The organism is Bradyrhizobium sp. Ghvi (genome assembly GCF_900115265.1).
GTDB lineage: Bacteria > Pseudomonadota > Alphaproteobacteria > Rhizobiales > Xanthobacteraceae > Bradyrhizobium.
Genome location: NZ_FOVU01000005.1, coordinates 344,913 through 575,598 on the forward strand (window position 1 = coordinate 344,913; position 230,686 = coordinate 575,598).

Annotated in this window: 199 protein-coding genes and 1 pseudogene (1 of these 200 running past the window's edge); 119 read left to right on the plus strand and 81 right to left on the minus strand. The window is 64.0% G+C overall.

Annotated features, from left to right (window positions below; translation table 11 throughout):
• Positions 1-584: the 3' portion of a LysR family transcriptional regulator gene (locus tag BM374_RS20910; RefSeq protein ID WP_092295764.1), read on the plus strand. Its footprint begins 316 nt before the window's first position; 584 of the gene's 900 nt are visible here — the last part of the coding sequence; the start codon falls outside the window, past its left edge; the stop codon is at positions 582-584.
• A 4-nt stretch (positions 585-588) separates the two neighbouring features.
• Here the strand turns inward: BM374_RS20910 and BM374_RS20915 are convergent, their stop codons facing one another.
• The 4 genes from BM374_RS20915 to BM374_RS20930 form a co-directional block, all read right to left on the minus strand.
• On the minus strand, positions 589-1,404 hold the full coding sequence (locus BM374_RS20915) for an enoyl-CoA hydratase (RefSeq protein ID WP_092295767.1): 816 nt from the start codon (positions 1,402-1,404) through the stop codon (positions 589-591).
• Positions 1,405-1,513: 109 nt separating this feature from the next.
• Positions 1,514-2,860 (minus strand): L,D-transpeptidase family protein, encoded by a 1,347-nt coding sequence (locus BM374_RS20920; protein ID WP_092295770.1) that lies wholly within the window; start codon positions 2,858-2,860, stop codon positions 1,514-1,516.
• Positions 2,861-3,263: 403 nt separating this feature from the next.
• Positions 3,264-3,635, minus strand: coding sequence for a helix-turn-helix domain-containing protein (locus BM374_RS20925; protein ID WP_164938811.1), 372 nt, complete (start codon positions 3,633-3,635; stop codon positions 3,264-3,266).
• A gap of 29 nt (positions 3,636-3,664) precedes the next feature.
• Positions 3,665-4,714: a LysR family transcriptional regulator gene (locus BM374_RS20930; protein WP_092295776.1), complete on the minus strand. Its 1,050-nt coding sequence runs from the start codon at positions 4,712-4,714 to the stop codon at positions 3,665-3,667.
• A gap of 472 nt (positions 4,715-5,186) precedes the next feature.
• Between BM374_RS20930 and BM374_RS20935 the strand changes: the two genes are divergently transcribed.
• Together BM374_RS20935 and BM374_RS20940 are read left to right on the plus strand one after the other, a co-directional pair.
• Complete coding sequence (locus BM374_RS20935; protein ID WP_092295779.1) at positions 5,187-5,453, plus strand: hypothetical protein; 267 nt, start codon at positions 5,187-5,189, stop codon at positions 5,451-5,453.
• Between the two features lie 208 nt (positions 5,454-5,661).
• Positions 5,662-6,393, plus strand: coding sequence for a cytochrome c biogenesis CcdA family protein (locus BM374_RS20940; protein ID WP_092295782.1), 732 nt, complete (start codon positions 5,662-5,664; stop codon positions 6,391-6,393).
• A gap of 97 nt (positions 6,394-6,490) precedes the next feature.
• Here the strand turns inward: BM374_RS20940 and BM374_RS20945 are convergent, their stop codons facing one another.
• Complete coding sequence (locus BM374_RS20945; RefSeq protein WP_092295785.1) at positions 6,491-7,948, minus strand: sensor histidine kinase; 1,458 nt, start codon at positions 7,946-7,948, stop codon at positions 6,491-6,493.
• Positions 7,949-8,376: 428 nt separating this feature from the next.
• On the opposite strand from BM374_RS20945, the gene BM374_RS20950 reads away from it, so the two are divergent.
• The gene (locus tag BM374_RS20950; protein ID WP_092295788.1) at positions 8,377-8,610 is read left to right on the plus strand and encodes a hypothetical protein; all 234 of its coding nucleotides are present in this window, start codon (positions 8,377-8,379) and stop codon (positions 8,608-8,610) included.
• Positions 8,611-8,764: 154 nt separating this feature from the next.
• Here BM374_RS20950 and BM374_RS20955 read toward each other — a convergent pair whose 3' ends face one another.
• Positions 8,765-10,039: a serine hydrolase domain-containing protein gene (locus BM374_RS20955; RefSeq protein ID WP_092295791.1), complete on the minus strand. Its 1,275-nt coding sequence runs from the start codon at positions 10,037-10,039 to the stop codon at positions 8,765-8,767.
• A gap of 162 nt (positions 10,040-10,201) precedes the next feature.
• Here BM374_RS20955 and BM374_RS20960 point away from each other — a divergent pair, with 162 nt between their 5' ends.
• Positions 10,202-11,119 carry an intradiol ring-cleavage dioxygenase gene (locus tag BM374_RS20960; protein WP_092295794.1) on the plus strand — a complete coding sequence of 306 codons (918 nt, stop codon included), beginning with the start codon at positions 10,202-10,204 and terminating at the stop codon, positions 11,117-11,119.
• Between the two features lie 14 nt (positions 11,120-11,133).
• Here the strand turns inward: BM374_RS20960 and BM374_RS20965 are convergent, their stop codons facing one another.
• Positions 11,134-12,867 carry a bifunctional protein-serine/threonine kinase/phosphatase gene (locus BM374_RS20965; RefSeq protein WP_177248434.1) on the minus strand — a complete coding sequence of 578 codons (1,734 nt, stop codon included), beginning with the start codon at positions 12,865-12,867 and terminating at the stop codon, positions 11,134-11,136.
• A 69-nt stretch (positions 12,868-12,936) separates the two neighbouring features.
• Positions 12,937-13,776, minus strand: coding sequence for a formate/nitrite transporter family protein (locus BM374_RS20970; protein WP_092295797.1), 840 nt, complete (start codon positions 13,774-13,776; stop codon positions 12,937-12,939).
• Positions 13,777-14,469: 693 nt separating this feature from the next.
• On the opposite strand from BM374_RS20970, the gene BM374_RS20975 reads away from it, so the two are divergent.
• The 8 genes from BM374_RS20975 to BM374_RS21010 all read left to right on the plus strand — a co-directional run bounded on the left by BM374_RS20975 (position 14,470) and on the right by BM374_RS21010 (position 24,635).
• Positions 14,470-15,852: an MFS transporter gene (locus BM374_RS20975; protein ID WP_092295800.1), complete on the plus strand. Its 1,383-nt coding sequence runs from the start codon at positions 14,470-14,472 to the stop codon at positions 15,850-15,852.
• Positions 15,853-15,975: 123 nt separating this feature from the next.
• Positions 15,976-16,404, plus strand: coding sequence for a globin family protein (locus tag BM374_RS20980; protein WP_092295803.1), 429 nt, complete (start codon positions 15,976-15,978; stop codon positions 16,402-16,404).
• Between the two features lie 10 nt (positions 16,405-16,414).
• Complete coding sequence (locus BM374_RS20985) at positions 16,415-17,632, plus strand: NAD(P)/FAD-dependent oxidoreductase (protein WP_092295806.1); 1,218 nt, start codon at positions 16,415-16,417, stop codon at positions 17,630-17,632.
• A 14-nt stretch (positions 17,633-17,646) separates the two neighbouring features.
• Entirely contained in the window at positions 17,647-20,349 is a 2,703-nt protein-coding gene (locus tag BM374_RS20990; RefSeq protein ID WP_092295808.1) for a nitrate reductase, read from the plus strand.
• A gap of 230 nt (positions 20,350-20,579) precedes the next feature.
• Positions 20,580-21,482, plus strand: coding sequence for an SMP-30/gluconolactonase/LRE family protein (locus BM374_RS20995; protein WP_092295811.1), 903 nt, complete (start codon positions 20,580-20,582; stop codon positions 21,480-21,482).
• Positions 21,483-21,530: 48 nt separating this feature from the next.
• Complete coding sequence (locus BM374_RS21000; protein WP_092295814.1) at positions 21,531-22,370, plus strand: aldo/keto reductase; 840 nt, start codon at positions 21,531-21,533, stop codon at positions 22,368-22,370.
• A gap of 186 nt (positions 22,371-22,556) precedes the next feature.
• A complete protein-coding gene (locus tag BM374_RS21005; RefSeq protein WP_177248477.1) occupies positions 22,557-23,498 on the plus strand; it encodes a DMT family transporter in 942 nt (313 codons plus the stop codon).
• 57 nt (positions 23,499-23,555) lie between these two features.
• Positions 23,556-24,635, plus strand: a complete 1,080-nt coding sequence (locus BM374_RS21010) for a zinc-binding dehydrogenase (protein WP_092295820.1) — start codon at positions 23,556-23,558, stop codon at positions 24,633-24,635.
• Positions 24,636-24,794: 159 nt separating this feature from the next.
• Here the strand turns inward: BM374_RS21010 and BM374_RS21015 are convergent, their stop codons facing one another.
• On the minus strand, positions 24,795-25,256 hold the full coding sequence (locus BM374_RS21015) for an Lrp/AsnC family transcriptional regulator (protein WP_092295823.1): 462 nt from the start codon (positions 25,254-25,256) through the stop codon (positions 24,795-24,797).
• Positions 25,257-25,386: 130 nt separating this feature from the next.
• On the opposite strand from BM374_RS21015, the gene BM374_RS21020 reads away from it, so the two are divergent.
• Positions 25,387-27,750 carry a thiamine pyrophosphate-binding protein gene (locus BM374_RS21020; RefSeq protein ID WP_092296940.1) on the plus strand — a complete coding sequence of 788 codons (2,364 nt, stop codon included), beginning with the start codon at positions 25,387-25,389 and terminating at the stop codon, positions 27,748-27,750.
• Between the two features lie 288 nt (positions 27,751-28,038).
• Positions 28,039-29,469 carry an aldehyde dehydrogenase family protein gene (locus BM374_RS21025; RefSeq protein WP_092295827.1) on the plus strand — a complete coding sequence of 477 codons (1,431 nt, stop codon included), beginning with the start codon at positions 28,039-28,041 and terminating at the stop codon, positions 29,467-29,469.
• A 170-nt stretch (positions 29,470-29,639) separates the two neighbouring features.
• Here BM374_RS21025 and BM374_RS21030 read toward each other — a convergent pair whose 3' ends face one another.
• Positions 29,640-30,620, minus strand: coding sequence for an SMP-30/gluconolactonase/LRE family protein (locus BM374_RS21030; protein ID WP_092295830.1), 981 nt, complete (start codon positions 30,618-30,620; stop codon positions 29,640-29,642).
• Positions 30,621-30,709: 89 nt separating this feature from the next.
• Between BM374_RS21030 and BM374_RS21035 the strand changes: the two genes are divergently transcribed.
• Positions 30,710-31,534, plus strand: a complete 825-nt coding sequence (locus tag BM374_RS21035; protein ID WP_092295832.1) for an NAD-dependent epimerase/dehydratase family protein — start codon at positions 30,710-30,712, stop codon at positions 31,532-31,534.
• A 51-nt stretch (positions 31,535-31,585) separates the two neighbouring features.
• Here BM374_RS21035 and BM374_RS21040 read toward each other — a convergent pair whose 3' ends face one another.
• From BM374_RS21040 to BM374_RS21055, 4 genes are all read right to left on the minus strand, one after another.
• A complete protein-coding gene (locus BM374_RS21040; protein ID WP_092295835.1) occupies positions 31,586-32,515 on the minus strand; it encodes a hypothetical protein in 930 nt (309 codons plus the stop codon).
• 262 nt (positions 32,516-32,777) lie between these two features.
• Positions 32,778-33,341: a hypothetical protein gene (locus tag BM374_RS21045; protein ID WP_092295838.1), complete on the minus strand. Its 564-nt coding sequence runs from the start codon at positions 33,339-33,341 to the stop codon at positions 32,778-32,780.
• A gap of 31 nt (positions 33,342-33,372) precedes the next feature.
• A complete protein-coding gene (locus BM374_RS21050; protein WP_244552655.1) occupies positions 33,373-34,551 on the minus strand; it encodes a TAXI family TRAP transporter solute-binding subunit in 1,179 nt (392 codons plus the stop codon).
• Between the two features lie 214 nt (positions 34,552-34,765).
• Positions 34,766-35,446: a GntR family transcriptional regulator gene (locus BM374_RS21055; RefSeq protein WP_092295841.1), complete on the minus strand. Its 681-nt coding sequence runs from the start codon at positions 35,444-35,446 to the stop codon at positions 34,766-34,768.
• Positions 35,447-35,618: 172 nt separating this feature from the next.
• Here BM374_RS21055 and BM374_RS21060 point away from each other — a divergent pair, with 172 nt between their 5' ends.
• From BM374_RS21060 to BM374_RS21075, 4 genes are all read left to right on the plus strand, one after another.
• Positions 35,619-37,331 (plus strand): IlvD/Edd family dehydratase, encoded by a 1,713-nt coding sequence (locus BM374_RS21060; RefSeq protein ID WP_177248435.1) that lies wholly within the window; start codon positions 35,619-35,621, stop codon positions 37,329-37,331.
• Positions 37,332-37,388: 57 nt separating this feature from the next.
• On the plus strand, positions 37,389-38,384 hold the full coding sequence (locus tag BM374_RS21065; protein ID WP_092296946.1) for a TRAP transporter substrate-binding protein: 996 nt from the start codon (positions 37,389-37,391) through the stop codon (positions 38,382-38,384).
• A gap of 171 nt (positions 38,385-38,555) precedes the next feature.
• On the plus strand, positions 38,556-39,134 hold the full coding sequence (locus BM374_RS21070; protein ID WP_092295847.1) for a TRAP transporter small permease: 579 nt from the start codon (positions 38,556-38,558) through the stop codon (positions 39,132-39,134).
• Complete coding sequence (locus BM374_RS21075) at positions 39,131-40,471, plus strand: TRAP transporter large permease (protein WP_092295850.1); 1,341 nt, start codon at positions 39,131-39,133, stop codon at positions 40,469-40,471. The genes BM374_RS21070 and BM374_RS21075 overlap by 4 nt, the downstream gene beginning before the upstream one ends.
• 4 nt (positions 40,472-40,475) lie before the next feature.
• Here BM374_RS21075 and BM374_RS21080 read toward each other — a convergent pair whose 3' ends face one another.
• On the minus strand, positions 40,476-41,270 hold the full coding sequence (locus BM374_RS21080; protein WP_092295853.1) for an enoyl-CoA hydratase/isomerase family protein: 795 nt from the start codon (positions 41,268-41,270) through the stop codon (positions 40,476-40,478).
• 243 nt (positions 41,271-41,513) lie between these two features.
• Here BM374_RS21080 and BM374_RS21085 point away from each other — a divergent pair, with 243 nt between their 5' ends.
• A complete protein-coding gene (locus BM374_RS21085; protein WP_092296947.1) occupies positions 41,514-42,734 on the plus strand; it encodes an NAD(P)/FAD-dependent oxidoreductase in 1,221 nt (406 codons plus the stop codon).
• On the opposite strand, the gene rbsK is transcribed toward BM374_RS21085, so the two are convergent.
• Positions 42,735-43,649: a ribokinase gene (gene rbsK, locus BM374_RS21090; RefSeq protein ID WP_092295856.1), complete on the minus strand. Its 915-nt coding sequence runs from the start codon at positions 43,647-43,649 to the stop codon at positions 42,735-42,737.
• Between the two features lie 9 nt (positions 43,650-43,658).
• Positions 43,659-44,552, minus strand: coding sequence for a sugar kinase (locus BM374_RS21095; protein WP_092295859.1), 894 nt, complete (start codon positions 44,550-44,552; stop codon positions 43,659-43,661).
• A gap of 207 nt (positions 44,553-44,759) precedes the next feature.
• Between BM374_RS21095 and BM374_RS21100 the strand changes: the two genes are divergently transcribed.
• The 11 genes and pseudogenes from BM374_RS21100 to BM374_RS40275 form a co-directional block, all read left to right on the plus strand.
• Positions 44,760-45,608 carry a VOC family protein gene (locus BM374_RS21100; protein ID WP_092295861.1) on the plus strand — a complete coding sequence of 283 codons (849 nt, stop codon included), beginning with the start codon at positions 44,760-44,762 and terminating at the stop codon, positions 45,606-45,608.
• Between the two features lie 167 nt (positions 45,609-45,775).
• A complete protein-coding gene (locus tag BM374_RS21105) occupies positions 45,776-46,435 on the plus strand; it encodes a TetR/AcrR family transcriptional regulator (protein WP_092295864.1) in 660 nt (219 codons plus the stop codon).
• Between the two features lie 266 nt (positions 46,436-46,701).
• The gene (locus tag BM374_RS21110) at positions 46,702-47,511 is read left to right on the plus strand and encodes an ABC transporter permease (RefSeq protein ID WP_092295867.1); all 810 of its coding nucleotides are present in this window, start codon (positions 46,702-46,704) and stop codon (positions 47,509-47,511) included.
• Between the two features lie 53 nt (positions 47,512-47,564).
• Positions 47,565-48,557, plus strand: coding sequence for an ABC transporter substrate-binding protein (locus BM374_RS21115; RefSeq protein WP_177248437.1), 993 nt, complete (start codon positions 47,565-47,567; stop codon positions 48,555-48,557).
• A complete protein-coding gene (locus BM374_RS21120; protein WP_092295873.1) occupies positions 48,554-49,399 on the plus strand; it encodes an ABC transporter ATP-binding protein in 846 nt (281 codons plus the stop codon). The genes BM374_RS21115 and BM374_RS21120 overlap by 4 nt, the downstream gene beginning before the upstream one ends.
• A gap of 4 nt (positions 49,400-49,403) precedes the next feature.
• Positions 49,404-50,801, plus strand: coding sequence for an enolase-like domain-containing protein (locus BM374_RS21125; RefSeq protein ID WP_092295876.1), 1,398 nt, complete (start codon positions 49,404-49,406; stop codon positions 50,799-50,801).
• Positions 50,798-51,949: a Gfo/Idh/MocA family protein gene (locus tag BM374_RS21130; RefSeq protein WP_092295879.1), complete on the plus strand. Its 1,152-nt coding sequence runs from the start codon at positions 50,798-50,800 to the stop codon at positions 51,947-51,949. Before BM374_RS21125 ends, BM374_RS21130 begins: the two co-directional genes overlap by 4 nt.
• Before the next feature lie 10 nt (positions 51,950-51,959).
• A complete protein-coding gene (locus BM374_RS21135; protein WP_092295882.1) occupies positions 51,960-53,150 on the plus strand; it encodes a dihydrodipicolinate synthase family protein in 1,191 nt (396 codons plus the stop codon).
• Positions 53,150-54,013 (plus strand): sugar phosphate isomerase/epimerase family protein, encoded by an 864-nt coding sequence (locus tag BM374_RS21140; RefSeq protein ID WP_092295885.1) that lies wholly within the window; start codon positions 53,150-53,152, stop codon positions 54,011-54,013. Before BM374_RS21135 ends, BM374_RS21140 begins: the two co-directional genes overlap by 1 nt.
• Positions 54,014-54,155: 142 nt before the next feature.
• Positions 54,156-55,946, plus strand: a complete 1,791-nt coding sequence (locus BM374_RS21145; protein WP_092295888.1) for an adenylate/guanylate cyclase domain-containing protein — start codon at positions 54,156-54,158, stop codon at positions 55,944-55,946.
• 4 nt (positions 55,947-55,950) lie between these two features.
• Positions 55,951-56,139 (plus strand): annotated as a pseudogene (locus BM374_RS40275) (IS5/IS1182 family transposase); the annotation flags it as partial.
• A gap of 66 nt (positions 56,140-56,205) precedes the next feature.
• Here the strand turns inward: BM374_RS40275 and BM374_RS21150 are convergent.
• The 3 genes from BM374_RS21150 to BM374_RS21160 form a co-directional block, all read right to left on the minus strand.
• A complete protein-coding gene (locus BM374_RS21150; protein ID WP_177248438.1) occupies positions 56,206-57,666 on the minus strand; it encodes a Spy/CpxP family protein refolding chaperone in 1,461 nt (486 codons plus the stop codon).
• A 497-nt stretch (positions 57,667-58,163) separates the two neighbouring features.
• Positions 58,164-59,378, minus strand: a complete 1,215-nt coding sequence (rocD, locus tag BM374_RS21155; protein WP_092295891.1) for an ornithine--oxo-acid transaminase — start codon at positions 59,376-59,378, stop codon at positions 58,164-58,166.
• Between the two features lie 225 nt (positions 59,379-59,603).
• Entirely contained in the window at positions 59,604-60,824 is a 1,221-nt protein-coding gene (locus BM374_RS21160) for a cytochrome P450 (RefSeq protein ID WP_092295894.1), read from the minus strand.
• A 105-nt stretch (positions 60,825-60,929) separates the two neighbouring features.
• Here BM374_RS21160 and BM374_RS21165 point away from each other — a divergent pair, with 105 nt between their 5' ends.
• From BM374_RS21165 to cnbZ, 10 genes are all read left to right on the plus strand, one after another.
• Entirely contained in the window at positions 60,930-61,472 is a 543-nt protein-coding gene (locus BM374_RS21165) for a phosphonopyruvate decarboxylase (RefSeq protein ID WP_092295897.1), read from the plus strand.
• Positions 61,469-62,059 carry a thiamine pyrophosphate-dependent enzyme gene (locus tag BM374_RS21170; RefSeq protein WP_092295901.1) on the plus strand — a complete coding sequence of 197 codons (591 nt, stop codon included), beginning with the start codon at positions 61,469-61,471 and terminating at the stop codon, positions 62,057-62,059. The genes BM374_RS21165 and BM374_RS21170 overlap by 4 nt, the downstream gene beginning before the upstream one ends.
• 123 nt (positions 62,060-62,182) lie before the next feature.
• Positions 62,183-62,884, plus strand: a complete 702-nt coding sequence (locus BM374_RS21175; RefSeq protein WP_092295904.1) for a TetR/AcrR family transcriptional regulator — start codon at positions 62,183-62,185, stop codon at positions 62,882-62,884.
• A 2-nt stretch (positions 62,885-62,886) separates the two neighbouring features.
• The gene (locus BM374_RS21180) at positions 62,887-64,080 is read left to right on the plus strand and encodes an efflux RND transporter periplasmic adaptor subunit (protein WP_092295907.1); all 1,194 of its coding nucleotides are present in this window, start codon (positions 62,887-62,889) and stop codon (positions 64,078-64,080) included.
• A 68-nt stretch (positions 64,081-64,148) separates the two neighbouring features.
• Positions 64,149-67,244, plus strand: coding sequence for a MexW/MexI family multidrug efflux RND transporter permease subunit (locus tag BM374_RS21185; protein ID WP_092295910.1), 3,096 nt, complete (start codon positions 64,149-64,151; stop codon positions 67,242-67,244).
• A gap of 126 nt (positions 67,245-67,370) precedes the next feature.
• A complete protein-coding gene (locus BM374_RS21190) occupies positions 67,371-68,351 on the plus strand; it encodes an ABC transporter substrate-binding protein (protein WP_092295913.1) in 981 nt (326 codons plus the stop codon).
• 54 nt (positions 68,352-68,405) lie between these two features.
• On the plus strand, positions 68,406-70,478 hold the full coding sequence (locus BM374_RS21195) for a sensor histidine kinase (protein WP_092295915.1): 2,073 nt from the start codon (positions 68,406-68,408) through the stop codon (positions 70,476-70,478).
• Positions 70,475-70,864, plus strand: a complete 390-nt coding sequence (locus BM374_RS21200; protein WP_092295917.1) for a response regulator — start codon at positions 70,475-70,477, stop codon at positions 70,862-70,864. Before BM374_RS21195 ends, BM374_RS21200 begins: the two co-directional genes overlap by 4 nt.
• Entirely contained in the window at positions 70,861-72,111 is a 1,251-nt protein-coding gene (locus tag BM374_RS21205; protein WP_092295920.1) for an adenylate/guanylate cyclase domain-containing protein, read from the plus strand. The genes BM374_RS21200 and BM374_RS21205 overlap by 4 nt, the downstream gene beginning before the upstream one ends.
• A 9-nt stretch (positions 72,112-72,120) precedes the next feature.
• A complete protein-coding gene (cnbZ, locus tag BM374_RS21210) occupies positions 72,121-72,864 on the plus strand; it encodes a 2-amino-5-chloromuconate deaminase CnbZ (protein WP_092295923.1) in 744 nt (247 codons plus the stop codon).
• Here cnbZ and BM374_RS21215 read toward each other — a convergent pair.
• The 12 genes from BM374_RS21215 to BM374_RS21270 form a co-directional block, all read right to left on the minus strand.
• Positions 72,861-73,745, minus strand: coding sequence for an ABC transporter permease (locus BM374_RS21215; RefSeq protein WP_092295926.1), 885 nt, complete (start codon positions 73,743-73,745; stop codon positions 72,861-72,863). The genes cnbZ and BM374_RS21215 overlap by 4 nt on opposite strands.
• Before the next feature lie 5 nt (positions 73,746-73,750).
• Positions 73,751-74,692, minus strand: a complete 942-nt coding sequence (locus tag BM374_RS21220; RefSeq protein ID WP_092295929.1) for an ABC transporter permease — start codon at positions 74,690-74,692, stop codon at positions 73,751-73,753.
• 10 nt (positions 74,693-74,702) lie between these two features.
• A complete protein-coding gene (locus tag BM374_RS21225; RefSeq protein ID WP_092295932.1) occupies positions 74,703-76,211 on the minus strand; it encodes an ABC transporter substrate-binding protein in 1,509 nt (502 codons plus the stop codon).
• A 22-nt stretch (positions 76,212-76,233) separates the two neighbouring features.
• Positions 76,234-77,340 (minus strand): ABC transporter ATP-binding protein, encoded by a 1,107-nt coding sequence (locus tag BM374_RS21230; protein WP_177248478.1) that lies wholly within the window; start codon positions 77,338-77,340, stop codon positions 76,234-76,236.
• Between the two features lie 178 nt (positions 77,341-77,518).
• Positions 77,519-78,508 carry an ABC transporter ATP-binding protein gene (locus tag BM374_RS21235; RefSeq protein ID WP_092295938.1) on the minus strand — a complete coding sequence of 330 codons (990 nt, stop codon included), beginning with the start codon at positions 78,506-78,508 and terminating at the stop codon, positions 77,519-77,521.
• Positions 78,505-79,215, minus strand: a complete 711-nt coding sequence (locus BM374_RS21240; RefSeq protein WP_092295941.1) for a DUF1028 domain-containing protein — start codon at positions 79,213-79,215, stop codon at positions 78,505-78,507. The genes BM374_RS21235 and BM374_RS21240 overlap by 4 nt, the downstream gene beginning before the upstream one ends.
• Positions 79,216-79,224: 9 nt before the next feature.
• The gene (locus BM374_RS21245) at positions 79,225-81,030 is read right to left on the minus strand and encodes a gamma-glutamyltransferase family protein (RefSeq protein WP_092295944.1); all 1,806 of its coding nucleotides are present in this window, start codon (positions 81,028-81,030) and stop codon (positions 79,225-79,227) included.
• A gap of 81 nt (positions 81,031-81,111) precedes the next feature.
• Positions 81,112-82,101 carry an ABC transporter ATP-binding protein gene (locus BM374_RS21250; RefSeq protein WP_092295947.1) on the minus strand — a complete coding sequence of 330 codons (990 nt, stop codon included), beginning with the start codon at positions 82,099-82,101 and terminating at the stop codon, positions 81,112-81,114.
• Positions 82,098-83,084: an ABC transporter ATP-binding protein gene (locus BM374_RS21255; RefSeq protein ID WP_092295950.1), complete on the minus strand. Its 987-nt coding sequence runs from the start codon at positions 83,082-83,084 to the stop codon at positions 82,098-82,100. Before BM374_RS21255 ends, BM374_RS21250 begins: the two co-directional genes overlap by 4 nt.
• A 13-nt stretch (positions 83,085-83,097) precedes the next feature.
• A complete protein-coding gene (locus tag BM374_RS21260) occupies positions 83,098-84,060 on the minus strand; it encodes an ABC transporter permease (RefSeq protein WP_092295953.1) in 963 nt (320 codons plus the stop codon).
• A 1-nt stretch (position 84,061) separates the two neighbouring features.
• Positions 84,062-85,042 (minus strand): ABC transporter permease, encoded by a 981-nt coding sequence (locus BM374_RS21265; RefSeq protein WP_092295956.1) that lies wholly within the window; start codon positions 85,040-85,042, stop codon positions 84,062-84,064.
• A 115-nt stretch (positions 85,043-85,157) separates the two neighbouring features.
• Positions 85,158-86,759 carry an ABC transporter substrate-binding protein gene (locus BM374_RS21270; RefSeq protein ID WP_092295959.1) on the minus strand — a complete coding sequence of 534 codons (1,602 nt, stop codon included), beginning with the start codon at positions 86,757-86,759 and terminating at the stop codon, positions 85,158-85,160.
• Positions 86,760-87,064: 305 nt separating this feature from the next.
• On the opposite strand from BM374_RS21270, the gene BM374_RS21275 reads away from it, so the two are divergent.
• The 6 genes from BM374_RS21275 to BM374_RS21300 all read left to right on the plus strand — a co-directional run bounded on the left by BM374_RS21275 (position 87,065) and on the right by BM374_RS21300 (position 94,908).
• On the plus strand, positions 87,065-87,322 hold the full coding sequence (locus BM374_RS21275; protein WP_092295962.1) for a DUF6489 family protein: 258 nt from the start codon (positions 87,065-87,067) through the stop codon (positions 87,320-87,322).
• A complete protein-coding gene (locus BM374_RS21280) occupies positions 87,322-88,122 on the plus strand; it encodes an esterase/lipase family protein (RefSeq protein ID WP_092295966.1) in 801 nt (266 codons plus the stop codon). The genes BM374_RS21275 and BM374_RS21280 overlap by 1 nt, the downstream gene beginning before the upstream one ends.
• A gap of 48 nt (positions 88,123-88,170) precedes the next feature.
• Positions 88,171-89,721: a WS/DGAT/MGAT family O-acyltransferase gene (locus BM374_RS21285; protein ID WP_092295969.1), complete on the plus strand. Its 1,551-nt coding sequence runs from the start codon at positions 88,171-88,173 to the stop codon at positions 89,719-89,721.
• Between the two features lie 23 nt (positions 89,722-89,744).
• Positions 89,745-90,740 carry an alpha/beta fold hydrolase gene (locus tag BM374_RS21290; protein ID WP_092295972.1) on the plus strand — a complete coding sequence of 332 codons (996 nt, stop codon included), beginning with the start codon at positions 89,745-89,747 and terminating at the stop codon, positions 90,738-90,740.
• Positions 90,741-90,874: 134 nt separating this feature from the next.
• A complete protein-coding gene (locus BM374_RS21295) occupies positions 90,875-94,111 on the plus strand; it encodes a bifunctional cytochrome P450/NADPH--P450 reductase (RefSeq protein WP_092295975.1) in 3,237 nt (1,078 codons plus the stop codon).
• A gap of 122 nt (positions 94,112-94,233) precedes the next feature.
• Positions 94,234-94,908 carry a spermidine synthase family protein gene (locus BM374_RS21300; RefSeq protein ID WP_092295978.1) on the plus strand — a complete coding sequence of 225 codons (675 nt, stop codon included), beginning with the start codon at positions 94,234-94,236 and terminating at the stop codon, positions 94,906-94,908.
• On the opposite strand, the gene BM374_RS21305 is transcribed toward BM374_RS21300, so the two are convergent.
• Complete coding sequence (locus tag BM374_RS21305; RefSeq protein WP_092295981.1) at positions 94,905-95,825, minus strand: alpha/beta fold hydrolase; 921 nt, start codon at positions 95,823-95,825, stop codon at positions 94,905-94,907. The genes BM374_RS21300 and BM374_RS21305 overlap by 4 nt on opposite strands.
• A gap of 170 nt (positions 95,826-95,995) precedes the next feature.
• Between BM374_RS21305 and BM374_RS21310 the strand changes: the two genes are divergently transcribed.
• From BM374_RS21310 to BM374_RS21385, 16 genes are all read left to right on the plus strand, one after another.
• On the plus strand, positions 95,996-96,376 hold the full coding sequence (locus tag BM374_RS21310) for a hypothetical protein (RefSeq protein ID WP_092295984.1): 381 nt from the start codon (positions 95,996-95,998) through the stop codon (positions 96,374-96,376).
• Positions 96,373-97,455 carry an alpha/beta fold hydrolase gene (locus BM374_RS21315; RefSeq protein ID WP_092295987.1) on the plus strand — a complete coding sequence of 361 codons (1,083 nt, stop codon included), beginning with the start codon at positions 96,373-96,375 and terminating at the stop codon, positions 97,453-97,455. Before BM374_RS21310 ends, BM374_RS21315 begins: the two co-directional genes overlap by 4 nt.
• Positions 97,452-98,045 carry a GNAT family N-acetyltransferase gene (locus BM374_RS21320; protein ID WP_177248439.1) on the plus strand — a complete coding sequence of 198 codons (594 nt, stop codon included), beginning with the start codon at positions 97,452-97,454 and terminating at the stop codon, positions 98,043-98,045. Before BM374_RS21315 ends, BM374_RS21320 begins: the two co-directional genes overlap by 4 nt.
• Before the next feature lie 233 nt (positions 98,046-98,278).
• A complete protein-coding gene (locus BM374_RS21325; RefSeq protein ID WP_092295993.1) occupies positions 98,279-98,734 on the plus strand; it encodes a phasin in 456 nt (151 codons plus the stop codon).
• Positions 98,735-98,955: 221 nt separating this feature from the next.
• Positions 98,956-100,242, plus strand: coding sequence for a DUF445 domain-containing protein (locus tag BM374_RS21330; RefSeq protein ID WP_092295996.1), 1,287 nt, complete (start codon positions 98,956-98,958; stop codon positions 100,240-100,242).
• A gap of 203 nt (positions 100,243-100,445) precedes the next feature.
• On the plus strand, positions 100,446-101,216 hold the full coding sequence (locus BM374_RS21335) for an esterase/lipase family protein (RefSeq protein ID WP_177248440.1): 771 nt from the start codon (positions 100,446-100,448) through the stop codon (positions 101,214-101,216).
• Positions 101,217-101,450: 234 nt separating this feature from the next.
• Positions 101,451-102,317: a phenylacetic acid degradation operon negative regulatory protein PaaX gene (paaX, locus tag BM374_RS21340; protein WP_092296002.1), complete on the plus strand. Its 867-nt coding sequence runs from the start codon at positions 101,451-101,453 to the stop codon at positions 102,315-102,317.
• Between the two features lie 279 nt (positions 102,318-102,596).
• Positions 102,597-103,589 carry a 1,2-phenylacetyl-CoA epoxidase subunit PaaA gene (paaA, locus tag BM374_RS21345; protein WP_177248441.1) on the plus strand — a complete coding sequence of 331 codons (993 nt, stop codon included), beginning with the start codon at positions 102,597-102,599 and terminating at the stop codon, positions 103,587-103,589.
• An 11-nt stretch (positions 103,590-103,600) separates the two neighbouring features.
• A complete protein-coding gene (paaB, locus tag BM374_RS21350) occupies positions 103,601-103,888 on the plus strand; it encodes a 1,2-phenylacetyl-CoA epoxidase subunit PaaB (RefSeq protein WP_092296008.1) in 288 nt (95 codons plus the stop codon).
• Positions 103,889-103,901: 13 nt separating this feature from the next.
• Positions 103,902-104,678: a 1,2-phenylacetyl-CoA epoxidase subunit PaaC gene (gene paaC / locus BM374_RS21355; protein ID WP_177248442.1), complete on the plus strand. Its 777-nt coding sequence runs from the start codon at positions 103,902-103,904 to the stop codon at positions 104,676-104,678.
• Positions 104,672-105,175 carry a 1,2-phenylacetyl-CoA epoxidase subunit PaaD gene (gene paaD, locus BM374_RS21360; protein WP_092296015.1) on the plus strand — a complete coding sequence of 168 codons (504 nt, stop codon included), beginning with the start codon at positions 104,672-104,674 and terminating at the stop codon, positions 105,173-105,175. Before paaC ends, paaD begins: the two co-directional genes overlap by 7 nt.
• A 2-nt stretch (positions 105,176-105,177) precedes the next feature.
• Positions 105,178-106,260, plus strand: coding sequence for a 1,2-phenylacetyl-CoA epoxidase subunit PaaE (gene paaE, locus BM374_RS21365; RefSeq protein ID WP_092296018.1), 1,083 nt, complete (start codon positions 105,178-105,180; stop codon positions 106,258-106,260).
• Between the two features lie 114 nt (positions 106,261-106,374).
• On the plus strand, positions 106,375-106,824 hold the full coding sequence (gene paaI / locus BM374_RS21370) for a hydroxyphenylacetyl-CoA thioesterase PaaI (protein WP_177248443.1): 450 nt from the start codon (positions 106,375-106,377) through the stop codon (positions 106,822-106,824).
• A gap of 42 nt (positions 106,825-106,866) precedes the next feature.
• The gene (paaK, locus tag BM374_RS21375) at positions 106,867-108,198 is read left to right on the plus strand and encodes a phenylacetate--CoA ligase PaaK (protein WP_092296024.1); all 1,332 of its coding nucleotides are present in this window, start codon (positions 106,867-106,869) and stop codon (positions 108,196-108,198) included.
• A gap of 64 nt (positions 108,199-108,262) precedes the next feature.
• Positions 108,263-109,267 carry a quinone oxidoreductase family protein gene (locus BM374_RS21380; RefSeq protein ID WP_092296027.1) on the plus strand — a complete coding sequence of 335 codons (1,005 nt, stop codon included), beginning with the start codon at positions 108,263-108,265 and terminating at the stop codon, positions 109,265-109,267.
• 2 nt (positions 109,268-109,269) lie between these two features.
• Positions 109,270-110,325 (plus strand): YeeE/YedE family protein, encoded by a 1,056-nt coding sequence (locus BM374_RS21385; RefSeq protein ID WP_092296030.1) that lies wholly within the window; start codon positions 109,270-109,272, stop codon positions 110,323-110,325.
• On the opposite strand, the gene BM374_RS21390 is transcribed toward BM374_RS21385, so the two are convergent.
• Entirely contained in the window at positions 110,304-111,221 is a 918-nt protein-coding gene (locus BM374_RS21390; protein WP_092296950.1) for a DMT family transporter, read from the minus strand. The two genes, BM374_RS21385 and BM374_RS21390, sit on opposite strands and share 22 nt — an antisense overlap.
• A 100-nt stretch (positions 111,222-111,321) precedes the next feature.
• On the opposite strand from BM374_RS21390, the gene pdxR reads away from it, so the two are divergent.
• On the plus strand, positions 111,322-112,752 hold the full coding sequence (gene pdxR / locus BM374_RS21395) for a MocR-like pyridoxine biosynthesis transcription factor PdxR (protein ID WP_177248479.1): 1,431 nt from the start codon (positions 111,322-111,324) through the stop codon (positions 112,750-112,752).
• A gap of 4 nt (positions 112,753-112,756) precedes the next feature.
• Here the strand turns inward: pdxR and BM374_RS21400 are convergent, their stop codons facing one another.
• The 5 genes from BM374_RS21400 to BM374_RS21420 are packed head-to-tail and all read right to left on the minus strand — an operon-like array spanning position 112,757 to position 117,525.
• Positions 112,757-113,980: a bifunctional alpha/beta hydrolase/OsmC family protein gene (locus BM374_RS21400; protein ID WP_092296036.1), complete on the minus strand. Its 1,224-nt coding sequence runs from the start codon at positions 113,978-113,980 to the stop codon at positions 112,757-112,759.
• 24 nt (positions 113,981-114,004) lie between these two features.
• On the minus strand, positions 114,005-114,664 hold the full coding sequence (locus BM374_RS21405; RefSeq protein ID WP_092296039.1) for a sulfite oxidase-like oxidoreductase: 660 nt from the start codon (positions 114,662-114,664) through the stop codon (positions 114,005-114,007).
• Positions 114,665-114,682: 18 nt separating this feature from the next.
• Entirely contained in the window at positions 114,683-116,005 is a 1,323-nt protein-coding gene (locus BM374_RS21410) for an MFS transporter (RefSeq protein ID WP_092296042.1), read from the minus strand.
• Positions 116,006-116,034: 29 nt separating this feature from the next.
• On the minus strand, positions 116,035-117,255 hold the full coding sequence (locus tag BM374_RS21415) for a cytochrome P450 (RefSeq protein WP_092296045.1): 1,221 nt from the start codon (positions 117,253-117,255) through the stop codon (positions 116,035-116,037).
• Between the two features lie 60 nt (positions 117,256-117,315).
• Entirely contained in the window at positions 117,316-117,525 is a 210-nt protein-coding gene (locus BM374_RS21420) for a ferredoxin (RefSeq protein ID WP_092296048.1), read from the minus strand.
• A gap of 161 nt (positions 117,526-117,686) precedes the next feature.
• On the opposite strand from BM374_RS21420, the gene BM374_RS21425 reads away from it, so the two are divergent.
• Positions 117,687-118,334, plus strand: a complete 648-nt coding sequence (locus BM374_RS21425; protein ID WP_092296052.1) for a TetR/AcrR family transcriptional regulator — start codon at positions 117,687-117,689, stop codon at positions 118,332-118,334.
• Here BM374_RS21425 and BM374_RS21430 read toward each other — a convergent pair.
• The 4 genes from BM374_RS21430 to BM374_RS21445 are packed head-to-tail and all read right to left on the minus strand — an operon-like array spanning position 118,331 to position 122,272.
• Positions 118,331-118,969 (minus strand): aspartate/glutamate racemase family protein, encoded by a 639-nt coding sequence (locus BM374_RS21430; protein WP_092296055.1) that lies wholly within the window; start codon positions 118,967-118,969, stop codon positions 118,331-118,333. The two genes, BM374_RS21425 and BM374_RS21430, sit on opposite strands and share 4 nt — an antisense overlap.
• 52 nt (positions 118,970-119,021) lie before the next feature.
• Positions 119,022-120,035, minus strand: a complete 1,014-nt coding sequence (locus BM374_RS21435; protein ID WP_092296058.1) for an amino acid ABC transporter substrate-binding protein — start codon at positions 120,033-120,035, stop codon at positions 119,022-119,024.
• Positions 120,036-120,047: 12 nt separating this feature from the next.
• Positions 120,048-121,397: an aspartate aminotransferase family protein gene (locus tag BM374_RS21440; protein ID WP_092296061.1), complete on the minus strand. Its 1,350-nt coding sequence runs from the start codon at positions 121,395-121,397 to the stop codon at positions 120,048-120,050.
• Between the two features lie 2 nt (positions 121,398-121,399).
• Complete coding sequence (locus BM374_RS21445; protein ID WP_092296064.1) at positions 121,400-122,272, minus strand: MurR/RpiR family transcriptional regulator; 873 nt, start codon at positions 122,270-122,272, stop codon at positions 121,400-121,402.
• An 87-nt stretch (positions 122,273-122,359) separates the two neighbouring features.
• Between BM374_RS21445 and BM374_RS21450 the strand changes: the two genes are divergently transcribed.
• On the plus strand, positions 122,360-123,544 hold the full coding sequence (locus tag BM374_RS21450; protein ID WP_092296067.1) for an amino acid ABC transporter permease: 1,185 nt from the start codon (positions 122,360-122,362) through the stop codon (positions 123,542-123,544).
• A gap of 2 nt (positions 123,545-123,546) precedes the next feature.
• Positions 123,547-124,653 carry an amino acid ABC transporter permease gene (locus BM374_RS21455; protein ID WP_092296070.1) on the plus strand — a complete coding sequence of 369 codons (1,107 nt, stop codon included), beginning with the start codon at positions 123,547-123,549 and terminating at the stop codon, positions 124,651-124,653.
• Positions 124,654-124,800: 147 nt separating this feature from the next.
• Here the strand turns inward: BM374_RS21455 and BM374_RS21460 are convergent, their stop codons facing one another.
• A complete protein-coding gene (locus BM374_RS21460; protein WP_092296072.1) occupies positions 124,801-126,219 on the minus strand; it encodes an amidase in 1,419 nt (472 codons plus the stop codon).
• Positions 126,220-126,345: 126 nt separating this feature from the next.
• Positions 126,346-127,122 carry an SDR family oxidoreductase gene (locus tag BM374_RS21465; protein WP_092296075.1) on the minus strand — a complete coding sequence of 259 codons (777 nt, stop codon included), beginning with the start codon at positions 127,120-127,122 and terminating at the stop codon, positions 126,346-126,348.
• Positions 127,123-127,278: 156 nt separating this feature from the next.
• Between BM374_RS21465 and BM374_RS21470 the strand changes: the two genes are divergently transcribed.
• Positions 127,279-128,352: a tartrate dehydrogenase gene (locus BM374_RS21470; protein WP_092296078.1), complete on the plus strand. Its 1,074-nt coding sequence runs from the start codon at positions 127,279-127,281 to the stop codon at positions 128,350-128,352.
• 68 nt (positions 128,353-128,420) lie between these two features.
• On the opposite strand, the gene BM374_RS21475 is transcribed toward BM374_RS21470, so the two are convergent.
• The 4 genes from BM374_RS21475 to BM374_RS21490 form a co-directional block, all read right to left on the minus strand.
• On the minus strand, positions 128,421-129,494 hold the full coding sequence (locus BM374_RS21475; protein WP_092296081.1) for a malate/lactate/ureidoglycolate dehydrogenase: 1,074 nt from the start codon (positions 129,492-129,494) through the stop codon (positions 128,421-128,423).
• A gap of 148 nt (positions 129,495-129,642) precedes the next feature.
• On the minus strand, positions 129,643-130,554 hold the full coding sequence (locus BM374_RS21480; protein ID WP_092296084.1) for an NAD(P)-dependent oxidoreductase: 912 nt from the start codon (positions 130,552-130,554) through the stop codon (positions 129,643-129,645).
• Between the two features lie 12 nt (positions 130,555-130,566).
• The gene (locus tag BM374_RS21485) at positions 130,567-131,817 is read right to left on the minus strand and encodes a Zn-dependent hydrolase (RefSeq protein ID WP_092296087.1); all 1,251 of its coding nucleotides are present in this window, start codon (positions 131,815-131,817) and stop codon (positions 130,567-130,569) included.
• 126 nt (positions 131,818-131,943) lie between these two features.
• A complete protein-coding gene (locus tag BM374_RS21490; RefSeq protein WP_092296090.1) occupies positions 131,944-132,861 on the minus strand; it encodes a LysR family transcriptional regulator in 918 nt (305 codons plus the stop codon).
• Between the two features lie 119 nt (positions 132,862-132,980).
• Between BM374_RS21490 and BM374_RS21495 the strand changes: the two genes are divergently transcribed.
• The 6 genes from BM374_RS21495 to BM374_RS21520 all read left to right on the plus strand — a co-directional run bounded on the left by BM374_RS21495 (position 132,981) and on the right by BM374_RS21520 (position 138,600).
• Positions 132,981-133,796 carry a putative hydro-lyase gene (locus BM374_RS21495; RefSeq protein ID WP_092296093.1) on the plus strand — a complete coding sequence of 272 codons (816 nt, stop codon included), beginning with the start codon at positions 132,981-132,983 and terminating at the stop codon, positions 133,794-133,796.
• Between the two features lie 89 nt (positions 133,797-133,885).
• Positions 133,886-135,130, plus strand: coding sequence for an ABC transporter substrate-binding protein (locus tag BM374_RS21500; RefSeq protein ID WP_177248444.1), 1,245 nt, complete (start codon positions 133,886-133,888; stop codon positions 135,128-135,130).
• Positions 135,131-135,322: 192 nt separating this feature from the next.
• Positions 135,323-136,201 (plus strand): branched-chain amino acid ABC transporter permease, encoded by an 879-nt coding sequence (locus BM374_RS21505; protein WP_092296099.1) that lies wholly within the window; start codon positions 135,323-135,325, stop codon positions 136,199-136,201.
• Complete coding sequence (locus BM374_RS21510) at positions 136,201-137,184, plus strand: branched-chain amino acid ABC transporter permease (protein WP_092296102.1); 984 nt, start codon at positions 136,201-136,203, stop codon at positions 137,182-137,184. Before BM374_RS21505 ends, BM374_RS21510 begins: the two co-directional genes overlap by 1 nt.
• Positions 137,181-137,912 (plus strand): ABC transporter ATP-binding protein, encoded by a 732-nt coding sequence (locus BM374_RS21515; RefSeq protein ID WP_092296105.1) that lies wholly within the window; start codon positions 137,181-137,183, stop codon positions 137,910-137,912. The genes BM374_RS21510 and BM374_RS21515 overlap by 4 nt, the downstream gene beginning before the upstream one ends.
• Positions 137,896-138,600 carry an ABC transporter ATP-binding protein gene (locus BM374_RS21520; protein WP_092296109.1) on the plus strand — a complete coding sequence of 235 codons (705 nt, stop codon included), beginning with the start codon at positions 137,896-137,898 and terminating at the stop codon, positions 138,598-138,600. Before BM374_RS21515 ends, BM374_RS21520 begins: the two co-directional genes overlap by 17 nt.
• Positions 138,601-138,813: 213 nt before the next feature.
• Here BM374_RS21520 and otnC read toward each other — a convergent pair whose 3' ends face one another.
• Positions 138,814-139,494, minus strand: coding sequence for a 3-oxo-tetronate 4-phosphate decarboxylase (gene otnC / locus BM374_RS21525; protein WP_177248445.1), 681 nt, complete (start codon positions 139,492-139,494; stop codon positions 138,814-138,816).
• A 105-nt stretch (positions 139,495-139,599) separates the two neighbouring features.
• On the opposite strand from otnC, the gene ltnD reads away from it, so the two are divergent.
• The 4 genes from ltnD (at position 139,600) to BM374_RS21545 (ending at position 144,449) form a co-directional block, all read left to right on the plus strand.
• Positions 139,600-140,517: an L-threonate dehydrogenase gene (ltnD, locus tag BM374_RS21530; protein WP_092296114.1), complete on the plus strand. Its 918-nt coding sequence runs from the start codon at positions 139,600-139,602 to the stop codon at positions 140,515-140,517.
• Positions 140,518-140,532: 15 nt separating this feature from the next.
• Positions 140,533-141,315 carry a 2-oxo-tetronate isomerase gene (gene otnI, locus BM374_RS21535; RefSeq protein ID WP_092296117.1) on the plus strand — a complete coding sequence of 261 codons (783 nt, stop codon included), beginning with the start codon at positions 140,533-140,535 and terminating at the stop codon, positions 141,313-141,315.
• Positions 141,312-142,589: a 3-oxo-tetronate kinase gene (gene otnK, locus BM374_RS21540; protein WP_092296120.1), complete on the plus strand. Its 1,278-nt coding sequence runs from the start codon at positions 141,312-141,314 to the stop codon at positions 142,587-142,589. The genes otnI and otnK overlap by 4 nt, the downstream gene beginning before the upstream one ends.
• A 168-nt stretch (positions 142,590-142,757) precedes the next feature.
• A complete protein-coding gene (locus tag BM374_RS21545) occupies positions 142,758-144,449 on the plus strand; it encodes a methyl-accepting chemotaxis protein (protein ID WP_092296123.1) in 1,692 nt (563 codons plus the stop codon).
• A 151-nt stretch (positions 144,450-144,600) separates the two neighbouring features.
• Here the strand turns inward: BM374_RS21545 and BM374_RS21550 are convergent, their stop codons facing one another.
• Complete coding sequence (locus BM374_RS21550; protein WP_092296126.1) at positions 144,601-146,109, minus strand: acetyl-CoA acetyltransferase; 1,509 nt, start codon at positions 146,107-146,109, stop codon at positions 144,601-144,603.
• Positions 146,110-146,292: 183 nt separating this feature from the next.
• The gene (locus BM374_RS21555) at positions 146,293-147,426 is read right to left on the minus strand and encodes a nitronate monooxygenase (RefSeq protein WP_092296129.1); all 1,134 of its coding nucleotides are present in this window, start codon (positions 147,424-147,426) and stop codon (positions 146,293-146,295) included.
• Between the two features lie 271 nt (positions 147,427-147,697).
• On the opposite strand from BM374_RS21555, the gene yghU reads away from it, so the two are divergent.
• Positions 147,698-148,573 (plus strand): glutathione-dependent disulfide-bond oxidoreductase, encoded by an 876-nt coding sequence (gene yghU, locus BM374_RS21560; protein ID WP_092296132.1) that lies wholly within the window; start codon positions 147,698-147,700, stop codon positions 148,571-148,573.
• A 50-nt stretch (positions 148,574-148,623) separates the two neighbouring features.
• Here yghU and BM374_RS21565 read toward each other — a convergent pair whose 3' ends face one another.
• Both BM374_RS21565 and BM374_RS21570 read right to left on the minus strand, forming a co-directional pair.
• Positions 148,624-149,901 (minus strand): acyl-CoA dehydrogenase family protein, encoded by a 1,278-nt coding sequence (locus BM374_RS21565; RefSeq protein ID WP_092296135.1) that lies wholly within the window; start codon positions 149,899-149,901, stop codon positions 148,624-148,626.
• 306 nt (positions 149,902-150,207) lie between these two features.
• On the minus strand, positions 150,208-150,588 hold the full coding sequence (locus tag BM374_RS21570; protein ID WP_092296138.1) for a VOC family protein: 381 nt from the start codon (positions 150,586-150,588) through the stop codon (positions 150,208-150,210).
• 181 nt (positions 150,589-150,769) lie between these two features.
• On the opposite strand from BM374_RS21570, the gene BM374_RS21575 reads away from it, so the two are divergent.
• Genes BM374_RS21575 through BM374_RS21585 form a run of 3 tightly spaced genes read left to right on the plus strand, consistent with a single transcriptional unit; the run spans position 150,770 to position 152,922 of the window.
• Entirely contained in the window at positions 150,770-151,558 is a 789-nt protein-coding gene (locus BM374_RS21575) for an enoyl-CoA hydratase/isomerase (protein WP_092296141.1), read from the plus strand.
• Positions 151,555-152,541, plus strand: coding sequence for a phosphotransferase family protein (locus BM374_RS21580; protein ID WP_092296144.1), 987 nt, complete (start codon positions 151,555-151,557; stop codon positions 152,539-152,541). Before BM374_RS21575 ends, BM374_RS21580 begins: the two co-directional genes overlap by 4 nt.
• Before the next feature lie 3 nt (positions 152,542-152,544).
• Positions 152,545-152,922, plus strand: coding sequence for a DUF6285 domain-containing protein (locus BM374_RS21585; protein ID WP_092296147.1), 378 nt, complete (start codon positions 152,545-152,547; stop codon positions 152,920-152,922).
• Between the two features lie 140 nt (positions 152,923-153,062).
• Here the strand turns inward: BM374_RS21585 and BM374_RS21590 are convergent, their stop codons facing one another.
• Positions 153,063-153,842: an enoyl-CoA hydratase-related protein gene (locus tag BM374_RS21590; protein ID WP_092296953.1), complete on the minus strand. Its 780-nt coding sequence runs from the start codon at positions 153,840-153,842 to the stop codon at positions 153,063-153,065.
• A gap of 214 nt (positions 153,843-154,056) precedes the next feature.
• Between BM374_RS21590 and BM374_RS21595 the strand changes: the two genes are divergently transcribed.
• Positions 154,057-155,331 (plus strand): acyl-CoA dehydrogenase family protein, encoded by a 1,275-nt coding sequence (locus BM374_RS21595; RefSeq protein ID WP_092296149.1) that lies wholly within the window; start codon positions 154,057-154,059, stop codon positions 155,329-155,331.
• 254 nt (positions 155,332-155,585) lie between these two features.
• Here the strand turns inward: BM374_RS21595 and BM374_RS21600 are convergent, their stop codons facing one another.
• Positions 155,586-156,458 (minus strand): SDR family oxidoreductase, encoded by an 873-nt coding sequence (locus tag BM374_RS21600; RefSeq protein ID WP_092296152.1) that lies wholly within the window; start codon positions 156,456-156,458, stop codon positions 155,586-155,588.
• Positions 156,459-156,563: 105 nt separating this feature from the next.
• Here BM374_RS21600 and BM374_RS21605 point away from each other — a divergent pair, with 105 nt between their 5' ends.
• The 4 genes from BM374_RS21605 to ppc all read left to right on the plus strand — a co-directional run bounded on the left by BM374_RS21605 (position 156,564) and on the right by ppc (position 162,632).
• A complete protein-coding gene (locus tag BM374_RS21605; protein WP_092296155.1) occupies positions 156,564-157,373 on the plus strand; it encodes a crotonase/enoyl-CoA hydratase family protein in 810 nt (269 codons plus the stop codon).
• Positions 157,374-157,510: 137 nt separating this feature from the next.
• Positions 157,511-159,055 (plus strand): acyl-CoA synthetase, encoded by a 1,545-nt coding sequence (locus BM374_RS21610; protein WP_092296157.1) that lies wholly within the window; start codon positions 157,511-157,513, stop codon positions 159,053-159,055.
• Positions 159,056-159,327: 272 nt separating this feature from the next.
• Entirely contained in the window at positions 159,328-159,732 is a 405-nt protein-coding gene (locus BM374_RS21615) for a YccF domain-containing protein (protein ID WP_092296160.1), read from the plus strand.
• A 110-nt stretch (positions 159,733-159,842) separates the two neighbouring features.
• Positions 159,843-162,632 carry a phosphoenolpyruvate carboxylase gene (gene ppc / locus BM374_RS21620; RefSeq protein WP_092296163.1) on the plus strand — a complete coding sequence of 930 codons (2,790 nt, stop codon included), beginning with the start codon at positions 159,843-159,845 and terminating at the stop codon, positions 162,630-162,632.
• A 70-nt stretch (positions 162,633-162,702) separates the two neighbouring features.
• Here ppc and BM374_RS21625 read toward each other — a convergent pair whose 3' ends face one another.
• The 3 genes from BM374_RS21625 to BM374_RS21635 all read right to left on the minus strand — a co-directional run bounded on the left by BM374_RS21625 (position 162,703) and on the right by BM374_RS21635 (position 165,315).
• Positions 162,703-163,617, minus strand: a complete 915-nt coding sequence (locus tag BM374_RS21625; protein ID WP_027571291.1) for an SDR family NAD(P)-dependent oxidoreductase — start codon at positions 163,615-163,617, stop codon at positions 162,703-162,705.
• A 141-nt stretch (positions 163,618-163,758) separates the two neighbouring features.
• Positions 163,759-164,898 carry a thiolase C-terminal domain-containing protein gene (locus BM374_RS21630; RefSeq protein WP_092296166.1) on the minus strand — a complete coding sequence of 380 codons (1,140 nt, stop codon included), beginning with the start codon at positions 164,896-164,898 and terminating at the stop codon, positions 163,759-163,761.
• A gap of 3 nt (positions 164,899-164,901) precedes the next feature.
• Complete coding sequence (locus tag BM374_RS21635; RefSeq protein ID WP_092296168.1) at positions 164,902-165,315, minus strand: Zn-ribbon domain-containing OB-fold protein; 414 nt, start codon at positions 165,313-165,315, stop codon at positions 164,902-164,904.
• 177 nt (positions 165,316-165,492) lie between these two features.
• Between BM374_RS21635 and BM374_RS21640 the strand changes: the two genes are divergently transcribed.
• From BM374_RS21640 to alkB, 4 genes are all read left to right on the plus strand, one after another.
• On the plus strand, positions 165,493-166,842 hold the full coding sequence (locus tag BM374_RS21640) for an amidase (RefSeq protein ID WP_092296171.1): 1,350 nt from the start codon (positions 165,493-165,495) through the stop codon (positions 166,840-166,842).
• Positions 166,835-167,521: a DUF2848 domain-containing protein gene (locus BM374_RS21645; protein ID WP_092296174.1), complete on the plus strand. Its 687-nt coding sequence runs from the start codon at positions 166,835-166,837 to the stop codon at positions 167,519-167,521. The genes BM374_RS21640 and BM374_RS21645 overlap by 8 nt, the downstream gene beginning before the upstream one ends.
• A gap of 217 nt (positions 167,522-167,738) precedes the next feature.
• Positions 167,739-168,485, plus strand: a complete 747-nt coding sequence (locus BM374_RS21650) for a 2OG-Fe(II) oxygenase (protein ID WP_092296177.1) — start codon at positions 167,739-167,741, stop codon at positions 168,483-168,485.
• Positions 168,486-168,494: 9 nt separating this feature from the next.
• Positions 168,495-169,148, plus strand: coding sequence for a DNA oxidative demethylase AlkB (gene alkB, locus BM374_RS21655; protein ID WP_092296180.1), 654 nt, complete (start codon positions 168,495-168,497; stop codon positions 169,146-169,148).
• 56 nt (positions 169,149-169,204) lie between these two features.
• Here alkB and BM374_RS21660 read toward each other — a convergent pair whose 3' ends face one another.
• The 6 genes from BM374_RS21660 to hpaH all read right to left on the minus strand — a co-directional run bounded on the left by BM374_RS21660 (position 169,205) and on the right by hpaH (position 175,591).
• Entirely contained in the window at positions 169,205-170,830 is a 1,626-nt protein-coding gene (locus BM374_RS21660; RefSeq protein ID WP_092296183.1) for a thiamine pyrophosphate-dependent enzyme, read from the minus strand.
• Between the two features lie 26 nt (positions 170,831-170,856).
• Positions 170,857-171,726 (minus strand): fumarylacetoacetate hydrolase family protein, encoded by an 870-nt coding sequence (locus tag BM374_RS21665; protein ID WP_092296187.1) that lies wholly within the window; start codon positions 171,724-171,726, stop codon positions 170,857-170,859.
• 3 nt (positions 171,727-171,729) lie between these two features.
• On the minus strand, positions 171,730-172,713 hold the full coding sequence (gene hpaD / locus BM374_RS21670) for a 3,4-dihydroxyphenylacetate 2,3-dioxygenase (protein WP_092296190.1): 984 nt from the start codon (positions 172,711-172,713) through the stop codon (positions 171,730-171,732).
• Between the two features lie 109 nt (positions 172,714-172,822).
• Complete coding sequence (hpaE, locus tag BM374_RS21675; RefSeq protein ID WP_092296193.1) at positions 172,823-174,361, minus strand: 5-carboxymethyl-2-hydroxymuconate semialdehyde dehydrogenase; 1,539 nt, start codon at positions 174,359-174,361, stop codon at positions 172,823-172,825.
• Positions 174,354-174,752 carry a 5-carboxymethyl-2-hydroxymuconate Delta-isomerase gene (locus tag BM374_RS21680; protein WP_092296196.1) on the minus strand — a complete coding sequence of 133 codons (399 nt, stop codon included), beginning with the start codon at positions 174,750-174,752 and terminating at the stop codon, positions 174,354-174,356. The genes hpaE and BM374_RS21680 overlap by 8 nt, the downstream gene beginning before the upstream one ends.
• Before the next feature lie 32 nt (positions 174,753-174,784).
• Positions 174,785-175,591: a 2-oxo-hept-4-ene-1,7-dioate hydratase gene (gene hpaH, locus BM374_RS21685; RefSeq protein WP_092296199.1), complete on the minus strand. Its 807-nt coding sequence runs from the start codon at positions 175,589-175,591 to the stop codon at positions 174,785-174,787.
• Positions 175,592-175,715: 124 nt separating this feature from the next.
• On the opposite strand from hpaH, the gene hpaR reads away from it, so the two are divergent.
• The 13 genes from hpaR (at position 175,716) to BM374_RS21750 (ending at position 192,907) form a co-directional block, all read left to right on the plus strand.
• Positions 175,716-176,234 (plus strand): homoprotocatechuate degradation operon regulator HpaR, encoded by a 519-nt coding sequence (gene hpaR, locus BM374_RS21690; protein WP_092296202.1) that lies wholly within the window; start codon positions 175,716-175,718, stop codon positions 176,232-176,234.
• Positions 176,235-176,349: 115 nt separating this feature from the next.
• The gene (locus BM374_RS21695; RefSeq protein ID WP_092296205.1) at positions 176,350-177,126 is read left to right on the plus strand and encodes an HpcH/HpaI aldolase family protein; all 777 of its coding nucleotides are present in this window, start codon (positions 176,350-176,352) and stop codon (positions 177,124-177,126) included.
• 97 nt (positions 177,127-177,223) lie between these two features.
• Positions 177,224-178,747 (plus strand): UxaA family hydrolase, encoded by a 1,524-nt coding sequence (locus tag BM374_RS21700; RefSeq protein ID WP_092296208.1) that lies wholly within the window; start codon positions 177,224-177,226, stop codon positions 178,745-178,747.
• 243 nt (positions 178,748-178,990) lie between these two features.
• Positions 178,991-179,509 carry a PAS domain-containing protein gene (locus BM374_RS21705; protein WP_092296956.1) on the plus strand — a complete coding sequence of 173 codons (519 nt, stop codon included), beginning with the start codon at positions 178,991-178,993 and terminating at the stop codon, positions 179,507-179,509.
• On the plus strand, positions 179,487-180,791 hold the full coding sequence (locus BM374_RS21710; protein WP_177248446.1) for a methyl-accepting chemotaxis protein: 1,305 nt from the start codon (positions 179,487-179,489) through the stop codon (positions 180,789-180,791). Before BM374_RS21705 ends, BM374_RS21710 begins: the two co-directional genes overlap by 23 nt.
• A gap of 274 nt (positions 180,792-181,065) precedes the next feature.
• Positions 181,066-184,335: a transglutaminase family protein gene (locus tag BM374_RS21715; RefSeq protein ID WP_092296214.1), complete on the plus strand. Its 3,270-nt coding sequence runs from the start codon at positions 181,066-181,068 to the stop codon at positions 184,333-184,335.
• 27 nt (positions 184,336-184,362) lie between these two features.
• The gene (locus BM374_RS21720) at positions 184,363-186,885 is read left to right on the plus strand and encodes a circularly permuted type 2 ATP-grasp protein (protein ID WP_092296217.1); all 2,523 of its coding nucleotides are present in this window, start codon (positions 184,363-184,365) and stop codon (positions 186,883-186,885) included.
• Entirely contained in the window at positions 186,882-187,760 is an 879-nt protein-coding gene (locus BM374_RS21725) for a transglutaminase family protein (RefSeq protein ID WP_092296220.1), read from the plus strand. The genes BM374_RS21720 and BM374_RS21725 overlap by 4 nt, the downstream gene beginning before the upstream one ends.
• A gap of 351 nt (positions 187,761-188,111) precedes the next feature.
• Positions 188,112-188,939 carry a metal-dependent phosphohydrolase gene (locus tag BM374_RS21730; protein WP_092296223.1) on the plus strand — a complete coding sequence of 276 codons (828 nt, stop codon included), beginning with the start codon at positions 188,112-188,114 and terminating at the stop codon, positions 188,937-188,939.
• A gap of 108 nt (positions 188,940-189,047) precedes the next feature.
• Positions 189,048-189,953: an alpha/beta fold hydrolase gene (locus tag BM374_RS21735; protein WP_092296226.1), complete on the plus strand. Its 906-nt coding sequence runs from the start codon at positions 189,048-189,050 to the stop codon at positions 189,951-189,953.
• 111 nt (positions 189,954-190,064) lie between these two features.
• Complete coding sequence (folE, locus tag BM374_RS21740) at positions 190,065-190,691, plus strand: GTP cyclohydrolase I FolE (RefSeq protein WP_092296229.1); 627 nt, start codon at positions 190,065-190,067, stop codon at positions 190,689-190,691.
• 26 nt (positions 190,692-190,717) lie between these two features.
• Complete coding sequence (locus BM374_RS21745; RefSeq protein WP_092296233.1) at positions 190,718-192,241, plus strand: FAD-dependent oxidoreductase; 1,524 nt, start codon at positions 190,718-190,720, stop codon at positions 192,239-192,241.
• A 90-nt stretch (positions 192,242-192,331) separates the two neighbouring features.
• Entirely contained in the window at positions 192,332-192,907 is a 576-nt protein-coding gene (locus tag BM374_RS21750; RefSeq protein ID WP_092296959.1) for an HdeD family acid-resistance protein, read from the plus strand.
• A 212-nt stretch (positions 192,908-193,119) separates the two neighbouring features.
• Here BM374_RS21750 and BM374_RS21755 read toward each other — a convergent pair whose 3' ends face one another.
• Positions 193,120-194,850 carry a methyl-accepting chemotaxis protein gene (locus tag BM374_RS21755; protein ID WP_092296236.1) on the minus strand — a complete coding sequence of 577 codons (1,731 nt, stop codon included), beginning with the start codon at positions 194,848-194,850 and terminating at the stop codon, positions 193,120-193,122.
• Positions 194,851-195,167: 317 nt separating this feature from the next.
• Between BM374_RS21755 and BM374_RS21760 the strand changes: the two genes are divergently transcribed.
• From BM374_RS21760 to BM374_RS21775, 4 genes are all read left to right on the plus strand, one after another.
• Positions 195,168-196,550, plus strand: a complete 1,383-nt coding sequence (locus BM374_RS21760) for an ethanolamine ammonia-lyase subunit EutB (protein ID WP_092296962.1) — start codon at positions 195,168-195,170, stop codon at positions 196,548-196,550.
• A 150-nt stretch (positions 196,551-196,700) separates the two neighbouring features.
• Entirely contained in the window at positions 196,701-198,287 is a 1,587-nt protein-coding gene (locus BM374_RS21765; protein WP_092296239.1) for a B12-binding domain-containing radical SAM protein, read from the plus strand.
• A complete protein-coding gene (gene eutC / locus BM374_RS21770) occupies positions 198,284-199,060 on the plus strand; it encodes an ethanolamine ammonia-lyase subunit EutC (protein ID WP_092296242.1) in 777 nt (258 codons plus the stop codon). The genes BM374_RS21765 and eutC overlap by 4 nt, the downstream gene beginning before the upstream one ends.
• 215 nt (positions 199,061-199,275) lie before the next feature.
• On the plus strand, positions 199,276-201,642 hold the full coding sequence (locus tag BM374_RS21775) for an efflux RND transporter permease subunit (RefSeq protein WP_092296245.1): 2,367 nt from the start codon (positions 199,276-199,278) through the stop codon (positions 201,640-201,642).
• An 81-nt stretch (positions 201,643-201,723) separates the two neighbouring features.
• Here the strand turns inward: BM374_RS21775 and BM374_RS21780 are convergent, their stop codons facing one another.
• Positions 201,724-202,221, minus strand: coding sequence for a hypothetical protein (locus tag BM374_RS21780; RefSeq protein WP_092296248.1), 498 nt, complete (start codon positions 202,219-202,221; stop codon positions 201,724-201,726).
• A gap of 475 nt (positions 202,222-202,696) precedes the next feature.
• Between BM374_RS21780 and BM374_RS37985 the strand changes: the two genes are divergently transcribed.
• The 6 genes from BM374_RS37985 to BM374_RS21810 all read left to right on the plus strand — a co-directional run bounded on the left by BM374_RS37985 (position 202,697) and on the right by BM374_RS21810 (position 208,837).
• A complete protein-coding gene (locus BM374_RS37985; RefSeq protein WP_027533949.1) occupies positions 202,697-202,930 on the plus strand; it encodes a hypothetical protein in 234 nt (77 codons plus the stop codon).
• Between the two features lie 189 nt (positions 202,931-203,119).
• Entirely contained in the window at positions 203,120-204,004 is an 885-nt protein-coding gene (gene hpnC, locus BM374_RS21790; protein ID WP_092296251.1) for a squalene synthase HpnC, read from the plus strand.
• Positions 203,994-204,833 carry a presqualene diphosphate synthase HpnD gene (hpnD, locus tag BM374_RS21795; protein ID WP_092296254.1) on the plus strand — a complete coding sequence of 280 codons (840 nt, stop codon included), beginning with the start codon at positions 203,994-203,996 and terminating at the stop codon, positions 204,831-204,833. The genes hpnC and hpnD overlap by 11 nt, the downstream gene beginning before the upstream one ends.
• Positions 204,833-206,089 carry a hydroxysqualene dehydroxylase HpnE gene (hpnE, locus tag BM374_RS21800; RefSeq protein WP_092296257.1) on the plus strand — a complete coding sequence of 419 codons (1,257 nt, stop codon included), beginning with the start codon at positions 204,833-204,835 and terminating at the stop codon, positions 206,087-206,089. The genes hpnD and hpnE overlap by 1 nt, the downstream gene beginning before the upstream one ends.
• A gap of 49 nt (positions 206,090-206,138) precedes the next feature.
• Complete coding sequence (gene shc / locus BM374_RS21805; RefSeq protein WP_092296965.1) at positions 206,139-208,091, plus strand: squalene--hopene cyclase; 1,953 nt, start codon at positions 206,139-206,141, stop codon at positions 208,089-208,091.
• The gene (locus BM374_RS21810; protein WP_177248447.1) at positions 208,088-208,837 is read left to right on the plus strand and encodes a phosphorylase; all 750 of its coding nucleotides are present in this window, start codon (positions 208,088-208,090) and stop codon (positions 208,835-208,837) included. Before shc ends, BM374_RS21810 begins: the two co-directional genes overlap by 4 nt.
• Before the next feature lie 197 nt (positions 208,838-209,034).
• Here BM374_RS21810 and BM374_RS21815 read toward each other — a convergent pair whose 3' ends face one another.
• Together BM374_RS21815 and BM374_RS21820 are read right to left on the minus strand one after the other, a co-directional pair.
• Positions 209,035-209,703, minus strand: a complete 669-nt coding sequence (locus tag BM374_RS21815; protein WP_092296259.1) for a trimeric intracellular cation channel family protein — start codon at positions 209,701-209,703, stop codon at positions 209,035-209,037.
• A 90-nt stretch (positions 209,704-209,793) separates the two neighbouring features.
• The gene (locus BM374_RS21820; protein ID WP_092296261.1) at positions 209,794-210,480 is read right to left on the minus strand and encodes an HAD-IA family hydrolase; all 687 of its coding nucleotides are present in this window, start codon (positions 210,478-210,480) and stop codon (positions 209,794-209,796) included.
• Positions 210,481-211,193: 713 nt separating this feature from the next.
• On the opposite strand from BM374_RS21820, the gene BM374_RS38670 reads away from it, so the two are divergent.
• Positions 211,194-211,865 carry a hypothetical protein gene (locus tag BM374_RS38670; RefSeq protein ID WP_092296266.1) on the plus strand — a complete coding sequence of 224 codons (672 nt, stop codon included), beginning with the start codon at positions 211,194-211,196 and terminating at the stop codon, positions 211,863-211,865.
• A gap of 332 nt (positions 211,866-212,197) precedes the next feature.
• Here the strand turns inward: BM374_RS38670 and hpnH are convergent, their stop codons facing one another.
• A complete protein-coding gene (hpnH, locus tag BM374_RS21835) occupies positions 212,198-213,358 on the minus strand; it encodes an adenosyl-hopene transferase HpnH (protein ID WP_092296269.1) in 1,161 nt (386 codons plus the stop codon).
• A gap of 34 nt (positions 213,359-213,392) precedes the next feature.
• Positions 213,393-214,319 carry a 4-hydroxy-3-methylbut-2-enyl diphosphate reductase gene (ispH, locus tag BM374_RS21840; RefSeq protein ID WP_092296272.1) on the minus strand — a complete coding sequence of 309 codons (927 nt, stop codon included), beginning with the start codon at positions 214,317-214,319 and terminating at the stop codon, positions 213,393-213,395.
• Positions 214,320-214,782: 463 nt separating this feature from the next.
• Here ispH and hpnN point away from each other — a divergent pair, with 463 nt between their 5' ends.
• On the plus strand, positions 214,783-217,371 hold the full coding sequence (gene hpnN / locus BM374_RS21845; RefSeq protein ID WP_092296275.1) for a hopanoid transporter HpnN: 2,589 nt from the start codon (positions 214,783-214,785) through the stop codon (positions 217,369-217,371).
• Here hpnN and BM374_RS21850 read toward each other — a convergent pair.
• Positions 217,339-217,956: a DUF2147 domain-containing protein gene (locus BM374_RS21850; protein WP_177248449.1), complete on the minus strand. Its 618-nt coding sequence runs from the start codon at positions 217,954-217,956 to the stop codon at positions 217,339-217,341. The genes hpnN and BM374_RS21850 overlap by 33 nt on opposite strands.
• 142 nt (positions 217,957-218,098) lie before the next feature.
• Here BM374_RS21850 and hpnO point away from each other — a divergent pair, with 142 nt between their 5' ends.
• The gene (hpnO, locus tag BM374_RS21855; protein WP_092296281.1) at positions 218,099-219,490 is read left to right on the plus strand and encodes an aminobacteriohopanetriol synthase HpnO; all 1,392 of its coding nucleotides are present in this window, start codon (positions 218,099-218,101) and stop codon (positions 219,488-219,490) included.
• A 122-nt stretch (positions 219,491-219,612) separates the two neighbouring features.
• Here hpnO and BM374_RS21860 read toward each other — a convergent pair whose 3' ends face one another.
• The 6 genes from BM374_RS21860 to BM374_RS21885 all read right to left on the minus strand — a co-directional run bounded on the left by BM374_RS21860 (position 219,613) and on the right by BM374_RS21885 (position 224,786).
• Positions 219,613-220,377 carry an anti-sigma factor family protein gene (locus BM374_RS21860; RefSeq protein WP_092296284.1) on the minus strand — a complete coding sequence of 255 codons (765 nt, stop codon included), beginning with the start codon at positions 220,375-220,377 and terminating at the stop codon, positions 219,613-219,615.
• On the minus strand, positions 220,374-220,922 hold the full coding sequence (locus tag BM374_RS21865; RefSeq protein ID WP_177248450.1) for a sigma-70 family RNA polymerase sigma factor: 549 nt from the start codon (positions 220,920-220,922) through the stop codon (positions 220,374-220,376). The genes BM374_RS21860 and BM374_RS21865 overlap by 4 nt, the downstream gene beginning before the upstream one ends.
• 127 nt (positions 220,923-221,049) lie before the next feature.
• Positions 221,050-221,391: a cupredoxin domain-containing protein gene (locus tag BM374_RS21870; RefSeq protein WP_092296291.1), complete on the minus strand. Its 342-nt coding sequence runs from the start codon at positions 221,389-221,391 to the stop codon at positions 221,050-221,052.
• Positions 221,392-221,415: 24 nt separating this feature from the next.
• Positions 221,416-222,360, minus strand: a complete 945-nt coding sequence (locus BM374_RS21875; protein ID WP_092296295.1) for a metallophosphoesterase family protein — start codon at positions 222,358-222,360, stop codon at positions 221,416-221,418.
• 112 nt (positions 222,361-222,472) lie between these two features.
• Positions 222,473-223,177: a DUF4336 domain-containing protein gene (locus BM374_RS21880; RefSeq protein WP_244552657.1), complete on the minus strand. Its 705-nt coding sequence runs from the start codon at positions 223,175-223,177 to the stop codon at positions 222,473-222,475.
• Positions 223,167-224,786: a GMC family oxidoreductase gene (locus BM374_RS21885; RefSeq protein WP_092296298.1), complete on the minus strand. Its 1,620-nt coding sequence runs from the start codon at positions 224,784-224,786 to the stop codon at positions 223,167-223,169. Before BM374_RS21885 ends, BM374_RS21880 begins: the two co-directional genes overlap by 11 nt.
• A 175-nt stretch (positions 224,787-224,961) precedes the next feature.
• On the opposite strand from BM374_RS21885, the gene BM374_RS21890 reads away from it, so the two are divergent.
• Positions 224,962-226,134: a M20 aminoacylase family protein gene (locus BM374_RS21890; protein WP_092296302.1), complete on the plus strand. Its 1,173-nt coding sequence runs from the start codon at positions 224,962-224,964 to the stop codon at positions 226,132-226,134.
• A 75-nt stretch (positions 226,135-226,209) separates the two neighbouring features.
• Here BM374_RS21890 and BM374_RS21895 read toward each other — a convergent pair whose 3' ends face one another.
• The 3 genes from BM374_RS21895 to BM374_RS21905 form a co-directional block, all read right to left on the minus strand.
• A complete protein-coding gene (locus BM374_RS21895) occupies positions 226,210-227,832 on the minus strand; it encodes an inorganic phosphate transporter (protein WP_092296305.1) in 1,623 nt (540 codons plus the stop codon).
• 124 nt (positions 227,833-227,956) lie between these two features.
• Positions 227,957-229,399: a UdgX family uracil-DNA binding protein gene (locus BM374_RS21900; RefSeq protein ID WP_092296308.1), complete on the minus strand. Its 1,443-nt coding sequence runs from the start codon at positions 229,397-229,399 to the stop codon at positions 227,957-227,959.
• A complete protein-coding gene (locus tag BM374_RS21905) occupies positions 229,399-230,634 on the minus strand; it encodes a putative DNA modification/repair radical SAM protein (RefSeq protein ID WP_092296311.1) in 1,236 nt (411 codons plus the stop codon). The genes BM374_RS21900 and BM374_RS21905 overlap by 1 nt, the downstream gene beginning before the upstream one ends.
• Positions 230,635-230,686: the final 52 nt, after the last annotated feature.

The window sequence follows — 230,686 nt, forward strand, 5'->3', positions numbered from 1 at the left end:
CGCTGTTCAGCCAATACCACCGGCGCCATCCAGAGGTGGTTCTGGAGCTTCGCACCGGCAATCCGCAGGTTCTCGCGAGCGCCATTCTAGCCGGCGAACTCGATGCGGCGCTTGTGGCCGAGCCGATAGCCGACGAGCCCTTTGAGAAGGTGCCGGCCTTCGAGGAGGAGTTGGTAATGATCGCGGCTGCCGATCACCCGCCGATTGGCAAGAAAAGTAGCAACCTGCCACGGACAATCATCGTCTTCGAGCACGGATGCCCGCATCGCAAGCGGCTTGAGGACTGGTACGCAAAACGAAACGAAATGCCGGAGCGCCTAATCGAACTGGGCTCATATCACGCCATGCTGGGCTGTGTCGTTGCGGGAATGGGCGTGGCCCTGATCCCAAAGAGCGTCCTGACCACTTTTCCTGACCGGGGGCTCTTGAGTCTCCATCCATTGGGAAGAACCGAGGATCGGGCGTGGACCGTGCTCATCTGGCGCAAAGGTGCGCGTTCCGCCAACGTTCAGGCCTTGAACGAGATCTTGCAGAGCCCCCGGTTCGCAAGTTCGAGACAAGCGCGAGCCGCCGGAGCTACTTGAGGCGTCACTTCCCCTGAAACTGCGGCTTGCGCTTCTCCATGAAGGCCTGTCGGCCCTCGCGGAAATCCGCCGAGTCCATGCAGGCGGTGCCGATTGCCTTGATCGCGTCCATGTCGCGGGCGCTTTCGTCCTTCAGCACCTCGGCGATGGTGATCTTGGCGGCCTTGATCGCGAGCGGGGCGTTCTCGGAGATGGTCTGCGCGATCGCCATCGTCTCTCCCCACAGCTGATCGATTGGAAACAGGCGCTCGACGAGGCCGATGCGCAGCGCTTCGGCTGCGTCGATGCGCATGCCCGTATACATCAACAGCCTTGCCCAGGACGGTCCGACCAGCGACACCAGGTGCCGCAGGCCGTCATAGCCATAGGCAATGCCGAGCTTTGCCGCGGGAATGCCGAACTGGCTGCCATGCGCGGCGAGGCGGATGTCTGCAAGCATTGCGACCTGCATGCCGCCGCCGAGGCAGAAACCCTCGATGCAGGCGATGGTCGGCTTCGGGTAATTCGCGAGCAGCGCGCGTTGGGCGGCGCTGCGCCTGGCGTACTCTTCGGATGCGGCGGCGTTGTGCCTGACCTTCTCGAACTGGCTGATGTCGGCGCCCGACACGAATGCCTTGCCACCGGCACCGCGCAGGATCACGACGCGCACCGTCTCGTCGTCGCGCAAGGCCATCAGCGCCTCGCCGAATCCTTCCCACATCTCCAGCGACATCGCGTTGCGCTTGTCCGGATTGTTGAAGGTGATCACGCCGACGCCGTCGATGACCTGCTTCAGGATCTTGCCGTCGGCGTAGGGAGTATCTTGGGAGAGGTCAGGCATCGCGCGCTCGCTTGTCTTCGGGCGAGACGCAATGTGCTGTGAGCCCGAGGCCCGGGTCAACTGCGGCGGGTGAAGAGATCTGCATCCACCCGTTGCTGCCATTGCATGCCTACTGCGCCATATGTGCGGTCAGCGGGTGATTGCCGGCATTGCTGAAGAACGCCGCTTCCTCGGCAGTCGCCTCCAGCAACTGCTCGTCCTGGTTATAGACGTCGTTGCGGAACTGGATGGTCTGGTCCTTGGTCATCCACGCCGTGAGATAAATCCAGGCCACCGGCACCTTTTTGGCCATGGCGACCTCCTGATGCTGCCCGGTGGCGATTTCCGCGTCGATCGCGGCGCGGGTCCATTTCGGCTGGTCCTTGAGCAGCCAGGCGGCGAGATCGCGTACGTTGTCGACGCGCGAGCAGCCGTGGGAATCGAAACGGTAGTCGTCGCTGAACAGATTGCGCTGGTTGGTGTCGTGCATGTAGACCGAATAGGAGTTCGGCATGTCGATCTTGACCGCGCCGAGCGCGTTGAAGCTGCCGTTCTGCTGGCGCACGGTGAAGTTCGGCGTGTGCGTGCCCGACCAGTCGACCGCATGCGGATCGATCGGATTGTCGTGCGCGTCGAGCACCTCCATGTGCATGCGCGACAGATAGGTCGGGTCCTTGCGCATGTGCGCGGAGATCTCGGTCTTGGCGATCGAGGAGGGGACCGTCCAGGTCGGATTGAGCACGACGCCGGTGATTTGCGCGGTCAGCGTCGGCGACGGCTTTTCGGTCTTGCCGACGATGACGCGATAGCGCCGCACCACGACGTCGTTCTCGACCGCCTCGGCGTAGGCGGCGGGGATGTTGACCACGACATAACGCTGGCCGAAGCTGAAATTGGTATTCTCGAGCCGCTCGAGCGAGGCTTCCAGCTGGCGAATGCGCTTCTGCACCGGGACGTTCATGGCCGCGAGCGTGCGCGGCGTCATCATGCCCGTGGGCGCGAGACCGTGGCGGGCCTGGAAGCGCTTCACGGCGTCGGCGAGATCCTGGTCGAAGGCGCCGCTCGCTCTGTCGGCGGCGAGGTCACTGCTGAGGATGAGCCGTTTGCGGAGCAGGTCGTCATTGGGGCCGTGGACGCCGAGCGTGAATTTGGCGTCCGCGGGAATCGTCGGCCAGCCGCCGCGCACCGCAAGGTCGGAATAGCTCAGTGCCGCGTCCTTGATCCGCTGGGCGGTGCCTTCGTCATAGGTCGGCTCGTGCGTCAGCGCGAGCGCCGCGGCGGAGCGGCTCTCGGCGGTCGACGCCGGTGCTGCTGCGGCTGTGGGGGCGGCGGCGTGAGCCGGGTTGGCGGCTGCGGGCACCGCGCCGGACGAACTGTTGGTCTTAGGGCTGCTTTGGCCCGTGGTCTCGGTCTGCGCAAGCGCGGAAGCGCTGGCAAGGAGGCCCATGGCAATGATCACGGCATGGCGTTTCGACATTTATCTGGTTTTCCCATGAGGACGAGGCCCGCAACGGGCACTCGCGTTGGCACGTCCCGGTCGCCGACGCGACACGCGCCGATTCGCTGAAATCGGCGGGACGCTAGGGCATCGAGGTTGCGGTCCCATTAAGCGTGGCACATCGAAGCCGGTGCATCCCTGCACCGGGCTCTCGATAGGTCGCAGCAAGGTCGGGACGGGTTCGCGAAATCAGCGAACTAAGACAGGCGGATGCCGGCAGAACGCAAAGAAAAGGACGGCTAGGCCGCCCCGAAAAGCCAAGACCGTGCGCGCGGATGGCGCGCGGGCCCAAACTGGAGTCGTCATATCTCGCCCAATCCGGCCGCGCCCCCGCGACGCGGCGGATTGAACATCGACCGGAAAGGCCGGACCGTCGACCGGCTCAGTCCTCGTTCGCCGCGATCGATTCCATCAGCGAGACGAGCTGACGCTGCACCGTCTGGTCCTTGATCTTGCTGTAGGCGCGCAGCAGGCGGAGGCTGAAAGCCGAATCCAGGAACAGGAGGCTTTCGACTTCGCGGGCCTTGTTGTCGCCGTCATAGAAGAAGGTCACGGGCACATCGAGGGCGGAGGCGATCTGCTGAAGACGAGCCGCGCCGACGCGATTGACGCCTTTCTCGTATTTCTGGACCTGCTGGAAGCTGACGCCGAGCTTTTCGCCGAGCTCAGCCTGCGAGATCTTCATCTCGACGCGCCGCAGACGGATCCGCTTGCCAAGCTCAATGTCCGGCTTGCCGGCACTGCGCTGCTTCATCCTTTTCGCCGCTGCTTTCATCGCTGTTTTCACCTTTGTTCTTCGGTTGAAAATCCCCCGAAGAGCTGGGTCAGGGGTTCGCCCATATACGAGTCCTTGAATTCATGCGGGTGCACGAATTCTTCCTTAAACCACGGGAAGCGAGCCGGATTGAAAGCTTCGATCAGCCAGTCAATCATGTGCCGCACGCGGGGAATCCGGCCGCTACCGGGATGGTAGGACAACCAGATATCCAGCGGCCGGTTCAACTCGACCTCCAGTGGAATCAACTTCCCGCCAAGCGCAATGGCGTAGCTGGGGAAGACGCCGATGCCGGCGCCATTCGCGACCGCCCAGTAGTTGGCGCTCGAGACGTTGGTCTTCATGACCAAAAGGTCACGTTCCGGAACGCCCGGGAAGAAGCTCTCGAATGTTTCCTTGGCGGCGATCTGATCGGCGAATTGCAGCACCAAGCGGTGCTTGATCAATTCCGCGGGCGAGCGCGGCGCGCCATGTTTTGCGATGTATTTCTCAGAGGCCCAGAACATCAGGTGCATGCGGCCGAGCCGCACCAGCTTGACGTCGAGCGCCGAGGGGCGCGACAGATGGATGGCGACGTCGGCCTCGTGGCGGGAGACGTCGGCCGAGCGCATCGCGCAATGCAGATCGATCAGGATCTTTGGATAGGCCTGCTGGAATTCGACCAAGCGCGGGGCAAGCCAGAACGTGCCCAATCCTTCGGTGACGGCGACGCGGACCTCGCCGGTGAGGGCGTTGGCGGTCGAATCACTGGTGCGCATCACGTCGAAGGCGGCGGCCTCCATGCGCTCGACGGCTGCGACCACCAGCGCACCTTCATCGGTGAGATGGGTGCCGTGGACATCGCGGGTGAACAGGGTGGTGTCGGTCTGGCGTTCGAAATCGTCGATTCGGCGGCGGACAGCATTGATCGACAGCGACAGGCTTTCAGCCGCCGAGCGGAAACTTCCGCATCGAACGACTTCCAGGAATATGCGAGCGGCATCCCAGTCCGAGAGGCCGCTGATATTGGTCTTTAGGCGTTCCTCTCGTGGAACGCCCCTTTCCGCCAAGGAATGCATACAAGTCCCTTCGGTCCGCTAAACTGGCAGAATCTAGCGCAAACCACAACCACGACGGGTTGGGGAGCGGTGAGTTTTGAACGCCATACTTACTGCGCCGGGACGGTATTTGGGTGTGTCCTGGGGTTGGGGAATCGGGCCAATTTCCGTCCGGAAGAGGGATAGGCGTGCGTTCCGTTGCGAGCCCTAGAATGGCTGCGGGATTGCCGGGTCCCGGCGGACCAAAGGTAGGCGTACACGACGTCATGCGCCCCGATGAGACGGATCGATCGCGCCCGCTCAAGCGTTTCACGTTTGACCATTCCGGCTTGCTGCGCCGAGCGATGCCGTCTGGAACCGCGGTATCAACGCAGAAACACTCTGAATTCGTCTTCGAAGGCGCGGACTCCTCGTGTTATCCTTCGTGCACCTTGGGGGCCGAGGGGATCGTTTCAAGCACGTCTCGCAGGCCGAATTAACGGAAAGAACGCCGGTGTCGCATTCAGACGAACAGTTGCAGTCGGTGCTCGAGACGCTCGAGGAGTGCCGCAAGGTTCTCAACGAGAGCAACAGCCGCGAGTCGGCCGAGTTGCTCTCGATCGTCATCCTCGACGTCAGGATGAAGCTCAAAGGAATTGACAGTGCCGACCTCAAGGCGCTGTGCGACGAAATGCTGCGGAGCGCTGCCAGCGAGCCGCCGTCCCCCTCCAAGCAGACGCAGGACCAGCCCCGGCGTCCGCTGCTCCGCGTGGTAAAGTAGCCGCGCCGCCGGGTCTCGCTTTTTGGCGAGATTTGTGCGCGTCCCGGTGCCGCATCTGTGATCGCAGATGGCATCGGGAGGAGCCCTGGTTTGATCGCGCCTCTGTTGCGCATTCCCCGGCATCGGCTACACCGGAGCCGGTTCGGCCCTAGACACGTGCGCGTTCCCCGCGCCCAACCCGAGGGCCCGGGATGGTCTTGACTGCATCATGCAAAATGTTTCGATTACGGCGGCGCTGATTGCCGGCCTCGTCAGCTTCCTCTCCCCTTGCGTGCTGCCGCTGGTCCCGCCTTATCTGATCTATCTCACCGGCGCCACGATCGAGCATGTCGAGAGCGAGGAGCCTGACACGGCCTCGAAGCGCGCGATCATGATCTCGGCGCTGCTGTTCGTGCTTGGCTTCTCAACGGTGTTCGTCGCGCTCGGCGCCAGCGCCTCGCTGATAGGCGGACTGATCCGCGCCTGGTCGGCGGAGCTGTCGATCCTCGCCGGCATCGTCATCATCGTGATGGGGCTGCACTTCCTCGGGCTGACGCGCATCGGCCTGTTGATGCGCGAGGGCCGGCTTCCGATTCCGAAGCCCATCGGGCTCTGGGGCGCCTACATCATGGGCCTCGCCTTCGCCTTCGGCTGGACGCCCTGCATCGGTCCGATCCTCGCCGCCATCCTCTCGATCGCCGCGGCTGAAGCCACCGTGACGAAGGGCGCCGGCCTGCTCGCGGTCTATTCCGCCGGCCTCGGCATTCCCTTCCTGATCGCGGCGCTGATGATCGAGCAGTTCACAAAACTGTTCGCGCGCATGAAGGGCCACCTCGTCAACGTCGAGCGCGCCATGGGCGTGTTGATGGTGATCACCGGCATCGGCTTCCTCACCGGCGCGGTCTCCAATGTGAGCATCTGGCTGCTGGAGACGTTTCCGTCACTGCAGACGATCGGGTAGGGCGCTGGGCTCTCTCATGCCGTGGCGGATCGTAAGCGGCGCCAGGCGATGTCGGTGTCTGCGGCGGCAGCACTGCGGGTAAGACGATATCCTTCCATCACCGCTCTCCGTCCAGCCCGCAGGTAACCGTGCAGACCACGCCGCGTGGCAGGAAGTCGACGGTCGCTTCGCCGCCGAGCTGGTCTCGCGCGCTGCGCTCGATCAGGCGTGAGCCGAAGCCGCGCTGCACTGGCGCTGTTACCAATGGACCGCCGAGCTCGGTCCAGATCAGCCGCAGCCGCGGCTTCGGTGCATCGGCGATGACCTCCCAGTCAAGCGTCACCCGGCCGGTCTCGTTGGACAAGGCGCCGTATTTCGCGGCGTTGGTCGCGATCTCGTGCACGATCATCGACAGCACCACGGCGAGCCGCGGCGACAGCGGCACGGCGGGACCGGCCATTCGGATGCGATCGGGATTTGCAAGCAGGAACGGCTGGAGCGCGCGTGCGATCACGTCCCTCAGTTCCGAGCCTGCCCACTTCTCCTGGCTGAGAAGGTTATGTGCTTCGGCGAGGGCGCCGAGGCGCCCCTCGAACTTGGTTCGCTCGTCGCGGCTCGCGCTGCGAAAAGTCTGCACCGCGATCGCCTGCATCAGCGCCAGTGTGTTCTTGACGCGATGATTGAGCTCCTCGATCAGAAGACTGTGCAGCATCTCGCCGCGCGCGATCGTCGTTGCCATCCTGATCGCAAAGGTGAGCCCGACCAGGAGCAGCACGCCGCCGATCAGGCTCGTGATCGCGATGTTGCGCCAGAGCGGCGCGATCAGCGAGCTCTCGGTGACGCCCGCCGCGATGGTCCAACCCGTCAGCCGCGATCGCGTATAGGCCGAGGCGAGGGCGACGCCATCGAGCGAGACGCTCGACAGAACCGCCTCGGGTGAGCGGAACATTGCGTCGAAGAGCGATGGCGATGCCTGCTTGCCAAAAGTATCGTCCGGGTTGGGAGTGCGCGCGAACACGATGCCCTTGCTGTCCAGCAGCGATACGGTCCATCGCTCGTCCGGTCGCTGTCGCTCGATCAGGTGCTGGAAGATGTCGATCGGTGGGCTGAATGAGAGCGCATAGACCACCTCGCCGTCGCGCAGCACGGGGACCTCGACCGTGACGATCGGGCGCTTCTTGGTTGATCCAACGAACAGATCGGAAAATTGCGGCGCCTTGCTCGTAAAGACCCGTTCGACGATTTCGTGGTTGTTGCGCGACGGCAGATTGTTCGTTTCGGTCGTGACCGTTGAGAACAGCTGGTGCCCGGACCTGTCGGCCAGCAGTAGGACGCTGTCTTTGCCATATTGGCTGATGAAGCCGACGGCGAGACGTCGGAAGCCATCGAAGTCTCCGTTGCGCAGGGAATCGCTGAGCGCGAGCACTTGCAAGCCGCCGGTCATCCGCTGCACTTCGGAATCGAGCACGAGACGCATGCTCCGTACCGTCTCGAGCACCCGGCGTGTCGCGTCGCTGCGGTCCTGGCGATAGTTGAAATAGGCAATACCGACCGCGAAGACGATCAAGGGCAACATCGTCCCCATGACGAGGAGAGCGAGCCGGACCGGCAGAGTGAGCTTTGACAACGCGGGCGTCCCGGTACCAGCGCTTCAGCGCCGGATTATGGTTTTGTCTGACCATACGGGCAGGATTTGCGGGGCGCCATGACTTTCGCATCCGGCGAGCAGAGCGGAACAGGAGTTTTGCGACGCTGTCGCGAATGGTGCCATCTCAGCTCATGCTGATTGCGGTGAGCAGCAGGCACAGAGCATAAATGGCCGCCAAGCTCAGCCCGGCGATCCGGGCCTCGCGATGCGGTGACATGCGATCGACTCCGAGAAGATGACCGCTCCGTCAACATCTCGCCGAAGGGGTCGTTCCGGCCAATAGGAACAAATTGCTAGTTTTTCCCGTTCCTGAATTGGCCGGGTGCCAAATGCCCGGCGATTGGAGGAGGAACCAGATGAAGCTGAAGATGATGACAGCAGCGCTGATGATTACTGCATTCTCTCTGCCGGCGTTCGCGGCCGACGAGTTCTACGTCGTGCAGGACGTCAAGACCAAGAAATGCACGGTCGTCGACAAGAAGCCGACGGACTCGTCCATGACGGTCGTCAGTCCTTCGGGCACGATCTACAAGTCGCGCACCGAGGCTGAGAGCAGCATGAAGACCGTCAAGGTCTGCACGTCGAACTGAGGAGAATAGCGAATGCCAGTCCTTATTTTGTGGGCCGTCCCGGCCGTGCTGGTGATTGGCGGCGGAATTTATCTGATCGGCCATTTTCACTAGATAAGATGAGCAACGGGCTCCGCGATCGCTCGCGAAGCCCGTTGCGACAAATTCTGGGACGTCAGAGATTGCTCTCGGTGATCGCGGCGTAGACCATGCTGCGCAGTTCGCGGCGGAGCGGATAGGCGCTCGATGGCAGCACCTGCGTCATGAAGATCGCGATCAGCTCTTCAGCCGGATCGATCCAGAACGAGGTGGTTGCGGCCCCGCCCCAATTGTATTCGCCGGGGCTGCCGGCGATCAGCGTCTCGGCGGGGCGCATGGTCACCGCAAAGCCGAGGCCGAAGCCGATGCCATTATAGGTGGCTTCCGAGAACAGCGAGCGGGACACCTCCGGTAGAGCGCGACCGCCCGGAATGTGATTGGTCGTCATCAGCGCCAGCGTCTTCGGCCCGATCAGCCTCACCCCGCCAAGCTCGCCGCCGTTGAGCAGCGCGCGGCAGAAGGTCAGATAGTCGGCAACCGTCGAGCACAGTCCGCCGCCGCCGGAGATGAAGGAGGGCGGGGACAGAAACGAACTCGTCGCCGGATCGTCCTGGAGCGTGATGCCCTCGCGGCGTTGGCCGGCGTGGAAGGTCATGCCGCCGCCAGGGTCTGCCGAGTAGCACGCAGCGAAGCGATGTGCCTTGGAGGCCGGCACGTGGAAATCGGTGTCGGTCATGCCAAGCGGATCCAGGATTCGTGCTTTCAGAAACTGCTCGAACGGCATGCCCGAAATCTTGCCGACGAGATAACCGATCACGTCGGTCGCCACGGAGTAATTCCAGGCCTCGCCCGGCGAGAATTCCAGCGGGATCTTTGCAAGGCCCTCGATCATACCCTGGAGCGTGCCCGACTTCTCGACCTCGCCGATCTTCTCGGCGCGATAGGCCGCATCGACATTGGAGCGCTGCTGGAAGCCGTAAGTCAGGCCGGACGTGTGGCGCAGCAGGTCGACGATCAGCATCGGCCGGGATGGCGGCCGGGTCAGGAAGGACGGCGAGGTGCCGGCGACGAACACGCCGAGGTTCTTCCATTCCGGAATGTACTTTGCGACCGGCTCGTCAATCGCGACCAGCCCTTCCTCGACCAGCATCATGAAGGCGACGCTGGTGAGCGGTTTGGTCATGGAATAGATGCGATAGATGGTATCGTCCCTGACCGGTACCTTGCGCTCGACGTCGGCGAAGCCCTGCACCGAGCTGTGGGCGATCTTGCCGCGGCGGTAGACGAGCAAGTGCGTGCCCGGGAAACGGCCGGCATCGATGTACCTGGCCCTCAGATGGGCATCGACGCGGTCGAGCGCGGCCTTGGACATACCGACGGATTCGGGCGAGGCGGGGGTGGGGGCGAGCATCAGTTCCTCCGGGCAGTTTTGTCCGACGTTGATAGCCGAAATGGCGTCCCTCTTCCAAGCGGGTCGCGCTTAACGCTGGCCCGCCCGATGGTGTAGGCTCCGGCTTGGAACGCCGCCAAGGAACCTCAACGGGCCAACGAGAAAAACCAAGGGCAACGCAACATGACCCAGTTCAACGAGACCGAGCTTACCGAAGCCGTCGTCAAAAGCTTCGACAACACCCCCGACCCGCGCGCGAAATTCCTGCTCCAGGAATTGGTGAAGTCGCTGCACGATTATGTGAGCAAGACCGGTCTCACTTTCGAGGAGTGGGAATACGCCATCGATTTCCTGACCCGTACCGGCCAGAAATGCACCGATACCCGCCAGGAGTTCATCCTGCTTTCCGACGTGCTCGGCGTCTCCATGCTGGTCGACGCGGTCAATCACAGGGATCGCGACGGCGCCACCGAGACCACGGTGCTCGGCCCGTTCTATGTCGGCGAGCACAAGGTGACCGCCCACGGCACCGACATCTCGCCGAACAATCTCACCGGTGAGCGGATGTTCGTGCAGAGCCGCGTCACCGATCTCAAGGGCAAGCCGCTCCCCAATGTCCCTGTTGACGTCTGGCATGCCGACGATGACGGCTTCTACGATTCCCAGAAGGCGAACTATGATGAAGTCGGCGCCTCGGCGCGGGCGCGCTTCATCACCGACGCCGACGGCCGCTTCTTCTTCCGCACCATTCTGCCGTGCAGCTATCCGATCCCGACCGACGGCCCGGTCGGCGAGATGATCGTCCAGACCAGGCGCCATCCGATGCGTCCGGCGCATGTGCACTTCTTGGTCAACGCAAAAGGTTACGAGCCGCTGATCACCCACGTCTTCATGGATGGCGACAAATATCTGGATTCCGACGTGGTGTTCGGGGTCAAGGACGACCTCGTCGCCAAGGTCGAACCGCGCAATGACCCCACGATGCCCGACGGCACCAAGGCGAACGGGAAGTGGCATCTGATGACCTACGAATTCCACCTCAAGCCGGGCGGCGGCGTCGCGCCCAAGCCGCTGGGGACGAAGGCGGCAGAGCCGGCCTGACCGGGCCAGCCCTGCTAACGCGCGTGCAGCAGGGCAAGCAAGGCGACGACGGTGCAGGCCAGGAGCACCGTCGTCAATTTCCAGAACAGCAGCGGATTGCGCTCGATCAGGGGCGTGGTCCGCGTGGCGAAATAGGCCGGATTCGGAGTCCTGAGCTCGTAGGTGAATTCGAACAGGTCCTCGTGCCGCTTGTTGGGATCGGGATGCAGCGCCTTGCGCAGCGCGCCGTCGATCCAGATCGGGACGGCGCGGTCGTCGTGGCTGGCAGGACGATACCGGAGCTTCCACGCGTCCGATCGTCCCCTGATGCGGGCAATCTGGGCGCCGTAAGGCAGCTCTCCGGTGAGCATCTGGTAGCAAATGGTCGCCAGCGAGAACATGTCCGAGCGCGGCGAGCCGCCTTCGCCAAGGAAGTATTCCGGCGCGGTGTACTGCACCGTCCCGAGGATGTCAGCGTCTGTCGGATCGGGTGACGCCTCGGCCACGCCGGCGACCTTGACCGCGCCAAAGTCGATGATCTTCACGGTGCCGGTCTTGTCGATCAGGACGTTGTCGGGTCTGAGATCCTGGTGCAGCATCTCCATGCGATGGAAGGCGCGTAGGCCTGACGCGATCTGGTCCACGATGCCGCGCACCGTCTCGAGGTCGGGACGCGGATTGTCCAGCATCCATTGCCGCAGCGTCTGTCCTTCAATGAACTCGGTCGCGACGTAGAGATAGTTGCGCCGCTTGGAGCGCGAGCGCGGCTTCAGGACGTGCGGACTGTCGATCCGCCGCGCGATCCACTCCTCCATCAGGAAGCGCTTCAAATAAGCGGGATCGTCGCGGAGATCGATCGAGGGGATCTTCAGCGCGACCATCTCGTCGATCTCGCTGTCGACCGCCAGATAGATATGGCTGCGGCTGGAGGCATGCACTTCGCGCACGATGCGGTACCCGTCGAACAGCGCCCTCGGCTCCGGCAATTGCGGCAGCGGCAGCTCGGCAGTGCCGCCAAAAATGTCCGATGAGCCGGTCTGCGGCACCTGGTCGATGCGCAGGATCTGCACGGTGATGTTGTCGTCGCTGCCGCGCCGATAGGCCTCCTCGACGATGCTCCTCGCCGCGGCGTCGAGATCGCCGGCACACGCATCGAGCGTGCCCGTGACGAAGCGATGATCGACGAACTCGTAAGCGCCATCGGTGGCCAGCACGAAGATGTCGCCCTTTTCGATCTGAAGAGCCTGGTAGTCGATTTCGATCTGCGGGTTGATCCCGAGCGCCCGGCCGAGATAGGTCTGCTCCGACGAGACGATGATGCGATGATCATCGGTGAGCTGTTCGAGGGCCTTGCCGGCAACGCGGTAGATCCGGCAGTCGCCAACGTGAAAGATGTGGGCCATGGTCGATTTGACGACCATCGCGGTGAAGGTACAGACGTAACCCTTGTCGCGATCGTAGGCGTACTGGCTGCGTCGCGTTTCGGCGTGCAGCCATGAATTGGTGGCCTCAAGCACACGCCGCGCCGAAGTCTTCACGGTCCAGGATTCGGAGGTGCAGTAATAGTCGGTCAGGAAGCTCTTGACCGCCGACTCGCTCGCCTCCTGGCTCACCGCGCTGCTCGAGATGCCATCGGCCAGGACGACGGCGATCCCCTTCAGGCTCAACAGCGGCTCCGTCGGAATCAGCGCGCCGTGAAAGTCCTGGTTGACCGGCTTGCGCCCCTGGTCGGAGTGCTGCCCGATCGAGATTTGCAAGCCCCGACCCATCCTCGCCACCAACAGAAAGGGAGCCCTACCTTATCAGGCAAAGCTCCCTTGTTGCTCAAACCAATTCGATCAGGCCGCTGCGCGGCTCGACGGGTTGGCTGCCGGCTGGCGCTTCGGCTTGGTCAACACGTGCGTCGCGTAGAGCGTGAGGCCGGTGAAGGCGAGGCCGCCGACCAAGTTGCCCAGCACGGTCGGGATCTCGTTCCAGATGAAATAGTCGAGGATCGAAAACCTGGCGTGGAGCATCAGGCCCGACGGGAACAGGAACATGTTCACGACCGAATGCTCGAACACCATGTAGAAGAACACCAGGATCGGCATCCACATCGCGATCACCTTGCCGGGCACGGTGGTGGAGATCATGGCGCCGACGACGCCGGTCGAGACCATCCAGTTGCACAGCATGCCCCGGATGAACAGCGTCGCCATGCCGGCGGCGCCATGCGCCGCATAGCCGAGCGTGCGGCCCTCGCCGATATTGCCGATCGCGGCCCCGACCTTGTCCGGGTCCTGGGTGAAGCCGAAGGTCGTGACGAACGCCATCATGAAGGCGACCGTGAGCGCGCCGCCAAAATTGCCGATGAAGACAAGACCCCAGTTGCGCAGCACGCCGCCAATCGTGACGCCCGGGCGCTTGTCGATCAGCGCAAGCGGCGATAGCACGAAGACGCCGGTGAGCAGGTCGAAGCCCAGCAGATAGAGCATGGAGAAGCCGACCGGAAACAGCAGCGCGCCGATGATCGGCTGGCCGGTGTTGACGTTGATGGTGACGGCGAACCAGGCCGCGAGTGCCAGGATGGCGCCGGCCATGTAGGCGCGGATGACCGTATCCCGGGTGGACATGAAGATCTTGGATTCGCCGGCGTCCACCATCTTGGTGACGAATTCCGAGGGTGCGAGATACGACATCAACAGCTCCTTTGCTCATCTGCGCGATCGATCAGGCACGTGCCGGATCGACGCCTCTGCCAGGCAGTGAGCTGCGCGCCCTTGCGAGCGGGACGCGGATCGAAGTGGGGCACCGACATGGGCAAGGGGATAGCGTCACGATGACCGCGGCTTGGCGGACCAGCGAACAGGCTTCCCAGTGGCCTTCGGTGGCTTGATGCTCCGGCTCACTGTCAGTCATCGTTGACTAGGCAGGATGGAAGCAATCGATGTGCCAAGGGATCGGGGGATGTCGCGCATCTACCAGAAGCCGAATTTGCCGGCGCCGGAAGCGGATAGCCCCGCGGGGACCATCGCATTTGTTCTCTCTCCGCGGCGAGTTGACGCGAAAACGGGCTCCTGCCCAAGGCTTGTGCGACGCACAATCAACGGGCGAATCGGCATTCAAGAAATAAGCGACCAGCAAACTTTTGATGCAATTATAGGCGTGACCATTTTTTAATCAAATCGTACAAGCGACTGGTAATATTGATGTTTCTTGGGAATTCCAATTTGGCATGCGGCTTGAATTAGAGGTTTCGACGCCATCGACGCCGTCACCGAGCAATCATTCAAATCGTGACACCGCCGAAAACGGGGGGCTTCCCCGAGCGTGCAACTTTACGCCTCCGCGTGAGGCGGTGTCCCGCTTCCTAGCGAAAGGGACTATTTCCAATGAAGGAAGGCAATCCGACGTGGATTTCTGACTGGCGCCCCGAAGATGAGGCGTTCTGGAATGCGGGCGGCAAGGTCGTCGCCCGGCGTAACCTGATCTGGTCGATCGTCGCCGAGCATATCGGCTTTTCCGTCTGGCTGATTTGGAGCATCGTCGCGACCAAGCTGCCGCAGGCGGGCTTCCACTACTCGACCGACGAGCTGTTCCAGCTCGTGGCGGTGCCGGGACTGATCGGCGCCCTGATGCGCTTTCCCTACACCTTCGCCGTAACAACCTTCGGCGGCCGCAACTGGACCATTTTTAGCGCAGCCGTTCTGTTCATCCCGACGCTGTCTCTCGCCTATTTCGTGAGCCAGCCCGACACGCCGTTCTGGCTGATGCTGCTGATCGCTTCGTCCGCCGGTCTCGGTGGCGGCAATTTCGCGTCCAGCATGACCAACATCTCCTTCTTCTTCCCTGACCGGATGAAGGGCTGGGCGCTCGGTCTCAACGCTGCCGGCGGCAACATCGGCGTCTCCAGCGTGCAGCTGCTGACGCCGATCCTGATGACGCTCGCCGTCATCAACCTGTTCCAGGCAGCGCCGGTCGGCGGCGTCTATCTCCAGAACGCCGGTCTGATGTGGGTGTTGCCGATCGCGATCGCGGTGTTCGGTGCCGTGTTCTTCATGAACAACCTGACCTCGGCGAAGTCGTCGATCAAGAACCAGCTCGCCATCGTCAAGCGCAAGCACACCTGGATCATGGCCTTCATCTACATCGGAACGTTCGGCTCCTTCATCGGCTACTCCGCCGCGTTTCCGCTGCTGATCAAGACCCAGTTTCCGACGGTGACGATCTCGATCGCATTCCTCGGTCCGCTGGTCGGCTCGCTGTCGCGTCCGTTCGGTGGCTGGCTCGCCGACAAGCTCGGCGGGTCCATCATCACCTTCTGGAATTTCATCGCGATGGCGGCGGCGACGATCGGCGTGCTCTACTTCGTCGGGCAGAAGGATTTCATCGGCTTCCTGTCGATGTTCCTGATCCTGTTCTTGACGACGGGCATCGGCAACGGATCGACCTACCGCATGATCCCCTCGATCTTCCGCGAAGAAAACCTGTTCAAGGTGCGCGGCAAGGGCGAGGCGGCACGCGTGCTGGCGCTGAAAACGGCGAGCATCGAGAGCGGTGCAGCTGTCGGCTTCATCGGCGCGATTGGTGCGGTCGGCGGCTATTTGATCCCGAGCAGCTTCGGCAAGTCGATCGCGCTGACCGGCGGTCCGCAGCTCGCGTTGGCCATCTTCCTCGCGTTCTACGCCGTCTGTCTCGCCATGACCTGGTGGTTCTACCTGCGTCGCAGCCCGCAGGGTGAAGGCGCGCCAAGCCTCGCCGAGGCGCGCGTCTGACATCTGGCACGAAAATCACCTCTTCCCGTACGCGGGGAGAGGTTCGCTCTGATGACGTTTGACCCATGAACTTTTTCCGCAACGGCGCGGACGAAGACAGACCGAAACAGACAGGACAACATCATGACTCCTCAGCAGATCGCCCTCGTGCAGCAGAGCTTTTCCAAGGTCGCACCGATTTCAGAGGCAGCCTCCCAGCTGTTCTACGACCGCTTGTTCGAGGTCGCCCCGTCCGTGCGCGCGATGTTTCCGCAGGACATGACCGAGCAGCGCAAGAAGCTGATGGGCATGCTCGCCGCCGTGGTCAGCGGCCTGTCGAATCTCGAAACGATTCTTCCCGCGGCCTCCGCGCTGGCCAAACGTCACGTCGCTTACGGCGCCAAGGCCGAGCACTATCCCGTGGTCGGCGCGACCTTGCTCTGGACCCTGGAGAAGGGCCTTGGCGAGGCCTGGACGCCCGAGCTCGCCACCGCCTGGACCGACGCCTATGGCGTGCTATCCGGCTACATGATTTCCGAGGCCTACGGCCCACAGGCGCAGGCCGCCGAATAGGAGATGTCTCGTGAGTGAGCCCCTCGTCATCGTCGGTAACGGTATGGCGGCAGCGCGTCTGGTCGATGAACTCGCCAAGACCGCACTCGGCCGCTACGCGGTTGCCGTTATCGGCGATGAACCTCGGCTCGCTTACAACAGAGTGCTGCTCTCCTCCGTGCTGGCCGGCGAGACCGGCTCGCACGAGATCGAACTGCGACCGGCGGACTGGTGGCGCCATCGCGGGGTCACCGTTCGCTACGGCTATCGCGTCACCGAGATCGACACCGGCCGCCGCGAGCTCAAGATCGAGGGCGAGGAGAGCGTTGAATACTCCAAGCTCGTGCTCGCCACAGGATCGACGCCGTTGCGGCTCAACGTGCCGGGCGCTGATCTCTCCGGCGTGCACACCTTCCGTGACAGCCGCGACGTCGATTTGCTGCTGACGCTCGCAGCCGCCAGGAAGCGCGTCGTCGTGGTCGGCGGCGGCCTGCTCGGCCTCGAGGCGGCCTATGGCCTGGCCAAGGCCGGCGCGCCGGTGACACTGCTGCATCTGATGGACCGGCTGATGGAGCGCCAGCTCGATCTGCCGGCCGCCGAGCTGCTCAAGACGCTGGTGGAGCGCAAGGGCATCCGAATCCTGCTCAACGCTTCGACTGCGCGGATTCACGGCGAGGGCCATGTCGAAGCCGTCGAGCTCGCCGACGGCAGCTGCATCGAAGCCGATGCGGTGATCTTCGCCGCCGGCATCAAACCCAACGTGGCGCTCGCCAAGGACGCCGGCATCGCCGTCAACCGCGGCATCGTCGTCAACGACGTGATGCAGACGGCGTTGCCCGATATCTTCGCGCTCGGCGAATGTGCCGAGCATCGCGGCACTTGCTATGGCCTGGTCGAACCCGCCTATGAGCAGGCGCGTGTGCTGGCGCGGCATCTTGCCGGCCGTTCCGCGGCGTATCAGGGCAGCATCGTCTCGACCAATCTGAAGGTGTCCGGCGTCAGCGTGTTCTCCGCCGGCGACTTCACGGGCGGCGACGGCAGCGAGAGCCTCGTTCTCACCGATCGCAGGCGCGGCACCTACAAGAAGCTCGTCATTGCCGACGGCCGGCTCACCGGGGCCGTGTTGATCGGCGATACTGTCGATGCGCTCTGGTATCTCGAGCTGATCCGCAATCGCGAGAAGGTCGCTGCGATCCGCACCGACATGATGTTCGGCCGCGCGCTGGCGCTTCCGTCCAGGGCGGCTTGATAAGGCAGTTTGAAATGACGGCAATCGATCCGACGCTCCGCGCTATCAGAACGACGTGTCCCTATTGCGGCGTCGGCTGCGGCGTGCTGGCGACGCCCGACGGCATGGGCGGGGCGGCGATCGCGGGCGACCCCGACCATCCCGCCAATTTTGGCCGGCTCTGCTCCAAGGGCTCCGCGCTCGGGGAAACCGTCGGGCTGGAAAATCGTCTGCTCTATCCGATGATCCGCTGCAAGGGCGTGCTGGAACGCGTCGCCTGGAGCGATGCGCTCGACCATGTCGCTCACCGCATGCAGCACATCGTGGCGCGCGACGGCGCCGACGCGGTCGCGTTCTATCTCTCCGGCCAGCTCCTGACCGAGGATTACTACGTTGCCAACAAGCTCATGAAGGGCTTTGTCGGCACCGCTAACGTCGATACCAATTCGCGGCTGTGCATGTCGTCCTCGGTCGCCGGCCATCGCCGCGCCTTCGGCGCCGATACCGTGCCCGGCTGCTATGAGGATCTCGACCAGGCCGATCTGCTCGTCTTCGTCGGCTCGAACGCCGCCTGGTGCCATCCGGTGCTGTTCCAGCGCATGCTGAAGAACCGTAGGGAGCGCGGCGCGCGCATGATCGTGATCGATCCGCGCCGCACCGACACCGCTGATGACGTCGAGCTGTTTCTCGGCCTCAAGGCCGGCACCGACACCGCGCTGTTCTCCGGCCTGTTCGTCCATCTCGCCGACAACGGCGCGCTCGACCGGGACTACATCGCGCAAAACACCTCAGGCTTCGATGATGCGCTGGCGCGCGCACGCAACATCGCCGGCAGCATCACCGCGACCGCGCTGGCCACGGGCCTGTCCGAGCAGGACGTCGCCACCTTCTTCAAGATCTTCCGTGACACCGAGAAGGTCGTCACGCTCTATTCGCAAGGGGTCAACCAGTCGGCGCAGGGCACCGACAAGGTCAACGCGATCCTGAACTGCCATCTCGCCACGGGGCGCATCGGCAAGCCAGGGGCTTCGCCGTTCTCGCTGACCGGCCAGCCCAACGCGATGGGCGGCCGCGAGGTCGGGGGGCTCGCCAACATGCTCGCTGCCCATATGGGCTTTACACCGCCCGACATTGATCGCGTGCGTCGGTTCTGGAAGGCGCCGCGCATTGCCACCCATGAAGGGTTGAAGGCCGTGCAGCTGTTCGAGGCGATCAACCGCGGCGAGATCAAGGCGCTGTGGGTAATGGGTACCAACCCCGCGGTCTCGCTGCCCGACGCGGACATGGTCCGCGATGCCATGAAGAAGCTCGAGCTGTTCGTGGTCTCCGAGAACGTGCTCTCCAACGATACAGTCGAGGCCGGCCCGCACGTGCTGCTGCCCGCGCTCGCCTGGGGCGAAAAGTCCGGCACCGTGACCAACTCCGAGCGCCGCATCTCGCGCCAGCGCTCGTTCTTGCCGGCACCAGGCGAGGCACGGCCGGACTGGTGGATCCTCAGCGAGACTGCCAAGCGTCTCGGCTTCGGCGATAGCTTCAACTACAAATCCGCCGCCGAGATCTTCCGCGAGCATGCTGCGCTCTCGGCGTTCGAGAACGGCGGCAGCCGCGACTTCGACATCGGCGCGCTGACTTCGCTGTCCGACGACGCCTTCGATGCGCTGAAGCCGATACAATGGCCGGCGCGCGAAGGCGAGGCGCCTGGCGAGCGCTTCTTTGCCGAGGGCGGCTTCTACACCAATGACGGCAAGGGCCGCTTCGTCGCGCCGGAGGTGCCGGCGCTGCGCAGCGAGACCGGCGCTTCGCGTCCGCTGCGGTTGAACACGGGGCGCATCCGCGACCAGTGGCACACCATGACGCGTACGGGCTTGAGCCAGCGGCTGGGTGCGCATCTGCCGGAACCCTTTGTCGAGATCCACCCTGACGACGCCAGCAAATACGGCATCGTTCATGACGGCTATGCCCGCGTCACCACCGATTACGGCCAGTGTGTCCTGAAGGTCGTCGTGAGCGAAGGCCAGCAGCGCGGCGCGCTGTTCGTGCCGATCCACTGGAGCGCGATGAACAGCTCGCACGGCCGCGTCGGCGCGCTGGTGCAGTCCTTCACCGATCCGTTCTCGGGCCAGCCGGAGTCGAAGGCAACGCCGGCCGCGATCGCTTCTTACGAATTCGTCTTCCGCGGTTTTGCGCTGTCCCGCAAACAGCTCGACCTGCCGCAAAACCTGTTGTGGACCCGCGTTACGGTCACTGGCGGTTTCGGCTATCTCTTCGCCGACAATGCGGATCTGTCGCGCTGGCCGGCGTGGCTCGATGGTGTCGCCGGCGAGGACGTCGCCGACTATCGCGATTTCGGCGGCGGCGTCTATCGCGCGGCCTCGTTTTCGGGCGATCGTATCGAGACCTGCCTGTTCGTCGGCCCCGGACATGATGCCGGCGACTGGGAGGTGGTGAAGAGCCTGTTCGCGGCCGACCACGTCACCGACGATCAGCGCCGCATGTTGTTGTCAGGTAAGTCCAGCGAGGATGCCGCCTCGACCGGCCCGATCGTCTGCGCCTGCTTCGGCGTCGGTCGCGGCACCATCTGCGATACTATCGCGGGCGGTGCGCGCAGCGCCGCCGAGATCGGCGCAAAGCTCAAGGCCGGCACCAATTGCGGCTCCTGCATCCCCGAGCTGAAGCGGCTGATCGCGACGACGGACGTGCCCGCGAAGCAGGCCAAGGTCGCAAACGCGGCGGGGTAGGCCGACATTCTCCCGCTGCGCCGCATCCTCCGCTGTCATCGCCCGGCTTGCCGCCTTCGCTGAAGCTTCGGCGGGCCGAGCACCCCCGTGGGCCTTGGCGAAGCCTTGGCGTAGCCGGGTCGCGGGGAATGACAGTGAGGGCGAAGTGCCATGCGTCCGCCCCAATCGACCTGTCCGCGACAGTGTCCTATGCTGCCGCGCGCTCCCCCTCAATAATCACAACAAATATAATGTACCTGGAAACGCCACCGCGCCTGATCGAAACCACGATCTTCTCAGCCATGCCCGACACTTTCCGCCGCAAGGGCGTGCGGACGGATTGGGCCGACGCCAACCGGCCGGGTGTGCCGACCGACAGCTTTGTTGAAGGGCCGTCATTCGACAAGGACGGTAATCTCTACATCGTCGACATTCCCTTCGGCCGGATCTTTCGTATCGCGCCCGGTGGTGCGTGGTCGCTCGTGATCGAATACGAGGGCTGGCCGAACGGGCTGAAGATTGCAGCCGACGGCCGCATTCTGGTCGCCGACTATATGCATGGCATCATGGAGCTCGACGCCAAGGCCGGCCGCATCAAGCCGATCCTGACGTCGCGCAATTCGGAATCGTTTCGAGGCTGCAATGATCTGCATCTCGGCTCCAACGGCGACATCTTCTTTACCGACCAGGGCCAGACCGGCCTGCACGATCCGAGCGGGCGCGTCTACCGGCTGACGCCGAACGGCCGGCTCGAATGCCTGATCAGTACCGGCGTCAGCCCGAATGGCCTGGTGCTCGATCCGACCGAGACTGTGCTGTTTGTTGCCATGACGCGCGACAATGCAGTGTGGCGGCTGCCGTTCATGCGAGACGGCACGGTGTCCAAGGTCGGCCGGTTCTGTTCGCTGTTCGGCACTTCGGGTCCCGATGGCCTGACGATGGATATGAAGGGCCGTCTGTTCGTCGGCCATGCCTCGCTCGGCCACGTCTTCGTGTTCGCGCCAAACGGGGAATTGATTGCGCGGATCAAGTCCTGCGCCGGGCCGAACTGCACCAATGTCGCCATCGGTGGCGCGAACAGAGATCGGCTCTATATCACGGAATCGGCGACCGGCAGTATCCTGGTCGCCGATATCAGCGGATTGAACTCTTGAGCTCGATGGCGGTTTGCCTGACTTGAATGAGCTGCATTGGAGACAAGCATGAACAGGCATCCCTTCGGCAAGACCGGCGCCAACGTCTCCGTGATCGGGCAGGGCACCTGGTATCTCGACCACGGTGATCGCAAGCGCGCGATCGCCGCGCTTCAGCGCGGGCTCGATCTCGGCATGACCCATATCGACACCGCCGAGATGTATGGCGATGCCGAGCTCGTCATTGCCGATGCCATCGCGGGGCGCCGCGACAAGGCGTTCCTCGTCTCGAAAGTACTGCCGAGCAATGCCTCGCGCCGCGGCACCATCACGGCCTGCGAGCGTTCGCTGAAGCGGCTGAAGACAGATCGGTTGGATTGCTATCTGCTGCACTGGCGTGGGGCGTATGCGCTCGAGGACACCGTGGCTGCCTTCGAGGAGCTGGTGACATCAGGCAAGATCAAGTCGTGGGGAGTCTCGAATTTCGACGCCGACGATCTCGACGAAATTCTCGCGGTTTCAGGCGAGGGCAAGATCGCCTGCAATCAGGTGCTCTATCATCTCAGGGAACGCGCGATCGAGCATGCGGTGATCCCGTGGTGCGAGCGGCATGGCGTTTCGGTCGTCGCCTATTCGCCGTTCGGGCACGATGATTTTCCCGACGAGCGCAGCAAAGGTGGCTCCGTACTGGCGCGCATCGCACAGGCGCGTCGCGCGACGCCGCGTCAGGTCGCGCTGAGCTTCCTCACCCGTGCGACTACGGTGTTCGCGATCCCGAAGGCGTCGTCCGCGGAACATGCCGGCGAAAATGCGGCCGCCGGTGATCTCGCGCTGACGAAAGAAGAGATTTCGGCGCTGGATGCGGCGTTTCCGCGCGGTCCGAAGCCGCGCAGCCTGCCCATGCTGTAATGCACAAAGCCCATTATTAATGGAGTATTGACGCGCGCGGATGTGAGCGCATATCGGCATCCTGTTTTCGGAAGTTGTGAACGCGGCACATTTGGCGTTTTTTACTGACGTTCTCGATTCGCATTTTGCCGGGTTCCCACAGTGACACCGCCGCCCGCCGCAGCCGCAAGGCTCGACAGTATTCCCATGCCCGTGTCGGAGAAGAAGCAGGAGGCTCGCCGTGCGCCTGCGCGCGTCGATCATCCCTTCAAGGGCATTGCATTGGTGTTGCTGTCGACGGTGTTTCTCGGCACCTCCGATGTCACCGCGAAATATCTTTCCGCCAGCCTGCCCTCGATCGAGATCACCTGGATCCGCTTCGTCACCTTCGCGCTGATGTTCACGCCGGTGATGCTGCCGGGCTCGCCTCTGCAGGCGATGCGCACCGGGCGTCTTGGCCTGCAGTTAATGCGCGGCGCGGCCCTGCTCGGCTCCTCCTTGTTCTTCATCACCGGCCTGCGGTTCCTTCCCATCGCGGAGGCGTCCGCCACCGGTTTCGTCTCGCCGCTGTTCGTCACCGCGCTGTCGATCATCTTCCTGAGCGAGAAGGTCGGCATGCGTCGCTGGATCGCGACCGCGATAGGTCTCTTCGGCGTGCTGATCATCCTGCGGCCGGGCTCGAGTGCATTTCACGTCGCCGCGTTCTTCCCGATCGTTTCGGCGTTCTGCTGGGCCGCGGCGCTGATCCTGACGCGCATGATGAGCGGTCGCGAAGCCGTGCTCACCACCATGGCCTATTCCGCGCTGACAGGTGTGGCCATTCTCTCTCTGATGGTGCCGTTCGTCTGGGTTACGCCGAGCTGGACCGCGATCGGGCTTGGCATCGTGATCGGGGTAGCCTCCACCGTCGGCCAGTGGATCATCGTGCTGGCGTATCGCTACGGGGATGCCTCGGTCCTGGCGCCGTTCTCCTACACGCAGCTGCTGTGGGTCAGCATCCTGGGCTTCTTCCTGTTCGGCGAGGTGCCTGACGTCTGGACCGTCACGGGCGCAGCTTTCATCGTCGCCAGCGGCCTCTACATCGCCCATCGCGAGCGCGTTCGCCGGGCCCAGCTCTTGGCCCTGGAAGAGCGTTCCCCGAACCCCTGACGCAAGTCTGCCGTCCCGCTTCGTGCTATCAACGCTCCAAAGGATCGGAGGAGCCGGATGCGCGCTGCGATTTTGAGGAACGGTGACATCGTCGTTGGCCAGATGGCCGAGCCGAAGCCCGGCCCCGGCCAGGTGCTGGTCAAGACGCTCGCCTGCGGCATCTGCGGCTCCGACCTGCACGCGCGTCAGCATGCGCCGCGAATGGTGGAGATGGCGAAGAAGACCGGGCGAACGCCGATGGATCTGTCGCGCGACGTCGTCTTCGGCCACGAGTTCTGCTGCGAGATCGTCGACTACGGCCCCGGAACGACGCGCAAGCTCAAGCCGGGCACGCATGTGTGCTCGCTGCCCGCGCTGCTGACGCCTGATGGCATCAAGGGTATCGGCTATTCCAACGAGTTCGTCGGCGGCTATGCCGAGCAGATGCTGCTCAGCGAGCCGCTGCTGCTGGAAGTGCCTGATGGCCTCGCGCCGGAACATGCCGCGCTGACCGAGCCATTGGCCGTCGGCGTTCACGCGGTGGCGAAGGCCAATATCCGCGGCGGCGAGGTGCCCCTCGTCATCGGCTGCGGCCCGGTCGGGCTCGCGGTGATCGCCGCGCTCAAGATCAAAGGCCTGCATCCGATCGTCGCCGCCGACTATTCTCCAGCGCGCCGCGCGCTCGCGGCAAAGCTCGGCGCCGATATCGTCGTCGATCCCAGGATATCGCAGCCCTACGCGACCTGGGCCGAGCACGCGCAGATGTCGGAGGCGGAGAAGGCGGCACGGCCGCCGTTCCAGGCCATGCTGCCGGCGCTGAAGCCCGCGATCATCTTCGAGTGTGTCGGCGTTGCTGGCCTGCTGCAACAGGTGTTCGAAGGGGCTCCGCGCGATGCCAGGATCGTCGTGGTCGGCGTCTGCATGGAGAGCGACAGGAACGAGCCCATGCTCGGCATCATGAAGGAGCTCAACATCCAGTACGTGCTCGGCTACACGCCGGAGGAGTTCGCGGCCTCGCTGCGCCTGATCGCCGAAGGGCAGGTGGATGCGGCAGCGATGGTGACGGCGGAAGTCGGTCTCGACGGTGTCGCAAAGGCGTTCGCCGATCTCGCCAACCCTGAATCCCAGACCAAGATCATGGTGCAGCCGTGGCGATGACGGTGTTGCCGCAACGGCGGTGCACTCCTCCCCCGCTTGATTGCGGGGGAGGGCTGGGGAGAGGGTGTCTCTGCATCGGGACAATCCCCTAGAGGAAAGAACCCTCACCCGGCGCTACGCGCCGACCTCTCCCGCAAGCGGGAGAGGTGACCACAACCATCACACCGGCAGTGCGATCGAATACTTCACCTGGCTGAGCGCAAAGCTCGACTCGATCGATGCGATGCCGTCGAGCCGGGTCAGCTTGGTCTTGAGGAAGGTCTCATAGGAGGCGAGATCGGCGGCGACGACGCGCAGGAGATAGTCGCGGTTGCCGGTCATCAGATAGCACTCCAGCACCTCGTCCCATTTCGAGATCGCGCGGGCAAAGCGGTTGAGATCCTCCTCCTTCTGTCGCGCCAGCTTGATGGAGATGAAGACGCTGACATGCAGGCCCAGCGCCTTCTGGTCGACGGTGGCGATATAGCGCGAGATGACGCCGCGCTCCTCCAGCAGCTTGACCCGGCGATGGCAGGGCGAGACCGACAGCCCCACCTTGTCGGCGAGTTCCTGCATGGTCAGGCGGCTGTCGTTCTGGAGATAGCCGAGGATCTTGCGGTCGATGGCGTCGAGGTCAGACATTGGGATGGAACCTATGTTTTAGCGGTCATCTTGGTAAAGTATCCCAATAAATGGCGGTATAGCGCGAAAAATTGAGAATTTTGGCGTCCCCGCCCGGCGTATGATCCGCCTTATTTCCCGGAGCATCGCCATGCCCGTCGATTCCGCACGTCTCGAAACCCTGATCGCCCTCAGCCGCAAGGCGTTGTGGCTGTCGTCATGGACCATTCACCACGCCAACCACATCCGCCCCAATGCGGACGGCCTGAAGGTCGGCGGCCACCAGGCCTCCTCGGCCTCGCTCGCGACCATCATGTCGGCCTTGTACTTCCACGTGCTGCGGCCCGAGGACCGTGTCGCGGTGAAACCGCACGCGAGCCCGGTGTTCCACGCCATCCAATATCTGTTCGGCCGCCAGAGCCGCGAGAAGCTCGAGAACTTTCGCGGCTTCAAGGGCGCGCAGTCCTATCCTTCGCGTACCAAGGACGTCGACGACGTCGATTTCTCCACCGGCTCGGTCGGCCTCGGCGTCGCGCAGACGCTGTTTGCCTCGCTGGTGCAGGACTACGTCAAGGCCCATGGCTGGATGAAGGATCGCCGCGACGGGCGGATGATCGCGCTCGTCGGTGATGCCGAGATGGACGAAGGCAACATCTTCGAGGCGCTCGCGGAAGGGTGGAAGCACGGCCTGCGCAACACCTGGTGGGTGGTCGACTACAACAGGCAGTCGCTCGACGCCGTCGTCCGCGAGGGGCTCTGGGAAAAGTTCGAGACCGTGTTCCGCAATTTCGGCTGGGACGTGGTCATCGTGAAATACGGCCGCCTGATGCGGGAAGCATTCGCGGAAGCAGGCGGCGAAGCGCTGAAGCGCTGGATCGACAATTGCCCGAACGCGCTCTATGCCGCGCTGTGCTTCCAGGGTGGCGCAGCCTTCCGCAAGCATTTGCATGACGAGATCGGCGATCAGGGTCCCATCACGAAGTTGATCGATAAGCGCAGCGACGAGGATCTGCTGGCGCTGATGTCGAACCTCGGCGGCCACGACATGGCGAGTATGCTGGAGGCGTTCGAGTCCATCGATCACGATCGTCCGGTCTGCTTCATCGCCTACACCATCAAAGGCGTCGGCCTGCCGTTCCAGGGCCACAAGGACAACCACGCCGGCCTGATGACGGTCTCGCAGATGGAGAAATATCGCGAGAGCCAGAACATCCGGCCCGGGCACGAATGGGACAAGTTCGAGGGTCTGACGCAAAGCGCTGCCGAGCTGGAGACCTTTCTCGCGCGCGTGCCGTTCAACAGGGATGGCCGCCGGCTGACCGCGCCTGTTGTCGAGGTGCCCCAGCAGCTCGCCTTCAAGCCGTCGCCGCAGATGTCCACGCAACAAGGCTTCGGCCTCGTCCTGAACGAGATCGCGCGCGGTGACAGCGAGCTGGCAAAGCGCATCGTCACGACCTCGCCCGACGTTACGGTTTCGACCAATCTCGGCCCCTGGGTGAACCGGCGAGGCCTGTTCGCGCGCGCGGAGAAGGCGGACTTATTCCGCAGCGAGAAAATTCCCTCGACATACAATTGGGACGCCTCGCCGAAGGGCCAGCATCTCGAGCTCGGCATTGCCGAGATGAATCTTTTCATCATGCTCTCGGCGCTCGGCCTGTCGCACCAGATCAACGGCGCGCGGCTGCTACCGGTCGGCACGCTCTACGATCCCTTCATCGAGCGCGGTCTCGATGCGCTCAACTATGCCTGCTACCAGGATGCGCGCTTCATGGTGGCGGCGACTCCATCGGGCATCACGCTGGCGCCCGAAGGCGGCGCGCACCAATCGATCGCAACACCCTTGATCGGCATGGCACAGGACGGGCTTGCCTCTTTCGAGCCGGCCTTTGTCGACGAGCTAGCCGTCATCATGGGCTGGGGCTTCGAGCACATGCAGCGCGATCCGGGTGAGGGCGGCTCGGTCTATCTGCGGCTCTCGACGCGCGCGATCGAGCAGGTACAGCGCATCATGACGCCCGAACTGCAGCAGGGCATCACAGATGGCGCCTATTGGCTGCGTAAGCCGGGCCCGAATGCCGAGGTCGTGATCGCCTATACCGGCGCGGTGGCGCCCGAGGCGATCGAGGCGACCGGCTTCATCGGCGAGAGCCGCCGCGACGTCGGCCTGCTCGCGATCACGTCGGCCGACCGCTTGCATGCCGGCTGGACCGCCGCGCGAAAGTTGCGCCGCGATCGGCGCGGCGTGCAGCACCTCAGCCACATCGAAAAGTTGCTGGCACCGCTGCCGCGCGACTGCGGCATCGTGACCGTGATCGACGGCCATCCCACCGCGCTTGGCTGGCTCGGCAGCGTCCGCGGCCATCGCGTCGAGGCGCTCGGCGTCGAGCAGTTCGGCCAGACCGGCACGATCGCTGACCTTTATCGCCACTATGGCATCGACGCGAATGCCATCATCGATGCGGCGGAAAGCCTCACCACCGGTGCGCCGGTGCTGCATCGGAAAATGGCGGTGTAGGGAGGTAACTAACGCATGGGCCCCGGCTCAGCAGCGCACCACTAAAGCAGTGCTGCGCTGCGTCCGGGGCACGAGACTCGCTACAATCTCATGTCCCGGACGCGCTGCAGCGTGAAACGCTCCTGCGCAGAGCCGGACCCACGCCGCTTGCCTCGCTCCAAATCGCGTTCCATATAACCTCCGTCCGCCGCAACGCTGGCCCCGCATATGGCGGGTTCAACCGGCGGTGCTTTCGTGCAAGGATGCCTGCCGAAACGCCCCCTCCAAGCCCGCAAGAAGAGGTTAACGATGGTCAATCGCATGCAATTCTACATCGACGGCGCCTGGGTCGACCCCGCCGTCAAGAAGTCCACTCCGGTCATCAATCCGGCGACGGAAGAGGCGATGTACGAGGTTGCGCTTGGCTCCAAGGCCGACGTGGACAAGGCGGTCGCCGCTGCCAAGCGCGCCTTTGCGACCTTTTCGCAGACCAGCCGCGAGGAGCGCGTTGCGCTGCTCTCGAAAATCATCGAAGTCTACAAGACCCGCCTCAAGGAGATCGGAGCCGCCGTCTCCGACGAGATGGGCGCGCCGCTGCCGATGGCGGAGAAGCTGCAGGCCGGCGCCGGCCTCGGCCATCTCATGACCACGCTGGACGTGCTCAAGAACTATCATTTCGAGGAGCCGGTCGGCACCGCCATGGTGCTGCGCGAGCCGATCGGGGTGGTCGGCATGATCACGCCCTGGAACTGGCCGCTCAACCAGATCGCCTGCAAGGTCGCGCCCGCGCTCGCCGCCGGCTGCACCATGATTTTGAAGCCGTCGGAGTTCACGCCGACCTCGGCTTTGATCTTCGCAGAAATCCTCCATGAGGCCGGCGTGCCGAAGGGCGTGTTCAATCTCGTCAACGGCCTCGGCCCCGAGGTTGGCGCCGCCATGAGCGAGCATCCTGATATCGACATGATCTCCTTCACCGGCTCGACCCGCGCCGGCATCGATGTGGCCAAGCGCGCTGCGCCGACCGTGAAGCGCGTCAGCCAGGAGCTCGGCGGCAAGTCGCCGAACGTCATCCTCGAAGGCGCCGACCTCACGAAGGCGGTGACCGGCGGCGTGATGCACATGTTCAACAACTCCGGCCAGTCCTGCAACGCGCCCTCGCGCATGATCGTGCCGCTGTCCAAGATGAAGGAAGTCGCCGCGATCGCGAAGGCCGTCGCCGACAAGACCAAGGCGGGTGACCCCCGCGCCGAAGGCACGACGATCGGCCCCGTGGTCAACCGCGGCCAGTGGGACAAGATCCAGGGTCTGATCAAGAAGGGCATCGACGAGGGCGCAACGCTCGTCGCCGGTGGCCCGGGCCTGCCCGAAGGCGTCAACAAGGGCTTCTATGTCCGTCCGACCATCTTCGCCGACGTCACCCCCGACATGACGATTGCGCGCGAAGAAATCTTCGGGCCGGTGCTGACCATCATCGGTGCCAAGGACGAAGCCGACGCCGTGAAGATCGCCAACGACACGCCGTACGGTCTTGCCGGCTACGTCTCCGGCGCGACGGTCGAGGACGCCAAGCGTGTCGGTCGCCAGATCCGCGCCGGCAACGTCAACCTCCAAGGCGTGCCGAATGACCGCACCGCGCCGTTCGGCGGCTACAAGCAGTCGGGCAACGGCCGCGAGTGGGGCAAGTTCGGTCTCGAGGACTTCCTCGAGGTGAAGGCCGTCGCGGGATTCAACGCGGCGTGAGATTTCGCGCGAGAACAAACATGACGCCGGAGCGGGCACCGCTCCGGCGTTTCTTGTTTCTTGCGGAGCTTGTAGGGTGGATTAGCGAAGCGTAATCCACCTCTTCCTTCTCCAGCGAAGCAGACCGCGGTGGGTTACGCCTTCGGCTAACCCACCCTACGATTCCGCCCCTATCCCCCCAGCGCTCCCTGCGTATTCACATACAGCGCGTAGATCGACTGGCTCGCCGCCATGAACAGGCGGTTGCGCTTGACGCCGCCGAAGCAGAGATTGGCGCAGCGCTCGGGCAGCGCGATGCGGCCGATCATGACGCCGTCGGGCGCGAACACCACGACGCCGTCGAGCTCGGGATCGCCCATGCCCCAGCCGCACCAGAGATTGCCGTCGATGTCGCAGCGCATGCCGTCGGGCGTGCCCGGACCGGCGTCGATATGGACGCGCTTATTGGAGATCGTGGTGCCGTCCGCCGAGACGTCATAGGCAAGAATCTTGCGGTTCGGCACGCCGCGGGATTCCACGACGTAGAGAATCTTCTCGTCCGGCGAGAAGCACAGCCCGTTCGGGCCGAGCACGCCCTCGGCGACGATGGTCGCCTTGCCCGTCGCGGGATCGAGCCGGTAGACATTCGGATCGATTTCGGAGTCTGCCTTGTAGCCTTCGTAATTGCCGAGCAGGCCGAAGGTCGGATCGGTGAACCAGATCGAGCCGTCCGATTTAACAACGACATCGTTCGGCGAGTTCAACCGCTTGCCGTTGAATTGATCCATCAGCACGGTGATCTCGCCGTCATATTCGGTGCGGGTGACGCGGCGCCCGCCATGCTCGCAGGTGATGAGGCGGCCCTGGCGGTCGCGCGTGTTGCCGTTGGCGAAATTGGAAGGCTTCCTGAACACCGACACCGCGCCGGTCTCCTCCTCCCATTTGATGATGCGCTGGTTCGGGATGTCGCTGCAGAGCAGATAGCGCCCGTCGCCGAACCAGACCGGCCCCTCGGCCCAGCGCAGGCCGGTCGCCAGTCGCTCCACGGCCGAAAGCTTCAGCCAGTATTTTTCGAAACGGGGATCGAGCGCGTGAATGGCCGGATCGGGGTAATAAGTCGCCGGCCGCCAGCCCTGGCGGGCATCCCGGGTGTGGGACGATGCCTCATTCATGTCGGTTCTCTCGTTTCGTTCCCTCTGGACAATCCAGCTATCATTAGAGACACGTGACCGCAAATCGGTCGCCAACGACGAGGAAAGACATGCCGCGCATCTTGATGACGGGAGCTTCGGGTGGAATCGGAACGCGCTTGCGCAAGCTGCTGCCGCCGATCTATCCGGACCTGCTGCTCTCCGACATCCGTCCCCCTGCGGATCTCGGGCCGAACGAGCAGTTCAAGGCAGCCGACCTTTCCGACCTCGCGCAGTGCGAGGCGATCTGCGACGGCGTCGACGGCATCATCCATTTCGGGGGCTATTCGGTCGAAGGCCCCTGGGACGACATCCTCCAGGCCAACATCATTGGCGGCTACAATCTGTTCGAGGCCGCGTACCGCAAGGGCGTCAAGCGCGTGGTGTTCGCTTCGTCCAACCACGTCGTCGGCTTCTATCCGCGCCACCACAAGATCGGCACCGACGTCACTGTGCGCCCTGATGGCCGCTACGGCGTCAGCAAAGTGTTCGGCGAAGCGGTTGGCGCGCTCTATGCCGACAAGCACGGCCTGAAAGTCACCTGCATTCGCATCGGCAATTGCGACGAGAAGCCGCTCGATCACCGCCGCATCGCGATGTGGCTGATGCCGGAAGATCTGGTGCAGCTCTGCCGGATCGGGCTCGAGCATCCCGACATCCATTTCGAGGTGTTCTACGGCGTGTCGCTGAACGAGCGCGCGTGGTGGGACAATCATCGCGCCTACGAGTTCGGTTATCGTCCCATTGGCCGCTCCGAGGATCACGTCGCGCATGCCATGGCCGAGCAGGCCAAGCTGAAGCCGGACCCGATCGGCGATCATTTCCAGGGCGGCGCGTTCGCCAGCAAGGAATTCGACGGCGACGCGAGCCGGATCATCGATTGGAATAAACGGTAGGGATCGCCTGCTGTGACGGTACTGAACCAGATCAGCGGGTCGCTGACTAAATCAACCGCGGGCGATATCGAGGCTTATCTTCTGCAGACGCGTGAACGTTGCCCACGCTTTTGGATATTCGGTGTCCTTTGGATCGATCGCGAGCAGCGCGCGGCATGCCTCGTTGATGTCTTCCGCTGACGGACGCATTGAGGTGTCGGCCGACCGCTCCGCCTGATTCCAGCGGTCCTCCACGTCTTCCGCAAATTTCAGTGCTTCGGACGGAGTTCGTTTCCGGGTTGGCTTTGCCAGCGCGTGATCCCCAGGGAATTTGGGCCATGCGGCGGGCGGCCGATCGGCGCGCCACTCGCTCTTCTTGGCAACTTCGACCTTCGCAGCCGGACTTGGTTGCTGTCGATCGGCAGCATCTGGCGGAACGGTGCGGGCGGCGAGTTCGCCGACCTGCTGCTCGATTGTGCCGCCAGACGAAGATCCGCCCGCCGAGGGTGCGGATGTCCCCAACACGGTCGCAGCCGACGTCAGTCCTTCAGGCGCGGCCTTCTGAACGGCCTTGATGACCGACGACGCCCCGGGTGGCAGAACCGGCCGCTGTTGCGCGACTTTGTCCTCTCCGCTCGGGCAAGGTTTGTATCCCGATCGATATTGCGTGATCCGTCCGTCGTCATCGATGCGAGCAAAATCGACGGCCACGGTATACACGAACGCGGCATTGATGATGTGGCCGGACTTGTCCGTCGCGCTGACGGCGCCACAGACATACCGCGCCGCGTCGGCCTCGACTGACTGTAATGTGCCGAATTTTGCCGAGTCGGGGTTTATCAGCGCATGCCGGACTGCTGCTCGGGCTTTCTTATGTTCTGTGGAGAACGCGCTGATCAGAACGTCCGGGTTGATGATGTCGGGTTGATAGTACAATCCATACTCAATGGCGAAAAAAGCTCCGCCGAAGGCCGCTGCGACGAGGAGACCGGGTACATTCATGGGACTGTTCCGGGCAATGGAACCCGGCATGGTTGTCGTTTGCTTCTGAAGCCATTTGCGGTAGCGTTTTCTAACAAACGGTTAATCGGTTGAGCGACTGCGGCGATTCGACCCGGGGTTAGTGGTTCAATTGCATGAGTTCCGCCGGCTCCATGACGTGGCCCACCCGACGGCCGAGCAGGCTAAGCTGAAGCCCAATCGATCGGCGGCCATTTCCAGGGCGGCGCATTCGCGAGCCTCGCCGGGCTTGCGGCGCAGGTCGTCATTTCGCAACGCGCGCTTCCTGTTGCTTGGTCACATGCCAGAGCACCACATGGTAATGCGGCACATCCACGCCGGGGTGACCCGGGTTGAAATAGAAGCTGACGTGGTCGACTGGCTGTGCTGATCCCACCGCCTCCAATGACTTGTGATCGTCGATATCCTTGATCGGGACCATGTACACGGTCGCGACCAGACGATCCCTGCGATCGAAGCACAGGAACGGACCTAGCGGCAAACTGTCGGGCTTGACGAAGATGATGCCGAGGCCAGGAAAGAACTTCGGGAAGTTCACCAGGTCGCTGACCCGCTGGTATCCGTTCTTTTCCGCGACCTTCCGCTGATCGGGCGACGGGCGAACGACTTCGTGCTTTTTGTGCGCCTTGCGGACTCGATGAGGAGCTGTCCTGATTTGCTCGACATTGTCGGCCGGTCGCGCGGCGGCCGGTGGAAGCTGCTGCGGCGCTTGTGGCCAGAAGGGCGCAAACTGCGCGGCGGGACGCCTCACATCGGCGATCAAGGCGAGCAACGCAACCAGGGCTGCGCTCACCAGCGCTTTGCGCATCGACACCTCCCGAGATTCGTTTGCGGTTCGCTCACTTGGCCGGATTGCGTTCCCTCCAGCGCAGGAAGTCCCGGAATAATTCTTCGCGGTCGGACGGATTGGCGGTTGGCTTTCCCTCGAGGAACCGGCCGAACGCCTTTCGAAGTGCGGCTTCGCCTCCCGATTGCTGCTGGAGCCAGCGCTCTGCCGGTCGGAATCGTCGCCATCCTGGGAGCAGCCCGGCCAGGTTCACCTCGCGCCATTTAGGGTGATGCGCGCCGCCGAGAAACTCGGGAAAGCGCGTGAACAATGTCTGGACGAACAAATCCAGCAACCGATATCGCTCGCTGCCGATCGGCCAGTTGTAGGCGAACAGAGCGGATTTAATCGCGATGGTATCGACGCTTGCTTCAGCCGCGATGATATTCGGGTAGTCCTGATGGCGAAGCGTCGATGGCAGATAATCTTGTTGCAGCAGCTCTTTGGAGTAAGGGATGGGCAGGAGGCGAATACCATCGAGCTGCGAGACCTGCGTCAGGAAGCTCACCGGCTTTCCTGAGACCAACAGAGCGGCGGAGAGATCTCCCTTCCTCAGACCATCCAGTGCGGCCTCCGGTCCCAGGTTCGACTCGCTGATCTTGACGCCCAGACGGTTGAACACTTCGCGGCCAAGAATTGCGCTGGCACTGCCGTCGTCCCCGAGATTGACCCTCTTTCCCGCCAGCTCCGTCAGGCTTCCGATCTCCGGCCGCGCGAGAAGATGGAACTCTTCGATATGGAGCGGGGCAATGTAAGTCAGCCTGTCGGAGATATCTCCGAAGGTCCTTGTCTCTCGCAGCCGGTCGACCAGAACGACAGGCGCGATCGCCACGTCGGCACCAGCAAGCGTGAGCACGTCAAGGATGTTGCGAATACCGCCGTTTCCCACGATGGGCAGAACCCGCAAGGCGACCTCACCATGAGGGCCGGTCTCCTGGCCGCTAGCGAGCGTGGTCGCAATGTCCTGAGCCATCGCGAATTCAGTGCATTGCGGCGTACCGGTTACGAATCCGATCGTATAAGGGTCCGCAGATCGTCCCATTTCCTTCCTGGGGATGGTTTCCTTTCCCGAAGACGCCCTCGTGGAATCGCTCGGCTTTTGCGCGAGGGACTCCTGGACCTGGCCGCCAAGCCAGGCCGCTGCAATCAATGCGATGAACAAACCGGCCCGCATCGCTTCGCAGACCCTCATTGTTCAACCTGCTCGGTCGGCTCTCCCCGGGGGCGTGACATGCTCCGGGAAACTGCCACCTGCCGCGTCCGAAGCAAGACCGGGAGCTAAGGCTTGGCGTTCCAACGCGCCCGGGGCAGCAGCGTTCCGCGATGGATGCCTGCAGCAGAAGTTTGCCGGCTAGCAGATCGTCGGCTCGTGCTCGCGCCAGGTCCGGGGACAGGCGAAGCCCGTGCTATCTCGCTTCGCCCGAAATTCTCGCCAGATAATCCTCCTTGCTGAACTGCATGTGGTCCACGCAAAGTTGCGCCAGCGCCCAGCTGTCGCGTCCCCTCAGCAGCTCGATCATCAGCTCGTGCTGGCGCCGCGATTGCGCGAGCCCGTCGCGGTCGGCAAGGTTTTTCGCGCGCATCGGCAGCGTCAGGCTCATATAGTCCTGCAGCGAGCGCACCAGATAGGGATTACCACAGGCGGAGAACAGTGCGAGGTGGAAGGCGTCGTTGGCCTCGTGGATGCCGCGCAGATCCTTCACATCCGCCCTCGCGCAATATTGCCGTTGCAATGCTGTCAGTTCGTCGATCAGACCTTGCGGCGCGGGCAGGGGGATCATCAGCGCGGCCTGCCGTGTCAGCATCTCCCTGACTTCGTAGATCTGCCGAACCTCCTCGGCCGAATAGAACCGCACGGTGGCGCCGACATTCTTCCCGCGGCGGACGATGCCGCGGCGTTCGGCATCCACCAGCGCCTGGCGCACGAAGTGGCGCGAGGTGCCGTAGCGCGACATCAGCGCGTCCTCGGTCAGGCGCGCGCCCGGGGCAAGACGGCCGAAGATGATGTCCTCCTCCAGCCGCGCGACGACGTCATCAGGATCGTCGCGCCTGATAGGCATGGCGTCTGCGGTGCGGATATCGGACATGCGCTCAGCCTCCCGGCGCCCGCCGGCTTGTCCTAGGGAGCAGGGAACGGGCAGATTGTCAATAATCTGGTCGATTAGCGGTGCGTTGGTCCAGAAATGGCAGGTCGGGCGCCTATCTTATTGACAATCGATGGGTAGCCTGTACCACAATGGCAGCTTAGGGAGTGACGTGATGACGAGTGGCTTGCGCAAGGGTCTGACGAGCTATGGCGATGCCGGCTTCTCGCTGTTCCTGCGCAAGGCGTTCATCAAGGCAATGGGCTATTCCGACGACGCGCTGGAGCGCCCGATCGTCGGCATCACCAACACCTATAGCGACTACAATCCCTGTCACGGCAATGTCCCCCAAATCATCGAAGCCGCCAAGCGCGGCGTGATGCTGTCGGGTGCGATGCCGTTCGTGTTCCCGACCATCTCGATCGCCGAGAGCTTCGCGCATCCGACCTCGATGTACCTGCGAAATCTGATGGCGATGGACACCGAGGAGATGATCCGGGCCCAGCCGATGGATTCGGTGATCGTGATCGGCGGCTGCGACAAGACGCTGCCGGCGCAGGTGATGGCGGCGATCAGCGCCGATCTGCCGACAGTGGTCATTCCCGTGGGACCGATGGTGGTCGGACATCACAAGGGCGAGGTGCTGGGCGCCTGCACCGATTGCCGGCGTCTCTGGGCGAAATATCGCGCCGGCGACATGGATGATGCCGAGATCGAAGCGGTGAACGGCCGCCTCGCGCCATCGGTCGGCACCTGCATGGTGATGGGCACGGCCTCGACCATGGCCTGCATGATCGAAGCGATGGGGCTGTCGCTGCCGATGAGCGCGACCATCCCGGCGCCGCATGCCGAGCGTTTCCGCCTCGCCGAGGCCAGCGGCCGGGTGGCCGCCGAGATGGCCAAGACCAAGGGTCCGAAGCCGAGCGAGCTGTTGACGCCGGCCTCATTCAAGAACGCGCAGGTCGTGCTGCAGGCAATCGGCGGCTCGACCAACGGCCTGATCCATCTGACGGCGATGGCGCATCGCTCGCCGCACCGGCTCGATCTCGCAGCGTTCGACCAGATCGGCCGCGAGGTGCCGGTGCTGGTCGATCTCAAGCCGTCCGGCGAGCACTATATGGAGCACTTTCATCACGCCGGCGGCGTGCCCAAGCTATTGGCTCAGCTCGGCGATCTCGTCGATCTCGATGCCAGGACGATCTCGGGCCAGACGCTGCGCGACGTCGTCGCCAATGCGGAAGACGTGCCCGGCCAGGACGCGATCCGCTCGCGTGACAATCCGATCAAGAAGGAAGGCGGCCTCGCCATCCTGCATGGCAACCTGGCGCCGCGCGGCGCTGTCATCAAGCAGTCAGCGGCGAGCCCGAAACTGCTGAAGCATACGGGACGGGCCGTCGTGTTCGAATCCGTCGAGGACATGACCTTGCGGGTCGATGATCCCGATCTCGACGTCACCGCCGACGACGTGCTGGTGTTGCGCAATGCCGGCCCCAAGGGCGCACCCGGCATGCCCGAGGCGGGATACCTGCCGATTCCAAAGAAGCTCGCGCGCGGCGGCATCAAGGACATGGTCCGCATCTCGGATGCACGCATGAGCGGCACCGCGTTCGGCACGATCGTGTTGCACATCACGCCGGAATCCGCGGTCGGCGGACCGCTGGCGCTGGTGCAGAACGGCGACAAGATCAGCCTCGATGTGGCCAGGCGCAGCATCGAGCTTTTGGTCGATGCAGCCGAGCTGGAGCGCCGGCGCGCGGCCTTGAAGCCAGCCGCGGTGCGCGAGGAAGCGCGGCGCGGCTACGCCTGGCTGTTCAACGAGACCATCATGCAGGCCGATGAGGGCTGCGACTTCGACTTCATGCAGAGGACTAGGAAGAAGACCGAGTAAGGACTGACAACGAGCTCAGACCGCTTGAAGCGGCGGGCGATGAAACAGGGGGAGACGATGATGGCACGATCCATGCGTGCATTGGTGGCTGCGGCCGCCATGCTGTTCGTCACGGGCGCGGGGGCACAGGAGGTGAAGCATTATCGCTTCGCCTACGACCAGCCCAAGATCACGGGCTATGGAATTCTTGGCGACATCTTTGCCGAAAAGCTGAAGGCACTGAGCAAAGGCACGATGCTCATCGACCAGTATCCCGGCGCGCAGCTCGGGCAGGAGCCGCAGGTGCTGCAGCTCGTCAAGGCGGGGGATATCGAATTCTGTATCTCATCGTCCGCGAACGCCGCGACGCTCTCGCCGCAGGCCGGCGTGATGTCGATGCATTTCCTGTTTCGCTCGGAAGACCATCTGATTAAGGCAATGGCGGATCCCGCGGTGGCTACTGCAGTCAAAGCGATGATCTCGGACACGGTCCAGGGCGCCCACGTGATTGCGCTCGCGACTCTTGGTCTACGCAACATGTATTCCAAGCGCGAGATCAAGAAGGTCGACGACATGAAGGGCCTGAAGGTGCGGGTGCAGGCGACGCCGACCGAGGACACCATGTTCCCGGCCTATGGCGCGCAAATCGTGCACATGCCCTTCGGTAGCGTCTACACTTCCTTACAAACCGGCGTGGTCGATGTCGCCGAGAACGGCGTCAACGTCTATCTCGCCAACAAGCATTATGAGGTGGCGCCGGTGCTCTCGATGACTGAGCATGAGGCCAACAACAGCCTGGTCTGGATCAGCGACAAGCTCTGGAACAACCTCACACCCGAGCAGCAGGGCTGGGTTCAGGCCGCGGCGGACGAGGTCAACAAGACGCAGCCAGCAAAGGCGATCGAGCTTGAGCATCAATCGCAAGTCAAGCTGAAAGCGATCGGCGTCAAGATCGTTGCCGATGTCGACAAGTCCGGCTTCACGGCGATCGCCGATCCCTATCTCGACAAGCTCGCCAAGGAGCTCGGCCCGCACGCCGAGAAGATCAAGAATTTGATCCGGTCGATTAATTAACGTCATGCCGGAAGACGGTGCGCTCCCTCTCCCGCTTGCGGGAGAGGGCAGGGGAGGAGGGTGTCTCCGCATTGGGACAATCCCCCAGAGGAAAGAACCCTCACCCGCCGCTACGCGGCGACCTCTCCCGCAAGCGGGAGAGGTGAAGCCAATTTGCAGCCGGGGACATCAATGCCCATCGCCGACAAGCTCATCCTCCAACGCCAGCGCCATCTCAAATGGCGTTGGCTCGACTGGCTCGAGCTCACGCTGATGATCTTCTGCGGTGTGCTGTGCTTCGGCTTCTCGCTGTCGGTGACTGCCGACGTCGTCACCCGCACCATCGGCCATCCCTGGCTGTGGCTCCAGGAGGTCACCTCGACGCTGTTCATCTACGCGATTTTCGTCGGGACCGCGGCTGCGACCCGGCGCAACGATCACCTCTATCTCACCGCGATCTCCGAGGCGATGCACGGCATGCCGCGAACGATTGTCGAAGTGATCATCCGCCTCATCGTGCTCGGCGTCGCCTTCTGCCTGATCTGGTACGGCTATCAGAACTATCTGCGCGGCTTTGGCAGCTTCCGCCTGCCGTCAGGCACGCCGATCGCATCGCTTTATGCGATCATTCCGCTGTCCGGCATCCTGGTCGGCCTGTTCACGATCGAGCAACTCGTCAACGGCCTGCGCAACGGTTTTGATCATCCCGAGCCGCCGGACGAGGATGCCGCGCCTGCCGTCACCGAAGCGCAGGCGAGGGCGCAGCCGTGAGCGCACCCGTCGTCCTGGCCTTGATGTCGATCTGCTTCCTGTCGTTCGGTTATCTCGGCGTGCCCGTGCCGTTCTCGCTGATGGCCGGCGTCTTCATCGGCGCGATCCTGTCCGACGTGTCGCTCGCCGCGATCATCCAGAAGATCTTTGACGGCGTCGATTCCGAGGCGCTGCTCGCGATCCCGTTCTTTCTGCTGGTCGGCGAGCTCATGAGCTCGGCCAATGTGGTGGTGCGAATAGCAAACCTCTCGGTATCGTTGGTCGGTCATATCAGGGGCGGACTGTCGCAGGTCGTGGTCGTCTTCAGCATGTTCTTCTCGGAGATGTCGGGCTCGACCACGGCCGACGTTGCCGTGATGAGCCGCGCGCTCGGCGGCCCGATGAAGCGCGAAGGCTACGAGCCCGCCTTCATCGCCGCGATCATTGCCTCGGCCTCGACCATTGCGGCTCTGGTGCCGCCGAGCATCACCGCCGTGGTCTATGGCGCGGTCGGCAACGTCTCGATCGCCGGCCTGTTCATGGCGGGCGTCGTGCCCGGCCTGATGATCGGCTTCGGGCTGATGATCTATTGCTACTTCTTCGGCCCCTCCGGCCTGCGCAAGCCGCGCGCGCCGCTGCGGCAGGTGGTGTTCGCTGCCGGCGATGCGGCGCTGCCGCTGATGATCCCGGTGATCCTGCTCGGCGGCATCCTGACCGGCTGGTTCACGCCGACGGAGGCTGGCGTCGTCGCCGTGGTGTGGATCATCCTGGTGGTGATCCCCGCACTGAACCGCGGGCATTTCAAGAAGATTCCCTATGATTTCTGCCTCGCCGGCCTGATCTTCTCGCTGCCGCTGATCACCATCGGCGCCGCCAACGCCTTCGGCTGGATGCTCGCGTACTTGCGCGGCGCCAGTTACATCGCCGAGATGATCACCTCGATCGCGGGCCACGATCCGCACCTTATCATGCTGCTGATGGTGCTGCTGTTCACCGTTGTCGGCGATTTCATCGAGCCGGTGCCGACGATCATCATCTTCATGCCGCTGGTCAACACGCTGACGGAGGCCGGCGACATCAACGGCGTGCACATGGGCGTGGTGCTGATCGCGACGCTCGCTTTCGGCCTGATCACACCGCCTTATGGATTGGTGCTCTTGATGGCCTCGAAATTCGTCGGCATCAGTTTTGCCAAAGCGCTACGCGCGGCGCTGCCGATCTATGTGGTGTTCTTCGCCACCATCGCATTCGCGATCTATTTCCCGAGCGTCGTGCTGTGGTTGCCGCGGCACGTGCTGCCGGAGTCGGTCGGCTGCTTCAAGTCGCCGGCCGGCACGGGCTACATCTGTCCGCAGTAGCGCGCTACTTGCTCTTGCTGGTGAACTTCTTCACGGCGGCGCGAAACTCGTCCGTGTTCATCGCCATGATGATCTTGTGCTCCTCGGCGTCGAGCTGCTGTTTTACCGGCGTGGTGGCGGCTTGATAAACCAGCGACTTGGTGCCGGCGATGGCTGCCGGCGGGTTCTGCGCCAGGCGCTCGGCGAGCTGCCGCGTCGCGGCCTTCAGCTCGGCCGCTGGAACGGTCTTCGCGACCAGGCCCCATTCATAGGCCTGCTGCGCGGTGAAATTGTCCTCAGCGAGAAAGAGTTGCAGCGCGCGGCGGGAGCCGACCGTGCCGACGATCCCGACCGTCGAGCCGCCATCGGGCGACACGCCGATCTTGGCGTAAGCGGGCGTGAACTTCGCATCCTCGGCGGCGATGCAGAGATCGGTGACGAAGGCGAGGCCCATGCCGGCACCGGCGGCCGAGCCGTGCACGCTCGACAGCGAGATCTTTGGCATCCGCCTGAGTATCTCGATGAAGGAATGATAGTGCTTGAGCAGCTCGCCGACGACGGGCGTGACGGTGCCCGCTTCGGCCGCGGCCCCAATCGTCTGGAGATCGCCGCCGGCGGAGAAGGCGCGGCCTTCGCCCTCGAGCACGACGACGCGGATGGTGTCGTCGCCCTCGATGTACGCCGCGAGCTGTTCGAGCTTCTGCGCGATCGCAAGGTTGACCGAGTTGAACGCGGCGGGGCGATTGAGCGTGATGGTTGCGATTGCACCGTCGATCCGCAGCAGCGCGGGATCATCGGGCTTTGAGACGGGAGCTGGCATCTGGAATATCCTCGGCTCGAGGTTCGTTGCTGCAACTAAATCGCAGAAGGCGGGGGGTGACAATCCCTGGCCGGCAGTGCCCCGCTCGCCGCTCTTGCGTCGGGCGGAACGATAGGCTCATATGCAGGCGCCTTCGTTTAGGGACGGACACGAGCGCCGGCTCCTCCTAGGCAGGCCAAGCCAAAACCAGGAGAGAGGAGGCAACATGGGTTACGCTCGTGTCTCGCAGAAATGGGCTATCCAATGACGGAAGGTCCCGTGATTATTGTCGGGGCCGGTCATGGCGGCTACCAGGTCGCGGCGTCCCTGCGCCAGGCGGGCTTTGCCGAGCGGATCTGCCTGATCAACGACGAGGCGCATCTGCCGTACCAGCGGCCGCCTTTGTCCAAGGCCTATATCAAGGGTTCGGCCGGGCCGGAGAGCCTGATGTTCCGTCCCGAAAAATTCTACCAGGACCAGAAGATCGAGCTGATCGCCGGCCGGGCGGTCTCGATCGACCGCGCGGCGCGAAAAGTGCTGCTCGCCTCCGGCGAGACGCTTGCCTACGGCCACCTCGTGCTGGCAACGGGCGCGCGCAACCGGCTGCTCGACCTGCCCAACGCCAATCTGCCCGACGTGAAATATCTGCGCATCCTCGACGAGAGCGAGGCGCTGCGACAGATCATGCCGTCCAAGACGCGCGCCGTGATCATCGGGGCGGGCTTCATCGGCCTCGAATTCGCATCCACCGCGCGCATCAAGGGCCTCGAGGTCGACGTGCTCGAGCTCGCGCCGCGCGTGATGGCGCGCGCAGTGACGGCGGAGGTCTCGGAGTATTTTCAAGCACGGCATCGCGAGGCCGGCATCCGCATTCACCTCGGCGTGCAGGCGACCTCGATCGAGGCCGAGAACGGCAAGGTCACCGGCGTGTCCTTGAGCGATGGACGCCATCTGCCAGCCGATCTCGTCGTGGTCGGCGTCGGCGTGCTGCCGAACATCGAGCTTGCGGCCGAGGCGGGGCTGCCGGTCGCGGCCGGCATCATCGTCGATGAATATCTGTCGACGTCGGATCCGAACATCGCGGCGATCGGCGACTGCGCTCTGTTCGCAAGCCCGCGCTTCGGCGGCTCGCTGCGGCTGGAGTCAGTGCAGAACGCCACCGATCACGCCCGCTGCCTCGCGGCGCGGCTGACCGGCGACAAGAAGCCTTATGATGGCCATCCCTGGTTCTGGAGCGACCAGGGCGACGACAAACTCCAGATCGCAGGCCTCACCACCGGCTACGACCGCGTCGTGCTGCGCGGCGATCCCGCCAGGAAGGCGTTTTCCGCGTTCTGCTATCACGGCGACAGACTGCTCGGCATCGAATCGATCAACCGCGCCGGCGATCACATGTTCGGCCGCCGCTTGCAGGCAATGGATCGCCAGATCACGCCGGAGCAGGCTGCGGACGAAAGCTTCGATCTCAAGAGCGCGCTGGCCTGATCAGCCGGCGCCGAGCACCGTCGCCACCTCCGCGGCCGTCGGCATCGACGGCCCGGCACCCATGCGCTGCACGCTGATCGAGGCGGCGGCATTGGCGAAGGCGAGCGCGGCGCGCAAAGGCACGCCATCAGCGAGCTGCGAGGCCAGCGCGCCGACGAAGCAGTCGCCGGCGCCGGTGGTATCAACCGCTTTCACCACCCGGCCCGGCACGGCAAATTCCTCGTTTCCGGCAAGAGCGAGCACGCCGCGTTTTCCGAGCGTGATGCAGATGGTCTGGTCCGCCCGCGCCTGAAGCTGTCGCGCCACCGCGATGATCTTTGCGGCCTCGTCAACGTCGGAGAGCTCTACACCGGCCAGGAACCCAAGCTCGGTCTCGTTCAGCACGAGAATATCGACCAGCGCGAGCAGCTCGCCGGGCATCTGTTGCGCCGGCGCCGGGTTGAGCAGCGTCGTGGCACCGACGCTCCGGGCGCGCTGGAAGAATGCGGCAATGGTCGGCAGGGGAATCTCGAACTGGCTGACCGCGACATCCCCCTTCGTCAGCGGCACCTCCGCAATGTCATCCGCGCTGACCAACGCATTGCTGCCGGGAATGACGACGATGGTATTGTCGGAAGCGGCCACCGTGATGATCGCGGTGCCGGTGTGCGTGTCAGCCGCGCGGACGGAGCCGAGATCGATACCCTGGGCGCCAAGGAAGGTCCTCAGCTCGGCGCCGAACGCATCCTTGCCGAGCCGTCCGATCAGCGTCGTCTTCGCGCCGAGTCTGGACGCTGCGACCGCCTGGTTCGCGCCCTTGCCGCCCGGAAAATACAGCACCTGCCGGCCAGCGACGGTCTCGCCGACCCTGGGGTGGCGATCGGCGGTCGCCACCACATCCATGTTGATGCTGCCGGCGACGAAGACGCGCCCCATGATGGATCCCTAGACCCTGACCTCGAACTCGTGCCTGACTTTGGCGATGTCGACAAGGGTCGGCAGGCCGGCTTCGTTGCCGAGGCGCTGGATCTTGAAGGTCGAGGCGGCCCGGGCGAAGTCGAAATGCTCGCGCCAGCTTTTGCCGGGATGGGCCAGATAGGAATAGACATAGGCGCCGTGGAAGACGTCGCCGGCGCCGTTGGTGTCGATCACGCGCTCGCGCGGGATCGGCATCGCCGGCATCACCTGCACGGTCCCGGTTTCGTCGTACCAGAGCAGGCCCTTTTCGCCCATGGTGACGCCGCCGATCTTGCAGCCGCGGCTCTTGAGGTAGTCGAGCATCTTCTCCGGCGTCAGGTCCATCTGCTCGCACAGCCGTTCGGCAACGATGGCGACGTCGATGAATTCCAGGAGCTCGTGCGTGTTGGTGCGCAGGCCGCCGCCGTCCAGCGAGGTCAGGATGCCGGCCTCGCGGCAGACTTTAGCATAGTGGATCGCGGCATCGGGCTGGTGGCCGTCGACATGCAGCGCGCGGCAGCCGCCGAGATTGAGCATCGGGAACGGGTGGATGTGCTCGTCGTCGCGGCAGCGGACGATGGCGCGCTTGCCGTCCTTCGGCATGATGAAGGACAGCGAAGACTGGTTCACCTTCCGGCCGTGCAGCGAGATCGCATATTTCGCGCACATGTCCTGGAACATGCGTCCCAGCCAGTCATTGGCCGCGGTGGCGATCAGGTCGGGCACGATGCCGAGCTTGGCGCAGCAGAACGCCGCCGTCACCGCATTGCCGCCGAACGACACGGCGTAGTCGGAAGCCACGTGCTTTTCGTCGCCAGTCGGCATGTGATCGGTGATGAAGACGACGTCGATATAAGTCTGTCCGATAAAGAGAGCCTGCATTGCTTGTCCGTGATGCGCGTGGTGGTCCCGGCCGACGGGTTTACTCTAGCACCGGTTCCGTGCCGGAGACGCTGAAATTATTCGCAAAACCGTCCCTGAGCGCTTGAGGTCGGTATGAGGCCGGAATACGACCATGTCAGGTCCATGCCAAGCCCGGACAAATGCCGCTTTTCAGCCAGGGTTCCAGGTCGATCAAAAAGGAAGAACATGATCACCGGCCTCGATCACATCGTCGTTCTGGTCAGGGATATCGCAGCGGCCGAGGCGGCCTATCAGACGCTCCTCGCCCGCGCCCCGGCGTGGCAGAATTCCGGCGAGGGCGCCGACCGCGTGCTGTTCACCCTCGACAACATGACCATCGAATTGATGGCGCCGAGCGGCTTCACCGCGACGGCGGACCGGATGCGCGCCCTGCTCGAGGACCAGGAGGGCATGCTCGCAAGCCTGTGCTTTCGTGTTGCGGACATCGGCAAGATGCACCGGCGGCTGGACCGGGTGGCGCTGAAGCCGGATCCCGTCACCGAGGTCGAGAGCAGCGACGATGCGAGCGGTGCGGTGCTGCATTGGAAGCGCACGCGCGCCGCGACCGAATTGACGCGCGGCGTGCGCATGTTCTTCCTCGAGCTTGCCGAGGAGCGTCCGAAGTCGGTCGCAACTGACTTTGCACCGATCGACGGGCTCGATCACGTCGTGATCACGTCGGAGGATTCCGATCGCGCCGCCGCGCTCTACGGCGCGCGGCTCGGGCTCGATCTCGCGCTCGACCGCTCCCATCACGACTGGGGCCAGCTGATGTTCTTCCGCTGCGGCGATCTCATCGTCGAGGTGGTGCGCCGCCCCGTCGCGGGCGGCGATCCCGATCATGACCGGCTCTGGGGTCTGAGCTGGCGTGTCGCCGACATCGACGCCACCCGCGCCCGCCTGATCGCCGCCGGCCTCAACGTCAGCGAGGTTCGCAACGGCCGCAAGCCCGGCACGCGCATCATGACGGTACGCAGCGGCACCTGCGGGATCCAGACCGTGCTGCTGGAGCGTTCGCCGAAGCCGGTGGATTGATTCTGTCATTCCGGGCTCGCGCCCAGGAGGGCGCACCCCGGAATGACGGAGCGTTCTCAACCGTCCGCCCGTGTGGTACATGGCAGACCGAAGACACCCAGCGAGCACCCGGTTTGGCCAAGACAACCGCAAAGCGAACCCTGAAATGGCAGCGCGATCCTGAAGGGATGCGGCTGCGCATTCTCGAGGCTGCCAAGCAGGAGTTTTCCGCGCACGGGCTCGCCGGTGCGCGCGTCGACCGTATCGCGGCCAAGGCCGGCGCCAACAAGCGCATGCTGTATTACCACGTCGGCAACAAGGACGAGCTTTATCTCGCCGTGCTCGAAGGCGCCTATGACAAGATCCGCAGCGAGGAGCGGGGGCTCGATCTCGAGCATCTCGATCCGCCCGAGGCGATCCGCCGCCTGATCGAATTCACCTGGAATTACTTCCTGCGCAACCCCGAGTTCCTGTCGCTGCTCCAGACCGAGAACCTCGCGCGCGCAAAGCACCTGAAGCGCTCGACCAAGGTCAAGTCGATGCACTCGCCCTTCATCGAGATGATCCGCACCGTGGTGCGGCGCGGCGTCGAGAGCGGCGATTTCCAGGTCGCGGTCGATCCGGTGCAGCTCTACATCTCGATCGCGGCGCTCAGCTTCTTCTATCTCTCGAACTCGGCGACCTTAGGCGTGATCTTCGGCCGGGATCTGCTTGCCAAGGACGCCAAGGACGAACGGCTCGCGCACATGGTCGGTCTGGTGCTCGCCGCGCTGACGGGCCAGTCGGCCGCGTTGTTCGGGATCGCGAAAGCACCGAAGTCGCGGGTTGCGGTGGCGCAGACGGCGTAGCGACCTCGTGCCCCGGACGCAGCGCAGCACGTAAGTGATGCGCTGCAGAGCCGGGGCCCATGCGACCGCAGAGCCCGTCTCTCTGGATCCCGGCTCTGCGCAGCAGCGTTGCACGCTGCAGCGCGTCCGGGACACGAGACGGTCGACTCCGCGTATCAACCAAATCCCCGGAACCCGCCGCAAAACGCCACTGGGAATCCTCTGGACAGTATTTATCCAACGGGTTAATTTCTCCTGACAACGAAGAAGACCGCCGGGAGTGAAAATTGGCCGAGCCGAAGCCGCAAAGTGCGGCGTCCAAGATGCTGAACGCGGCCTGGGTTCGGCCGTTTCTGTTCCTCGTCTTCATCGTCGTGGCCTGGGATCTGTCGATCCGGCTGTTCAGGATCCCCGCCTACCAGATCCCGGCGCCCGCCGATGTCGTGGCTGTGCTGCGTTCCGACTGGCCGGAGTTGCTGCGCCAGTGCTGGCCGACGACCTATGCGACCGTCTGGGGCTTCCTGTTCTCGGCGCTGTTCGGCATTCCCGTGGCGATGCTGATCGCGGGCTCGAAGACGGTGGAGAGCTACGTCTATCCGCTCTTGGTGTTCTCCCAGTCCGTGCCCAAGATCGCGATCGCGCCGCTGTTCGTGGTCTGGTTCGGCTTCGGCATCCTGCCGAAGGTGATCTCGGCGTTCCTGCTCGGCTTCTTTCCCGTTGTCGTCTCGGCAGTGCAGGGTTTCAAATCGGTCGACCCTGATATGGTCGATCTCGCCCGCGCCATGCAGGGCAGCCGCTTTCAGGTGTTTTGCGCGGTGAATCTGCCGCATGCGCTGCCGGCGATTTTCTCCGGCCTCAAGGTCTCGGTGACGCTCGCCGTGGTCGGCGCCGTCGTCGGCGAGTTCGTCGGCTCCAATTCCGGCATCGGCTATGTGATGCAGCGCTCGATCGGAACGTTCGATCTGCCGACGATGTTCGCAGCGCTCGTGCTCCTCGCACTGCTCGGCGTCATCCTGTTCTGGATCGTCGACCGGATCGAGAAGCTGGTCATTCCCTGGCATGTCAGCCAGCGCGAGGACGTGATTTTCGCATCCTGATCAAAGCAACGGCCACCAACGGCCGAAACATAACGAGGCAAGGGAGAGTGACGATGAAGCGGTGGATCGGGGCTGCAGCTGTGACGCTGATGGCCTTTGCGGCTGTACCGGCGCAGGCGGCCGACAAGGTCGTGCTGATGCTCAACTGGTACGTCTATGGCGAGCACGCGCCGTTCTATTACGGCAAGGCCAAGGGCATCTATGCCGCTGAGGGCATCGATCTCGAAATCCAGGAAGGTCGCGGTTCGGCTGCGACCACGCAGGCCGTCGCGGCCAAGACCGCCGATTTCGGCTATGTCGACGTCCCCACCATGATGCGCGCCGCGATCAAGGGGGCGCCCGTGATTGCGACCGGTGTGCTGCTGCAGACCTCACCGATGTCCGTCATGGGGTTTGCCGGCAAGAACATCAGGAAGCCCGAGGACATCAAGGGTAAGACGGTCGCGATCACGCCTGCGGATTCCATGACCCAGATTTGGCCGCTGTTCCTGAAGAAGACCGGCCTGAAGGAGAGCGACTTCAAGACCGTTGCCGGGGACGGCCAGACCAAGCTCAATGCCGTCATCAATGGCCAGGCCGATCTCCTGCTTGGCTACGTCATGGACCAGTCCATGAAGATCAAGGACGCCACCGGCAAGGACGTCTACCCGATCAAGTTCGCCGATTACGGCATCAACATGGTCTCCTCAGGCATCATCGCCAACACCGACTATGTGAAGGCCAACGCCGATCTCGTTCGTCGCTTCATGTCGGCGACGACGAAAGCGGTCGAAGCCGCCGAGAAGGATCCGAAGGCGGCGGCGCAGTCGATCCTCGATGCCAACCCCAAGGGCGGCAAGATCGACACGCTGACGCAGGGCTTCGAGCTGACCATTCCGCTCTACCGGACCGCGGAGACCAAGACCAAGCGGCCGTTCCAGGTCACCGACCAGAACATGACCGACAGCGTCAACCTGATGGTCGAATATGGCGGCCTCGATGCCAAGGCCAAGGAGAACCCGAAGGCCTTCTACACCAACGATTATCTGCCGAAGAGCGGCACGTGAAAGCTGCGTCGATCGTGAGTGAAACCGTGCAGCCCGCCGCTCATCTGCGCCTGGTGAGCGACCGGGCCGGCGACACGTCGGGCATCACATTATCAGGCGTCTCGAAGACCTACCGGACGCGCGACGGCGACGTGCCGTCGCTGCGGCCGCTCGACTTCCACATCGATGACGGCGAGTTCTTCGTCGTGGTCGGCCCGTCAGGCTGCGGCAAGTCCACGCTGCTCAAGCTGATCTCGGGCCTGCTGCCGCCGACATCAGGCGAGGTGCTGGTCGAGGGCGAGAAGGTGACCGCGCCGCACGGCAATGTCGGCATCGTCTTCCAGAACGCGCTGCTCTTGCCCTGGCGCAACGTCCTGGGCAACGTCATGTTGCCGATCGACATGAAGCGGCTGCCGCGGCAGCAATATCTCGATCGTGCCAGGTCGCTCTTGAATCTCGTCGGCCTCGAAGGTTTCGAGAAGAAGCTGCCCTGGCAGCTCTCCGGCGGCATGCAGCAGCGCGCCTCGATCTGCCGTGCGCTGGTGCACGATCCCAGGATCATGCTGATGGACGAGCCGTTCGGTGCGCTCGATGCGCTGACGCGCGAGCGCATGAATGTCGAGCTGATGCGGATCCAGCGGGAAACCAGGAAGACGGTGCTGCTGATCACGCATTCGATTCCCGAGGCCGTGTTCCTCGCCGACCGTGTGCTGGTCATGACCGAGCGCCCCGGCGCGATCGCCGCGATCTACGACGTCCCGCTGCCGCGCCCGCGCTCGCTCGACGTGATGGCCGATCCTGCGTTCACCGAGCTGGTGCAGCGCATCCGCAAGCATTTCTTCTCGCAAGGTTCGCTAGACTGAAGCCATGCCCCCGCGCCTGAAGCTGCGAGACATCGCCTTCTTCGAACGACCCGTGCAGTTCGCGCGGCCGTTCCGCTTTGGCGCTGTGACCATCAACGCGACGCCGCAGTTGTTCGTGCGCGTCGAGATCGAGGTCGAGGGCAGGGGGGTAGCGGTCGGCGCCAGCGCCGAGCTGCTGGTGCCGAAATGGTTCGACAAGCGGCCGGAGCTGTCGCCGGCGCAGACGGTCGACGGGTTGCGGCGTTCGCTCCAGATCGCGCGCGGGCATTACCTGGCGCGGACCGGATTTATGACTGCGTTCGAGCTGCATGCTTCGTGCATCGGTGCGCAGACCGACAGGTGCGCGAAAGAGAACATTCCGGCGCTGGCGAGCGTCTATGGCCCCGCGGAGATCGACAAGGCCATTCTCGATGCGCTCTTGCGTGTGGCCGAGACCGACTTTTCCAATGGAATGGCGGGCAACATTGCCGGTATCGATGCGCGGCTTTCACCCGATCTGAAGGATGCAGATCTCGCCACCTTTCTCGCCGGCCGCAAACCGCTGCCGCGCGTTGCCATCAGGCATACGGTCGGCCTCGACGATACCATCGAAGGCAAGGGCGGTGTTGCCGACGGACGTGAGAACGCCGGTGCACGGTATTTCAAGCTGAAACTGAGTGGCGATCCCGCCTCCGATGCGGCGCGGCTGGTCCGCATCGGCAAGGAGCTCGACACGCTCGGGCGCGACACCAAGGTGACGCTCGATGCCAACGAGCAATATGCCGACTTGGCCGCGCTACGGGCATTGATCGACCGGCTCGATCGCGATGCCGCATTGCGGCCGATCGCCTCGCGCCTGCTCTATGTCGAACAGCCGATGCCGCGCGACATCACTCGGCAGTCGCCGCTTGGCTCGCTGGCCACGCGCGATTTCATCATCGACGAGGCCGACGATTCCTATGACGCTTTCCCCGCGGCGCGGGCGCTCGGTTATCACGGCATTTCCGCGAAATCCTGCAAGGGCCTGTACAAGTCCATCGTCAATGCGACCCGTGCAGCGAAATGGAGTGGCAGCGGCGAGACGTTCCTCATCACTGGCGAGGACCTGACCTGCCAGGCGGGTCTTGCCGTGCAGCAGGACCTCGCACTCGGCGCCTTCATCGGCGTCACCCATGCCGAGCGCAACGGTCACCACTATGTCGACGGCTTTGGCGAAACGCCGGCTGCCGAAGTGCAGGCCTTCGCCGCTGCGCATCCCGATCTCTATGCCGATGCCGGGCAGGGCATCCGCCTCAGCATTCACAATGGCGATCTCCTGACCGGATCGCTCGACACAGTGGGCTTTGCGACGTCGGTCCATCCGGACTGGTCGACGCTTCGTCCGCTCGAACAGCCAAGATCACTTCAGGAGTATTTGGCATGACCACCCAACGCCTCGGCCTCATCATGAACGGCATCACCGGCCGCATGGGGCTCAACCAGCATCTGATCCGCTCGATCGTCGCGATCCGCGACCAGGGCGGCGTCCGCCTGAAGAACGGCGACCGCGTCATACCAGATCCGATCCTGGTCGGCCGCAGCGCCGAGAAGGTCGAGGCGCTCGCGAAGCGCTACAACATCACGCGCTGGACCACCGATCTCGATGCCGCGCTCACTGATGAGAACGACACCATGTTCTTCGACGCCGCGACCACGCAGGCGCGGCCGGGCCTGCTGACCCAGGCCATCAATGCCGGCAAGCATGTCTATTGCGAGAAGCCGATCGCGACGAATTTTGAAGAGGCGCTCGAGGTCGTCAAGCTCGCCAATGCCAAGGGCGTCAAGCACGGCACGGTGCAGGACAAGCTGTTCCTGCCCGGCCTGAAAAAGATCGCCTTCCTGCGCGATTCCGGCTTCTTCGGCCGCATCCTCTCGGTGCGCGGCGAGTTCGGCTACTGGGTGTTCGAAGGCGGCTGGCAGGAAGCGCAGCGGCCGTCCTGGAATTATCGCAGCGAAGATGGCGGCGGCATCATCTTGGACATGGTCTGCCACTGGCGCTACGTGCTCGACAATCTCTTCGGCAACGTGCAAAGCGTGGTCTGCATCGGCAATACCGACATTCCCGAGCGGTTTGACGAGCAGGGCAAGGCCTACAAGGCGACCGCGGACGATTCCGCCTACGCGACCTTCCAGCTCGAAGGCGGCGTCATCGCCCATATCAACATGTCCTGGGTTACGCGCGTCTATCGCGACGACCTCGTCACCTTTCAAGTCGACGGCACGCACGGCTCGGCGGTCGCGGGCCTCAGCGACTGCATGATCCAGGCGCGGCAGGCGACCCCGAGGCCGGTGTGGAACCCCGACGAGAAGCGGCTGCATGATTTCTACGGCGACTGGCAGACGCTGCCCGACAACGTCAGCTACAACAACGGCTTCAAAGAGCAATGGGAGATGTTCATCCGCCACGTCTATGAGGATGCACCCTACAAGTTCACCCTGCTTGAAGGCGCCAAGGGCGTCCAGCTCGCCGAATGCGCGCTGAAGAGCTGGAAGGAGCGGCGCTGGATCGACGTCGCCCCGATCAAGGCATGAGGAGGGACATATGAACAAGTCCGTCCAGCCGATGTCTTCGTTGTCGCTCAAGCTGCCGAAGGCCGATCGCTCGATCGAAACCTACCGGTTGGCTGCCTCGCGCACGTTTCCCGCCAAACTCGAAGGGCCGCTGAACCGCATCGCCTTCTCGGCCGTGCACACGGTCGCCGATTCCCTTGCCGATAATGACCCCTGGCTTTCGGTCGCCGTCGACTGGGACAAGACCATCGCCTTCCGCGAGCATGTCTGGGATCTCGGCCTCGGCGTTGCCGAAGCCATGGACACCGCACAGCGCGGCATGGGGCTGGATTGGCCGACGTCCCTGGAGCTGATCACGCGCTCGGTCGGCGCCGCCAAGCGCCGCAATGCGCTGGTGTTCTCCGGTGCCGGCACCGACCACCTCGCGGTCGAGGACGCCAGGAGCATCGACGACGTGATCCGCGCCTATGAGGAGCAGATCTCGGCGGTCGAGAAGGTCGGCGGCCGCATCATCCTGATGGCCTCGCGCGCGCTGGCGAAGCTCGGCCGCAATGCCGACGACTACGCCAAAGTCTATGACCGCGTGCTGTCGCAGGTCCGCGAGCCCGTCATCATCCACTGGCTCGGCGACATGTTCGATCCGGCGCTGACGGGATATTGGGGCACAAGAGATCTCGACAAGGCGATGGATATTGCTGTCGCCATCATCAACGGCAACGCCGCCAAGGTCGACGGCGTGAAAGTCTCGCTGCTCGACAAGCAGCGCGAGATCGACATGCGTCGGCGCCTGGACAAGCGCATCAGGATGTATACCGGCGACGATTTCAACTACGCGGAGCTGATCGCCGGTGACAGCGAAGGCTTTTCGCACGCGCTGCTCGGCATCTTCGATGCGATCGCGCCGGCAGCGTCGTATGCCCTGTCGCGGCTTGCGGCTGGTGACGAGGCCGGCTTCCACGACGTGCTGGGGCCGACCGTGCCGCTGTCGCGCCATATCTTCAAGGCGCCGACGCGCTTCTACAAGACTGGCGTCGTGTTCATGGCCTATCTCAATGGTCACCAGGATCATTTCACCATGGTGGGCGGCCAGGAGAGCACGCGCTCCACGCTGCATCTAGCCGAGCTGTTCCGCCTGGCCGACAAGGCCGGCCTGCTCGCCAACCCCGAACTCGCGACCCAGCGGATGAAGGCCGTGCTCGCCACCCACGGTATCGAACCCTGATGCGCGATTTTTCCTCCGACCACCGCTGGCTGTCGCTGAACACGGCAACGGTCCGTAAGCAGGGCGACATCGTCGAGATCATCGAGGCCTGTGCCAGGCACGGCATTCGCGCCATCGATCCCTGGCGCGACCAGGTCGCTGCCGTCGGCCTCGATCGCGCCGCGCGTGCGGTGCGCGACGCCAGCCTCGAGCTGTCAGGCTATTGCCGTGGTGGCATGTTCACCTCGGATGCATCTCGCCGCGCTGAAGTGCGCGACGATAACAGGCGCTGCGTCGATGAAGCCAAGGCGCTGGGCGCGCCCTGCATCGTGCTCGTCGTGGGCGGCCTGCCGCAATATTCGCGGCCGGGCAGCGAGGCGTCCAAGGATCTCGCGGCGGCGCGTGGGCAAGTCGAGGAAACGCTCGCCGAGATGCTGGACTACGCCCGGCAGGCAAAGCTGCCGCTGGCGATCGAGCCCTTGCATCCGGCTTACGCCGCCGACCGGGCCTGCGTGAACACCACAAAGCAGGCGCTCGACATTTGCGACCGGCTCGACCCTGATCGTACCGGCATGCTCGGCGTCGCGCTCGACGTCTATCACATCTGGTGGGATCCGGAGCTGATGGACCAGATCGCGCGGACCGGCAAGGATCGTCTGCTCGCCTTCCACGTTTGCGACTGGCTGGTGCCGACAAGAGACATTCTCAACGACCGCGGCATGATGGGCGACGGCGTCATCGACATCAAATCGGTTCGCGCGGCAGTCGAAGCGCAGGGCTTTGCCGGCTATTCGGAGATCGAGATTTTCTCCAACGACTGGTGGAGTAAACCGATGGACGAGGTGCTGCGCACATGCATCGAACGCCACAGGACCGTGGTCTAAGCGGTAAGAGGTTGATCGCGAACATTCTCTGGTGTCGCAGATGGGCCACAAGCGGGCGTCAGGTTGGGCGGGCGTCTGTCAAAACGTGTTTGGCATTGCCATCTGATCCGTCGTACGCTGTGCTGTCATTGGATGGCGAGCCATGGTGCAGGAGCGGCCAGTCCGGATAGAGCGGCGGTTGTCGGCGATATTGGCTGCTGACGTAGCTGACTATTCGCGACTCATGCACCATGACGAAGAAGCTACGCATGCCAAATTCACTGCGCTCCTGGGCGTCAGCGTCGCGCCCGCGATCTTCGAGCACGGCGGTCGCATCGTGAAGAATACCGGTGACGGGTTCTTGGCAGAGTTTCCAAGCGCGGTCGAGGCGGTTCGGGCTGCTGTGCAGTTCCAAACCGGCATCAAGGAGCTTACAAAAGCGGACGCGGAAGATAGGCGTATTGCTTTCCGTGTCGGTATCAATGTCGGCGATGTCATTGTCGAGCCGCATGACATTTTTGGCGACGGCGTCAATATCGCGTCACGGCTTGAGAGTATCGCGGAGCCTGGCGGCATCTGCATCTCGTCTTCGGCCTACGATTATATCCAGGGCAAGGTCGGCGTCGCGTTCACCGAACTGGGAGAGCAGAACCTCAAGAACATTTCCCGCCCCGTCCGAGCCTATGCCATGGTCCGTGACGGACTTCGTCCGGCATTCCAGGCTGACCGCGCGAAGCCGAGCCCGCCTGCGCCGCCTCATCTTTCCATCGTTGTGCTGCCCTTCGCCGATCTCAGTGGCGATCCCCGGCAAGACTACTTCGTCGATGGCGTGACCGAGAGTCTGACCACTGACTTGTCGCGCATCTCGGGTTCGTTCGTGATCGGCCGACACACTGCATTCGCTTACAAGGGCAAGACGGTCGACCTCAAGAAGATCGGGCGCGAGTTGAACGTCCGCTACGTACTCCAAGGTTCGGTCCAGCGAAACAACACCCGGCTTCGGGTGAACGTGCAGCTTGTCGATGCCGAAAGTGGCAATCACCTTTGGGCCGAGCGGTTTGATAAGCCCCTCGCCGACCTGTTCGATATGCAGGACGAGATCGTTGCCCGGCTCGCCAACGCGCTGGATGCTGAGCTCATTGCAGCCGAGGCGCGGCGAGCCGAACACTCTGTAAACCCCGACGTGATGGACCTATATTTCCAAGGCATCGCTTTCGCGAACAGAGGGACCACTCCAGAGTACCTGAGGCAAGCGCGCGGCTTCTTTGAACGGGCTCTGGCGCTGGACCCCGGTTGTATTGAGGCGCTGGTAGGCAGAGCAGGCGTGGATGAGGCAACTGCCACCGCCCTGTTGACTGATGATCCGGCCCCGAACCTCGCGGCAGCTGAGGCGACGTTGAACAAGGCCCTATCGCTGGCCCCGCAGCATGCGTTGGCACACCTGCGATTGGGCATCGTCCTGATTCTGACGAGCCGCGCGGCTCGAGGTATTGCTGAATGTCAGCGCGCGCTGGCGCTGGATCGCAATTTGGCCCATGCTCACGCTTGGATCGGGCTCGCCAAAGTGTATGTCGGTCATGCTGCCGAAACCGAGACACACGTCCATGAGGCACTCCGCTTGTCCCCTCGCGATACCCGCTCCTATATTTGGCTGCTGATCGCTGGCCTGGCCAAGTTTCACCTTCGCGCCGACGACGAGGCAGTAGCTTGGCTACGCCGTAGCATTGAGACCAATCGAAATCATCCGCTCGCGTATTTTTGGCTCGCCGCGGCGTTGGCGCGGCTCGGCGCGGTGGACGAGGCGAAGGGCGCGGCGCGGGTGGCACTTGCTCTCAACCCGGGTTTCACCATTCGCCGTGCGCGTACCCACCTGCCGAGCGACAATCCGATTTACGTCGCTGGACGGGAGGATTTCTATGAGGGGCTGCGCTTGGCTGGGGTGCCAGAGGGCTGATGTCCGAGATCGGTCAAACGCGACAATGCTGGCGAGCCGTGGCTACGACGCCGATTGGATTGGAGAACTTGCGATCAAGAAAAGCGCATGAGCCGACATCGCGCTGAAAAGCAATCGCAAGGAAGCGATTTGCTTCAGTCCTTGGCTGTATCGCGCTCGCAATCGAGTTGAGCGGCTCTTCAACAGGACTCGTGTCGGTCAGGTTGAGGTTCGGCGCTAATTGAACGAGTCCACGTCACGGTTCAGTCGCGCGCTGCCCTCACGGGCCGGCGACCTGTTGCAGCGTGTTGAATCGCGCCTTCTGTTCGCTGCTCAGCGTGGCGTAGAACTCGTCGAGCGCGGGCTCGACCAGGTTGGCGGCCGTCAGCATGGCTTCGAGCCGGTGCTGCATCGCCTCGAGCCGTCCGACCGGCGTCAGCGGCGTATCGTTCGGGCAGGACGCCTGCAGGTCCTCGACGCCCTTGGCCGTCGCTTCACCGAGGCGGTCGAGTGCGTCCTTCTGCTTGCCGGCGGGGTGGAGCACAGCCTCGATCCTCTGGACCGGGAATTGGGTCAGGCCGGATTTCGGCGCGCTGCAGGTCTCGGCGCTGGCTTGCTGTTGCTGCTGCGAGCGGTCGCCGACATTGGGGCCGAGCGCGTTGAAGCGGGCCTGCTGCTCGTCACTGAGCGAGTTGTAGAAATTCTCCAGCGCCGGTCGCACGATCTTGACGGCTTCCAACGTCGCGCTGATGCGGTTCATCATGGCCCGCAAGCGGCCGGGCGGCGTCAACGCATAGGTCTCCGAACAGGAGTTCTTGAATACGTCGGCAGCTTTGGCGGCGGCCGCCTTCAAGTCGTCGAGCAGCGCGCGTTGCTCCGGCGTCGGCTGCACCGCTCTTGCGATATCGGCAAGCGGCCAGGCGGTGACGCCCTTGTCCGGGGTGCCGCACATCTGCTGTAGCGTTCGCGGGCTCACGCTGGCGCGCTGGCGCGGGCGAGAACCACCGCCGACTTGCGGAGTGTCATACGGACTGATGCTGGCGTAGGCGGAATAGGGGCTTTGGTCACTCCAGAACACGGTATCGACGAAGTCGTCATAGGCGTACGCCCAGTAGTCGGGCTCGTAAGCGTAGGACCAGAACGTGTAGTCGAAAATGTCGGAATAGGCGTACGGCCAGAACACGGGCCCGAGCCATGCCACGAACACCGCGGGATGGCGGTGCCGCCAGGCCTCGCGCGGCGCCCAGCCGCTCTCGCGGGTGGTGAGCGCCGCCTGGGTTTGCGCAGTCGTCTGCTGACGGAAGGGCTCGGTAAATCGCCCGCGCTCGGCGGCCTGCACGGCCGCGGCAGTTGCTGGCGTGCGCCCGGCCGGAGCCTGTAATCCAAGCCGCTGTTGGCGCGCCAGATCGGTTTGCTGCGCACGCTGCTCACGCTCGAGCAGGCGATTCTGCGTCTGCAATGTCCGTTGCTGCTCGCGCAACGCCCGCGCGCCCTCAGGCTTCTGCGATTGGAGTTGCTGCACGCGCTGCTGCAGGCGATCGATGCGGGTCTGGCGCTCCGAGGTCTGGCGCGACAGCATCTCGCGCTGGCGCTGCTGCACCATCTGCTGTCGCTGTTGGATCTGCTGCTGATGCTGTTGCGCGCGCTGTTCGATCTGATTCCGTCGCGACAGCCGCTCGGTCGCGGCTGGCGGTGCGCTTGGGCGCGAAGGGGCGGCGATATGCGACGGCCGCGATATCATGGCGGGACGCTGCGGCGCCGCCGGCGCCCGATGGAATTCAGGCCGCGGCGCTGCGAAGTGCGGGGCAGCGCGCGGTGGGGGCGCAGCGAAGTGTGGGGCCGGCCGCGGTTGCGGTGCGGCGAAGTGTGGCGCCATGGCCGGCCGCTGCGCCATGGAAGGCGGATGGAACGCCGGTGCGGCGGGGCGTGCCATGACGGGCGGGGCCGCCGGACGGGCCATGGCTGGCGGCGCAGCCGGACGAGCCATGGCGGGTGGCGGTGCGGGCCGGGCCGCTGGCGCTACGGGTGGTCCGCCCCTTCCGTGGCCTGGTCCTTGGGCGAACGCGACGCCCGGCACCAGCATCGAGATACCAACGAAGACAGCCGTAAAGCAAACGCCACGCGGAAGCATGATTGTCGCTCCCAACTCGTAATTGCCCACGACGTTTCAACGCACCGCGAACGGAATCGTTCGTTGCTGGCCACGGCCGGCATTGCGATTTTCCGACGCAGGCAACCTCACGAGAAATCCTGCGTCAGGGTCGCGGCGAACCGCTCGAGCGCCCAGTCGACCTGGTCGCTGGTGATCACCAGCGGCGGGGCGATGCGGATCGTGTGCTCATGGGTATCCTTGGCGAGGATGCCCTTGGCCTGGAGCGCCTCGCAGTAGCGGCGCGCGCGGCCGGCCTCGGGGTGCAGTTCGACCGCCAGCATCAAGCCGCGTCCGCGCACCTCACGGATCGTGTTGGCACGAATGTCTTTCAAGCCTTCCAGAAAGCGCGCACCCTGCCTGGCCGCGTTCTCGATCATGCCTTCCTCGACGAGCACGCGCATCGCCGCGCGCGCGACCGCGCAGGCAAGCGGATTGCCGCCGAAGGTCGAGCCATGCTGCCCGGGCCTCAATGTGCCCAGCACGTCGTTGTTCGAGAGCACGGCCGACACCGGATAGAAGCCGCCGGACAAGGCCTTGCCGAGCAGCGTCACGTCCGCCTCGATGCCCTCATGCTGCTCGGCGAGCAATTTGCCGGTGCGGCCGAGCCCGGTCTGGATTTCGTCGAGCACCAGCATCACGTTGCTCGCCGTGCAGAGCTGGCGCACTTTCGTGAAATAGCCGGCTGGGGGAATGATGACACCGGCTTCGCCCTGGATCGGCTCGACCAGAAACGCGACGGTGTTTGGCGTGATCGCTGCTTCCAGAGCAGCGGCGTCGCCGAACGGGATGATCTTGAAGCCCGGCGCGAACGGGCCGAAGTGCTTGCGAGTCTCAGGGTCAGTTGAAAAGCCGACGATGCCCAGCGTGCGTCCGTGGAAATTGTCGGCGCAGACGATGATCTCGGCCTGGCCATCAGGCACGCCTTTCACCTCATAGCCCCATTTGCGGACCGACTTGATCGCGCTTTCGACCGCCTCGGCGCCGCTGTTCATCGGCAGCACCTTGTGGGAGCCGGTCAGCGCCGCGATCTCTTCGTAGAAGGGGGCGAGCTGGTCGTTGTGGAAGGCGCGCGAGGTGAGCGTCAGCCGGTGTGCCTGCTCCACCATCGCCGCCAGGATCTTGGGGTGGCAGTGGCCCTGGCTGACCGCTGAATAGGCGGAGAGGCAGTCGAGATAGCGGTTGCCTTCGATATCCCAGACCCAGACACCTTCGCCGCGCGACAGGACGACCCCGATCGGTTCGTAATTGTAGGTGCCAAGGCGCCGTTCCGTTGCGAGGAAATCAATGACCGACGAGCTCATCTGTCGTCACTCCATTGCTACGCGCGAGCGTTGGCCGACTGCGCCGGCCGCGCTCAGCTTGATGTGGGTATCGGCCGGAACGTGCGGAAGCTTTCATACGCCCAATGATGCGGCACGGCCAGATTTGCTCGAAATGTCAGATGGTTCTGCCGAGCCACAGCTCATCCTTGGCCAACCCGCGGTCTACTGTGCATGGGGTTGTTTTCGACTTTTTACTTTGAGGCCTCACCCGATCGCGCAAGGCACACTCAAGAAACCCCGAAACCGCACCCGTCCACCGCGTATCGGCTGCCCGTTCACGGCGTAGTCCGGAAAGCGCGCCAGGAAGCGCGAGATCGCGATCGCGCCTTCGAGTCGCGCCAGAGCCATGCCCGCGCATTGATGTGCGCCGGTGGCAAACGCAAGATGACGGTTCGGCGTGCGCGCGACGTCGAAACGTTCCGGGTCCGGAAACTGTGCGGGATCGCGGTTGGCTGCTCCAATGCACAGAGTGACCGACGTGCCTGCCTCGAGCACGACGCCGCCGAGCTCGACCCGCTCGGTGGTCATGCGGTTGCCCAGCTGGTTCGAGCTTTCGTAGCGCAGCACCTCTTCGACCGCGGTCTTGATCAGGTTGGGGTCGTCGATCAGGCACTGCTTCTGGTCAGGATGCCGATGCAGCGCAACGAGGCCGTTGCCGATCAGGTTGGTCGTGGTCTCGTGGCCGGCATTGAGCAGGAAGATGCAATTGTGCAAGAGCTCCTTCTCGGTCAGCCGCTCGCCGTTGTCCTCGCCCTGGATCAGGCGCGTCAGCACGTCACGGTCGGGATTGCCCGGCTTCGCGCGCCGCTGCGCGACCAGCGTTTCGAGATAGCCAAGGAAGTCCGTCACCGCCTTGTTGCCGCGCGCAGCCGCGTCAGGCGACACCACGGGCTCGAGCGCACCAAGGATCGCCAGCGACCAGTCGCGCAAGGGCCCGCGCTCGTCATGTGACACATCGAGCAGATTGCCAATCACCTCGATGGGAATCGAGGCGGCGAAATCCTCGATCAACTCGCAATGGCCCTTGGCGGCGATGGCGTCGAGCAGGCCGTCGACCAGCTTGATGAGGTCGCCCTCCATGTTGGCGATCGCGCGCGGCGACAGCGCGCCCATGATCAGGCGGCGCACGCGGGTGTGGGCGGGCGGGTCATTGAAGACAAGGCTCGTCGTGTGGTGCTCGTAAAGGGGCGTGTCGCCATATTTCGGCGCGAACTCGCGCTTCTTGTCGGAGCTGAAGGACTTCGTGTTCTTGTAGGTGGTGACGAGATCGTCGTAGCGCGTCAGGAACACGGTGCCGTTCGGCAGCCGCTTGACCGGCTCATTCTCCCGCAGTGCACGATAGGTCGGATAGGGATTGTCGTAGAACTCCGGCGTCAGCCTCTCGAGGTCGAAGCTCGCCGCCAGCTCCTTCGCATCTGCGTTCATCCCGTTATACTCGCCGGTTAAAGCCGTTATGCCGTTTTTGTTGTTCTGGTCGATGCGTGCACGCGTCTACAGTCTGCGCACCTTGCTAGCCGACCGGACAGGAAAATGCACGCACGCGCTGACGCTGCCGATACGGCCCCGAACTGGCCAGACGATATTTTCGCAACCTTGCAACGTTTCGACGTCCGGCAGGTGGCTTACGTGCCGGATGCCGGCCATGCGAAGCTGATCCACCGCGTGCTGGGCTCCTCCACGATGCGCGGCATTCCGCTAACGACGGAAGAGGAGGGGGTGGCGCTGCTCGCCGGCGCCTGGGCCGGTGGCCAGCGCGGCGTCTTGCTGATGCAATCGAGCGGCGTCGGCAATTGCATCAACATGCTGTCGCTGATCCCGGTCCTGCGTTTTCCGTTCCTCACGCTCATCACCATGCGCGGCGAGTGGGGCGAGTTCAATCCGTGGCAGGTGCCGATGGGCTCGACCACGCAGGGCGTGCTCGAGCTCTCAGGCGTCAAGGTGCTGCGCGCCTCGAACGCGGCCGAGGTGCCGGCGGTGCTGGAAGCGGCTGCGGCGCAGGCCTACAACGCCCTCACGCCCACCGCCGTCCTGCTGTCGCAGCGTCTGATCGGCGCCAAGGTTTTCACCAAATGAGCAAGGCCAATCTCCTCGACCGCCGCCAGGTTGTCTCCGTGCTGCTTGCGAACCGCGGGGACGTCGTTGCGATCGGCGGCCTAGGGGCCTCGACCAACGACATTACCGCCGCCGGCGACCACGCCCGCAACTTCTATCTCTGGGGCGGCATGGGCGGCGCGGCGATGATCGGCCTCGGGCTCGCGCTGGCGCAGCCGAATCTGCCGGTGCTGGTCATCACCGGCGACGGCGAGATGCTGATGGGCATGGGCAGCCTTGCCACCGTCGGCCTTCAAAAGCCGTCCAACCTCTCGATCGCTGTGCTCGACAACGAGGCCTATGGTGAGACCGGCGGCCAGACCAGCCACACCTCTGCCGGTGTCGACCTCGTCGGCGTTGCCAGGGCCTGTGGCATCAAGGACAGCCGGGCGATCTCGACGATGGCCGAGGTGGAGGCCTTCGCCAAAGCCGTCCAGGACGTCTCGGCGGGCCCGCGATTTGCCGATGTGAAGATCGACAGCGCCAATCTGGAGCGGATCTTGCCGACCCGGGACGGGACTTACATCCTCAACCGGATCCGGGGGGACCTCGGCTTTCAGCCTATCTAGGTCGCCGCGGTCCTGCTCGCAGGCCGTGTAGGTGAGGCCTATTTCCACTGATTTTACAACGCACTCAGGTTGCGATGCAGCATAGTGCTTGACTTTCGCGCTAGTGAGTGCTTACTCACTAGCATGAGCTCATTGCGTATGACGAGCGACCTGAGGCGTCAATTGATCCTCGGTGCCGCGAAACGCTGCTTTGCCCGACACGGGTATAACGGCACCACGACCAAGAGCGTGGCGGCCGCGGCTGCCATTTCCGAGGCGCTGCTGTTCAAGCACTTCCCGTCCAAGGCGGCGCTCTACGCCGAAATCCTCAGCGACGAATGCGAAGCAGACCCGGCGCTGACCGAGCTTCTCGAGCGGGAGCCGTCGACGGCTACCTTAGTTGAGCTGATCCGCGGCATGGTCGAGCATTTCCTGCTGATTGCCGACGGCCCCGATCAGGAGGAGGCGCAGCGCCTTCGACTGATGGCCACCAGTCATCTGGATGACGGCGAGTTCGCGCGTTTGCTGTATGCCAAGATCGAGACGCTGATCGGCCCGATCTTCGTCGCCTCGCTCGAGCGCGCCGTCGCCGCCGGCGATGCGCGGGCCTGTGGCAATGAACCGCTCAACCTGTTCTGGTTTGCGCATCATACGATGATGACAGCTGCGCTGACCAGGCTGCCCTCGGTGCCGTGTCTTGCCTATGGCGGGCCGAACGATCTCGAGCGGCAGCTTTGTGAGTTTCTCCTCAGAGGCATCGGACTTAACGACGCCGCAATTGCTTCGCATCTGGGCCGCGATCAGGCCGCTCGTGCTGGCAAGACGGCGATTGCAGAAAGCGTATGACAATGAACATCGTAACCGAACACAAGATTTCGGGCGAACCAATCGACAGCAAGGCTCCCAAGCGTCCGGTCCGGCCGGTGCTTTGGCTCGTCATCGTCGGCACGCTCCTGGGCGCGCTCGTTGGCGGTCTCGTCTGGTTCAATTATTTCCGCGGCCAGATGATCAAGCAGTTCTTCGCGAACAACAAGCCGCCGCCGACCTTGGTCAGCGCAGCGGAAGCGAAGTCCGAGGTGGTGCCGAACCTGCTCACCGCGGTCGGCGGTCTCGCCGCCGTGCACCAGGTCGACGTCACCGCCGACGTCAACGGCCGTGTCACCGAGATCAAGTTCGAGCCGGGCACGCATGTCGAGGCCGGCACGCCGCTGGTGCAGCTGTTCGACGCGCCGGAGCAGGGCGACCTCGCCAATTACAAGGCGCAGGCCACAGTGGCGCAGCTTTCGCTGGATCGCGCCAAGCAGCTGGCCTCGCGCCAGTTCGGCCCGCAGGCAACCGTCGACCAGGCGCAGGCCGCGTACGACCAGGCGCTGGCCGGCATCGCCAAGACCGAAGCGCTGATCTCGCAGAAGCTGGTGCGTGCGCCGTTCTCGGGCGAGCTCGGCGTCCGCAAGGTCGAGGTCGGCCAGTATCTGACGGCCGGCACGGCGATCGTTTCGTTGACCGATCTGTCGGAGCTGTGGGCCAACTTCACGGTGACAGAAAAGGACTCCGGAAGCCTCAAGGTCGGCCAACCGGTCCGGCTGAAGGTCGACGCTTATCCGGGCCGTACCTTCGACGGCAAGATCACGACGATCGAGCCGCAGATCGCGACCGATACTCGCAACATCCGCGTCCAGGCGACGATCGCCAATCCGGAGAAGATCCTGAAGCCCGGTATGTTCGTGACCACCACCGTGGTGCTGCCGGACAAGCCGGCCACGATCACCGTTCCGGAGACGGCGGTCGACTACACGCTGTACGGCGACTCGGTATTCGTGATCACCGAGAAGAAGGAAGCGGACGGCAAGACAAGCCTGAGCGCGGTGCGCACGTTCGTGCAGACCGGTAACCGCGTCAATGGTCGCGTCGAGATCATCAAGGGCATCAAGGCGGGCGACAAGGTCGTCGCCGTCGGCCAGCTCAAGCTGCAGTCGGGCGCTGCCGTTGCGATTTCGACCGACCCGGCTCCGCAGATTCCGGCGCAGCCGCCGCGCTACTGAGCATACATGTGCGTGATCCGGCCTGGCCGGATCACGTTTCTTGAGACATAGAAATCGAGATCGCCGCGATGGCCTTTACTGATATTTTCATCAAGCGCCCGGTTCTGTCGGTCGTTGTCAGCTTGCTGATCCTGCTGATCGGACTGCGCGCGGCGATGGTGCTGCCGATCCGGCAGTATCCGAAACTGTCGAACACGGTCATCAACATCACGACCATCTATCCTGGCGCATCCGCGGACCTGATCCAGGGGTTCATTACGACGCCGATCGAGCAGGCCGTCGCCTCCGCCGAGGGCGTGGACTACATCACGTCGTCCTCTGTGCTCGGCACCTCGACGATCCAGGTCTACATCAAGCTGAATTTCGACCCGAACCAGGCGCTCACCGAGGTGCTGGCCAAGACGAACTCGGTCAAATACCTGATCCCGAAGGAGTCCAACGACCCGATCGTCACCAAGACCACGGGCCAGACCACGGCCGTGATGTATCTCGGTTTCTCCTCGGAGGAGCTGTCGGGCTCGGCGATCTCGGACTATCTGACACGCGTGGTGCAGCCGGTGCTGTCGACCGTCGATGGCGTGGCTTCGGCCGACATCCTGGGCGGTCAGACCTTTGCGATGCGACTCTGGCTTGATCCGGTGAAGATGGCCGGCCGCAACGTATCGCCGGCGGACGTTGCCGCCGCGATCACGGCCAACAACTTCCAGTCTGCGGCCGGCCAGACCAAGGGCTACCTCATCGTCTCGAACATCTCGACGAACACAGGTCTGACCGACGTCAACCAGTTCAAGAAGATGATCGTCAAGGCCAAGGACGGCGGCTTCGTGCGCATGGAGGACATCGCCACCGTCGAGCTTGCCGCCCAGAGCACGGACGCGAGCGTCGCCTTCAACGGCGAGCATGCAATCTTCATCGGCGTGCAGGCGACGCCGCAGGGCAACCCACTGACGCTGGTCAAGGGCGTGCGCGCGCTGTTCCCCGAGCTCGAGCGCAACCTGCCGCCGTCGATGAAAATGAAGGTCGCCTACGACTCGACCAAATTCATCCAATCCTCGATCGACGAGGTGGAGAAGACGCTGGGCGAAGCCGTGATCATCGTGATTGTGGTGATCTTCCTGTTCCTGGCTTCGCTCCGCTCGGTCATCATCCCAGTAGTCACCATTCCGCTGTCGATGATCGGCGTCTGCACCTTGATGCTGGCGCTGGGGTTCAGCTTCAATCTCTTGACGCTGCTTGCGATGGTTCTCGCGATCGGCCTCGTGGTCGACGACGCCATCGTCGTTGTGGAGAACATCCATCGCCATCTGGAGGAGGGGAAGACGCCGATACAGTCGGCGCTAGAAGGTGCACGAGAAATTGTCGGTCCCGTCATCTCGATGACCATCACGCTCGCCGCCGTGTACGCGCCGATCGGTTTCCTCGGCGGTCTCACTGGCTCGCTGTTCCGCGAATTCGCCTTCACGCTCGCGGGCTCGGTGATCGTGTCGGGCGTGATCGCGCTGACGCTGTCGCCGATGATGTGCTCGGTGCTCCTCAAGAACACCGAAGAAGGCCGGTTCGCCAGGCTCGTCAACAGGGTGTTCGGCGCTGTGACGCGTTGGTACGGCCGCCGGCTCGACCGCTCGCTCGACTACAAGGCCATCACCGGCCTGTTCGCGCTGACGATCCTCGGACTTGTCGGCTTCCTCTACATGCACACCTCGAAAGAGTTGGCGCCCGAGGAAGACCAGGGCATCGTGTTCGCGGTCACCAAGGCACCAAAATATGCCAATATCGACTATGTCGATTTCTACGGCGACAAGCTCGACAAGGCATTCCAGAAATTCCCCGAGACCGACCTGCGTTTCGTGCTCAACGGCATCAACGGCCCGCAGGGCGGTATCGCCGGCATGTTGCTCAAGCCGTGGGACGAGCGCAAGCGCTCGTCGATCGCGCTGAAGCCTCTGGTCCAGGCCGAGCTTTCCAAGATCGAGGGCGTGCAGGCCTTCGCGTTCAATCTGCCGCCGCTGCCGGGCGGGCCGGGCGGATTGCCCGTGCAAATGGTGATCAACTCGACCGCAGGCTTCCAGACCGTCTATGAGCAGATGGAGAAGCTGAAAGACGCAGCGCGCAAGAGCGGCATGTTCATCGTCTCCGACAGCGACCTCGCCTACAACCAACCGAACGTCGAAGTCACGATCGACCGCACCAAGGCGCAGGATCTTGGCGTCAATATGCAAAATCTCGGCTCGACGCTCGCGGTTCTGCTCGGCGGCAACTATATCAACCGCTTCAATCTCCAGGGACGTTCGTACCAGGTGATCCCGCAGGTGCCGCGCAGCGAGCGCCTCTCTCCGGAATCGCTCGGGGGCTATTACGTGGCGACCAACACCGGGCAGCAGCTTCCGCTGTCGACCGTGGTCTCGATCAAGACGAAGACCGACCCGAATTCGCTGACGCACTACAATCAGCTCAACTCAGCGACGTTCTCGGCCGTGCCGATGCCCGGCGTGACCGTCGGCGCCGCCGTGGACTTCCTCGAAGGCGAGGCCAAGAAGCTGCCGCAGGGCTTCAGCCACGCCTACCTCGCCGATTCCAGGCAGTACGTGCAGGAAGGCAACCAGCTCGCGATCACCTTCGGTTTCGCGCTGATCATTATTTTCCTGGTGCTGGCCGCGCAGTTCGAGAGCTTGCGTGACCCGCTCGTGATCATGATCTCGGTGCCGATGGCGATCGTCGGCGCGTTGATCCCGTTGTTCTTCGGCGCGGCGACCATGAACATCTACACCCAGGTCGGTCTGCTCACCCTGGTCGGCCTGATTACCAAGCACGGCATCCTGATGGTGGAGTTCGCCAACGAGCTCCAGGTCAACGAGCGGCTTGATCGCCGCTCGGCCATCGAGATGTCGGCCCGCATCCGGTTGCGGCCAATCTTGATGACGACGGCTGCGATGGTGACCGGCCTGATCCCGCTGCTGACGGCGTCCGGCGCCGGTGCGGCCAGCCGCTTCTCGATCGGCCTTGTGGTCGTCGCCGGCATGTCGATCGGTACGTTGTTCACCCTGTTCGTGCTGCCGGCCGTCTACGTCGTCCTGGCGACCGACCATCGCGCGGCTGCCGATTCCGAGCGCAACAAGCAGGTCAACGAACTCGACCTCAGTGGCAAGGCATTACGACCCACCTGAGATCGTCCGAAGCGAAGATTGCGAAGCGGCAATGGCTTTTCGCCATTGCCGCTTTTTTCTTGTCCCGTGCTAGACTTGTCCGGCGCGCTATCGCGCCAGTACCGGGAAAATATCAGGGAAGATACGATGAGGCGGCGTGAATTCCTCGGAGGGCTCGGTTGTGTGTCGCTGTTGGGACCGAGCCCTGCTGCGGCTGAGGGCGGCCGAACGTTCCATCTGGGCACCCTGACTCCGATCACGCCAATTACGGACACAAGTCCAGGCGGCAAGATCCTGATCAAGGTTCTCGGCGAGCGCGGTTTCAAGATCGATCAGAACTTGACCTTTGAAGCGCGCGGCGCCCAAGGCGATGTCGCCAAGCTGCCCGCACTGATTGCCGAGCTGAAGACCAGGAACGTCGATGCAGTGGTGATTGTGGGCTACCCGACGGCAATGGCCGCCAAGGCGGCTGGCATTGCGACCGTGGCGGCAAGCGGCATCGGTGATCCCGTCGAAACCAAGCTGATCGAGAGCCTGGCGCATCCGGGCGGCCAAATCACGGGGATTTCGGACGTCGCGGCAACGCTCAGCGCCAAGCGGCTGTCGTTGCTCAAGGACATGTCACCGAAACTGACCAAGGTCGCAATGCTCTGGAATAAGGACGACCTCGGCATGACCACGCGCTATCAGGCTTCCGCGAAGGCGGCCCAGGCGCTCGGCCTCACCGTACAGGCGCTCGGCGTCCGCGAGCCTGACGACTTCGATGAGGCGTTCTCGGTGATGAACGGCGATCCCCCGGACGGCATCCTGATGGTGGCCGATGCGCTTACCATTCTCAACCGCAAGCGGGTGTTCGAGTTCGCCGCCGTCCGGAAGATGCCGGCGATCTACGAAAATGCTGACCTTGCCCGCGACGGCGGACTGATGTCTTACGGAGCGGATGTGCCGGAATCCTTCGAGCGGGCTGCAGCGCTCGTCGCCCGGATTTTCAACGGAGCCAAACCCGGCGATCTACCGTTCGAGCTGCCGACCCGCTATCCCCTGGTGATCAATCTCAAGACGGCCAAGGCGACCGGACTGGAAATCCCGCCGACCTTGCTGGCCCTTGCCGACGAGGTCATCGAGTAACCCTGTCCGCTGCGGCGGAAGACAAGGTTCGGCCTTCTTGCTAGGCTTGAAGGAATGAGCATTTCCGTCCATTCCGACACCCCGCAAACCGGGACCCTGCCACGTACGGCAGGGGACGGCGTCCTGTCCGAGGAGATGGGAGGGGGCATCAGAACCCGGCTGTTCACCAAATATGTCGCGTTGTTCGTGGCTGTGGTCGCCGTCGCCCTGCTGGCCAATGGGCTGTTCGAGGTCTTCTTCTATTATCGGGAGCACAAGGCCGCGCTGATCCGGGTCCAGCACGAGCAGGCTGAGGCGGCCGCGGCGAAGATCAGCCAGTTCGTCAAGGAGATCGAGAGTCAGCTGGGCTGGACCACGCAACTGCCGTGGCCGGCGGTCCGCCAGCCGGACAAAACCGACCAATCCTCGATCGAGCCGCGCCGGTTCGACGCGCTGCGGCTTCTGCGTCAGGTGCCGGCGATCACCGAACTCGCCCAGGTCGACGCGACCGGAAGGGAGCGCCTTCGTGTCTCGCGGTTGGCGATGGATGCGGTCGACAGCGGCATCGACCTGTCGGACGATCCCAAATTTACCCAGGCCGTTGCGCACAAGATCTATTACGGGCCGGTCTATTTCCGCCGCGAGTCGGAGCCGTACATGACGCTGGCGCTTGCCGGCGCCAGAAAGGATGCCGGTGTCAGTATCGCGGAGGTGAATCTGAAGCTGATTTGGGACGTCGTGTCCCAGATCAAGGTCGGCGAGCACGGACACGCCTATGTGGTCGGCCCGGAGGGGCGCCTGATCGCGCATCCCGATATCAGCCTGGTGCTGCGCAATACGGACCTGTCCGGCCTGGCGCAAGTGCGCGCCGCGCTGGCTGGCGGCGGTGCGATGCCGGATGCTTTGCAGGAAGCGACCAACATCCAGGGACAGAAGGTTCTGACGACGTCGGCGCCGATCAGCCCGCTCGGCTGGACGATGTTCGTCGAGCTGCCGGTCGAGGAGGCTTATGCCGCGCTCTATGCCTCGCTGGAGCGGCTCGCGATTGTCCTGCTTGGAGCATCGATCTTCGCGGTGCTTGCCGGAATTTTCCTCGCGCGCCGCATGGTCGGCCCGATCCAGGCGCTACGCACGGGCGCGATGCGCATTGGCGGAGGCGATTTCGCCCAGCGCATCTCGATCAAGACCGGCGACGAACTCGAGGAGCTCGCGAACCAGTTCAACCACATGGGCGAGCGCTTGCAGGAATCCTACGCCGACCTGGAACACAAGGTCGAGCAGCGGACCGCAGAACTGAGGCAATCCCTCGACGATCTGCGCGCGGCACAGGACCGCCTGGTTCAGACCGAGAAGCTGGCATCGCTCGGCCAGCTCACGGCGGGCATTGCCCACGAAATCAAGAACCCGCTCAACTTCGTCAACAATTTCTCCTCGGTTTCGACCGAGCTGATCGACGAGCTCAACGAGGTTCTGCAAACGGCTACTCTCGACGGCAAGACGAAGAACGAGGTTGACGAGCTGACCGGAATGCTGCGCGGAAACCTGGAGAAGGTGGTGCAGCACGGCAAGCGCGCCGATTCCATCGTCAAGAACATGCTGCTGCATTCACGCCAAGGCTCCGGCGAGCATCGCGCCACCGAGGTCAATGCGATCGTCGAGGAGAGCCTCAATCTGGCCTATCACGGCGCGCGCGCCGAAAGGCCATCATTCAATGTGACGCTCGAGCGCGACCTCGATCCGACCGCTGGTATGGCCGACATCTACCCGCAGGAAATTACCCGCGTCTTCCTCAATCTGATCTCGAACGGCTTCTATGCGGCAGCCAAACGCAAGGAGAGTGCCGCAGAAGGGTTCGAGCCGACCTTGAGGGCCGCGACGAAGAATCTCGGTGGCAGGGTGGAGATCCGCATCCGTGACAACGGGACGGGTATTCCGCAGGAGGTGAGGGAGAAGATGTTCAATCCCTTCTTCACCACCAAACCGGCCGGCGAGGGAACCGGCCTCGGCCTCTCCATGAGCCACGACATCGTCGTGAAACAGCACGGCGGCACGATCGCCGTGAACACAGAACCCGGTGTATTCACTGAATTCATCATCACCCTGCCGCGCGCGATGGCGGCTGGCGGTCCTTCCGGAGGGAAGACTTGAACGTTTACATTCTGGTCGTCGATGACGAGCCCGATGTCGAGGCTCTGTTCCGGCAACAGTTCCGGCGCGATCTGCGCGCCGGCCGCTTCCATATGGAATTCGCGCTCTCGGCGCCCGATGCGATCAAGCGCGCGGCCGAGGTGCGGGATCCTTCGCTGATCCTGATCCTGTCCGATATCAACATGCCCGGCATGAGCGGGCTCGACATGCTGCCCAAGGTGCGCGCCGAGCATCCGCATGTCCCGGTCATCATGATCACGGCGTATGGCGACGTCGAGACGCGCCGGAAGGCGATCGAAGGCGGCGCCACAGGGCTCCTCACCAAGCCGATCGATTTTGCCCTGTTGCGCCAGGAGATCGACACGAGGCTCGAGCAGGCGGCATGATTCCGACCATCCTCTTCGTTGACGACGAGCCGGACCTGGAAGCGCTGATCCTGCAAAAGTTCCGCAGGCAGATCCGCGATGGGCTGGTCAACTTCATCTTCGCGCGCGATGGCGTCGAGGCGCTGGAATCGATCGAGCAGAACCCGCTTGTCGACCTCGTGGTTTCGGACATCAACATGCCGCGCATGGACGGGCTGTCGCTGCTCGCGAAGCTCCAGGAGGCGGAGGACAAGAAGTCGACCATCATCGTGTCCGCCTATGGTGACATGAGCAACATCCGCACCGCCATGAACCGCGGCGCGTTCGACTTTCTGACCAAGCCGATCGACTTCCTCGACCTTGAAGCCACGATCCAGAAGACCGTTCGTCACATCGAGATGCTTCGCGAGGTGCGGCGGCGCCAGATGGAAGCCGAGCGCGCGCATGCGGCGCTGTCGCGCCATTTCTCACCTGAACTCGCCAAGCGTCTGGCGGCAGGTGGTGAGGGCGAGGGAATCGCAGTCCAATGGCGCGATGTCGCGACCATTTTCACCGACATCACCGGCTTCACGTCGCTGGTCGAGAGCGCGGCGCCCGAGACGCTCGGGGAGCTCCTCAACGAGTATGTGGGCGGGATGACCGAAGTGGTGTTCGCGCATGAGGGGACGGTCGCCAAGATCATCGGCGATGCAATCCAGGTGCTGTTCAATGCACCGGGTGATCAGCCGGATTACGCGACGCGTGCCGTCGCCTGTGCGCACGACCTCGATCATTGGGCGCAGGATTTTTGCGCGCGCCAGAAGGCGAGGGGCGTGAACTTCGGCACCACAAGGATCGGCATTCACGCCGGACCGGCGCTGGTCGGCAATTTCGGCGGCAACCGCTTCTTCGACTACACCGCCTACGGCGACACGATCAACACCGCGGCACGGCTGGAGGCCGCCAACAAGCACTTGGGTACGAGGATTTGCGTCAGCTCCAGCGTTGCCGAGAGGGCTGGGAATTTTCAGGGGCGCCCCGTCGGCGAATTGGTGCTGCGCGGGCGCCGCGAAGCCTTGCGCGCCTTTGAGCCGCTGCCACAGGCCAAATTCGAGGCGCCGGCAACTGCGCTCTATTCCGAGGCCTTCGCCAAGATGGAGGCTGGCGATGCCGCCGCCATGCCCGCCTTTGCCGCGCTGGTCGGCATGCATGCCGACGATCCCCTGGCCGGCTTTCACCTGAAGCGTCTGCTCAACGGCGCCAAAGGCGTCCGGATGCAACTGGAATAGGAGGCCGCCATGACGCAAGCATTCGCCGCCGGCAACTATCGTTTCATTCCGTCGGTGTTCCAATATTCGGCTGGTGCCGTCGCGGACGATGATTACGAGATCGAGCGTGTCCGGTTCGACCGTCTCGTGCCGCTCGCCGAGGGATTTGCGCTCGCAGCGAAGTTCATCCAGGAGGCGGGGCGCCCGCTGACGGCCTTCTGCGCCTGCGAGCTGCGCTCGCCCGCGGCCTTCACCGAGGAAGGTTTTCGTACCTTCAATCTGCATTACGTGAAAACTCTGTCAGAGTGGGGCATCTTCGACGGCACCACCAATCCGGTGGCGCGCAGTAATGTCTGCCCCGAGATCGATCCGCCCTCGGAACCGTCGTTTTATGCGTTCTCCTTCACCCGCCCGACGCGTGCGACGACGCCCACCTTCGTGATCGCCGGCGGCGCTGAAGCGCGGGAGGGCGGCGGCAGCTATGTGGAACGTACCGTGCGCTACCGCGATCTCAGTCCGGACGGACTTCGCGAGAAGGTTCGGTTCACGACCTCGCAGATGGAAGGCCGGATGGCGGCGTTCGGCTTTGGCTGGAAGGACACCACGGGCGTGCAAGCCTATTCGATCCGCGATTTCCACCACGCTTTGGCCGACGAGCTGGTTCGTCGCGGCGCGCTGCGTTCCGGCCTGACCTGCCACTTCGCGCGACCGCCCGTGGTCGACCTCGAATACGAGATGGATTGCCGCCGGGTGATGCGCGAGGTGGTCATCTAACGCTGGCGCGGGTCCAGCGCGTCGCGCAGGCCGTCGCCGAGCAGGTTCAGCGACAGCACCACGAGGAAGATGGCCAGCCCCGGCCAGATCGCCATCCAGGGCGCCTGGGTCAGGAAGCGTTGCGCCGCATTGAGCATGCTGCCCCAGGATGGTGCCGGCGGCTGTTGCCCGAGGCCGAGGAACGACAGGGCGGCTTCCGCGATGATGGCTGCGGCGATCGACAGCGTTGCCTGGACCAGCAGTGCGGGCAGGATGTTCGGCAGGATGTGCGAGAACGCGATCCGCCAAGGCGGATTGCCGAGTGCACGTGCCGCCTCGACATAGTCCTCGGCCTTGACGCTCAGCACCTGCCCGCGCGTCAGGCGGATGAAGACCGGCGTCGCTGAAATGCCGATCGCGATCATGGCATTGCCAAGGCTCGGACCGAGAAACGCCGCCAGTGCAATCGCCAGGATCAGGAACGGACAGGCCAGCATGGCATCGGTGATCCGGCTGATCAGCGCATCGACGAAGCCGCCGCGATAGCCGGCGAGCAGGCCGAGCGGCACGCCGATGCCAAGCGCGATCGCGACCGAGATCAGGCCGGCCAGCAGCGAGGCGCGAGCGCCGTAGACGATGCGGCTCAGGATGTCGCGGCCGAGCTCGTCAGTGCCGAACCAGTGCGCGGCCGTGGGCGGCTTGCGCACCAGGCTCCAGCTCGTCGCGATGGGATCGTAGGGCACGATGAGTGGTGCCAGGACTGCAACAAAGATGAACATCGTGAGCACGATGAGCCCAAACACCGCTGCCTTGCGCTTGAACAGCCGCCGCCGCGCGCGGCGCGCCGGGCTGTCCAGCTCGTCGGCTTGCACATGCGGGCCAGACAAGGCGGCATCGGTCATGGCAATCAGCCCCGCAGCCTTGGATTGACCAGGATGTAGGCGACGTCGGCAACCAGATTGAGCGTGATGTAGATCGTGGCGGTCACCAGCACCACGCCCTGCACGACGGCATAGTCGCGATTGAATACGGCGTCCACGATCAGCTTGCCGAAGCCGGGAATCGAGAAGATCTGCTCGGTCAGCACGGCACCCGACAGCAGCGTGCCGAGCTCGAGCGCGCCGAGTGTGATGATCGGCGTCAGCGCATTGCGCATGGCATGCTTGAGGATGACCGTCCGCTCGGACAGGCCTTTGGCGCGCGCGGTGCGCACATAATCGCTTTCCAGCACCTGCAGCATGGCGCTGCGGGTATGACGCATCAGGACCGCGGCAATGGCGTTGCCGAGCACGAAGGCCGGCATGATGGTGGCGGCAAGGCTTGCGCGCCAGTTCTCGGTCAGCGGCACATAGCCTGAGGCCGGCAGCCAGCCGAGCTCGATCGAGAACAGGAAGATCAGCATGATGCCGAGCCAGAAATTCGGCGTCGAGATGCCCCACAGCGCGAAGAAATTGGCGCCATAGTCCCACGCTGTTCCTTTCTTCACGGCTGCGATAATTCCAGCGGGAATGCCGATCAGGAACGCGATGATGATGGCCATCGAACCGAGCTGCAACGTCACCGGCAGCTTCTGCGCGATCAGTTCGCGCACCGGCATCTTGTTGCGCAGCGACTCGCCGAAATCGCCTGAGAGCACGCCCTTGATCCAGTAGGCGTATTGCACAGGCACCGGCCGATCCAGCCGGTACTGGTGCCGGATCTGCTCGATCACATTGGGATCGCGCTCCTCGCCGGCCATCACCAGCGCGGGATCGCCCGGCAGCAATTGCTGCAGTGAGAAAATCAATACCGAAACGAAGAACAGTGTCGGCACGATCTGGGCAAGCCGGCGGGCGAGGAAGTTCAGCATCCCTGTGGCATCACTTCAGCTTGAGGCCGACGACGCGCACGAGTCCGTCCGGCATCTGCTTGTAGCCTTCCAGCTTCGTCGTATGCGCGATGATGATACGGCGGTGGTAGAGATAAAGGATGGGTTCCTCATCCTGGACCAGCTTCGCGAGCGTCTCGTAGCTGGCCTTGCGTTTGGTGAAATCGGTCACGAGCCGCGCGTCTTCCAGCGCCTTGTCGGCCTGAGCATTGGTCCAATCGCCGTAATTCTGGGGCGCGCCACTGTGCAGGAAGATAAAGGTGTTGCCGTCGGGATCGATGCGGCCGCTCCAGGCGAGCCAGAAGGCCTGATAATCGCCGGCCTCGGCCTGCTTGAGCCCGGTCGCGAACTCGGTGAGGCGGATCTTCATGTCGAACCCGGCTTCTGCGGCCATCGACTGGATCACCTGCGCCGGTGTTTCGTTTTCGGCGCCTTTCGGCACCAGGAAATCGACGCTGACCGGCGGCTTCACGCCGGCTTCCTTCAGCAGCGCCTTGGCTTTCTCCACGTCGCGCCCGCGGACCGGAAGTGATTTCTGGTAGTAGGGGTGATCGGGATTGACCCATTGATTGCCGACCTGAAACTCGCCGTTGAACACGACCTGGTTGATCGCCTCGCGGTCGATCGCGAGGTCGAGCGCCTGCCGTACCTTGGCGGATTGGCTGAGCGGCCCATTGGCCTTGTCCTTGCCGATGTTGAGCGTGATGCCCTGATAGCCGAGCTCGATGGCGGTGGCGACCTTCAGTCGTGGATCCGCGCGCACCTCCTTCAAATCCGTCGCGAGCACGCGCTCGATCAGATCGAGGCCGCCCGATTTCAGGTTCGCCAGCCGCACCGTGGCGTCGACGATGGGCTGGAACACGATCTTGTCGATGAAGACGTTGTCCTTGTTCCAGTAGTCCGCGAATTTCTCGAACACGATGCGGTCCTGCTGCACGCGCTCGACGAACTTGTACGGGCCGGCGCAGACCGGATGCAGGCCGAACTTGTCGCCGGCTTCCTTGGCTGCTTTCGGCGAGACCATCATGCCGGCGCGGTCGGTGAGCTGGGCGAGCAGCGGCGAGAATGGCGACTTCAGCACCAGCTTGATGGTGAGGGGATCGACGATATCGATGTGGTCGACCGAGGCTAGCTCCGGCTTGCGGAACGAGCCAGGAAGCGTCAGGTGGCGCTCCAGCGAGAATTTGGCGGCTTCCGCATCGAACGGCTCGCCGTCGTGGAATTTCACGCCGGGCCGCAGCTTGATGACGAGACCCTTGCCCTCATCGACCGTTTCGCTCGACAGGGCGAGCTGGGGCACGATGTTGAGCTTTTCGTCGATGTCGAACAGCTTATCGCAGAACGCGGCGAACACGATGCGGCCGACATAGGTGCGCGCCATGGAGGGATCGAGGATGTCGGGGTCCTCGGCAAGACCAATGCGCAGCGTGGTCTGAGCGTGGGCGGCGCCAAGCGACAGCAGGAATGCGGCGGCCGTTGCGGCCAGGCGAAACATCTTCATCGGACAGTCCCCATTGCTCCGGCTAGGTCGGTGTAGGCCTTGTACTCTGTATACCAACACCAGCCGGGCTCGCGCCTTCCGTCTTTCGGCTGAAAGCCGCGACTAATTTTGCCAGCGCTGGGGTGAATCCGCCCGCTGCAGGCAGGATGGTGTCGGCCGGCGGAAGCTCGTTGACGCGATGGCAGGCGGTGGCGTGGCCTGCGCGATCGGCCGTCAGCGCCGGCGCTTCGGTGCGGCAACGGTCGATCACGAAGGGACAGCGGGTGTGGAAGCGACAGCCGGCCGGAGGATTCAGCGCGCTCGGGATCTCGCCTTGCAGCACGACCTTGGCGCGCTTGGCGTGAGGCTGCGGCAGTGGGATCGCGGACAGCAGCGCGCGGCTATAGGGGTGACCGGGCCGGGCGAACAACTCGTCGGCATCGGCCTCCTCTACGATGCAGCCGAGATTCATCACCGCAACGCGGTCGGCGATATGCTTGACCACCGCGAGGTCGTGCGACACGAAAATGTAGGCCAGCCCAAGCCGGTCCTGCAGCTCGCGCAGGAGGTTGAGGATCTGCGAGCGGATCGAGACGTCGAGCGCCGAGACCGGCTCGTCGCAGATGATCAGCTTCGGCTCGACCGCGAGGGCGCGCGCGATGGCAATGCGCTGGCGCTGACCGCCGGAGAACTCGTGAGGATAGCGCCGGGCCAGCGGCGGTTCCAGCCCGACCAGCCGCAGCAGTTCCGCAACCCGCTCACGGCGTTGCGCGGTCGGTACGAGATCGTGCAGCGCCAGCGGCTCAGTCAGGATCTGGCCGACGGTCATGCGCGGGTTGAGCGAGGCATAAGGGTCCTGAAAGATGATCTGCGCTTCGCGGCGGAATTTTCGGAGCGCGTCGGCATCAAGCGAGAGCAGGTCGCGGCCGTCGAACCGCACGCTGCCTGCATCGGGCTCGATCAGCCGCAGCACCAGGCGGCTGACGGTCGATTTGCCGCAACCGGACTCGCCGACCAACGCGAGGGTCTTGCCGGCCTCGAGCGAAAAGGACACGCCATCGACGGCTTTGACATGCGACCGTGCCCGACCAAGCAACGAGCGTTCGGCGACGAAGTGCTTGACCAGGCCCTCGACCTCGAGCAGTGCCATCACCGCTTCTGCTCCTTGCGAATATCGGTCTTGTGTCCCGGGCGCGGCGCAGCACGAAGTGTTGCGACGCTGAACCGGGACCCAGATTGCCGCCGCATGGGCCCCGGTTCAGCGGTGCACCACCGCGCTTCGCTTGTGCTGCACCGCGCCCGGGGCACGAGCGGAGAGGACAACGGCATCACGACACCAGGAGTTCGAGCGGCGCGCGGATGCAGCGCGTGACGTGGCCGGGGCCGACCTCCACCAGCGGTGGCCGCGCCTTGGTGCAGGCCTCAAGCACGAACGGGCAGCGCGCGGCGAAGCGACAACCCGCGGGTGGCCGGGCCATATTCGGGACCATGCCTTCGATCGTCGCAAGCCGCTCGGCGCGATGGTCGAGGCGCGGGATCGAGCCGAGCAGGCCGACGGTGTAGGGATGCTGAGGCGCGGAGAACAGCTCATCGACCGGCGCGCGCTCGACGATCTCCCCTGCATACATCACTGCGACTTCGTCGCAGACCTCGGCGACGACCCCAAGGTCATGAGTGATCAAGATGATCGCGGCGCCGCTCGCGGCTTTCAACTCGCGCATCAGCTCCAGGATCTGGGCCTGTAGCGTGACGTCGAGCGCGGTCGTGGGTTCATCGGCGATCAGGAGCTGCGGATCGCAGGCCAACGCCATCGCGATCATCACGCGCTGGCGCATGCCGCCGGAGAGCTTGTGCGGATATTCGTCGATCCGCCGCTCGGGCGAAGGGATGTGGACGCGACGCAGCAGCTCAATTGCGCGCTCGCGCGCGCCCTTCCGCGAGCCGCCACGGTGCCGCAAAATGGTCTCGGTGATCTGGTCGCCGATCGTAAAGCTCGGGTTGAGCGACGTCATCGGTTCCTGAAAAATCATCGCGAGCCGGTTGCCGCGCAGGTCCCCCAGGGTCTGGTCCGCCGTCTTCAGCAGGTCGAAACCGTCGAAGCGGATCGCGCCTGATATCTCCGTCGTCCGCCTCGGCAGCAGCCCCATGATTGCCAGCGAGGTCACGCTCTTGCCGCAGCCGGATTCGCCGACCAGACCGAGCGTCGCGCCATTGGCAACGCTGAGATCGACGCCGTCGACCGCGTGGGTGATGCGGCTGTCGTCGCCGTGAAAGCGGATGCGTAGATCCTTGATCTCAATGAGAGGGCTCGCGGTCATGCCTGTCTTGCCTGCGCCGCTTTGATGCTGGCCTCGATGACGCTGCGGTCAGTGTTGCCGGCCGGCTTCTGCCGCGTCGGCATGGAGGCGCGGAAGTGGACCCAGAGCTCGTGGCTGACGCGTTCGAGCCGTTCGAGTTCGCCAAGTGGATCGGCATGATCGTCGGCGCGGATGTCCAGCGCGGGCCATTCCTCCTCGCCATGAATCAACAGCGCCGCAGACTGCTTGCCGCGCTTGTCACCGCCCGCGGCTTCGCCCCCGCGCATGGCCGTGAGCAGGCGTCGCGGGAAGGGAAGGCTGTCATTGGCGAGGTAGGTCTTCGCGGTTTCGGCGAGCACGTCGGGCCCTGCGAGCATGTTGCCGGCGATCGAAAAGCCGCTGCCGGCGATATGCCCGCACCAGTCGACGCAATCGCGACCGGTGTGTGCGGCAATCGCGCCGCTGGCATCCATGATGTGGACCTGGCGGCTCTCGCGGCCCTCGTCGCTCGCCAGAAGCGCAGCGAGCACGTCATGCGCGTTCAGGCCGTCGCGCAGCAGCTTGACGCCGTCGATGCCGTAATAGGGATTGACGAGGGCCTGGGTCGCGATCGCACCGAAGCCAGCCGCGATGTAGGGCACACGGGCGCCGACGGCGAAGAAGCGCGTAGCTACCGCAATGCCAAACTGGCCGGTGGCAGGGTCTCGCGCGATGATCGACCAGGTCATGTGCTGCTCTTAGCGTCCCGCGGCGTAGCCCTGCATGCCGCGCGGATTGGCGGCGGCGCGCCGGCGTACCCCGACGCGTGAGGCCGCGGTGAGGCGGCCCTCCGACCAATCGGGGCCGATTTCGACGATGTGTCCGCGCTCGCGAAGATTCTCGATCGTCGCCTTGGGCACACGGTTCTCGACTACGAGCACGCCGGGACGTGCCGTGCGCGGCCAGAATGAGATCGGGAAGTGCTCGGAATGCCAAGCCGGCGCGTCGATCGCTTCCTGAAGATTGAGATTGCAGTGCACGTGACGCAGGAAGAACTGCGTGATCCACTGGTCCTGCTGGTCGCCTCCGGGTGAGCCCCAGGCGAGATACGGCTCGCCGTCGCGCAACGCCATGGTCGGCGACAGTGTCGTGCGCGGCCGCTTACCCGGCGCGAGCGCAGCGGGATGATTTTCCTCCAGCCAGAACATCTGAGCGCGGCTGCCCAGGCAAAAGCCGAGTTCCGGAATGATCGGTGAGGATTGCAGCCAGCCGCCCGATGGCGTCGAGGACACCATATTGCCGGCCTTGTCGATGATGTCGAAATGCACGGTATCGCCGCGCACTTCGCCGAAGCGGCCGACCGTCGGCTCACCTGCTCCGAGGGCGCCGACTGCTTCGCGCTGACCTTCGGCACGGCGCAGATTGACCACGCCGCCGAAGCCTTCGACCGTGCCGGGTACGAAATCGAGCGAGGCCTTGTCGGTGACCAGCTTGCGGCGCTGGTCGTTATAGGCATCCGACAACAGCGTCGCGATCGGGATGTCGGAGAACTTTGGATCGCCGTAGAATTTTTCGCGATCGGCGAACGCGAGTTTTGCGCATTCGATCTGGAGATGGATGAATTCCGGCCCGGTCGGGTCGAGCCCGCCGAGCGAAAATCCCTTCAACAGCGCGAGCTGCTGCAGCGTCACCGGCCCCTGGCTCCAGACGCCGGCTTTGCAGACGGTGTAACGGCCATAGTCGTAGGTCAGCGGCGCTTCGACCGTCGGCAGCCAGCGCGCCATGTCGTCGGCGGAAAGCACGCCGCGATGCGGCGAGCCGCTGACGTCCATGACTTCCTGGGTTCGGCAGAATCCGTCGATGGCTTCCGCGACAAACCCTTGCGACCAAGCTTTGCGCGCACGCTCGATCTCGGCGTCGCGACCACCGCCACCGCTCTCGGCCTCGCTGAGGATACGGGTATAGGTCGCGGCCAACGTCTTATTGGTAAAGATCGAACCGGGCTTCGGCACCTCGCCATTCGGCAGGTAGACGGCTGCGGAGGTCGGCCAATGCTTGCGGAACAATTGCTCGACGGTCTGGATCGTGGCGCAGGCGCGCTCGACCAGTGGGTAGCCGTCGCGCGCGTAGGAGATCGCGGGTTCCAGCACGTCGCGCACGCGCATGGTGCCGTAGTCGCGCAAGAGCATCATCCAGGATTCGAAGGTGCCGGGGACGCAGGCGGCGAGCAGGCCGGTCCCGGGCACCATGTCGAGACCTTCGCTCTTGTAGTGCGCAATGGTGGCCCGCGCCGGGGCCGGGCCCTGACCGCAGATCACCTCGGTGCGGCCGCGTTTCACGTCATGCACGATGATGGGCACATCGCCGCCGGGGCCGTTCAGATGCGGTTCGACCACCTGAAGCGTGAAGGCGGTAGCGACGCCGGCGTCGAAGGCGTTGCCGCCCTTTTCCAGGATGGCCATGCCGACCGCGGTCGCGATCCAGTGCGTGGTCGCGACAACCCCGAATGTGCCCTCGATCTCCGGGCGCGTCGTGAAGGGATCGGGATTGACATTGCTGGCCATGGGTTACCTCATTTGCGGCGCGCGCAATTGATCACAGGCGATGCCGTGCCGCCAATGCGCTGCCAGCATGGCACGCGCGCGTCACGCCGGGACCGATGCGGTGTTTACGGCGTGGCAGGCGACGCCGTCGATCAGTTCCGGCGCTTCCTTGCGGCAAAGATCAAACGCCAGCGGGCAGCGCGGGTTGAAGGCGCAGCCGGGCGGTGGATTGATCGGGTTCGGGATCTCGCCCTTCACCGGAATGCGCTGGCGGCCACTCATGGCGAGATCGGGCACGGCGCCCAGCAGCATCTTGGTGTAGGGCATGCGGGGACTGGCGAACAGTTCGCGCCCTTCCGCGATCTCCACGATCCGGCCGAGATACATCACTCCAACCCGGCTCGCCATGTGGCGGACCACGGCGAGGTTGTGGCTGATGAACATGTAGGTCAGCCCGAACTTGTCCTGGAGGTCGCGCATCAGGTTCAGGATCTGTGCCTGCACGGACACGTCGAGCGCCGACGTCGGCTCGTCGCAGACGATAAACTCGGCGTCGGAGGCGAGGGCTCGCGCGATCGCGATGCGCTGACGCTGGCCGCCGGAGAATTCGTGCGGAAACTTCAGCCGGTCGTCGGGATGCAGGCCGACGAGGCTGAGCAGCTCGCCAACGCGGGCCTGGATGTCACGCTCGCCCTGGATCAGATCGAAGGCGCGGATCGGCTCGGAGATGATGGCATCGACGCGGAAACGCGGGTTCAGGCTGGCATAGGGATCCTGAAAGATCATCTGGATGCGACGACGCAGCTTTCGGCGCGCCTGGCCTTGCCGCGGGTCGGTCATCGAAACGCCGTCGATCAGGACGTCCCCGGAGCTCGGCGGCAACAGGCCGACCACCATGCGCGCCACCGTGGTCTTGCCCGAGCCGGACTCGCCGACCAGCGCAAACGTCTCGCCCTTCTTGATGTCGAAGCTGACGTGATCGACAGCTTTGAGATATTCGAGCTGCCCGCCTTCAAGCACGCGATTGAGCCAGGGTTTCGAAACATCGAAGACGCGGCGCAGGTTTGTAGCCTGGACGAAAGGCGTGCTCATGCCGCGGTCTCCGCCGGCGCGGTATCGTAGAGATGGCAGGCGACCGATTGTGTGCCACGCGCCAGGGGCTCTGGTCGTTCGGCACGGCAACGATCAAAAGCGAAAGCGCAGCGCGGATTGAACGAGCAGCCGCGCGGGATCGCGGAGAGACGCGGCATGGAGCCGGGAATCTGCACGAGGCGCTTGTCGTCGCCGGCAAGAGTCGGGATCGCGCCCATCAGGCCCTTGGCATAGGGATGCAGCGGGTTACGCACGACGTCCTGCACCGGTCCGATCTCGGCGACGCGGCCGGCATACATCACCGCGACGCGATCGGAGGTTTCCGCGATCACGCCCATGTCGTGCGTCACCAGCATCACGGCGGTGCCGTGGTCACGCCCGAGCCGCTTGATGAGCGAGATGATCTGCGCCTGTACCGAGACGTCGAGTGCGGTGGTCGGCTCGTCGGCGATGATCAGCTCCGGCTCGGCGCAGATCGCGAGCGCAATCACAACGCGCTGGCGCATGCCGCCGGAGAATTCGTGCGGATATCCGTCAATGCGTTTTTCGGGGGCAGGGATGCCGACTTCGGCGAGCAGGTCGATAGCGCGGCGGCGCGCTGCCTGTTCGGACAGATTGAGGTGGGTCCGGATCGTCTCCACGATCTGGTCGCCGACCTTGTACAGCGGATTGAGCGAGGTGAGGGGATCCTGGAAGATCATGCCGATGCGTTTTCCGCGGATGCGGCGCATTTCCTCCGGCGGCAGATTGTCGATGCGCAGGCCCGCGAGATGGATCTCTCCGCCCGCGATGCGGCCGGGTGGATCGATCAGGCCGATCACCGAGAGTCCGGTGACGGATTTGCCGGCGCCGGATTCGCCGACCACGCCGAGGACCTCGCCCTTGGCGATATCAAAGGAGACGCCGTTGATGGCGCGCAGCGTACCGCGGCGAGAGGCGAACTCGACCTGGAGATTGCGCACGGAGAGGACGGGTTCGGTCATGAACGCTGCATGCTCATCGGAGTTTGGGGTTGAGGGCGTCGCGCAGCCAGTCGCCGAGCAGGTTGATCGACAGGATCAACGCGGCGAGCGCGATTCCAGGGAAGGCGACGATCCACCATTCGCCTGCGAACAGATAACCGTTGCCGATACGGATCAGCGTGCCGAGCGACGGCATGGTCTCGGGCATGCCCGAGCCGAGGAACGACAGCGTTGCCTCGGTGATGATGGCAAGCGCAAGGTTGATGGTGGCGATCACGAGGATCGGCCCGGTGGTGTTCGGCAGCACGTGGCGCAGCATGATCACAGGGGCGGGCAGGCCGATCAATTGGGCGGCGGCGACATAATCCTTGTTCTTCTCGACCAGGACCGAGCCGCGCACCGTGCGCGCGTACTGCACCCAAAAGCTCAGGCCGATCGCGAAGACCAGGACCGCGAGCATGCTCATCTCGTCGAGCTTGTTGCCAAAAACCGATTTGGCGATGCCGTTGATCAAGAGCGCGATCAGGATGGCCGGGAAGGAGAGCTGCACGTCTGCGACGCGCATGATCAATCCATCCACGGCGCCGCCGAAATAGCCGGCTGTCAACCCAAGCAGGATGCCGATCGCCCCGGAGAGCACGACGCCGAGCACGCCGACCAGCAGCGAGATGCGCAGGCCATAGAGGATCGCAGACAGCACGTCGCGGCCCTGCTCGTCGGTGCCGAGCAGGAACGGGCTCTGGCCGTCGGCGGTCCAGATCGGTGAGATGCGCGAATTCATCAACTGGAGCTGCGCCGGATCGAATGGATTTTGCACCGACAGCACGGAGGCGAAGATCGCGAGAAGGAAGAACAGCAGCGTCACGCCGGCTGCGATCATGGTGATCTTGGAACGGCGGAACGAATAGAACAGGTCGCTGTCGAGCGCGCGCCGGAACCAGCCGGGCGCGGCCGCAGCGCGCTTTTCTGTCGTGTGGGGAACGACGGCTTCGCTCATGTCAGTGCGCCCGGCTGACCGTCGAGCGCAACCGCGGATCGACGATGGTATAGAGGATATCAACGACGAGATTGATGGTGACGAAGATCAGCGACACCATCATCAAATAGGCCGCCATGATCGGGATATCGACGTTCTGAACGGCCTGCACGAACAGGAGTCCCATGCCCGGCCACTGGAAAACGGTCTCGGTGATGATCGCGAAAGCAATGACCGAGCCAAACTGCAGGCCTGCCACGGTGATCACGGGGACCAACGTGTTGCGTAGCGCATGGCCGAAATGGATCGCGCGCGTGGTCAGGCCCCTGGCTCGGGCAAAGCGGATATAGTCCGTCCGCATCACTTCCAGCATCTCCGCGCGGACGAGGCGCATAATCAGCGTCATCTGGAACAGGCCAAGTGTGATCGCGGGCATGATCAACGCTTTCAAGCCGGAGACCGTCAGCAGGCCGGTGGTCCACCAACCGATATGCACGACGTCGCCACGCCCGAACGAAGGCAACCAGCCGAGGGTCACCGAGAACAGGTAGATCATGAGAACGCCGATCAGGAAGGTCGGCAGCGAGATGCCGATCAGGGAGACGGCTTGGAATAGATGAGCGAGCCAGCTGTCGCGGCGCAGCGCCGAATAGACGCCCATCAGGATGCCGCTGACCATCGCGAAGATGGTGGCGCAGATCGCGAGCTCCAGCGTCGCGGGCATCCGCTCCACCAGCAGATTCGTGACCGGCAGCCGGAACTGATAGGACACGCCGAACTTGAACTGCGCGGCGTTCCCGATATAGCGGCCAAACTGTACGACCACGGGGTCGTCGAGGCCGAGCGATTTGCGGATCGCGGCGCGTTCGGCACCCGACGTGTCCATCCCGACCATCTGGTTTACGGGATCCCCGGCAAATCGGAACATCGAGAACGCGATGATTCCGACGGCGATCATGACGCCGATAGCCTGGATGGCCCGACGCAGTGTGAAAGCGAGCATCTGTTCCTTTCACATGTCTTCAGCAGCACGCATCATCGCGTTAGCCCGAAACAGCAAGTCCCGGAAGCCAGATCTTGAAAGCGATGGCTTCCGGGACTCAACAAGATGTGGACACCTACTCGTCCTGCTTGGTCGCCCAGTAGAGCATGACCATGTTGTCTGCACGCTGGGTCAGCTTCACCTTCTTCGACACGCCCCAGGCGAGGGCCTGCTGGTGCAGTGGGACATAGGCCCAATCCTTCATCGAGAGCTCGAAGGCCTGCTTGATCAGCTGATCGCGCTTGACCGTATCAGATTCCACCAGAACCTTGTCGGCGAGCTCGTCGAACTGCTTGTTGCAATAGCCGGCGAGGTTGGCTTCGCCGCGGTTGGGATCCTTGGGATCGTCCCGACAGCCCATGATGTCGTGCAGCACGTTGTGGGAATCGAGCGTATCCGGGGTCCAGCCCAGCATGAACAGCGAGGTCTTGTAGCCGCCGGGCTTCAGCACCTTGGCGAAATACTGGGCCTTGGGTTGCGCCAGCAGGTCCACCTTGATGTTGATGCGGGCGAGCATGCCGACGATGGCCTGACAGATCGCGGCGTCATTGACGTAGCGGTCGTTCGGGCAATCCATCGTCACCTCGAAGCCGTCCGCATAGCCGGCATCCGCGAGGAGCTTCTTGGCGGCATCGGGGTCGAACTTCGGCCGGGTGAAGTCCTTCGAGAGCGAAAATATCTCCGGTGCGACCATCAATGCGGACGGCGTGGACAGCCCGCGCATGACGCGATTCTTGATCAAGTCGACGTCGATCGCCCGGTAGACGGCTTCGCGGACGCGAACGTCCTTGAACGGGTTCTTGCCCTTGACGTTGGAGTACAAGAGCTCGTCGCGCGCCTGGTCCATGCCGACGAAGATGGTGCGGAGCTCAGGCCCTGTCAGCACGGTGGCATTGGGGCTCGCTTTGACACGCTCGATGTCTTGGACCGGAACCGGCTCGATCACGTCGACCTCGCCTGACAATAGCGCCGCAACACGCGTGGCGGGGTTGGCGATCGGCGTGAAGATGATCTCCTTCAGATTGTGCTCTGGCTTGCCCCACCAGTTCGGGTTGGCCTTGAAGACGGTCTTCACGCCGGGCTGATGGCTCTCGATGGTGAAAGGGCCGGTGCCGTTTTCATGAAGCGAGGCGTAACTCGGAGTCGTGGCGGCGGCCGGGGTGGGTGCCACCGCGTCGTTCGCCTCTGCCCATTTCTTGTCCATGATGTACCAGGTCGCCCACAGCGCCGTCAGGATGGGATTGGGCGAGGTCAGGATGAAATCGACGGTGTAGTCGTCGACCTTGACGACCTTGGCGTCAGCAGGCAGGCGGCTGAGGAAATTCGAGCCTTTTGCCCGCACGCGCTCGGCCGAGAACACCACGTCGTCAGCGGTGAAAGGATCGCCGTTGTGGAATTTCACGCCCTTGCGCAGGTGAAAGCGCCAGCGCGTCGGCTCCGGCGTCTCCCAGCTTTCGGCGAGCGCCGGGATGATCTTCAGGTCCTTGCCGCGGGCAACCAGGCCCTCATAGACGTGCCCGAGATGCGCACTGGTGGTCGATTCATTCAGTGTGTAGGGATCGAGCGACTTCAGCTCACCCTGGTTGGCGTAGCGCAGCGTCTGGCTCGACGCCGGCGAAACTGCCAACGTAAGCACACCGGCGAGCGTCGCCGCAAATAAACTTCGTCCGACTGACATTCTTGACCCTCTCCACTCGCCCGCGCCGTGATTTTTGATTGTTCGGTGGGGCTGATCGATCCATGTTGCCCAGAGTTCTCGACCCGTGCAAGCGCCATTCCAGCAAGGAACGCGCCAAGTTGCACCGCTGTGCAGCAATGCTGACCGTGCGGCCCCGCATGGAGCACCGCCATTTTCGACCTTGGTTGACCATATCAGCCGATTGCCGGATGGGCCATGGCGGCGCCCGCATCAGGTCGCTTGCGTCGCACCACAACTCGCGGCGATACTGCCACCAGGCCGCTCGAATCTCGTCTGGAGGGGATATGAAAGTTAATATCGAAATCGACTGCACCCCCCTCGAAGCCCGCCAATTCTTCGGGTTGCCTGATGTGGCGCCGATGCAAACCGCGGTGATGGACAAGCTCCAGCAGCAGGTCCTGAGCAACATCGAGAAGGTCTCGCCGGAATCGCTGATCCAGAGCTGGTTCACCTTCGATCCCAAGATCGCGGAGCGGTTTCAGGACATGTTCGTGACCATGGCCGGTCTCGGCAGCCCGCGCGGCGGCGACAAGAAGAAGTAATGCCTGATACGCGCGACGGGGTGCCGGGCCCGGGTCGGCTTCGTCCGCCGGGCCTCGGCCTGTTGCTCGCGGAGACACGCGCTCTGTTCGAATTCAACGCCAGCCTCCTGCTGTCGCCGCTCCTGATGCGTGCACCCAGGGGCGATGGCCATCCGGTGCTGGCGCTGCCTGGATTTCTCGCCAGCGATCTCTCGATGGCGCCGATGCGGCGCTATCTCGGTGAGCTCGGCTATGAGACCCATGCCTGGCGGATGGGCCGCAATCTCGGTGGACTGGCGCGGATGCGCGAAGGTCTGCGCGCCCGCCTCGCCGAAATCCACGGCGCAAGCCGACGAAAAGTCAGTCTGGTCGGATGGAGTCTCGGCGGCGTCTACGCTCGCGATCTCGCGCTCCAGGCGCCCGACATGGTCCGCTACGTCATCACGCTCGGTAGTCCGTTTGCCAACGACGTGCGGGCGACCAATGCGACGGCACTCTACGAGGCGTTCTCCGGCGAGCGGGTCGAGGATTTCGCCGAACTGCGCGAGGCGATCGCCGGCGAACTTCCGGTGCCGGCGACCTCGATCTATTCGCGCGGTGACGGTGTCGTGAACTGGCGGACTTGCCTGCTGCACCCGTCGGGCCGAGCGGAGAACATCGAGGTGTATCTCGCGAGCCATGTCGGGCTCGGCGTCAACCCTGCAGCGTTGTGGGCCGTGGCGGACCGCCTGGCCCAACCGGAAGGGGAGTTCTGGCCATTTGATCGGGCAGGGCCGTTTGCCATTGCATATGCCCCGCCAGAGCGGGCAGTATCGGTCTGACGAGCAGCGCCGTCCAAGAGCGCCCGTCAAATTGTTCGGGAGGGAACTATGGCTGACGGTAAGAAGCTGTCGTCGCTGGACGCATCGTTTTTGTATCTGGAAACGCCTGAGATGCCGATGCACGTCGGCAGCATGGCGATCTTTCGCCTGCCCGACGACTACAAGGGCGATTTCTTCGAAGACTTCAAGGCGATGATCGTCTCGCGGCTGCATATCGCGCCGATCCTCAAGGCGCGGCTGGAGAAGGCGCCGCTCGATATCGATCATCCGAGCTGGGTCGAGGACGATCAATTCGACATCGACCGTCACATCTTCCGCGCCAGCCTGCCGCAGCCGCGCGACCGTGCCACGCTCGAGCGCATCGTCGGCTGGATGCACGCAAAACTCCTGAATCGCGCCCGCCCGCTGTGGGAGTTCTACGTGTTCGAGGGCATGAAGGACAACGAGGTCGGGCTCTATTCCAAGATGCACCACGCCGCCATCGATGGCGGCGCCGGTGCGGCGCTGACCAACATGATCTACGATATCTCGCCGATCCCGCGGAAGGTCGAGCCGCCGACGGGCGGATCGAAGCCTGGCCAGGAGCCGCGCGACATCGCCGCGAACCTGCTCGATTCCTATCAGCAGCTGTTCAGCCAGCCGCTCGATGCCTCGGCGGCCGCGAAAAACCTGCAACTGCCGCGCACCGGCAAGAGCGACATCGGCTCGATCCTGTTCGACAATGCAATGTACCAGATCGAGAGCGCGGTGCGCTTTGCCGGCAATATCCCGACCGTGCTCAAGAGCGTGTCCGACGTGCTCGGCAAGATCGCCGATCCCAAATCGCGCGAGAGCCTCGCGAGCATGGTGTCGCCGCCGACCATGCTCAACAAGACGATTTCATCGGAGCGGAGCTTTGCCGGTGTGTCGATCTCGCTCTCGCGGGCCAAGGCGCTAGCCAAGCAGGCCGGCGGCAAGCTCAACGACGTCGTGCTGGCGCTCGCCTCGGGCGTCGTCCGCCGCTATCTTCAGCAATATGGCACGTTGCCGGCGAAATCCCTGACCGCCGCCGTGCCGATCTCGCTGCGCGAGGAGGGCAACACCGAGGCCAACAACCAGGTGTTCGGCATGATCTGCTCGATCGCGACCAACGTCGAGGATCCTAAGGCGCGACTGGAGGCGATCATTGCGCAATCGACCAAGTCTAAGGAGATGTCGCATCCGCTTCGCGCCCTGATGCCTCAGGTCTCCAACATTTCGATGCTGGGCGCGCCCATCATGGTGCAGATCCTGGCGCTGCTCTACAGCCGCTCCAACCTGTCGGACGTGCTGCCGCCGGCAGCGAACATCACGGTGTCCAACGTGCCGGGGCCGCGGCAGACGCTGTACGCTGCCGGCGCCGAGCTTTTGCACATCTTTCCGGTGTCGATCTCGACGCACGGGCAGGCGCTCAACATCACCGTGCAGAGCTACCGCGACCAGCTCGACTTCGGCTTCATCGTCGGCGCCAACATCATTCCGCACGTGCAGGTGATGTGCGACATGCTGCCGGAGGAATTTGCCGCGCTCGAAGCGGCCTATGCGCCGCCGGCGACGGACATCAAAGGCGCGGCTGAATAGCAAGCTTTGTCAGGATCATCGCAATGATTGAAATGCCGCCGCTTCAGTTCGCGACGACGAACGGAATCCGCATGGGCTATTACGAAGCGGGCCCAGTCACGGACCAGCCGCCGATCGTGCTGTGCCATGGCTGGCCCGAGCTCGCCTTCTCCTGGCGCCACCAGATCAAGGCGCTGAGCGAGGCGGGCATCCGCGTGATCGCGCCGGACCAGCGTGGCTATGGCGCGACCGACCGGCCTGAACCGGTCGAGGCCTATGACATGGAGCACTTGACAGGTGATCTCGTCGGGCTGCTCGACCATCTCAACATCGAGAAGGCGATCTTCGTCGGCCATGATTGGGGCGGCTTCGTCGTCTGGCAAATGCCGTTGCGGCATCCCTCGCGCGTTGCCGGCGTGGTCGGTGTCAACACGCCGCATTGGGACCGCGCGCCGATGGATCCGATTGCGCTGTTTCGCCAGCGCTTTGGCGACCAGATGTACATCGTCCAGTTCCAGGATCCCGCGCGCGAGCCGGACAGGATTTTTGGCAGCCGCGTCGAGCAGACCTTTGATGCCTTTATGCGCAAGCCGCTGCCGCGGCCGGCGGTGAAATCGGAGGAGGCGCCGATCGCGGGCGTCGGCGCGTCGTCCAAGACCAACCTGGCATTCCCGCAGATGATCGCTGCTTATGACGCCAAGGTCGATCCGCGCACGCCGATCCTGTCGGCAGACGAGAAGAAGGTGTTCGTCGATACTTTCATGAAGACCGGCTTCACCGGCGGGATCAACTGGTATCGCAATTTCACCCGCAATTGGGAGCGCTCGAAGGGGCTGGATCACCACATCGCCGTGCCCTCGCTGATGATCATGGCCGAGAATGACGCGGTGCTGCCGCCGTCGGCGGCCGACGGCATGGAGAAACTGGTATCCGACCTCGAGAAGTATCTGGTGAAGGACAGCGGCCATTGGACGCAGCAGGAGAAGCCGGAAGAGGTCAGCGCCATCTTGATCGAATGGCGTAGAAGACGGTTTGGGTGACGCCGCAGTCGTCGATGTGTGAGTTTCAGACGTCGTTCCGGGATGGTCCGAAGGACCAGACCCGGAATCTCGAGATTCTGGGTTCGATGCTGCGCATCACCCCGGAATGACGTGATCAGGGGGAAACGCTTTTAATGTCATCGAAGAACCGTCTGGATCCGATTCCGCATCCGCCGACCAAGCCAATCGTCGGCAACATGCTATCGCTGGACGCGGCAGCACCGGTGCAGCACCTGACGCGGCTTGCGAAGGAGCTGGGTCCGATCTTCTGGCTTGACATGATGGGCTCGCCGATCGTCGTCGTCTCCGGCCATGACCTGGTCGACGAGCTCTCCGACGAGAAGCGTTTCGACAAGACGGTGCGCGGCGCGTTGCGGCGGGTGCGCGCGGTCGGCGGTGATGGCCTGTTCACCGCTGATACCAAGGAGCCGAACTGGAGCAAGGCGCACAACATCCTGCTCCAGCCCTTCGGAAACCGCGCCATGCAATCCTATCATCCGAGCATGGTCGATATCGCCGAGCAGCTCGTCCAGAAATGGGAGCGTCTGAACGCCGACGACGAGATCGACGTCGTCCACGATATGACCGCGCTGACGCTGGACACGATCGGCCTGTGCGGCTTCGACTACCGCTTCAACTCGTTCTACCGGCGCGACTACCATCCCTTCGTCGAGTCGCTGGTGCGCTCGCTCGAGACCATCATGATGACGCGCGGTCTGCCGTTCGAGCAGCTCTGGATGCAGAAGCGGCGGAAGACGCTTGTCGAGGACGTCGCCTTCATGAACAAGATGGTCGACGAGATCATCGCCGAGCGCCGCAAGAGCGCCGAAGGGATCGACGACAAGAAGGACATGCTCGCGGCGATGATGACCGGCGTCGACCGCTCGACCGGCGAGCAACTCGATGACGTCAATATCCGCTACCAGATCAACACCTTCCTGATCGCGGGGCACGAGACCACCAGCGGCCTTTTGTCCTACACGCTCTATGCGCTGTTGAAGCATCCCGACATTCTCAAGAAGGCCTATGACGAGGTCGATCGCGTCTTCGGCCCCGACGTCAATGCGAGGCCGACGTACCAGCAGGTGACGCAGCTCGCCTACATCACGCAGATCCTGAAAGAGGCGCTGCGGCTGTGGCCGCCGGCGCCGGCCTATGGCATCTCGCCGCTCAGCGACGAGACCATCGGCGGCGGCAAGTACAAGCTCCGGAAGGGCACCTTCACCACGATTCTGGTGACCGCGCTGCATCGCGATGCCAGCGTCTGGGGACCAAATCCCGATGCGTTCGATCCCGAGAATTTCAGCAAGGAAGCCGAGGCCAAGCGGCCGATCAATGCCTGGAAGCCGTTCGGCAATGGCCAGCGCGCCTGCATCGGCCGCGGCTTCGCCATGCACGAAGCTGCGCTCGCGCTAGGCATGATCCTGCAGCGCTTCAAGCTGATCGACCATCAGCGCTACCAGATGCACCTGAAGGAAACGCTGACGATGAAGCCGGAAGGCTTCAAGATCAAGGTGCGTCCGCGCGCCGACCGCGAGCGCGGTGCTTATGGCGGCGCTGTTGCGGCCGCGTTGTCTGCGCCGAGAGCGCCGCGCAAGCCGACCACGCGGCCCGGCCACAACACGCCGATGCTGGTTCTTTACGGCTCCAACCTTGGCACGGCCGAGGAACTGGCGACGCGGATGGCCGATCTCGCGGAGATCAACGGCTTTGCCGTGAATCTCGGCCCGCTTGACGACTACGTCGGTAAGCTGCCGCAGGAAGGCGGCGTGTTGATCATCTGCGCCTCCTATAACGGCGCGCCGCCCGACAATGCGACGCAGTTCGTGAAATGGCTCGGCGGTGATTTGCCGAAAGATGCCTTCGCCAACGTGCGCTACGCCGTGTTCGGCTGCGGCAACAGCGACTGGGCTGCGACCTATCAATCGGTGCCGCGCTTCATCGATGAGCAATTGTCCAAGCACGGCGGACGCGCGGTCTATCCGCGCGGCGAGGGCGACGCGCGCAGCGATCTCGACGGCCAGTTCCAGAAGTGGTTCCCGGCGGCCGCGCAGGTTGCGACCAAGGAATTCGGCATCGACTGGAATTTCACCCGCACCGCCGAGGACGATCCGCTTTATGCAATCGAGCCGGTCGCGGTGACCGCCGTCAACACCATTGTGGCGCAGGGTGGCGCTGTGGCGATGAAGGTGCTCGCCAATGACGAGCTTCAGAACAAGAGCGGGGCCAATCCATCGGAGCGCTCGACGCGTCATATCGAGGTGCAACTGCCGACCAACGTCAGCTATCGCGTCGGCGATCACCTGAGCGTCGTTCCGCGCAACGATCCGACGCTGGTGGATTCCGTCGCCCGCCGCTTCGGCTTCCTGCCGGCTGATCAGATCCGGCTGCAAGTTGCCGAGGGGCGCCGCGCGCAATTGCCGGTCGGCGAGGCGGTATCGGTTGGACGTCTGCTCAGCGAGTTCGTCGAGCTGCAGCAGGTTGCGACGCGCAAGCAGATCCAGATCATGGCGGAACATACCCGCTGCCCGGTTACCAAGCCGAAGCTTTTGGCCTTTGTCGGCGACGAGGCAGAGCCGCTGGAGCGCTATCGCAGCGAGATTCTGGCCAGGCGCAAATCGGTGTTCGACCTGCTGCTCGAATATCCCGCCTCCGAATTGCCGTTCCATGCCTATTTGGAAATGCTCTCGCTACTGGCGCCGCGGTACTACTCGATCTCGTCCTCGCCGTCGGTGGATCCAACGCGCTGCAGCGTCACGGTAGGCGTGGTCGAAGGACCGGCTGCTTCTGGACGCGGCATCTACAAAGGCATCTGCTCGAATTATCTCGCCAATCGGCGCATGGGCGATACGGTTTATGCTACGGTGCGCGAAACCAAGGCTGGCTTCCGGCTGCCGGACGATCCCTCTGTGCCGATCATCATGATCGGCCCGGGCACCGGTCTCGCGCCGTTTCGCGGCTTCCTCCAGGAGCGTGCCGCGCGCAAGGCGAAGGGCGCCAGCCTCGGACCATCCATGCTGTTTTTCGGCTGCCGCCATCCCGACCAGGATTTCCTCTACGCGGATGAGCTGAAGGCGCTCGCCGAAAGTGGCATCACCGAGCTCTTCACCGCGTTCTCTCGCGCGGATGGCCCGAAGACCTACGTCCAGCACATCCTTGCGGCACAGAAGGACAGGGTCTGGCCGCTGATCGAGCAGGGCGCAATCATTTATGTCTGCGGCGACGGCAGCAAGATGGAGCCCGACGTGAAGGCCGCGCTCGTTGCGATCTACCGCGAAAAGAGCGGCAACGACGCGGCTGCAGGCGCGCGCTGGATCGAAGACATGGGCACGAAGAACCGTTATGTGCTCGACGTCTGGGCGGGCGGATAGATACACCGTAGGGTGGATTAGCGGAGCGTAAACCACCACTTCTGCTCCCGCGGAAATTAGAGAGGTGGGGTTACGCCTTCGCTAGCCCACCCTACGATTTCCGATCGTGCTAAAGCACTCCCATGATTCCCTGGGAAAAGCTCGACACCGCCAAAATCCCCGGCTCCGACGAGGAGCTTCGCCTGATGCGGCGGGGCAAGGAGTTTTCGATCAAGCTCGGCACCAATGAGCTGATGAATAACCGCCTGTCGGGCTCGGAAGCAGCGCTCGCGACGCTTGCGGCGAAGCAGATCGAGAGGGTCCCAAAGCCCGTCGTTCTCATCGGTGGGTTGGGTATGGGCTTTACCCTGCGCGCGGCGCTTGGCGTGCTCGGAGCCAAAGCGAAGATTGTCGTCTCCGAGCTCGTGCCTGCCGTAGTGACCTGGGCGCGCGGCCCGATGGCGGAGGTGTTCGGCGACAGTCTTGATGACCCCAGGGTGAGTGTCCGCGAAGTCGATGTCGGCGAAATCATTCGGGCGAAGAACTCGGCGTTCGACGCCATTCTGCTCGACGTCGATAACGGACCGGAAGGGCTGACCCGGAAGGGCAATGATGCGCTCTATAGTGCGGGCGGATTGACGCCGGCCAAGGCGGCACTGCGGCCGGGCGGCGTGCTGGCTGTCTGGTCGTCGGGACCGAACCCCGCTTTCACCAAGCGTCTCGGTCGAGCCGGCTTCGATGTCAACGAAGTCAATGTGCGCGCCACCGGCAGAGGCGGCGGAGCGCGTCACGTGATCTGGATCGCGAAAAAAGCTTAAGCCGCCTGCGCCGCCGCCCCATGTGCGTGCTTGTCGATGGCGCCGATGATCTCCGGCCAGAACCGCATTGGCAGCGCATGACCCATGCCCTCGATCATCAGCAGCTTCGCACCCGGAATCGATGCGGCAGTGTCCTTGCCACCGTCGGGATGGACCAGCGGGTCGACCGTGCCGTGTATCACGAGCGTTGGCGTCTTGATGGCGTGCAGGCGCTCCTTGCGGCTACCGGAGGCGAGCACGGCGCGGAGCTGCCGGCCGACCCCGGCCGGATTGAGCCCGCGGGCGAAAACGCGTTCGGCGCGGCCCGGATCGAGCGCTTCTTCCTCCGGGAAGGAGCCGACGCGCAAGATCTTCCAGGTCTGGCCGAAGCGGGCGATGAACTCCTCCTTGCTGCGTGGCGGTGGCGCCATCAGCATGGCGGCGGCCTCACGCGTAGGCGGCGGCACGCGCGGATTGCCTGTGGTCGACATGATCGAGGTCAGCGAGCGCACGCGCTGGGGAAACGACAATGTCACCTCCTGCGCGATCATGCCGCCCATGGAGGCGCCGACCAGATGGGCTGACTTGATGCCGAGCGCATCCATCAGGCCGATCGTATCCCTGGCCATGTCGATCAGCTTGTAGGTTGCGGTCACGGGAATTCTGAGGAAGCGCAGCTTGAGCAGCTCGAGCGGCGTCAGCCGCTTGCCACCGGTGAGATGGCTCGACTTGCCGATATCGCGATTGTCGAAACGGATCACGCGAAAGCCGCGTGCGGCGAGCTGCTCGCAGAATGCATCGTCCCAATGGATCATCTGCGCCCCGAGCCCCATGATCAGCAGCAGGGGCTCGGCGTTTTCATTGCCAAAAATCTCGTAGCAGATGTCGATGCCGTTGGCGCGGACGGTCCGGGGCGGCTGATGGGCGGAGGCGTTCACCGGTGTGTTCCTTTGGCTTCCAGGTCGGAATTGTATCGCATGGTTTTGCCGCCGCAAAGAAGCCGTGCGCGTGACATCAACCTGTCGCTTAGCCGTTGACCGGCCCGTCGCAACGGTGTGGTATGGCGACAAAAGAGGGGCAAGAAGCCCCCGTGACCTGGAGGATGCCGATGACCGACAAGATCACCGACCCTGTCGCCCTGTGGCAGAAGATGGTCGGCGAGATGGAGAAGGGCTTCAACTCGTTCGCCACCAAGGCGATGGAGACCCCCGAATTCTCGCAGGCCATGAACCGGGCCGGCGGCGCTGCTGCGGGCGCTCAGAAGCAGTTCGGCGATCTTATGGAGAAGTATCTGCTCTCGATGAATTTGCCGAGCCGCGAGCAGATGACCGGCATCGCCGAGCGGCTGCAGTCGATCGAAGGGCAACTCGGCGAGATCAGGTCGATGCTGAACCAGATGTCGGCGGCATCAGGCGGATCGCCCATCGATGCCGCACCGCGGCCGCCGCGTACAAAACGTCCGCCGTCGGAAGGCGGAGGGCACAAATGAATGCGCTGACGGGCCTTGATCTCGCAGCAATCCCGGACCGCATCCAGGCCGAGGTGCAGCGTGCGATCCAGCGCAGCATCAAGGGCGTCGAATATTTCTCGACCTCCGGTCCGATGCTCGGATCGACTCCGAAGGACGTGCTGCATTCGCGCGGCACGATGAGCCTCTATCACTATCGGCCGATGTCCGACGAGATCTATCGGGTGCCGGTGCTGATCGTGATGGCGACCACAAATCGCGGCTACATCCTCGACCTCGTGCCGGGCCAGAGCTTCATCGAGTTCCTGCTGAAGCACGGCTACGACGTCTACATGCTCGACTGGAGCGCGCCGCGGCCGGAGGAGAAGAGCCTGCGAATGGAGGATTATGTCCTCGACTTCATCCCGGATTGCGTCCGCCGCGTGCAGGCCGATTCCGGCGAGCAGGATGTCTCCGTCATCGGCTATTGCTTCGGCGGCGTGCTCTCGCTGCTCTATGGCTCGATCTTTCCGGACGGGCCGATGAAGAATTTGATCTGCTTCACCACGCCGATCGACTTTCGCGAGATGAAGCTGTTTTCGAATTTCTCCGATCGCCGCTATTTCGACGTCGACCGCCTTGTCGACAGCGTAGGTAACGTGCCGCCGGAGATGATCCTGTCCTCGTTCGAGATGCTGCGCCCGGCCTCGCGCGCGGTCAGCCAGATCCAGCTCTGGGAAAACATCTGGAACGACGAGTTTGTGAAATCGTATCGGATGTTCGACCGCTGGGCGACAGATACGCTGCCGCTGGCGGGCGAATATTTCCGCACCATCACCAAGGACCTGATGTGGGACAACAAGCTCTACAACGATACGATGTCGGTTGGCGGCCGTCCCGCAAAGCTCGAGAACATCAAGGTGCCGATCCTGCACGCGGTCGCCGAGCACGACCACATCGTCCCCTATGACGCGGCAAAGCACCTAATCGCCAAGATCGGCTCGGCGGACAAGGAAGAGGTGGTGCTGAAGGGCGGGCACGTCTCCCTCGTCGCCGGCGCCAATGCAATCAAGCGGCTTTGGCCGAAACTGGATTCCTGGCTGGGGACAAGATCAACATGAGTGAGCAGCGTTCCTATCCGCGTCACGTCAAGACGGATGCCGGCGATATCGAGATCCGCTTGATGTCGCCCCCCGACGAAGCCGCCGTATTGGCCTTCGGCAAGGCGCTGCCGACCCACGACCTGTTGTTCCTGCCGCGCAACATCAGCGAACCGAAGGTGCTGTCCGCCTGGGTCAAGGAGATCGAGCGCGGCGCCATCCAGAGCCTGCTCGCGGTGCAGGACGGTAAGGTCGTCGGCTGCGGCACCTTGGTGCGCGATCCGCATTCCTGGTCGCCCCATGTCGGCGAGATCCGGATGGTGGTCTCGTCCGGGGTGCGCGGGAAAGGGGTGGGGAAGGCGCTGTCGCAGGAGACCTTTGCGCTCGCGCTAGGGGCGGGGCTGGAGAAGCTTTCGGTGCAGATGACGGTCGACCAGCAGGCGGCGATCGCGCTGTTCGAGAGCCTCGGCTTCAAGGCCGAGGCGCTGCTGCGGGATCATGTCCGGGACGTCGACGGCAAGACCCACGACATTGTCGTACTTGGGCACAATGTCGCGCAGGTCCGGGCCCAGATGGAGGCCTATGGGCTGCCAGGCGCCGTCCGGCACTAAAAGACGCCGCGCCATCTTGCGATCAAGAACTGCAAATCAACCCCATGCACAGTAGGCGGCGGGGGCAGGGAGGCATCAGAATGCCTCCTATTAAGGCTGTTCACGATTTCGTGATATCGCGATGCAACATGAATATTGCATCGCACAATTAACTATGGCATATAAGCCGTGCCCCGGGCCATCGAGGACGGGGTGAGCCCATAGCTCAGACCAATGAGGATGGAGAGAACCCCATGACCACTGAAACCAATACCGCCTTCGAGGGCTTCAAAGACGCTTTCAAGAACATCCAGAATCTGGAAGTTCCCGAGGCTGCCCGCGAATTCGTCAAGAAGACCGCCAACACCGCCAAGGACCGTGCTGCCGAGGTGTTCGCTGGCTCCGAGCGCGTGACCGCCGCCGTCGAGAACGCAGTGACCGAGTCCGTCACTGAGGCCGGCAAGATCAGCCGCAACATCCAGCAGGCGATCTACGAGGACGCCGAGGCGTTCTTCTCGGGCATCGACAAGCTCGCGTCCGCCAAGTCGGTCAGCGAAGCCGTCGAGATCCAGTCGAGCCTGCTCCGCGCCCGCGGCGAAGTGTTCGTCTCGCGCGCCAAGGCGACCGCCGACTATCTCGGCAAGCTCGCCGCCAACGGTGCCAAGTCCGCTCAGGACAACTTTGCCAAGGTCTACAGCAAGACCGCCTGATTCCGGCGCGGCCTGAGACCAAACTGAAATTTGAGGCCCGCTTCGGCGGGCCTTTTGTTTTGGTTCTTGCGTTCCCCGGATGCGGTGCGACGCGCCGCTCCTGCGGCGTGGTGCACTGCTGATCCGGGGCCCATCGTTTGCTGGGTCCCGGCTCAGCGGCGCATCGCTTCGCGCTGCACCGCGTCCGGGACACGCAGAGATCGGCACGCTAAGTTCGTATCATGGCGATTCAATCCACCTTCTCTTTTGATAGCCCCGCCGATGCCGAACGCGCGGCCGAGCTGCGCCGCGTGAAAGCGTTGGCGACGCTGGTGCTGGCTTCGACGCTCGCCCTTTTCGTCCTGGCCAAATGGCTGCTGCCCGTGCATCCCGTGTTCGGGTTCATCGCCGCCTTCGCGGAGGCGGCGACCATCGGCGGGCTCGCCGACTGGTATGCCGTGGTTGCGCTGTTCAAGCGGCCGCTCGGCCTGCCGATCCCCCATACCGCGATCATCCAGAGCAACCAGGCCCGCATTGCCGACAAGCTCGGCGAGTTCATCCAGGTGCATTTCCTCGAGGCCGCCCCGGTCGAGGCCAAGCTGAGAGAGATCGATTTCGGCGCCTTCGTCTCCGACTGGCTGCGCGACCGCAAGCGTAGCGATGACCTTGCGCGCTTTGCGCTCCGTCTCTTGCCGGAGGCCGTCTCGGCGACCGAAAGCTCGGGCCTGATGAGTTTCATCATCCGCCGCATGTCCTCGCAGATTCAGGCGATCGACCTCGCGCCGCTCGCGGCCGGCACGCTGCGCGGCTTCGTGGCGGAGGGACGGCATCAAATCCTGTTCGACGACCTCCTGCGCGTGATGCACGAGACGCTGAACCAGAAAGAGACCATGGCGATGATCCGCGAGAAGGTGCGCGCGGAGTTGCCGACCCTGCTCAAGCTCTATCGCGCCGACAAGTTTCTGGTGAACAAGATCGTGGCGTCCGCCACCGCGTTTTTCAACGAAGTCCGGAGCGATCCCAAGCATCCTTTCCGCGGCGAGTTCGACCGCATGGTGCTGAGCTTCGTCGATCGGCTCGGCACCGATCAGGCCTATATCGATCGCATCGACGGCTTGAAGCGCGATCTGCTCGCGCGGCCGGAGCTTGGCGAACTCGCCCGCACCGTCTGGGCCAACACGCGCTCTTTCATCGAGCGCAGCGCGAGCGGCGAGACGCAGGTGCTGCAGCATCACCTCGCCGGCATGTTCGTCTCGGCGGGCGAAGCCCTCGCCGGCGATGCCGAGCTGCGCGGCGAGATCAACAAGGGCCTGGTGATGGTGCTGCGCAGCTTCGTCGCCGACCAGAAGAGCGGCGTCTCCACCTTCATCTCCGACCAGGTCAAGGCGTGGAATATGGCGCAGCTGATTTCGCTGATCGAAATCAACATCGGGCGCGACCTGCAATACATCCGCTTCAACGGCTCGCTGATCGGCGGCCTCGCGGGATTGGCACTCTACTCCGTAGAATTCCTGCTCCGATTGTTGTGACTTTTGCGTCACGACCGACAGCATTAACGCCGGGACCTATTGTCGCCGTGCGTCTCTCCCGCTTGAATGGGTGGAACCGGCCACCTAGCTGATTCATGTTGCGCTGCGGAACGATCAAGAAGCCGGCGTATTGGAATTCGTGCCCGTTTGCCGGCATCGCGGCCGGCGGGCTCTTCAGGAATTCTTCCCAAGGGGATCCATTGATGACCGCTACTGCCCAGACGCTGCGTCCGCCGTCCCGTACTCTGATGTTCCTGGAAGGGCGCGCGATCCACGAGTTCGGCGCATTCCTCGGCGCGCTGCCGCTGCTGAGCCTCGCACCCCGTGGCGACGGGCATCCGGTGCTGGTGTTGCCGGGTCTGGTGGCCTCCGATGCCTCCACGCGCGCACTGCGCAGCTTTCTGACCACAAAGGGCTACGCGGTGAGTGGCTGGCGCCAGGGCCGCAACTATGGCCTGCGCGACGGCGTGCAGCATGCGATGGTCGATCTGGTCGAGGAGCTCAACCACACACACGGTCGCAAGATCAGCCTGGTCGGCTGGAGCTTAGGTGGCCTCTACGCGCGCCAGCTCGCCAAGATGATGCCCGACCGCGTGCGCCAGGTGATCACGCTCGGCAGCCCCTTCGCGGGTAATCCCCGTTCGACCAATGCCTGGCGCGTCTATGAATGGGCGAGCGGGCGGAAGTCCGACGAGGTTGATCCGCAGTTCGGCGGCGAGCTCGCCGTCCCGCCGCCGGTGCCGACCACCGCGATCTTCAGCCGCACCGACGGCGTCTGCGCCTGGCAGGGCTGCATGGAGAAGAAGGGCGCGCAGACCGAGAGTATCGAGGTCGAGAGCAGCCATTGCGGCATGGGCCATCATCCCGCCGTGGTTTATGCCGTCGCCGACCGCCTCGCGCAAAAGGAAGGCCAGTGGCGACCCTTCGATCGCAGCGGCTGGCGCAGCCTGGCGTATCCCGATCCGCACAGGTAGCTTCTTCGTCTCTCCCCGCCTGCGGGGAGAGGCCGGGAATTTGCGGCGCAAATTCCGGGCGAGGGGGACTCTCCGCGAGTCCAACTCTCACCGACTCTGCGGAGACTCCCACTCATCCCGATCTTCTCAGAGCACGCTCTGCTCGTCTCGTCCCCGCAAGCGGGGAGAAGCGGAAGATCCAACCGTCGCTCGCGTTCCTTGTCGCGGCTGCACCAAACGCGCTAAGCCTTGCGCATGGCGCATCCGCTTTCTCGCATCATCGACCAGCTCAAGCGTGAACCGTCACGCACGGGCTCCATCGTCATCACCATGTTCGGCGATGCCATCGTGCCGCGCGGCGGCTCAGTGTGGCTCGGCACGCTGCTGGAATTTTTCGCCGGTCTTGATATCGACGCCGGCGTGGTGCGCACGGCGATGTCGCGTCTCGCGGCCGACGGCTGGTTGACGCGCGAAAAGATCGGTCGCAACAGCTTCTATCGCCTTGCCGAGAAGGGCCGCGAGACGTTCGAAGCGGCGACGCGCCACATCTACGATCCGCCGCCGCCGGACTGGACCGGTCGCTTCGAATTGCTGCTGATCGGCAATGGCGAAGACCGCGACGCCTCGCGCGAAGCATTGCGCAATGCCGGCTTCGGCAGTCCGCTGCCGGGCGTGTGGGTCGCGCCGTCGGGCGTGCCGGTGCCGGAGGAGGCTGCAGGTGCCATCCGTCTCGAAGTCTCGGCCGAGGATGACAGCGGCCGTCGTCTGCTCAGTGCCAGCTGGCCGCTGGAGCGCACCGCCGACGCCTATCTGAAATTCATGAAGACGTTCGAGCCACTGCGCGCTGCGCTTGCGCGCGGCACGGACCTGTCCGAGGCCGACGCCTTCACCGCGCGTATCCTGCTGATCCACTATTATCGCCGGGTCGTGCTGCGCGACCCGCTGCTGCCCGAGAGCCTGCTGCCGGCGGATTGGCCGGGCACGGCCGCTCGCGAGCTCTGCGGCGAGATCTATCGCGCCCTGCTGGCTCCCTCGGAACAATGGCTCGACGTCCACGCGACCAATGAGAAGGGCCCGCTGCCGCCGGCGCGAAAGGTGTTGGAGCGAAGGTTCGATAGCTGAAGCCGCGCGAACTGCGTATTGCTGCGCCCTCCCCCCTTGTGGGAGAGGGCAGCTCCGCTGCCAGACACGCTCCCCCTGGGGTGAGGGGTTTCTCTCCGCCCATGACTCTGTTGCCGTGAATGCGCGGAGAGAACCCCTCATCCGGCGCTTCGCGCTACCTTCTCCCACAAGGGGAGAAGGGAATAAGGGCTAGCTCCATTTTTTATTATGTTACAGAAATATCTTGCATGATGTAATTCTTGTTATATATTGTCTCCCAATACATCGGGAGGAATGCGCATGTACACCCAGGCGCTGAACACGGCCGAGACCGACGATCGCGGTCTTGAGGACGCCGCTAAGGCTGCGCAGTTCCAGGCGCGCATCGATGCCGAGGAACGGATCGAGCCGAACGACTGGATGCCGGCGGCCTATCGCAAGACGCTCACCCGCCAGATTTCCCAGCACGCCCATTCCGAAATCGTCGGGATGCTGCCCGAAGGCAACTGGATCACGCGCGCGCCGACACTGCGCCGCAAGGGTGCGCTGCTCGCCAAGGTGCAGGACGAGTGCGGTCACGGGCTTTACCTCTATGCCGCGGCCGAGACGCTCGGCGCCTCGCGCGAGGAGCTCGTCGACGCCATGCTCGCGGGCAAGGCGAAGTATTCGTCGATCTTCAACTATCCGACGCTGACCTGGGCCGATATCGGCACCATCGGCTGGCTGGTCGATGGCGCCGCGATCATGAACCAGATCCCGCTGTGCCGCTGCTCGTACGGTCCCTATGCGCGCGCGATGATCCGCGTCTGCAAGGAGGAGTCGTTCCACCAGCGCCAGGGCTACGAGATCATGGTGACGCTGTGCCGCGGCTCCGACGAGCAGAAGGCGATGGCGCAGGATGCGCTGAACCGCTGGTGGTGGCCGGTGCTGATGATGTTCGGGCCGCCGGATGCGGCGAGCCAGCACAGCGACGCTTCGACGCGATGGAAGATCAAGCGCTTCTCCAATGACGAGCTGCGTCAAAAATTCGTCGATGCCACCGTGCCGCAGGCGCAATATCTCGGCCTCACCATCCCAGATCCTGGCATGGTTCAGGATGCGGAAGGTCACTGGCGCTACAGCGAGATCGATTGGACCGAATTCAAGCAGGTTCTCGCCGGCAACGGCCCGTGCAATCGCGACCGCATGGCCGCGCGTCGCAAGGCACATGATGAGGGCGCCTGGGTGCGCGAGGCTGCCGCCGCTTATGCGGCCAAGCGCGCACAGCGCCAGACCGCGCAAGCCGCCGAATAGGAGAGCTCGTTATGACCACGCCGAACACGCCGCTGTGGGAAGTCTTCATTCGCAGCCGCAACGGGCTCGCGCACAAGCATGTGGGATCGCTGCACGCGAGCGATGCGACCATGGCGTTGCAAGCTGCCCGTGACATCTACACCCGTCGCGGCGAGGGTCTGTCGATCTGGGTCGTGCCGTCGACGGCGATCACCGCGAGCGATCCGGCCGAGAAGGGCATGATGTTCGAGCCGGCGGAGTCGAAGATCTACCGCCACCCGACCTTCTATGAGGTCCCTGACGAAGTGGGGCACATGTGATGGGGTTGATGTGATGTCTTGCGCGAACATCCAGGTTTCCGAAACGCCGCTGATGCTCTATGCGCTGCGACGCGCCGACGATGCGCTGATCCTCGGCCACCGGTTGTCGGAATGGTGCGGGCATGCGCCGATTCTGGAAGAGGACATGGCGCTGTCCAATATTGCGCTCGACCTGATCGGCCAGGCGCGCGAGCTCTACGGTTATGCCGCCAAGAGCGAAGGCAGGGACAACGACGAGGACAAGCTCGCATACCTGCGGGACGTCAGGCAGTATCGCAACCTGTTGCTGGTCGAGCAGCCGAACGGCGATTTTGCCCACACCATGGTGCGGCAATTCTTCTATTCCGCCTTCGCCGATCTCTATTGGCGCGAGATGATGAGTTCGCGCGATGCGACGCTGGCGGCGATTGCCGCCAAGTCAGAGAAGGAGAGCGCCTATCATCTGCGCCATGCCTCGGAATGGATCATCCGGCTCGGCGACGGCACCGACGAAAGCCATCGACGGGTACAAGCTGCGATCGACGACCTCTGGGCCTTCACGGGCGAGATGTTCGCCGTCGATGACGGCGAGCGCGCCCTGATCCATGCTGGCGTCGCCATCGATCCCGGAACTTTGCGCGGGCGCTGGCTGACGACGCTTTCGGATGTGATCGATGAAGCGACGCTCAGCCTCCCGCAGAATGACTGGATGCAGCAGGGCGGCCGCGCTGGCCGGCACAGCGAACATCTCGGCCATCTCCTGTCCGAGCTGCAATCGATGCAACGGACCTTCCCGGGGCTGACATGGTAACGGTGCTCGATGCCAACGCCGAGCTGCGCCAGCGCGCCTGGGATGCGGCCGCGAGCGTGGTCGATCCCGAAATTCCGGTGCTCACCATTGCCGATCTCGGCGTGCTGCGCGATGTCGTTCTCGACGGAGACCGGGTCGACGTCGCGATCACGCCGACCTATTCGGGTTGCCCGGCTATGAACCTGATCGCTCTCGAGATCGAGCTCGCGCTGGAGCGTGCCGGCTTCCGCCATCCGAAGGTGCGAACCGTGCTGTCGCCGGCCTGGACCACCGATTGGATGAGCGAGGACGGCCGCAGCAAGCTGCGCGCCTACGGCATCGCGCCGCCGCAGGCCTCGGGCTCGCGCCGGGCTTTGTTCGGCGAGCAGACGGTCGCCTGCCCGCAATGCGGCTCCGACAAGACCGAACTGCTGTCCGAATTCGGCTCGACCTCCTGCAAGGGGCTGTGGCGTTGCAAGACTTGCCGCGAACCTTTTGACTATTTCAAGTGTCATTGACCATGTCCGCAGCCGCACCACGCTTCCATCGCCTGGCCGTCAACGATCTGCGCCGCGAGGCGTCGGACGCCGTCTCGATGACTTTCACCATTCCCGGCGAACTCGCCAGCGATTACGCTTTCAGTCCCGGCCAGTACCTCACGCTCCGCACCACGCTGGATGGCGAGGAGGTGCGCCGCTCCTATTCGATCTGCTCCGGCCCGGATGACGGGGAAATCCGCATCGCCGTGAAGAAGGTCGATGGCGGCGCGTTTTCGAGCTGGGCGGCGGACGAGCTGAAGCACGGCGACGAACTCGATGTGATGACGCCGACGGGGCGTTTTGGCGTTGTTCCGCCTGCCGATGTCGGGCGCATCCATGTCGGATTTGCTGCAGGTTCCGGCATCACGCCGATCCTGTCGATCGTCAAAGGCGTTCTCGCGCGTGAACCCGGCAGCCGCTTCTTCCTGTTCTACGGCAACCGCACCACCGACAATATCATGTTCCGCGAGACGCTCGAGGAACTGAAGGATCGCTTCATCGATCGCCTCTCGATCTTCCACGTCATCTCGGGCGAGGAGCAGGATATCCCGATCCTGCACGGCCGGCTGGACGGCGACAAGGTGAGGGTGCTGTTGCGCTCGCTGGTACCGGCCGCAAGCGTCGATCACGTCTTCATCTGCGGTCCCCTTGGCATGAGCGAGCAGATCGAGGCGACGTGCCGCGATCTCGGCATTGCGGACGAGCGCATCCATGTCGAACGCTTCGTCTCCGAATACGGCGGCAAGCCGAGGCCGAAGAAGGTTGTCGCGCCTGACGCTCCACCAAAGGCGATCGCTTCGCTGATTATCGACGGCAAACGCCGCGACGTGCCGGTCGCCGAGGACGAGGCGATCCTCGATGCTGCGCTGCGCGCCGGTGTTGATCTGCCCTTTGCCTGCAAGGGCGGCATGTGCTCGACCTGTCGCGCCAAGCTGGTGGAGGGCGAGGCGCCGATGGACATCAATTATTCGCTCGAGCCCTGGGAACTGAAGGCGGGCTTTGTGCTCACCTGCCAGGCCAAGCCATCCTCGGAGCGCGTCGTGGTCGATTACGATCATGTCTGAAACCAGGTCTGATCGGCCCGCGTTGGACCTGAACGATGCTAATGCGTCGCATTATTTGACAGTATGGAGCGACCAGCAGAACATCATGTGCAGACACCTTGCCTGGAGAAGCGCGTGAACGTCAAAGCCGCCTTGTCGCCAGAGGATATCGCCCGCGCCTGCGCCGAGGCGATGTGGGCAGAGGACGACGCCTCCAAGGGCCTCGGCATGGAGATCGTCGAGATCGGCCCCGGTTTTGCGACGCTGGCGATGGTGGTGCGGCCGGACATGGTCAACGGCCAGCGCATCGCCCATGGCGGCTTCATCTTCACGCTCGCCGATTCCGCCTTTGCATTTGCCTGCAACTCGCACAATGAGCGCGTGGTGGCGGCGCAAGGCCAGATCACCTTTATCAAGCCGGGCAAGCTCGGCGACCGCCTCGTCGCGAAAGCGCGCGAGGTGACCCGCGGCGGACGCTCCGGCATCTACGACGTGCGCGTCGCCGCCGGCGACACAGTGATTGCCGAATTTCGCGGACACTCACGTGTCATTCCCGGCACGTGGCTGCCGGCGCAAGGAAAATAAAAAGATCAAAAGAAAAGAACGGATCAATGTGGGGAAACGAGGATGGCCGTGACGAGGCTCAAGATTGGCGCCAGCGCCTACAGCGTCGAAATGGATGCGCATGAACGCGCATCGCGTGACGAGATCATGGCGTTGCAGAAGCAACGCCTGGCCTGGTCGCTGAAACACGCCTACGACAACGTCGCGCATTATCGCAAGGCGTTCGATCAGGCCGGCGTGCATCCGTCCGATTTTCGGGAGCTCGCCGATCTCGCCAAATTTCCGTTCACGGTGAAAACGGACCTGCGGGACAATTATCCCTTCAACATGTTCGCCGTGCCGCGCGAAAAGCTGGTGCGCGTGCATGCCTCGTCCGGCACGACGGGCAAGCCGATCGTCGTGGGTTATACGCAAGCCGACATCGACACCTGGTCGAACGTGATGGCGCGCTCGATCCGCGCCGCAGGCGGCCGCAGCGGCATGATCATCCACAACGCCTATGGCTATGGCCTGTTCACGGGCGGCCTTGGCGTGCATTACGGCGCCGAAAAGCTCGGCTGCACCGTGGTGCCGATCTCGGGCGGCATGACCGAGCGGCAGGTGCAGCTGATCAACGATTTCCGTCCTGACATCATCACGGTGACGCCGAGCTACATGCTGGCGATCCTCGACGAGTTCAAGCGCCAGAAGCTCGACCCGCGGCAATGCTCGCTCAAGATCGGCATCTTCGGTGCCGAGCCCTGGACCAACGCCATGCGCGCCGAGATCGAGGACGCTTTCGACATGGATGCGACCGACATCTATGGTCTCTCCGAGGTGATCGGCCCCGGCGTCGCCCAGGAATGCATCGAGACCAAGGATGGTTTGCATATATGGGAGGACCATTTCTATCCTGAAGTGATCGACCCTGAAACCGGCGCGGTGCTGCCGGATGGCGAGAAGGGCGAACTAGTGTTCACCTCCCTCACCAAGGAAGCCTTCCCGGTGATCCGCTATCGCACCCGCGACCTGACGCGGCTGCTGCCGGGAACGGCGCGGCCGGGCATGCGGCGGATGGAGAAGGTGACGGGCCGCTCGGACGACATGATCATCCTGCGCGGCGTCAACCTGTTCCCGACCCAGATCGAGGAGATACTGCTCGCGACCGAGTGGTGCGGCGGGCATTTCATCCTGGAGCTCACCCGCGAAGGCCGCATGGATGAGCTGACCATCATCGCCGAGGCGCGGACCGAAAGCTGGGACGGAAGGGGTCTCATCGACCACGCTGAACGGATCTCGGCCCACATCAAGAACACGATCGGGATCAGCTCGAGGGTCCAGATAGTTCCTCCCGCCACGCTGGAGCGCTCGCTCGGCAAGGCACGGCGCCTCTACGACAAGCGGCCCAAGGACTGACTTGACGGATTGACTCGACCAGCCCCAAAGGCGACAAGGCCCACGAGAAATCGCGGGCCTTTCCATGTCACCAGCCGATCCCAAAGCCGTCGAGGCGCGTTGCGTTCGCCTCAATGCCAAGGCCGAGAACGCCGCCTCGGTCGCGCTGGTCGTGGAGCATCACACGCTCACGCGCGGTCCCAATGATCTGCTGATCGAAGTCAAGGCCGCGGCCGTCAATCCGTCCGACGTCAAGGCCGCGACCGGGCTGATGCCCTATGCCGTCTTCCCCCGCACGCCGGGCCGTGACTACGCCGGTGTGGTGATCGACGGGCCCGCCGGCACGATCGGCCACGAAGTGTTCGGTTCCTCCGGGGATCTCGGCATTCGCCGCGACGGCACCCATGCCAGCCATCTCATTGTCGAGGCGGATGCGGTGGTGGAGAAGCCAAAGGGGTTGTCATGGGAAGAGGCCGCCGGAATCGGCGTGCCGTTCGTGACCGCAATGGAGGGATTTCGGCGTGCCGGGATTCCGAAGCCCGGCGAAACCGTTCTGGTGTTCGGCGTCAACGGCAAGGTCGGCCAGGCTGCGGTGCAGATCGCGACCTGGCAGGGCGCGCAAGTCATCGGCGTGGTGCGCAAGGCGGCGGCCTACGCGGGCCACGCCAACGCGGCGATCGAGGTGATCGACGCCTCGGCCGCCGATGTCGCCACGCGCGTGCGCGAGCTGACGGGTGGCAAGGGCGCCGACATCGTCTTCAACACGGTCGGCGACCCCTATTTCCAGGCGGCGCACAAGTCGCTCGCGTTGCGCGGCCGCCAGATCCTGATCGCCGCGATCGACCGCATCGTGCAGTTCAACATCCTCGAATTCTATCGGGGACAGCACACCTATGTCGGCATCGACACGCTCGGCCTCTCCTCGTCCGCGACCGGTGCGGTGCTGCGGGATCTCGGCCCCGGCTTTGCGAGCGGACACTTGAGGCCGTTTCCAATCAAAGCAAACGCGACCTATCCGCTTGAGCGAGCGAAGGAGGCGTACGTTGCGGTCGCCGGCTCCTCGCGGGACCGCGTGATCCTGAAGCCGTAGTCATGGACTCGACCCAACTCGTCATCTTCGCCGGTCTCGTCATTGGCCTGGTCTACGGCTCCGTCGGCTTGCTCAGCGGCTTCTGCCTGATGAGCAGCATGCGCGGCTGGCTGGGGCAGGGCGACGGGCGGCTGGTGCGGAGCTATGCGCTGGCGCTCGCAGTTGCGATCGCGGCCAGCCAGATCCTCGCCGGCGAGGGCATGGTCGATCTCGGCAAGTCGATCTATCTGCAACCAACCTTTTCGGTGCCGGTGCTGTTTCTCGGCGGACTCCTGTTCGGTTACGGAATGGTGCTGTCGAACGGTTGCGGCTCGCGTGCGCTGGTGCTGCTCGGCCGAGGCAATCTCCGCTCGTTCGTCGTCGTGATCGTGCTTGCGATTGCCGCGCAGATGACACTCAAGGGCCTGATCGCGCCGGCGCGCATTGCGCTGGTCCAGGCAACGCAGGCGACAGTCAGCATGAACACGCTGCCGTCAGTGCTGGCGACGCTCGGTGTCACGGAAGGGCTTTCGCGCGTGCTGGCCGCGGCTGTGATCGTCCTCGCGTTGATCCTGTTCGCTTTCGCGCATGCGGGGTTCCGCCGCTCACCGGGCCAGATCGCGGCGGGCGTCGTTGTCGGTCTCCTCGTCGCCGGCGGCTGGTACGCGACCGGCTATCTCGGTGCTGACGATTTCAATCCGGTGCCGGTGACCTCGCTCACCTTCATCGCGCCGATCGCCGATAGCCTGCAATACGCCATGCTCTCGACCGGCCTGACGCTGAATTTCGGCATTGCGACCGTTGGCGGCGTCTTCGTCGGCAGTCTGGTGACTGCGATCGTGACCGGCCGCTTCCACCTCGAAGGCTATTCCTCGCCGCGGCACATGCTGCGCTCGGCCGGTGGCGCCGCCTTGATGGGGATTGGCGGCGTGATGGCGTTCGGCTGCTCGATCGGGCAGGGGCTCACCGGCATGTCGACGCTTGCGGCGGGCTCGTTCATCGCGGTCGCCGGCATTCTGCTTGGCACGACGGCAGGCCTGCGCGGCGCGTTGCGGGTTCAGCCGCTCGCGGTCGCCTGACGGCGCAATAACCGGTCACCCAGCGTTGCAAGACCAATGCCGGTGACGATCAACGCGGCCGCGATGCCAAGGCTGATGTCGATCGGCTCACCCAGCAGGATCGCGGCCGTGGCAATGCCGACGAGCGGCGTCGCCGTGGTGCCGAGCGAGGTCGTCAGCGCCGAGATGCTCTTGTTGACCATCGACATCGCCCAATAGGCCAGTGCTGTTCCGATCAAGCCGGAGTACAGGAACAACAGCACGAGCCGCCACGACCATTGCGCGTGCGGCAGGCCATCCGCCACCGTTGCGGATCCGGTCAATACGATGGTTGCGACCAGCACCTGCCAGATCAGGAGCTGGAGCGGGGATGCGATCCAGCGGTGCGCGCGGATATAAATGATGTTTCCGGCCCAGGAGATCGCGGCCAGGATGACCATGCCGGCGCCGAGCAGGACATTCGCATTGGTCCAGTCGATGGACGTCGGATTCAGGATCACGGCAAGTCCGACCAGCCCGAGCAGGGCGCCGGCGAGCTTTGGCGCCGTCAGCGTATCTTTCCCGAGCAGGGGCGCTGATATCGCGACCCAGAGCGGCGTGGTGTAGCCGAGCACGATGGCCTTGCTCGCGGGCAGGAAGCGCACGCCGGCGGCAACCAGCACCGAGAACACCGTCATGTGCAGCAGCGCCACGCTCAAGATGACGGGAATGTCGCGCCGCTCGGGGATCACCAGATTGTTGCTCAGGCCGAGGATCACGAACAAGCCGGCCAGCGCGATCCAGCTCCGGATCGCCGAGGTCCACAGCGGCGGAAGGAACTGGACGAGCTGCTTCGTCACCGACCAGTTCACGCCCCAGGCCAGCACGACGATGAGAAACAGGCCGACGGCGGTGCGGGGAGACAGGGAGGAGTTCATCGCAGGGTCCTTGAAGCAGTCCGGTCCGGTGGATAGCATTCGCTCTGGCTCCCAAAAAAGAGCCAGATAGGAAAGGAACAAGGTGCCAGTTTCGGAAGGCATGATCTCCGCGCTGATCGATCTGAAACGCGCCGGCGATGACGGGCTGGTCGCGCAACTGACGAGCCAGCTGCGAAGCCTGATCGCCGCCGGCCGCCTTGCGAAAGGCAGCGCCCTGCCGTCCAGCCGACGGCTCGCGAGCGATCTTGGCGTCTCGCGCAACACCGTCACCTACGCCTTTGAGCAGCTCGCCGCCGAGGGATATCTCGAGGCATCGCACGGCCGCCGTCCCGTGGTGACGGTCGACGGCGGCGAGCGCATCGCAGGGGTCGGCGCCATCGCTTCGCGCGCTCGCTCGGCCAAACCGCGGCTCTCGCCATGGGCTGCGAAGCTCAAGCAGACCGACTGGCCGATGTCCTATCAGGCCTCGCTCAGGCCGCTGCGTCCAGGGCATGGAGATTTCAGGGAGTTTCCGGACGAGATTTGGGCGCGCTGCCTGCGCCGCAGTGCGGTGCGCGCCGCCAAGCGTGAGCTTGGTCCGATCAACCGCATTCGCCTGTGTGAGGCGCTGGCGCATTATCTGGCGACCAGCAGGGGCGTTCGCGCTAGGGCCGACCAGATCATGATCCTGCCGAGTGCGCAGGCCGCGCTGACCCTGATCGCTTCTGTCCTCATCACGCCTGGCGACGGGGTCTGGGTCGAGGATCCCGGTTATCCCGGCGCCGCAGCGGCCTTCCGTGCATCCGGCGCGCATGTGACGGGTGTGCGGCTCGACGAACAGGGCATGGTGAGGACGCCGGGATTGGCTGCGCCCAAGCTCATCTTCATGACGCCATCGCACCAGCACCCGACCGGACGGCTGATGTCTCTGGCACGCCGTACTGAGTTCTTGAGGTCATGCAGGCCCGGCAAGACCTGGATCGTCGAGGACGACTATGATGGTGAATTCCACTACGACAGCCGGCCGGTGCCGGCCTTGCAAGGGCTCGATGCCCATGGCCGCGTGTTCTATGTCGGCACCTTCTCGAAGCCGATGACGTCGGATATCCGGCTCGGTTATCTGGTCGCGCCGCCGGCGCTGGTCAGCACCCTGGAGATCGCGCAGCGCCATATCGGACTGATCGCGTCCAGCCATGTCCAGGAAGCGCTCGCCGAGTTCATCGGCGATGGGCATTTCCTCGCGCATCTGCGCCGGGTACGCCGACTCTATCATGCGAGGCGCGATCATCTGGTCGAGGGACTGGAGCGCCATCTCGGGGATGTGCTCGACGTCGAGGTGCCCTCGGGCGGCATCCAGCTCGTCGCCCGCCTCAAGCGCGGTCGTGCAGATCGGGCGGCGGTGAAGCGGTTGGTCGACGCAGGCGTTGAAACGCGTGCCCTGTCCAGCCTGGCGCTCGGCAAGCCGCGCGATCATGGCCTGCTGCTGGGCTTTGCGGCCTGGCGCGAGAGCGAGATCAGCGCGGCGCTACGGACGATGGCGTCGTGCTTCTAGCACACTAGTCCACGGCTCTTGTGACGATACGGATCTCCGACGTCAGCGTCCGGTGCACGGGGCACTTGTCCGCGATCTCCATCAGCTTCTTGCGTTGCTCGGCATCCAGCGCGCCGTCCATCGAGATATCGCGCTCGATCTGGTCGAGCATGCCGTCGCGCGTTTCGCACTCCGCACAGTCCTTGGCGTAGATCTTGGAATGTTTCAGCGTGACCGTGACGCGATCGAGCGGCAGCGATTTGCGGTCGGCATAGAGACGCATGGTCATGGAGGTGCAGGCGCCGAGACCTGCCAGCAGGAAGTCATAGGGACCGGGACCGGCATCCTCGCCGCCGGCAGCTTTCGGCTCGTCCGCCGCCAGATGATGCGGACCGACGGTGATGATCTGGTTGAACTTGCTCTTGCGGGTCTCCTGTACCACGACTTTGCGCGGCTGTTCGGGAAGGTCCACCGTCTTCGCGGGACTTGCCGTGTCGATGTACCGGCTCGCCCAGGCCGCGATCACATCGGCCGCATAGAGTGCGTCAGCCGGTTTGGTCAGCAGATGATCGGCATGATCGAGCGAGACGAAGCTCTTGGGATGTTTCGCCGCAACGAAGATCCTGGTTGCATTGTCGATGCCGACGGTGTCGTCGACAGGCGAATGCATCACCAGCAGCGCCTTGTGTAGTCCCGTGATGTCCTTCATCGGCTCGTGCTCGGCGATGTCGTCGAGAAATTCGCGCCTGATCCGGAACGGGCGTCCCGCGAGTGAGACTTCGATCTCCCCCTGGGCGCGGATGTCATCGAGATGCTCTTTGAAGAGACCGGTGACATGCGCGGGATCGGAAGGCGCCGCGATGGTCGCAACCGCCTTGACTTCCGGAATTTGTCCGGCTGCCGCCAGGATCGCGGCGCCGCCGAGGCTGTGGCCGATCAGGACCGACGGTGCCTTGCGCGTTGCACGCAGATGGTCGGCAGCACGCACGAGATCGGCGACGTTGGAGGAGAACGTCGAATTGGCGAAATCGCCTTCGCTGGAGCCGAGCCCGGTGAAGTCGAAGCGCAGCACGGCGATGCCCTTCGCTGCGAGTGCGACCGAGATGCGCTTGGCGGCCAGCGTATCCTTGCCGCAGGTGAAGCAGTGCGCGAACAGCGCGTAGGCTGCGGGCTCGCCATCCGGCAGCTCCAGCGCGGCCGCGAGCTGATGACCGCCCTCGCCGGTGAATTGAAAGCGTTCGGTCGGCATGAGTTTCCCCGTGCTTGTTTGGATTCAATCGCTCGAATAACGCTGTTCGGCCCAGGGATCGCCGCGGTTATGGTAGCCGCGGACTTCCCAGAAGCCAGGCGCGTCCTTGGTCAGGAATTCGATGGCCTGAAGCCACTTCGCACTCTTCCAGAAATACAGATGCGGCACGACGAGCCGTACCGGGCCGCCGTGTTCCTCGGTCAGCGGCTGGCCTGACCAGCTATGGGCGAGGAGCGCGTCTTCGGCGGCAAAGTCTTCCAGCGCGAGATTGGTGGTGTAGCCGTCATAGGAATGCAGCACGACGAAGTGCGCATCCTCGCGCGGCTGGCAGGCCGCGAGCAGTTCGCGCGTCGCAAGCCCTTCCCATTCATTGTCATAGCGCGACCACGTCGTGACGCAATGGATGTCGGAGGTGAACCGGTCCTGCTTCTGCGCTGCGAACTCCGCAAACGTCCAGAACACCGGATTCTCGATCGCGCCATAGACGTCGAGCCGCCAGCGCTCGCGCGAGACCGGCGGCATGACCCCGAGATCGAGCACCGGCCAGTCCTTGGTGAGATGCTGGCCGGGCGGCAGGCGCTGATCCTCCAGGCGCGTGAGCTTGCCGGTGAGGAAGCGGCCTTCGCGCGCCCATTTTTCCTTGGTGCGCGTCAGCTTGCTGTCGGATGGCGTTTCGTCGGCCATGTTCTACTCGTGAATGGGCTACTCGTGGCGATGCATCGCCGAGGCGTGCTTGGTGTCGCGCATCGAAGAATAGATGATCAGCGACAGGCAGATGATTCCGGCAAGATAGTAATAGAACCATTCCTCGCGCCCGATGGTCTTGAAATAAAGCGCGATGGCCGGTGCCGTGCCGCCGAAGACCGAAACGGTGATGGCGTAGGGCAGGCCGACGCCGAGGGCGCGGACATTGGTCGGGAACAGTTCGGCCTTCACCACCGCGTTGATCGAGGTGTAGCCCGCCACGAACAGCCAGGCGGCGCAGATCAGGAGAAAAGCCATGAACGGCGACTTGGTCTCCTTCAGCGTCATCAGCAGCGGGACGGTCGCGAGCGTGCCGGCGACGCCGAAGAAGATCAACAGCGGCTTGCGGCCGATCTTGTCGGAGATTGCGCCGTAGATCGGCTGGAGGATGGTCGCGAAGATCAGCGTGCCGAAGATCACGAAGGTGGTCTGATCTTCGGTCAGCCCGACCGAAAGCTTGACGAAGGTCTGCATGTAGGTGGTGAAGGTATAGAACGCCGCCGTGCCGCCGGCGGTGAGGCCAACCACCAGCAGCAGCTCGCGCGGATAACGCAGCAGATTGGTTATCGAGCCGGTCGGCTTCACCACCTTCTTGGCCTCCTCGAACGCCTCGGTCTCATGCAGGCCCCGCCGCATCACGGCGGCAAAGATCGCAAGGGCCGCGCCGATCGCGAACGGGATGCGCCAGCCCCAGGCCTTGAGTTCCTCGGGCGTGAGAAAAACCTTTTGCAGCAGCAAAAGCACAATGATGGCGGTGAGCTGGCCGCCGATCAGCGTGACGTACTGGAAGCTGGAATAGAAGCCGCGATGCTTGGGATCGGCAACCTCGCTCAGGTAGGTGGCACTGGCGCCATACTCGCCACCGAGACTCAGGCCTTCGATCACGCGGGCGAGCGCCAGGATCACCGGCGCGGCAAAGCCGATCGTGGCATAGGTCGGCGTCAGCGCGATGATCAGCGAGCCGAAGCACATGAACACGACCGACAGGGTCAGCGAGATGCGGCGGCCGAAATGGTCGGCGAGATAGCCGAAGAACCAGCCGCCCAGAGGGCGCATCAGGAAGGTCGCCGCAAAAACCACGGCCGCGTTCAATTGTTGGACGACGGGGTCGTTGCCCGGGAAGAAGGCCGGGGCGAAATAGAGCGCGAACGCCGTATAGGCGTAGAAGTCATACCACTCGACGAGGTTGCCGATCGAGCCGATGAAGATCGCCTTGATCCGCCGCCTGGCGTCGGCGAGATCGATGTGGTCGGAGGCCGGTTGGGTTGCTTGCTCTGACACGGCCGGCCCCTCGTTGATGTTCGGAAGGCCTACATCGCCTTTCCGAGCAGAAATGGCAACTGGCGGGGACCTCGCACCGTGCCCTGGGACCAGGTCACCGTGCCTGCCGGATCCAGCCGGAAGTCCGGAATCCGCTTCAGCCATTCCTCCAGGGCAACTTGCATCTCCATGCGCGCCAGGTTGGAACCGACGCAGCGGTGAATGCCGAGGCCAAAAGCGGCATGGCGGTTCTCCCTGCGGTCGATCACGACCTTGTCAGCATCCGGAAACATCTTGGGATCGCGGTTGGCGGCCGGGAAGGACAGCAGCACCATGTTGCCCGTTTTGACCGGGCAGCCCGAAATCGTGGTCTCCTTGACCACCTCGCGGGCCATGGTCACCGGCGAATAGGCGCGAAGCAACTCCTCCACGGCGGTCGGCATCAGCTCGGGTTCGGCGATCAGGCGCTCGCGGTCTACAGGCGTCCGGGCGAGATGCCAGAGCGAGGAACCGATCGCGCTCCAGGTGGTGTCGATGCCCGCGATCAGAAGTAGGCGCAGCGAGCCCAGCACGTGTGAGTCCTCCAGCGGCTGGCCATCCTTGTTCCTGGCGTTCATCAGGTAGGAGATCAGATCGTCGGTCGGCGTGTCCTTGCGGGCCTCGATGTGGGCCGTGAAATACGCGCTCATCTCCTGCACGGCCTGGAGCAGTTTGCTCTCGTCCTTGATGCCGAGCTCGAGGATCATGTGGATCCAGTTGATGAAGAGATCGCTGTCGCTCTCGGGAATGCCGAGCATATGCGCGATGGCCTGGACGGGAATGTATTTGCTGTAGCGCGCAGCCGCGTCGACCTTGCCGTCCGCGATGAACCCGTCAATCAGCTCGTTGCAGATCGCGCGCATCCGCGGTTCCAGCTTCTTCATCGCATCCGGTGTGAACGGCGGCAGCAGCAATTGCTTGGCCGGCTTGTGCTCAGGCGGATCGGATGTGATTGGTGGGGCTGCGTTTCGCGCGATCTCGGGTCTGACATTGCGGACGATGATTCGACGCGACGAAAAATGCTCGGTGTCGTGGGCGATCTCGCGCACGGCCTCATAAGTGGTCGGCATATAGCAGCCCAGGAAGCGGTCGGTATGCACCACCGGGCTTACGGCGCGCATCTCGTCCCAGATCGGGAAGGGATCTTCCGTCCATTGCGGATCGGTATGGTCGAAGTCGTTGACCCAGTCGGTCACAGGCGGATGGGCGGTAGGCTGGCTGATGTCGGACATCTCAAGAAAATCCCTTGGCTCGTGTTCGCTGAAGGCGCGCGGAGCGCGCGCAGGGCCGCGCTACTCCTCGATCACTTCGATCGCGATTTCCGGGCAATTGGACTTCGCAAGCCAGGCCTTGTCTTCGAGGCCGGGTGGAACGGCGCCGTCTCCTGCCTCATGGGCGTTGCCATATTCGTCCAGCTCGAACAGCTCCGGCGCGAGCGCCTTGCAGCGTGCGTGGCCCTGGCATTTGTCAGGATCGACGTGAATCCTCAGTCGCTCTGTCATGGCGGCTCCCTTGGTCGCATGCGCGCCACCCCGAAAGGTGGCGCGTTCCTCCTATGAGTCTTATCCGAGTCTTATCCGCGGCTTTTGTCGCGAAGTTATATGCTATTACATTAGGGTCGGGCTTCCCCTGTCAAGCGCAAACTTATAGGCTTCACCGCGACATGCGCTCAAAAGTTGCTCGTAAGCCCGGGAACACCTACCACCATGGCGATCTCCGCGACGCCTTGATCAAGGCTGCGTTGCACGAGGCGGAGCAGGGCGGGGCTGAAGCGATCAGCATCAAAGCGCTTGCAAAGCAACTTGGCGTCTCACAGCCAGCACCCTATCGCCATTTCGCTGATCGCGAGGCGCTGCTTGCCGCGGTGACGGCAGAGGCGTTCCGGCAGTTCAGCGCGATGTTGCGCGAGGCGATGGCGAAGGCGTCGAAGCAATCAAGGCTGTCGCACCTGGCGCAGGCAACGCTCGATTTTGGTCTGCGCCGCAATGGCATCTATCGTTTGATGTTCGCCTCACGCACCGTCTCATGTGCAGCCAAGGGCAGCGAACTCCACGAGGCCACGCGCGAGACTTTTGAGCTCGTGATCGAAGCGCTGGAGGCTCCGGCGGTCGGTTATTTGCGCGAGCGGCAGGCGCTCAAGATCTGGGCGGCGCTGCACGGCGTGGTGATGCTGGCCGAGCAGGGAATGTTCACCGGCGAGGCGGCGCATGCCACGCGTGAAGAATTGGTCGAGGATTTCGTGAACGAGACGAAAGCCGCCCTTGCGGTTGCGATCAAGGACGCGCGGCGCCAGAAAAAGGCAGGCGCCTAGGCCGTCCCCTCCAGCAGTCGCATCAGCTTCTCGACCGCGCTGTCCGGGGTCGTCACGACCGGCCGACCCGTGGCTTCCGCAACCAGCGGCGCGGTTGATGCGATGCTGAACTGGGCGAGCGCGATGACGTCGCAGTCGCGCAAATCGCGTGAGGCTTCGATAATCAGGCGATCATGTGTGGCGCGGTCGCCTCGATCGAGTGCGGCTAGCGCGCCCTCGGCAAGTTTCGGCACGATCCGGACGGAGGCCGGAAACTCCGGCGGCATCGAGACCAGCGTCGGCGGAAAGGTCGAGAGCAGGCCAATGTGCTTGCCCATCGTCACCGCCCGTTCGATCATCGCCTCGTTCGGCTTCAGCACCGGCATCGGCGCATGCGCACGTGCGACGGCCTCGATGCAGGGACCGAAGGCCGAGCAGGTGAACAGGATCGCATTGGCTCCGGTCGCCACCGCATAGTTGCCGAGCGCGAGGAAGCGCTCGGTCATGGCTTCGTTGAGCTTGCCATCGCGCGCCAGGTCCGCCGACAGGCTGTCGTCGAGCAGGTTCATCAGCCGCGCCTCCGGCCACGCGGCCGCGAACGCAGCCTCGATCGGAGCGATGGAGTGTTTGAGAGCGTGGATCAGGGCGATGCGCATGGGAGCGTCTCTTCTCCCTCGCCCCGCTTGCGGGGAGAGGTGAAAGCATCGTTTACTTGAATGGCAGCGCGTACATCAAGCCGCCCTTGCTCCAGAGGCCATTGAGGCCACGCTCGAGCTTGAGCGGGCTCGCCTTGCCGACGTTGCGCTCGTAGATCTCGCCGTAATTGCCGGCGGTCTTGATCGCCGCGACCAGCCATTTGTTGTCGAGCCCGAGCCGCGAGCCGAGATCGCCGGAGGTACCCAGCAGCCGCTGGATCGCCGGGGTCTGCGACTTCGTCATCTCGTCGACATTGGCTTGCGTCACGCCGAGCTCTTCGGCCTCGATCAGACCATAGTGCAGCCAGGTGATGATGTCGCTCCAGACCTCGTCGCCGTTTCGGGTAAACGGTCCGAGCGGTTCCTTGCTGATGGTCTGCGGCAGCACCACGTAATCGGCCGGGTTCGGCGCCGCGGTCGTGACGGCACCGGCGAGCGCGGAGGCGTCCTGAGTCATGGCATCGCAGCGGCCGCCGAAGAAGGTCTGGTACATGGTGTCGACGCGGTCGAACACCAGCGGCTTCCAGTCGATGCCGTTGGCGCGGCCGTAATCGCCCAGCGTGACTTCGTGCGTGGTGCCCTGCGCGACGCAGACGGTGGCGCCCTTGAGGTCCTTGAGGTCCTTCACGCCGAGGTCCTTCTTCACGACGAAACCCTGACCGTCGTAGAAGTTGATCGGACCCTGGCGCAGGCCCAGCGTGACGCCGCGCAAATAGGTCTGCGTCGAGTTGCGGTAGAGCACGTCGATCTCGCCGGACTGGAGCGCAGTGAAACGGTTCTGCGCGGTCAGTGCCACGTAGCGCACCTTGTTGGGATCGCCCAACACGCCGGCCGCCAGCGCGCGGCAATAGTCAACGTCGAGTCCCCGGTAGTTGCCTTGCGAGTCCGGTGCCGAGAAGCCGGCAAAGCCGGCGCTGACGCCGCACACCAGGGTGCCGCGGCTCTTGACCGTGTCGAGCGTCGCCGCTTGCGCGACCATTGCTGATGCCGCGAGTACGCCCGCGGCGATAACCACTTTCCTCATCATGCACCTCTCCCCTCAGTGATTGACACCACGCAACACGTTGTCGACGGCCGTGCCGAGCTTGTCGACGATCTGATCGATCTCGTCAGCGGACGCGATATAGGGCGGCGCCAGCAGCACATGATCGCCGCGGATGCCGTCCACGGTGCCGCCGCCGGGATAGCAGCCGAGCCCGTTCGCGAATGCTTCCGCCTTGATTTTCTGATGAAGCTTGAGCGCCGGATCGAACGAGGCGCGGCTGGCGCGATCGGCGACGAGCTCGATCGCCCAGAACAGGCCGCGGCCCCTGATGTCGCCGACATTGCGGTGATTGCCGAAGCGTTCGGTGAGCCGTTGCTCGAGCTGCTTGCCACGTTCCTTGACACGGTCGAGCAGGCGATCCTCGCGGATCACGTCCTGCACCGCGAGCGCCGCCGCGCAGGCAAGCGGATGCGCGAGATAAGTATGGCCGTGCTGGAACGCGCCTGAGCCCGAGCGGATCGTGTCGACAATCTTGCCGCTCGCAAGCATTGCGCCGATCGGCTGGTAGCCGCCGCCGAGCCCCTTTGCGATCGCCTGAATGTCGGGCGTGATACCCTCCTGCTGCCAGGCATGCGTGGTGCCGGTACGGCCCATGCCGCACATGACCTCGTCGAGGACGAGCAGTGCGCCATGGCGGTCGCAGATCTCGCGAACCGCCTTGAAGTAGCCCTCCGGCGCGGTCACGGCTCCGGCGGTGGCGCCGACCACGGGTTCGGCGAGGAATGCGGCGACGGTATCAGGGCCAAGTCGCTGGAACTCGGCTTCGAGCTCCGCGACGAGACGTGCCACGAACTGCGCATCGGATTCGCCTTCATGCTTCTCGTGATAGGCAAAGGCCGGCGTCACATGGCTGAAAGCGGTCGAGAGCAGCGGTGCATACGGCGCGCGGCGCCAGGCATTGCCTCCGGCGGCGAGCGCGCCGAGGGTGTTGCCATGATAGCTCTGCCGCCGCGCAATGAAATGCTGCCGCTGCGGCTCGCCGCGCTCGATGAAATATTGACGAGCCAGCTTGATGCTGGCTTCGATCGCTTCCGATCCGCCGCTGACGAAATAGGCGTAGGCGAGACCGCCCGGCTCGTGACCGACCAGAGTCTCGGCGAGCGCCTCCGCCGGCTCGGACGAGAAGAAGGCGTTGTGAGCATAGGCGAGGGTCGAAGCCTGCTTCGCCATTGCCGCGATCACGCGCGGGTGCTGATGGCCGAGGCAGGAGACCGCCGCGCCGCCGGACGCATCGATGATGCGGCGACCACCCTCGGCAAAGAGATAAACGCCCTCGCCGGCGATCGCCTTGGGCGGTGTCTCGCGCAAGGAGCGATGCAGCACGCGGCTGGTGCGGGTGCTCATGGTCAACCTTTCTCTGAAACGTAGGCGGCGGCCGCGGCGAGCCGGGCTTCGGTATCCTGAAGGCGCTTCCTGGCGGCGGCGCCGCCGAGCGAGAACGTCACCGCGGCCAGCGATTGCGCAATCGCGAGCGCGCCTGTGAGGCTCGGGAAGAAGCCCGGCGAGGAGGCTGCCTCGAACAGCAGTACATGGTCGGCGCCTTCGGCCATCGGCGCGGTGACGCTATCTGCGACCGCGACCAGCGTCGCGCCTGCGTTATAAGCGGCCTGTGCGACGCGGACGCTGGCATTTGTATAGGGCATGAAGCCGATGACGATTACGGCCTCGCCGGGGCGAAACGCGCCGAGATCGAGATCGTCGGGGCCGGAGCCGCCGACGATCTGCACCTGCTCGGGGCGGAACAGCCGGAGCTCGTAGTTGAGCAATTCCGCGACACTGCGACAGCTGCGATAGCCGGCGATCCAGATCCGCTGTGCATCGTGGAGGCTGCGGGCCGCGTCCGCGATCGCGTGAGCCGAGATGCGCGGCAAGCCCGCGGCCTCGGCTTCCAGCTTGTCGGTAACGAGCGTGACGTCCGCGTTCGGACCCTGGCGGCGGCCCTTCGCGCGCGCCGAGAAGGGCGAGGCCTGCGACGGTCGCCGGGCCTCGGTCAGCGCGGCGCGCAACTCGTCCCAGCCGGAATAGCCGATCGCCTTCGCAAGGCGCGTGAATGCGGCGGGATCGGCGCCCGCTTCCGCAGCGAGATCGCGCATCGAGCGGGTGGTGGCGTCGTAATCATTGGCTGCGACGAAACGTCCGACCTCCTGCAAGCGCAGGGGGAGCGAGGGCAGCGCGATGCGGAGTTCGCTCAAGGGAGAGGATTTCGCGGACACGGCCATGAAACATTTGTTGCATAGATCGGAATTTGATGCAACATTTGATGTGCGCCGCCGGAAATCGCTGTTTTCAGAAAGGATTTTTGTGCTGTGACCTCAGATATACGCAGGCCGCCGCCGCGCCGAAGCTTCGGGGCGCTCGGTCCAAACGAGATGAAGGGCTTGTTCTGGCAGGTCCTGGTGGTCGGCGTCGCTGTCGCCATCGTTCTATTCCTCTGGTCCAACACCGTCACCAACCTCTCGGCGCGCCGCATTACCACCGGCTTTGCGTTTCTCGGCCGAGAGGCGGGGATGCCGATTGCCGACAGCCTGCTGACGTATAATCCGAGAGACAGCTATCTCTGGGCCTTCGTCGTCGGCCTCGCCAATACGCTGCGGGTCGCGGTGATCGGCATCGTGCTTGCGACCATTCTGGGGACGCTGATCGGGATCTCGCGACTGTCGGCGAACTGGCTGCTGTCGCGCCTCGCCGCAGTCTATGTCGAAGTCTTGCGCGATATCCCGCTGCTGCTTCAATTGCTGTTCTGGTACGTGCTGATGCAGGCGCTGCCGGCAGCGCGCGCGGCGTGGCGGCCGGTCGAAGGCGTGTTCCTCTCCAATCGCGGACTGATCCTGCCGGCGATCCCGGTTGGCGCGCCGCAACTCTGGGTTCTCGGCACCGCCGTGCTGGGCTGCGCTATATTCTTTTTCATCCGGCGATGGCTGGTCGCGCAGCAGATGCGCGACGGCAAGCCGCGGCCGGCCTGGCCCTTTGCCCTCGGCCTGATTGTCGTGCTGCCGGCGGCCGTGTCGCTGTCGCTCGCCGTGTCCTGGAGGATCGAATGGCCGGAGCTGCACGGCTTCAACTTCGTCGGCGGACTGACGCTCGCGCCGGAATATTTCGCGCTGCTGATCGCCCTTGTCACCTACACCTCGGCCTTCATCGCCGAGATCGTGCGCAGCGGCATCCAGTCGGTGCCGCGCGGGCAGTGGGATGCCGCCTGCGCGCTCGGGCTGCGCCGCAGCTTCATGCTGCGACAGATCATCCTGCCGCAGGCATTGCGCGTGATCGTGCCGCCGATGACGAGCCAGTATCTCAACTTGACCAAGAACTCATCGCTCGCGGTCGCGATCGGCTACCAGGACGTGGTCTCGATCGCCAACACCACGCTGAACCAGACCGGGCAGGCGATCGAGGCGATCTCGCTGATCATGTCCGTCTTCCTCACCATTAGCCTTTCCATCAGCTTCTTCATGAACTGGTACAATGCGCGCATCGCGCTGGCGGAGCGTTGAGCATGACTGTTATCACCGACATGCCGGACGTACCGCGTGCGGCTCGCCGTCCGCAGATCGGCAATCCGGTGCTGCGCTGGCTGCGTGCCAATCTGTTCTCGTCAATTCCTAACGGCATCCTCACGCTTGTTTTGCTGACAGTGCTGGTGAAGGGCCTATTCAGCTTCGTGCAATGGGGCGTCGCCAACGCGGTGTGGCTCACGCCGGCAAATGATTCCGCTGCCTGCAAGGTGGTGCGCGGCCTCGGCGCGTGTTGGGCCGTTATCCCTGAAAAATACCGCTTCATATTGTTCGGCACATATCCCTTTGACGAGCAGTGGCGGCCAGCGCTGTCGGTGCTGCTGTTCATCGTGCTGTTCTATCTTTCCACGCGGCGCGCGCTTTGGCGGCGCGAGCTCGCTTTCCTCTGGATCGGTGCGCTCGCGCTGATCAGCGTGCTGATGTGGGGCGGTTTGTTCGGGCTCTCTTTCGTCTCGCAGGATCGCTGGGGCGGATTGCCGGTGACGCTGATCCTGGCGACATCAGGATTGGCATTTGGCTTCCCGCTCGGCATTCTGGTCGCGCTCGGCCGGCGCTCCAAGCTGCCGGCGATCCGTTCCCTCTCGGTCCTCTATGTCGAGCTGATCCGCGGTGTGCCGCTGGTGAGCCTCCTGTTCATGGCGAGCGTGATGTTTCCGCTGTTCATGCCGGCCGGATTCAACATCGACAAGCTGCTGCGCGCGCAGATCGCGATCATCCTGTTCGCGGGCGCTTACCTTGCGGAAGTGATCCGCGGCGGTCTTCAGGCCGTGCCACGCGGGCAGTATGAGGCGGCGGATGCGCTCGGACTGTCCTACTGGCGTAAGCACCGGCTGGTGGTGCTGCCGCAGGCCATCCGCCACGTGATTCCGCCGCTGGTGAATACCTTCATCGCGTTCTTCAAGGACACCAGCCTGGTGCTGATCATCGGCATCTTCGACCTGCTCACGACGGCGAAGACCGCGATCATCGATCCGGCCTGGCAGCAGTTCTCGGTCGAGGTCTACATCTTCGTCGCTGCGATCTATTTCGTCTTCTGCTTCGCGATGTCGCGCTATAGCCGCAGTCTGGAGGCGAGGAGCGGGAGGTGACGCTCTGGTGTCCTGGACAAGCTGCGGCGCGATAGCTTGCGCCGCGGAGCCGGGGCCAGGGCTGCATGGGAGGCCTCGGAGAGGTGGGCCCCGGCTCTGCAGCGCACCGCGAAGGCGCGCTGCGCTGCGTCCGGGGCACGAGAGAGGTTACTTCTCGACCCGCGGATCGATCGGCGTCTGGCCGCGCAAGCCCAGAATGTCCTCCAACACTTTCGCGCCCGCGATCACCTGTGCATCCGCGCGCGGTGCGCCGACCACCTGCACGCCCACCGGCAGGCCCGCAGCCGTGAAACCGCAGGGCAGCGACAGCGAGGGGCAGCAGGCGAGCGTGATGGCGTAGACGATGCCGAGCCATTCGATGTAATTCTCGAACCGCTTGCCGGCGCATTCGGCGACATAGCGGTGCTCGATCGGGAAGGGCGGCACGATCGTGGTCGGCGTCAGCAGCAGATCGTATGTCCTGAAGAACTCGATCGCGCGCGCGGTCATGCCGACGCGCTGCGCCTCGGCGCGCGCGAGCTGCTCGACGGTGAGCTTGAGGCCTTCCTCGATGTTCCAGATCACTTCGGGTTTGAGCAGATCGCGCTTGGTACGCAGCAGATTGGCCTTGGTGATCGCGAAATCGAAGGCGCGCAGCACGTGGAAGCACTCATGCGCCTCGCGCCAGTCCGGATGCGCCTCCTCGACGATCACTCCGGCCTCGGCAAAACGTTCGGCGGCCTTGCGCGTGATCGCCTTCACCTCGGGATCGACGGGCGTGATACCGAGATCGGGCGAATAGGCGATGCGCTTCGGCTTCCTGCCGGACTGCGCCGCCGACAGGAATGAAGTTGTGGGCGCCGGCAGCGAGAGCGGATCGTCTGCATAATCGCCGCTCATCGCGTCCAACAGCAGCGCGAGATCTTCGACGTTGCGGGCCATCGGTCCGACCACGCCGAGATTGCGATCGATGCCGGATTTGGGGGTGTGCGCGACGCGGCCGATGCTCGGCCGCATGCCGACGATGCCGCAGAAGGCCGCAGGGCTGCGCAAGGAGCCGCCCATGTCCGAGCCCTGCGCGAGCCAGGCCATGCCCGTGGCGAGCGCCACCGCGGCGCCGCCGGAGGAGCCGGCCGCAGACTTGGTCGTATCCCAGGGGTTGAGCGTCGCGCCGAACACTTCGTTGAAGGTGTTGGCGCCGGCGCCGAACTCCGGCGTGTTGGATTTGGCGTAGACCACCGCGCCGTTGGCCTCGAGGTTCTCGACCATGAGATCGGATGTCGCCGGGATATTGTCCTTGAAGATCGGCGAACCCTGGGTGTTCAGGACGCCCGCGACGTCGGTCAGATCCTTGATCGGCAGCGGCAGGCCCGCGAGCAGGCCGCGCGCCCCGGCCGGCTTCTGCATCAATGTCTTCGCGTGCGTCCGCGCGCGATCGAAGCAGAGCGTCGGCAGCGCGTTGACCTTGCCGTCGACCTCCTTGACGCGCTTCTCCACCACATCCAGGAGCTCGAGTGGAGAAACGTCGCCGGAACGCAAGATGTCGACGACGGTGCAGGCGGTTTCGCGGATCAGGTCTTGAGACAAGTATTTAACTCCTACCTCTGGATTGTCATTCCGGGGCGCCCGAAGGGCGAACCCGGAATCTCGAGGTTCCGGGTTCGATGCTTTGCATCGCCCCGGAAACGACGGTGTCTAAAAACTTTCAAGAAACTAGCCCCAGCCGGCGCTGATGCCGCCGTCGACCGTGTAGATCACTCCGGACGTATAGCCGGCGCGATCCGACGCCAGGAACGCCATGAGGTCGCCGATCTCGCGCGCATGCGCGGGGCGGCCGAGCGGCAGGCCTTTCTGAAATTCCTTGTAGCGGCTCTCGTCGCCGAACTGGTGCTTTGCCCGCGTCTTCAGCAGCGTGACGTGACGGTCGGTGCCGACAGGGCCGGGATTGATGCCGACGACGCGGATGTTGTCGGCGAGGCTTTTTCCCCCGAGCGCGCGGGTGAAGGCCATCAGCGCGGCATTGCCGGCGCTGCCGCAGATGTAGTTGGCGTCGAATTTTTCGCCGGCCGCACCGATATCGTTGACGATGACGCCGCCGCCCTTCGCCTTCATCTGCGCATAGATCTGCCGCGTGAGGTTGATGTAGCCGAACACTTTCAAGTCCCACGCGTGCCGCCAGGTGGCCTCGTCGATATTGTCGATGGAGCCGCCTGGAATGTCGCCGGCATTGTTGACGAGCACGTCGATGTCGGCGGCTTCCTGGGCGAGGCGCGCGACGTCATCGGCCTTGCGCAGATCCACGACGCTCGTCGCAGCGTCGATCTGATGCGCCGAGCGCAGGCGGTCGGCCAGCGCCTTGAGCTGGTCGCCGCTGCGTGCAGCGAGCAGGAGGTTCGCGCCTTCCTCGGCAAACGCCTCGGCAGCGGCTGCGCCAATGCCCTTGGATGCGCCCGTGATCAGGACGCGCTTGCCACGCAGATGCAGATCCATGTGAGATACTCGCAGGAGAGGAACAAGGATGAAATCAGTAGGCGCTTGGCTGCGCCATGGTCAACATTGCAGTGCAGCGTTGCGCTGCCGCTGACTTTGGTCCATTGCAGTGCGGTCACAAGGCGGCGACTGCCGGACCAACCAAGGATATTCTCGATGAGCAAGAAGCAATACCGGATCGCGGTCATTCCCGGCGACGGCATCGGCAAGGAAGTGATGCCCGAGGGCCTGCGCGTTCTGGAGGCAGCCGCAAAGAAGCACGGCGTATCCCTGCAGTTCGACCATTTCGACTTCTCGTCCTGGGACTATTACGAGAAGCACGGTCAGATGATGCCGGACGACTGGAAAGAGCAGATCGGCAAGCACGACGCGATCTATTTCGGCGCGGTCGGTTGGCCCGCAAAAATTCCGGACCACGTTTCGCTGTGGGGCTCGCTCATCAAGTTTCGCCGCGAGTTCGATCAGTACGTGAATTTGCGTCCCGTGCGCTTGATGCCGGGCGTGCCGTCGCCGCTGGCGAACCGCAAGCCCGGCGATATCGACTTCTGGGTGGTGCGCGAGAACACCGAAGGCGAATATTCCTCCGTCGGCGGCCGCATGTTCCCCGACACCGACCGCGAGTTCGTGACCCAGCAGACGGTGATGACCCGCACCGGCGTCGACCGCATCCTCAAGTTCGCCTTCGAGCTCGCGGAGTCGCGGCCGAAGAAGCATCTGACCTCGGCGACCAAATCGAACGGCATCTCCATCACCATGCCCTATTGGGACGAGCGCGTGGAGGCGATGGCGAAGAAGTTTCCGGGCGTGAAGTGGGACAAGTACCACATCGACATCTTGACGGCGAATTTCGTGCTGCATCCGGACTGGTTCGACGTCGTGGTCGGCTCCAACCTGTTCGGTGACATCCTCTCCGATCTCGGGCCGGCCTGCACGGGCACGATCGGCATCGCGCCATCGGGCAACATCAATCCCGAGGGCGATTTCCCGTCGGTGTTCGAGCCGGTGCACGGCTCGGCGCCTGACATCGCGGGGCAGGGCATAGCCAACCCGATCGGTGCGATCTGGTCGGGCGCAATGATGCTCGAGCATCTCGGGGAGAAGGTTGCCGGAAAATCGATCGTCGAGGCGATCGAGCGCACGCTCGCCGAGCGCACGCTGCGCACCAAGGATCTCGGCGGCAATGCCGACACCACGGCGTGCGGCAAGGCGGTTGCGGATATGGTGGATTAAAACGAGCTAATAAAGACGGCGTCGTCCGGCTTAAGGGGGCGACGCCGTGAGATTCGTTTCGCTGCTGTTCAGCCCGCGATCTTCTCGATCGCCGCCTGATCCAGCCCGAACTTCTTGCCGGCCTCGACAATCTCCTGCCAAGTGGTCGGATCGACCGGAATGCCTTCGGCAAGGCGCTTCTTCTTGGTTTCGCGCTCGGGCTCGCCCGCGATCTTCACCTTGTCGACGCCTGGAGCGGGCGGCGAGCCGGTGTGCCAGGCGACGAAGCTCTCGACTTCGCGCGCGAGGTTTTCAGCGGTACCGAGCTTGGTCGGGTCGATGACGATCGAGAGCATGCCGTTGAGGACGTTGTACTTGCCGTCGGAAGGGCCCTTGACCACCTGCCCGCCGGAGAGAGCGCCGCCGAGGATTTCGCAGACGAGAGCGAGCCCCGAGCCCTTATGCTCGCCGAACGGCAGGATGGCGCCGTGCGGCGGGATCACGGTGTAGCGCGGATTGGTGGTCGGCTTGCCTTCGTTGTCGATGATGGTGCCGGGCTCGAGCTCGATGCCCTTGTTGTGGGCGACGCGCGTCTTGCCTTGCGCGATCCTGCTGGTGGCGAAGTCGAGCACGATCGGATCCTTGCCCTTGCGTGGGATGCCGACGCAGAATGGATTGGTGCCGTGGCGCGCATCGCTGCCACCCCAGGGTGCTACGATGGGGCGCGAGATCACGTTGACGAAGTGGATCGAGACCAGCCCGTGCTCGATGCACTGCTCGGCCCAATGGCCGATGCGGCCGATATGGTGCGCGTTGGAAAGGCCGACGAGGCACACGCCGTTGCGCTTGGCCCGCTCGGCCGCCAGCTCCATCGCTTCATGGCCGATGACCTGGCCGTAGCCGGTGAGGCCGTCCAGGGTGAGGAGTGGACCGGTGTCGAGCACGATCTTGACGTGCTGGTTCAGCGCGAGACCGCCATTGGTGACGCTCTGGACATAACGTGGAATCATGCCGACTCCGTGGGAGTCGTGGCCCTTGAGGTTGGCCTCGACGAGATTGGTGGACACCAGCTCAGCTTCGCGGTCCGTAGACCCACCCGCTTTGACGATGGCGTGGACGACGTTGATGAGCGGCTCTGCCTTGATGGTGCGATAATCGGCCATTGTTGTTGCTCTCATCCTCTTGCGATCTGGCGGGGCTCGTAGGGTGGGTTAGGCGAAGCCGTAACCCACCTCTTTTGCCTCCGCGGAAATAGACAGTGGTGGGTTACGCCGAGCAGATACGCTTTGCGCATCTGCACAGCTAACCCACCTACGAATTCGCGATGCGGCGGCAGTGGACCCATGCCGCCTCAATCAGGTTCTCGCTTGCTTCCGGCGTGCGGAATGCCGAATGCGCCGACAGCGTCACGTTGGGAATCTTCGTCAGAGGATGGTCGGCGGGCAGCGGCTCGATGTTGAAGACGTCGAGGCCCGCGTGGCGGATGTGGCCGGACTTCAGCGCGTCGATCATCGCCTGCTCGTCGACGATGGCGCCGCGGGCAGTGTTGATGAAGACGACGCCGGACTTCATCTTGGCGATCATGTCCCGCGTGATCATGCCGCGGGTCTCGTCGTTGAGCAGCAGATGCAGCGACACCACGTCGCTCCGCGCCAGCAACGTGTCGAGATCGATGAACTCGACGGCGGGATGGCTCTTCGGCGAGCGGTTCCAGGCGATCACCTTCATGCCGCTGCCGGAGGCAATGCGTGCGACCTCCGCGGCGATGCCGCCAAATCCGATCAGGCCGAGCGTCTTGCCGGTGAGTTGCATGCCATCCTCGCGCAGCCAGTTTCCGGCGCGCATCTCGCGGTCCATCATGGCGATGACGCGGGCCGAGGCCCACATCAGGGCGATCGCGGATTCAGCCACCGCGGTGTCGCCGTAACCCTTGATCAGGTGCACGGAGATGCCGAGCTCGGCGAGCTCCTCCGGATTCATGTAGCTGCGCGCGCCTGTGCCGAGGAACACGACATGCTTCAGGCCCGTGCACTTCCTGGCGACGTCGGTCGGGAGGGCCGTGTGGTCGACGATGGCGATCTCTGCGCCATCGAGGATTTCCGGATACTGCTCGGGCTTGATGTCGGGATTCCTGTGGATCCGCACCTTGGGATCACCTGGCTTTTCCAGCCGCTCCATGATCACGGCCAGGGCTTCGTTGGCGTCGACGAAAACTCCGCGCATGTCTTTCTCCGATCAGGACGCGACGCCGGCAATTGCCAGCACGGTGTGCATCAGCACGTTGGTGCCCGCGGCGCAGTCGCTCTGCGTGGCATCTTCCAGCTCGTTGTGGCTGATGCCGTCCTTGCACGGCACGAACACCATCGCCGCAGGCATCACGGTGTTGAGGTTGCAGGCGTCATGTCCGGCGCCGGAGGTGATGCGCCGGGAGGAATAGCCAAGCGTCTTGGCTGCGTTCTCAACCGCTGCAATCAGTTTCGGATCGAAATGCGTCGGCGGCTTGCGCCAGACCAGATCGATCTTCACCTCGACCTTGCGGCGCGCGGCGATCTCGGCGATCGCGGCGCGCAGGTCGCGGTCGAGCGCATCCATGATGGCACCATCCGCGCTGCGGCAATCCATGGTGAAGGCGATCTCGCCGGGAATGACGTTGCGCGACGGATTTGCGATCACGGCCTCGCCGATGGTGCCGACCGCGTTCGGCCCGTGCTTCTTGGCGATGGCCTCCATGGCCAGCACGATCTCGGAGAGCGTCGCCAGCGCATCACGCCGAAGCGGCATCGGTGTCGAGCCCGCATGACTCTCGAAGCCGGAAATCTTGCCGTCGTACCAGAGCACGCCCTGGCCGGAATCGACCACGCCGATGGTCTTGCCTTCGGCCTCCAGGATCGGGCCTTGCTCGATGTGCAACTCGACGAAGCAGCCGAGCTTCTGGAAGCCGACCGGCTTGTCGCCGCGATAGCCGATGGCATCGAGCGCCTGGCCGACAGTGGTGCCCTCGATGTCCTTGCGCGACAGGATGTCGTCGGTGGTGAAGTCGCCAACGTAAGCTGCGGACGCCATCATCGCAGGTGCGAAGCGCGAGCCTTCCTCGTTGGTCCAGTTGACGATGCAGATCGGTGCCTCGGTCTCGATGCCGGCGTCATTGAGTGTGCGGATCACTTCCAGCGCACCGAGCGTTCCCAGAATGCCGTCATACTTGCCGCCGGTCGGCTGGGTATCGAGGTGCGAGCCGATGCCGACGGGCGGCTTCGACATGTCGCGGCCCTTGCGCAGACCGAACTGCGAGCCGAGTGCATCGGTGTGAACTTCAAGCCCGGCCTCCTCACAGGCTTTTCGGAACCAGTCACGAACCTGCTTGTCTTCGCCGCTGAGCGTGAGCCGCCTGACGCCACCTTTGGCCGTCGCGCCGAATTGCGCGGTCTCGTGGATGGAGCCCCAAAGGCGGGCGGAATCGATTTGCAGGTTGGTGGCGGCTCGGCTCATGCGTCTCTTCCATTATTCGCTGTCATTCCGGAGCGATGCGAAGCATCGAATCCGGAATCTCGAGATTCCGGGTCTGGTGCTAGCGCACCATCCCGGAATGACGGGAAAGGTTGTCCGGCGCCTTTTTCAATGACGCGCCGCTGCGGCCGCGTCAACCGCGAGGCTGCTCTGCGCAATCTGCCGTGCAAGCTCGGCGACGCGCTCAACCGCGACGACGTCGGGCGAGGCGAGCCAGCTTGCGGTGAAGGTCAGCGGCGCGATGGCAAGATCGGTGTCGAGCAGTTGCAGCCGCCCGTCGGCGAGCTCGTTCTCGACGATGGCGTCCGGAATCACGGCAATGCCGAGCCCCTCGACCGCCATGTGGATGACGGTGGCCAGCGAAGCGGACGCATGCAGACGGATCGGAGGCAGCTCCGGCCGGTCGAACACCTCGCGCACGACCTCGTAAGGCTTGGTCTTGCGCGGGAAGGTGATGATCGGAAACCGCGCGAGATCGGCGGGCGTCACCGGACCGTCGCCGAGCCCGAGCGAGGGGCTCGCGAGAAAGCCGATCGGATAATCCGCAAGCACGCGATTGTGCACGCCGGAGGCCGACAGCGGCCCGACCACGAAGGCCAGTTCGATTTCCTGCGCAAGCAACCGCGCGGTGAGGTTCGGCGTGATATCGACGTCGATTTCCAGCGACAGGTTCGGGTAGACCTCGTTCACGCTCTTCACCAGGCGCGGCAGCCAGGTGTGCACGATGGTCTCGGCCACGCCGAGCCGCATCACGCCGCGCATCGCCGAGCGGTCGCCGATCTCCGCCATCATCGCGGCGCGCAGGCCGATCAGTTTTTCCGCATAGACCATCATCTGTCGTCCGCTCGGGGTGGGTGACGCCACGCGATGATCGCGGTTCAGGAGCTTCACGCCCATCTCGCGTTCGAGTTGGGCGATGCGCTGGGAGATCGCCGGCTGGGTCGTATTGAGCCGCGCCGCCGCGCCGCGGAAGCTGCCGAGCTTCACAACCCAGAGGAAGGTTTCGATCGATCTGAAGTCCAGCATTGGAAGGATTTTCCAAATCGATAAAATGAATTTATCGATATCGATTAGAAAGGAAGATTAGACTTTATAGCACGCTTGGTGTTGGCTGTCTTTGTCGAGTTTATAGGCAGGTCGATCGCATGACTGTTTTGGTGGCAGCGCAGCAAACTGAAACGCCCGACACGCTCCCCAGCCGCCAGGCGCGGCTCGCCTATCGCGGCGGCCAGGTCGGCTCGACCGCCGGCGTCGCCCCCGGCTTCGTCCAGGGCAATCTGGCGATCCTGCCGGCGGAATACGCCAGCGCCTTTCATCGCTTCTGCCAGCTCAATCCGAAGCCGTGCCCGATCATCGGCATGTCCGACGTCGGCAGCCCGCACATTCCCGCGCTCGGCGCAGATCTCGACATTCGTACCGATGTGCCGCGCTACCGGATCTGGTGCGACGGCGAAGTCGTCGACGAGCCGACCGACATCACCAGCCACTGGCGCGACGACCTCGTGACCTTCGTGCTCGGCTGCTCGTTTTCATTTGAAGAAGCGCTGCTCGAGGAGGGCATGCCGATCCGTCACATCGAGCAGAATGTGCGTGTGCCGATGTATCGCACCAACATCGCCTGCGGCGTGTCAGGTCCGTTCGCGGGACCGATGGTCGTCTCGATGCGCCCGTTCAAGCCGGCGGACGCGATCCGCGCGGTGCAGATCACCTCGCGCTATCCGGCCGTGCACGGCGCACCCGTGCACCTCGGTCATCCGCATCTGATCGGCATCAAGGACATCGCCAAGCCCGACTATGGTGATCCCGTGCGTGTCGCCGACGACGACATCCCGGTGTTCTGGGCCTGCGGCGTGACGCCGCAATCGATCATCAACGCCGCAAAACTTCCGTTCGCGATCACGCATTCGCCCGGCCTGATGCTGGTGACGGATCTCAAGAACAGGGCCATGGCCGTGATTTAGTGGGCAGCCTCCGCTGCTTCTTCGGGCTTTACTGCATCCATCAATCGCTTCATTCGATCAGCCGAAATTCAGTAACAGGGGACTTTGCCATGACAATCACTCGACGCGACGTGCTGTTGGGAGCTACCGCCACTGCCGCGCTGGTGCCGCTCGCTGCGCGCGCCCAGACTTCCGAAGTCGTGATTGGCGTGATCTATCCGTTCTCCGGCGGCAGCGCGCAGCAGGGCGTCGATGCGCAGAAGGCCTACGAGACCGCGCTCGAGGTCATCAACAAGAGCGCCGATTTTGATCTGCCGCTGGCGAAGGGCGAGGGCCTGCCCGGCCTCGGCGGCGCGAAGATCCGTCTTGTCTTTGCCGATCACCAGGCGGATCCGCAGAAGGGCCGCGCCGAAGCCGAGCGCCTGATCACGCAGGAGAAGGTCTGCGCCATCATCGGCACCTATCAGAGCGCGGTTGCCGTCACCGTCAGCCAGATCTGCGAGCGCTACCAGATCCCGTTCGTCTCGGCCGACAACTCCTCGCCCAGCCTGCATCGCCGCGGCCTGAAATATTACTTCCGCGCCGCCCCGCATGACGAGATGTACTCGGCCGCGATGTTCGACTTCTTCGACGCCATGAAGAAGAAGGGCACCAAGATCGAGACGCTGTCGCTGTTCCACGAGGATACGATCTTCGGCACCGATTCCGGCAATGCCCAGACCAAGATCGCCAGCGAACGCGGCTACAAGATCGTCACCGATATCAAGTACCGCGCCAACTCGCCCTCGCTCTCAGCCGAGGTGCAGCAGCTCAAGACCGCCAATGCCGATGTGCTGATGCCTTCGAGCTACACCACCGACGGCATCCTCCTGGTCAAGACCATGGCCGAGCTGGGTTACAAGCCGAATGCAATCGTGGCGCAGGACGCCGGCTTCTCCGAGAAGGCGCTCTATGACGCCGTCGGCGACAAGCTTGAGGGCGTGATCTCGCGCGGCACTTTCTCGCTCGATCTCGCGCAGAAGCGCCCGATGGTCGGCAAGATCAACGACATGTTCAAGGCCCGCTCGGGCAAGGATTTCAACGACCTCACTTCCCGCCAGTTCATGGGCCTGATCATCCTCGCCGACGCGATCAACCGGGCCAAGTCAACCGATGGCGAGAAGATCCGCGATGCGCTCGCCGCCACCGACATCCCGGGCGAGCAGACCATCATGCCCTGGAAGCGCGTCAAGTTCGACGAGATGGGCCAGAACAACGACGCCGACCCGGTCTTGTTGCAATATGTCGGCGGCAAGTTCGTCACCATCTTCCCGCCGCAGGCCGCGATCGCGGAGGCGATCTGGCCGATGAAGTAAGCAGGCGGGGACCAAGCACTTGGGCGGAGTAGCCAATCGAGCTGCCTCCCAGCGACGTCATTGCGAGCGAAGCGAAGCAATCCAGAAAACTATCCTCGGAGACAGTCTGGATTGCTTCGTCGCAAGAGCTCCTCGCAATGACGGAGGAGGTAGCTTCGGCTCTCATTCTGAGCGCATTTCGGGGGACGACTTTTGACAGCCCAAGCCATTATCCAGAGCCTCGCGAGCGGCCTCCTCATGGGCCTGCTCTACGGGCTGATCGCGGTCGGCCTCGCGCTGATCTTCGGCCTGATGGACGTCACGAACTTCGCCCATGGCGAGTTCCTGATGATCGCGATGTACGTGTCGTTCTTCCTGTTCACGTTCTTCGCCATCGACCCCTTGCTTTCGGCGCCGCTGGTTGCGGCGGCGATGTTCGTATTCGGAGCGGTGATCTATCTCCTGATCGTACGCTTTGCCATGCGGGCCAAGACCAATGCCGGCATGGTGCAGATCTTCACCACGTTCGGCCTCGCCATCGTCTTGCGCGGATTGGCGCAGTTCTTCTTTACGCCCGATTATCGCAGCATCCCGCAGTCCTGGCTCGGTGGCAAAACCATCTCGTTTGCCGGCATCTTCCTGCCGGAGCCGCAGCTGGTCGGTGCGCTGGTCTCGATTGCTGCCTTCGCCGGCCTCTATTTCTTCATCCACCGCACCGACTTCGGCCGCGCGCTGGAGGCCACGCGTGAAGATCCTGGCGCGGTCGCGCTGGTCGGCATCGACAAAAACCGCGTGTTCGCGTTCGGCTGGGGCCTTGGCGCGGGGCTGGTCGGCCTCGCCGGTGCGATCATGGCGGTTTTCTTCTACATCTATCCCGATGTCGGTGCGTCCTTTGCGCTGATCGCCTATGTCACCGTGGCGCTCGGCGGCTTCGGCAGCGTGTTTGGAGCCTTCGCCGGCGGCATCATCGTCGGCTTGGTCGAGGCGATGACCGCGTTGATGCTGCCACCCTCGCTGAAGTCGGTCGGCATCTATGCGGTGTACCTGCTCGTCGTCTTCATCCGGCCGCGTGGCCTGTTCGGGTCGATGTGATGGACAAGAATTTTGCCGCGCGGCGTCGCCGCGACCTCATCATCGCCGCGGTGCTGGCTGCGCTGGCCGCGCTCGTGCCGCTGTTCGTGAAGGACGTCTACGTCCAGAACATCCTGATCCTGACCCTGATGTATGCGGCGCTGTCGCAGAGCTGGAACATCCTTTCCGGCTATTGCGGGCAAATCTCGCTCGGACATGCGCTCTATTTCGGCATCGGCGCCTACACCACCGAGCTCCTGTTCACCAAGTTCGGTGTGCTGCCCTGGTTCGGCATGCTCGCCGGGGGCATGATCGCGGCCGTCATCGCGATGGCGCTCGGCTATCCCTTCTTCCGGCTGCGCGGCCATTACTTCGTGATCGCGACCATCGTCATTGCCGAGATCGGGTTGCTGCTGTTCCAGAACTGGGAGTGGGCGGGGGCTGCGATGGGCATCACCGTTCCCGTGCGCGGCGATAGCTGGTTGAAATTCCAGTTCCTGCGCAGCAAGCTGCCGTACTTCTATTTCGCGCTGGCGCTATGCTGCCTCGCCTGGTTCGTCACCTGGTGGCTGGAGGACTCCAAATGGGGCTTCTGGTGGCGCGCGGTGAAGGACAATCCGGAAGCGGCCGAGAGTCTCGGCGTCGTCGTGTTCAATTCCAAGATGGGCGCGGCCGCGGTTTCCGCCTTTCTCGTTGCCATCGGCGGCGCCTTCTACGCGCAGTTCCTCGCCTATATCGATCCGGAAAGCGTGATGGGGTTCCAGTTCTCGCTCTTGATGGCACTTCCGGCCGTGCTCGGCGGCATCGGCACGCTCTGGGGGCCGGTGCTAGGGGCAGCCATCCTGATTCCGATGACGGAGCTGACGCGATCCTTCATCGGCGGCTCCGGGCGCGGCGTTGATCTCATCGTCTACGGCACGCTGATCGTTCTGATTTCGCTGGCCCTGCCGCAAGGGTTGGTCAGCTTGTTCTCCCGCTCCAAGGCCAAGGGAGCCACACGATGACCGCGCTACTTGAAACCCGCGGCGTCTGGCAGCGCTTCGGCGGCCTTATCGCCAACAGCGACGTCTCGATCTCGGTCGGACGCGGCGAGATCGTCGGCCTGATCGGTCCGAACGGCGCCGGGAAGTCGACGCTGTTCAATCTGATCGCCGGCGTCCTGCCGCCGACGCAAGGCTCGATCTGGTTCGACGGCGAGGATGTCACCCACATGCCCGCGGCCGAGCGCTGCCAGCGTGGGGTGGGGCGAACGTTCCAGGTCGTCAAGAGCTTCGAGACCATGACTGTTATCGACAACGTCATCGTCGGCGCGCTGGTGCGCAACACGGTGATGCGCGAGGCGCGCCGCAAGGCGTACGAGGTGCTCGAGTTTACTGGCCTTGCCGCGCGCGCCGACGTGCTTGCAAGCGATCTCGTTCCGGCCGAGAAGCGCCGCCTCGAAGTCGCCCGAGCGCTCGCGACCGAACCGAAATTGCTGCTGCTCGACGAAGTCCTCACTGGCCTGACGCCGACCGAGGCGCAGACCGGCGTGGCGCTGGTGCGCAAGGTGCGCGATGCCGGCATTACCGTGCTGATGGTCGAACACGTCATGGAGATCGTGATGCCGCTGGTCGATCGCGCCATCGTGCTCGACCTCGGCAAGGTGCTCGTCGAGGGCAAGCCCGCCGAGGTCGTCCGCGATCCCAAGGTGATCAAGGCCTATCTGGGAGATCGTCATGCTGTCAGTGCATGAAGTCACGACCGCCTATCAGGGCCTGGTCGCGATCTCCGCGGTCAGCATCGAGGTCACCAAGGGCGAGATCGTCTGTGTCGCCGGTGCCAACGGGGCCGGCAAGTCGACGCTGCTGAAGTCGATCGCTGGCGCCGAGAGGCCGCGCTCGGGCACGGTGACCTTTGACGGCAAGCGGCTCAACGGCATGGCGCAGCATCACATCACGGCGGCGGGCATCGCCTATGTTCCGGAGAATCGCCGGCTGTTTCCCCGCTTGTCGGTGCGCGACAATCTTCGCCTCGGTAGCTATCTCTACCGCGGCGAGGCCGACCGCGAGGGACCGCTGGAGCTCGTCTTCAAGCTGTTCCCGCGCCTGTCCGAACGGCTCGATCAGCGCGCCGAGACGCTCTCCGGCGGCGAGCAGCAGATGCTCGCGATCGGCCGCGCGCTGATGACGCGTCCGCGGCTTCTGATGCTCGACGAGCCTTCGCAGGGCATCATGCCGAAGCTCGTCGACGAGATTTTTCAGGCGGTGAAGCTCATTCGCGACTCCGGCATGACCGTCCTGATCGTCGAGCAGCGCATGGCCGAGTGCCTCGAGATCGCCGACCGCGCCTACATCCTGCAAACCGGCCGCGTGCTGATGCAGGGGCCCGCCGCGGAGATCAAGGGCAACCCGGATGTGCGGAAGGCGTATCTGGGGCTGTAGCTCTCCGGACTGGCGCCAAAAACTCCGCCGTCATCCTGAGGTGCGCGCCCTTGCGCGCCTCGAAGGATGCGCCGCGAGTGCCTGTAGCCCATCCTTCGAGGCTTCACCTTGCGATGCGGTGCATCGCAAGGCTCGCACCTCAGGATGACGGCGGTGTATGTGGCAGGCGTTGCCACGTTCTCCGTTATTGCGAGCGCAGCGAAGCGGCGTGGCTCAGTGCCCGTGCTCCGGCAGTGCCACCCCGAAAACCTTCACCAGATCCTTCACCTGCTCCGGTGATAGATACCGCGGGTTCATCCCGCGCAGCAGCAGATACAGCCTTGCCGTTTCCTCCAGCTCCTCCGTCGCGAACACCGCCGCTTCCAGTGTGTCGCCGGCGACGACAGGGCCGTGATTGGCGAGCAGCACGGATGAATATTTCCCGGCCAGTCCCTTGATCGCGTCCGCAACCGCGGGATCTCCCGGACGGTAGTAGGGCACGAGCGCAGTGGCGCCGCATTTCATCAAATAATAGGCCGTCATCGGCGGCAGCGCCGCACGCGGGTCGATCTCGGGGAGCATCGAGAGCGCGACCGAATGCGTCGAATGCAGATGCACGATCGCGCGCGAACTGCCCCGCGTATCGTAGAGTGCGGTATGCAGCGGAACTTCCTTTGTCGGCGCATCGCCCGACACCAGCCGGCCCTGTTCGTCCAGCCGCGACAGTTTTGCGGGATCGAGGAAACCGAGCGAGGCGTTGGTCGGCGTTACCAGCCAGCCGCCGCCGTCCAGCCGAACGCTGATATTGCCGGAGGAGCCCGGCGTCAGCCCGCGCTCGAACAGGGACCGTCCGAACCGGCAGATATCCTCGCGCAGCCTTGTTTCGTTGCTTGTTTCAGATTTCATGGCCGTCATGCCCGCTTGTCTCACGCTTTGGCAGCGCGGCCAAGCCGTGTTATTCGAGATCGCGAGCCGTCGCAAAGGCCGGCCGTCCAGGAAACGTTCGCAAGGGTTAGTTGTATGTCCACCTCCACGTCACCACACCAGCGCATCGCCGTCATCGGGCTTGGCTCGATGGGGTACGGCATGGCGACCTCGCTGAAGCGGGCCGGCCACGCCGTGACCGGCTGCGATGTTTCGGCGGACGCTGTGGCGCGTTTTGTGAAGGAGGGCGGCGCCGGCGCGAAGACGCCGGCCGAAGCCGCCAAAGATGCTGACATCGCCGTCAGCGTCGTGGTCAATGCCGCCCAGACGGAAGCGATCCTGTTCGGCAAGGATGGTGTCGCGGAGACCCTGCCGAAGGATGGTGTCTTCATCTCCTCCGCCACCATGGATCCCGACGTGGCCCGGCGCCTCGCGAAACAGTTGGAAACGACCGGCAGGCATTACCTGGATGCACCGATCTCCGGCGGGGCGCAGCGCGCCGCGCAGGGCGAGCTGACGATTCTCGCGTCCGGCAGCCCGGCAGCTTTTGCGAAGGCGCGGCCCGCGCTCGATGCCATGGCCGCAAAGCTCTACGAGCTCGGCGATGCGGCCGGGCAGGGCGCCGCCTTCAAGATGATCAACCAGTTGCTGGCGGGCGTGCACATCGCTGCCGCCAGCGAAGCGATGGCGTTCGCGGCCAAGCAGGGCCTCGACATCCGCAAGGTCTACGAGGTGATCACCGCATCTGCCGGCAATTCCTGGATGTTCGAGAACCGCATGCCACACGTGCTGGATGGCGACTACACGCCGCGCAGCGCGGTGGAGATCTTCGTCAAGGACCTCGGCATCATCCAGGACATGGCGCGTAGCGCCAGATTCCCGGTGCCCGTCTCCGCCGCAGCCCTCCAGATGTTCCTGATGACATCAGCCGCCGGCATGGGCCGTGACGACGATGCGTCGGTGGCGCGGATGTACGCGCAGGTCACCGGCGTCAAGTTGCCTGGCGACAAGTAGAGAAGAGGATCTGCAATGCCCCGTTTCGCAGCCAACCTCTCGATGATGTTCACCGAGGTGCCGTTCCTCGATCGCTTCGATGCTGCCGCGCAAGCCGGTTTCACCGCTGTCGAATTCCTCTTTCCCTACGAGCATCCGGCGGAGATCGTCGGCGAGCGGCTCAAGCGCAATGGCCTGACGCAAGCGCTGTTCAATTTGCCGCCGGGCGACTGGAATGCGGGCGAGAAGGGCTTCGCGGCGCTGCCATCGCGCTTCCCCGATCTCAAGGCGAGCCTGGAAACGGCGCTGCCTTACGCCAAGGCGACCGGCGTCAAGCGGCTGCATTTGATGGCGGGCATCGCCAATCGCGGTGAGCGCCTCGCCATCGAGGCGTTCTATAAATCGGTGGCCTGGACCGCGGAATTCTTCGCGCCGCACGGCATCGATATCGTCCTCGAGCCGATCAACGCGCGCAACGTGCCCGGCTACTTCCTCAACGATTTCGGTTTCGCCCGCGACCTGATCCAGGAGTTGCGGCTTCCGAACCTGAAGCTCCAGTTCGACATCTATCACTGCCAGATCATTCATGGTGACGTCACCATGCGGCTGCGCGAGATGATGCCGATCATCGGCCATGTCCAGATCGCCAGCATTCCCTCGCGCAACGAGCCCGATGGCGAGGAGCTGAACTACCCGTTCCTGTTCGAAGAGCTCGACCGGCTCGGCTATGCCGGCTTCGTCGGCTGCGAATACAATCCGCGCGGCAAGACCACCGATGGTCTTGCCTGGTTCAAACCGTATGCGGGAGTGAAGCCGTGACCCTTGCTTTGGGCTGCATCGCCGACGACTACACCGGCGCCTCCGATCTCGCCAATACGCTGACGCGCGCGGGCCTGCGCACCGTGCAGACCATCGGCGTGCCCGCTGACGATCTGGCGCTGCCTGCAGTCGATGCCGTCGTGGTGTCGCTGAAGAGCCGTTCGATCGAGGCCGGACTTGCGGTGTCGCGCTCGCGCGCCGCCGAGACATGGCTGCGCGGCCGCGGCGCGAGTCACGTGCTGTTCAAGATTTGCTCGACCTTCGATTCCACGGATGCCGGTAATATTGGCCCGGTGATGGACGCGCTACGCGCCGATTGCGGCGAAACCGCCGTGCTGGTGACGCCGGCGTTTCCAGAAACTGGCCGCACCGTCTATCAGGGCAATCTGTTTGTCGGCGCCGTTCCATTGAACGAGAGTCCGCTGAAGGACCACCCGCTCAACCCGATGCATGATTCCAACCTGGTGCGCGTGCTGGCGCGCCAGAGCAAGACGCAGATCGGCCTCGTCGACCTCGCCACCGTCGCCCGGGGCGTGAACGCCGTGCAGGCGCGGCTCATCGAACTCGCGGGCAAGGGCATCGGCGCGGCCATCATCGACGCCGTGTTCGACCGCGATCTCGAGACCATCGGCCTCGTCGCCGCCGAGCACCGGCTGTCTGTCGGCGCGTCCGGCATCGGCCTCGGACTGGCGCGGGCGCTGGTCTCGACGGGCAAGGTCAAGCCGGCTTCGGCGAGCAACGAGATGGGCGCCGTCGTCGGCGGGCCTGCGGCCTGCCTTGCCGGAAGCTGCTCCCAGGCGACGCTTCAGCAGATCGCCAATGCCGAGCGCGCCATGCCGGTTCTTCATCTCGACCCGGAGCTAATTGTCGCGGGGAAAAGCGAGGCGGAGCGCGCGCTGGCCTGGGCGCGACCGCGGCTTGCCGATGGTCCGGTTCTGATCGCTTCGAGCGCCACGCCGGAAGCTGTCGCCGCCGTTCAGGCGCGCCACGGCCGCGATGCCGCCGGGCATGCGATTGAGCAGGCCATGGCTGACATCGCCGAAGGCCTGGTGCGCGCCGGCGTGCGCCGTTTGGTCGTTGCGGGGGGCGAGACCTCGGGCGCTGTGGTCGATCGGCTGAAGATTCCTGGATTTCTCGTGGGGGTAGAAATCGCCGCGGGCGTCCCGGTGCTGCGCGCGGTGGATGCTGAAAAAAGCGGCATGTTGCTCGCCCTCAAATCAGGCAATTTCGGCGGCGCCGAGTTTTTCACGGACGCGCTTAGGCTCATGCGCTGAGCGCAGGGCATTTTTAGCTGCCTGTTCACTTGTTTGAGGCTCCGTACGCGTATGGAGTCGTCGTTAACATCTGCGCAGGTGCTCTTGTGTTGAATGTTGGTGCTACTCCCTTTGGTTGATTCGTAAACCTTTCGGACGCGCGTCGCGCCACACAAAGAGACCACCATTATGCTCGCTTCCATTTCCATTCGCGCCAAGATCATCAGCGTCGTGGCGTTCCTCCTGGTCGCGATGACTGGCATGGGTCTGCTCGCCGTCGCGAAGATGCGTTCGATGAATGCCAACACCGTCGACATCACCACGAACTGGATGCCGAGTGTGCGCGTGCTGGGCGAACTCCGGGCGAGCGTCATCACCTACCGCAATGTGGTCCGCCAGCACATGCTGTCCGAGACGCTGGACGAGAAGCTCGCGAACGAAAAGACGGCTGCGACCGTGATCGAGGGCCTTGCCAAAATTCGCAGCAGCTACGAGACGATGATCACTTCGCCGGAGGAGCGGGCGCTGTACAGCCAATGGGCGAAGCTCTGGGACGACTACAAAAAGGGCGCCGAGGAGGTGATGGCGCTCTCGCGCAAGGAGGCCGGCAAGGTCCCGCACGAAGCCCAGGAGTTGAACACCAAGACGGTCAACAAGATCAGCCTCGCGGCGGATGAGGTTCTTACCAAGGATATCGAGCTCAACACCAGGGGAGGCGACCAGGCTGCGCAGGATGCGGCTGATAGTTATTCCTTCGCGTTCATGCTGGTCTCGATCATCCTCGGCTCTGCCATTGTCTCGGGGCTCGGCGTCGGCTTCTATCTCGTCCACGACGTTTCCAGCGGCATCAATTCCATCACCCTGCCGATGCAGGCGCTGGGCGAGGGCGATCTCTCCGCCGAGGTCCCCCATCGCGGCGAGAAGACCGAGATCGGTGCCATGGCCGACGTGCTCCAGATCTTCAAGGAGGCACTCATCGCCAAGAAGGCCGCCGACGAAGCCGCGGCCGCAGATGCCGAAGCAAAAATCGAGCGCGGTCGCCGCGTCGACAACATCACCCGCGAATTCGAAACGATGATCGGCGAGATCGTCCAGACCGTGTCGTCGGCCTCCACCCAGCTAGAGGCCTCCGCCTCGACGTTGACGTCGACTGCCGACCGGTCGCAGAGGTTGGCAACAACCGTTGCGGGCGCGTCGGAAGAAGCTTCGACCAATGTGCAGTCGGTGGCTTCGGCCACCGAGGAAATGGCCTCGTCGGTCGGCGAGATCAGCCGCCAGGTGCAGGAATCCGCACGCATGGCAGGCGATGCCGTCGGCCAGGCGCGTGCGACCACCGAGCGCGTCAGCGAGCTGTCGAAGGCGGCATCCCGCATCGGCGATGTGGTCGAGCTCATCAACACCATCGCCGGCCAGACCAATCTCTTGGCGTTGAACGCAACCATCGAGGCGGCCCGCGCCGGTGAGGCCGGCCGCGGCTTCGCGGTGGTTGCCTCCGAGGTGAAAGCGCTCGCCGAGCAGACCGCCAAGGCCACAGGCGAGATCGGTACGCAGATCGCCGGCATCCAGGCGGCGACAAATGATTCCGTCGGCGCCATCAAGGAGATCTCCTCGACCATCGAGCGGCTCTCGGAAATCTCCTCGGCCATCGCGGCTGCGGTGGAAGAGCAGGGGGCGGCGACTCAGGAAATCGCCCGCAACGTGCAGCAGGCAGCCCATGGTACGCAGCAGGTTTCTTCCAACATCGCCGACGTGCAGCGTGGTGCGACCGAGACCGGCACGGCCTCTTCTCAGGTGCTGTCGGCGGCACAGATGCTCTCGAACGACTCCAGCCGGCTCAGGACCGAAGTCACCAAATTCCTGACCAACGTCCGCGCTGCGTGAAGGAGACGCATGGAATGACGTCGGAATAGCAGGCGGCAGAGAGCGGGCTCCGGGTTGACAGTGGGCAAAGCAAAGTGTGCCTCCCGTCGTCAGGGGATCGTGAAAAGGATGGAGACACGGCGCAAGTGCGCCTTTGCCCACTTTGCGAGAGTTACGCCACCCGCCACGCCGGTACGCCATCGGCGGCCATCGTGATCTCGCCCAGCGAGCCGACCGGCGTACGGTTCATGTCGAGCAGGTGCGTCAGCGTCGCACTATCCGTGGCCGGGATTCGGGCCAGCGTGCGCCGATCATCCTGCGTACGCAGTATCACCACGCCGTGCTCGACATCGCCGCCACGGCCATAGAGCACGGTGAAGCTCTCGACCTTGCCCTTACCCGAGGCTTCCGTGACGAACTCCGGCACCGCGCGCTTGCTGCGGTCGGCATCCCCTTGCACGTTGGTCTCCTGCGCCAGCGCCTCGCGCGGCGGCGCCTTCGCAACCACCAGAGCATGGTGCTTGGTGACGAAGCCGCCCTGGCCATAGAGCAGGCCGAGCCTGGCGCCCTCGCGCAGGCGCCGCACGATCGCGCAGGCCGCATGAGTCATGTAGCTGTTGAGCGGCGCACCGAAGAACGTCAGACCACCGGTGACGGTGGGCTGCACGTCGGCGGAAAGGCCCAGCGTCCGCCGCGCCATTTTCGGCACGCAGGGGAAGCAGCTATAGAGCTCGATCGCGTCGAACTTTTTGCCATCGCCGTCAGCGAGATCCATCGCCGCCTTCAACACCGCGTTCTGCGGATGGCTCTCGTAGAACTGGTCGCGCAGGAGATAGTCGGGCGGGTCCTCGGCTGAGGCGCCACCGAGCGGATAGACCAGCTTGTCTTCCGCGATGCCGAGCGCGCGCGCCTTGGCAAGGCTGGTGAGCAGTAGCGCGCCACCCATGTTGACGCTGGGATTGGCCACCATCAGCTTGTTGTAGGGCCAAGCGACGAGCCGGTTATCCGCGGTCGACGTCGTGATCTCGTCCGGCGCATAGCGCCGCTTCAGCCAGGCGTTCGGATTTTGTGCGGCGGCCTCCGAATAGCGCGACCACAGCGTTCCCGACTCCGCCATCGCCTCGCGCGGAGTCTGCCCCCAATGTGCGGAGGAGGCGGCCTCGTAGAACGGATAGACCGTAACAGGGCGGAATACGCCGAGCTTCACGGCGAGCGGCTTCTGGAACGCCGCACCGCGCTTGGGCTCCGCGACATCGCGTGCGAACGGCGTCCATGGCAGCTTGACTCCGGCGCGATCGGCTTTCGTCACCGTCGATTGCGCTTCGGCGCCGCAGATCGCCGCAACCGCGCATTCGCCGCGTGCGATGCGCTTTGCGGCCTCATGGATGTAGCGGATCGGGGTTTCGCCGCCGACGGGTCCGTAGTAGCAATGCGCAGGTTGCATCCCGAGGCGCTGCGCCAACAGCTTTTCAGGATCGCGATAACGCCAGCTCAGGAAGTTAACGACGTCGAGAGACTGGACCTCGCCGAGTAGCTTTGCGCCGGCGTCAGCCTCAGCGCGGTGTAGCGCCTGTTCGAGCAGGTCGAGAGGTTCGAGCCCTTCGGCGATCTCCTTCGGGCGATCAACGATCTCGCCGATGCCGACGATGACGGGAATGCGGTCTTCGGGAACGTTAGTCATTTCTTCTTACTTCACATTTCAGATTTTTAGCACGCCGTCGCCCTTCGAGGGCCGCTGAAGGAGCGACCACCTCAGGGTGACGGCTACGGAGAAAGCGTCATCCTGAGGTGCGAGGCCGGCGGCGCACCGCGCCGTCGGACGAGCGTCGAAGGATGGGCCACGAGCACCATGTCGGCCGCGCAACTACTCCGCCACCAGCGCATTCATGTGCTCGACGGCTTCGGCGAACTCTTCCTTGAATTCCTGCACCACGGCGCCCGCCGATTTCACGCTGTCGATCAGGCCGACGCCCTGGCCGACGAAATAGCTGACGAGATCGCCCGCCCTGGCATTGCCACCCGCCGCAGCACGGTCGATCGAATTGAAGGCGTCGCGGCTGATGATGCTTTGCAGCGGCATCGGCAGCGCGCCAGGACTTTCCGACGCGCGGTCCCAGGCATCGGTCCAGACCGAGCGGAGCTGCCGCGCCGGTTTTCCGGTGCGGCCCTTCGAGCGGATCGCATCGCGCGAAGACGCCGCGATCATCTTCTCGCGGAAGATCTCGCTGGTCTCGGACTCGACGGTGGCAAGCCAGACCGAGCCGGTCCAGGCTCCGGCTGCGCCCATCGCCATGCAGGCTGCCATCTGTCGGCCCGTCATGATGCCGCCCGCCGCCAGCACCGGCACGTCACGAATCGGCTTGATGGCCTTGATCACCTCCGGCACCAGCACCATGGTCGAGACCTCGCCGCAATGGCCGCCGGCCTCGGTGCCCTGCACCACGAGAATGTCGACACCAGCTGCGACCTGGCGCAACGCGTGCTCCTTGGCGCCGACGAGCGCTGCGACCGGCACGTTGTGCTTTTTGCCCATCTCGATCATCGCCTTCGGCGGCACGCCGAGCGCATTTGCGATCAGCCGGATCGGATGATTGAAGGACACTTCGAGCAGCTTCAGCGCCGTCTTGGCGTCGAATGGTTGCGGCTGGTCAGCGGCGACCTCGGTCGTCGTCAGCTCGATGTCGTACTTCTTCAGGAGGTCGCGCGTGTAGTCGCGGTGCGCCTGCGGCACGCGCGCCTCCAGGCTTTTCCAGGTGACGTCTTTCTCGCCCGATGTCGAGATGTTCTCCGGGATGAGCACGTCGATGCCGTATGGCTTGCCATCGACGTGCGCGTCGATCCATTTCAGTTCGCGTTCGAGCGTCTCGGGCGTATGCACGGTCGCACCCAGCACGCCAAAACCGCCGGCGCGGCTGACGGCGGCAACGACATCGCGGCAATGGCTGAAGGCGAGCAGCGGGAACTCGATCCCCAGCATGTCGCAGATCGGCGATTTCATGTGTCTCTCCCTGCGGCCTTCATTGCTCTTCTCTCGTGCTGCCTTGCGAGGGCCGTTCGACGCCAGTCCTTCGTCGCCTATGATGCCACGCCGGATTTGACTGAGCATCTTGCGCGCAGGCGTTGCGTCGTGCGCCCGCAGGATGGCGCGGGTCAGCTCGGATGCATGACGCCGCCCCGAGGCCCGCGTGGGGCGCAGAGCCGGCGGGGCTTGCCATCGGGCATTGTCGGGCTAATTAATGCACACGCATCTTTCTGCCGGAGCCCTTCGCATGACCGACGCCCCCGCCTACGTGCCGCCCAAGGTCTGGACCTGGAACAAAGAGAATGGCGGGCAGTTCGCCAGCATCAACCGGCCGATCGCCGGCCCGACCCATGAAAAGGAGTTGCCGGTCGGCAAGCATCCCCTCCAGCTCTATTCGCTGGCGACGCCGAACGGGGTGAAGGTGACGGTCATGCTGGAGGAGCTTCTGGCGCTCGGCCACAAGGGCGCCGAATACGACGCCTGGCTGATCAAGATCGGCAACGGCGACCAGTTCGGCAGCGGTTTTGTCGATATCAATCCGAACTCCAAGATCCCGGCTCTGATGGACCGGTCCGGTCCGGAGCCGATCCGTGTATTCGAATCCGGCTCGATCCTGTTCTACCTGGCCGAAAAGTTCGGCGCCTTCTTGCCAAAGGACGTCAAGACCCGCACCGAGGCGATGTCGTGGCTGTTCTGGCAGATGGGCAGCGCGCCCTATCTCGGCGGCGGCTTCGGCCATTTCTACGCCTACGCGCCGTTGAAGATCGAATACGCCGTCGATCGCTTCGCAATGGAGGTCAAGCGTCAGCTCGACGTGCTCGATCGCCGCCTGGCCGACAACGAATATCTCGCGGGCAAGGAGTACACCATCGCCGACATGGCCGTGTGGCCGTGGTATGGCGCGCTCGCCAAGGGTCTGGTCTATGGCGCCGGCGAGTTCTTGTCGGTGCAGGACTACAAGAACGTGCAGCGCTGGACGGACCGGATCGCACAGCGTCCGGCCGTGAAGCGCGGCCGCATGGTCAACCGCGTCTCCGGCGATCCCGCCAGCCAGCTCCACGAGCGGCACGATGCGAGTGACTTCGAGACGAAAACGCAGGACAAGATCGCGCCGGCGACCTAAGTCTCCTGCTTCCCCTCTCCCCGCAATTGGGGAGAGGGGAAAGAAAGAGGTCACGCCATGCTCAGCTCGTGGCGGCCGACAACCATCCAGTGCACCTCGTCCGGACCATCAGCAAAGCGCAGATGGCGCACGTCCTGGTACATCTCGGCGAGCGGAGTCCAGTGCGAGATGCCGGTGGCGCCGTGCATCTGGATCGCCTGGTCGATGATCTTGCAGGCGCGCTCCGGCACCATGGCCTTGACCATGGAGACCCAGACGCGGGCCTCCTTGTTGCCGAGCACGTCCATGGCTTTGGCGGCCTTCAGCACCATCAGCCGCATCGCCTCGATCTCGCAGCGGGCCTGTGCGATGATCTGCATGTTGCCGCCGAGATGGGCGATCTTCTTGCCGAAGGCCTCGCGGGTGAGGCCACGCTGCACCATCAGATCGAGCGCCTTCTCGGCCTTGCCGATGGTGCGCATGCAGTGATGGATGCGGCCCGGGCCGAGGCGAAGCTGGGAAATCTCGAAGCCGCGGCCTTCGCCGAGAAGCATGTTCTCCTTGGGAACCCGCACATTGTTGAAACGCATATGCATGTGACCGCGCGGGGCGTGGTCCTGGCCGAACACATACATCGGCCCGAGCACCTCGACGCCGGGCGTGTCGCGCGGCACCAGGATCTGCGACTGCTGCTTGGTCGGCGCCGCATCCGGATTGGTCTTCACCATCACGATGAGGATCTTGCAGCGGGGATCGCCGAGGCCGGAGATGTAATACTTCTCGCCGTTGATCACCCATTCGTCGCCGACGAGTTTTGCCGTGGTCGAAATGTTCTTGGCGTCGGAGGAGGCGACGTTGGGCTCGGTCATGACATAGGCCGAGCGGATCTCGCCGTTGAGCAGCGGCTTCAGCCACTTCTCCTTCTGCTCCTTGGTGCCGACGCGCTCCAGCACCTCCATGTTGCCGGTGTCGGGCGCCGAGCAGTTCATGGTCTCGGACGCCAGCGGACTCTTGCCGAGTTCGGCGGCGATATAGGCGTAGTCGAGGTTCTTCAGGCCCTGGCCGGTCTCGTCATCGGGCAGGAAGAAATTCCAGAGGCCTTCCTGTTTGGCCTTGTTCTTGGCCTTCTCCAGCACTTCGAGCTGCTTCGGCGTGAAGCTCCAACGATCCTCCTTGCCTTCGGCCGCCTTGGCGAATTCGATCGACATCGGCTCGACGGTATCGCGGATGAACTTCTTGACGTGATCGTAGAGCGGCCGGACCTGGTCCGACATGCGCAGGTCGTTGAGCTCGTCGCCGGGATTGAGGGTGTAGTTGGTGGTGCGGGGAATGTAGGTGTGTTTTGTCATTGTTCCTCCCGGGGCGTTAAGATCGCGTTGGGGCGGAGAATAGTCGCAGCGCGGCGAAAGTGCGAGCGCGCATTTTTTCGCGAGCCATGCCATGCGATGGAATATCGCGAGGGCGTTTGAAATGTTGTTTGAATGGGGAGATCTCTCGCCGGCGTCGTCCCGGACAAGCGCCTCACTCTGCGCTGTCATCGCCCGATTTAATCGGGCGATCCAGTATTCCAGAGGCGGCCGTGATTGAACAGAGAAGCCGCGGCGTACTGGATGCCCCGGTCAAGCCGGGGCATGACAACAATAGTCGCGGCTGAATCAGCTCGGCATCCGATGCATTGCGCAGATCTTGTTGCCGTCGAGATCGCGCAGGTAAGCGAGATAGAGCTTGTTTCCGCCGCCCTCTCGGATGCCGGGCGGATTCTCGATCGGCGTTCCCCCGGCGGCAATGCCGGCGGCGTGCCATCTGTCGACCTGTTCAGGCGAGTTGGCTGCAAAGCCGATGGTGCCGCCGTTCGCACAGGTCGCCGGCTCGCCGTTGATCGGCTTGGTCACCGAAAACACCCCGGTCCTGGTGAAGTAGAAGATGCGATGGCCGTCGACCTTGGCCGGGCGCACCTCGAGCGTGCCGAGCAGCGTGTCGTAGAACGCCTTGGCCTTGTCGAGGTCATTGGTGCCGATCATGATGTGTGAAAACATTTGCCCGTTCCCCTCAGAGTATGTGGCGCGTTTCCTTGCAGCGCATCAGCCGCTACGCGTAAGATTGCTTGTTATGCCGTGAATCACCATGGACAAGACCGTGCCAAAAATCAAATATGCGGCCCGGCAAAAGTAATTCCGGCCTGCGAAACTGGCGCGGGCCGCAACGCACGAGGAAACCATGCAGTTCAAACACGTCACGCTGGATGTCGATGGGGCGGTCGCAATCCTCAAGCTCGACCATCAGGAGGTGATGAACGCGGTCTCCGTGGACATGCTGGGCGGTCTCGGCGAAGCGCTCGATGCGATCGAGGAGAAGAAGGACGAGGTGCGCTGCGTCGTGCTCACCGGCGCGGGCCGCGCTTTCTGCACGGGCGCTAATCTGCAAGGGCGCAACAACCAGTCGAAGAAGACCAAGGCGGGCCTGACGCTCGAGACCGGCTTCCATCCGTTCCTGCGCCGCATCCGTAACCTGCACTGTCCCATCGTCACTGCGGTGAACGGTCCGGCCGCAGGCGCGGGCATGAGCTTCGCGTTGCTCGGCGACATGATCCTGTGCGCACGTTCTTCTTACTTCCTGCAGGCCTTCCGCCGCATCGGCCTGGTGCCGGATTGCGGCTCGACCTGGCTGTTGCCGCGCCTCGTCGGCAAGGCGCGCGCGATCGAATTGTCGCTGATGGGCGAGCGGCTGCCGGCCGAGAAGGCGCTGGAATGGGGGCTCGTCAACCGCGTCTATGACGATGGCGTGCTGATGGAGGAGGCGATGAAGCTCGCGCGCGAGCTCGCCAGCGGGCCTACGGTCGCGCTGTCGTTGATCCGCAAGCTCTACTGGGACAGCCCCGAAAATTCCTTCGAAGATCAGCTCAACCTCGAATTCCAGTGTCAGCTTCGCGCCGGCGATACCCAGGATTTTCGCGAGGGTGTCGGCGCGTTCCTGGAGAAGCGGCCTGCGCAGTTCAAGGGCAAATGATCGAGGCGGAGCTTTCACGCAGCGTTCAGCGCTGGTGCAGCGGCGCAACCGCCGTCACTGGGACAGCAAAACTGTCGGGTGGCGCCAGCCAGGAAACCTGGCGCTTCGACATCGTGCATCCCAGTGGCGCGATCGGCGCGATCCTGCGCCGTTCGCCGAAGGGGTATGGCGCAGCGCCAACGCGCGCGGCAGGTCTCTCAGCCGAAGCGCAGCTGATGCAGCTCGCTTATGAGGCCGGCGTACCATCGCCCCGCGTGATGCATGTGCTGACGCCGGAGGATGACCTCGGCACCGGCTTCATCATGCAGCGGGTCGAGGGCGAAACCATCGCACGCAAAATTCTTCGCGACGATGAGTTCGCCGCGGCGCGGCCGCTGCTTGCGCGACAGATCGGCGGCATTCTCGCAGGTCTCCATCAACTACCGCGGGACAAACTGCCGGAGCTGCGCAGTCGAGGTACGACGCAGGAGATCTCCGATTTCGAGCGCGACTATCGCAGCCTGAGCTGGCCGAAGCCCGTGTTCGCGCTGGCGCTGCGCTGGCTGCGCGACCACGATCCCGGCCCCTCGATCGAGACCACGCTGGTGCATGGCGACTTCCGCAACGGCAACCTCATCATCGGCCCCGATGGAGTTCGTGCCGTGCTCGACTGGGAGCTCGCCCATCTCGGCGATCCCATGGAGGACCTCGGCTGGGTTTGCGTCAATTCGTGGCGCTTCGGCGAGATCGATAAGCCCGTCGGCGGCTTTGGCTCGCGCGAGGAGCTGTTCGCCGGCTATGAAGCGGCGGCCCGCAAGGTCGATGCGGCGCGGGTCAGATTCTGGGAAGTCATGGGCACGCTGCGCTGGGGCATCATGTGCGGCGGCATGATGCAGCGGTTTCGCCAGGGACCCGACCATTCGATGGAGCGCGCCATGATCGGCCGCCGCGCCAGCGAAACCGAGATCGATCTGTTGCGGCTTTTGGCGCCGCGCGGGAGCTGACCCATGCAGGACGAGCCGACACCCATCGAGCTGACCAAATCAGTCGCCGATTTTCTCCGCAACGACATCACGCCGCTGATCTCCGGCCACCAGGCCTTCAAGCTGCGCGTCGCCATCAACATCCTCGATCTCCTCACGCGGCAGCTGACGCTGGAGGAGGGCAGCGATGCGAAGGAGGTCGAGCGCCTGCGCGCGCTGCTCAACATGGATGGTTCGGTGACAGAGCTCAACCGCGCGCTCGCCGAGCGCATCGCCAGGGGCGAGGTTGATCTCGCAACGCCGGGGCTTGCGGAGCATCTGTGGGCGACGACGATGGACAAGCTCGCGGTCGATCAGCCGAATTATGCGTCTTACAAGCGGGAGCTGGGGCGGGGCGGGTAAGCGGCGCAACTCTCCCCGTTGTCATTCCGGGGCGTCGCATAGCGACGAGCCCGGAATCCATTTATCCGCGCGTTCTGCCGCCTGATGGATTCCGGGCTCGCACCTCTCGGCGCGCCCCGGAATGACCGCGCAATGCGCGGTCACTTCCCCACCCATTTCGGGAGCCGCTTCTCCGCAAACGCCTTCGGCCCCTCGATGTAATCCTGCGAGGCCACCATCGCCTGCACCGCCGGATACTCCCGCTGCTCCGTGATGGCTTGCTCGAGCGAGACGCCGAGTCCCCTCTGGATCGCCTGCTTCGAGGCCCGGATCGACATCGGCGAGTTCTTGGTGATCATCTCCGCCCAGCGCAGCGCGGCCGCGAGCGCCTCGCCCTGAGCCACCACCTCGTTGACGAAGCCGAGCTCATGGCCTTCTTTCGCGCTGACGTGGCGCGCGGTGAGGATCATGCCCATGGCGCGCTTGAGCCCGATCTGTCGCGGCAGGCGATGCAGGCCGCCGGCGAGCGCGGCGAGGCCAACCCGTGGTTCAGGAAGCGCGAAGGTCGCGTTCTCCGCGGCGATGATCAGGTCGCAAGCGAGCGCGATTTCGAAGCCGCCGCCCATGGCGACGCCGTTCACCGCGGCGATGATCGGCTTGTCGCAGTCGAAGCGCGACGTGAGACCGGCAAAGCCGCCCTTGTCCCAGCCGCGTTTTCCTCCCGCCGCCTGCCACTTCAGATCGTTGCCGGCGCAGAACGCCTTGTCGCCTGCGCCGGTGACGATTGCGACCCATTGCTCTGGATCGGCGGAGAAATCGTCGAATACCCCGTTGAGCTCGAAATGCGCATCGATGTGCAGCGCGTTATAGACCTCGGGCCGCGACAGCGTCACGATCGTGATCGGTCCCTTGCGTTCCACCTTGGAAAATTTCAGCTCCATCGCGCGCTCCCGCATTTTCTTGTCAAGGAATATCGGCGCCATACTACCGCGCGATGGCGCCGGCGCACCATCGAATTGCGCGGGTGCGCTTTGCGCGCCTCGCGAATCCGGGCTTGCTTGACTTGCGCGCGCTCTTCTCACCTAATTCGTGCAAAGCAAAGATGCGCCTAGCGCCTCAACGCAAAAAGACAAAAATCAATCCGGGAGAGAACCTGTGGATTTCTCATTGCCTTCCGATCTCGTCGCCTATCTCGGAGAGCTCGATCGTTTCATCGAGCGCGAGATCAAGCCGCTCGAAGAGGCCGACGACAACATCCGCTTCTTCGATCATCGCCGCGAATGGGCACGTACCGACTTCGAAAATGGCGGCCTGCCGCGTCACGAATGGGAAGCACTGCTGCGCAAGGCCAAGGATCTCGGCGACGCCGCCGGCCATCTGCGCTTTCCGGTGCCGAAGCAATATGGCGGCAGGGACGGCTCCAACCTCTGGATGGCCGTGATCCGCGAGCATTTTGCGGCCAAGGGCCTCGGCCTCCACAACGACCTGCAGAACGAGCACTCGATCGTCGGCAATTTCCCCGTCGTCACCATGCTCGACCGCTACGGCCGCGACGACCAGAAGGCGATGATCGACGGTTCGATCAGGGGCAAGTACCGCATCACCTTTGGACTCACCGAGCCGCATCACGGTTCGGACGCGACCCACATGGAGACGCGTGCGGTTCCGGCGACCCGCGACAACGTCAAGGGCTGGATCATCAATGGCGAGAAGATGTGGACGACCGGCATGCATGTCGCCACGCATTGCGCGCTCTTCGCGCGCACGTCAGGCAATGACGGCGACGCGCGCGGCATTACCTGCTTCCTGGTGCCGGCGAGGACGCCCGGCGTCAGGATCGAGGAGTACATGTGGACCTTCAACATGCCGACCGATCACCCCCGCGTCAGCTTCACGGATGTGTTCGTCCCTGAAGAAGCGCAGTTCGGCGAGGTCGGCCGCGGCCTGTCGCTGGCGCAGTGCTTCGTCCACCAGAACCGCATCCGCCAGGCCGCCAGCTCGCTCGGCGCGGCCGTGTACTGCATCAACGAGAGTGTCAAATATGCGCGCGAGCGCAAGCCGTTCGGCAGGGCGCTCGCCGAGAACCAGGCGATCCAGTTCCCGCTGGTCGAGCTTGCCACGCAGGCGGAGATGCTGCGCCTGTTGATCCGCAAGACTGCCTGGGAGATGGACCAGCTGACCGAGGAGCAGATCGAGCGCACGCTCTCAAACCGCGTCTCGATGTGCAATTACTGGGCAAACCGCCTCTGCTGCAAATCCGCGGACAGGGCCATGCAGGTCCACGGCGGCATGGGCTATTCACGTCACAAGCCATTCGAGCATATCTATCGGCATCATCGACGCTACCGCATCACCGAGGGCAGCGAGGAGATCCAGATGCGGAAAGTGGCGGGATTCCTGTTCGGGTATATGGGGCCGGGGAAGCACTAGGTTTGTGGACGAAGTCATTCCGGGGCTCTCTTTGCGGGGACACTGGATTGCTTCGCAGCGCTCGCATGACGACGAGAGAGGTGCGCATCTCTATCCACAGCGTCACGGTTTCGTGTCCCGGACGCGCTGCAGCGCTCTTGCGCTGCTGCGCAGAGCCGGGACGACGCTATTGTTATGCGTAAGGAGAGATGGCCCCGGCTCAGTATCGCAGCACGCCGAAGGCGGCCTGTGCGAAGCGTCCGGGGCACGAGAGACTACCCCCGCTTCGCCCGGTCCTTCTCGTTCTGCGCCATGATGCTCTCGCGTGCGGTCTTCCAGTCGTCGTCGCTCCAGTCGCGCAGCTGGTAGAAATTGCCGCCCATCGCGAGCGCCTGCGCGCCGTCCATGGCGATGGTCTCGCCGTTGATCCAGTCGCAACCGCCCGAGATCAGGAACACCGCGAGGTTCTGCAATTCTTCCATGGTGCCGACGCGGCCCATCGGGTTCATCGCCCTGGTGCGCGCGCCGGCCTCGTCACCCGGCTTGATGCGCTTGCTCATGCCCTCCGTCGGGATCTCGCCTGGCGCGATGGTGTTGAGGCGGATGCTGTAGCGGCCCCATTCGGCCGCGAGCGACATCGTCATGGCGTGGATCGCGGACTTGCTCATCGCCGACGGCACCACATAGGGCGAGCCGTTGCGCACCCAGGTCGTGGTGATCGAGACGACGTTGCCGGGTTGCTTGTCTGCGATCCAGCGCTTGCCGACCGCATGGGTCACGTAGAACGTGCCGTGCATGACGATGTTGGCGACCGCATCGAAGCCCCGCGGCGACAGCTCCTCGGTACGCGAGATGAAATTGCCGGCGGCGTTGTTGATGAGGTCGGTGAGGCCACCATCGCGAAAGATGTTCTCGACCATCTCCTCGACCGCAAGCGCGTTGCGGATGTCGACGCCATGGCTGGTGACGCGACCACCATAGAGATCCATCAGCTCGGTCGCCGTCTCGTCGCAGACGATCTTGCGCCGGCCGCAAATGTGCACCTCGGCGCCAAGCTGGAGGAAGCGCGCCGCCATCGACTTTCCGAGCCCGGTGCCGCCGCCGGTCACGAGGATGCGCCGCCCAGCCAGAAGATTTTCCTTGAACATGGCTGTTTCTCCCGTACGGATTGTCAGTTAATTGGTCGATTGACTAAATCCGGCCGACAGCTTTCTGTAAAGCGGCACCGAACAAGAACAGGGGAGAATTCATCCATGGAAGAGCGCGTCTCGATCTCGATCTCGGAAGGCGTCGCCGACGTGCGCCTGGTGCGCGCGTACAAGATGAACGCGCTCGATCAGCCCATGTTCGAGGCCCTTGTTGCTGCAACCGAGCGGCTTTCGAAGGAAACAGGCGTGCGCGTCGTCGTGCTCTCGGGCGAGGGGCGCGCCTTCTGCGCCGGGCTCGACATGGGACGTTTCGCCGCGATGAAGGAGAAGGGCGGCAACGGAATTCCGGGTGGTGAAAATCGCGATCTCACCAAGCGAACGCACGGCCAGGCTAACTTTCCGCAGCAGGCGGTATGGGGATGGCGTCAGCTCCCGGTTCCCGTGATCGCGGCTGTGCACGGCGTTGCCTTCGGCGGTGGCTTCCAGCTTTCGCTTGGTGCCGATATGCGCTTTCTCGCGCCGGATGCGCGGATGTCGATCATGGAAATCAAATGGGGCCTCGTGCCTGACATGGCAGGCACGCCGATCCTGGCGAGCCTCGTGCGCGACGACATCCTGCGCGATCTCACCTACACCGGCCGCATCTTCTCCGCGCAGGAAGCGATGGCTTACGGCCTTGCCACTCGCATCTGCGACGACCCGCGCGCAGCCGCCCTCGAAGCCGCGCGCGAAATTGCTGGCAAGAGTCCCGACGCGATCCGCGCGGCCAAGCGCCTGCTCAATAATCTCTCGGTCGATCCGGGTCCGGCGTTGCTGGCGGAATCGGTCGAGCAGCAGAAGCTGATCGGCGGCGCCAACCAGACCGAGGCGGTGCGCGCCAATCTGGAGAAGCGCGCGCCCAAGTTTGCGGATTGAGCTCGTCGTTCCGGGATGCGCCGAAGGCGCAGGCCCGGAATCCATCGAGCTCCAACATCCGCTGTGAAATGGATTCCGGGTTCGATGCTTCGCGTCGCCCCGGAATGACGGCTCCAAACAAAACGAAGAAAACAACAATGAGCGAAACGTCCCCTTTCCTTGGCATCGTCTCTGGCGAGCGCCATCGCACTCACGCCGAAGTCGCCAATCGCGCCGACCGCATCGCCTCCGGTCTCGCCGTATCAGGCGTTCGCCAAGGCGACTGCGTCTGCATGCTGATGCGTAACGACATCGCCTTCCTTGAAGCGGCCTACGCCGCTATGCGTCTCGGCGCCTATGGCGTGCCTATCAACTGGCATTTCAAGCCGGAGGAGATCAACTACATCCTTGGCGACACCGGCACGTCCGTGCTGATCGGGCACGCCGACATGCTGCACGCCTTGCGCGATGCGATTCCTGCCGGCATCACCGTGCTCAGCGTGCCGACGCCCCCGGAGATCCTGTCCAGCTACAAGATCGATCCCGATCATCTGGGGACACCCGACTTCGCGGTCGATTTCGAATCCTGGCTGGGGCAACATCAGCCCTATGACGGTCCGGTCGTACCGCAGCCGATGAACATGATCTATACGTCCGGCACGACAGGCCATCCCAAGGGCGTGCGCCGCAATGCGCCGACGCCGGAGCAGCAGGTCGCCGGCGAGCGCATGCGCGCGATGATCTACGGCCTCAAGCCCGGCGCCCGCGCGATCCTGCCTGGCCCGCTCTATCATTCTGCGCCGAATTCGTTCGGCATCCGCGCCGGAAAGCTCGGCGGCGCGCTGGTGTTGATGCCGCGCTTCGAAGCCGAAGAGTTTCTCGAACTGATCGAACGGTACAGGATCGACACCATCTTCATGGTGCCGACCATGTTCATCCGCCTGATGAAGCTGCCCGAGGCGGTCCGCAAGAAATACGACGTTTCCTCGCTGCGCCACGTGATCCACGCCGCCGCGCCATGTCCGGCGGACGTCAAACGTGCCATGATCGAATGGTGGGGGCCGGTGATCTATGAATTCTACGGTTCGACCGAATCCAGCGCTGTCACCTTCGCAACGTCAGAGGATGCGCTGAAGAAGCCGGGCACCGTCGGTAAGATTGCGCCCGGCGCCGAGCTGCGCCTCATCGGCGATGATGGTCGCGTGCTCGGCGTCGGCGAGATCGGCGAGATCTATTCCCGCATGCGCGGGATGGCCGACTTCACCTATCACAACAAGCCGGAGAAGCGTGTCGAGATCGATCGCGACGGCTTCATCACGTCAGGCGACGTCGGCTATATCGACGAGGACGGCTACGTCTTCATCTGCGACCGCAAGCGCGACATGGTCATCTCCGGCGGCGTCAACATCTATCCGGCCGAGATCGAATCCGTGCTGCACGCCCTGCTTGGCGTGCACGATTGCGCGGTATTCGGCATCCCCGACGCAGAATTCGGCGAGGCATTGATGGCGGTGGTTGAGCCGCAGCCGGGCATTACACTGGATGCCGCCGACATTCGTGCGCGGCTGAAGACCTCGCTCGCCGACTACAAGGTGCCCAAGCACATCGAGATCCGCTCCGGCCTGCCGCGCGAAGATTCAGGTAAGATTTTCAAACGCCGCCTGCGCGATCCCTATTGGGAGCAGGCAGGGCGGAAGATCTAAGACCACAATCCTCTCCGCGAACTCTACCGTCATCCTGAGGTGCGCGCCCTTGCGCGCCTCGAAGGATGGGTCGCGAGGCCGTGACCCATCCTTCGAGGCTTCGCCTTGCGATGCAGGAGCATCGTAAGGCTCGCACCTCAGGATGACGCCGGTGCTCGTGGTTGAGGTCGTTGGGGCTGCGAAGGATAAAACCGGGAGTGGACACGGGCGTTGTCTTCGCTACGACAATGTTCGTACCTATATGGTCAAATCATCCTTTTGCGGATCATCCCATGGCCCCCGTATCCATTCTCCTCAACATCATCTGGATTCTCATCGGCGGTGCCTGGATGGCATTCGGCTGGCTGGTGGCATCGATCATCATGGCCATCACCATCATCGGCCTGCCGTGGGCCCGCGCGGCCTTCAACATTGCCATCTACACCCTGCTGCCGTTCGGTTCGCGCGCCGTGAGCCGAGACGAGGTCACCGGCATGGGCGATATCGGCACCGGGCCGCTCGGGGTCATCGGCAACATCATTTGGCTCGTGCTGGCTGGGTGGTGGCTGGCGCTCGGCCATTTGCTGACCGCCGTGCTCTTTGCGATCACCATCATCGGCCTTCCCTTCGCCTGGGCCCATCTGAAACTCGCCGGTATCGCGCTCTGGCCGATCGGCAAGGTGATCGTCCCGGCCTGATCCGGCGGGCGTGTGCGCCGCCACGAAGTTCATCTTGCACTGCGGCAGAAAAATATCGCACACTCCTCCGGATCAAGGAGCCATTGGGAGCTCTGCAAGGGGAGCGAGCCATGTCCCTCCAGACCGTATCGTCCGACGCCGCCGATCTTCGCTCGAACCGCCCTGAGGACGTCCAGGCGCTGGAGGCCGATGCGCGCCTGCGCGACGACATCCGCCTGCTCGGGCGTATCCTGGGCGACACGGTGCGCGACCAGGAGGGGGCGGATGTGTTCGACCTGGTCGAGCGCATCAGGCAGACCTCGATCCGGTTCCACCGCGACGAGGACCGGCTCGCCCGTCGCGAGCTCGAACAGATCCTCGACAGCATGTCGACCTCAGAGACGGTGCGGATCGTCCGTGCCTTCAGCTATTTCTCCCACCTCGCCAACATCGCGGAAGACCAGAACAATATCCGCCAGATGCGCGCCGGCAAGAACGGCAGTTCCGGTGTCCTGGCTCAGACGCTCGCCAAAGCTAAGGGCGCAGGCATCAGCGCCGACGCACTGCGCAAGTTCTTCAGGAGCGCGCTCGTCAGCCCGGTGCTGACAGCGCATCCGACCGAGGTCCGGCGCAAGAGCACGATGGACCGCGAGATGCAAATCGCGGCCTTGCTTGATCGCCGCGAGCGCGTTGCGCTGACCGCAGAGGAGGCGGCCGCCAGCGACGAGCAGCTTCGCCGCGAGGTCCTGACGCTGTGGCAGACCAATCTTCTGCGACGGACCAAGCTCACCGTGCTCGACGAGGTCGCCAACGGACTGTCGTTCTACGACTACACGTTCCTGCGCGAGGTGCCGCGGCTGGTCAACGCGCTGGAGGACCGGCTGGAGGAGGGCGGCGAGAAGGCGGCCGGCGAGCTCGCCTCGTTCCTGCGCATGGGAAGCTGGATCGGCGGCGACCGCGACGGCAATCCCTTCGTCACCGCCGACGTGATGCGCGGCACGCTGCGGCTGCAATCGAGCCGGGTGATGCAGTTCTACCTGGAAGAGCTGCACGTGCTCGGCTCGGAACTGTCGATCGCAGCCCATCTCGCCGATGTCTCCGAGGAGCTACGCACGCTGGCGGAGCGCTCCCCCGACACCTCGCCGCACCGCAGCGGCGAGCCCTATCGTCTCGCGGTGTCCGGCATCTATGCCCGCCTGACTGCGACGGCCGAAAAGCTCGAGGTCGAGATCACACGCCGTCCCGTCGGCAAGGGGGCGCCGTATACGAGCGTGAAGGAGTTGCAAGCCGATCTCGACGTGCTGCACCGTTCGCTGATCTCCAACAATGCCCGCGTCATCGCCCGCGGCAGGCTGCGGCTGCTGCGGCGCGCGGTGGATTGCTTCGGCTTCCATCTGGCGCGGCTCGACATCCGCCAGAACTCGGCGGTGCACGAACGCACCATCGCGGAGCTGATGGATGCCGCCAATCCCGGCATGTCCTATCTCGCGCTCGGCGAGGAGGCGCGCATCTCGCTGCTGACCAACGAATTGCGCTCGACGCGCGCGCTGGTCTCGCCGTTCGTCAAATACAGCGACGAGACCATGGGCGAGCTCAACGTCTTCCATGCCGCCGCGGAGGCGCATGCGATGTTCGGCTCGGATGCCATCCCCCAATGCATCATCTCGATGTGCAAGGGCATGTCCGACATGCTCGAAGTCGCAGTGCTGCTGAAGGAGGTCGGCCTCGTCCATCCCTCCGGCCGTAGCGCCATCAACATCGTGCCGCTGTTCGAGACAATCGAGGATCTGCAGGCGTCATCAGGCATCATGGATCGGATGCTGTCGCTGCACGACTACCGTCGCCTCGTCGACAGCCGCGGCAGCGTGCAGGAGGTGATGCTCGGTTATTCCGACTCGAACAAGGATGGCGGCTTCGTCACCTCGGGCTGGGAGCTCTACAAGGCCGAGATCGGCCTCGTCGAAGTGTTCGAGCGCCACCATGTGCGGCTGCGCCTGTTCCACGGCCGCGGCGGCTCGGTCGGCCGCGGCGGCGGCCCGAGCTATGACGCCATCGTCGCGCAGCCGGGCGGGGCCGTGAACGGCCAGATCCGCATCACCGAGCAGGGCGAGATCATCTCCTCGAAATATTCCAACGCCGAAGTCGGCCGCAACAATCTCGAGATCCTGGCGGCAGCGACCCTGGATGCGAGCCTGTTGCAGCCGAGCCAGAGCGCGCCCCGCCGCGAATATCTCACCGCGATGGACGAATTGTCGAACCTCGCTTTCAAAGCCTATCGCGGGCTCGTCTACGAGACCGACGGGTTCGTCGACTACTTCTGGTCCTCGACCGTGATCAACGAGATCGCCACGCTCAACATCGGCAGCCGGCCGGCCTCGCGCAAGAAGACCCGCGCCATCGAGGACCTCCGCGCGATTCCCTGGGTGTTCTCCTGGGCGCAATGCCGCCTGATGCTGCCCGGCTGGTACGGCTTCGGCAGCGCGGTCGAGCAGTGGATCGCCGAACATCCCGACAAGGGCATGCCATTCCTGAAAGAGCTCTATCAGGAATGGCCGTTCTTCCGCATGCTGCTGTCGAACATGGACATGGTGCTGGCGAAAAGCTCGATCGCGATCGCCTCGCGCTATGCCGAGCTGGTGCCTGACGAGGCCCTGCGCGAAAAGATCTTCGGTCGCATCCGCCGCGAATGGCATTCCTGCATCGAGACGCTGCTCGACATCATGGGCCAGGATCGGCTGCTGCAGGGCAATCCATTACTTGAACGCTCCGTGCGCCATCGCTTCCCCTATCTCGATCCGCTCAATCACGTGCAGGTCGAACTCTTGCGGGAGCACCGCGCGCAGAACCCGGATGAGCAGGTGCTGCGCGGGATTCAATTGACGATCAACGGCATCTCGGCGGGGTTGAGGAATACGGGGTAGGGGCGAATTGCGAATGGCGAGTAGCGAATAGACTGCTATTCGCCATTCACCACTCACTATTCGCGCAAACTCAAACGGGATCCCAAGTGAAGATGTCGGCGGAGCGGTCGAGCTTGTAGAACGATCCCTTCAGAGCCGGCATGCCGTGTTCCGCGATCGATTGCGGCGTCCAGCCTTCGCTCCGCTGCACCGAGCGGATCGGGCGGTTCTGGCTGAACAGGAAAATCTCGTTCATGCGCACACCAAAGATCTGGCCGGTGACGTCCTTGGCGGAATCGCCGAGCAGATAGCCGCAGAGCGGCGCGATCTTCTCCGGGCCCATCTGCTTGATCTTCTCGACGCGCGCTTTCTCGGCCTCAGTTTCGGTCGGGATGGTGCCGATCATGCGGGTCCAGGCAAACGGCGAGACGCAGTTGGAGCGGACGTTGAAGCGGCCCATGTCGAGTGCAATCGACTTCGACAGGCCGACGATGCCGAGTTTTGCGGCGGCGTAGTTGGCCTGACCAAAATTGCCGATCAGGCCCGAGGTCGAGGTGAAGTGCACGAAGGAGCCGCTCTCCTGCTCGCGGAAGATGCGCGCCGCGGCGTGGCTGACATAGAACGAGCCCATCAGATGCACCTTGATGACGGCCTCGAACGCTTCCACGCTCATCTTGTGGAAGATCATGTCGCGCAAAATGCCGGCATTGTTGACGACGCCGTCGAGCCGGCCGAAATGATCGGTCGCGGTCTTGACGATCTTGCTGGCGGGAATGGCTTCGGCGACCGATTCGAAATTGGCCACGGCCGTACCGCCGCGCTTCTTGATCTCCTCGACCACTTCCTCGGCGGGCGCGGCGTTCGAACCGGCGCCGTCGGCAGCCCCACCGGGATCGTTGACCACGACCTTGGCGCCCTCGGCCGCGCAAAGCAACGCGATCTCGCGCCCGATGCCACGGCCTGCGCCGGTGACGATGATGACCTTGTCCTGCAGTGATTTGCTCATGTGGGTTCTCCGGTAGCCGTTCCAAATTCCGCTGTCATTCCGGGGCGGAGCGAAGCGACGAGCCCGGAATCCATCGTGCGACCTTCATTGCGGTCCGATGGATTCCGGGTTCGCGCTGCGCGCGCCCCGGAATGACGGTGCTTACCTCTCGTTCGTAAACACGATCGTGCCTGACGCGGCGAACATGCCGCCGACGCCGTGGCACACTGAAATCTTCGCGTTCGGCACCTGCGCCGGCGCGATGCCGCGCATCTGGCGCACGCTCTCCTGAAGCGCGTACATGCCGTACATGCCTGAATGCATGTAGGAGAGGCCGCCGCCATTGGTGTTGAGCGGCAGCTTGCCGCCGGGCCGCGTGTTGCCGTCCGCGATGAACTTGCCGGTCTCCTCGTACGGCATGAAACCGAGATCGCCGAGGCCGAACAGCGGCAGATGCGCAAAGGCATCATAGATCATGAGATGATCGACGTCCTTGTGTGCGATGCCAGCTTCCTTGAACGCAAGGGGCCCCGCAGTCTTGAATGCGCGCGACGAATTAAAGGTCTCCATCTGGCTGACCATCGGCGTCTCCACGCTCTCGCCGGTGCCCATGATGTAGACGGGCTTGCGTGGAAAATCCCTGGCGCGGTCGGCCGAGGTCAGGATCAGCGCGCCACCACCGTCGGTGACGAGGCAGCATTGCAGCAGCCGGAACGGATAGGCGATCATGCGCGAGTTGAGGACGTCAGTGACCGTGATCGGGTCCTTCATCATCGCGCGCGGATTCTTCGCCGCCCATTCCCGCTGCACCACCGCGACCGAGGCGAGCTGCTCATGCGTGATGCCATAGGTCTTCATGAAGCGCAGCACGGGTATCGGGAACATGCTGGGCGGCCCGTAGACGCCATAGGGCGCCTCGAACTGGCCGTTGAGGCTGTCCGCCGGAGTGAAGCGCGGCTGCTTGCCGATCATCGACTTGCCGCTCTCGGCGTGGGTGATCAGCACGGTCTTGCACAGACCGGCCTCGATCGCCGCAGCTGCATGACGGACATGCAGCATGAACGAGCAGCCGCCGACCGAGGTGCCGTCGACCCAGGTCGGCTTGATGCCGAGATAGTGGCAGACCTGCTGTGGGGTTTCGACCGCGGTGGCGAAGCCGTCGATGTCGGACAGTTTCAGTCCGGCATCCGCGATGGCGTTGAGCGCGGCGTCCGCGTGGAGCTGGAGCTGCGAGGCGTTGGGGATCACGCCGAGCTCGGTGGTCTCTGCCGCGCCGACGACGGCAACCTGGTTCTTGCGCATGGTCTACCCCTTCGCCGGACGGAACACGGGGAGGGAGATTTTGTCGTCGAGCTCCTGGAAAGCGACCTCGAGCTTCATGTCGAGCTCGAGCGCCTCCGGTGTCTGCGGACAATCGACGATGTTGCTCATCATCCGCGGCCCCTCGGCGAGCTCCACCACTGCGATGGCATAGGGTGGGGTGAAGCCGGGCGCGGCAGGCCGGTGGTTGATCACATAGCTGTAGAGGAAGCCTTTGCCGCTCGCCTTGAATACGGAGACCTTGCGCGAGGCGCAGGACGGGCAGAACGGGCGCGGCGGGAAATAAACATGCGCGCAGGCGTCGCAGCGCTGCAGGCGGAGTTCACCCGCTTTCGTGCCGTCCCAGAAATGCTGGGTCTCCGGCGTCGGTTTCGGTCGCGCACGCTGCGGTTCGGCCATGTCGGAAACCCTCCCAACGGCGGGCTTCATGCCCCGCCTGTTTCGATCTTGATGCGACAATCGGCTATCGAGCGTCAACGGTCCAGCAATGCGCATGCATGCCATCATGCGCACAATGCTTGTGTCGAACTAAGGCAGCGCTATAGATTGCCCGCGCAAATATTCCGTGAGACAGACATGCCCGATTTCCCGACACTGGCAAAGCTCGCCGAAGACCTCGAAAGCGGTCGCACCACCTCCCGCAAGCTGGTCGAAGCCTGCATCGCCAGGATCGCCGATCCCGCCGGCGAGGGGCAGCGCACCTTCCTGCATGTCGACAAGGACGCCGCTCTGGCGGTTGCGGACGCGATGGACGGACTGCGCAGAGCCAAAGCCGCGCCGTCGCGCTATGCCGGCATCCCGATCTCGATCAAGGATCTGTTCGACGTCAAGGGGCAGACGACGCGGGCCGGCTCCCGCGCGCTCGACGATTCCGATCCGGCCGAGCACGACGCGCCAGCGGTGGCGCGCCTGCGCAAGGCGGGCTTCGTCGTGATTGGGCGGACCAACATGACCGAGTTCGCCTATTCCGGTATCGGCATCAATCCGCATTACGGCACGCCGAAGGGCGCCTGGAACCGGGCCGAGGGCCACGTGCCCGGTGGCTCGTCCTCGGGTGCGGCGGTGTCCGTGCTCGACGGCATGGCGCATGGCGCGCTTGGCACCGACACCGGCGGCTCCTGCCGGATACCGGCGGCCTTCAACGGCATCGTCGGTTACAAACCGACGCAGCGCCGCGTGCCGCTCGACGGCACCGTGCCGCTGTCCTTCTCGCTCGACAGTATCGGACCGTTGGCACGATCGGTCAGCTGTTGTGCCATTCTCGACGCGGTCCTAGCCAACGAGCCGATCGTCGCGCCGAAGCCGCGTCCCGTGAAGGGCATGCGGCTGGCGGTGCCGACCACGATTGCGCTCGACGATCTCGATGCAGAGGTTGCCGACACCTTCGAGCGCGCGCTGAAGACACTTTCCGACCACGGCGCCGTCATCGAACGCATCGAGATGGCGGAGTTCCATGACATCGGCCCGATGAACGCCAAGGGCGGCTTTGCCGCGTCCGAGAGCTACGCCTGGCACCGCTATCTCATCACCGCCAAGGGCGACATCTACGATCCGCGCGTCGCCGTCCGCATCATGCGCGGCGAGGCGCAGAGCGCGGCCGACTACATCGACCTGCTCAATGAGCGCCGCTCGCTGATCGCGCGTGTCAATGCGCGCATCGCGCCCTATGATGCCTTGGTGCTGCCGACTACGGCCAACACGCCGCCGAAGATTGCAGACCTTGCCGACGACAAGGCGTTCACCACGCAAAATCTCCGCGCGCTACGGAACTGCACCCTGATCAACATGATCGACGGCTGCGCCATCTCGCTGCCGGCGCATCGGAAGGGCGATATTCCCGTCGGTTTGATGCTCGCCGGTGCCGGTGGGTCCGATCGCCGTATCTTTGAACTTGCCGCCGGCATGGAGGCCGTCATTCGTGTTTGACCTCACTTTCACCGTTGACGCCCATGATGCCCCCACGCCGCTGACCCTGGCGATCGACCAGATGGTCATCGCCGGCTGGACCGGCCGCGATCCTGTCGCACGCGACAAGCACATCGCCGAGTTGCAGGAGATGGGCATCGCCCCGCCGGCGTCCACGCCGATCTACTACCGCGCCTCGGCGCGGCGGCTGACCCAGGAAGACAGCATCGAATGCACCGGCGGCGATTCCTCAGGCGAGGTCGAGTTCGTGCTGATCGGCTGGCAGGGCCGCATCTTCGTCGGCTGCGGCTCCGACCACACCGACCGCAGGGTCGAGGCCTATAACGTCACCGTATCCAAGCAGATGTGCGACAAGCCGATCGCCTCGACGCTGTGGGAGCTTGAGGACGTCATCGGCCATTGGGACAAGATGATCTTGCGCTCCTACGCGACGATCAATGGGGAACGCGTGCTCTACCAGGAGGGGACGCTGGATGCGATGCTGCCGGTCGCCGACCTCATTGCGCGCGGCTTCGAAGGCGGCAAGTTCCCCGACGGTTGCGCCATGTTCGGCGGCACCTTCGCTGCCAAGGGCGGCATCCGCCCCGCCGAACGCTTCGAGTTCGAGCTGGAAGATCCCGTGCGGAAGCGCACGATCAGGCACGGGTATGATGTGGTGACGTTGCCGGTACGGGGTTAGTTCTCACCTCGTCGTAAGGGCTCCTCGCAATGACGGCGAGAGAGTCGGAAATCGGGTGGTTGTGGTGGCCGCGGCCTGTCACACCCACATCCGTCATTCCGGGGCGCGCCATGGCGCGAACCCGGAGTCCATCGTGCGTCATTGTCGGTGGAGGAATGGATTCCGGGCTCGCGACTTCGTCGCGCCCCGGAATGACGGAAGCGGATAGGACATCGCCATGGCCGTTGCCAAACGTATTGCTGGACCCAATTCTGAAGCCGACCTCGTCACCCACGTCGACACCCTCGACTGGCCCCAAATCACCGCCGAACTCGACTCCCAAGGTTGTGCCGTCCTCGAGAGCCTGCTCACGCCCGAGCAGTGCTGCGCCATCGCCGCGCTCTATCCTGACGACGCGCACTTCCGCAGCCGTATCGTCATGGATCGCCACGGCTTTGGCCGCGGCGAATACAAATATTTCTCCTATCCGTTGCCCGGTCTGATCCCCGAGTTGCGCCCGGCGCTCTATGCGCACCTTCAGGGCGTCGCTAACCGCTGGAATGAGGAGATGGGAATCGACGTCCGCTATCCCGCAGCGCACGCGGCATTCCTGAAGCGTTGCCATGCGGCAGGTCAGGCGCGACCGACGCCGTTGCTGCTGCAATATGAAGCGGGCGACTACAATTGCCTGCATCAGGATCTCTATGGCGAGCACGTGTTCCCGCTTCAGGTCGCGATCCTGCTGTCAGAGCCGGGGCGCGACTTCAGCGGCGGCGAGTTCGTGCTGACCGAACAGCGCCCGCGCATGCAATCGCGTGCCGAGGTCGTGCCGCTGATGCAAGGTGACGCAGTCGCCTTTGCCGTGCATCATCGCCCGGTGCAGGGGACACGCGGCACCTATCGCGTTAATCTCCGCCACGGCGTCAGCCGTATCAGGTCCGGCCGGCGCCACACGCTCGGTGTGATCTTTCACGATGCCAAATGAGAGTTCCTGGTGACGGCTGATTTGTTCGACAACGTTGCCGAGGCGCAGCCGTCGCGCGAGGAGATGGCCGATGGCGCCGTGCTGCTGCGCGGCTTCGTCAAGCCGATCGAGAGCGAGCTTATCGAAGCCGTACGCGCGATTGTCGCGCAGTCGCCGTTCCGGCGCATGACGACGCCAGGCGGCTACCAGATGTCGGTGGCGATGACCAATTGCGGCGAGCGCGGCTGGATCACCGATCACACCGGCTACCGTTATGATCCCGTCGATCCGCGCACCGGCGCACCATGGCCGGCGATGCCGCCGGTGTTCCACGATCTCGCCCGCCGGGCGGCGGAGCAGGACGGCTTCGCCGGCTTCGCGCCCGATGCCTGTCTCGTCAATCGCTACGAGCCCGGCACGCGGCTGTCGCTGCACCAGGACAAGGACGAGCTGGATTTTTCTGCGCCGATCGTCTCGGTCTCGCTCGGTCTGCCCGCGACCTTTCTGTTCGGTGGCCTCGTACGCAGCGACAAGCCGCGCCGTTTTCGGCTGGTCCATGGCGACGTCGTGGTCTGGGGCGGCCCGTCCAGGCTTGCTTATCACGGCGTTGCGCCGCTCGCCGATGGCGAGCATCCGCTGCTGGGGCGCATCAGGATCAATCTGACGTTTCGCAGGACGCGCTGATGTTCCTTCTCCCACAAGGGGAGAAGGGAAGAGTCCCGGAAATGACGATGCGTCGTTTACGGCTTCGGCGGATGAATGAACGCCCAGGGGCTGACTTCCGAATCCCTGGTCACCTCCACCGAGATCAGATACGGCCCGCCATGCGCCAGCGCCTTCTCCATCGCGGCCTTGAATTGATCGGGTGCAGTCACGCGCGCCGCCGCAACGCCAAAGGACTCCGCCAGCTTGACGAAATCAGGATTGACCAGATCCGACGCCACGACCCGGCCTTCAAACCGCTCGCGCTGGTCGCGGCGGACATTGCCGTATGCATTGTTGTTGAACACCAGCGTCACCACGCCGATGTTGAATTGCACGGCGGTCGCAAGCTCCTGCACGCCGAACATGAAGCCGCCGTCGCCGGTGATCGCCACCACGGGCGTGTCGGGATTGGCGACTTTGGCACCGAGCGCGGTCGGGAAGCCCGAGCCGAGCGTGCCCTGATAGCCCGAGGTGATGAAGGTGCGCGGCTGGTAGATCGGAAAGCCGTACCAGGAGGCGAAGCCGAACTGCGACAGCTCGTCGGTCACGATCGCATTGGCCGGCAGCACTTCACGCAGGATGTTCAGGTACGCCATCTGCGGCTGGATACGCTGGATCTCCGCCAGCGCAGTCGCGGTCGCTTCGCGGATCGCAGCACGGCGGCCCGCGGTCTTGCTGTAGCCGGCCTTGCGCACGGCGGCAGCGAGATCGGCGGTTGCGGCCTTGGCATCGGCGACGATTGCCGTGTTGGACGGATAGCGGCGCATCTCGACCGGATCGATGTCGATGCGGATGCTCTTGAGGCCATCGGGCTGGTAAGGCCAGCGTGACATCGTCGGCAATTCCAGTCGCGTGCCGATCCCGATCATCAGGTCGGTCTTGGCCCACAGCTTGTAGGCGGCGGCCATGGTGAGGCCGAGCTCGTGCGCATTGGAGACGATGCCGCGGCCGCTGCGGAAGGCGACGACAGGCGCGTCGATCATCTCGGCGAGCTCGAGGATCTCCTCGCGCGCCTCGATCGCGCCGCTGCCGACGAAGATCATCGGGGCCTTGCTGCTTTTGATGAGCGCAGCCGCCTGCTTGATCATGTCAGGGTCGGGCTGTGGCGCAGGCAGAGGCTCCAGCACCTGCGCCGCGGCGGTGTCGCCGCGTTGGGTGAAAACGTCCCACGGCATTTCGACCGAGGCGGGTCCGCGCCGGCCTGACGTCATTTCCTGGAAGGCGCGCGCCACGGTCGTCGGCGCGTTGCCGGGATATTCGATGCGGTCGGCCCATTTCACATAGGTGCGCAAGGTGGCGAGCTGGTCCGGCATTTCGTGCAGATGGCCGCGACCTTTGCCCAGAAACTGCGTCGGCACCTGCCCGGTGACGCACAGCACCGGCTCGTTGCAGCCGAACGCAGTGAGCAGCGCCGCGCTGGCGTTGAGCACGCCCGGGCCGGGCACCACGCTGAACACGCCGGGCCTGCCGCTGGAGCGCGCATAGCCGAACGCCATGTAGCCGCAGGCCTGCTCATGCCGCGCGCCGATCACCTTGAGCTGCGCCTGATGGAAGGCGTCGAACAGGCCATAGACCTGCGCGCCGGGCAGGCCGAACACGGTGTCGACACCATGGGCGACGAGGCCGCTTACGATCGCTTCGCCGCCAGTGAGGGTGGTCATTGCACTATTCCAGTTCAATAGATGTTTCAGGCTTCGTCGACGACGCCGTTGCGCAACGTGCCGATGCCCTCGGCCGCGACCTCGATCACATCACCAGGCTTCAAATAGCGCGGCGGGTCGAACCGCGCACCGGCGCCGGTCGGCGTGCCCGTGACGATGATGTCGCCGGGCACGAGCGTTGCGAAGGTCGAGATATAGCTGATGAGATAGCGGAATGGAAACATCAGCCGGCTGGTACGGTCGTCCTGCCGTAGCTCGCCATTGACATGCGTGGTCAGCCTGATGTCTGCGATCTGCGCTTCCCTTGTGTAGGGCACGAGCCACGGACCGAGGCTGCCGCTGGAATCGAAGTTCTTGCCTTGGGTGACGTTGAACTTGGCGTGCCGCAGCCAGTCACGCACGGAGCCTTCGTTGCAAAGCGTGAGTGCGGCGACGTGTTCGAGCGCGGCGCTTTCGGCAATGTGCCGGCCGGACTTGCCGATCACCAGCGCGATCTCGCCTTCATAGTCGAGCTGCGCGGATGCGCGGGGGCGCACCAGCGGCGTGTCGTGGCCGACGAAGGACCGGGGTGAGCGCATGAACATGCTCGGATATTTCGGCGCGTCCTGGCCGTCCTTGTACTCGGCATTCCGATCAGGGTAGTTGACGCCGATGCAGATGATCTTCTCCGGCGCCGGTACCGGCGGCAGCCAGGTGACCTCGCCGAGCGCGTAAACCGGCGTGCGACTGGCGGCCTCCTCGGCGAAGCTCACCAGCTTTCCGGCGGCGATCACCTCGCGCAGCGTCGGATAGTCTTTTGCGTAGCGCGCCGAGAGATCGACGATGCCGCCCTCCAGGACGGCGCCGTAGCGGATATCACCCTTGACGGAATAGGTGGCGAGGCGAGGGAGCTTCATGCCTTAATCCGCTACCAGCACGTCGGCGACGAATTTCGGCTCGCGCACGGGTTGGCCCGTGAAGGGCGAGCCTTGCTCGAACCAGGAGCGCGGCGCGGGCGCGCCCCACAATGTTTGGCGGCGCGGATCGCGCAGCGACCAGCGCAGCGGCTCGTGGTCGTGATCTCCGGTGAAATAGTCGCTGGTATAGAGCTCGAGGCGGTGCCCATCGGGATCGCGCACATAGAGGAAGAACGCGTTCGAGATGCCGTGGCGCCCGGGCCCGCGCTCGATGTTCTTCACCAAGCCCTGCGAAGCCATGACGTCGCAGAGATGGATGATGTTCATCGCCGTCGGCGTCCAGTAGGCGAAGTGGTGCAGGCGAGGGCCCTTGCCGTTGGTGATCGCAAAATCGTGGACATTGCCCTTGCGGTGCATCCAGGCGGCGGCAATGCGCCCGTTCGGTCCGTCCTCCTCGGCGTATTCGGTGAGGCGGAAGCCGAGCCGGGCGTAGAACTCGACCGTGTCTTGCACTTCCGCGGCGAAGACGTTGAAATGGTCGAGCCGCTGCGGGTGGCATCCGCGGTAGAGGTCGTAGCGGCGGAGGAGATGCGGGCGTCGCTCCATCGACGCATAGAGCTCGATCTGGAAGCCGAAGGGATCGGTGAACTGCAGCGTGCGGCCCTGGAACGGTTGATCAGCAAACGCGTAAGCGAGGCCGTTCTCGGACAGAAACTTTGCGGCCTTGTCGAGATCGGCGTCATTGCCGACTTTGAAGCCCAGTCGGGCGCAGGCCGGCACGGCCGCTTTGCGCAGCACCAGCGAGTGATGCTGATGCTCCTCGGCTGCGCGCAGGTAAACGACCTTGTCTTCGGCGTCCTCGACATGCAAGCCGACAGTGGTCTCGTAGAACTCGCGGCTCAGCTTCAGGTCGGTCACGTCGAGCACGACGTGGCTGGAGCGAATGATGTTGAACGGCGGCTCGAAGGTGTGTTGCGGTACGGGCATTGCGTTTCCCCTCGGTTCTGTCATTCCGGGGCGGCTCGAAGAGCCGAACCCGGAATCTCGAGGTTCCGGGTTGGACGCTTCGCGCGCCGCCCCGAAACGACGGTGGCTTCTAAATCCCCAGTTTCTGGATCTTGTGCGTGCCCCGCGCCAGCGAGACGTGCTTGGTTTCCATGTAGAAGTCGAAGGAGTAATCGCCGCCGTCGCGGCCGATGCCGGAGGCCTTCATGCCGCCGAACGGTGTCGGCAGATGGCGCACGTTCTCGGAGTTCAGCCAGATCATGCCGGCGTCCAGCGCATCGGCGACGCGCAGGGCGCGGCCGACATCGTTGGTCCAGACATAGCCGGTGAGGCCATAGCGGATGTCGTTGGCGATCTCGATCGCGTCTGCTTCGTCCTTGAAGGGCAGCACGGTGAGGAACGGGCCGAACACCTCTTCCTGCGCCACGCGCATCTTGCCATGCGCCCCGGTCACCAGCGTCGGCTCGACATAATGTCCGCCGCCCGGACCGTCATAGGCCCTGCCGCCCACCGCGATCGTGGCGCCATCCTGCCGCGCGACATCGAAATAGGAGCAGACCTTTGCCAGGTGCCGCTCGTGAATCAGCGGCCCGATTTCGGTGGCGGGATCGAGGGGATGGCCGATCCTGAGCGCCTTCACGCGCGCAGTCAGCTTCTCCACGAATGTCCCCGCGATGTTCTGCTGGACCAGCAGGCGGCTGGACGAGGTGCAGCGCTCGCCATTGAGCGAGTAGATCATGAACACGACGGCATCGAGCGCGCGGTCGAGATCGGCATCGTCGAACACGATGACAGGGTTCTTGCCGCCGAGCTCGAAATGCACGCGCTTCAAGGTCGGCGCGCCCTGGACCATGATGGCCGAGCCCGTCGCGCTCTCGCCGACGAAGCCGATCGCCTTGATCGCGGGATGCTCGGTCAGCGCCCTGCCGGCCTCTTCGCCGAACCCGTGCACGGTGTTGAGCACGCCGTCGGGGACGCCGGCGTCCTTGACGAGCTTTGCCAGAATGGACGCCGTCACCGGCGACCATTCCGCCGGCTTGTGCACGACGGTGCAGCCGGCGGCCAGCGCAGGAGCAATCTTCCAGGTCGAGAGCATGAACGGCGTGTTCCACGGCGTGATCACGCCGACCGGGCCGATCGGCACGCGGGTCGAGATATTCCAGTGCTCGTCGCTCGGCGTGTTGAGACCGTCGCGCGCCTCGGCGCATTTGTCGGCGAAGAAGCGGAAATTCTCGGCGGCGCGGATCGCTGCCTTGGCCATGAAGCGATAGGCCTGGCCGGTGTCGATGCATTCGAGCACCGCGATGTCGTCGGCATTGTCCTCGATCGCGTCGGCGACGCGATGCAGCAGCTTCTTCCGCATCGCCGGACCCATGTCGCGCCAGGATTTGAAGGCAAGCGCAGCCGCGGTCGCGGCGCGGTCGATGTCCTCGGCATTGCCGCGAGCGACGCTTGCGAGCACCGCGCCATCGACGGGCGACTTCGTCTCGAAGGTCTCTCCTGAGATCGAGGGGACGACCTTGCCGTCGATCATGTGACCGATGCCGTCCGCGCGTAGCGTCTTCAGCAGCGGCGCAACACGCTCGCGATTGGCCTGGAACACATCGGCTTTTGGTATGGGCTTATCCATGGGTGGCTTCCACTCTCAGGGCATCGTGGATGTTGTTGCGCTTCCAGCTGGTGTCCTTGTCGTTGATCTGCACGTCGAACGACAGTGCGAACTTGCTTGCGGCGAAGACGGGATCGAGATGCTTTGAGAGCGCCCGGAACACGTGCTCGCCGGCCTTCTGGCGGGTGGGAAGGTCGCGGCCTTCACCGATGCGCAGCACCATGTCGAGGAAACCGTAGTCCTGCCGCGCGTCCGCGATCGCATAATGCTCGCATCTGACGGCGCGAACGCGAATGCCGCCGAGCGGGAAGATGCCGGTCTCGACCGCGGCCTTGCGCACGACCTCGCACACCGCTGCGATGTCGAGCCGGCCATCGAGATTGGCCGAATATTCGATCGTGAAATGCGGCATCGCGGTTTCGCTCCCTGTCTATTCTCGCTGCTTTACGCGAAGTAGCAGCTGACCGAGCCGTAGGGGCCATAGTCGGCTTGAATTGTGTCGCCCCTGCGGGTCTCGATCGGACGGATGAAGGAGCCGGCGAGGACGACCTGTCCCGGTTCGAGCGCAAGGCCGAGCGGCGCGATCTTGTTGGCGAGCCAGGCGACCGCAGTGGCGGGATGATTGAGCACGCCGGCGGCAAGGCCGGTCTCCTCGAGCTGACCGTTCCTGAAGCAGAGCGCACCGATCCAGCGCAGGTCGGCATCCAATGGCCGGATCGGTCTTCCACCGAGCACGATGCCGGCATTCGCGGCGTTGTCGGCGATGGTGTCGAAGATCTTCCGCGTGGCCTTGGTCAAGGGATCGAGGCGTTCGATCCGGGTGTCCAGGATCTCCAGCGCCGGCACGACGAAGTCGGTGGCGTTGAGCACGTCGAACATCGTGCAGCCGGGCCCCGACAGCCGCTTGCTCATGACGAAGGCAAGCTCGGCCTCGACGCGCGTCGCGATGAAGCGCTCGGTGGGAATGATCCCGCCGTCGGCAAAGAACATGTCGTCGAGCAGAACGCCGGAGTCAGGCTCGTCGATATCGAGCGCGCTCTGCATCGCCTTGGAGGTCAGGCCGATTTTGTGGCCTTTGACCGCGCGCCCTTCGGCGATCTTGACGTCGACCCAGGCCTTTTGAATCGCGTAGGCATCGGCAACGCTGATGTCAGGGAAATCCTGCGAGAGCTGCCGGATCTGCACGCGGGTCTTCTCCGCCTGGTGCAGGCGGCTCGCGCAGGCTTGGATATCGTCCTCGGAAAGCGCCATCTATGATCACGCGAAACGTGGTGCCCGAAGATGCTTAACATGTTAAGTGAATGCGTCAAACACAATTCGGGTATGCTGCACTGCAAACGTTTTGCGGTCTGAAGCGCGGCTTTGAAGGGGCGATATGGCGAAGAGACCGGCTGATTCCACCAATGGTAATACGCCCGCCGCACACCAGGTGCCGATGCGCGACTTCTCGCGCTCGCTGCCGATGTCGCTGCTGCGGGCACGTGAGGCGGTGATGCGGCAATTTCGCCCATCGCTGCGCCAGCATGGGTTGACCGAGCAGCAATGGCGCATCCTGCGCGCGCTTGCCGCCCTCGAGGGCGCCGAGGTTACGGAACTCGCGCGCACGGCCTTTCTGCTCGGGCCCAGCCTGTCGCGCATCCTGCGCGATCTGGAGGCACGCAATCTGATCGAGCGCAAGACAGCGAAGGCGGACCAGCGCCGCAGCATGGTTTCGATCTCGAAAGACGGGGTGAAACTGATGGCCTCCGTGGCGCCGACATCGGAGGCCATCTATGCCGAGATCACGCGGCGCTTCGGCGCGCGCAAGCTCGCCGAATTGCAGCAGATGCTAGGCGAGCTCGAACACACCCTCGCCGGGCTCGGAAGCGCGGATGATACACGCGCGGAGGAGTGACCCCAGATATGCGTGCGTGCGCGGCGAGAGCCATGGACATTGACGCTTTTTTTCGCTCAAAGTGCAGCCCAACCCAATCCGCGGCGAGTGAAAGCAACAGGGAAGGAAAGGCAACGTGGCGAACAAGGTCAAGGAAATCTGGAAGTCGGGCAAAGCCGTAGTCAACGCGTGGCTTGCTATTCCCTCCGGCTTCTCGGCTGAGATGATCGCGCAATGCGGCTTCGACAGCGTCACGGTCGACATGCAGCACGGCGTGCAGGATTATCTGTCGATGGTGCAGTGCTTCCAGGCCATGGACAAGCATCCGGTCACCCCGATGGTCCGCGTGCCCTGGAACGAGCCCGGCATCATTGGCAAGGTGCTCGACGGCGGCGCCTACGGCGTGATCTGCCCGATGGTCAACACGCCACAGGAAGCCAGGAACCTGGTCTCCTATTCCAAATACCCGCCGCAGGGCGTCCGCTCCAACGGCCCGATTCGCGCCGGCATGTATGGTACCGCGGGCTCCTATCAGAAGACCGCGAATGCCGACACCATCCTGCTGCCGATGATGGAGACCAAGACGGCGGTCGAGAACATGGAGGCAATTCTCGACGTCGAGGGCATTGACGGCGTCTATATCGGTCCGTCCGACCTCGGCTTCTCCTACGGTCTCGAGCCGAAGCTCGACCGCTCCGAGCCCGAGATCCTTGCGATCTACGAGAAGATCATCAAGGAATGCGGCAAGCGCGGCCTCAACCCGGGCATCCATTGCAGCGGCGCCGAAGGCGCCGTGCGCGCCATCAACATGGGATTCAAGCTCGTGACGCTCTCGAACGAGGTCGGCCTGATGACGACTTATGCCAAGATGCAGGTCAATGCGACCCGCAAGGATTCGGCCGGCAAGGCCTGACAGGTCCCGCGAATGGCGAGTGGGGAGTAGCGAATGGGCTACTCCCCTTTTCCATTCGCCACTCCCTATTCGCTACTCGCCTCCGAAGGAGATTCACATGACCATCAGTCCCGTCATCCGCCTGCATCCCGATGATGGCGTGCTGATCGCGCGCGCGAGCCTGCCGCCGGGGACGGTCGTCGCCGACGGCGTGACCACGGTCGAGCGCATTCCCTCCGGCCACAAGGTCGCGATCAGGCCGATCGCCGTGGGCGAGCCTGTGATCCGCTATGGCCAGATCATCGGCTTTGCAACCCAGGCCATCGCGCCGGGCCAGCACGTGCACGTGCAGAATTGCGGCATGGGCGATTTCGCCAAGGACTATGCCTATTGCGCCGACGTCAAACCGACGCCGAATTTCGATCTGCCGGCGACTTTCGAAGGCATCCGCCGCCCCGATGGCCGCGTCGCCACGCGCAACTATATCGGCATCCTCACCTCGGTGAATTGCAGCGCGCATGTCGCAAGCCTCGTCGCCGATGTCTTCAAGAAGAATCCTTTCACCGGCGACAATCCGCTGGCCGATTTCCCCAATGTCGACGGCGTGGTCGCGCTGACCCACAAGACCGGATGCGGCATGACGCAGAACGAGCCGCTGGCGTTGCTCCGCCGCACGCTCGGGGGCTACGCGCGGCACGTCAATTTCTCCCACGTCATCGTGCTCGGCCTCGGCTGCGAGGTGAACCAGATCGGCGGCCTCATGGAAGAGCAGAAGCTCGCCGGCCGCCTCCGCGCGATGGACATCCAGGAGGTCGGCGGCACCCGCAAGACGGTGGAGGCCGGCATCGCCTTCGTGCGCGAGGCACTCACTGATGCCGACAAGGTCAAGCGCGAAACCGTGCCGGCGAGCGAGCTCACCGTGGCGCTGCAATGCGGCGGTTCGGACGGCTATTCCGGCGTGTCGGCCAATCCGGCGCTGGGCGCGGCCAGCGATCTAATCGTGCGTCACGGCGGCACCGTGATCCTGTCGGAGACGCCTGAGACCTACGGCGCCGAGCATCTCTTGACACGGCGCGCCGTCAGCCGCGAGGTCGGCGAGAAACTGGTCGATCTGATGCGCTGGTGGGATGAGTACACGACGCGCGAAGGCGCCGAGATGAACGCCAATCCGAGCCCCGGCAACAAGGCCGGCGGCCTCACCACCATCCTGGAGAAGTCGCTCGGTGCGATGGCGAAGGCGGGCACCACCAATCTCGTCGAGGTGCTGCGCTATGCCGAGCCCGTCACCAAGAAGGGCTTTGTCTTCATGGACACGCCCGGCTACGACCCCGTCGCAGCCACCGGGCAGGTCGCCGGCGGTGCCAATCTCGTCTGCTTCACCACGGGACGCGGCAGCGTGTTCGGCTGCAAGCCGGCACCCTCGATCAAGCTTGCCACCAACACGCCGATGTACAAGCGCATGGAAGAGGACATGGACGTCAATTGCGGCACCATCCTCGAAGGCGAGGAGAGCGTCCAGGAGTGCGGCCAGCGCATCTTCGATCTTATTTTGAAGACGGCCTCCGGCCAGCCCACCAAGAGCGAGAGCTTCGATTTCGGCGGCGCCGAATTTGCGCCCTGGGTGCTCGGCGCGACGATGTAGCCGTGTTGCGTGCGCCGATCACGCAAATGCACTGAAACGAGGTCTAAAAACCGGTGTTTGCGCACCGCGCGGCGGCGCGTGTGATGATCCGAATTGCAACGATCTTTCGCTAGGTAATGATACGGAGGCAGGCGTCTCCATCAAAAGTTCCCCGGCTTACATCTGGTTAACACTGTTGTCCTAGACACGGGAGTGATGCGGCTGCGCAACGGTGCGAGCCGGCCTGAATCCGAGGATCGAACGATGCAAGCGATACGTCCCGCGGGGGTGGAAAATCTCCTTGGTGAGGAGGAGCTGATCGTGTCGAAGACCGATCTCAAGGGCCGCATCACTTACGCCAACGACGTCTTCCTCCGGATGGCGAAGTATTCCTGGAAAGAGCTGATGGGTGCCCCCCACAGCCTGATCCGCCATCCCGACATGCCGCGCGCCGTCTTCAAGCTGCTTTGGGACACGCTTCAGGCCAAGCAGGAGATTTTCGCCTACGTCGTCAATCTGGCGAAGGACGGCAGCCACTACTGGGTGTTCGCCCACGTCACGCCGACCTTCGACGAGCGCGGCAATATCGTCGGCTATCACTCCAACCGTCGCAAGCCGGATCCGAAGCAGGTCGAGCGCATCAAGCCGATCTACAAGACCTTGTGCGAGGAAGAGGCGCGGCATGCCAATGCCAAGGAGGGCATGCATGCGAGCTTCGAGGCGATGGTCGGACTTTTGAAGCAGCAGGGTGTCGGTTACGATGAATTTGTGCTCTCTCTCTAAGGCGCAAGGCGCGACCACGCTCGCGTGTGGCCTTGTCGTCGTTGCGTTCGCCCTCTCGCTTCTCGACGTGAGCGGAATCCCCGCTGCGGCAATGCTCGGCGCGACCGTCGTGCTGCTCGGCTTTGCTGCCTGGAACCAGCAGCGCACCACCGCCGCTATCGATGAGGTAGCTGAGGTATGCCGCAAGGCGGCGCACGGCGATCTCGTTGCGCGCATCCTGAGCGAGCGGCAGGCCGGACGCATCGGCACGCTGCAGAAATCGGTCAACGACATGCTCGACATCGCCGATGCCTTCGTCCGCGAAGCCTCGGCGTCGATGGACTACGCCAGCCGCGGCAAGTATTTTCGCAAGATTCTCGCGCGCGGCCTGCCCGGCTCGTTCCGCCGTTCGGCCCTCGTCATCAATTCCGGCACCGACAGCCTCGGCCACCGGGTGGTGGAGATCGCCGATCTCGCCAAGCAGTTCGGCACACATCTCGATCAGGTTGCCGGTTCGCTGATGGGCGCGGCGACCGATCTCGAATCCGATGCCGGCCAGATGGCGGCCGCCGCCGAGAAGACCAGCCGCCAGACGTCGGGCGTGCTCAGCGCCTCCGATCAGGCCTCGCGCAACGTCGCGTCTGTCGCCAGCGCGGCGGAGCAACTCGCATCCTCGATTGCCGAGATCGGCCGCCAGGTGACGGGCTCGACCGCGAGCACCGGCCGCGCCGTGAACGAAGCCAACCGCGCCGGCAGCGAGATCCGCACGCTTGCGGACGCGGCATTGCGGATCGGCGACGTCGTCAAGCTGATCAGCGAGATCGCCTCGCAGACCAACCTTCTGGCGCTCAACGCCACCATCGAGGCTGCGCGCGCGGGTGAGGCGGGCCGCGGCTTCGCCGTCGTCGCCTCCGAGGTCAAGAGCCTCGCCAACCAGACCGCCAAGGCGACCGAGGAAATCAGCGCCAAGGTCGGCGAGATGCAGCAGTCGACCACCAATTCGGTCGCGGCCGTCGAGGCGATCGCGCAGACCATCGCAGAGATTGACGGCGTCACCGCTTCGATTGCAGCGTCGATCGAGCAGCAAGGCTCCGCTACGCGTGAGATCGCACGCAACGTCCATGAGGCCTCGGCCGGAACCTCGCGGATGTCCTCCAACGTCACGGGGATCAGCGAAGCCGCCGCCGACACCGGCCGTGTCGCTGCCCGCGTCAACAGCGCCTCCGAGCGCGTCCATAACGAGGTCGAGACGCTCCGCCGCGAGGTCGCGCAGTTTTTGCAGCGGCTGACCTCGGCGGCGTGAGGTTTGCTCAAGAGCATGCTGTAACCCTCTCCCCTTGTGGGAGAGGGTGGCTTCGCTGAAAGCGAAGCCGGGTGAGGGGTCTCTACCCTCACGAGCGGACTCGCGAGTGGAGAGAACCCCTCATCCGGCGCTTCGCGCCACTTTCTCCCATATGGGGAGAAGGAAGAAAGCATCCCCTCAGCACCTTGCCTAGGCACCCTCTGCCCGTTGTTAGTGCTTGATCGCACTGACGTCAGGTGTTCTGCTCAAAAAAGCTGCTGGAGCACCGTACCCCGTGTCGATCTACGTCGCATTACACCACGTCACGCATTACAAATACGACCGCCCGATCGATCTCGGACCGCAGACCATCCGCCTGCGGCCGGCACCGCATACGCGAACGCCGATCCTGAGTTACTCGCTCAAGGTCACGCCATCGAATCACTTCGTGAACTGGCAGCAGGACCCGCAAGGCAACTGGCTCGCCCGCTACGTTTTTCCGGAGAAGACCACCGAGCTGAAGTTCGAGGTCGACTTCACGGCACAGATGACCACGGTCAATCCGTTCGACTTCTTCGTCGAGCCCTACGCCGACAGCTTTCCGTTCGAATACCCCCGGGATCTCAAGACCGAGCTGGCGCCCTATCTCGAGACCATCAAGCCCGACGCCGCCTTCGCAAAATATCTGGCCTCGATTCCACGCGAAGCGCCGAATACCGTCAACTTCCTGGTCGAGCTCAATCGCGAGCTGCAGAAGAAGATCAGCTACATCATCCGCATGGAGCCCGGCGTCCAGACGCCGGAGGAGACGCTGACCTCCTGCGCCGGCTCGTGCCGCGATTCCGCCTGGCTGTTGATCCAGACCTTCCGTCATCTCGGTCTCGCCGCCCGCTTCGTCTCGGGCTATCTGATCCAGATCCGCCCCGACATCGATCCGATCGAGGGACCGCCTGAGGTCGAGAACGATTTCACCGATCTGCACGCCTGGGCGGAAGTCTACCTGCCGGGCGCCGGCTGGATCGGGTTCGACGCGACATCAGGCATGCTGGCGGGCGAGGGGCACATCCCCGTTGCCGCTACGCCGCATTATCGCTCGGCCGCGCCGATCTCGGGCGGCGCCGGCTTTGCCGAGGTCGAGTTCGCCTTCGACATGAGCGTCAAGCGCATCCGAGAGGCGCCGCGCATCACAAAACCGTTCTCCGATGACTCCTGGACACGGCTGAACGATCTCGGCGAGCAGGTCGACGGCGATCTCGCTGCGCAGGATGTGCGCCTCACCATGGGCGGCGAGCCGACGTTCGTGTCCGTCGATGATCTCGAAGCGCCGGAGTGGAATACGGAAGCCGTCGGCCCCACCAAGCGGGCGCTCGGCGACGATCTGATCCGCCGCCTGCGCACGCGCTTCGCACCGGGCGGCCTTTTGCATTACGGCCAGGGCAAATGGTATCCGGGCGAGAGCCTGCCGCGCTGGGCGTTTGGTTTGTACTGGCGCAAGGACGGCGTGCCGATCTGGAAGAACGCGGATCTCATCGCAAAGGTCGAGAGTCCGAAACGTGCTCAGACCGAGGACGCCGAGGATTTCATGGAGGGCACGGCGGTGCGGCTCGGGCTCGATCCCGGCTACATCATTCCGGCCTATGAGGATACGGTCTACTGGCTGCAGAAGGAAGCCGAGCTTCCGATCAACGTCGATCCCTCCAATTCGCAATTGTCCGATCCCGAGGCGCGCGCGCGCATGGCGCGGGTGTTCAATCAGGGCCTGCGCGCGCCGCGCGGATTCGTGCTGCCGGTGCAGCGTTGGAATGCGCCGCCGCGCTGGCGCAGCGAGCGCTGGCAGCTTCGCCGCGGTCATCTGTTCCTGTCGCCGGGCGATTCACCGCTCGGCCTGCGCCTGCCGATCGGATCGCTCGGGTACGTCCCACCTAATCAATACCCTTACATCGTCGAACAGGACCCGATGGAGGCGCGTGACAAGCTGCCGGTGTTCACGCTCCCCGAGCGGCCGAAAGCGCCGCCGCGGGTCGCGCCCGAGCAGCTGAACACCTCCATTCCGGTCCGGACCGCGATGTCGGTGGAGGTGCGCGACGGCGTGATCTGTGCCTTCATGCCGCCGGTCGAGCGCATCGAGGACTATCTCGAGCTGATCGCAGCGATCGAGGCGACGGCCGAGGAGATGCAGCTTGCCGTCCATGTCGAAGGCTACGCGCCGCCGTTCGATCCGCGCATCGAGGTCATCAAGGTCACGCCCGATCCTGGCGTGATCGAGGTCAACATCCAGCCAGCGCAGAGCTGGCGCAATGCGGTCGAGATCACCACCGGCCTCTATGAGGACGCCGGCAAGGTGCGACTCGGCGCCAACCGCTTCCTCCTCGACGGCCGCCACACCGGCACCGGCGGCGGCAATCACGTCGTGATCGGCGGCTCGAACCCGCAGGATTCGCCGTTCCTGCGCCGGCCCGATCTGCTCAAGAGCCTGGTGCTGTACTGGCAGCGGCATCCCTCGCTGTCCTACTTCTTCTCCGGCCTCTTCATCGGTCCGACCAGCCAGGCGCCGCGCATCGACGAAGCCCGACACGACAGCATCTACGAACTCGAGATCGCGCTCTCGCATGTGCCGCCGCCGGGTTACCAGACGCCGCTATGGCTGGTGGATCGCCTGTTCCGACATCTGCTCGTCGACATCACGGGCAACACCCATCGCGCCGAAATCTGCATCGACAAGCTCTATTCGCCAGATGGTCCCACCGGCCGCCTCGGTCTCGTCGAGTTCCGTGCGCTTGAAATGCCGCCGGATCCACGCATGTCGCTGGCACAGCAGCTCCTGATCCGCGCGCTGATCGCAAAGTTCTGGCGTGAGCCGCAACACGGCAAGTTCGTGCGTTGGGGCACCGCGCTGCATGATCGCTTCATGTTGCCGCATTTCATCTGGGAAGATTTCCAGGACGTGCTCTCGGAGCTGAAGAACTCCGGCTATCCGTTCGAACCCGAATGGTACCTGGCCCAGCTCGAATTCCGCTTCCCAGCCTTCGGCCGTGTCCACCATGGCGGCGTGACGCTGGAATTGCGGCAGGCGCTGGAGCCCTGGCATGTCCTCGGCGAAGAAGGCTCGGCCGGCGGCACCGTGCGCTATGTCGATAGCTCGGTCGAGCGGCTCCAGGTCAAGGCGGACGGTTTTGTCGAGGGCCGCCACGTCATCAGCTGCAACGGCCGCCGCCTGCCGATGATTTCGACCGGCCGCTCGGGCGAGGCCGTGGCCGGCGTCCGCTTCAAGGCCTGGCAGCCGGCCTCCGGCCTGCACTCGACCATCCCGGTCCACGCGCCGCTGACCTTTGACCTGATCGACACCTGGAACGGCCGCTCGCTCGGCGGCTGCGTCTACCATGTCGCCCATCCCGGCGGCCGCAACTACGATACCAAGCCGGTCAACACCTACGAGGCCGAGGCGCGGCGGCTGGCACGCTTCCAGGACCACGGCCATACGCCGGGGCCGATGCGGCCGCCGCCCGAGGAACGCACAAGTGAATTTCCGCTGACCCTCGACTTGCGGACCCCGCTCCTGCAATGAGTATGATGGTGGGGCAGGGAGAGGCGCATGGGCGAGGGCGCAGCCGAAGAGGACAGGGCGGGGCAAGCGCAAGGCCAGCGTGAAGGCCAGCGCCGGTTCGCGCAATGGGTCCGCGACTATCGCCGCCTGCCTGGTATCCCCGACGAGTTCCTCGGGCCCGACGGCGCTCCGCGCGCGGTCTGGAGCCGCTTCTTCGATGCTTTCGGCGCGCTCGCGCCCGACGAGGTCGAGCGCCGCTTCGGCATGGCCGACCGCCATCTCCGTGAGGCCGGCGTCACCTACCGCGCGCCGGGCGACAGCGCCGACCGGCCCTGGTCGCTCAGTCACCTGCCGCTCCTGATCGACGAGGCCGACTGGACGCAACTTTGCGCCGGCATCACCCAGCGTGCCGAGCTCCTGGAGCTTGTGCTGCGCGATATCTACGGCGAGGGGCGGCTGGTCGCGGAAGGCGCGCTGCCGGCCGGCGCGATTGCCGGCAGCCCGGAATATCTTCGGCCCGTGTGCGGCGTGCCGCCGCCGGGCGGGCGTTATCTCTCGCTCTATGCTGCCGATGTCGGCCGCGGGCCCGACGGCCGCTGGTGGGTGCTCGGCGACCGCACCCAGGCGCCTTCCGGCGCGGGCTACGCGCTGGAGAATCGCCTCGTGCTCTCGCGCGCCTTTTCCGATCTCTACAAGTCGATGAACGTGCCGCGCGTTGCGCCGTTCTTCGAGGCGTTTCGCGACTCGCTTCGCGCACGCGCCGATCGCGACGAGCCGCGCATCGGCGTGCTCACGCCCGGCAGTTTCAGCGAGACCTATTTCGAGCATGCGACGCTGGCGCGCTATCTCGGCTTCCTCCTGGTCGAGGGCGACGATCTCGCCGTCAGCGACAACCGGATCCACATCCGCACCGTTGCCGGGCTGAAGCGGCTCGACGTGCTGCTGCGCCGCGTCGATTCCAATTCGCTCGATCCGCTCGAGCTCGATGCGTCCTCGCATCTCGGCGTGCCCGGCCTGATCGACGTGCTGCGCAAGGACGGTGTCGTCGTCGCCAACATGCCGGGCTCGGGCGTTTTGGAGGCGCGGGCGCTGCTCGGCTTCCTGCCGGCGCTCAGCCGCCGCCTGCTCGGCGAAGAGCTGAAGATGCCGCACATCGCGACCTGGTGGTGCGGCCAGAAATCTGCGCGCGATGAGGTATTATCGCGGCTCGGCGAGGTCGCGATCGAAGGTGCCTATCAGCGCGGCGTGCCGGGCTTCGAGAGTACGGGGCCGGTGCTCGCGAGCGAACTCGATGCGGCCGGGCGTCAGCACCTGGTCGATGCCATCGGCGCGCGCGGCATGGATTATGTCGGCCAGGAGGTGGTGCGGCTTTCAACCATGCCGGTGTGGGAGCAAGGCCAGCTCAAGCCGCGCCCCTTCGTGCTGCGCGTGTTCGCAGCCGCGACGCCGGACGGCTGGGCCATCATGCCCGGCGGTTTCTGCCGGATCGCGGAGCAGCCGGACGCGCGCGCCGTGTCGATGGGCGACGGGGCCCGTGCGGCCGACGTCTGGGTGGTCTCGGACAAGAAGGTCTCGACCGCGTCGCTGCTGCCGGCGACCGACAAGGTGCGGATCCGCCGCATCGCTGGCGTGTTGCCGAGCCGCGCCGCCGACAATCTGTTCTGGCTCGGCCGCTATCTCGAACGCGCCGAGGCGACGCTGCGCCTCGTGCGCGCTCTGGGCTCGCCGAGCGGACCCAACAAGGGCACCGCCGCCTCGCTGCAAGCGGCCGAACGGATCCAGCGCCTGCTGGTAACCTGGGGCGCAATTTCGCAGACCTCGCGCGCGACGCCGGCGCGCATCGTTGCCGAAGCGTTGCAGAGCGAGGCGCGTTTCGGCTCGGCGCTGTCGCTGGTGCGCTCGGCCTTGCGCACCGCGACCTCCTTGCGCGAGCGGCTGTCGCCCGATGCCTGGCAGGTCATCACCGAGATGGCCGAGCGCCTGTCTTATCAGGTCGAGGACGACGACAGCGTGCTGAGCGCGGCCGAGCTGACCCTGCAGGAGCTTGCGAGCTTTGCGGGCCTTGCGCAGGAGAACATGAACCGCGCCGCCGGCTGGCGCTTCCTCGATATCGGCCGCCGTACCGAGCGCGCCATCAACACCACGCGTTTTGCCCGTCAATTTGCATATGACGAGGCCGGCGACGAGGATCTCGATATCCTGCTGACGCTGGTGGATTCCCAGATCACTTATCGCTCGCGCTATCTACTGGCACCGATCCTGGCGCCGGTGCGGGATCTCGCGGTGCTCGATCCCTACAATCCGCGTTCGGTCGCGTTCCAGGTCGCGACCTTGAACGAGCACATCGCGGCACTCCCGAGCCTGAAGGAGCACGGGCTGATCGAAAAGCCGCAGCGCCTCGCCGTGGCGGTGCAGGCGATGCTGGCGACCGCCGAAGCCGAGAAGCTCGAGGTCAAGACGCTGTTTGCGCTGGAGCAGGATTTGCTCAGCCTCGCCGAAGTGATCGGGCTGCACTACTTCCCGCACGGCCCCAACGCCAGCCGGCCGGAAAAGCTGACGGGGCTGGCGTGATCTACGACATCAGGCACGTCACGACTTACGAATATGAGAGCCCGGTCAGCTTCGCTCGCTGTACGCTGCGACTCGAGCCGAAGGACGGCAATGGTCAGGAGCTGATCTCGCACAGGGTCGAGATCCGTCCCCGCCCGTCCGAGCGCCACGTTCGCCGCGATTTCTTCGGCACGTTGACCGAGAGTGTGGTGATCGACGCCGCGCATCGCAATTTGCGCATCGACTCGCGCTCGCGCGTCTCCGTCGATCGGAAGCCGCCGGCGCGCGATGTCGCCAGCCCGTCCTGGGAGAGCATCCGCGACATCGCGTTTGAAGCGACAAGCCTCGGGCCGTCCTCGCCGGTCGGCTATGTCTTCGCGAGTCCGCTGGTGCCGGTGCTGCGTCCCGTCAGCGCCTACGCGGCTTCGAGCTTTGCGCCCGGTGCGGGCATCCTCGCCGGTGCGGTCGATCTCATGCATCGCATCCGCACCGAATTTCGCTACGACGCCAAGGCCACGGTGATCTCGACGCCGCTGAACGAGGTCTTCGACAAGCGTCACGGCGTCTGTCAGGATTTTGCCCATGTCATGATCGCGGGGCTGCGCGGGCTTGGCCTGCCGGCGGCCTATGTCAGCGGTTACTTGCGCACCATTCCGCCGCCGGGCCAGCCGCGCTTGCAGGGCGCGGACGCGACCCATGCCTGGGTATCACTGTGGTGCGGGGCGGAGCTCGGCTGGATCGATTTCGATCCGACCAACGACCTGCTGGTCGCCAACGACCACATCGTGCTGGCGGTCGGCCGCGACTTCTCAGATGTCTCGCCGATCGACGGCGTCATCGTCGGCTCGCCGAAGCAGAAGCTCGGCGTCGCCGTGGACGTGCTGCTGGTGGAGTGACGGTGGAGGTCGTTGCGAGTCATTCGCGATCGCCATCCGCGAGGGAATTGACGCGCCTGTCCGCAATGCGGTGCAGAGGTCCTGGTCCGAGAGCGAGGAACGTATGGCTCACGCCCCCGTCATCGATCCTTTGCGGTCGGCCATTGGCCGGGCCGCGGCCCAGCCCAAAAATGTACCGAACCGTGGCCAACCGTGATCCTGCCGGGGGACCGCACGGCAGCATATTTACGTATTTTTACTCCCGAGTTTGGCCAGTCGCTCCAGATTGGGCTATGCTGAGCCTGCGTCGAGGGCGAGTATTGAGACGTCGGGAGTTGGCGTGGGACACCACCGACAGACGGGGCTGCATCCATGATCACGTTACCGAGACTAGCGGCCGAATCCCTGGAGAAGTTACTGGGAACGTTCATGCGCCGCCGGTACGATGAAACGTCCGCAAGTATCGTCGAGAGCGCGACCCGCACCGCAATGGAATGTATCGGCAATAGCGATGCGCTCTACCACAATATCGAGCATACGATGCTGGTGACGCTGGCCGGCCATTCCATCCTCTGTGGCCGAAGTCTTCATGCGCATCTGTCGGCTGCGGACTACGTCCATGTCCTGATCGCCTGCCTCGCCCATGATATCGGCTATGTCCGTGGTCTGTTCGAGGAGGATGACGCCGACGGATTCGTGATCGATGCGGCCGACACCAAGATCTCGCTGCCGCGCGGCGCGTCGGATGCGAGCCTGATGATGTATCACGTCGACCGATCGAAACTCTATGTGACACGGCGGCTGCGGCATATTCCTGGGCTCGATCCGGAACGCATTTCCCGTGCCATCGAGGGGACACGCTTTCCTGCCCGAGAAGGCCAGGATTATGACGAGGACGCCTCGATCCTGCGCGCCGCCGATTTCATCGGACAGCTCGGCGATCCCAACTATCTGCGCAAGGCCAATGCGCTCTATTACGAGTTCGAGGAGGTCGGCATCAACCGACAACTCGGCTACGATTCGCCTGCCGACATCGTCAACCGCTATCCACAATTCTACTGGAACAGCGTCGCACCGCACATCCAGACCGAGATCGGCTATCTCAACAAGACCGAGATCGGCCGGCAGTGGATCGCCAACCTCTACAGCAACGTCTTCCGCGCCGAGCGCGATATCTCGCTGTCAGGGCCGCAGAAGTAGCTCCATGGCCCCGCAAGCAGTGAAGCGGAATACGGGAGGCCTCCTTCCGCGAATCCCGGATTACGCTGCGCGCCACCCGGCTACGGCCTCCCAACGTCGTGAGTCATCATGCAACAAAAAACAGTGGCCACCGATGTCCTCGACATTGCCTATCGCGAATATGGCGAGCCGGATGGTTGGCCCTGCATCATAGGCCACGGCTTTCCCTACGACGTGAACGCCTATGCCGAGGCCGCGCCTCTCATCGCGCAAGGCGGTGCGCGGGTGCTGGTGCCATGGCTGCGCGGCTACGGGCCGACGCGCTTTCGCTCCCCGGCGACGCTGCGCTCCGGCGAGCAGGCGGCGCTCGGCGCCGATCTCCTGGCCTTCATGGATGCGCTCGGCATCGCGCGCGCCGTCGTCGGCGGTTATGATTGGGGCGGCCGTGCGGCCTGCGTGGTCTCGGTGCTGTATCCCGAGCGCGTGGTCGGACTCGTGTCCGGCAATTCCTACAACATCCAGAACATCGCGCGCGCAATGGAGCCCGCCTCGCCGCCGCAGGAGGCGGCGCTCTGGTATCAATATCTCTTCCACAACGAGCGCGGCCGCCGTGCGCTGGAGCGCAACCGCCGCGGCTTTGCCCGTCAGCTCTGGACGATGTGGTCGCCGAAATGGACTTTCGACGATGCGACATTCGAAAGGAGCGCGTCCTCGTTCGACAACCCCGATTTCGTCGACGTCGTGATCCATTCCTACCGCCATCGCTTCGCGCTGGTCGAAGGCGATCCCGCCTACGCCGCGATCGAGGCCAGGCTCGCTGCGCAGCCGCCGGTCCGCGTCCCGACGATCGCGATCGACGGCGACAGCGACGGTGTCATTCCCGACACGGCTCATCACGCGAGCAAGTTCGAAGGCTTGTTCGAGCGGCGCGTCTTCGCCGATGCCGGTCATAATCTGCCGCAGGAGCGACCGGCGGAATGGGCGCGGGCGGTGCTCGACGTGCAAAAAGCGGCTGAATCCAGCGCCTCACCATGAGGATCTAAGGCCGGCCTCCGATTTTTCCTGATCTCGGGAACCTTTTTCAGTCGCAGCCGTCCAAGCTGTGGGGCCGCTTCCGTGTGCGGCCCGTTGCAGGGGAGGTTTTCGATGAAGTCACAAGCGCGCAGGCTGGAACGTGTCGCAGTCGCGCAGGCGCCGAGCGAGCGGCCTGAGAGGGCCGAGGTCGAGCAGGCGGTCCGGACCATGATCCGCTGGGCCGGCGACGATCCCGCGCGCGACGGCTTACGGGACACGCCCGATCGCGTCGCGCGTGCTTTTGAAGAATATTTCTCCGGCTATGCGCAGGATCCGACCGAAATCCTGCAAAAGACCTTTGAGGAGATCGAAGGCTACGACGAGATGATCGTCCTGCGGGGCGTTCGCTTCGAAAGCCATTGCGAGCATCATATGGCCCCGATCGTGGGACGCGCCTGGGTCGCCTATATCCCGCAGGGACGCGTCGTCGGCATCTCCAAGCTCGCCCGTGTCGTCGACATCTACGCCAAGCGCCTTCAGATCCAGGAGAAGATGACCGCTCAGATCGCCAACACCATCAACGATGTGCTCAAACCCGAAGGCGTCGGCGTCATCATCAAGGCGACGCATCACTGCATGACGACGCGCGGCGCCCACAAGCCGGGGACCGATCTCGTCACCAGTCGCATGCTCGGCGTATTCCGCGACAATGCGCTGACGCGCCAGGAATTGTTGGGGCTGGCCAACTCGGACGATTGATCCGCGCCAGCGAAGGAGACGCTACCATGACCGAGGACAAGAAGCCAAGCGGGCCGGACTTGACCAAAGGTGTTGTGCTCGCGGATTTCAAGGACGGGAAGTTGCTCGGTCACGTCGGCGAGGAGGACGTTCTGCTGGTGCAGGCCGGCAGCGAGGTCTTTGCCATCGAGCCGCTTTGCAGCCATTATCACGGTCCGCTCGCCGAGGGTCTCGTGGTCGGCGACACCATCCGTTGCCCCTGGCACCACGCCTGTTTCGCCTTGCGGTCAGGCGAGGCGACGCGTCCGCCGGCGCTCAATGCGCTCGCTGTGTGGGACGTCACGCGTGATCGCGACAGCATCATCGTTGCGCGTAAGCGCGAGGCCGCCAAGCCTTCAACGGCGCACCGCAGCGCTCCGTCGCCGGACAAATTCGTCATCATCGGCGGCGGTGCGGCCGGTTTCGCGGCGGCCGAGACACTTCGTCGCGAGGGCTTTGCCGGTGCGATCACCATGCTCAGCAGCGACGGCGCGATGCCGGTCGACCGGCCAAATCTCTCCAAGGACTATCTCGCCGGCAATGCGCCGGAGGACTGGCTGCCGTTGCGGGGCGAGGACTATTATCAGGACGCCGGCATCGATCTCCGGCTCAACACGAACGTCTCGGCGATCGATCCCAAGACGCGCAGTGTCACGTTGGGCAATGGCGACAAGCTGCCGTTCGACCGGCTGCTGCTCGCCACCGGCGCAGAGCCCGTAAAGCTCCAGATATCAGGCGCCGACCAGCCGCATGTCCACACCTTGCGTTCGGTCGCCGACAGCCGCGCCATCATCAAGGCCGCCGGCAGCGCGAGGCGCGCGCTGGTGATCGGTGCGAGCTTCATTGGCCTCGAGGTTGCGGCGTCGCTGCGGGCGCGCGAGCTCGAGGTGCATGTGGTCGCACCGGAAGAGCGGCCGATGCAGAAGCTGCTCGGGCCCGACATGGGCGATTTCGTTCGCGCGCTGCACGAAGAGAACGGCGTCATCTTTCATCTGAAGGACACCGTCGAGAAGCTCGACGGCACGCGCGCGACGCTGAAGAGCGGAAGCGTGATCGAGGCCGATCTCGTCGTTGTCGGCATCGGCGTCAAGCCGCGCCTCGCGCTGGCCGAGCAGGCCGGGCTTGCAGCCGATCGCGGCGTCAGCGTTAGCGAATATCTGGAGACCAGCATTGCCGGCATTTTCGCGGCCGGCGACATCGCGCGTTGGCCCGACCCGCATTCGCGCCAAACCATCCGCGTCGAGCACTGGGTGGTCGCCGAACGACAGGGTCAGACCGCGGCGCGCAACATGCTCGGCAAACGCGAGCGCTTCGATGCCGTGCCGTTCTTCTGGAGCCAGCATTACGACGTGCCGATCAATTATGTTGGCCACGCCGAGAGCTTCGACGACATCGCCATCGACGGCAGCATCAAGGATCGGGATTGCCTGCTGAAATACCGCAAGGACGGCCGGGTCCTGGCGGTCGCCTCGATTTATCGCGATCTCGACAATCTCAAGGCCGAGCTCGAGATGGAGCGGTCGCGCGCTTGATCTGCGTCAATGCGGGCGGCCGCCGGGCTGCTGTGGTTGCTGGGTCCCGGCGCGGATGTGCTCCGGGGCATCACCCGCAGGAGGTGCGTCATGACGTCTGCTTCGGATACCTCTCCCCATCTCGGCCTCGGCTCCGGCATCGCAGCGTTGCATGGCAAATGGGGCTGGATTGTCGCCCTCGGCGTCGTCTACCTCATCGCCGGCTTCGTGGCGCTCGGCAGCGTGGTGATGGCGACGGTCGCGAGCGTGATCGTGGTCGGCGCGATGATGATCGTCGCCGGCGCCGCCGAGATCATCGGCGCCTTCCAGATGAAGAGCTGGGGCAAGTTCACGATCTGGGTACTGCTCGGCGCGCTCTATGTCATCGCCGGCATTCTCACCTTCGACAACCCGCTGTTCGCGGCAGTTTTGCTGACGCTGTTCCTCGGCGTGTCGCTGATCGCCTCCGGCGCCGTCAGGCTGTTTCTCGCTTTCAGCATGAAGCGCGAGAGCCCGTGGGTGTGGGTGGCGTTGTCGGGCGCCATCACGCTGCTGCTCGGTCTATTGATCGTCGCGCGCTGGCCGATCAACAGCGTCTACATCCTCGGCCTCTTCCTCGGCATCGACCTTATCATGGCGGGCGCGGGCTGGATCAGTCTCGGCCTCGCCTTAAAGCGGCGCGGCTAGCAGGAGCGCCCAGCCGAGATCTGTTGACCCGGTTCCGACCTCGCCGCGACATTTTGTCGGCGCCAGATTCCGTCATCATCCGTACAAGATTCGCGGCTAGGCTCCGGTTCGACGATTGGTTCGCCGGATGTACGCGGGCTGGATCGCAAGCCTCGGCCCGCGTGCCGGGGCTTTTCGTTTCCCGCCGCGCTTCGCGGACGGCGGCTACGTCGTCATCCCGCTTTCGCGATGCGGCTGTCCGCCTGCAGGTTCTGGAAGAATTTTTCCACCTCGCGCGACAGCGTCTCCGCGGTCGCGGTCACGCTGCTCGCGGCGGTCAGCACGGAGGCTGCGGCCGCGTCGGTTTCGCCGATGGCATCGCGTAGCGAGGTGATGTTCGCCACCAGCGTCTCGTTGCCCTGGGCTGCCGATTGCGCATTGGAGGAGATCTCGCGCGTGGCGGCGTCCTGCTGCCCGACCGCGCCGGCAATGGCCGTGGTGACCTCGTTGATCTCGCGTACCGCGCCGCCGATCTCGCGCACGGCATCGACTGCGTTGCGGGTCGAGGACTGGATCATCGCGACGTTCTCGCTGATGTCGGCGGTCGCCTTCGCGGTCTGCCCTGCGAGCGCCTTCACCTCGTGCGCGACCACGGCAAAGCCGCGGCCGGCGTCGCCTGCGCGGGCGGCCTCGATGGTGGCGTTGAGCGCGAGCAGATTGGTCTGCTCGGCGATTGCCTGGATGAGGGTCAGCACGCCGTCGATGCGCTGCGTGGCGGCGGCGAGGCTCTCGATCTCGGCGATGGATTTCTCGGTGCGCTGACCGGTCTGCTCGACCGCGCCCGCGCTCTGCCGCACCTGGCGTCCGATCTCCTCCACCGATGCCGACAGCTCCTCGGCCGCACCCGCCACCGCGGTGACGTTGTGCGAGGCCTGCTTCGTGGCGTTGGCCGCCGTGCCGGCGCGGTTGCTGGCATCCGCCGTGACGCGCGTGATAGTCTGGGCGGTCTCGCGCATGACGCCGGCGTTGTCGCTGAGGCCGCGCATGATCGCGCCGATGGCTTCGCGGAAGGCCTCGACGGATTGCTCGATGTGGCGCGCGCGCTGTTCGCGTGCCGCCGAATCCTGCGAGACCTGCGAGGCGAGTTTACGGTTGCGGCCCATCGCGTCCTGGAAGATCTGGATGGCGCGGGCGAGCGCGCCGATTTCGTCGGCGCGTTCGATGTGCGGCACCGTGACGTTCTCGGCGCCGTCGGCGACCTGCTTGATAGTCGCCGTGATGGCGGCGAGCGGCCGGGCGATCGAACGGGCAATGATGACGATGCCGATCACGACCAAGGCCAACGCGACGCCAGCGAGGCAGGTCAGTACGAAGGACAGCGTGCGGTTGGTCTCGGTCTCGCGCGCGATCTGCTTGGCGCGCTCGGCATAGACCTTGGACAACGCCTCGAGATCCTTGTTCAACGCCGAGCGCACGGCGCGGTTGGCGTCGTTGTCACCCCATTCGCGCCCGACGGCTGCATTGATCTCGACGCCTCGCCGCACCAGCTCCTTGCGGAACTCGACGAACTGCTCGATGCGCTTCTTGAAGGTCGCAAACTGTTCAGCGTCGTCGGCCTTGACGATGGTCTCCCAGCCTTTCACGACATCGAGAATCTGGGCGTTGAACTTGAGCAGTCCGTCGCCGAACTTCTTCACGACTTTCGGCTCCGTCGACATGTAGACGCCGCGCGATTCCATCACCACCGCGTAGACCAGCGAGTTGACGCGCTCGACGTTCAGCGCGGCCGCATTCGCGGTCTCGATGGCGCTGGTCAGTTCGGCGGCGCGGCGGCTGTTGTAGTCGGACAGCATCGCGATCGCGGCGGTGAGCACGGCGAACAGCGCGAAGATTGCGTAGAGCTTGCTCGCCAGCGTGAAACGGCCTGCCAGGCTGGCAGCATTCGCAGATCGATCGATTTGCATGGTGTTCGGGGCCCGATTGGCCAGGAGCGGCCGGTGCGCGTGGTCGTATTAAGTTTAGGGAAAACTATGCAGAATGAAGATGGACGCGGCGTTAACGCGGGGTCCCTGGACGCCGGCTACGCCCACGGAAATGCCCGCTATTTCAGTTAGTTGTCCCAGCCTTGTGAGTTTCCGGCAGGTCATCCTCGTCCGGATTGCACGGTGCGCTCCAAACATCGGCGTGCACGGAGGCCGGCAAGCGCGTATTCCCTGACGCCTGCATCGCCTTCAAGATCGATCTGAACTCGGCCACTGGCCGACGAACCCCGGAGGGGCCTTTGGTCTACCGCCACACCATCGACGCCGCGACCTACACCTTCCCGGACCTGCGCGACCTCCTCGCCAAGGCGACCCCACCGCGCTCCGGCGACCGGCTGGCCGGCATTGCCGCAGGCAGCGCCGAGCAGATGATCGCCGCGCGGATGGCCCTTGCGGACGTCCCCCTCGGCCAATTCCTCAATGAGGTCGTCATCCCCTACGAGACCGATGAGGTCACCCGGCTCGTCATCGACAGCCACGACGCCAAGGCCTTTGCGCAGGTCTCCTCGCTGACGGTGGGGGCTTTCCGCGACTGGCTGCTGTCGGACGCGGCCACACCGGAGGTCTTGCGCAAGCTGGCGCCCGGAATCACGCCCGAGATGGCGGCCGCGGTCTCAAAACTGATGCGGAACCAGGATCTGATTCTGGCGGCGCGGAAGTGCGAGGTCGTCACCGCCTTCCGCAACACCATCGGCCTGAAGGGCCGGATGAGCACGCGGCTCCAGCCCAACCACCCGTTCGACGATGTCAGGGGCATCACCGCCTCGATTCTCGATGGCCTGCTGCTCGGGGCCGGCGATGCCTGCATCGGCATCAATCCGGCGAGCGACGATCCCGCCGTCATCGCGCAATTGCTGCGGCTGCTCGATGAGATCATCGCGCGGCTGAAGATCCCGACTCAGGGCTGCGTGCTGACCCACGTCACCACGACGCTGGCTCTGATCGAGCAGGGCATCCCGGTCGACCTCGTCTTCCAGTCGGTCGCCGGCACCGAGGCCGCGAACCGGAGCTTTGGTATCGACCTCGCGCTGCTGAGAGAGGCGCAGGCCGCCGGTCTGTCGCAGAAGCGCGGCGCGGTCGGCGCAAACGTGATGTATTTCGAGACCGGGCAGGGGTCGGCACTGTCGGCCAATGCCCATCATCGTGTCGACCAGCAGACTTGCGAGGCGCGCGCCTATGCGGTGGCCCGCGCCTTTGCGCCATTGCTGGTCAACAGCGTGGTCGGCTTCATCGGTCCCGAATATCTCTACGATGGCAAGGAGATCATCCGGGCGGGGCTGGAAGATCATTTCTGCGGCAAGCTGCTCGGCCTGCCGCTTGGGATCGATATCTGCTACACCAACCATGCCGAGGCGGATCAGGACGACATGGACAATCTGCTGACGCTGCTCGCCGCTGCCGGCGTCACCTTCATCATGGGGGTGCCCGGCGCCGACGACGTCATGCTGAACTACCAGTCCACCTCGTTCCACGACGCGCTCTATGTCCGCGACGTCTTCGCCCTGCGCCGCGCGCCGGAATTCGATGACTGGCTGACACGGTCAGGCATTGTCGGCGCCGATTTCCGTCTGGCCGGCGATGCAGGCCTGCTGCCCGATTTTGCTGCGCGGCTGATTGCGTGACGTTGCGGGAGCCGGCGGAGCGAAGGAAACCATCCGTCCCTCCACGAATTATGCTCACGCCACAATATTGAGAAATTCCGGCGACAGCATTACGCTGTGTGTCTGGCTGGCAATTTCCGCAACCAGGTCGAGTGTGGCGGGGGAGCTTGAATGCGAGCTGAAAGCAACGGTACGTCCCGGCGGATTCTCTGCGTTTTTCCGCGTTACACGTCCTCGTTTGGCACCTTCGAGCATGCCTATCCGCTGACCGATGGCGTTCGCGCCTTCATGCCGCCGCAGGGACTCCTGCTGATCTCCGCCTACCTGCCCAGGGAGTGGCAGGTGAAGTTCGTCGACGAGAATCTTCGCCGCACGACCAAGGAAGAGTTCGAATGGGCAGAAGCCGTCTTCGTCAGCGGCATGCACATCCAACGCCAGCAGATGAACGACATCTGCCGCCGCGCCCATGAATTCGATTTGCCGGTTGCGCTCGGCGGCCCCTCGGTCAGCGCCTGTCCCGACTATTATCCCTCGTTCGACTATCTCCATGTCGGCGAGCTCGGCGATGCGACCAACCAGCTGATCGAGATTCTGTCGCGCGATACCTCGCGGCCCGAGAGCCAGGTGGTGCTCGCCACCAAGGACCGTGTGCCGATGACGGAGTTTCCGATTCCGGCCTATGAGCTCGCCGACGTGAAGCGTTATTTCCTCGGCAGCATCCAGTATTCCAGCGGCTGTCCCTATCAGTGCGAGTTCTGCGACATTCCCGGCCTCTACGGCCGCAATCCGCGCATCAAGACGCCGGAGCAGATCATCGCCGAGCTCGATCGCCTGCGCGAATGCGGCATGACCGATACGGTCTATTTCGTCGATGACAATTTCATCGGCAACCGCAAGGCGGCGATGGACCTGCTGCCGCATCTGATCGAATGGCAGAAGAAGACCGGCTATGTGACGCGGCTCGCCTGCGAGGCGACGCTCAATATCGCGAAGCGGCCCGAGATCCTCGAGAAGATGCGCGAGGCCTACTTCATCACCATCTTCTGCGGCATCGAGACGCCGGATCCCGACGCGCTGAAGGCCATGCACAAGGACCACAACATGATGGTCCCGATCCTGGAGGGCGTGCGCACCATCAACTCCTACGGCATGGAGGTGGTATCAGGCATCATCATGGGGCTCGACACCGACAAGCCGAACACGTCGGAGGCGCTGCTCGCCTTCGTCGAGGAATCGCGGATCCCGCTGCTGACCATCAACCTGCTTCAGGCATTGCCGAAGACCCCGCTATGGGACCGGCTGGAGCGCGAAGGGCGCTTGATCGATGACGAGGGGCGCGATTCCAACGTCGACTTCCTGTTGCCTTATGACGAGGTCGTCGCGTCCTGGAAGCACGCGATGGGTGTGGCTTACGAACCCGAGAAGGTCTATGCGCGCTTCCAGTACCAGTGCGACAACGTCTATGTGCATCGCCTCAAGATGCCGGTGCCGGACGAGATGAAGACCTGGCCGAACATCCGGCGCGGCCTCGTCATGTTGCGCAACATCTTCTGGAAGGTCGGCGTGCTCGGCGACTACAGGCGCGTATTCTGGAAGTTCGCGCTGGGGCGCATCAGGCGCGGCGATATCGAGGGCCTGATCGGCTGCACCGTCATTGCGCATCATCTCATCACCTTTGCGCGCGCGGCCTCCAGCGGTGAGCAGAACGCGTCGAATTATTCGATCCGGCTGCGCGAAGCCTCCGTTCCCGCCGAATGAACGACGAGCCTGTTCCGGCGCGCCCGGTCATCGACCTCAGATCGCTCACGCCTGCGCGTGTTGCGCTCGGCCGCAGCGGCGCGAGCCTGCCGACAAAGCCTTTGCTCGATTTCACGCTGGCCCATGCCCGTGCCCGCGATGCCGTGCATGCCGATTTCGACGCGCCGCGTCTGGCTGCCGGGGTGAGGGCGCTCGGCCTTGCCGCCACCGAGGTTTCGAGCCAGGCGGCCGATCGCAGCGATTATCTGCGCCGGCCGGATCTCGGACGGCAGCTCGATGCCGGCTCGGCTGCGGCGCTGGCGGATGCCGCCACGGCACCTTGCCAGCTTGCGATCGTCATCGGCGATGGATTGTCGGCCGCCGCGGTCCATGCCCATGCGCTCGCGCTGCTGCAAGGCCTGCTGCGGCGACTGGGCGAAGGCGAGCCCGTCGCGACCGGCCACGTCGCCGTCGCCTCAGGCGCGCGGGTCGCGCTTGGCGACGAGATCGGGGCCATTCTCGGCGCCCGCATGGTCCTGATGCTGATCGGCGAGCGGCCGGGCCTGTCGGCGCCCGACAGCCTGGGGGCCTATCTGACCTACGGGCCCAAGCCTGGCCTGACCGATGCCGAGCGCAACTGCGTGTCCAATATCCACAAGGCTGGGTTGAACTATGACGAGGCCGCCCTCAAGATCGACTGGCTTGTCCGCGAGGGACTGGCGCGGCAGGTCACCGGCGTGGCGCTCAAGGACGAGAGCGCCGACCGCGCGCCGCGTCGAATCGGAACGGCTTGATCCGAATAGGGGGCATTCCGGGCAAAATCGCCGCATCTTGATCGATTTGGAGAGCCTTGGCGCGCTTGCGAGAAGGGCGATTGACCTGCTAAACCGCTGCCGGCGATTTTCCGCGCATTTTCAAAGGGCAAGCCTCCCATTGGTATGGCGTTTTCAAGCCGTTCGCGGAGCGCAATAAGCTCACAGCTAAAGCCGATTGAGGAACTGGACAAGGCATGCTCGAAAAGCACCGCGAGAATGAGGTTCATGTCGACAAGGTCGAGCAGGGGCCTACGTCCTCTATCGCCTTCGGGCTGGAGCGCCTCGGACTGATCGCCATCCGCGCGCCGATCGTCTCCTGCATCATCCTGCTCGCGCTGATCGTCGCCGCCGTGTTCGGCATCGAGCGGATCAAGATCGACGATTCGCTGTCGCAGCTGTTCCGCTCCAACACCCGCGAATTCCACCAGTACGAAGAGGTGACGAAGAAGTTTCCGGCCGAGGAATTCGACGTCCTTGTCGTGGTCGAGGGCAAGACCCTGCTGGCGCGGAACAACCTCGAGAAGCTGCGCGACTTCGTCACCGACATGCAGCTGGTCGAAGGCACCCGCGGCCTGGTCTCGCTGTTCTCGGCGCGCCAAGCCCCGGCGCCGGGCAAGCTGCCGGCCGCGCTGTTCCCCTCCGAACTGCCCGAGGGGGCGGCCTATGACCGGTTCATCGAGACCGTCAAGAACAACGAGATCATCCGCGGCAAGCTGTTGTCGGAGGACGGCACGCTCGCGCTCATCGTGCTCTCGCTCGATCCGCAGGTGGTCGCCTCCAGCAAGCTCGGCAAGGTCGTCGGCGACATCCGCGCGCTGATGAAGGAAGATCTCGGCGACACCGGCCTCAGCGTGCAGCTCTCCGGCGTGCCGGTGATGCAGCTCGAGATCCGCAACGCCGTCGAGCGCGACGGTCTCACCTACAACATCCTCGGCATTCTCGCCGGCTGCATCATCGCCATCATCTTCTTCCGCAAGATCTCGTTCATGGTGGTGGCGGCGTTCCCGCCCATGATCGCGATCCTGATCGCGCTCGGCGCGCTCGGCTGGGCCAACTTCAATCTCAATATGTTCCTGAACGTGATGACGCCGCTCATCATGGTGATCTCGTTCTCCGACTCGATGCAGCTCACCTTCGCCGCGCGCGACCGGCTGATCGCGGGCCAGGACAAGTTCACGGCGTTCAAGAACGCGGTGCTGGTGGTGGGCCCGGCTTGCGTGCTGACGCACGGCACTGCCGGCATTTCCTTCATCGCGCTGCAGTTCTCCAACTCCGACCTGATCCGCAAATTCGGTGAGGCCGGTCTTGCCGCGACCATCATCGCGCTGGTCACGGTGCTGTCGCTGGTGCCGGTGTTCGGCGTCTTGTTCGTGCGCAACGAGAAGATCTTTGCAGTCAGGTTCCAGAGCGCCGATGCCGGCGTGCAGGCGCTGCGCAATTTCTGCTACTGGATCGCGGTGCGCATGGTCGGCCGGCCCGGACTATTCAGCCTGATCGCGCTGCTGTTCGTGGCCAGCCTCGGGGTGATCTACGCCAATCTTCAGCCGCGCTACCGGCTCGCCGACCAGGTGCCGGACAAGCGCCAGGCGGTTGCCGCCAGCAATCGGCTCGATGCCAAGCTGACCGGCGCCAATCCCGTGAACGTGCTGATCCAGTTCCCCAAGGGGGAATCGCTCTATTCGCCGGAGACGCTGCAAACCATCGCCGACGTCCACGCGACCGTGGAGAAGGCGGCCGGTGTCGGCAACGTCTGGTCGCTGGAGACGCTGCGCCGCTGGCTGGCGGAAAAGGCCGGCAGCAGCGACGTCGCGACGCTGAAGGAATATGTGGGCGTCATCCCCGAACATTTGGTGCGGCGTTTCATCGACGCCGAGCAGGACGCGGTGGTCGTGGCCGGCCGCGTGCCGGACAAGGATTCCAGCCAGCTCCTGCCGATCGTCGACAAGCTCGATTCCGAGCTCGACGCCGTCCGCAAGAAGCATCCCGGCTACGAGATCGCCGTCACCGGTCTTGCCGCCATCGCCGCGCGCAACTCGGCCGGCATGATCGAGAAGCTCAACCGCGGCCTCACCGTCGAATTCGCGCTGGTCGCGATCTTTATCGGCCTCGCCTTCCGCTCCTGGGTGGTGATGTTCGCCTGCATCCTGCCGGGCATCTTCCCCGTGGTGATGTCGGGAACGGTGCTGTGGGCGATGGGCGAGGGGCTGCAATTCGCCAGCGTCGTCGCGCTCACCGTCTCGTTCGGCCTCGGCCTGTCCGCAACCATCCACTTCCTCAATCGCCTGCGGCTGGAGAGCAAGCCGGGGGTCGGCTCCGCGCTCGCGGTGGAGCGCGCCACCGTGCTGGTCGGCCCGGCGCTGATCCTGACGACGGTGGTGCTGGCCTGCGGCCTCGTCGTGACCGTGTTCTCCGACCTGCCGTCGCTGCGGCTGTTCGGCTGGCTCAGCGCCTTCTCGATGGTGGCGGCGCTGGTCGCCGACCTCTTCATCCTGCGGCCGACTGCGATGTGGCTGATCAACCTCCACGCCAGGCTGCAGGGCCCGGACAAGCCCGCGATCTGAGCGGGGCGACAAACACGTGTCAGCAAAAAGCCCCCGGCTCGCGAGAGCCGGGGGCTTTTTCCTTGAGATGGAGACGGGCGATCAGCTCTTCGTCATCGTGATGTTGACGCCGCGGATCTCGCCCTTGGACGAGATCTGCACGGTCTGCTTGGCGCCGTTGGTGCGCAGCGACAGATTGGCGGCAAAACCGTTGGCTTCGACGAACACGTCGATCTGGCCGCCGCCGGCAGTGCCCTGCAAATTGCCGAAGATGTTGCGGTTGGATTCGCTCCAATTGCCGGAGATCCGCTCGCCCTGGCTGGTCACGTCGCTGGTGAGATCGAATTTGTAGCTGTCGGAGGCGCAGTGCAGCGCCTGCTTGAGGTTGAGGCCGGTGCCGGCGACCTTGTAGTCGGCCTTGCAGCGGATGCGCTCGGTCGAGCCGTCGGACAGCGACACCGTGCCGGTGCCGGTCCACGCCCCGTCGAAGCCGGCGAACGGCCCGGACGACTGAGCATGGCTTGCCGCAACTGAGAAGAGCAGCGCCGCACCAATGCCCGCTGCCTTGATCGCCAGTTCAGATCGCCCAATGAATTTCATCATCAATATCCCGTTTTGGAACGACGTCCCGTTCATCACGGGCCATCTCGCCATATCGAAAGTTTAGTGTTGTGAGCCTGTGACAGGTTCAAGAGGCCGCACCGGGTTCAAGGCGTGGCCATTCATGGCGTCCTGCTCGCGGAGCGGCTGCCACGATCCACCCCGGTTTCTGTCTATTTCCACGTGTTTCTGGCTGAAATGGCCGACCTGACAGATGCAGCTCTGCAACAGGTATGCAGTAAAACACCGCGTTCCAGAATTATGACGTAGTATCAATCCCTTACATCTGTCAATGAAGATTGAGGGAAGCCCTGATCTGGCGGGCGCGGCGCCAATTTGGCCGCATTTGCCAGCGCTTGTGGCCTTCTCCGGTGCCGCTCTCATCCCGCGGTAACTTGCCATCAGAACAATCTGTTCCGTCGGCCCTGTGCTGTTCGGGATTGGTGCGATTCTGCCGTCGAAATGAAGGAATACAATGCGTAAGCTTCTCGTCGCTCTCACCGTGCTGTCGGCAACCCTGTCCACGGCTGCGTTCGCTCAGCAGGGGCGTGGCACGGACGCCGAGCAGAAGGCCTGCACGCGCGATGTGCAGAAGTTCTGCCGTCCGGTTATCGACCAGGGTGATTTCACCGTCCTGGCCTGCCTCAAGGAGAACCGGGCCAAGATCTCGCAGGCCTGCGACCAGGTCCTGAAGAACCACAACCAGTAAGCTCGGCCACTGGCCCACAAAGGCGGCCCCGGGCCGCCTTTTTCACGCCGGATCGGGAAGGGCTGCCGTCGCGAGACAGGATTGGTTTTGCGGCCGTATTCCCCTATATGGGGGCCGCGGCGGCGTCGCCGGCATGAGCCCGCGAGCGCAAAAACCCTTTCTGTCCAAACGATTGTTGATCAGCCCTCGATGACCTCTGCGAGCGAATTGCGATCCGGCAAGGGTGACCGCGACGAGAATTTTCCCGTCGCGTCCTGGATCATTCATCCGCGTCATCGCGCGCTGATCCTGGCCTATTACAATTTTGTCCGCACCGCCGACGACATCGCCGATCACGCGAGCCTGCCGGCGGACGAGAAGCTCCGCTATCTCGACCTGCTCGAGGCGGAACTGCTCGGCAAGGGCGACACCCAGGCCGAGGCCGTCGCGCTGCGGCGCGCGCTTGCCGGACGCGGCATGGCGCCGCGCCACGCGCTCGACGTGCTGATCGCGTTTCGCATGGACGTGACCAAGCTGCGCTACGAGAGCTGGGACGAGGTCATCCATTATTGCCGCTATTCGGCGATGCCGGTCGGCCGCTTCATGCTCGACGTCCATGGCGAGAGCACATCGACCTGGGCGGCCTCGGACGCGCTCTGCGCGGGCCTTCAGATCAACAACCACCTCCAGGACTGCGGCAAGGATTTCCGCGAGCTCAACCGCGTCTATCTGCCGCGTGATGCGCTGGCAGCACACGGCGCCGCGGTCGAGCAGCTCGGCCTCGCGCAGTCGCCGCCGGCGATGCTGACCTGTCTGCAGTCGCTCGCCGCGCGCAACGAGGCGCTGCTGGGCGAGGGCAGGTCGTTGGCTGCCGAGATCCGGGATGTCCGCCTCGGCGTCGATGTCGCGGTGATCCAGGCTTACGCCGACCGCATCGTGCGCCTCTTGAAGGAGCGCGATCCCCTGCGCGAGCGCGTGCATTTGAACAAGTTCGAACTGCTCACCTTCAGCCTGGCCGGCATCGCCGGCGAACTCGGCCGCCGCGCGATCGGCCGCAAGCCCATCTCGAATCCGGGGGCTGCCCATGACGCTTGAGGCGACCGCGCCCGGCGCCAATTATGGCTCGTCCGCGTCGAACAGCTCCTTCTACGCTGCGATGCGCATCCTGCCGCGCGACCAGCGCGAGGCGATGTTCCAGATCTACAGCTTCTGCCGCCAGGTCGACGACATCGCCGATTCCGACGGTCCACGCGATGAGCGGCTCGCTGCGCTGCAGGAGTGGCGCAACGACATCGACGCGCTCTATCAGGGCAATCCGCCGCCGCGGCTGAAGGACTACGTCGCCTCGGTGAAGACCTTCGGGCTGAAACGCGAGGATTTCCTCGCCATCGTCGACGGAATGGAGATGGACGTGCCGCAGGATATCCGCGCGCCGGACATGGCGACGCTGGATCTCTATTGCGACAGGGTCGCCAGCGCGGTGGGACGTCTGTCGGTGCGGGTGTTCGGCCTGCCGGAAGAGGACGGCATCCTGCTCGCCTATCATCTTGGCCGCGCGCTCCAGCTCACCAACATCCTGCGCGACATCGACGAGGACGCAGGCCTCGGCCGGCTCTATCTGCCGCGCGAGGCGCTGCTGCATGCCGGCATCACCTCCACCGATCCAAACCGCGTGATCGCCGAGCGCGCGCTGCCGAAAGTGTGCCTGCCGCTGACGCAGCGTGCGAAGGCGCATTTCGAGAAGTCGGACGAGATCATGAACCGCAACAGGCGCCGCGCGGTGCGCGCGCCGCGGATCATGTCGAAATACTACCATTCCATCCTGGACCTCCTGATCGCGCGCGGCTTCAATGCGCCGCGCGAGCCTGTGCGTGTGTCGAAGGTCACGCGCATTTTGATCCTGCTCCGCTACGCTTTCATCTGATGCAAAACACAGCTCACATCATCGGCGCTGGAATTTCCGGCCTCTCCGCCGCTGTGCGGCTCGCCAATGCCGGCTACAAGGTCGCCGTGCACGAGGCGACGCACCAGGCCGGCGGCCGCTGCCGCTCTTATTTCGACGGCGCCACCAACCTCACCATCGACAACGGCAATCACCTGCTGCTGTCCGGCAACAGCCACGCGCGCGCCTATGCGCGCGCGATCGGCACCGAGGCCGGCCTGGTCGGCCCTGAAACCGCGCAGTTTCCCTTCGTCGATATCAAGACCGGGCAGCGCTGGCAGATCGATCTCGGCAATAGCCGGTGGCCGACCTGGGTGCTCGACGAGGGCCGCCGCGTCCCCGACACGGGGCTCACCGATTATCTCAAGCTGGCGCCGCTGGTCTGGGCCTCCGAACAGACGCTGGTCGGCAAATCCATTCCGACCGAAGGCATTCTGTATCAGCGCCTCGTGCAGCCGCTGCTGCTCGCCGCGCTCAATGTCGATCCGCCCGAGGGCTCGGCCGGGCTTGCCGGCGCGATCGTGCGCGAGACGCTGCTTGCGGGCGGGCAGGCCTGCCGTCCGCTGATCGCGCGCGACGGGCTCAGCGCAGTGCTGATCGAGCCTGCCGTCAAATTCCTGACCGAACGCGGCCACACCGTTCAGCTTGGCCATGAGCTGCGCTCCTTTGTCAGCGCTGACGGCAAGGTCAGCGCGCTGAATTTCGGCGGCGAGGACGTGGTCCAGCTCGCTGCAGGTGACGCGATCGTGATGGCGGTGCCGCCGCGCGCGGCGACGAGCCTGCTGCCGGGCCTGACCGCACCGACCGAATTCCGCGCCATCGTGAATGCGCATTTCCGCATTGAACCGCCGCCGGGATCGCCGCCGATCCTTGGCGTGATCGGCGGCGTGGTGGAATGGTTGTTTGCCTTCCCGAACCGGCTGTCCGTCACCATCAGCAATGGCGACCGTCTCGTCGACCTCCAGCGCGAGGAGCTGGCGCAGGCGATCTGGAACGACGTCTGCAAGGCGGGCGGCGTCTCCGGCGAGCTACCGCCTTGGCAGATCGTGCGCGAGCGTCGTGCCACATTTGCGGCGACGCCGGCCCAGAATGCCCTGCGTCCGGGGCCGGTCACCGTCCTGAAAAACCTGTTCCTCGCCGGCGACTGGACTGCTACGGGGTTGCCTGCAACGATCGAGGGATCGGTCCGGTCGGGTGATCGCGCCGCCGATCTGGTTCTGGCCGCAAAGCGGCCCTGACGGCAATGTGCCGGTCATTCTCAATCGACGTCAGGAGCAATCGAGCGACATGGATGCTGTGAACGCGATCAGCCGTGAAGCTTTGGAATCGAGCATTGCGTCAGCCACGGAAGGCGTGCTCGGCTTCCAGCAGCCCGACGGCCATTGGGTCTTCGAGCTCGAGGCCGACTGCACCATTCCGGCCGAATACGTCCTGCTGCGCCATTATCTCGCCGAGCCCGTCGACGCCGCGCTCGAAGCCAAGATCGGCAACTATCTGCGCCGCGTCCAGGGCGCCCATGGCGGTTGGCCGCTGGTGCATGACGGCGAGTTCGACATGAGCGCCAGCGTGAAGGCCTATTTCGCGCTGAAGATGATCGGCGATTCCGTGGACGCGCCGCACATGGTGCGTGCGCGCGAGGCGATCCACGCGCGCGGCGGCGCGATCAACAGCAACGTCTTCACCCGTTTCCTGCTTGCGACCTTCGGCGTTGTGACCTGGCGCGCGGTGCCGGTGCTGCCGATCGAGATCGTGCTGCTGCCGTTCTGGTCGCCGTTCCACCTCAACAAGATCTCCTATTGGGCGCGCACCACCATGGTGCCGCTGATGGTGATCGCCGCGTTGAAGCCGCGCGCGAAGAATCCCAAAGGCGTCGGCATCGACGAATTGTTCCTGCAGGATCCGCGCTCGATCGGCATGACCGCGAAGGCGCCGCATCAGAGCATGGCCTGGTTCCTGTTGTTTCGCTCCCTCGATGCGATCTTGCGGGTGGTCGAGCCGATGTTCCCGAAGAGCTTGCGCAAGCGCGCGATCGATGCCGCGCTCGCCTTCATCGAGGAACGGCTCAACGGCGAGGACGGCATGGGTGCGATCTATCCGCCCATGGCCAACATCGTCATGATGTATGACGCGCTCGGCAAGGACGAGAATTATCCGCCGCGCGCGACCACGCGCCGGGGCATCGACAAGCTGCTCGTGATCAAGGGCGAGGAGGCCTATTGCCAGCCCTGCGTCTCGCCGGTGTGGGACACGACGCTGACGGCGCATGCGCTGCTGGAAGCCGGCGGCGACAAGGCGGTGCCTGCGGCGAAGCAGGGCCTCGACTGGCTGATCCCGAAGCAGGAGCTCGAGGTGAAGGGCGACTGGGCGGTGAAGCGGCCGGACGTGCGTCCGGGCGGCTGGGCGTTCCAGTACAACAATGCCCATTACCCCGACCTCGACGACACCGCCGTGGTGGTGATGTCGATGGACCGCATGCGACGCGAGCACGGCATCGCCGGCTATGACGCCGCGATCGACCGCGGCCGGGAGTGGATCGAGGGCATGCAGAGCGACGACGGCGGCTGGGCCGCCTTCGACGTCAACAACCTCGAATATTACCTGAACAACATCCCGTTCTCGGACCATGGCGCGCTGCTCGATCCGCCGACCGAGGACGTCACCGCGCGCTGCATCTCGATGCTGGCCCAGCTCGGCCAGACCGAGGCGACCAGCAAGCAGGTCGCCGCCGGCGTCGCCTACTTGCGAAAGACCCAGCACCCGGAGGGGTCCTGGTATGGCCGCTGGGGCATGAACTTCATCTATGGAACCTGGTCGGTGCTCTGCGCCCTGAACATGGCGGGCGTGGACCACAAGGACCCCATGATCCGGAAGGCCGCGGCGTGGCTGGCCTCGATCCAGAACGAGGACGGTGGCTGGGGCGAGGACGCCGTCAGCTACCGGCTGGACTACAAGGGCTGGGAAGCGGCCCCATCGACCGCCTCGCAAACGGCATGGGCCTTGCTTGCCCTCATGGCCGCTGGCGAGGTTGATCACCCGGCCGTCGCCCGCGGGGTGGAGTACCTGATTGCAACACAAGGCGAAAAAGGACTGTGGGATGAGCAGCGGTACACCGCCACAGGCTTCCCCCGCGTGTTCTATCTACGGTATCATGGTTACCCGAAGTTCTTTCCGCTGTGGGCGCTGGCGCGATATCGGAACTTGCGGAACACCAACAGCAGGGTGGTAGGGGTCGGAATGTGACTTTGGGGACGGGGGACTATCTTACCGCGGGCAATGCCATTGATCCGCGGCCGATCTTGATTGTGACTGGATTGGTTCAGGAGGCCCGCATCGCGGCCGGGCCGGGCATGGCCGTGATCTGCTCATCCAGCAGCCCGACCCAGTTGCGGGCGCTGCTGACCGTGGTCGATCCCGAAACTATACGCGGCGTGATCTCGTTCGGCGTGGCCGGCGGGCTCGACCCGAGCTTGCGCTCCGGCGACGTCGTGGTGGCGACCGAGGTGCTCGCGGGCGATGCCCGCTGGGCCGCAGGCCTGTCGCTCAGCGACGACCTCATCGACAAGCTGACCTCCGGCCGCCGCCGCGTCGTCCGCGGCAGCCTCGCCGGCGCCGAGGAAGTGGTCACCGGCTCGTCCTGCAAGGCGGCGCTGCATTCGGAGACCGGCGCCTCCGCCGTCGACATGGAAAGCCACATCGCCGCGGCCTACGCCGCCGAAGCCGGCCTGCCGTTCGCGGCCGTGCGCGTCATCAGCGACCCCGCCCATCGCGCGCTGCCGGCGCTCGCCCGCGCCGCCATCAAGCCGAATGGCCAGATCGACCTCGTCGCCGTCCTGCGCGGCATCGTCCGCAATCCGGCGACACTGCATGCGCTGGTCTCGACCGGCATCGACTTCAACCGCGCGCTGCGGAGCCTGCGCGGCTGCCGCGACTTCCTGATCGGGACGGAGCTGGTGGGTAGCGAGGCGCTGGTGTCCGAGGCGGCCTGAGCGGTTTCGGCGCGAGCTGAGAAAGAGAAGGCCCGGTCGCTGATGGCGTCCGGGCCTTTCTGTTTTCGATCGGTCGAGCTTGATGGAGCGGACCGCTATTCGGGTTCACCAGCACCGGCACGGCAATAGCGTGTCTCACTTCAGGAGTGCAGGCCAGCATCGTCACCGTAATTGGCGGCGAGAAGGAGAGGCCAAGGTCACGTTTCGCGTGGTGCGGGCATCCGCCACCGAAAATGAATGGCAAGCAGCCGGAGCAGTATGCCGCACCCAGCGGCGAACAGCTTTGCCCACGGCCCGTCCAATTGCAGGAGTGCCAAAAGATCGTAGGCCGCGGACGAGGTGAGTGCCGCCGTCACGTACACGTCTTTACGGACGAGCACTGTCCGGCGTCCGGCGAGTGCGTCGGCGACAATGCCGCCGAAGGTCGCAGTCAACACGCCCATGATGATAGCGGCAACGTGACCCGTGCCCGACGTTAGCGCCTTGGCCGTACCAACAACAGCGAAGCTGCCGATTCCTATCGCTTCCAGCAGCGTCACGAGCGCACTGCTCCGCCGGCCTAGTCCGACCAACCAGATCGTCGCGGCTGCCACGACGCAGGAGAGAACGTAGGCAGGATCGACGATCCAGAATACTGGATGCTGGATCAGGAGATCACGCATCGTGCCGCCACCGATCGCCGCCATACATGCGACCAGCAGCGTCGCGGTAAGATCCACGCCGCCGCGGCGGGAAACAGCGGCGCTGCTGGCCGCGAACGTAGCCACGCCGGCATAGTCAAGCCAGGAGCCAAGCACCTCGTCCAGCCGATCAGGCCGAGCCTTGCAGGCCCGCGGGGACGTCGATAAACGAGAGAACATGCTCATAGGAGGACACTCCCTTCGACGATCAAGCGCGTTCACGGCGGCGCACGGAAAATCGATGAACGACAACGCGAGGTCGTTCCGATCTTCCTTCTAGAGCGTCAGCAGCTTCTCCACGCACTTCGTCAGTGTTTCGGCTTCGAAATCAGGCGGACGCATCGCCGAGGAATAGGGCCGGTCAGTATTGAGATAGGCTGTCGTCAGCCCTGCCGCCGCTGCGCCCTGAATATCCCAGGCATGTGCGGCAATCAGCGCCAATTCTTCCGGCTGAGCGTTGGCGACCTCGCACGCACGCAAATAGACTTCGGCCCGCGGCTTCGCGAGGCGTACTTCGTCCGGCGAGATGACGTGCGTGACGGACGAGGCGAAACCAGCCTTTTCCAGCAGCCTGCGGGTCGGGTCGGCTGACCCGTTGGTAAGCGCGATGACTGTGACTCCAGCTTTGGCTGCCCGCGCCAACGCCTCGCCGGCGCCGTCGCGCGGCGCCATATCGGTGCTGGCCGCATCGAGCAGCGCCTGCCGATCGGCCTTGGGCGGTTCGAGAGACTGCTCGGCGAGTACGGAGTCCAGCGCCGCACGCTGGACCTCGGCAAAGGGGCGGTAATCGCCGGTCGCGGCTATGGCAGCCGCGTCGCGGTCGGCGGCGGCGCTCCATCCTTCCAGTGCTGCGCCGGGCAAACCGAGTGCGATGACCTTGGACCGCAACGGCGCCTGTTGGAACACGGTGCCTATGATGTCGAAGGCGATCGCTTTGGGTCGGCTACGGTTTGAAACAGACATGAGAACTCCACAATTGCGGCACGGTTGTTCCGGTAAGCCAAATCGGCAACGATCGATTTGAACGCGATAGCTTCCGTTTTGGTTCGAGCGGAATATGGACTAGTGCTGCCAAGCAGATAACGAAGTGGCTATGGTACGCGGTCACGGCGCGGCGTTTCCACCGAGTAAAACGCGACCCCGCGGGTCGCGGTGGGCGTCCAGAGCGTGCTGCCTCGAAAAGGCCAGCCTGGCATAGTGCCACTTTCTTAGCGCGACGCCTCAAATGCCATTTCTTAAAACACGAAATAGCACCGCTCTGAATCGCGGCCGACTGCGGCGGCTGGTTACGAATACGGACCCGAGCCGCAAGTGCCGCCTTCCTTGGAATTACGGTGACAGTGCTGGATTGCCACCGCAATAGTTCTGTCCGGCTCACCAGCACTCTCAAGGGCTCGGTTTGCGCGAATTCCTGACCTTTCATTTTTCAGAAACTCTCACCTCGATTCCAAAAGCGCAGGTCCGGCCAATTCCAATCTGAGCTTGCCTCGCCCCGTTTGTCGTAAGCGGATTGGAGCTGCCTTTTCTTCGAGCCGCCATCTAAGGAGCAGCAAGCGGGTCTCCAGATTGTCCTTGAGATCAGGCAACCTCAATTCATCGGCAAGCCGGGCAATGCGATAGCTGCGTGTGCACAGAAATTCGAGGCCTGTGGGGAGTCTGCTGCCTGCGAGCGGCAAATGCAGGCTTGTGCGCAATCGGCGGCGCTGGCAAACGCGAAAAACTTCAAGCCGCCAACGGCAGGCGTGAAGCCTGATTTGACGAGGTTTGTCGATTTCAACACGCCGTTCGTTGCGGATGTCCGCAATCAGCATGGGTGCGTTGGGAGTGGCCATGTCCGCGTGAGCGATCGTCTCAAGGGAAGAGAGCTTGATTCCGTCAAAGGCTGGTTCGACATCAGTGGAGAGATCACGGGAGATGCAATCCTTCCCGCTCTCGAAAAGACAAACGACACCAACGATTTCTGCGGCACCAAGATTAGCGTGAACACCAAGGACAAGACTTACAACATCCATCTGCGCTTCTTGGCCGAGGCAAACACCACGATCGATATCCGCAGCATATTTGCACCCTTGGTAAGAAATAACGGCAAATTGAGAATCCTTGGGAGCGACCTCGCCGAATTGAACTTCGCAAACAACTCGTTGCCCTCGACAGGATTCGTAAGCGGCGAGGGCATGGTTCAGTCCGGGATGTACACGATTGCTGTAAGCTGGACCTTGAACCAACATCATCGGCGATCGAAGCTGCGCCCACAACAACGCCCGCCGTCACACATAAACGGCTGGCTCCTGCGTCGGGATGTCTTTTGGACAAAGACAAGAAGAAGTGTCTCAATGACAAGGGTGTAGATACCTTGTTGAAGACAAACTGAGGATCAAATCGGCGGAGGAAACGGATGCGCGCGCCACCGTGCCGCCCGCCCCGAAAGCCCCAGCATCGCACAGTGCCATTGTTTTGCCCGACGGGTCAAACGAAATTCGTTAAAAACGAAATTGCGGCGATCTGAATTGCGGCCCGACTTGTGCCGGCGAGCAACCGCGCTTCTACTGTGCATGGGGTTGTTTTTCATTTTTTGCAGGAGAGGCCCAAGGCGGACGGGCAGGCTGCGTGCGCCGAGCAAAACAAAAGGCCCGATCGCCATCGGCGACCGGGCCTCGTTCGTTCGTGCCGACTGGCGCGCTTACGCGGCCGTCGAAGCCTTTCGCGCCGCCTTCGCCGCGGCCGCTTCGGCTTCGTCCTTGCGGATCTCGGAGAGCTTCTTCTGGACCTGCTCGGAGAAGATGTACTGCGCCGGGCGCTGCTTCGACATGTCGATCTCCGGCGCCATCGGACCCGTGGTCTTGATGCCGCGCAGCGACACCCACATCGCCTTCAGCGGGTTGTTGAGGGCGGCGGTCGCGGCCGTCGGCTCGTAGCCGCAATGCGCCATACAGTCGGCGCACTTCTCGTAGCGACCGGTGCCGTAGCTGTCCCAGTCGGTCGTCTCCATCAGCTCCTTGAAGGTTTTTGCGTAGCCTTCACCGAGCAGGTAGCACGGCTTCTGCCAGCCGAAGATGTTGCGCGCCGGCATGCCCCACGGCGTGCACTCGTATTCCTGGTTGCCGGCGAGGAAGTCGAGGAACAGGCCGGAGTGCATGAAATTCCACTTCTTGCCCTTGCCGAGCGCAAAGACGTCGCGGAACAGCTTCTTGGTCTTGGTGCGGTTGAGGAAGTGCTCCTGGTCCGGCGCGCGCTCATAGGCGTAGCCGGGCGACATCGAGACGCCGACGCCGAGCTCGACGGTGAGGTCGAGGAATTTCGCGATCTCCTCGGCCGGGTGGCCGTCGAAGATGGTGGCGTTGACGTTGACGGTGAAGCCGCGCGCCTTGGCTGCCTTGATCGCCGACACGGCACGGTCGAACACGCCCTGCTGCGACACGGCCTTGTCGTGATGGTCACGCAGGCCGTCGAGATGCACGGAGAAGAACAGGTAGGGCGAGGGCTCGAACAGGTCGAGCTTCTTCTCGAGCAGCAGCGCGTTGGTGCAGAGCGAGACGAACTTCTTGCGGGCGACGAGGCCGCGCACGATTTCGCCGATCTCCTTGTGGATCAGCGGCTCGCCGCCGGGAATGGCCACCATCGGCGCGCCGCACTCGTCGGCCGCGTCCCAGCACTCCTGCGCCGTCATGCGGCGGTTGAGGATCGCATCCGGATAGTCGATCTTGCCGCAGCCGACGCAGGCGAGGTTGCAGCGGAACAGCGGCTCCAGCATCAGCACGAGCGGATAGCGTTTGCGGCCAAGCAGTTTCTGCTTGAGCAAATAGCCGCCGATACGCATTTCCTTGAAGAAGGGGATTGCCATTACACGTTTCTTTCTGGGCTTGAAATTCGGTTGGTCAGCCTGCAGCCAACTCGGCCGGAAGCCTGAATTCGATGTTTTCCTCGCGGCCGGGGAGCACCGAGACCGTCACCGGTCCGATCCGCCGCAGCGCTTCGATCACGTCATCCACCAGCACCTCGGGCGCCGAGGCGCCGGCCGTGAGGCCGACGGTCCTGGCACCTTTCAACCACTCCGGATTGAGCTCGCGGCCATCGGCGATCAAATAACTCGCGACGCCGGCCTCGGTGCCGATTTCGCGGAGCCGGTTCGAATTCGAGCTATTGGCGGCGCCCACCACCAAGATCACGTCAACCAGCTTGCTCAAGTCCCTTACCGCAGTTTGGCGGTTCTGTGTCGCATAGCAGATATCCCGGATGTCAGGGCCTTGAATATCTGTAAATTTGGCTTGAAGAGCCCCGATAATGTCCCTTGTGTCGTCGACCGACAGGGTGGTCTGGGTGATGTAGGCCACTGGCGTATCTGCCGGCAGCGCCAGGGCCTTGGCCTCCTCGACGCTCTGGACCAGGACAACCGGCCCTGGAACCTGGCCCATCGTGCCCTCAACCTCGGGGTGGTCGGCATGGCCGATCAGGATCAGGGTCCGGCCCTTGGATATATAGCGCTTCCCCTGATTGTGAACTTTCGTGACCAGGGGGCAGGTGGCATTCAGCACCGGCAGGTCGCGCGCGGCGGCCTCTTCCTCGACGCTGCGGGCGACGCCATGGGCGCTGAAAACGGTCACGGCCTTCGGCGGAACCTCGGACAGCTCCTCGACGAAGATCGCGCCCTTGTTCTTCAGGCTCTCGACCACGTACTTGTTGTGGACGATCTCATGGCGCACGTAGACCGGCGGGCCGTATTTCTCCAGCGCCCGCTCCACGATCTCGATTGCGCGCACTACGCCCGCGCAAAAGCCGCGCGGCTGCGCCAGATAAACTTCCATTGGACGCCCATCACGCAAGTTGCACCAATCCGCTCAACTGTCCCCTCAGCACCCCGCTAGCGGCGCATGCTGTACGGGGCGAATATTGCAATAACCGCACCATTGGTTTCGCGACCGCGGTAACGGCCCACCCCATATGGGGTTCCGGCACCACTTTGTGTCAAAAAATCGGCAACCAGGAAAGGTGGGAATGTTCCAGCGGGCCCGGGGAGGGTCGATTTCCGGGTATTATAATGCGGCATTTCGGGCGGGCAAGACGACGACATCCGTGCTCACCCCTTCGTCACTTTACCGCCTCAAGTCGGCGGCTATACCGGCCGCCCGCATGATTTTGCCATCGTCTTTCACCGTTTACCTCGAACCTTTTCCGGTGAGACGACCCAAAACGGCAATAGGTTTCGCCGGGGAACTCCGCTAAACAGCGGGCGTTTCCGGCAAGCCGTTAACACTAGAAAGAAAAGATGTGCTGCAGAGCGTAGTCGTTGCCATCGTCAGGGCCTGTACCCGGTTTGCCTCCCTCGTCGTCGTTCTCGGGCTCCTGCTGGCGGTGGGGGCGGGCTATTACACGTCCCGGCACTTCGCCATCAACACCGACATCAACTCCCTGATTGCCCAGAATCTGGACTGGCGGCAGCGCGACCAGCAATTCGACCGCGCCTTCGACCGCGACGCGACGATTCTCGCGGTCGTCGAGGCCAAGACGCCGGAGATGGCGACCGCAGCGTCCGACGCGCTTTACGCGAGGCTGAAGGACGACAAGGCCAACTTCCAGTCGATGCAGCAGCTCGGCACCGGCGAGTTCTTCGAGAAGAACGGCCTGCTGTTCCTGCCGACTGAAGAAGTCGCCAAGATCACCGGCCAGTTCGAATCCGCAGCGCCCCTGATCGAGATCATGGCCGGCGATCCCTCGATCCGCGGCTTGACCGGCGCCCTGGAGACCGGGCTTGCCGGCGTCAAGCGTGGCCAGGTCAAGCTCGACAACACCGCGCGGCCGTTCAATCAGATCGCGCAGACGGTCGAGACCGTGCTCAACAAAGAGAATGCGAGCTTCTCCTGGCGGGAGCTCGTCAGCGACGAGCCGCTGAAGGATTCCGACAAGCGCGCCTTCATCGAGTTCAAGCCGATTCTCGACTACAACGCGCTGGAGCCCGGCAAGGGCGCCACCGACGCGATCCGCAAGGCTGCCGTCGATCTCGATTTTGCGACCAAATATCAGGCGCGGGTCCGGCTGACGGGGCCGGTCCCGATCGCCAACGAGGAATATGCGACCGTTCAGGAAGGTGCTGTCGTCAACGGCGTCGGTACGGTGCTCGTCGTGCTGTTCATTCTGTGGCTGGCGTTGCATTCGGCAAAGATCATCTTCGCCGTGTTCGTCAATCTCTTCGTCGGCCTCGCGATCACCACCGCCGCCGGCCTGATGATGGTCGGCTCGCTCAATCTGCTGTCGATCGCGTTCGCTGTGCTGTTCGTCGGCCTCGGCGTCGATTTCGGCATCCAATACAGCGTCCGCTACCGCTCGGAGCGTTACAAGGTCGATGATCTGCGCAAGGCGCTGATACTTGCCGCCAGACGCTCCGCGATCCCGCTGTCGCTCGCGGCGATGGCCACTGCGGCCGGCTTCCTCTGTTTCATCCCGACCGACTACAAGGGCATCGCCGAGCTCGGCCAGATCGCCGGCGTCGGCATGCTGGTGGCGTTCATCTCCTCGATCACCGTCCTGCCGGCGCTCCTGAAGCTGCTGAACCCGCCCGGCGAAAAGGAGCCGGTGGGCTACGCCTTCCTCGCGCCGCTCGATCATTTCCTCGAGAAGCACCGCGTGTTGGTCGTCGGCGGCACGCTGTTCCTTGCGGTCGCCGGCCTCCCGCTGCTCTATTTCATGAAGTTCGACTTCAATCCGATGAACCTGCGCAACCCGAACGCGGAGTCGATCGCGACCTTCCTCGATCTGCGCAAGGATCCCAATACGGGCGCCAATGCCATCAACGTGATGACCACGTCGGAAGAACAGGCCAAGCAGGTCGAGGCGAAGCTGGAGAAGGTGCCGGAGGTGCTGCGGGTAATGTCGCTCGACAGTTTCGTGCCGGAGGACCAGCAGCCGAAGCTGAAGCTGATTGCCCAGGGCGCCAAGATCCTGAACCCCGCACTTAACCCGGATCAGATCGACGCGGCGCCATCGGATCAGGAGAACGTCGAGTCGCTGAAATCCTCGGTCGACAATCTGCGCCGCACCGCGGGTGACGCCAAGGGCCCGGGCGCAGTTGCCTCGCGCCGCCTCGCGGACGCGCTGGAGAAGCTCGCCAATGCGGATGAGGCGACCCGTAACAAGGCGCAGGACGTGTTTGTGACGCCGATGAAGATCGTGTTTGATCAGCTCAGGAACGCGATGCAGGCCGAACCAGTCACCCTGAAGTCACTGCCAGCGGATCTCGTCAACGCCTGGAAGAGCAAGGATGGCATCATCCGCGTCGAAGCTCAGCCGAAGGGCGATCCCAACGACAACGATACGCTGCGCAAATTCGCTGCAGCCGTGCTCGCAGCCGAGCCGACCGCCATCGGCGGCCCGGTCTCGATCCTGAAATCCGGCGATACCGTGGTGAGGGCGTTCATTCATGCCGGGATCTATGCGCTGCTGGTGATCGGCCTGTTGTTGTGGATCACACTGCGCCGCATCGTCGACGTGCTGATGACCCTCGTGCCGCTGCTGGTTGCCGGGGCAGTGACGCTGGAGATCTGCGTTCTGATCGGCCTGCCGCTCAACTTCGCCAACATCGTCGCGTTTCCGCTGCTGCTCGGCGTCGGCGTCGCGTTCAAGATCTATTATGTCGTGGCGTGGCGCTCCGGCAGGACGAATCTGTTGCAGACCAGTCTGACGCGCGCGATCTTTTTCAGCGCGCTGACCACGGCAACCGCGTTCGGCAGCCTGTGGCTGTCGAGCCATCCGGGCACGTCCAGCATGGGCAAGCTGCTCGCGCTCTCGCTGGTGACGACGCTTGCCGCAGTGCTGCTGTTCCAGCCGGCCCTAATGGGCAAACCCCGCAATCTCAGGGAGTAGGCAGATGTCGCCGACGGGATCGGCGGCGCCCTTCTGAGCCGGCTTGGCCGCGGCGGTGCTCTTCGGAGCCGCTGCTGCGGCAGCCGGTGCCGGCGCAGCCTTGGGCGCCGCTCCGGTGGTTTTTGGCCCGCCCTTGGCCATGGCATTGGCGGCGCTCGCGGGAATCGGCGGACCGACGCGGGTCCAGGTCTCGCCGCCGCACAGGAAGCCCAGCACGCAGCCCTTGATCTCGAGCTGGTCGGTGCCGACAGGCGTGATGGTCGCACTATACATCTGACCATCCTTGGCGTTGTAGACTTGGCCTTCCCACTGCTCGGCCCCCGCTGTCTTCTTCATGTTGATCAGGGTCGCCATGCCAAGTGTCGGCCTGTTCTTTTTTGAGACATCCGGGTTGTTCTCGTCGCGGCCGCCGGGCTGCTTTTCCCAGGAAACTGCGCCCCAGACGCTTCCATTGCATTGGGCTACGCGGATATTGGCGACGCCATCGGCGACCCGCCAGTCGCCGGTGGGATCGGCGGCGAGCGCCGGTGTCAGGCCGGCGTAACAGCCAGCCAGTATTATCCCGGTGTAAATGGCCAAACGCATATGTGTTCCTCGGCAGTGCAACATGGTCTAAAGCTGTGCTTGCGAAGATGGTCCGAAAAAGGGCAAAAGGCCGCACAGGCCCTTTTCTGTTTGCTGACCGTTTTCAGTTGACGAAGCGGCCCTCAACCGAAGTATGTAGCGGATGAACAGTCCAAATCCAGACATGTCCCACTTGTTCGCGGACCGTCAGGCCCAGCGCAGCGCTCTGCATAATCGGTACCTGAACGAGCAGTTCGTCCGGGTTCTCAAGACCATCGGCTATGACGTCGGCTTCCAGAAGGGGCAGGGGCAGTACCTCTACGATCGCGAGGGGGCACGCTATCTCGACCTTCTGTCCGGCTTTGGCGTGTTCGCAATCGGGCGCAATCATCCAGTGATGCGCGAGGCGCTGAAAAGCGTGCTCGACGCCGATCTGCCCAATCTCGTTCAGTTCGACGTCTCGACGCTGGCGGGCGTACTGGCCGAGCGGCTGCTGAAATACGTTCCTTATCTCGACAAGGCGTTCTTCGCCAATTCCGGTGCCGAATGCGTCGAGGCCGCGATCAAGTTCGCGCGGGGTGCCACCGGGCGCCCCGGCATCGTCTACTGCGCCCATGGCTATCATGGCCTGACCTATGGCGCGCTGTCACTGACCGGTGATTCGAACTTCCGCGCCGGCTTCGAGCCGCTGCTGCCGGGCTGCACCCCGGTTCCGTTCAACGATCTGGCCGCGCTCGAGAAGGCGCTGGCCTCGCGCGAGGTCGCGGCCTTCGTCGTCGAGCCGATCCAGGGCAAGGGCGTCAACATGCCCTCCGATGAGTTCCTGCCCGGCGCGGCCGCGCTCTGCAAGAAGTATGGCACGCTGTTCGTCGCCGACGAGATCCAGACCGGCATGGGCCGTACCGGCCGCTTCCTGGCGGTCGAGCACTGGAACGTCGAGCCCGACATGGTGCTGCTGTCGAAGTCGCTGTCGGGCGGCCACGTGCCTGTAGGCGCCGTGCTCACGCGCAAGAACATCTTCGACAAGATCTTCAATCAGATGGATCGGGCCGTGGTGCACGGTTCGACTTTCTCCAAGAACGACCTCGCAATGGCTGCGGGCATCGCCACGCTCGACGTGATGGAATCGGAGAAGCTGATCGAGGCCGCCGCCAAGCGCGGCGCCGAGCTTCGCCTCGCGTTGACGCGGATGGTGCCCGGCTACGAGCTGATGAAGGAGGTGCGTGGCAAGGGGCTGATGATCGGCGTCGAGTTTGGCCCGCCGAAATCGCTGAGGCTGCGGGCCTCCTGGAACGTGCTGGAGGCCGCCAATAAGGGCCTGTTCTGCCAGCTCATCACGGTGCCGTTGTTCAAGGATCACAAGATCCTGACGCAGGTCGCGGGCCACGGCAGTCACACCATCAAGCTGCTGCCGCCGCTGACCATCACCGAAGAAGACTGCAGCTGGATCGAGCGCGCCTTCGACGACGTCATCGCCGGCAGTCACAAGGTCCCCGGCGCGATCTGGTCGCTCGGCAAGACGCTGGTGGACAACGCGGTGCGGCGGTCGGCGTAAACTCTGCCGAAGTAAATCGGCAATCGTCATTGCGAGCGAAGCGAAGCAATCCAGGCTGTCTCTGCGGAGGCAGCCTGGATTGCTTCGTCGCTTCACTCCTCGCAATGACAGTGTGAAGTAAACTACCCCTCCACATTCGCCTTCATCGCCGCGTCGAACTTATCGACGAACTCGGTGAGTTCGTCGCCGCCGATATCGCTGACGGCCCAGAAATTCAGGCCGCGCTCGCCCCAGCGGCGGCAATTGAAGCCTTGCATGGTCTGCGTCTTCGGCGGCCGATGCTCGGTGCTCGCGGTCTGCGCCACGAACAGGTTGATGATGTGCTGCCGGCGCTTATAGACCACCGCACCGATCGCGCGCGCATCGACATAGTCGAGCCGGCCGCCGACCAGCGTGAAACCTTGCGCGGTGAGGTCGATCACGGGCGGTGCGACATCGAGCTTGCCGTTGAACCAGGGCTTGACCGTATGCTGGTCGGTCGAGACGACGTCGATGAGGTGGCCGGCCTGGAGCGAGCGCAGATGCGCGGAGACGACCTCGGAGAGGATGCGCTGCTGGTCGTCCTGGCGCAGCACGACGGCGACGATGCCGGTGGCGGCGAGCGCCGAGACCGCCGACCCCATCGCGAAACCGCGCAGCACGGAGCGACGGCTCGGCTGCGGACGCGCCTGCGGCATCGAGGCCTCGATACGAGCACGCAATGTGGCAGGCGCGCTGTAGCCCAGCGTGGTGCCCGCCAGTACGCACTTCATATCGCGCTGTGCCGCAAACTCGGCCGTGCAGGCCGGGCAAGTGGCGATATGGGCTTCGAGCTCGCGCGCATGGCCGGCATCGAGCTCGTTGTCGAGCAGCGCGTGAAGCAGGATCTGTGCTTCGTCGCAGGTCATTTCGAGTGCTCCTCTTCCGCCATCCAGGCCGCGCGCAGCATGGCGCGGGCGCGGGCGAGGCGGGACATCACGGTTCCCACGGGGGCGCCGACGGCTTCTGCAATCTCACGATAGGACAGGTTGCTGATCTCCCGCAGCACGAAGGTTTCCTTGAACGGCTCTGCGAGCCCGTCGATCATCTTGCGGATGGCTCCGGCGTCGCGGCTGCGCAGCACCTCGGTCTCCGGGCTCGCCTCGCTCTCCTGCCACATCGGCGTCTGGTCGGCCGCGCCAGGGGTGTCCTCGATCGCGGCGTGCGAGTGCGCGCGCCTGGCATATTCGGCGTTGCAGACATTGCGTAGGATCGCGAAGAGCCACGGCTTCATCGCCGGGCCGCGATAGCTGTCGAAGTGCTTCAGTGCACGCAGATAACATTCCTGCACCGCGTCCTCCGCGTCGGAGGCGTCGCGCAGCAGATAGCGTGCGAGCGTGTAGACGTCGTCGAGATAGGGCAGGGCCGCCTCGCGGAAGCGCTGCGCCTTCTGGAAATCGTCGCTGACGGGCATCGCCTCTCGCTTTGCCTCTTGCTGCGTTTCGTAGGTCGTTGCGCCTCTGGGCCTGACCGAAGGCACGCGAGCCCGGCCGGCATGGGACCACCGGCCGGGCAAGACAGAGATGCCTTGGTTGGAGACGTTACTCAACCTTGATCATCCCGGTCATGTGCGGGTGCAACGAGCAAAAATACTTGTAGTCGCCCGCATCGGTGAAGGTGAACGTGAACTTGTCGTCTGTGTCCAGGGTCTTGGACCGGAACTTGCCGGCCGACACCACCGTGTGGGGAATGTCGTCCCGGTTGGTCCAGGTCACCGTCGTGCCGACCTTGATCTTGAGCTCTGGCGGCTGGAAGACGAAATTGTCGATGTGCACCTCCATGTTGGTGTCGTCGGCACGGGCGGTCGTGATGGGGAGCAGGATGGCCGCGGCCAAAGTGAGACCGAAATCGACTGAGAAGTCGCGGCGATTGAGTGTCTTCATGGTCAGCTTCTCTTCAACCCTGGATTAACCCTGGAGCGGGGTGTCGATGATCGCGAGCCGCTGCTCGTTCTGCTTGAAGTTGACGCTGGCGACGCCCAGCATCGAGCGCAGCTTGGTGTCCTCGACCTTCATCGGTCCGGGTGAGGGGGCGGTGCCCGGCGCTGGTTGCGGGAAGGCGGTCGAACGCGCGGTGTGGAAGGTGACGTTGCCTTCCACCTTCTGCATCACCTGGTGGATGTGGCCGTTCAGCACGGTCACCGAGCCAAAGCCCTTGACATATTCGAGCGCGCGACCGCCGTCCTCGGTGCCCCAGCCCCATTCCGGATAGACAGTCCAGAGCGGAATATGTGCGAACAAGACAATAGGCGTGGATTTCGACTTGCCGCGGAGATCGTCTTCGAGCCAGGCAAGCTGCTCGGTGCCGAGATTGCCGAGGCCACCGGCCTTGAGGTCGACGACATTGACGAGGCCGATGAAATGTACGCCGCCGGCATCGAAGGAGTACCAGCCCGCACCCTTGGTGCCGCGGCCGTAACGCTCGCGATAGAACTTCACCTCCTCGTCGAGGAAGTCATGCTCGCCGGGCACGTAGTGCACATCCAGCTTGGACTGCGAGATGATGCGGTCGGCGTTGTCGAACTCCGAGGCCTTGGACAGATGGGTGATGTCGCCGGTGTGGATCATGAACGACGGCTTGGCCGGCATCGCATTGATCTTGCCCACGGCTTCCTCCAGCGTGCCCAGCGCATTGGGGTTGGCCGGTTTGTCGAAGCCGACATGGCTATCGCTGATCTGCAGGAAGGTCATGCCGGGCGCGGCGGCGGTTGCGGCCTCGGCCGAATCGATGATGCCGAGCGAGCGCGGCACGCCGCCCGTGACGGTCCAGAGCACCCCGGTGCCGGCCCAAGTCATGCATTCCAGCACCTTGCGGCGGCTGACGCCGTCTTCCCCGTGATCGTGTCCGCTCATCGCACGTCTCCTTTGGCCCGGAATTGGGCGTCGAGGAGCTGATCGGGGGAGAGGTGGATTTATTCGCGGGTGGCGATGACGTTTTCGTGAGGTGGTGACCGACAGCTCAGCTTCAGGCCAGCCACCCGAATGCCCGGCGCAAGTAAGCAGGTGCATCCGTCTCGACCGGCGTGCCGTGGGCCATCAACACCTTTTCGGCAGGCCATGCGAGAATTCGCGCGAGCGCTTTTCGCGCTGGCCGGCGGCTGGCGAAGGCGATCCGGAATTTGTGCGGCACCGACGGTTCAGGCCCGGTCATCCGATCCAGCTTCGCAACGACGGCGCGCCATCCCGAAAGCAGGTGCGGGGGAATTTGCTGAAGGAGATCGGCAAAGAGCACGGTCCCGCTGCCGGCGTGAAAGAACACCACTTCCGTCGTGATCAGGTTACCGCGCATCTGAACCTGATCGATCTCCTCGACCCAATCCGGGCTCGGTGTGTCGCCGAGATCGTCGTCGAAGTCGATGTCGGTCCGCTTCTTTCTCAGCCTCGGAGGCGCGTAGAGCCTGGCTTTGGGATAGCTCCGCTTCCATTCGGGAAGAAAGAGATGATGAAGCGAATTGGGCGCAACAATGTGCCGGACTTCGCCGATGGCATCGACGGCAGTTTGCAGGCTCTCCGTGACCACGGTCGGCGACCAGACAAAGACGCTCCCGTCCAGGAGTCTTATGACGGCCATTCGCGTCGGGTAGTGAAATCCCGCGACGGAGACGTGGGGGCCGTCTGAGATCCAGATATTGCGGCCGAATTCCATCAGCATCGCCAGACTACCTCGCATCCTCCAAGATCATCGCAGCGCCTTTCTCGGCAATCATTGCGGTCGGCGTGTTGGTGTTGCCCGAGGTGATCGTCGGCATGATCGAGGCGTCGACGACGCGAAGACCGCCGAGGCCGTAGAAGCGCAGCCGTTCGTCGACCACGGCCATGGGGTCGTTCGCCGATCCCATCTTCGCCGTGCCGACCGGATGGAAGATAGTGGTGCCGATGTCGCCGGCGGCTTTTGCGAGCGAGGCATCATCGTCGCCGACCGTTGGGCCGGGCAAATATTCGCTCGGGCGATATTTTGCCAGCGCCTTCTGCCGCATCAGCCGGCGGGTGGTGCGGATGGCGTCGGCGGCGACCTGGCGGTCGTCGTCGGTCGACAGATAATTCGGCGCGATGATCGGCTTCTCGTCCGGGCTTGCCGAGCGCAGGCGCACGGTGCCGCGTGAAGTCGGCTGGAGATTGCAGGCACTGACGGTGATCGCCGGGAAGCGGTGCAGCGGATCGCCGAACTTGTCGAGTGACAGCGGCTGCACATGGAATTGGATGTTGGCGCGCGCGCGCGTGGCATCGGAGCGGGTGAAGATGCCGAGCTGCGACGGCGCCATGGTCAGCGGACCGCGGCGGCGGAAGGCATAGTCGAGGCCCATCAGGCCGCGGCGGAACAGATTGTAATAGGTCTCGTTCAGTGTCCGCACGCCCTCGACCTTGTAGATTGCTCGCTGCTGGAGATGGTCCTGCAGATTGCGCCCGATGCCGGGCTTGTCCATCACGATGTCGATGCCGAGCGGCGACAGCCAGTCGGCGGGCCCGATGCCGGAGCGATGCAGCACCTGCACCGAGCCGATCGAGCCGGCCGAGAGGATCACCTCGCGCCTGGCGCGCGCCTCGATGATCTCGCCGTTCTGGATGAAGCGCACGCCGACGGCGCGTCCCTGCTCGATGATGAGGTGGTCGACCAGCACATGCTTCTCAAGTCGCAGATTGGGGCGCCTCAAGGCAGGCTTGAGGAAGCCACGGGCCGACGACCAGCGCCGGCCGCGCTTCTGGTTGACGTGGAAATAGCTGGTGCCTTCGTTGTCGCCGGTGTTGAAGTCAGGGATGCGCTTGATGCCCATCTCCTCGGCGGCGTCGCCGACGGCATCGAGCACGTCCCAGGACAGCCGCGGCGCCTCGATGCGCCAGCCTCCGCCGGCTCCGTGATGCTCGCTTGCGCCCAGGAAGTGGTCCTCCAGCCGCTTGAACAGTGGCAGCACATCGTCATAACCCCAGCCGGTCAGGCCGAGCTGGCGCCAGTGGTCGTAGTCGGCAGCCTGGCCGCGCATCGAGATCATGGCATTGATCGCCGAGCAGCCACCGATCACCTTGCCGCGGGGATAGGCAAGCGCGCGGCCGTTCAGTCCCGGCTCGGCTTCGGTGTTGAACATCCAGTCGGAGCGCGGATTGCCGATCGCAAAGAGGTAGCCGACCGGAATGTGGAACCAGATCCAGTTGTCGTCCCCGCCGGCCTCGAGAATGAGGACGCGATTTTTGGGCTCGGCCGACAGCCGGTTGGCAAGGATGCAGCCGGCCGTGCCGGCGCCCACGACAATGTAGTCAAACTCACCTTCGAGCCGTCTTGGCATTCTGCTTCCACCCGGATGGTCCCTAAACGTTCCGTTCTAATAGGCAGAGGGCGACCACCGGGACAAGCCCGGCCATGAGCAGGGGACAGGACTACCCTCGATCTGCGGGAGTTAGCTGGACTGGCACTTGCATGATAGACAGTCCTGTATTTTCAACAAAGCTTGAGACCCCTCCATGCCGATCGTGAACCGCGTCGCCGACCTTCAACCCGATATCCAGGCCTGGCGGCGGGACATCCACCAGCATCCTGAATTGCTGTACGACGTCCACCGCACCGCAGCATTCGTCGCGGATCGCCTGCGTGAGTTCGGCTGCGATGAGGTCGTGACTGGCATCGGCCAGACCGGCGTGGTGGGGGTGATCAAGGGCAGTAAGCCAGCCGGCGAGGGGCTCAAGGTGATCGGCCTGCGCGCCGACATGGACGCGCTGCCCGTCGAGGAGCAGACCAACCTGCCTTACGCCTCCAAGACTCCGGGCAAAATGCACGCCTGCGGCCATGATGGCCACACCGCGATGCTGCTCGGCGCAGCGCGCTACCTCGCCGAGACCCGCAACTTCGCCGGCGAGGCGATCGTGATCTTCCAGCCGGCCGAGGAAGGCGGCGCCGGCGGCGCAGCCATGGTGAAGGACGGCATGATGGAGCGCTTCGGCATCGAGCAGGTCTACGGCATGCACAATGGTCCGGGCATTCCGATCGGTTCGTTCGCGATCCGGCCCGGCCCGATCATGGCGTCGACCGATGAAGTCGACATCATGATCGAGGGCCTCGGCGGCCACGCCGCGCGTCCGCACAAATGCATCGATTCCGTTCTGGTCGGTGCACAGGTGATCACGGCCTTGCAGTCGATCGTCGCGCGCAGTGTCGATCCCTTGGAATCGGCTGTCATCTCGATTTGCGAATTCCACGCCGGCAACGCCCGCAACGTCATTCCGCAGACCGCGACGCTGAGGGGCACGATCCGCACGTTGTCGCCGGAGGTGCGCAAGCTGGTCGAGAAGCGCGTCCGCGAAGTGGTGGCGGGTGTCGCGCAGATCACCGGCGCCAAGATCGATCTGCACTACAAGCGCAACTATCCCGTTGTAAACAACCACGCCGCGGAAACCGAGGTGGCGACGCGCATTGCCAAGCAGGTCGCGGGCGAGGCCAATGTGCACGAGATGCCGCCGCTGATGGGCGGCGAGGACTTTGCTTACATGCTGGAAGCGCGGCCCGGCGCCTTCATCTTCTGCGGCAACGGCGACAGCGCCGGCCTCCATCACCCCGCCTACAATTTCAACGACGAGGCGATCGTGTTCGGCACGTCCTATTGGGTCAAGCTGGTCGAGGAACAGCTCGCGGCGTCATGATTGGCCGAGCGGAAGCATGAATGAAAAGGGCCCGTGCATCGCACGGGCCCTTTTGTTCGTGTGCCGTGTCGCGGCTCAGAACAGGTGCGAGAACAGATAGTAGAGCACGCCCGAGATGATCATCGCGGCCGGCAGGGTCAGCACCCAGGCCATCGCGATGTTGCGGATCGTCGCCCATTGCAGGCCCGAGCCGTTGGCGGCCATCGTGCCGGCGATGCCTGAGGAGAGCACGTGGGTGGTCGAGACCGGCAGGCCGTAGACGTCGGCGGCGGCGATGGTGGCAGCCGCGGTGATCTCGGCGCAGGCGCCCTGCGCATAGGTCAGGTGGGTCTTGCCGATCTTCTCGCCGACCGTGACGACGATGCGCTTCCAGCCCACCATGGTGCCGAGGCCAAGCGCAATGGCGACCGCGATCTTTACCCAACCGGGGATGAACTTGGTGGCGCTGTCGAGCGAGCCCTTGTAGGCCGTGAGCACGGTGACGTCGGCGGCGCTGAGCTCGGCTTCCTTGTCCTTCATCAGGAAACGCAGCGCTTCCGAGACGAGGTACATGTCGTTGCGGGTATTGCCGACGAGATCGGCCGGCACCTTGGCGAGCGAGCCGTAGGTGGTCACCTGCTTGGAGATGTCGCGCACGAGCACGGCGAGCGAAGGGAACGTGCCGCCGTTGATTTCGTGCTGCGCGACATAGTTGGTCACGGCGGGGCGCGGATTGCCGATCACGCTGTAGCCGGCGGCCTTGCTCTCGATGATCTTGCTGGCGGCCTCCGAGTTCTGGCTGAACGCAGCGATCTGGTCCTCCGGCAGCGCGCGGTTGAGCGCGTAGGCGGTCGGCACGGTACCGATCAGGATCAGCATAATCAGGCCCATGCCCTTCTGGCCGTCATTGGAGCCGTGGAAGAAGCTCACCAGCGTGCAGGTGAGAATGAGGATGCCGCGGATCCACCACGGCGGCGGCTGGTCGCCCTTCGGCTCGCCGAACAGAGCGGGCGTCGCGCGCAGCAGCACGGTGCGCAGGACCAGCAGCAGGCCGGCCGCGAGCGCGAAGCCGAACAGCGGCGACAGCAGCAGCGCCTTGCCGATATTGGTGGCCTGGGTCCAGTCGACGCCCGAGGTGCCGCTGCGGCCGTGCAGCACCGCGTTCATGATGCCGACGCCCATGATTGAGCCGATCAGGGTGTGCGAGCTCGAAGCCGGCAGGCCGAAATACCAGGTGCCGACGTTCCAGATGATGGCGGCGATCAGCAGCGCGAACACCATGGCGAAGCCGGCGCTCGAGCCGACCTGGAGGATCAGCTCGACCGGCAGCAGCGAGACGATGCCGAACGCGACCGCACCTGACGACAGCAGCACACCGAACAGATTGAACATGCCGGACCACACCACGGCGACGTGGGCGGGCAGCGAACGGGTGTAGATCACGGTCGCCACCGCGTTGGCGGTGTCATGGAAGCCGTTCACGAACTCGAAGCCGAGCGCGATGAGAAGCGCGACGAAGAGCAGGAGGAAGGGAGCGAAAGCCTTGACCTGCGTGCCGGTGGCATCGACATCGACCCAGATGCTGTAGGCCACGAAGAGCAGTGCGGCCGCAATCACCCCCATGTAGATCACGCCGGTGAGCGGATGGAATCCGCGATTGAGGTCTGGCCCCTTACTCAAGGCCGGCTCGATGGAGCCCGGCAAAGCAACGTCACTCATCGGAATTTCTCCTGTCCCAAGACCCCGATTTTGCGCGTGGCATGTGACAGGCGGTTGAAATGACGGGCAGATGAGTGCAATGACGCGAGTCATCCACGGCTTGTGCGGTGACGAGCGGCTTGCGTCAGGCGGCGTGCGAGGATTTCCGCTGCAAGGACGCGGCGATCTTCAGGTCTGCGACAAAGCGCTGATATTCCAGCACCTTCGCCTCCGGATCAGGCAGCCGCAGCAGATAGGACGGATGCACCGTCACCAGAGCCTTGCGTCCGTCGGGAAGGTCTATGATCCGGCCGCGGGTCTTGCCGATGGGCGTGATCTTGCCGAACACGCTCTGTGCGGCGGTTGCGCCCATCGCCACGATGAGGTCGGGCTGGATTGCCGAAACTTCCCGCTCATACCATTGCCGGCACGCCTTGATCTCCGGCGTCGCCGGCTTCTGGTGCAGGCGGATCTTTCCGCGCGGTACGAATTTGAAGTGCTTCACTGCGTTGGTGACATAAACTTTCTTTCGATCGACGCCGGCCTCCGCCAGTGCACGGTCGAGCATCTGGCCGGCAGGGCCCACAAAGGGATGGCCGGCGAGGTCTTCCTTGTCGCCGGGCTGCTCGCCGACCAGCATGATATTGGCAGACTTCGGGCCTTCGCCGAACACGGTCTGGGTCGCATCCTTGTAGAGGTGGCAGGCGCGGCAATGCGCGGCCTCCTCGCGAAGCGTTTCGAGAGTGTCACTGGCAGGTTTGCGTTTCATCGGAGCCTCCGGCCGCTTCTGAGGCTTGTGCGGATCGGTCGCGGCGTTAGCGATCATGGCACCGGTCATGCGTTCGGCATCTTCGATCAAGGGCTTAATGATCGAAGCCTCGGGCAGGTTCCTCCAATATTTCTTCGGCATTTCGGCCTGCATCGCTTTCACCTTGAGGCGGGCCGGATTGAAGATGCTGGCGTAATAGCGCCGCCAGGTTTCCTCCAGGTGGTCTTTGCCCGGTGCCTCGCTCTTGTTGACGCCCGGGGTGAATGAGAGCGCGTGGCCGTCCCAATGCGCGCAGATATCCGGCGTCAGGATCGACCAGGGAATATCGGCAAAGCGCTTTGCAAAGAACGGCGCGGCGAGCTCGACGATGTGATGCTCAGGCTCGAACCAGGCCACGTAATGCGCCTCGCGTTCGCGTCCGATCTCGCGGAACCGCACGAAGGCGTGCATCTTGTGCTCGTCGCGATGAACCGCCCTTGCCATCGCCGTGACCTGCGCGACATCAGTGTCGGTCGCGACCTCGATGAGATCGTGATTGTTTTTCAGCCGGAACAGCAGGCGATAGAGGATCGCGAAGCGCTCGCCGCCCCGATGCAGGATCGCAGCCTTGGCGAGGTCGATGAATTTGCCTGATACGCTGAAGGTGCCGTCGTTCACCTCGAGTATCGGCGACGGCGCGGGTGGCGCGAACAACTCCGCTTCGCCGCCCCGCACGACCCAGGTGACATCGCGCGGCTCGACATGATGCAGCACGAGCGTCCGCGCGGCGTTGCGCCAGCCATCAAAATCAGTTTCGGTGTCGAGGGTGATGTACTGCATCAGAAGCCAAATCCCAATTGTGTTGCTTTCGGCTTGAACCGTTCGATCAGCCGCGCCTCGTCGAGGCGATGCGGCGAGGGGCGATGATCGCTGAGAACGATGAACGGCAGCGCCTTGTGCTTGGGCACGTGCAGCCGCGCGAGATCGGAGAGTCGGATCGTGGTGGTGCGCCGCGTTGCGATGATGCGTTCGACCGCCTTGGTGCCGAAGCCAGGCACGCGCAAAAGCTCCTCGCGGCTGGCGCGGTTGACATCGAGGGGAAAGCGGTCGCGATGACGTAGCGCCCATGCAAGCTTGGGGTCGATGTCGAGCGGCAGCATCGCGCTGTCGTCGACGATTTCGCCGACGTCGAAGCCGTAGAACCGCATCAGCCAGTCGGCCTGGTAGAGCCGGTGCTCGCGCAGCAGGGGCGGTTGGACCAGAGGCAACGTGCGGCTGGCATCTGGGATCGGGCTGAAGGCTGAGTAGTAGACGCGCCGCAGTCGGTAGGAGCCGTAGAGATTGGCGCTGGTGTGGAGGATGGTGTGGTCGTTCGCGCTATCGGCGCCGACGATCATCTGCGTACTTTGACCGGCCGGCGCGAAACGCGGTGGCTTCGTCTTCGTCTTTGTGCTGCTGATATCCTCGGCCTCGTCGAGCTTCAGCCGCAGCCGGCCCATGGTGCGGCGGATCGCGCGTACGTCCTTCTCGGGCGCGAATTGCTGCAGGCTCGCGGCTTCAGGCATCTCGATATTGATGGAGAGGCGGTCGGCATATTTGCCGGCTTCCGTGATCAGCGCGTCGTCGGCCTCCGGAATGGTCTTGAGGTGGATGTAGCCGCGGAAGTGATGCTCCTCGCGCAGCTTTCGCGCGACGCTGACCACTTGCTCCATCGTGTAGTCGGGACTGCGGATGATGCCGGAGGAGAGAAACAGTCCCTCGATGTAGTTGCGCCGGTAGAAGTCGAGCGTCAGCTTGACCACTTCGTCGATGGTGAAGCGGGCGCGCGGCACGTTGGAGGAGGCGCGGTTGACGCAATAGAGGCAATCGTAATTGCAGGCGTTGGTCAGCAAGACCTTGAGCAGCGAGATGCAGCGTCCGTCCGGCGCGTAGGAATGACAGATGCCCATCCCGGGCGCGGTCGAGCCCATGCCCTTGCCGTCGCTGGAATCCCGCTTTTCCGTACCGCTGGAGGCGCAGGACGCATCGTACTTGGCGGCGTCCGCGAGAATTGCCAGCTTGCGTTGTACGTCCATCCCAGAATCCCTTTGATTCAGCTCATGAATCCATTTGCGCGCCAATTCGATT

Coding starts and splice junctions, on each gene's coding strand:
- BM374_RS20915 (WP_092295767.1), bottom strand. CDS start 1,404: ATGCCTGACCTCTCCCAAGATACTCCCTACGCCGACGGCAAGATCCTG.
- BM374_RS20920 (WP_092295770.1), bottom strand. CDS start 2,860: ATGTCGAAACGCCATGCCGTGATCATTGCCATGGGCCTCCTTGCCAGC.
- BM374_RS20925 (WP_164938811.1), bottom strand. CDS start 3,635: ATGAAGCAGCGCAGTGCCGGCAAGCCGGACATTGAGCTTGGCAAGCGG.
- BM374_RS20930 (WP_092295776.1), bottom strand. CDS start 4,714: ATGCATTCCTTGGCGGAAAGGGGCGTTCCACGAGAGGAACGCCTAAAG.
- BM374_RS20940 (WP_092295782.1), top strand. CDS start 5,662: ATGCAAAATGTTTCGATTACGGCGGCGCTGATTGCCGGCCTCGTCAGC.
- BM374_RS20945 (WP_092295785.1), bottom strand. CDS start 7,948: ATGTTGCCCTTGATCGTCTTCGCGGTCGGTATTGCCTATTTCAACTAT.
- BM374_RS20950 (WP_092295788.1), top strand. CDS start 8,377: ATGAAGCTGAAGATGATGACAGCAGCGCTGATGATTACTGCATTCTCT.
- BM374_RS20955 (WP_092295791.1), bottom strand. CDS start 10,039: ATGCTCGCCCCCACCCCCGCCTCGCCCGAATCCGTCGGTATGTCCAAG.
- BM374_RS20960 (WP_092295794.1), top strand. CDS start 10,202: ATGACCCAGTTCAACGAGACCGAGCTTACCGAAGCCGTCGTCAAAAGC.
- BM374_RS20965 (WP_177248434.1), bottom strand. CDS start 12,867: ATGGGTCGGGGCTTGCAAATCTCGATCGGGCAGCACTCCGACCAGGGG.
- BM374_RS20970 (WP_092295797.1), bottom strand. CDS start 13,776: ATGTCGTATCTCGCACCCTCGGAATTCGTCACCAAGATGGTGGACGCC.
- BM374_RS20975 (WP_092295800.1), top strand. CDS start 14,470: ATGAAGGAAGGCAATCCGACGTGGATTTCTGACTGGCGCCCCGAAGAT.
- BM374_RS20980 (WP_092295803.1), top strand. CDS start 15,976: ATGACTCCTCAGCAGATCGCCCTCGTGCAGCAGAGCTTTTCCAAGGTC.
- BM374_RS20990 (WP_092295808.1), top strand. CDS start 17,647: ATGACGGCAATCGATCCGACGCTCCGCGCTATCAGAACGACGTGTCCC.
- BM374_RS20995 (WP_092295811.1), top strand. CDS start 20,580: ATGTACCTGGAAACGCCACCGCGCCTGATCGAAACCACGATCTTCTCA.
- BM374_RS21000 (WP_092295814.1), top strand. CDS start 21,531: ATGAACAGGCATCCCTTCGGCAAGACCGGCGCCAACGTCTCCGTGATC.
- BM374_RS21005 (WP_177248477.1), top strand. CDS start 22,557: ATGCCCGTGTCGGAGAAGAAGCAGGAGGCTCGCCGTGCGCCTGCGCGC.
- BM374_RS21010 (WP_092295820.1), top strand. CDS start 23,556: ATGCGCGCTGCGATTTTGAGGAACGGTGACATCGTCGTTGGCCAGATG.
- BM374_RS21015 (WP_092295823.1), bottom strand. CDS start 25,256: ATGTCTGACCTCGACGCCATCGACCGCAAGATCCTCGGCTATCTCCAG.
- BM374_RS21020 (WP_092296940.1), top strand. CDS start 25,387: ATGCCCGTCGATTCCGCACGTCTCGAAACCCTGATCGCCCTCAGCCGC.
- BM374_RS21025 (WP_092295827.1), top strand. CDS start 28,039: ATGGTCAATCGCATGCAATTCTACATCGACGGCGCCTGGGTCGACCCC.
- BM374_RS21030 (WP_092295830.1), bottom strand. CDS start 30,620: ATGAATGAGGCATCGTCCCACACCCGGGATGCCCGCCAGGGCTGGCGG.
- BM374_RS21035 (WP_092295832.1), top strand. CDS start 30,710: ATGCCGCGCATCTTGATGACGGGAGCTTCGGGTGGAATCGGAACGCGC.
- BM374_RS21040 (WP_092295835.1), bottom strand. CDS start 32,515: ATGAATGTACCCGGTCTCCTCGTCGCAGCGGCCTTCGGCGGAGCTTTT.
- BM374_RS21045 (WP_092295838.1), bottom strand. CDS start 33,341: ATGCGCAAAGCGCTGGTGAGCGCAGCCCTGGTTGCGTTGCTCGCCTTG.
- BM374_RS21050 (WP_244552655.1), bottom strand. CDS start 34,551: ATGAGGGTCTGCGAAGCGATGCGGGCCGGTTTGTTCATCGCATTGATT.
- BM374_RS21055 (WP_092295841.1), bottom strand. CDS start 35,446: ATGTCCGATATCCGCACCGCAGACGCCATGCCTATCAGGCGCGACGAT.
- BM374_RS21060 (WP_177248435.1), top strand. CDS start 35,619: ATGACGAGTGGCTTGCGCAAGGGTCTGACGAGCTATGGCGATGCCGGC.
- BM374_RS21065 (WP_092296946.1), top strand. CDS start 37,389: ATGATGGCACGATCCATGCGTGCATTGGTGGCTGCGGCCGCCATGCTG.
- BM374_RS21070 (WP_092295847.1), top strand. CDS start 38,556: ATGCCCATCGCCGACAAGCTCATCCTCCAACGCCAGCGCCATCTCAAA.
- BM374_RS21080 (WP_092295853.1), bottom strand. CDS start 41,270: ATGCCAGCTCCCGTCTCAAAGCCCGATGATCCCGCGCTGCTGCGGATC.
- BM374_RS21085 (WP_092296947.1), top strand. CDS start 41,514: ATGACGGAAGGTCCCGTGATTATTGTCGGGGCCGGTCATGGCGGCTAC.
- rbsK (WP_092295856.1), bottom strand. CDS start 43,649: ATGGGGCGCGTCTTCGTCGCCGGCAGCATCAACATGGATGTGGTGGCG.
- BM374_RS21095 (WP_092295859.1), bottom strand. CDS start 44,552: ATGCAGGCTCTCTTTATCGGACAGACTTATATCGACGTCGTCTTCATC.
- BM374_RS21100 (WP_092295861.1), top strand. CDS start 44,760: ATGATCACCGGCCTCGATCACATCGTCGTTCTGGTCAGGGATATCGCA.
- BM374_RS21105 (WP_092295864.1), top strand. CDS start 45,776: ATGCGGCTGCGCATTCTCGAGGCTGCCAAGCAGGAGTTTTCCGCGCAC.
- BM374_RS21115 (WP_177248437.1), top strand. CDS start 47,565: ATGAAGCGGTGGATCGGGGCTGCAGCTGTGACGCTGATGGCCTTTGCG.
- BM374_RS21125 (WP_092295876.1), top strand. CDS start 49,404: ATGCCCCCGCGCCTGAAGCTGCGAGACATCGCCTTCTTCGAACGACCC.
- BM374_RS21130 (WP_092295879.1), top strand. CDS start 50,798: ATGACCACCCAACGCCTCGGCCTCATCATGAACGGCATCACCGGCCGC.
- BM374_RS21135 (WP_092295882.1), top strand. CDS start 51,960: ATGAACAAGTCCGTCCAGCCGATGTCTTCGTTGTCGCTCAAGCTGCCG.
- BM374_RS21140 (WP_092295885.1), top strand. CDS start 53,150: ATGCGCGATTTTTCCTCCGACCACCGCTGGCTGTCGCTGAACACGGCA.
- BM374_RS21145 (WP_092295888.1), top strand. CDS start 54,156: ATGGTGCAGGAGCGGCCAGTCCGGATAGAGCGGCGGTTGTCGGCGATA.
- BM374_RS21150 (WP_177248438.1), bottom strand. CDS start 57,666: ATGATATCGCGGCCGTCGCATATCGCCGCCCCTTCGCGCCCAAGCGCA.
- rocD (WP_092295891.1), bottom strand. CDS start 59,378: ATGAGCTCGTCGGTCATTGATTTCCTCGCAACGGAACGGCGCCTTGGC.
- BM374_RS21160 (WP_092295894.1), bottom strand. CDS start 60,824: ATGAACGCAGATGCGAAGGAGCTGGCGGCGAGCTTCGACCTCGAGAGG.
- BM374_RS21165 (WP_092295897.1), top strand. CDS start 60,930: ATGCACGCACGCGCTGACGCTGCCGATACGGCCCCGAACTGGCCAGAC.
- BM374_RS21170 (WP_092295901.1), top strand. CDS start 61,469: ATGAGCAAGGCCAATCTCCTCGACCGCCGCCAGGTTGTCTCCGTGCTG.
- BM374_RS21175 (WP_092295904.1), top strand. CDS start 62,183: ATGAGCTCATTGCGTATGACGAGCGACCTGAGGCGTCAATTGATCCTC.
- BM374_RS21180 (WP_092295907.1), top strand. CDS start 62,887: ATGAACATCGTAACCGAACACAAGATTTCGGGCGAACCAATCGACAGC.
- BM374_RS21185 (WP_092295910.1), top strand. CDS start 64,149: ATGGCCTTTACTGATATTTTCATCAAGCGCCCGGTTCTGTCGGTCGTT.
- BM374_RS21190 (WP_092295913.1), top strand. CDS start 67,371: ATGAGGCGGCGTGAATTCCTCGGAGGGCTCGGTTGTGTGTCGCTGTTG.
- BM374_RS21195 (WP_092295915.1), top strand. CDS start 68,406: ATGAGCATTTCCGTCCATTCCGACACCCCGCAAACCGGGACCCTGCCA.
- BM374_RS21205 (WP_092295920.1), top strand. CDS start 70,861: ATGATTCCGACCATCCTCTTCGTTGACGACGAGCCGGACCTGGAAGCG.
- cnbZ (WP_092295923.1), top strand. CDS start 72,121: ATGACGCAAGCATTCGCCGCCGGCAACTATCGTTTCATTCCGTCGGTG.
- BM374_RS21215 (WP_092295926.1), bottom strand. CDS start 73,745: ATGACCGATGCCGCCTTGTCTGGCCCGCATGTGCAAGCCGACGAGCTG.
- BM374_RS21220 (WP_092295929.1), bottom strand. CDS start 74,692: ATGCTGAACTTCCTCGCCCGCCGGCTTGCCCAGATCGTGCCGACACTG.
- BM374_RS21225 (WP_092295932.1), bottom strand. CDS start 76,211: ATGAAGATGTTTCGCCTGGCCGCAACGGCCGCCGCATTCCTGCTGTCG.
- BM374_RS21230 (WP_177248478.1), bottom strand. CDS start 77,340: ATGGCACTGCTCGAGGTCGAGGGCCTGGTCAAGCACTTCGTCGCCGAA.
- BM374_RS21235 (WP_092295938.1), bottom strand. CDS start 78,508: ATGACCGCGAGCCCTCTCATTGAGATCAAGGATCTACGCATCCGCTTT.
- BM374_RS21240 (WP_092295941.1), bottom strand. CDS start 79,215: ATGACCTGGTCGATCATCGCGCGAGACCCTGCCACCGGCCAGTTTGGC.
- BM374_RS21245 (WP_092295944.1), bottom strand. CDS start 81,030: ATGGCCAGCAATGTCAATCCCGATCCCTTCACGACGCGCCCGGAGATC.
- BM374_RS21250 (WP_092295947.1), bottom strand. CDS start 82,101: ATGAGCACGCCTTTCGTCCAGGCTACAAACCTGCGCCGCGTCTTCGAT.
- BM374_RS21255 (WP_092295950.1), bottom strand. CDS start 83,084: ATGACCGAACCCGTCCTCTCCGTGCGCAATCTCCAGGTCGAGTTCGCC.
- BM374_RS21260 (WP_092295953.1), bottom strand. CDS start 84,060: ATGAGCGAAGCCGTCGTTCCCCACACGACAGAAAAGCGCGCTGCGGCC.
- BM374_RS21265 (WP_092295956.1), bottom strand. CDS start 85,042: ATGCTCGCTTTCACACTGCGTCGGGCCATCCAGGCTATCGGCGTCATG.
- BM374_RS21270 (WP_092295959.1), bottom strand. CDS start 86,759: ATGTCAGTCGGACGAAGTTTATTTGCGGCGACGCTCGCCGGTGTGCTT.
- BM374_RS21275 (WP_092295962.1), top strand. CDS start 87,065: ATGAAAGTTAATATCGAAATCGACTGCACCCCCCTCGAAGCCCGCCAA.
- BM374_RS21280 (WP_092295966.1), top strand. CDS start 87,322: ATGCCTGATACGCGCGACGGGGTGCCGGGCCCGGGTCGGCTTCGTCCG.
- BM374_RS21285 (WP_092295969.1), top strand. CDS start 88,171: ATGGCTGACGGTAAGAAGCTGTCGTCGCTGGACGCATCGTTTTTGTAT.
- BM374_RS21290 (WP_092295972.1), top strand. CDS start 89,745: ATGATTGAAATGCCGCCGCTTCAGTTCGCGACGACGAACGGAATCCGC.
- BM374_RS21295 (WP_092295975.1), top strand. CDS start 90,875: ATGTCATCGAAGAACCGTCTGGATCCGATTCCGCATCCGCCGACCAAG.
- BM374_RS21300 (WP_092295978.1), top strand. CDS start 94,234: ATGATTCCCTGGGAAAAGCTCGACACCGCCAAAATCCCCGGCTCCGAC.
- BM374_RS21310 (WP_092295984.1), top strand. CDS start 95,996: ATGACCGACAAGATCACCGACCCTGTCGCCCTGTGGCAGAAGATGGTC.
- BM374_RS21315 (WP_092295987.1), top strand. CDS start 96,373: ATGAATGCGCTGACGGGCCTTGATCTCGCAGCAATCCCGGACCGCATC.
- BM374_RS21320 (WP_177248439.1), top strand. CDS start 97,452: ATGAGTGAGCAGCGTTCCTATCCGCGTCACGTCAAGACGGATGCCGGC.
- BM374_RS21325 (WP_092295993.1), top strand. CDS start 98,279: ATGACCACTGAAACCAATACCGCCTTCGAGGGCTTCAAAGACGCTTTC.
- BM374_RS21330 (WP_092295996.1), top strand. CDS start 98,956: ATGGCGATTCAATCCACCTTCTCTTTTGATAGCCCCGCCGATGCCGAA.
- BM374_RS21335 (WP_177248440.1), top strand. CDS start 100,446: ATGACCGCTACTGCCCAGACGCTGCGTCCGCCGTCCCGTACTCTGATG.
- paaX (WP_092296002.1), top strand. CDS start 101,451: ATGGCGCATCCGCTTTCTCGCATCATCGACCAGCTCAAGCGTGAACCG.
- paaA (WP_177248441.1), top strand. CDS start 102,597: ATGTACACCCAGGCGCTGAACACGGCCGAGACCGACGATCGCGGTCTT.
- paaB (WP_092296008.1), top strand. CDS start 103,601: ATGACCACGCCGAACACGCCGCTGTGGGAAGTCTTCATTCGCAGCCGC.
- paaC (WP_177248442.1), top strand. CDS start 103,902: ATGTCTTGCGCGAACATCCAGGTTTCCGAAACGCCGCTGATGCTCTAT.
- paaD (WP_092296015.1), top strand. CDS start 104,672: ATGGTAACGGTGCTCGATGCCAACGCCGAGCTGCGCCAGCGCGCCTGG.
- paaE (WP_092296018.1), top strand. CDS start 105,178: ATGTCCGCAGCCGCACCACGCTTCCATCGCCTGGCCGTCAACGATCTG.
- paaK (WP_092296024.1), top strand. CDS start 106,867: ATGGCCGTGACGAGGCTCAAGATTGGCGCCAGCGCCTACAGCGTCGAA.
- BM374_RS21380 (WP_092296027.1), top strand. CDS start 108,263: ATGTCACCAGCCGATCCCAAAGCCGTCGAGGCGCGTTGCGTTCGCCTC.
- BM374_RS21385 (WP_092296030.1), top strand. CDS start 109,270: ATGGACTCGACCCAACTCGTCATCTTCGCCGGTCTCGTCATTGGCCTG.
- BM374_RS21390 (WP_092296950.1), bottom strand. CDS start 111,221: ATGAACTCCTCCCTGTCTCCCCGCACCGCCGTCGGCCTGTTTCTCATC.
- pdxR (WP_177248479.1), top strand. CDS start 111,322: ATGATCTCCGCGCTGATCGATCTGAAACGCGCCGGCGATGACGGGCTG.
- BM374_RS21400 (WP_092296036.1), bottom strand. CDS start 113,980: ATGCCGACCGAACGCTTTCAATTCACCGGCGAGGGCGGTCATCAGCTC.
- BM374_RS21405 (WP_092296039.1), bottom strand. CDS start 114,664: ATGGCCGACGAAACGCCATCCGACAGCAAGCTGACGCGCACCAAGGAA.
- BM374_RS21415 (WP_092296045.1), bottom strand. CDS start 117,255: ATGTCCGACATCAGCCAGCCTACCGCCCATCCGCCTGTGACCGACTGG.
- BM374_RS21420 (WP_092296048.1), bottom strand. CDS start 117,525: ATGACAGAGCGACTGAGGATTCACGTCGATCCTGACAAATGCCAGGGC.
- BM374_RS21425 (WP_092296052.1), top strand. CDS start 117,687: ATGCGCTCAAAAGTTGCTCGTAAGCCCGGGAACACCTACCACCATGGC.
- BM374_RS21430 (WP_092296055.1), bottom strand. CDS start 118,969: ATGCGCATCGCCCTGATCCACGCTCTCAAACACTCCATCGCTCCGATC.
- BM374_RS21435 (WP_092296058.1), bottom strand. CDS start 120,035: ATGATGAGGAAAGTGGTTATCGCCGCGGGCGTACTCGCGGCATCAGCA.
- BM374_RS21440 (WP_092296061.1), bottom strand. CDS start 121,397: ATGAGCACCCGCACCAGCCGCGTGCTGCATCGCTCCTTGCGCGAGACA.
- BM374_RS21445 (WP_092296064.1), bottom strand. CDS start 122,272: ATGGCCGTGTCCGCGAAATCCTCTCCCTTGAGCGAACTCCGCATCGCG.
- BM374_RS21455 (WP_092296070.1), top strand. CDS start 123,547: ATGACTGTTATCACCGACATGCCGGACGTACCGCGTGCGGCTCGCCGT.
- BM374_RS21465 (WP_092296075.1), bottom strand. CDS start 127,122: ATGGATCTGCATCTGCGTGGCAAGCGCGTCCTGATCACGGGCGCATCC.
- BM374_RS21470 (WP_092296078.1), top strand. CDS start 127,279: ATGAGCAAGAAGCAATACCGGATCGCGGTCATTCCCGGCGACGGCATC.
- BM374_RS21475 (WP_092296081.1), bottom strand. CDS start 129,494: ATGGCCGATTATCGCACCATCAAGGCAGAGCCGCTCATCAACGTCGTC.
- BM374_RS21480 (WP_092296084.1), bottom strand. CDS start 130,554: ATGCGCGGAGTTTTCGTCGACGCCAACGAAGCCCTGGCCGTGATCATG.
- BM374_RS21485 (WP_092296087.1), bottom strand. CDS start 131,817: ATGAGCCGAGCCGCCACCAACCTGCAAATCGATTCCGCCCGCCTTTGG.
- BM374_RS21490 (WP_092296090.1), bottom strand. CDS start 132,861: ATGCTGGACTTCAGATCGATCGAAACCTTCCTCTGGGTTGTGAAGCTC.
- BM374_RS21495 (WP_092296093.1), top strand. CDS start 132,981: ATGACTGTTTTGGTGGCAGCGCAGCAAACTGAAACGCCCGACACGCTC.
- BM374_RS21500 (WP_177248444.1), top strand. CDS start 133,886: ATGACAATCACTCGACGCGACGTGCTGTTGGGAGCTACCGCCACTGCC.
- BM374_RS21510 (WP_092296102.1), top strand. CDS start 136,201: ATGGACAAGAATTTTGCCGCGCGGCGTCGCCGCGACCTCATCATCGCC.
- BM374_RS21515 (WP_092296105.1), top strand. CDS start 137,181: ATGACCGCGCTACTTGAAACCCGCGGCGTCTGGCAGCGCTTCGGCGGC.
- BM374_RS21520 (WP_092296109.1), top strand. CDS start 137,896: ATGCTGTCAGTGCATGAAGTCACGACCGCCTATCAGGGCCTGGTCGCG.
- otnC (WP_177248445.1), bottom strand. CDS start 139,494: ATGACGGCCATGAAATCTGAAACAAGCAACGAAACAAGGCTGCGCGAG.
- ltnD (WP_092296114.1), top strand. CDS start 139,600: ATGTCCACCTCCACGTCACCACACCAGCGCATCGCCGTCATCGGGCTT.
- otnI (WP_092296117.1), top strand. CDS start 140,533: ATGCCCCGTTTCGCAGCCAACCTCTCGATGATGTTCACCGAGGTGCCG.
- BM374_RS21545 (WP_092296123.1), top strand. CDS start 142,758: ATGCTCGCTTCCATTTCCATTCGCGCCAAGATCATCAGCGTCGTGGCG.
- BM374_RS21550 (WP_092296126.1), bottom strand. CDS start 146,109: ATGACTAACGTTCCCGAAGACCGCATTCCCGTCATCGTCGGCATCGGC.
- BM374_RS21555 (WP_092296129.1), bottom strand. CDS start 147,426: ATGAAATCGCCGATCTGCGACATGCTGGGGATCGAGTTCCCGCTGCTC.
- yghU (WP_092296132.1), top strand. CDS start 147,698: ATGACCGACGCCCCCGCCTACGTGCCGCCCAAGGTCTGGACCTGGAAC.
- BM374_RS21565 (WP_092296135.1), bottom strand. CDS start 149,901: ATGACAAAACACACCTACATTCCCCGCACCACCAACTACACCCTCAAT.
- BM374_RS21570 (WP_092296138.1), bottom strand. CDS start 150,588: ATGTTTTCACACATCATGATCGGCACCAATGACCTCGACAAGGCCAAG.
- BM374_RS21575 (WP_092296141.1), top strand. CDS start 150,770: ATGCAGTTCAAACACGTCACGCTGGATGTCGATGGGGCGGTCGCAATC.
- BM374_RS21580 (WP_092296144.1), top strand. CDS start 151,555: ATGATCGAGGCGGAGCTTTCACGCAGCGTTCAGCGCTGGTGCAGCGGC.
- BM374_RS21585 (WP_092296147.1), top strand. CDS start 152,545: ATGCAGGACGAGCCGACACCCATCGAGCTGACCAAATCAGTCGCCGAT.
- BM374_RS21590 (WP_092296953.1), bottom strand. CDS start 153,842: ATGGAGCTGAAATTTTCCAAGGTGGAACGCAAGGGACCGATCACGATC.
- BM374_RS21600 (WP_092296152.1), bottom strand. CDS start 156,458: ATGTTCAAGGAAAATCTTCTGGCTGGGCGGCGCATCCTCGTGACCGGC.
- BM374_RS21605 (WP_092296155.1), top strand. CDS start 156,564: ATGGAAGAGCGCGTCTCGATCTCGATCTCGGAAGGCGTCGCCGACGTG.
- BM374_RS21610 (WP_092296157.1), top strand. CDS start 157,511: ATGAGCGAAACGTCCCCTTTCCTTGGCATCGTCTCTGGCGAGCGCCAT.
- BM374_RS21615 (WP_092296160.1), top strand. CDS start 159,328: ATGGCCCCCGTATCCATTCTCCTCAACATCATCTGGATTCTCATCGGC.
- ppc (WP_092296163.1), top strand. CDS start 159,843: ATGTCCCTCCAGACCGTATCGTCCGACGCCGCCGATCTTCGCTCGAAC.
- BM374_RS21625 (WP_027571291.1), bottom strand. CDS start 163,617: ATGAGCAAATCACTGCAGGACAAGGTCATCATCGTCACCGGCGCAGGC.
- BM374_RS21630 (WP_092296166.1), bottom strand. CDS start 164,898: ATGCGCAAGAACCAGGTTGCCGTCGTCGGCGCGGCAGAGACCACCGAG.
- BM374_RS21635 (WP_092296168.1), bottom strand. CDS start 165,315: ATGGCCGAACCGCAGCGTGCGCGACCGAAACCGACGCCGGAGACCCAG.
- BM374_RS21640 (WP_092296171.1), top strand. CDS start 165,493: ATGCCCGATTTCCCGACACTGGCAAAGCTCGCCGAAGACCTCGAAAGC.
- BM374_RS21650 (WP_092296177.1), top strand. CDS start 167,739: ATGGCCGTTGCCAAACGTATTGCTGGACCCAATTCTGAAGCCGACCTC.
- BM374_RS21660 (WP_092296183.1), bottom strand. CDS start 170,830: ATGACCACCCTCACTGGCGGCGAAGCGATCGTAAGCGGCCTCGTCGCC.
- BM374_RS21665 (WP_092296187.1), bottom strand. CDS start 171,726: ATGAAGCTCCCTCGCCTCGCCACCTATTCCGTCAAGGGTGATATCCGC.
- hpaD (WP_092296190.1), bottom strand. CDS start 172,713: ATGCCCGTACCGCAACACACCTTCGAGCCGCCGTTCAACATCATTCGC.
- hpaE (WP_092296193.1), bottom strand. CDS start 174,361: ATGGATAAGCCCATACCAAAAGCCGATGTGTTCCAGGCCAATCGCGAG.
- BM374_RS21680 (WP_092296196.1), bottom strand. CDS start 174,752: ATGCCGCATTTCACGATCGAATATTCGGCCAATCTCGATGGCCGGCTC.
- hpaH (WP_092296199.1), bottom strand. CDS start 175,591: ATGGCGCTTTCCGAGGACGATATCCAAGCCTGCGCGAGCCGCCTGCAC.
- hpaR (WP_092296202.1), top strand. CDS start 175,716: ATGGCGAAGAGACCGGCTGATTCCACCAATGGTAATACGCCCGCCGCA.
- BM374_RS21700 (WP_092296208.1), top strand. CDS start 177,224: ATGACCATCAGTCCCGTCATCCGCCTGCATCCCGATGATGGCGTGCTG.
- BM374_RS21705 (WP_092296956.1), top strand. CDS start 178,991: ATGCAAGCGATACGTCCCGCGGGGGTGGAAAATCTCCTTGGTGAGGAG.
- BM374_RS21710 (WP_177248446.1), top strand. CDS start 179,487: ATGAATTTGTGCTCTCTCTCTAAGGCGCAAGGCGCGACCACGCTCGCG.
- BM374_RS21720 (WP_092296217.1), top strand. CDS start 184,363: ATGGGCGAGGGCGCAGCCGAAGAGGACAGGGCGGGGCAAGCGCAAGGC.
- BM374_RS21730 (WP_092296223.1), top strand. CDS start 188,112: ATGATCACGTTACCGAGACTAGCGGCCGAATCCCTGGAGAAGTTACTG.
- BM374_RS21735 (WP_092296226.1), top strand. CDS start 189,048: ATGCAACAAAAAACAGTGGCCACCGATGTCCTCGACATTGCCTATCGC.
- folE (WP_092296229.1), top strand. CDS start 190,065: ATGAAGTCACAAGCGCGCAGGCTGGAACGTGTCGCAGTCGCGCAGGCG.
- BM374_RS21745 (WP_092296233.1), top strand. CDS start 190,718: ATGACCGAGGACAAGAAGCCAAGCGGGCCGGACTTGACCAAAGGTGTT.
- BM374_RS21750 (WP_092296959.1), top strand. CDS start 192,332: ATGACGTCTGCTTCGGATACCTCTCCCCATCTCGGCCTCGGCTCCGGC.
- BM374_RS21755 (WP_092296236.1), bottom strand. CDS start 194,850: ATGCAAATCGATCGATCTGCGAATGCTGCCAGCCTGGCAGGCCGTTTC.
- BM374_RS21765 (WP_092296239.1), top strand. CDS start 196,701: ATGCGAGCTGAAAGCAACGGTACGTCCCGGCGGATTCTCTGCGTTTTT.
- eutC (WP_092296242.1), top strand. CDS start 198,284: ATGAACGACGAGCCTGTTCCGGCGCGCCCGGTCATCGACCTCAGATCG.
- BM374_RS21775 (WP_092296245.1), top strand. CDS start 199,276: ATGCTCGAAAAGCACCGCGAGAATGAGGTTCATGTCGACAAGGTCGAG.
- BM374_RS21780 (WP_092296248.1), bottom strand. CDS start 202,221: ATGAAATTCATTGGGCGATCTGAACTGGCGATCAAGGCAGCGGGCATT.
- BM374_RS37985 (WP_027533949.1), top strand. CDS start 202,697: ATGCGTAAGCTTCTCGTCGCTCTCACCGTGCTGTCGGCAACCCTGTCC.
- hpnC (WP_092296251.1), top strand. CDS start 203,120: ATGACCTCTGCGAGCGAATTGCGATCCGGCAAGGGTGACCGCGACGAG.
- hpnD (WP_092296254.1), top strand. CDS start 203,994: ATGACGCTTGAGGCGACCGCGCCCGGCGCCAATTATGGCTCGTCCGCG.
- hpnE (WP_092296257.1), top strand. CDS start 204,833: ATGCAAAACACAGCTCACATCATCGGCGCTGGAATTTCCGGCCTCTCC.
- shc (WP_092296965.1), top strand. CDS start 206,139: ATGGATGCTGTGAACGCGATCAGCCGTGAAGCTTTGGAATCGAGCATT.
- BM374_RS21815 (WP_092296259.1), bottom strand. CDS start 209,703: ATGAGCATGTTCTCTCGTTTATCGACGTCCCCGCGGGCCTGCAAGGCT.
- BM374_RS21820 (WP_092296261.1), bottom strand. CDS start 210,480: ATGTCTGTTTCAAACCGTAGCCGACCCAAAGCGATCGCCTTCGACATC.
- BM374_RS38670 (WP_092296266.1), top strand. CDS start 211,194: ATGCAGGCTTGTGCGCAATCGGCGGCGCTGGCAAACGCGAAAAACTTC.
- hpnH (WP_092296269.1), bottom strand. CDS start 213,358: ATGGCAATCCCCTTCTTCAAGGAAATGCGTATCGGCGGCTATTTGCTC.
- ispH (WP_092296272.1), bottom strand. CDS start 214,319: ATGGAAGTTTATCTGGCGCAGCCGCGCGGCTTTTGCGCGGGCGTAGTG.
- BM374_RS21850 (WP_177248449.1), bottom strand. CDS start 217,956: ATGCGTTTGGCCATTTACACCGGGATAATACTGGCTGGCTGTTACGCC.
- hpnO (WP_092296281.1), top strand. CDS start 218,099: ATGAACAGTCCAAATCCAGACATGTCCCACTTGTTCGCGGACCGTCAG.
- BM374_RS21860 (WP_092296284.1), bottom strand. CDS start 220,377: ATGACCTGCGACGAAGCACAGATCCTGCTTCACGCGCTGCTCGACAAC.
- BM374_RS21865 (WP_177248450.1), bottom strand. CDS start 220,922: ATGCCCGTCAGCGACGATTTCCAGAAGGCGCAGCGCTTCCGCGAGGCG.
- BM374_RS21870 (WP_092296291.1), bottom strand. CDS start 221,391: ATGAAGACACTCAATCGCCGCGACTTCTCAGTCGATTTCGGTCTCACT.
- BM374_RS21875 (WP_092296295.1), bottom strand. CDS start 222,360: ATGAGCGGACACGATCACGGGGAAGACGGCGTCAGCCGCCGCAAGGTG.
- BM374_RS21880 (WP_244552657.1), bottom strand. CDS start 223,177: ATGCGAGGTAGTCTGGCGATGCTGATGGAATTCGGCCGCAATATCTGG.
- BM374_RS21885 (WP_092296298.1), bottom strand. CDS start 224,786: ATGCCAAGACGGCTCGAAGGTGAGTTTGACTACATTGTCGTGGGCGCC.
- BM374_RS21890 (WP_092296302.1), top strand. CDS start 224,962: ATGCCGATCGTGAACCGCGTCGCCGACCTTCAACCCGATATCCAGGCC.
- BM374_RS21895 (WP_092296305.1), bottom strand. CDS start 227,832: ATGAGTGACGTTGCTTTGCCGGGCTCCATCGAGCCGGCCTTGAGTAAG.
- BM374_RS21900 (WP_092296308.1), bottom strand. CDS start 229,399: ATGCAGTACATCACCCTCGACACCGAAACTGATTTTGATGGCTGGCGC.
- BM374_RS21905 (WP_092296311.1), bottom strand. CDS start 230,634: ATGGACGTACAACGCAAGCTGGCAATTCTCGCGGACGCCGCCAAGTAC.